This is a genomic window from Pseudomonas sp. B40(2017) (genome assembly GCF_002112855.1).
GTDB classification, from domain to species: domain Bacteria; phylum Pseudomonadota; class Gammaproteobacteria; order Pseudomonadales; family Pseudomonadaceae; genus Aquipseudomonas; species Aquipseudomonas pharyngis.
This window is the reverse complement of sequence record NZ_NEIT01000006.1, coordinates 171,160-401,845: the sequence shown is the minus strand read 5'-3', so window position 1 is coordinate 401,845 and position 230,686 is coordinate 171,160. Positions and strand designations below refer to the sequence as shown.

The window sequence follows — 230,686 nt, the reverse complement described above, 5'->3', positions numbered from 1 at the left end:
GAATGCTGGCGGCGTAGTGGATGTACGGCTCATCGGCGATGTCGCCTTCGCGCTTCGGACCCAGCCACTCGATCAGCTTCGGCGAGAAGTAGTAACCCTTGCCCTTCTCTTTATAGCGACGCAGGCCGATCACGTTGGCGTAGTCGGTGTTGATCACCAGCTCGCCGTTTTCGAATGAAGCCAGGCGCGAGAAATCGTATTTGCTGGCGTCGCCGTACGGCGCCATGCCCATGACCTTGAACTCGCCGTCGAGCATGTCGAAACCGAGGAACTCGGTGATCGCGCCGTACAGGCCGCCGAGGGAGTCCGGATCGAAGAATTCCTTGATCTTGTGGATCTTGCCGTTCTCGCCATAACCGAAGAAGGTCGTGGCGTACTCGCCCTTGCCGTCGATGCCGAGGATCGCGGTTTTCTCTTTGAAACCCGAGCAGTGATAGGCGCTGGAAGCGTGGGCCAGGTGGTGTTCAACCGGCTCGATCTTGATTTTCTTCGGATCGAAGCCCAGTTGCTCCAGGCACCAGACGATCTTGTTGCGATAGCGCTTGTAGCGACGGTTGCCCATCAGGATCGCGTCGAGTGCACGGTCCGGGGCGTACCAGTAACGCTTGGCGTACTGCCAGCGGGCCTTGCCGAAAATGCTGATCGGAGCGAACGGAATCGCGACCACGTCAACGTCGGACGGCTTGATGCCTGCCTGCTCCAGGCAGAACTTCGCCGATTCGTAGGGCATGCGGTTCTTTGCATGTTTATCGCGCACGAAGCGCTCTTCCTCGGCCGCCGCGACCAGCTTGCCGTCGATGTACAAGGCTGCTGAAGGATCATGGCTAAGGGCGCCGGACAGGCCAAGAATCGTCAATGCCACAGGGGTCTAGCCTCTTTAGTCTGCATTCAGGCGCGATGCGCCTTGAAAAATGATGTGCCCTCGCACCGGGCGAGAGACAGCTAAAGGGCGGGATTATAGCTTAAAAGCGCCGACAAACCTCTAGCGGAACTGGCCGGCCGGTGCGTTGACACTCGAGTGGCATCGACATAGACTCCAGCACAAATGGACTGGGAGATCCCGGTCGGCGCTAATGCCTCGGTGAGATCATCGGGGCTTTTCGCTTTCTGGGGATGGGAAAATCTTCAAACCCCAATTCTCGAAACCCTCTCCAACTTTGCTCCGCCCCCCGCTGCAATAGAACTTGCGCTTGAGCACGTCAAAAGCACGGTTTCCCTGACCCGCCCTCAACACGCTCATGCCAATGGGCCTCGCAACAAGATCGGCTAGCTGCAGGCCGGTGGAATTCACCTGTTTGGTTGCAAAAACGATGTCAAACGGCAGTTGAATACCCCATCGATTCGCCCCACCACACATCCTGCGAAATTCCAACTCAAGCTCGTTATCCTCTCGCTTTCCTCGGCGCTCGAAAATCACATGCGTCTGTGCCCCTTGTTGATTCTTCTCCTGCAAAAACTCATAGAGCGTTTCCAGACAAAAGCCGAGAGCGATGTGATATGGATTGTGTCCCGTGCCTTGTTTTTCACGAAGGGAAGCCTTGTCTACGACGCAACTGATCAGAACGAAGTTGCTGGCTTCAATGATGCAAGTCAGCTCCTCAAGAAAAGCATTCTTGTGCTTTCTGGACATGAAGAGGCCAGAAAACGCTCCTTTTTCTTTACGAATTTCGAGCTCATGCAGACCGATCAGATCGTGTCCCATATGGGCAAACTTGAATTTCTGTAGAGCAGGAATGACTTTCTCGCAGTAATGCCTCTTATGAAAGACACAAAACGCGAGCACGAAGACTGGATAGTTGGGATCCAGTGTCTGCATCCCATGATCACCACTCTCATCGACATAAACGATGACATCGCTGTATTCACTGGTTGGGGGCAAGGTAATTACCCCCGGCTTGATCGCCAATAAACACTGATATTCCCGTCCACCGCCTGGCGATAGATCGTGTACGGCAGAAAAGCCGTGTCGAAGACGCCGGACAGGGTCAGGTCGAGCAGGACGACCGGCACCAGAATGCCAGTAGGGTCGGGCGGCGCGTGCAGCAGGCAGAAATCATGGGCGAGCCCGCTGTAGATGCGCGGAATCGACTGACAGTAGGTCTTCTGTTTGCGCAGGCCGCGCGTGGCATCTTCATCGTCCTGCAACACCGTGACGGCGGTGCCGCAGCCGGACAGTGCCAGGGAAAATGCGCCGATCGTGATAGCGTTTTTGATGGTCAAGATTTGCCCTCCGGGAACGTCGGGGCAAACTAACATCGGGGTTTTGCGAGGGGCAGTTCATGGGTTCCGGGAAGGCCGTAGGACAAGTCACAAGGATTTGTCGCCACATGCCTCACCCGGATCCAACTGCAGAAACGTCTTACGCGCTGGCGAAAATAATCACGCAGTGCCCGCTACATCCCTGGGTAAACGCTGATCAATCACCTGATACAGCGCACTGCTTTCAGGCCAGTTGCGCATGAACCGCGCACGGTCCCGGGCATAAGCCGGGGCGAAGCTGCCCACCGAGCCGTGCTGACACATCGAGTCCAGATCGATCAGCGCCCAGCGGTCTTCCTGCCAGAACAGGTTGTGCCCTTTGAAGTCGCCATGGCTGATGCGTTCGGCGATCAGCCGTGCAAACAGCCGGTCCAGTGCCTGCAACTCGTTTTCCGGCGCCGCGCCGCTTTCGACATAAGGCGCAAAGCGCTCGATGATGTCCGGCCCGGCCAGGTACTCGGTGATCAGATAAGCCTTGCTGCGCAACCAGAAAAACCGGGTTTCCAGCACCGCCAGCGGTTTTGGCGTGGCGATGCCGAGGAACGCCAGACGATTGCCTTCGCGCCAGGAGTGCCAGGCACGGCTCGGACGCCAGAAGCGCTTGAGCCAATGGGCAAAATTCTTGATGTTGTAGCGTTTGATCACCAGCGCACGCCCCGCGACCTCGACCTTGCCGACACTGGCCGCGCCGCCGGTCTTGTACAGGTGACCCTGATCGAGCAAGGCATCGGCCTGCTCCAGCACCGGCAGCATCGCGGACTCTTCCTCGCGGCGAATCGACCGCAGAGCAAATGCACCACGCTTGACGCTGAACAGCGTGCATTCACGACCGACCTTGATCAGGTAATCCTTCAAGCGCCAGGCGCGCACCTTGTCGATCTGTTTTTGCAGGGCTTCCAGCGGCAATGCGTGCTCGCTGTTGCTCAGCAGGTAATACACCAGCAATTCTTCGGTGAACGGCTCGAGCGATTTGGGCAACTGGGCGAAAAACACCCCGAGGTTTTCCAGCACTTTTTGCCGGGACAATGGCTGGCCGGCAGTTTCCACACGGATACCGGCGCCGTCGATCAGATAAAGTTGGCCGCCGTGGCGCAGCAGGTTGTCCAGGTGCAGGTCTTCCTGCCACAGGCCTTTGCCGTGCAATTGACCGATGGCGCCGAGCGCTTCGGCCAGCACCGCCGATTGTTCGTCGGCCAGCACCGGCAGGGATTCGACCTTGCTCCAGGCATCGCCCAGACTCTCGGCGCCTTCAAGGAACTCGAACAGCAACCAGCCGCCTTCGCCATCCTTCAGACCATCAGCCAGCAGCAACGGCGTGGTCATGCCCTGGGCGGCGAGCAGTTTCACCCCTTCCAGCTCACGCTGAAAATGTCGCGCTGCCTTGTTGCCGACCAGTAACTTGGCCAGCACCGGACGCCCGCGCCACACACCGGCACCGACATAACGCTGCCCCGGCAACACGCGCAACAGACTCAACAATTGCAAGTCCGCAGGACCGGCCGCATCGGCGAGGGCTACCGACAGTGGCAGTGGCGGGGTTCGCCCGACACCGGTCAGCTCGGACAGCTGCATCAGCGGGTCTCCTTGTGACTACGTCGTGCGGTCAGCCGGGCGAGCCAGCTGTCGAGCAGCGAGCTGTCGGCGGGCTGATCGAGGTAAGCCGCCAGCAACTCACGCAATTGCGCGTCGCTCCACTCCGGTGCGCGGCGTTGCAGCGGCTCCAGGTCCTTGATCCGGTCACGCATGCCGAACAATAACGGTCGGGTTTTTTCCAGGTCGATCAGTTGCGCCTGGTACTCGTCACCGTTGGCCCGCAGAAAAATGTGCTTGGGATAGAAACAGCCGTGCACCTGGCGTACGCCGTGCAGATGCCGAGCCAGCAGCCCGCAGGCCTTGAGGATCGCCGTTTGTTGCGTTGCACCGAGTTGCGACCAGCGCGCCAGCAGCGACTCAAGGTCGCTCCAGCCATCCAGCGCGCGCGTCAGCAGGATCGCGCGGATTTCGCCGTCGACTTTGCGCTCACCGAAAAAAGCCGCTTGCAGCGCAGGAATGCCGAGTTTGCGATATCGGCTGATATTGCGAAATTCGCGGGCGAAACTGGGCTCGCCGAACGGCGCATGCAAGGTGCGGGTCAGGTAATTGCTCTGGCGCTTGAGGTAGTAACCCTGGCCTTCCAGCTCCAGACGAAACACGCTGCTCCAGCCGCCACGGGCGGTGTTGGGTTCATCTACAGCCTCAAGCTGCTTGGCCCACAGGGCGTCAAAAGTACCTAGACCGTGGCGCTCAAGCAGTGCACGGTCTTCTTCGGCGAGAAAATCAGTCATTCACGTCCCTCGAAAAATCTCACCACGTGGCGAATCCGTTGCTTGTCGGCGGCATTCAGCCGGTCACGCTGGCGGTATTGCAGGTAGAAGCGCAGGCGCTGGGTGTTCGACAGGTGATACTTGGCCACCTTGTCGAGGCAGGCCAGATCCTTGGTGATCCGGTACTTGAGCCAGAAACCGCGCCAGAAATCGCCGTTTGGGCAGTCGATCAGATACAACTGCGCCTGATCGTCGATCAGCAGGTTGCGCCACTTCAGATCGTTATGGGTAAAGCGGTGGTCGTGCATCACACGCGTATAACCGGCCAGTTGCCGGCTGACGCCGTCGACCCAAGCACGATCCCTGAGCTTGGGATCGTTGCGTTCGGCCAGTGCCGACAGGTCTTCGGTGCGCGGCAGTTCACGGGTGATCATCGCCCCGCGATCGTAGGCCATGCCGTTGCGCTCCAGACCCCACGCCACCACTTCGGCGGTGGGAATGCCCCACTTGGCGAAGCGCTTGAGGTTCTGCCATTCCATCTTCACCCGGGGCTTGCCCAGATAACGCCGCAGGCCCTTGCCGGCACCGCTGTAGCGCTTGACGTAATAGTTGACGCCGTTGAGCTGCACGCGAATGACTTCGGACAAGGGATCGCGGGTCAGGCGCTCGCCCTGAAGGGCGAATACCGCTTCGAGGCTACCGAAATACTGCGCAAGTTCACTGTACTGAGGCTCCAGATTCCAACCCGCCATCAGAGCGCATCCCCGTAACGTTGCTTGCGCGCGTAGAGCTTGTTGGCCTTGCCTTCGAGCCAGCTCAGCAACGGCGCTTCTTCAGCCAGGATCTGGCGCAGCGGTTGCTGGAAGTAGCCTTTGAGGAAGCGCAATTTGTCGCGGCGGGTCAGGCCGATGTCCAGCGCTGAGAAGTACAGCGCCGCCAGATCCTTGTTACGCCAGCGCTGGGTGATCGCCGCACGGGTCTGGGCACGGTGCAGGTCGATCACCGAGAGTTTGAAATCTTCCGGGGTGACCGGTTTGTCGGTGTGCAGCAGAAAGTGGCAGATGTAGCAGTCGCGGTGGTTGACCCCGGCGCGGTGCATCATGCCGGTCATGCGCGCGACCTCGGCGATCAGCGCTCGCTTGAGTCTTGGCTGCGGCGGTTGCTTGACCCAGTCGATGCTGAAGTCTTCGAGGCTGATGGTCGGCGCCAGCTCTTCGGTGACGATGAACGAATGCTGATCCGCCGGGTTGCTCCCCTTCTCGCCGTACGCGACGGCGGTCATGGTCGGCACGCCGACTTCCTGCAAGCGCTGGATGGCTTTCCATTCCTGGCCCGCGCCGAGCACCGGCAGCTTGGCAGTCAGCAGGTTCTTGAAGATCTCGCCCCAACCGATACCGCGGTGAATCTTGACGAAAAAGCCATTGCCGTCGACTTCCGTGCGCAACGTCCGGCGGGCTTCCAGCTCGCGGTACACCTCGCCCTGCAAGCCCTCGACCTCGGCGAACGGGTCGCGTCCGGCCCACAGGCTCTTGAACGGTTCAGCCAGCATCAACTTCATTTAAGCGTGCTCCGCCAGAATCACATCGGCCGCGTGCTGCGGCATGCTGTAGAGGTCGGCCGTCTCGGCGAAGGCCAGACCGTTGCGGCTCCAGGCCGCCCGCGCAGCGTCGTCGTTCAACATGTCGGTCAGGTATTGCGTCAGTTGCGCCTGATCGAACGGTTCGTCCAGCACTCGCCCGGCGTCGGCCTCGGCGATGTAATGGGCATAACCGCAGACCGCGCTGACCAGTACCGGCAACCCGGCGACCAGCGCTTCAAGCAGCACCGTACCGGTGTTTTCGTTGTACGCCGGGTGGATCAACAGGTCGGCGCCGAGCAGGAAACGCGGGATATCGCTGCGCCCCTTGAGGAACGTCACGTTGTCGCCCAGGCCCAGCGTCGCACTCTGCATCTGGAACAATTTGGGGTCATCCTGGCCGATTACAAACAGCCGGGTGCGTTTCTTCAGCTCGGCGGGCAGTGCGGCCAGCGCTTTCAGGCTGCGATCGACGCCCTTGGTCTTGAATCCGGAGCCGATCTGCACCAGCAGCAGTTCGTCGTCCTTCAGATTGAATTCGGCGCGGAAACCGGCGCGAATCCGGTCGGCATCCGCCGGACGGCGACGATCCTGGGCGATGCCCGGCGGCAGCAGGTGGAAGCGCTCCAGCGGTGTGTCGTAATACTTGATGAACAGCGGCTGCTGCACTTCGGAAATCATCAGCACTTCGGTCTTCGCATCCTTGGCGAACACCGCGCGCTCGTATTCGGCGAAGTGGCGGTAGCGGCCCCAGCGGCGATACAGCGAATGGCGCAGGTTCTGCGCCTTGTCTTCGAAGCAGCCGTCGGCGGCGTAGTAGACGTCCAGCCCCGGCATCTTGTTGAAGCCGATCAGGCGATCCACCGGACGCTTGGCCAGGTCCGCCTCCATCCACGCGCTGAGCTTTTCGTTGCGCCGATGATTGAAGAACGCCTTGACCGGCGCCACCAGCACTTCGAAACCGGGCGGCACGTCGCCTTCCCAGATCAGGGTGTAGACGCGGATCTGGTGCCCGCGCTTCTGGCATTCGAGGGCGATGCGCATGAAATCGCGCTGCAAACCGCCGAACGGGAAATATTTGTACAGGACAAAAGCCAATTGCATCAGCGCAGCTCCTCAGCCATCAACAACGTGCTCAGTCGGCTGGCAACACGCTCGGGATTCAGACGCGTGAAGCACAGGGGCCACTCGCGTTTCAGGTCAAACTGACGGGCATCCTGCGCGGTCGGTTGATACGTACATTTCTTTTGCAGGCACGGCGCGCACGGGAAATCGCTGCCGAGGTGAATCTGCAGCTTGCCGTAGGCGCCGGTCAGGCCCGGATTGGTCGGGCCGAACAGGGAAATCGTCGGCACATCCAAAGCGGCGGCGAGGTGACCGAGACCGGTGTCCACCGCGACGCAGGCCTGGGCGCCGGCCAATACCTTGCCGACCCCGGCCAGGTTCAGCTTCGGCAACACTTCGGCGTGTTTGAAACCGGCGGCGATGCGCTCGGCCCGGGCCTTCTCCAGCGGATTGCCCCACGGCAGCTTGATCCCGACGCCGAGGTAGCCGACCCGTTCGGTGAGCTCGCGCCAGTAGGCTTCCGGCCAGTGCTTGGTGTCCCAGGTGGTGCCGTGGAGGAACACCACGTAGGCATTCTTGCGTGGCAATTCGACCAGACGCTCGACGTTGAGGCCGTAATCGCCCAGGCCTTTGGGCAAGTCGTAACCCAAAGCAATGGCGAACAACTGGCGCACACGTTCGACGGCGTGCTGCCCACGGGCCACCGCCAGTTTGCGGTCATAAAAACGCGCGGCGATCGGTTCGCGGGCCGAGCCCTTGTCGAGACCGGCCACCGGGGCTTTGACATAGCGGGTCAGCCAGGCGCTTTTCAGCAGGCCCTGAGCGTCGATCACCAGGTCATATTTGTTCGCCCGAACGGATTGCTTGAAGCGCTTCCACTCGCCGCTGGAGATGGTTTTCCAGATGTTTTTGCGCCAGCGGCGGATCGCCACCGGAATCACTTTGCCTACAGCCGGGTGCCAGGTCGGAATCTCGGCGAAGCCTTCTTCCACCACCCAGTCGAACTTGATCCCGGGAATCGCCCGGGCGGCGTCGGTCAGCGCCGGCAACGCGTGAATCACGTCGCCCAGCGATGAAGTCTTGATCAGCAATACCCGCAAGTTAATGAACCTCGACCACAGAGCCCTGCAAACGCTGCAAGGCATCGTTGACCGCGTCCGGCATCAGCTGCCGCAGGCAGTTGTAATGGCCGAAACGGCAGGTGCGATCAAAGCAAGGGCTGCAATCGAGGCCCAGGCGGACGATTTCCACATGCTCGGCCAACGGCGGAGTGAAACCCGGCGAGGTCGACCCGTAGACCGCCACCAACGGGCGATTCAACGCGGCAGCCACGTGCATCAGACCGGAATCGTTGGAGACCACCGAGTCGGCGCAGGACATCAGGTCGATGGCCTCGGCCAGCGAGGTGCCGCCGCTGAGGTTCACGGACTCTTCGCGCAGGCCCGGAATCAGCCGCGCGCGAATGTCTTCACCGACCGCGTGATCGTTCTTCGAACCGAACAGCCAGACCTGCCAGCCTTCGCGAATCCGCGCCTCGGCGACCTTGGCGTAATGCTCGGACGGCCAGCGCTTGGCTTCACCGAATTCGGCGCCGGGGCACAGCACCAATACCGGACGATCGAGGGTCAGGCCGAACTTCGCCAATGCAGCCTCGCGGGTGACCGGGTCGATTTGCAGACTCGGGCGCGGATAAGGTTTCGGCAGCTCGGCGTTCGGCTCATAGGCCAGCGCCATGAAACGCTCGATCATCAGTGGATAACGTTCTTTATCCAGCGTGCGCACGTCATTGAGCAGGCCGTAGCGGAATTCGCCGCGCCAGCCGGTGCGTTTCGGGATGCCGGCGAAGAACGGCACCAGCGCCGACTTCAACGAGTTCGGCAGCAGGATCGCCTGGTCGTACTGGCCGGCCAGGGATTTGCCGATCCGCCGACGGGTCGCCAGCTCCAGCGCGCCGTGGCCGAGCGGGAAGCTCAAGGCCTTGCGCACTTCGGGCATGCGTTCGAGGATCGGCCGGCTCCACTCCGGGGCCAGCACGTCGATTTCGCACTGCGGGTGGCGCTGCTTGAGACACTGAAACAGTGTCTGCGCCATCACCATGTCACCGACCCAACTGGGCCCAACGATCAGAATATTCATGTGGTTTCCATAAACGAACCGGGGAGGCTTCACGACTCCCCGTCTCGAGAATCAGCTTAGCCCCAGCTCACGCCAGATCCGCATCACCTGCCGCCGTTCGTCCGCGAACTGATCGCCCGGTATCACCCCGGCGTCCTTCTGCAAGGCCTGCCGGTGGGCGGCGGAACGATAGGCCTTGTAGGCCTCGCGCAACAGGCTGGCGTCTTCGGCCGGCATCAGCCCTTCGTGCTCCAGCTCTTCCAGAATGCGGATATTGTCCGTCCAGCGCAGCAACGGCGGGTGGGTCTGCGACCACGCCAGGGCCGCGTATTGCACCATAAATTCAATATCGACGATACCTCCGGCGTCCTGCTTGAGGTCGAACGGCGCCGTGGCCTCGAAGGCATTCGCCCCGGTGCCGGCGGCGGTGCTCTTGCTGCCGAGGTTGTCGCGCATCTTGGCGCGCATCTCGCTCACTTCCTGTTGCAGTTTCGCCAGATCCCGAGCCTTGCCCAGCACCTGCGCCCGCACGCTCTCGAAGGCCTGGCCGACATCCTGGCTGCCCACCAGCACCCGCGCCCGCACCAGGGCCTGATGTTCCCAGGTCCAGGCTTCATTTTCCTGATAGCGCGCAAACGCGCCGAGCGAACTGACCAGCAACCCGGACGCCCCGGACGGACGCAGGCGCATGTCCACTTCGTACAGCTGGCCGGAGTTGGTCTGCGCCGTCAGCAAGTGAATGATCCGCTGGCCGAGCCGGGTGAAAAACTGCGTGCCATCGATCGGTTTCGGGCCATCGGTTTCGGCCTGCTGATCGCCATCGTGGATGAACACCAGATCCAGATCCGAACCATGCCCCAACTCGATCCCGCCGACTTTTCCATAACCGACAATGATGAAGCCGGGATCGCACAGCGTGCCGTCAGTGCGCAGCGGCGTGCCGTACTTGGCCACGGTCTGGCGCCAGGCCAGGGCCAGCACTTGCTCCAGAATCGCCTCGGCCAGCCAGGTCAGGTAATCGCTGACTTTCATCAACGGCAGGCTGCCGGCGATTTCCGAGGCGGCGACGCGCAAGCGGTGCGCCAGTTTGAAATGACGCAGCGCTTCCATCTGTTGTTCGAGGTCGTCTTCCGGGATCCGGGTCAGGCGCTCGCGCAACTCGGCGGCCAGCTCCGGCGCCAGCGGCGGCTTGAACAGCCGGCCTTCGTTAAGCAGTTCATCGAGCAGCAGCGGGAAACGGGTGATCTGCTCGGCGATCCACGGGCTGGCGGCGCACAGCGTCAGCAAACGCCGCAGCGCGCCGGGGTTTTCGGTCAGCAGCACCAGATAAGCCGAACGCCGGGCCACCGCTTCGACCAACGGCAGCACCCGCTCAAGCACCAGATCGGGATTTTCATGCTCCACCGCCTGGGCGAGCAGGCGCGGAATAAAGGCATCGAGACGTTCGCGCCCCAGACGCTGCATCGCTCGCAACTGCGGGCTGGCGCGCAGGCTCGCCAATGCCTTCAAGGCCTTGGTCGCGTCAGCGAAACCGCCCTCTTCCAGCTGACGACAGGCCGCCTCTTCGTCCTGAGCCTCTTCCCACAGCGGCAGCCATTCACCGCCGACCACCACTTCACTCTCGACGCCTTCGTCCTCATCGGGATCGGCGATCACTTGCGCGAAGTGCCAGGCGACCCGGCCGCGCCAGAACATCAGCTTCTCGTGGAACGCTTCCCAGTCGGCGAAACCGAGCATGAACGCAATGCGCGCCTGATCCTGAGCGCTGTCCGGGAGCATCTGGGTCTGACGATCGGCAATCGCCTGGATCGCGTGTTCGGTGTAACGCAGGAATTCGTAACCTTCGCGCAGCTCGCTGATGACCGCCGGCGGCAGATAGCCCTGCCCTTCGAGCGTGCTCAACACCTTTAATAGAGGGCGCTGTTGCAGACTCAGGTCGCGACCACCGTGAATCAATTGAAAAGCCTGGGCGATGAACTCGACTTCACGGATACCACCGGAGCCCAGCTTGATGTTGTCGGCCATGCCCTTGCGCCGCACTTCCTGCTGAATCAGCTGCTTCATGGTGCGCAGCGCTTCGATCGCCGAGAAGTCCAGATAGCGCCGGTAAACGAACGGCCGCAGCATTTCCTGCAACTGCTCGCCCGCCACCTGATCGCCGGCCACCACCCGCGACTTGATCATCGCGTAGCGTTCCCAGTCGCGGCCCTGATCCTGGTAATACTGCTCCAGCGCATTGAAGCTCAGCACCAGCGCGCCGGACGAGCCGTACGGGCGCAGGCGCATGTCGACGCGAAATACGAAACCGTCGACGGTGATCGGGTCGAGGGCCTTGATCAGGCGCTGGCCGAGGCGGATGAAAAATTCCTGGTTGTCCAGCGGGCGTTTCACGCCGACGGTTTCGCCGCCCTCGGGGTAGGCGAAAATCAGGTCGATGTCCGAAGACAGGTTCAGCTCGACCGCGCCGAGCTTGCCCATGCCGAGGATGACCATTTGCTGTGGTTCGCCGCTACGCCGGCCGGTCGGCGTGCCGAACTGCTCGCAATGGCGGCGGTACAACCATTGATAGGCCTGGTCGATGCTGGCGTCGGCCATGTCCGAGAGATCGCGGCAGGTCTGCACCAGATCGGCCTGGCGGTTGAGGTCGCGCCAGATGATCCGCACCTGATGCCGGGTGCGCTGACGGCGCAGGACGCGGCCCAATTCGTCTTCGGTCTGCGCGGTGCCGACCGCAGCCGCCATCTGCCCGCACAACTCGCCGGGAACGAATGCCCGGTCGAGTTCGCCGGACTGCACCAGCGACAACAACATCAAAGGGTCACGAACGCTCTGTTCAATGACGAAATCGCTGGCGGCGCTGACGCGGGCGAACTGCGCCCAGCGTTCCGGCGTCCAGGAAGAGAAGCCGTGATCGTCTTCCAGTTGCGCGACGGCCGCACGGAACGACTGCTCCGATCGGCTGACCAACGGCAGGAGAATGGCGGGCAGTTCGGCAAGCGCGGGCAGGGTCATGGTCTATCCTTGATCGGCGTGTAAATGGCCGCTTGTAGTGATGAATGAAAAACCGCTACGCGAAGGACTGTCGAACAAAGGTGAGAAATAGCTGAAATTTCTTTTTCTTTGGCAGCCAGCATCAAACTTTCACCTTTTTCGGATGGCTAAAGACCAACCTTAACGATTATTCTCACAACGCAGCTGGAGGCCACAAGCCTTTCATCTGTAGTTTTACTACTCGTCTATACATTCGAGAGGCTGAAATGCCGGATGATTTGTAGTAAAACTACACGCCGCCGGAACAACCTGTCGGCAATCCAAGAATTTTAAATCGTCTGCCCACAAGGCCAGTCGCAAACTCAGGCAACCGATTCTGGAAGCCTTTCCGCCCTGGAGCAAGCCATGCAAGACCTCGATCCCGTCGAAACCCAGGAATGGCTGGACGCCCTGGAATCGGTTCTCGACAAAGAAGGCGAAGACCGTGCTCACTATCTGATGACCCGTATGGGTGAACTGGCAACCCGCAGCGGTTCGCAGCTCCCTTACGCCATCACCACGCCTTACCGCAACACGATCCCCGTTACCCACGAAGCACGCATGCCTGGCGACCTGTTCATGGAACGCCGCATTCGCTCGCTGGTACGCTGGAACGCGATGGCCATGGTAATGCGTACGAACCTGAAAGATTCTGACCTGGGTGGTCACATCTCCAGCTTCGCTTCCAGTGCGACCCTGTACGACATCGGCTTCAACTACTTCTTCCAGGCCCCGACCGACGAACACGGCGGCGACCTGATCTACTTCCAGGGCCACACCTCGCCAGGCGTCTACGCCCGCGCATTCATGGAAGGCCGCATTACCGAAGACCAGATGAACAACTTCCGCCAGGAAGTCGACGGTCAGGGCCTGTCGTCCTATCCGCACCCTTGGCTGATGCCTGACTTCTGGCAGTTCCCGACCGTATCCATGGGTCTGGGTCCGATCCAGGCGATCTACCAGGCACGCTTCATGAAGTACCTGGAACACCGCGGTTTCATCCAGCCGGGCAAACAGAAAGTCTGGTGCTTCCTGGGCGACGGCGAGTGCGACGAGCCGGAATCCCTGGGCGCGATCTCCCTGGCCGGCCGCGAGAAGCTGGACAACCTGATCTTCGTCATCAACTGCAACCTGCAGCGCCTCGACGGCCCGGTTCGCGGCAACGGCAAGATCATCCAGGAACTCGAAGGCGTGTTCCGCGGTGCTCAGTGGAACGTGACCAAAGTCATCTGGGGCCGTTTCTGGGACCCGCTGCTGGCCAAAGACGTCGACGGCATCCTGCAACGTCGCATGGACGAAGTCATCGACGGCGAGTACCAGAACTACAAAGCCAAAGACGGCGCGTTCGTTCGCGAACACTTCTTCAACACGCCTGAACTCAAGGCGATGGTTGCAGACCTGTCCGACGACGAGATCTGGAAACTCAACCGTGGCGGCCACGACCCGTACAAGGTCTACGCGGCGTACCACGAAGCGGTCAACCACAGAGAACAACCGACCGTCATCCTGGCCAAGACCATCAAGGGTTACGGCACCGGTGCGGGCGAAGCGAAGAACACCGCGCACAACACCAAGAAAGTCGACGTCGACAGCCTGAAGCTGTTCCGCGACCGCTTCGACATCCCGGTGAAAGACGAAGAGCTGGAAAACCTGCCGTTCTTCAAGCCGGAGCCAAACAGCGCCGAAGCCCGTTACCTGGCCGAGCGTCGCGCCGCACTGGGCGGCTTCGTGCCTCAGCGTCGCGCCCAGAGCTTCAGCGTGCCGACTCCGGATCTGGACACCCTCAAGGCGATCCTCGACGGTTCCGGCGACCGTGAAATTTCCACCACCATGGCCTTCGTGCGAATCCTCGCGCAACTGGTCAAGGACAAGGAAATCGGTCCGCGCATCGTTCCGATCATCCCGGACGAAGCCCGTACCTTCGGTATGGAAGGCATGTTCCGTCAGCTGGGCATCTACTCGTCCGTCGGCCAGCTCTACGAGCCAGTCGATAAAGACCAGGTGATGTTCTACAAGGAAGACCAGAAAGGTCAGATCCTTGAAGAAGGCATCAACGAAGCAGGCGCCATGAGCTCCTTCATCGCCGCCGGTACTTCGTACTCCAGCCACAACCAGCCAATGCTGCCGTTCTACATCTTCTACTCGATGTTCGGCTTCCAGCGTATCGGCGATCTGGCATGGGCCGCTGGCGACAGCCGTACCCGTGGCTTCCTGATCGGCGGCACCGCCGGCCGTACCACCCTGAACGGTGAAGGCCTGCAGCACGAAGACGGTCACAGCCACCTGCTGGCTGCCACCATCCCGAACTGCCGCACCTACGATCCGACCTACGGCTACGAGCTGGCGGTGATCATTCAGGACGGCATGAAGAAGATGACCGAAGAGCAACAGGACATCTTCTATTACATCACCGTGATGAACGAGTCCTACCAGCAGCCAGCCATGCCGGCCGGTGCCGAAGAAGGCATCAAGAAAGGCATGTACCTGCTGGAAGAAGACACCCGCGATGCGGCGCACCACGTACAGCTGATGGGCTCCGGCACCATCCTGCGTGAAGTCCGTGAAGCGGCGAAGATCCTGCGTGAAGAGTTCAACATCGGCGCCGATGTGTGGAGCGTCACCAGCTTCAACGAACTGCGTCGCGACGGCCTGGCCGTAGAGCGCAGCAACCGTCTGAAACCTGGCCAGAAGCCTAAACAGAGCTACGTCGAAGAATGCCTGAGCGGCCGTAAGGGTCCGGTCATCGCATCGACCGACTACATGAAGCTGTTCGCCGAACAGATCCGTCAGTGGGTACCGTCCAAGGAATTCAAAGTCCTGGGCACCGACGGTTTCGGCCGCAGCGACAGCCGCAAGAAACTGCGTCATTTCTTCGAAGTCGACCGTCATTTCGTGGTGTTGGCAGCCCTGGAAGCACTGGCTGACCGTGGTGATATCGAACCTAAAGTCGTGGCCGAGGCCATTACCAAGTTCGGCATCGACCCGGAAAAACGCAACCCACTGGACTGCTGAGGAGAAACTCTGTGAGCGAACTCATTCGCGTACCTGACATCGGCAGCGGTGAAGGTGAAGTAATCGAACTGTTTGTGAAGGTCGGCGACCGTATCGAAGCCGACCAGAGCATCCTGACTCTGGAATCGGACAAGGCCAGCATGGAAGTGCCGGCCCCGAAAGCCGGCGTCATCAAGAGCCTGAAAGTGAAGCTGGGCGATCGCCTGAAAGAAGGCGACGAACTGCTGGAGCTGGAAGTCGAGGGCGCCGCGCAAGCGGCCCCTGCTGCGGCTGCTGCGCCTGCCGCCAAGGCCGAAGCTGCACCGGCTGCCGCTCCTGCACCGGCTGCACCAGCCGCTGCGCCTGCTGCCGCTTCGGTTCAGCAAGTGCACGTGCCGGACATCGGTTCGTCGGGCAAGGCCCAGATCATCGAGATCCAGGTCAAGGTCGGCGACACCGTCGAGGCTGATCAGTCGCTGATCACCCTGGAATCCGACAAGGCGAGCATGGAAATCCCGTCGCCTGCCGCTGGCGTGGTCAAGGCCATCAGCGTCAAGTTGAACGACGAAGTCGGCACCGGCGACCTGATCCTGGACCTGGAAGTGGCGGGTGCTGTGGCCCCTGCTGCGGCCGCTCCGGCTCAGGCTGCTGCTCCGGCCGCTGCTGCTCCAGCACCTGCCGCCGCGCCAGCCGCACCGGTTGCCGACAGCGTTCAGGACATCCACGTTCCGGACATCGGCTCGGCCGGCAAAGCCAAGATCATCGAAGTGCTGGTCAAGGCTGGCGACAGCGTTGAAGCCGATCAGTCGCTGATCACTCTGGAATCCGACAAGGCGAGCATGGAAATCCCGTCGCCTGCCGCTGGCGTGGTGGAAAGCGTTTCCATCAAGCTGGACGACGAAGTCGGCACCGGCGACCTGATCCTCAAGCTGAAAGTCAAAGGCGCCGCTCCGGCTGCTGCCCCGGCTCCAGCTGCCGCTGCTGCTCCGAGCGCTCCGGCGCCAGCCGCTGCTGCTCCGGCTGCCGCTGCACCTGCTGCTGCCGCTCCGGCCGCTGCTCCAGCCAAGCCTGGTGCGAAAGTTCACGCCGGCCCTGCCGTGCGTCAACTGGCTCGCGAGTTCGGCGTCGAGCTGAGCGCTGTCGGCGCCAGCGGTCCGCACGGTCGCATCCTGAAAGAAGACGTGCAGGTTTACGTCAAAGCCATGATGCAGAAGGCCAAGGAAGCACCGGCCGCTGCTGCTGGCGCAACCGGTGGCGCGGGCATCCCGCCGATTCCGGTCGTCGACTTCAGCCGTTTCGGCGAAATCGAAGAAGTGCCGATGACCCGCCTGATGCAGGTAGGTGCTGCCAACCTGCACCGCAGCTGGCTGAACGTGCCGCACGTAACGCAATTCGACTCGGCGGATATCACCGAGCTGGAAGCGTTCCGCACCGCACAGAAAGCTGTCGCAGAGAAGGCCGGCGTCAAGCTGACCATTCTGCCGCTGCTGCTCAAGTCCTGCGCACACCTGCTCAAGGAACTGCCGGACTTCAACAGCTCGCTGGCACCAAGCGGCAAGGCGATCATCCGCAAGAAATACGTGAACATCGGCTTCGCCGTCGACACCCCGGATGGCCTGCTGGTACCGGTCATCAAGAACGTCGACCAGAAGAGCCTGCTGCAACTGGCCGCCGAGGCCGCTTCCCTGGCTGAAAAAGCCCGGACCAAGAAGCTTTCGTCGGACGAGATGCAAGGCGCCTGCTTCACCATTTCCAGCCTCGGCCACATTGGCGGCACCGGCTTCACGCCGATCGTCAACGCGCCGGAAGTGGCGATTCTCGGTGTTTCCAAGGCAACCATCCAGCCAGTCTGGGACGGCAAAGCCTTCCAGCCGAAACTGATGCTGCCACTGTCGCTGTCCTACGATCACCGTGTGATCAACGGCGCCGCTGCTGCACGCTTCACCAAGCGTCTGAGCGACCTGCTGGCGGACATCCGCACCATCCTGCTGTAAAGCGCTCGGCCCTCCGGCAACGGAGGGCCGACCGTGTTCCACGTTTTCGAGCGCCACACGCTCGTACCTCAACCCCGTCAGTTTGGCGGGGCTTTTTTTTGCCTGAAACAACTGCCACCTGAACTTTTCCCACAACTTGCGCTGAGATAGGCCACGACTCTAGTCCACTTCCTGTCAATATTTCTCAGCGACAGGCAACTAACCTTGGCGCATCAAAGTTGCACCAACAAGCCAGGCAACTTTATTACTCACCAACACTTATTCGAATGGATTCGAACATGCTTAAACCTACTGTCGGCCCGATCATTGGCCACACCACAACTAACCAGGCGCGAATTTTCATTCGTGGCGGACTGCAACATAATGCGTCCGTATTTGCCGGTATTCGTTACCGGCTACTGGATTCGAAACAATGGCAACCCGCCCAGTTTGTCAAACTTGATTCAACCCGCGACATGACGGAAGTATTCGTAATCGATCATCTGAAGGCAGACACCGAATACGAATACCAGACCGGCTGGTTCAGCCCGATGAGTCCCGTCCACACCATCCACAGCGTGGCGGAGTTGCCGCTGCAATGGCCACGGGAGATTTACCGCCTGCGCACCCGCAGCAGCCAGCCTTTGCAGCCGCGCGCTTACATCCTCGGCTCCTGCCGTTACCTGCGCATGACCGCCGGCGTCCCGGTGCTCCCGCATCTGGGCGACCGGATCTTCGCGTCCATCAGCCAGTTGATCGAGGGTGCACAACCGGCAATCAGCGCAATCATGATGTGTGGCGATCAGATCTACGCCGACGACTTGAACCTGTTCGCCCCGGATCGCGACTATGACGAGTTCATTGCAAAGTATCGCGCGGCGTTTTCCCTGCCTAATATTCGACGATTGATGTCCGGCACTTCGACCTACATGATCCTGGACGATCACGAAATAGAAGATAACTGGCCAATGAACGCCCATGAGTCCGATAAAGCGCTCTATCGCAACGCAATGGCGACTTACGATATTTATCAAGCGAGTCATAGCCCGATCTGTTCAACAACAACTAGCGGAACAATTGATCGCACGACACTGAAGCACTATTGGTATCAATTCAGCGATGGCGATATCGAATGGTTTGTGACGGACAGTCGAACTTGCCGCAACTTGTCGAATGACAACCGGCGCATCCTCGATGAAGAACAGGAACAGGCGCTGTGCAAGTGGTTGATCAATAGCCCGGCGCGGGTCAAGTTTGTAGTCACCAGCGTCATGTTCTATCCCGACCGCAAAATGAACGGCGATGATGCCTGGATGGGCTTCCCCGAACAGCGTCTGCGCCTGCTGGAAATCATCCGCCAGCATCGGATCAGGAACGTCGTGTTCATTTCCGGCGATGTGCATGGCTCGCTGACCAGTCGCCTGACCCACAGCGAAGACCCGGACTTTGAAGTGCATACGGTCGTTTCCTCACCGCTGAGCAACAGCAAACTGCTGCCCTACGCCACCGCCGCGACCTTCACGCTCGACCAGCCGCTGGCGCAGACCGAGGCAGGCGAATACCGGCACGAACTGACCAGCGAGGTCGTCAGCCAGGACAACTTCGCGCACATGGTGGTTGAAGCCGGGCGAATCCAGGTCAACTATCACGATCGGGATGGCAGGCACCTGCAATCCATCGATATTCCGTTGCGATAAATCCAGCGGTACGACCGTTCCGGATACCGGAAGGCTCTGGAACGGCCATTTTCACGCTTGGTAGCATTAGTTTCCGGCGGGTGCTGGAGAAATGTTCACTGCAGCCGACATATTCTTATAGCACTTGGCCTTCATGTCTCTTGTCAGTCAGTGCCGCAATGATGCAACCTTGCCGCAGGCAACAGTAAAGAGGGCGCGAGCCCGGCGCGTTCAGCAAATTTCCAAGCGAGTTCCCTTCATGAAGAGCCAACCCGATGCCGCCAGCCGTATGGTGGCCGAGGTAGTGACGCAGTTGCCTGTGCCCTCGCGGCTCGGCATGCTGCGTTTCGAGCGCTTGAATGAAGCCAGTTGGGCCATGTTGTTTCTCGATCCCAACTGTGAACGCCAGTTCGGCCAGCCCGCCGTCGAACTCTGCGCTCTGGTTGGCTCACCCTATGCCAGCCTGATGGAGCCCGAAGCGCGTTATCAACTGCACGACGCGATCCAGCAACAACTCGGCCACAGCCCGCATTATCTGGTGCGCTACACCCTGCACACCGCCGCCGGTGCGCTGAGCATTCTCGAACTCGGTGAAGCCTACAGACAGCACAACCGCCACTTGCTGCGCGGTTACCTGCTGGCGGTCGACAACGTGTTTGACGAGGCACCTTCGCTGCCGTCCGTCGACCTTGAAACCCAGAATTCACGCCTGCAAATCGCCCTGGAGCTCAACCAGCGCGCTCAGCAGGAACAACTGCAGCATCTGGAGCGGGTGCGCGCCCAACAGGATCTGATCCTGTTGCTGGCCCGCCAGCGCTACAGCAGCCAGAACTCCCTGCAGGAAGCTGCCGAGCTGATCACCCGCTGCGCCTGCGATATCTACGAAATCGACTGTGCCAGCCTGTGGAACCTCGAAGGCCAGAAGCTGGTGCCGATTTCGGCCTACCACCGCGCCACCCAGGAATACATCCTGCCGGAGGTGATCGACGTCAGCGGCTTCCCCGATTACATGGAAGCCCTGCACGGCAGCCGCGCCATCGACGCGCACAACGCGATGCGCGACCCGCGTACCCGGGAAATGGCCGAAGCCCTGCGCCCGCGCGACGTCAACGCGATGCTTGACGCCAGCATCCGCGTCGACGGCCAGGTGGTCGGCGTGTTGTGCCTGGAGCAGACCGGCGTTACCCGCGCCTGGCAGTCCGACGAAATCGCCTTTGCCGGTGAACTCGCCGACCAGTTCGCCCAGGTCATCAACAATCACAACCGCCGCACTGCCACCAGCGCGCTGCACCTGTTCCAGCGCGCGGTCGAGCAGAGTGCCAACGCCTTCTTGCTGGTCAACTGCGACGGCGTGGTCGAGTACGTCAACCCGAGCTTCACCGCGATCACCCAGTACACCACCGAGGAAGTCCACGGCCAGCGCCTGTCGGAGTTGCCAGCCCTGGAAAACTTAAGCGAGCTGCTGTTCGACGCGCCGTCGGCGCTGGCCAAGAGCAACAGCTGGCAGGGCGAGTTCAAGAGCCGCCGCAAGAACCTCGAACCCTACTGGGGCCAACTGTCGATCTCCAAGGTCTACGGCGACAACCGTGAGCTGACGCATTACATCGGCATCTACGAAGACATTACCCAGACCAAGCTGGCGCAGCAGCGCATCGAGCGCCTGGCGTATACCGACAACCTGACCAACCTCGGTAACCGACCTGCATTTATCCGCAATCTGGATGAGCGCTTCGCCCGGGATAGCGATACCCCGATCAGCCTGCTGCTGGTGGACATCGACAACTTCAAGCGGATCAACGACAGCCTCGGCCACCAGACCGGCGACAAACTGTTGATCAGCCTGGCTCGACGCCTGCGCAACAGCCTGAGCCCGAGCGGCAGCCTGGCGCGGTTCGCCAGTAACGAATTCGCGGTATTGCTCGACGACACTGACCTTGCCACCGGGCAGCAGATCGCCAACCAATTGCTGGCGACGCTGGATAAACCGATGTTCGTCGACAACCAGTTGATCAGCGTCACCGGCTCCGTGGGCCTGGCCTGCGCGCCGCTGCACGGCCGCGACCCGCAGACCCTGATGCGCAACGCCGGCCTCGCTCTGCACAAGGCCAAGGCCAACGGCAAACATCAGGTGCAGGTGTTCACCGAAGCGCTGAACGCCGAGGCCAGTTACAAACTGTTCGTTGAGAACAACCTGCGCCGCGCTCTGACCCAGAATGAATTGGACGTGTTCTACCAGCCCAAGCTGTGCCTGCGCAGCGGTCGTCTGCTGGGCATGGAAGCGCTGCTGCGCTGGAATCACCCGGAGCGCGGCATGATCCGGCCGGACCAGTTCATCAGCGTCGCCGAAGAAACCGGTCTGATCATTCCGATCGGCAAGTGGATCGCCCGCCAGGCCTGCCGCATGAGCAAAGCGCTGACCGCTGCGGGCATGGGCAACCTGCAAGTGGCGATCAACCTGTCGCCCAAGCAGTTCTCCGACCCGGATCTGGTGGCCTCGATCGCCAACATCCTCAAGGAAGAAGCGCTGCCGGCCAATCTGCTGGAGCTGGAACTGACCGAAGGCCTGCTGCTGGAAGCCACTGAAGATACCCACTTGCAGCTCGACCAGCTCAAGCGTCTGGGCCTGACCCTGGCCATGGACGACTTCGGCACCGGTTACTCGTCGCTCAGTTACCTGAAGAAATTCCCGATCGACATCATCAAGATCGATCGCAGCTTCATCCATGAAATCCCGGACAATCAGGACGACATGGAAATCACCTCCGCCGTGATCGCCATGGCCCACAACCTGAAACTCAAGGTCGTGGCCGAAGGCATCGAGACCGCCGAGCAGCTGGCGTTTCTGCGTCGGCACCGCTGCGACGTCGGCCAGGGCTACCTGTTCGACCGGCCGATTCCGGGCGGCGAGCTGATCCAGGCGCTCAAGCGCTACCCGCGCGGTCCGCTCTCTCTGTAACCCACAGGACACTATCCGCACATTTTGCCTGGTGATTAACCGGGCATCATTGGGCACACTGTGGGTCAGCTTATAGACATCCCATCCTGACTGAGAGGAACGATCATGGTTCTGCGCTCGGAAATTCTGGTGAACAAAAACGTGCTACCGACTAAAGAACAAGCTCTGCCTGGCCGCGAAACCCCGATGGCCCTGCCTGAAAAACACTTTGTTTTCACCGAGACGCCGTTGCTGGGCCCGTTCTTTCAGGACGTCGACTTCGCAATCTTCGGGCTGGGCTGCTTCTGGGGTGCCGAGCGCCGCTTCTGGCAGCGCGAAGGCGTGGTCAGCACCGTGGTCGGTTACGCCGGCGGCTACACGCCGAACCCGACCTACGAAGAGGTCTGCTCGGGCCTGACCGGCCATGCTGAAGTGGTGCTGGTTGTGTATGACAAGGCCAAGGTCAGCTACGAAGAGCTGCTGGCGATGTTCTGGGAATTGCACAACCCGACACAGGGCATGCGCCAGGGCAATGACATCGGCACCCAGTACCGTTCGGTGATCTACGCGACCCATCCGGAGCAACTGGAGGCGGCGTTGAAGAGCAAGGCTGTTTATCAGGCGGAATTGTCGAAGGCGGGTCTGGGTGAGATCAGCACCGAGATTGAACAGGCGCCGACGGTTTACTTCGCCGAGGCCTATCACCAGCAGTATCTGGCGAAAAACCCGGAAGGCTATTGCGGGATTGGCGGCACTGGCGTGTGCATGCCGCCGAGTCTGGCGGGGAACTAAGTCCGCCCTGATCGCTCCCGCGCTATGTGCGGGAGCGATTGACGGTTGATCAGCTCTCGGCGATCAACCAATCCATCTGCCATCCGCCCTGGGTCTGCCCAAGTTTCTTGGACAGCCACGGCAGCAGCTCACGCAATTCTTCCTCCAGCCCCCACGGCGGATTGGCAATCGCCAGGCCAGAGCCGTTAAGGCTGTTCGGCGTATCCAGTGGATGCACCAGCAACTCGACCCGCAGCAACTTCGGCGCACCGGTGCCGGCCAGATCCTGATAGAAACGACGCAATGCGCGCTGATCCTTCACCGGATACCAGATCGCCGCGACGGTCTGGCGCATCCGCGAGATCGCCTCTTTCAGCGACGCCGCACAACGCTGCATCTCGTCGAGCTTCTCGAACGGCGGATCGATCAGCATCACCGCACGCTTCTCGGCCACCGGCAGCAGCGCCCGCGCCACATGCCAGCCCTCGCCCAGATGCACGGCCACACGGCGGTCGCCCTTCATGTTGTCCTTGAGCAGTACGCCGTCTTCCGGGTGCTTCTCGTTGAGCAACACACGATCCTGAGAACGAGTCAGACGCCGCGCCAGCTCCGGCGAACCCGGGTAATAACGCAACTGGCCGTCCGGGTTCATCTCGTGCAGCACTTTCATGTAGTCGGCGGTCAGCGCCGGCAGATCCGGCTGATCCCACAACCGCGCGATGCCTTCCAGATACTCGCCGGTACGGTTGGCCTGATCGCCCTGCAGGTCATACAGACCGATGCCGGCGTGGCTGTCGAGATAGGCAAACGGCTGCTCCTTGCGCGACATCAGGGCAATGAGGCGGGTCAAGGTCAGGTGTTTGAACACATCGGCGTGATTGCCGGCATGGAAGGCGTGACGATAATTCATGGCTGCTCCTGCGAGGGCCGTGAAGTTTACCTTTTACCGGGCGGCAAGTCAGGGGTTGGGGGCTGAGTGGGTGGTCTTGCTGTCGGGTACATCCTTGAGAAACCCCTCACCCTAACCCTCTCCCAAAGGGAGAGGGTACTGACGGAGGTGATCTTTCGGTTTGCATCGACCTGAAAAATCACCGCGACCTAAGGCTTGGCCAAGCCAAGTTCACCACCGAAGTTGCAGGTCGGCGTACGTCACCTATTCACCTTGGTCGGTCCCCTCTCCCTCGGGGAGAGGGCTAGGGTGAGGGGATGGGATCTAAGGCCGGTCACGCAACCTGCGGCCAATCACATCCAAGACATCACAGCCGTCACGCAGCGGAATCACGCAGAGTTGGGCGAAGTCGCTGAGGACGACCGAGTCGCACTCGACCGAGCCGCGCATGCACATGTTTTCCAGGACCTGAATCACGGCGCGGATGCGGTAGTTGGCGGCGTCCATCAGGACATCGAGCGGGGCGTGGGTGTCGATGAACAGCGTGGGCATGTCGTTGCAGTTACTGGTCAGCGCCATGAGGCGGTTGTCGGGATGGGGGATGAAGGGTTCGTAGGGTGGATCGGGTTTCAATGTTGGCACTGGAATGACTCCTAACGTATTGGGTGGTGCCGCCAACTCTCACTTCCACGCATTAGGTGGCGGCTGTACGCAGGTGTGGAAGACCGGGACGTTAGGCACCCGGCGCACTCGAAAGCGCCCCGCGCACAGCCACCAAAAACTCAAACGACAAAAACGTCTGACTGGTGCAGCTTGACGCGCCTAACGATAAAAGGGCTTCCACGCCCTGTCACCGAATTTGCGGTGACAGCCAAAAGACTATCCCCGCATCTCCGCGCCCACCAGTTCACGCAAACCGCCGCAACTCGCAGGAAACGTCCGAAGCCTTTGCCCGGAAATTTCACTCTGACTCGTACCGCAAGTAGTCCAGCAATGCCGAAGCCGACGATTCGTCCGACGCTGAAACCGCAAAAAACCTGACAACCTTGCAGCGCAAGACATCGGCGGGAAACGCCTCGAACAACGCCGGCTGCTCCTCGCTCAACCACTGCAAGGCGTTGTTGATCCGGGCATCATCGCCGAACTGCGCCAGCAGCTTTTCCGGCACCTGCCACCAAGGAAACTCCCGACCCGAGACCTGCGCCCTGCCCCCGATTTCGACGGCCTGACCGTTGATAAAGCCTCGCGTGAGAACCGGCAGCAATTGCCCGGCATCCACCTCGGACGACTCAAGGATCGGCAACAAAAACCGCCCATCCCAGAACCGGAAGAACACCGCTTTCCCGTCCGGCATCAGCACCTGAGTCAAACTGCGAAAGTGCTCGGCCACCACCTCAAGCCCCGCCGAAGAAACCGCCAGCCAACCCCAGTCGCTAGACTCCGTGGTCGCCACCCAATCCAGAAACTCACTGCCCGCGTCGACGATTCCCACGTAGGGCATCACCGCATCCCACTCGGCATAGATCGTTTCCGCCCAGACTGGTTTCGGCATCTGCGCTTTCAGCGGCCAGGATTTCAGCGGTTCTACCGCACTCGAGCTGCTGAAAACCGCGAACAACTGCTCCGAGGGTTTCAGCGGCTGATCCTTCAACCATTGATCAGGCTGCACAGACACCGTCCTTGCAGCGCTCGCATTCTTCACAGAAGGGCGCATCACCTTTCAGGCTCATGATTTGCGCAGCAGTCAGAATCGCAGCCGGGGCTGCCGCCAGTTTTTCCGGCAACCCCGGCACCGTCGGCGCCGCACTCATCGTCGCCATCGGCGCACCACCCACCACAATCGGCACGCTGCTGAAGATCCCGCCCGGGCCGATGTTGATCCACTGCCCGCCCGCCTGAATCGTCGCGCTCGCCCCGCCGTCGATCACCACTTGCTGGCCGGCGCTGACGTGGAATTGAGCACTGGCGTTGATCGCCTGATTGCTCACACGGATGTGCCGGTCGCCGGTCACCGTGAGATGGTCGTCCTGCCTCACCTCGGTCTGGCGCTGGCCGTGGGTGATGCGCTGCTCATCGGCTTTCAGCTCGTGTTTGGCGAGACCGGTGACGACAACGCTGCGCTGGTTATCCACTTGCACCTGCTGATCGTTCAATACGTGCTGGGTCCAGTTTCGCTGGGCCCGCAGGTAGATTTCCTCGGCGCCTTTGCGATCCTCGATGCGTAATTCGTTATAGCCCCCGCCGCCGGGACTACTCTGGCTGCGGAAAATACTGCGGGTCTTGTCGGCCGGCAGATCCAGCGGCACCGGCGTCGCTGCGTTCGGCAGGCAACCCATGACCAGCGGTTTGTCGGCGTCGGAATCGATGAACCCCACCAGCACTTCCATGCCGACCCGCGGTATCAGCACGCTGCCATAACGGTCATGGGCCCAGCCGCTGGCGACCCGCAGCCAGCAGCTGGAATGCTCGTTGAGTTCGCCGTCGCGATCCCAGGCCAGTTGCACCTTGACCCGGCCGTACTCGTCGCAATGGATTTCACTGTCTTGCGGGCCGGTGACCACGGCGGGTTGATAGCCGAGCATCCGTGGTTTTTCCGGGCCCATCGGCGGGCGGAAGAACACGTCCCACGGCGTGGCGAGAAAGGTATTACGGTAACCCTGGAATTCGTCACCCTCGCTGGTGACCGATTCCTCCAGCACTTGCGGCTGTCGGCCACGGTGCTCGATCGCAGTCAGCAGCCAGAGGTCATTCAGATCCTGGCGCGGATGCTCGGTCAGTTGCAGGAAATGTCCACTGACGAGAGCGGATTGATCGCTGCGGCCCTCGGCCTGACGATAGTCGGCGACATGCCGCTCAAGGGTGCGCTGGGCCAGTTGCTTGCCGGTTTCGCGCTCGGTGAACTGGCCGGGAAAGTGGTAATCCTCCAGCACCGGGCGCTGCTCGCTTTCGGCGCGACTTTGCAGCGCCAGCCGGGGTTTGGTGAAGTCGTAATCACGCCGGGTGACCACACTGGTGCGGGTTTCCACTCGAACGGTGAAGCGCTTGATCGCCGGCGCCGCCGCAGCCATGCCACTGCCCGGCAGGTACAGCGTCGGCTCGGCCAGACGGGGGAATACCGTTTGATCGTCGCCGAACACGAGTAGATGCCCATCGGGACTGTGCTGAAAATGGAAATGAATGCCAACTTCGGCACACAGCCGCTGGATGAACGCCAGATCGCTCTCGGCGTACTGCACGCAATATTCACGCGCCGGGTAATCACTGCCGAGGCGAAACTCAAAGGCATCGCGCAGGATCGCGTGATCCTTGAGGATCTGCGTCACGATCTGCGGCACGCTCTGATGCTGGAAAATTCGCTGATTGATCCGGTGACCCAGATAGGCCAGACGCGGAACAAGACTGACGTGATAGCGGGTCAGACGCTTGCCGGAATCCCCCTGCCCAACCCGATAGATCTGACCGTGGATACCGGAACCGTCTTCATCAAAACTCAGAAAAGCCTGACAGTGCAGCAGGTTTTCCAGATCCAGATCCGGCCGTTCACTGACCAGCTCCAGGTCAAAGCGGAAGGGTTGGCTGATGGCTTCCTTGCCCGTGAACTCAAGGACTTTGAGGTCAAACTGGGCGCCTTCGACGCTCAACGTGAAACGCGGTTGATTGGCAGGCGCGAACATCCGATGTCTCTCTGCAGATTGAGGGCGGGCGATTCTGCATGAGGGGCAAGGGGTGCAGGTTGGGTGACTGAAAAATCAGATTTCCCCTACTTGAAACTTCGATCTCCCCTTCAAGAACTGGCGCATTCGACTACAGACATTTCTTTCAGAAATATCACCAAACGCTGTGGGAGCGAGCCTGCTCGCGATAGCGATTGAACATTCAAAATTGATGGTGACTGACTCGACGCTATCGCGAGCAGGCTCGCTCCCACAGGTGGCTCGGGTGAATCCGATAAATCGCAGGCAATAAAAAACGGCCCGCTTCCTGTAGGACGCGGGCCGTTTTCTTTTGAGCCTCAGCTCATTCCCATCACTTGTTCAGATGGAAGTCCTTCTCGGCCGCTTCAAAGCGCTGAACCATACCGGCGCTCGGCTGGCCCATCAGGCTGACCAGGTAGATCGCCAGGCTGGCGAAGATGAAGCCCGGGATGATTTCGTACAGGCCCAGCAGTTCGAAATGCTTCCATACGATCACGGTGATCGCGCCGACCAGGATGCCGGCCAGTGCGCCGTCACGGGTCATCTTCTTCCAGATCACCGAGATCAGCACCACAGGACCGAACGCTGCACCGAAACCGGCCCAGGCGTAGGACACCAGGCCCAGCACGCGGTTGTCCGGGTTGGCGGCCATCGCGATGGCGATCAGTGCAACCAGCAGCACCATGGCGCGACCGACCCAGACCAGCTCGACTTGCGAAGCGGATTTACGCAGGAAAGCCTTGTAGAAGTCTTCGGTCAGGGCGCTCGAGCACACCAGCAACTGGCAGCTCAGGGTGCTCATCACGGCAGCCAGAATGGCCGACAGCAGCACACCGGCGATCCACGGGTTGAACAGCAGCTTCGCCAGTTCGATGAACACACGCTCGTGGTTCTCGGTCACTGGACCCGCGACTTCCGGGTGCGCCGAGAAGTAGGCGATACCGAAGAAGCCCACGGCCACGGTGCCGCCCAGGCACAGGATCATCCAGGTCATGGAGATGCGACGGGCGTTGGCAATCGATTTCACCGAATCAGCGGCCATGAAGCGCGCCAGGATGTGCGGCTGGCCGAAGTAGCCCAGACCCCAGCCCATCAGCGAGATGATGCCGATGAAAGTGGTGCCTTTGAGCATGTCGAAGTTGCTCGGGTCCTGTGCTTCGATGGCCAGGAACGTGGTGTCGACGCCGCCGGTAGCCAGCAGCACGATGATCGGCGTCAGCAGCAGGGCGAAGATCATCAGGGTGGCTTGTACGGTGTCAGTCCAGCTCACCGCGAGGAAACCGCCGACGAAGGTGTAGGCAATCGTCGCCGCAGCACCGGCCCACAGCGCGGTCTCGTAGGACATACCGAAGGTGCTTTCGAACAGGCGGGCACCGGCCACGATGCCGGAAGCGCAATAAATGGTGAAGAACACCAGAATCACCACCGCCGAAATGATGCGCAGCAGACCGCTTTTGTCTTCGAAACGGCTGGAGAAGTAGTCCGGCAGGGTCAGCGCATCGCCGTTGTGCTCGGTTTGAACACGCAGACGGCCGGCGACGAACAGCCAGTTCAGGTAGGCACCGACGATCAGGCCGATGGCGATCCAGCTTTCGGACAGGCCGGACATGTAGATGGCGCCCGGCAGGCCCATCAGCAACCAGCCGCTCATGTCGGAAGCGCCGGCGGACAATGCCGTCACCACGCTGCCCAGGCTGCGGCCACCCAGAATGTAGTCAGAAAGGTTGTTGGTGGAGCGATAGGCCATGAAGCCGATCAGCACCATTGCTGCGATGTAGATCACGAACGTGATCAGGGTTGGATTGCTTGCGCTCATTACGTACGTGCCCTGGCTTTGTTTTTATGTAGCGGCGGCGGTTGCACCGTTTGCAGACTGACGTCTGACAGACGATTCGCACGGCCGCGCATTTATGACCAATGTTTCCCCAGGAAAGCCATTGGCCGGTGCGTCGGGTTTCACCGGTTGCACCTTGGGCGCGAATCCTATGCAACAAAGCAAAACAGGTGCAACCAGTTTCTTGAGAATTAGTTGCACCCAGTCGGATTTATCCTACGGAAGTGGCTTTTTGCTCCCTTTTAACGCAGTGACAACGCTTTTCTAGAAGCAAAAGCACCAAGCAAGAGCAGTACTTTCGTACCAGAAATTATTTCCTGACGAGCTGCAGAATATTCCGACAAAAAAGGGTTGCACCCGGTTGCACCTGTTTCGGCTCGCGGCTAATCTTGCCGCCAGCTGTTGTCGCGCAACTGCGGCACCTATGAGGATAAAAATATGGCTACCACCACCCTTGGGGTCAAACTTGACGACCCGACCCGCGAGCGCCTGAAGGCCGCCGCGACCTCGATTGATCGCACACCGCACTGGCTGATCAAGCAGGCAATTTTCAATTACCTGGAAAAACTCGAGGGTGGTGCAACCCTGACCGAGCTGAACGGTTTGTCCGCCAAGGACACCGACGACGCAGGTGAAGTCCACACCGATCACGCGCACCAATGCTTCCTCGAATTTGCTGAAAGCATCCTGCCGCAATCGGTGCTGCGCGCCTCGATCACCGCCGCTTACCGTCGCCCCGAGCCGGAAGTGGTGCCGATGCTGATCGAGCAGGCGCGCCTGCCGGCGCCGATGGCCGAAGCTACCAACAAACTCGCCGCAACCATCGCGGAAAAACTGCGTAACCAGAAGAGTGCCGGCGGTCGTGCAGGCATTGTTCAGGGCCTGTTGCAGGAATTTTCCCTGTCGTCTCAGGAAGGCGTGGCGCTGATGTGCCTGGCCGAAGCGCTGCTGCGGATCCCGGACAAAGGCACTCGCGATGCGCTGATCCGCGACAAGATCAGCACCGGCAACTGGCAGCCGCACTTGGGCAACAGCCCGTCGCTGTTCGTCAACGCGGCGACCTGGGGTCTGCTGCTGACCGGCAAACTGGTTTCCACTCACAACGAAGCCGGCCTGACTTCGTCCCTGAGCCGCATCATCGGCAAGAGCGGCGAGCCGATGATCCGCAAGGGCGTCGACATGGCCATGCGCCTGATGGGCGAGCAGTTCGTCACCGGCGAAACCATCGCCGAAGCCCTGGCCAATGCGAGCAAGTTCGAAGCCAAGGGCTTCCGTTATTCCTACGACATGCTCGGTGAAGCGGCGCTGACCGAACATGACGCCCAGAAGTACCTGGCCTCGTACGAACAAGCCATTCACTCGATCGGCAAAGCGTCCCACGGCCGTGGGATTTATGAAGGCCCGGGCATCTCGATCAAACTGTCGGCCCTGCACCCGCGTTATAGCCGTGCCCAGTACGAGCGCGTGATGGACGAGCTGTACCCGCGCCTGCTGTCGCTGACCCTGCTGGCCAAGCAATACGACATCGGCCTGAACATCGACGCCGAAGAAGCCGACCGCCTGGAGCTGTCGCTGGATCTGCTCGAGCGCCTGTGCTTCGAGCCGCAACTGACCGGCTGGAACGGCATCGGTTTCGTGATCCAGGCTTACCAGAAGCGCTGCCCGTACGTGATCGACTACGTGATCGACCTCGCTCGCCGCAGCCGTCATCGCCTGATGATCCGTCTGGTGAAAGGCGCTTACTGGGACAGCGAAATCAAGCGCGCCCAGGTCGAAGGCCTGGAAGGCTATCCGGTCTACACCCGCAAGGTGTACACCGACGTTTCCTACATCGCCTGCGCGCGCAAACTGCTGTCGGTGCCGGAAGTTATTTATCCGCAATTTGCCACGCATAACGCCCACACGCTGTCGGCGATTTATCACATTGCCGGTCAGAACTATTACCCGGGCCAGTACGAATTCCAGTGCCTGCACGGCATGGGCGAACCGTTGTACGAGCAGGTTGTAGGCAAGGTTTCCGAAGGCAAGCTGAACCGTCCGTGCCGTGTGTACGCTCCGGTCGGCACCCACGAAACCCTGCTGGCGTACCTCGTACGTCGTCTGCTGGAAAACGGCGCCAACACTTCGTTCGTCAACCGCATTGCCGACCAGTCGATTTCGATCCAGGAACTGGTGGCTGATCCAGTTGCACAGATCGAGCAGATGGCGACCGTGGAAGGTGGTTTCGGCCTGCCGCACCCGCGCATTCCGTTGCCGCGTGACCTGTATGGTTCCGAGCGCGCCAACTCCGCCGGCATCGACATGGCCAACGAACATCGTCTGGCGTCGCTGTCCTGCGCCCTGCTGGCGACTGCGCACAACAACTGGAAAGCCGCGCCGATGCTCGGTTGCGCCTCCAGCAACGAAGCGCCGGCACCGGTGCTGAACCCGTCCGATCTGCGTGACGTGGTCGGCCATGTGCAGGAAGCCACGGTCGAAGACGTCGACAACGCCATTCAATGCGCCCTGAACGCCGCACCGATCTGGCAGGCCACCCCGCCGGCCGAACGTGCCGCGATTCTGGAACGTGCCGCTGACTTGATGGAAGGCGAGATCCAGCCGCTGATGGGCCTGCTGGCCCGCGAGGCCGGCAAGACCTTCGCCAACGCCATCGCCGAAGTCCGCGAAGCGGTCGACTTCCTGCGTTATTACGCGGTGCAGGCACGCAACGATTTCAGCAACGACGCCCACCGCCCACTGGGCCCGGTGGTCTGCATCAGCCCGTGGAACTTCCCGCTGGCGATCTTCAGCGGTCAGGTTGCCGCCGCACTGGCCGCCGGTAACCCGGTGCTGGCCAAACCGGCCGAACAGACTCCGCTGGTCGCCGCACAAGCTGTGCGTCTGCTGCTCGAAGCCGGGATTCCGGAAGGCGTGCTGCAACTGCTGCCGGGTCGCGGTGAAACCGTCGGCGCCGGTCTGGTTGGCGATGAGCGCGTCAAAGGCGTGATGTTCACCGGCTCCACCGAAGTCGCCCGTCTGCTGCAACGCAACATCGCCGGTCGCCTCGACAACCAGGGCCGTCCGATTCCGCTGATCGCCGAAACTGGCGGCCAGAACGCGATGATCGTCGACTCTTCGGCACTGACCGAACAGGTGGTGATCGACGTGGTGTCGTCGGCCTTCGACAGCGCCGGCCAGCGTTGCTCGGCCCTGCGCGTCCTGTGCTTGCAGGAAGATTCCGCAGATCGCGTCATCGAAATGCTTAAAGGTGCGATGGCTGAAAGCCGTCTCGGCAACCCGGAGCGCCTGTCCGTGGACATCGGCCCAGTGATCGACGCCGAAGCCAAGGCCGGTATCGAGAAGCACATCCAGGGCATGCGCGACAAAGGTCGCAACGTGTACCAGGTGGCCATCGCCGATACCGAGGAAGTCAAACGCGGCACCTTCGTCATGCCGACCCTGATCGAGCTGGAAAGCTTCGACGAGCTGCAACGCGAGATCTTCGGCCCGGTGCTGCACGTGGTGCGCTACAAGCGTAAAGAGATCGACCAGTTGATCGCCCAGATCAACGCCTCCGGTTACGGCCTGACCCTCGGCGTGCACACCCGCATCGACGAGACCATCGCCAAGGTGATCGACAACGTCAACGCCGGTAACGTCTACGTCAACCGCAACATCGTCGGTGCGGTGGTCGGCGTCCAGCCGTTCGGTGGCGAAGGCCTGTCGGGTACGGGTCCGAAAGCCGGTGGCCCGCTGTACCTGTACCGTCTGTTGTCGACGCGTCCTACCGATGCCATCGAACAATCCTTCGCTCGCGGTGATGCTGCCGTGGCGCCGGACGTTCGTTTGCGCGATGCCATGAGCAAACCGCTGACCGCCCTGAAAGCATGGGCCGACAGCAACAAGTTCGCCGATCTGAGCACTCTGTGCGTGCAGTACGCAGCCCAGTCGCAAAGCGGCATCACCCGCGTACTGGCCGGCCCGACCGGCGAGAAGAACAGCTACGCCATCCTGCCACGCGAACACGTGCTGTGCCTGGCGGACATCGAAGGTGATCTGCTGACCCAGCTCGCTGCAGTACTGGCGGTAGGCGGTTCGGCAGTCTGGCCGGAATCCGACACCAGCAAGGCATTGTTCGCACGCCTGCCGAAGGAGATTCAGGCGCGGATCAAACTGGTTTCCGACTGGAACAAGGACGACGTGGTGTTCGATGCGGTTCTGCATCACGGCCATTCCGACCAGTTGCGTGCGGTCTGCCAGCAGATCGCCAAGCGTCCCGGCGCCATCGTCGGGGTTCAGGGCCTGTCCCAGGGCGAGACCAACATTGCGCTGGAGCGTCTGGTGATCGAGCGCGCGTTGAGCGTCAACACCGCGGCGGCGGGCGGTAACGCCAGCCTGATGACCATCGGTTAATCAGCAACTCTGTCAGCAACATAAAAATGGGCGCCCTCACCGGCGCCCATTTTTTTGGCCTCTCCATCACCGTTATCAATCTTCCTGTTCAGCCTTTATTCGCACGCCTAGACTCGGTTCATTCCAAAAAAAGGTAGGCCGCCATGTCCGAGACGCTGCTCAGTTCCCGCAATCTGGCTTTCGAGCTGTACGAAGTCCTCGATGCCGAGGGCCTGACCCGGCGCGAGCGGTTTGCCGAGCACAATCGCGAAACCTTCGATGCCGCCATCGGTACAGCGCGCAACATCGCTGAAAAGTACTTCGCGCCGCACAACCGCAAGGGCGACGAGAACGAACCGCGCTATGAGAACGGTCAGGCGATTCTGATTCCCGAGGTGAAACCGGCGGTGGATGCGTTCCTCGAAGCCGGATTCCTCAACGCGGCGCGCAGTTTCGACGCCGGCGGCATGCAACTTCCTACATTGTTGTCCCAGGCCTGCTTCGCCCACTTCCAATCGGCCAACGCGGCGTCGACTTCCTATCCGTTCCTGACCATGGGCGCGGCCAACCTGATCGAAAGCTTCGGCACCGAAGAGCAGAAGCAACGCTTCCTGCAACCGATGATCGACGGCCGCTTCTTCGGCACCATGGCCCTGACCGAGCCCCACGCCGGCTCGTCGCTGTCGGATATTCGTACCCGCGCCGAGCCTTCGTCCGACGGCACTTATCGCCTCAAGGGCAACAAGATCTTCATCTCCGGCGGTGATCACCCGCTCTCGGAAAACATCGTGCACATGGTGCTGGCCAAGCTGCCGGACGCACCGGCCGGGGTGAAGGGCATTTCGCTGTTTATCGTGCCCAAGTTTCTGGTCAACGATGACGGCAGCCTAGGCAAACGCAATGACGTGCTGCTGGCCGGGCTGTTCCACAAGATGGGCTGGCGCGGCACCACGTCAACGGCGCTGAACTTCGGCGATAACGGCGAGTGCGTCGGTTATCTGGTGGGCAAGCCGCATCACGGCTTGAGCTACATGTTCCAGATGATGAACGAGGCGCGGATCGGGGTCGGCATGGGCGCGGTGATGCTCGGTTACGCCGGTTACCTGTATTCACTGGAATACGCCCGCGAACGCCCGCAAGGCCGAGTGCCGGACAGCAAGGATCCGACGACGGCGCCGGTAGCGATCATTCAGCACGCGGATGTCAGACGCATGCTGCTGACGCAGAAATCCTACGTAGAAGGTGCTTTCGATCTCGGTCTGTACGCGGCGCGGCTGTTCGATGACACCACTACGCTGGAAACCGAGGCCGAGCGCAAACAGGCCCATGAACTGCTGGATTTGCTGACACCGATCGTCAAATCCTGGCCCTCCGAGTTCTGCCTCAAGGCCAACGAACTGGCGATCCAGATTCTCGGCGGCCACGGTTACACCCGCGAGTACCCGGTGGAGCAGTACTACCGCGACAACCGCCTGAACCCGATCCACGAAGGCACCCACGGCATTCAGTCGCTGGACTTGCTGGGACGCAAACTGGCGCAGAACGGTGGCGCCGGGCTCAAGCAGCTGATTCGCCTGATTGCCGACACCGCCGAGCGCGCGGTGGCGTACGAATCGTTGACCGCACTGCGTGAGCCACTGGAGAAACTGGTGGCGCGCCTACAGACGGTGACCATCGGTCTGCTGACCGACCTGGCTCAGGGCAAGGTCAACAGCAGTCTGGCGAATTCGGCGCTGTACCTGAAGGTGTTCGGGCACGCGGTGATTGGCTGGCGCTGGCTGGAGCAGGCGATTCGCGCCGAGGAAGGGTTGGCCAAGGGGAACGCGGCGGACGCCGACTTCTATCAGGGCAAGTTGCAGGCGGCGCGGTATTTCCTGACGTGGGAAGTGCCGGGGTGCCAGCATGAGCTGGCGTTGCTGGAGGCGCGGGATGATACGTGTCTGGGGATGCAGGATGCGTGGTTCTAAAGCCGGCCCTCACCCCAGCCCTCCCGAAACGTCGGACCGCCCGGAGGGAGAGGGGGCCGACCGAAGTGTCTTGCGCCGTACATCGACCTGAAAAACCGAGTTGATTATGGATTCGGCAAAGCACTTTCAGGTCGACGCATCTCCAGAGCATCCCCCAATCGGTCCCCTCTCCCTTTGGGAGAGGGCTAGGGTGAGGGGCTCTTTGGATCTTGGCACTTAACTCAACTCAACTTGAACCCACCCATCTGCCGCGCCAGATCATCCGCCAGCTTCTGCAACATCTGACAATCCTCACGACAGGCGCGGACCTCCCCCGCCGTCGCCCGGGCCAGATCGGAAATGCCCTGCACGTTGCGGTTGATCTCCTCGGTCACCGCCGACTGTTCCTCGGTCGCCGTCGCCACCTGATGGTTCATGTCGCTGATGCGCTCGACCTGCCCGGTGATCGCAGTCAAAGACGCCCCGGTACGCTGGCTCGATTCGACTCCAGTACCCGTCGCAGCCTGCCCGGTGCGCATCGACGACACCGCATTCTCCGCACCCTGTTTGAGGCTGCCGATCATCTGCTGAATTTCGTCGGTAGACGCCTGAGTCCGGCGCGCCAAAGTTCGCACTTCATCGGCCACCACCGCAAAACCACGCCCCATGTCCCCGGCCCGCGCCGCTTCAATCGCCGCGTTCAGCGCCAACAGATTGGTCTGCTCCGACACCCCGCGAATCACCGCCAGCACCTGGTCAATCGACGCCACCTGATGCGCCAACTCACCCACCGCGCCGGCCGCGACGCCAATTTCATCGGACATGCTTTCTATATGGCGAATCGAACCGCCGACCACTTCCCGCGCCTGCATCGCTTCATCGCGGGCGGTTTGCGAGGCGAGCGCGGCGTTGCCGGCGTTCTGCGCGATCTCCTGCACGGTCAGGCCCATTTCGTGGACGGCAGTGGCGACCATGTCGGTCATTTCCTGCTGGCGACCGGAGCGTTCGGCGGTGTTATCCACAACCCTGGCCACCTGGCCGACCGCGACACGCAGACGCTCGCTGGTGGTCAGCACTTCGCCGATCATCCCGCGCTGGCTGTCGAGGAAACGGTTGAAGCCCCGCGCAAGGTCGCCCAGTTCATCGGCGCGGCTGGAATCTAACCGATGGGTCAAATCTCCACCACCGCTACCGATTGCTACCAGCGCCGCTGTTACCTGACGAATCGGTCGCACCAACCCCTGGGCCAGCCAGATCACCAGCGCCAGGCAAACCAGCGCCACCGCCAGACCGATGCCGCTGCTCATCCACATCGCCCGGCGGGCTTCGGCGTAGATCTGCGACTGTGGCACTTCGGCCACCAGGGTCCAGCCGAGGTCGCGCAAAGGCAGGCTGAAGGCGAGGAAATCTTCGCCGTCGCGCTGGAAGTTGCTGTTGCTCGCCGCTTTATGGCCCATGACCGCTTGTGCTGCAGATTCGCCGATCTGCTCGCTCAAGGTGCGCTTGCCGCTGAACTGTGCTTCGGGATGGACCTGGATCAAGCCGTCGGAACGCACGAGATAGACCTTGCCGCGCTCCCCGAAGCTGAAGTTGTGGATCAGCTCCGACAGCTCTTTCATGCTCAACCCGAGTCCCGCGACGCCGACCACTTTGCCGGCCTGCTCCACCTTCAAATCGATGAACAGCGCCAACTCTCCGGTGGCCCCGTCGTTGTCGATGTTCAGGGTTCGCGGCTGATTGCTGTCGAGGAAGGAGTAGAACCACGCATCGGCCGGTTTGTCGCGACTCAGGGTGCGATCCAGGCCTTTCTCGGTGATGTAGTGATTGGATTCGGTGCCGATGATCAGCGCGGTAAACGCCTTGTGTTCGGCGCGGATACCTTCCAGATACTGCGCGAAGCCTGCCGTTTTACCGGAGTCTTCACCATTGGCCAACCAGTCGCGGACCATGGTGTTGCTGGCGATGTCTTTGGCGGCGGTGAGGGGTTGAACGAGGATTCGTTCGATGTCGTTGCGCGTCGCTTCGATGCTCGATGGCAGCGCCTGTTCGACCAGATAGCTCTGGGCGAGGCGGTTGACCACCAGGGTATAAATGCCAACCACGATCAGAATGCTGACCAGCAGGGCGGTGCCCATACCGAGGATCAGCTGCCATTGAATACTGCGACGCCAGAACTGCATGGAGCACCCCCAAAGAATAAGAGGCTGAAACACTGCAACAGCCGTGCCGATTGTATACAGCGCAATCGACAATCTTATTCTTTGGTTGTGCGCAACCCATCAACCCTGATTGATGGTCTTGGCGATGGTCTCGACCGTGGCGCTGACTTGCTCTTGGTAACGCTCGAGTTCTTCCTGATGCTGCTTCTTCATTTCAATCTGCTGCGAGCACAGATTCATCGCCGCCAGCACCAGCAGGCGGTCACCGATCAGGGTCGGGTATTTCTTCTTGGTGTCGGCCAGTGCGGCCTTGAGCATCAACGCAGCGTCCAGCAGGGTCTGTTCTTCCCCGGCCGGTGCCTTGATCGAATAGTCCTCCCCCATGATGGAGATGACTTTTACCCCTGCTGTGCCATGGTTCATGCGCTGACAGGACCTGCGTTGACGCGATCAACCAGGGCCTGGATGCGCGCGGCGGTGGCGCCGTGCTTTTCTTCCTGTTCCATCAGGCTCAGTTGCAGGCTTTCGTTTTCATCCTTGGCCTGGGCCAGTTCCGTGGACAGGGTCTGGTTGGTTTGCGACAGGGTCTGGTTTTGTTGCACCAGGTCGCTGACGAGCTGTTCCAATTGGCTGAGGGATGCTTCCAACATTTTGATCTTCCAGGGCTTTTTCAAAGGGCGCGTACGATAAAGAAAAGTCGTCATTGACGCCAGGGTTAAACCGGCGCAAGGCCTTGATTTTCCTGGCGGCCGACCGTTCTTGCGAGTGTTAGAGACTGTCATCTGCCGATCTGGTTCCTGCACTTCGTCGCCCGACGCCCCATGCGACAAATACGCACACCGCCTCAAGACTTTAGTCGTATGACCGATAAGTCACCCAACAGCAGTCTCAGCCCGCACGGATGCGGCCCTTCCCTGGTATCCGCCTCCATGTCCCTTCGCAATATGAACATCGCCCCCCGGGCGTTCACCGGTTTCGCCCTGATCGGCGGCCTGATGCTGATTCTCGGCGTGTTCGCCCTGAATCAGATGAGCAAGATCCGCGCAGCAGGCGAAGACATTGCCACCGCCAGCGTGCCTTCGATCAAGGCCCTCGACGAATTCACCCAGTTGACCCTGCGCCTGCGCGTGCTGTCGTATCGGTTGCTGATCAACCGAGAGCCAGACGTCCAGCAAAAAACCATCGAACTGTTCGATTTGCGCAACCGGCAGATCGCCGACGCGCAACGCGCCTACGAGCCGCTGATCGATGGCCCACAAGAACGCGCGGCTTACGATCAGTACGTGCAGTTGCTGGCGCAATACCGTCAACTCGAAGACCGCATGAAAACCCTGTCGCGCAACAATCAGGTCGACGAATTGCGACAGATGCTCAACACCGATTTGCTCGCCAACTCCGAAGCGGTGAATACCGCCCTCGCGCGTTTGCTGGAGATCAACACCCAACAGATCGCCGAGACCAATCAGGGCGCCACTGATCAGTATTCGATGTCGTTCAATCTGGTGGTGACCCTGTTGGTGATTGCCACCGGCCTGACCTTGCTGTTCGCCTGGCTGTTGACCAGCAGCATCACCAAGCCGATCGCCAAGGCGCTGGATGCCGCGGAAACCATCGCCGAGGGCAACCTGACCCAGCCGATCCACGTTGACGGCACCGACGAAGCCGGACGCCTGCTGGCGGCCATGGCCAAGATGCAATCGAAGCTGCGCGACACCCTGCAACGGATTTCCGGCTCGGCCACCCAACTGGCCTCCGCCGCCGAAGAGCTGAACAGCGTCACCGACGAAAGCGCCCGTGGCCTGACCCAGCAGAACAACGAAATCGAACAGGCCGCCACCGCGGTCAACGAGATGACCAGCGCTGTTGAAGAAGTCGCGCGCAACGCGGTCAGCACGTCGGAAGCCTCGAAGAACGCCACCACCTCTGCCGGCGACGGTCGTGATCTGGTGCAGGAAACCGTCAGCGCCATCGAGCGCATGAGCGCCGACGTGCAGAGCACCGCGACCCTGATCGGCGATCTGGCGAACGAATCCCGTGACATCGGCAAGGTGCTGGACGTGATCCGAGGCCTGGCCGACCAGACCAACCTGCTGGCACTCAACGCTGCGATTGAAGCGGCCCGTGCCGGTGAAGCCGGCCGTGGTTTTGCCGTGGTGGCCGATGAAGTCCGTGCCCTGGCGCACCGCACCCAGCAGTCGACCAGCGAAATCGAGCGCATGATCGGCAGCATCCAGAGCGGCACCGAACACGCCGTGGACTCGATGCGCAACAGCACCGAGCGCGCCGAGTCTACCCTGAACATCGCCCGTGGTGCCGGCCTGTCGCTGGACACCATCAACAACGCCATCGTCGAAATCAACGAGCGCAATCTGGTGATCGCCAGCGCCGCCGAAGAGCAGGCGCAGGTGGCGCGGGAAGTGGATCGCAACCTGGTGAACATCCGCGATCTGTCGGTGCAGTCGGCGACCGGCGCGAATCAGACCAGTGCGGCGAGTAATGAGCTGTCGCGATTGGCGCTGGATCTGAACAATATGGTTGGGCGGTTCAGCCTGTAATTTTGAGATCAAGATCAAAAGCTACCCCCTCATCGGAACGCCGCCCGCCCAGCCCTCTCCCCCTAAAGGGGGCGAGGGGGAAAGGGAGCAGATCGGGGGCTTTTCAGATCGTGAGTTCGACTCGCAATTGCAAGTCGGTGCAACTCGCATAAACGCCGCGATCAGTCCCCTCTCCCTCCGGGAGAGGGTTAGGGTGAGGGCAGCGGTCTGAAGCCAGGCACAACCGCTAATGACTCCGCCGCAAAAAGCTTTTTGACAGCATCACATTTCAACAGGTTAGAATCGCTGGCACGCAGACTGCATGGTCAGTTTGTGCCCGTCTTTCCGCTTCTGGAGTACTGCCTTTGAATGCGACGACCATCAACAGCCTGTTCTTGATCGGCGCGTTGCTGGTAGGCGCAAGTATTCTTGTCAGCTCCCTGTCTTCCCGTCTCGGCATCCCGATTCTGGTGATCATCCTCGCGGTCGGCATGGCTGCCGGGGTCGATGGCGGCGGCATCATTTTCGATAACTACCCGACGGCCTATCTGGTCGGCAACCTCGCGCTGGCAGTGATCCTGCTCGACGGCGGCTTGCGCACCCGGGTGTCCAGTTTCCGCGTGGCGTTGTGGCCGGCCTTGTCGCTGGCCACGGTCGGCGTTCTTATCACCACCGGCCTCACCGGCATGGCCGCTGCCTGGCTGTTTGATCTCAATCTGATTCAAGGCCTGCTGATCGGCGCCATCGTCGGTTCCACGGACGCCGCCGCGGTGTTCTCGCTGCTCGGCGGCAAGGGCCTGAACGAGCGGGTGACCGCCAGCCTGGAAATCGAATCCGGCAGCAACGACCCGATGGCGGTGTTCCTCACCGTGACCCTGATCGACATGCTCGCCAGCGGCCAGACCGGCCTGCACTGGAGCCTGTTGACCCACCTGATCCGCGAGTTCGGCATTGGCGGTGTGATCGGTCTGGGCGGTGGCTGGCTGATGCTGCAACTGGTCAACCGGATCAATCTCGCCGCCGGTCTGTATCCGATTCTGGTGATCGCCGGCGGTCTGGTGGTGTTCGCCCTGACCAACGCCCTGCACGGCAGCGGCTTCCTCGCCGTGTACCTGTGCGGTCTGGTGATCGGCAACCGCCCGGTGCGCAGCCGTCACGGCATCCTGCACATGCTCGACGGCATGGCGTGGCTGGCGCAGATCGGCATGTTCCTGGTGCTGGGGCTGCTGGTCACGCCGCATGATCTGCTGCCGATCGCCCTGCCGGCGCTGGGTCTGGCGCTGTGGATGATTCTGTTCGCTCGGCCGCTGTCGGTGCTGGTCGGGCTGTTGCCCTTCAAGGCCTTCCACGGTCGCGAGAAAGCCTTCATTTCCTGGGTCGGCCTGCGTGGCGCGGTACCGATCATTCTGGCGGTGTTCCCGCTGATGGCCGGGCTGCCGAATGCGCAGCTGTATTTCAACCTCGCCTTCTTTATCGTGCTGGTGTCGCTGCTGGTGCAGGGCACGAGCCTGCCGTGGGTGGCCAAGCTGCTCAAGGTGACCGTACCGCCGGAGCCGGCGCCGATCTCCCGCGCCGCCCTCGAAGTGCACGTCACCAGCGAGTGGGAGCTGTTCGTTTACAAGCTCGGCGCGGAAAAATGGTGCATCGGTTCGCCCCTGCGCGAACTGAAAATGCCCGAAGGCACCCGTATCGCCGCCCTGTTTCGCGGTCAGCAACTGCTCCATCCGTCGGGTAGTACGGTGCTGGAAGTCGATGATTTGCTGTGTGTTATCGGCCATGAACACAACCTTCCGGCCCTCGGAAAACTGTTCAGCCAGGCGCCGCAACGGGGCCTCGATCTGCGCTTCTTCGGCGACTTCGTGCTCGAAGGAGACGCCCAGCTCAAAGCGGTTGCCGCCCTGTACGGCCTGCCCGCCGAAGGCATCGATCCGGACATGACCCTGGGCCACTTCATTGCCCAGAAAGTCGGTGGTGCACCGATTGTTGGCGACCAGGTGGAATGGAACAACACCCACTGGACGGTTGCGGTCATGGACGGGAACAAGATCGCCAAAGTGGGCGTCAGATTCCCCGAAGGAAGTCGCCCGGGCCCCGGACTCTTCCTCTAAACTGCGTCCACTCTCACTTGCTTGACCGGTCTCTATGCCTACCCTGCGCTCCTTTTTCCTCGCGGCCCTGCTGGGCCTGAGTCTTTCCGTCGGCCCGCTGCAAGCCGCCGAACCACCGTCCAGCGACGCCGTGCAGGCCAGCCTGGACAAGCTCACCGACAGCAAACTGCCCGAGGCCGACAAGAAGGCCCTGCAGACGGTCCTGCAAAACACGCTGAACCAGCTCAACAACCGGCGTGATTACGAGCAGAAGCTGATCGACCTCAAGCAGCAGTTGGCCACTGCGCCGAAGCAGACCATCGAGAATTCTCGCGAACTGACCCGCCTCAAGGCCAGCGCCGTGGTACCGGTAGCACAGCGCTTCCCCAAGGAAAACATCCAGCAGCTGGAGCAGATGCTCACCGAGCGCTCGACCCAGCAAAGCGATCTGCAAAAGGCCCTGGCCGACGCCAACAGCCTGATCATCACCGCCCAGACCCGTCCCGAGCGTGCCCAGGCCGAGATTTCCAGCAGCCAGACGCGCATCCAGCAGATCAACAACATCCTCAAGACCGGCAAGGACGCCGGCAAAACCGTCAGCGCCGAGCAGCGCGACCTGCTCAACGCCGAGCTGGCCGCCCTGAACGCGCTGATCCCGCTGCGCCGTCAGGAACTGGCCGGCAACAACCAGTTGCAGGATCTGGGCAACAGTCAGCATGACCTGCTCTCGGAAAAGTCCGACCGTCTGGATCGCGAGATCCAGGAACTGCAAACCCTGATCAACCAGAAACGTCTGACCCTGTCGCAGGAAACCGTGACGCAGCAGTCGATCGAGGCCCAAAAGTCCGGCAGCAGCGCCCTGCTCGCCACGGAAAGCGCGGCCAACCTCAAGCTCTCCGACTACCTGCTCAAAAGCACCGACCGTCTCAACGAACTCACCCAGCAGAACCTGCAGACCAAGCAGCAACTGGACAGCGTGACCCAGAGCGACTCGGCCCTCGACGAGCAGATCAACGTGCTCAAGGGCAGCCTGCTGCTGTCGAAGATTCTCTATAAGCAGAAGCAAGCGCTGCCGCGCCTCAAGGTCGACCGCGATCTGGCGGACCAGATCGCCGACATTCGCCTGTACCAGTTCGAAATCAACCAACAGCGCGAACAACTGAGCAATCCGGCGACGTACGTCGACAACCTGCTGTCCACCCAGCCGCCGGAGCAAGTCACGCCACAACTGCGCAAGAGCCTGCTGGAGCTGGCCAACACCCGCGTTGATCTGTTGGAACGGTTGAGTCGCGAACTGAGCGCGATGCTCAACGAGTCGATCACCCTGCAACTGAACCAGAAACAACTGCTGAGCACCGCGCAAAGCCTGCGCGCAACTCTCGACGAGCAAATGTTCTGGATTCCCAGCAACAAGCCGCTGGACACCGAATGGATGCGCGGCGTGCCGGAGCGCCTGAAGCGTCAGGTCGACACCTTGCCGCTGGCCTCGAGCCTCAGCGAACTGACCGACGGCCTGACCCAGCGACCGCTGTTGTTCCTGCCGCTGGCGCTGCTGATCGGCGCGCTGCTGTGGCGCCGCAAGCAGTTGTATTCGCGCTTGAACAAGGTTCACCAGGACATCGGCCACTTCAAGCGTGACAGTCAGTGGCACACGCCGCAGGCGATCCTGATCAATATTCTGCTGGCGATGCCGGTGGCGCTGGGCCTGGCCCTGTGCGGGCTGGCGTTGCAGATCGACGCCCGTGGGCAGAACGCGAACATGGGCGCGGCGCTGCTGCAAATGGCCCAGGCGTGGCTGGTGTTCTACACCGCTTACCGGATCCTCGCGCCGGGTGGCGTGGCCGAATTGCACTTCCGCTGGGAAAAGCCGCAGGTCGAATTCCTGCAAGGCTGGGTCCGTCGCCTCGGACTGGTGGTCATGGCGTTGGTGGCGGTGGTGGCGGTTGCCGAACTGCAACCGGCGGCACTGGCCGACGATGTGCTGGGCATGCCGGTGGTGCTGACCTGCTATGCGCTGATGGCGTGGCTGCTCAGCCGCCTGCTGATCAGCAGCCCGACCCACGAAAACGCCTCGCTGTTCCGCAAGGCCGTGGGCGTGATGTTTACCCTTCTGCCCATCGCGCTGTTCGTCGCCGTGTGCTTCGGCTACTACTACACCGCGCTGAAGCTCAGCGACCGCTTGATCAACACTCTGTACCTGCTGATGTTCTGGCTGGTGATCGAAGCGACCTTCGTCCGTGGCCTCGCGGTCGCGGCACGCCGTCTGGCCTACCAGCGCGCCCTGGCCAAACGTCAGGCCGCGAAAGAAGCCGGCGACGGCGAAGCGGTGATCGAAGAGCCGACCCTGGACATCGAAAAGGTCAACGAACAGTCCCTGCGCCTGATCCGTCTGGCACTGCTCGGCGGCTTCATCGCCGCGCTGTACTGGGTGTGGGCCGACCTGATTACGGTGTTCTCGTACCTCGACAACATCACCCTCTACGAATACACCAGCGGCACCGGCGCCAATATGAGCATGGTGCCGATCAGCATCGGCGACATGCTCGGCGCGCTGATCATCATCGGCATCACCTTTGCCCTCGCCCGCAACTTGCCGGGCCTGCTTGAAGTGTTCGTACTGTCGAAACTCAATCTGGCCCAGGGCAGTGCGTACGCGACCACGACGCTGCTGTCGTACGTGATCGCCGGGGTCGGTTTCGTCTCGACCCTGTCGACCCTCGGCGTGAGCTGGGACAAGTTGCAATGGCTGGTGGCGGCGCTGTCGGTGGGCCTCGGTTTCGGTATGCAGGAGATCTTCGCGAACTTCATCTCCGGCATCATGATCCTGTTCGAACGCCCGGTGCGGATCGGCGACACCATCACCATCGGCAACCTGTCGGGCACGGTGAGCAAGATCCGCATCCGCGCCACGACCATCACCGACTTCGACCGCAAGGACATCATTGTCCCGAACAAGACGTTCATCACCGGGCAACTGATCAACTGGTCGCTGACCGACACCATCACCCGGGTGACCTTGAAACTGGGCGTGGATTACGGTTCGGATCTGGATCTGGTCAAGGAACTGCTGCTCAAGGCCGCCCGGGAAAACCCGCGCGTGCTCAAGGAACCCGAGCCGCATGTGTACTTCCTCAATTTCGGCGAAAGCACCCTGGACCACGAACTGCGCATGCATGTGCGTGATCTCGGCGACCGCAACCCGGTACTCGACGAGGTCAACCGCTTCATCAACCGTGAGTTCAAGAAGCAGCACATCAACATCTCGTTCCGCCAGATGGAGGTTTACCTGAAGAACCTTCACGGCCAGGAATACAAGATGGTGCCGATCGAGCCGGAAACCAAAACCATCGTGCCGGTCAGCGACGACCAGAAACCGTTGCAGGAACCGCCGCCTGCCAAACTCGACTAACCCGGCTAATCCCAGCAGAATGCTCGGACATTCTGCTGGAGCCGGTCCTTGAAAGCCCTCGACGAACTGACCTTCGACAACCGCTTCGCCCGCCTGGGCGATGCGTTCTCGGCCCACGTGCTGCCCGAACCGATCGACAATCCGCGACTGGTCGTGGCCAGCCCTGCGGCCCTGGCGCTGCTGGATCTGGATCCGGCGACGGCCGACACCCAGGAATTTGCCGAACTGTTCGGCGGCCACAAGTTGTGGGCCGATGCCGAGCCGCGGGCGATGGTCTATTCCGGACATCAGTTCGGCGGTTACACCCCGCAACTGGGCGACGGTCGCGGGTTGTTGCTGGGCGAGGTCTACAACGCCGCCGGCGAGCACTGGGACCTGCATCTGAAGGGCGCCGGGCAGACGCCGTTCTCGCGCATGGGCGACGGTCGCGCGGTGCTGCGTTCGTCGATCCGCGAGTTTCTCGCTTCCGAAGCGCTGCATGCGCTGAACATCCCGTCTTCACGCGCCGCCTGCGTGATCGGCTCCGACACCCCGGTCTGGCGTGAGAAACAGGAACGCGCCGCGATGGTGCTGCGCCTGGCGCCGAGCCACATCCGTTTCGGCCACTTCGAATACTTCTATTACACCAAGCGTCCCGAACAGCAGAAGCAACTCGGCGAGCACGTATTGGCGATGCACTACCCCGAGTGCCTGGAGCAGCCGGAACCGTATCTGGCGATGTTCCGCGAGATCGTCGAGCGCAACGCCGAACTGATCGCCAAGTGGCAGGCCTACGGTTTCTGCCACGGCGTGATGAACACCGACAACATGTCGATCCTCGGCATCACCTTCGACTTCGGCCCGTTCGCCTTCCTCGACGATTTCGACGCGAACTTCATCTGCAACCACTCCGATGATCAGGGCCGCTATTCCTTCAGCAATCAGGTGCCGGTCGGCCAGTGGAACCTCAGCGCCCTGGCCCAGGCCCTGACGCCGTTCATCAGCGTTGAAGCCCTGCGCGAAACCCTCGGCCTGTACCTGCCGCTGTTCCAGGCCCATTACCTCGACCTTATGCGCCGCCGCTTCGGCTTCACCACCGCCGAGGACGACGACCAGCAACTGTTGGAACAACTGCTGCAACTGATGCAGAACAGCGCCGTCGACTACACGCTGTTCTTCCGTCGTCTGGGCGAACAGTCAGCCGAACAGGCCGTCGCTCGCCTGCGCGATGACTTCGTCGATATCAAAGGTTTCGATGCCTGGGGCGAGCGCTATGTCGCCCGTGTCGCACGCGATGGCGCGACCGATCAGGAACAGCGCCGTGCGCGCATGCATGCGGTGAATCCGCTGTACATCCTGCGCAACTATCTGGCGCAGAAGGCGATTGATGCTGCCGAGCAGGGTGATTATTCCGAAGTGCGCCGATTGCACGCGGTGTTGAGCAATCCATTCGAGGAACAGCCTGGAATGGAGAGCTACGCGCAACGGCCGCCGGAGTGGGGCAAGCATTTGGAGATCAGTTGCTCGTCTTGAGGCCGTTTCCAGCTTCCAAATGCTCAAGACGATCGATGTAACTGGCGATAAGCGTCGAGATGGCGGCCTATCATTTCGACCAAACCCATGAGCGGGTGTGACTCGTCCGCTCCAGCCATGCCTCTCAGTTCCTTAACTGATTCGACCAAAAAATTGTATTCCTCCTCTGACTCTGGCCGTTTAAGAACAGGTGCGACGTGAATCCAGTGCTCAATAGCCAACTCAACTATTCCGCTCATTTTTGCCCCTTGCGTTGGTTCCCAGCGAATTACCAGGACGCCCGGATTCACTCTATGTCGTGAGCAGAAGGAGAAAAATCAGCCGAAACGACACTTTATGTAGGAGACATCTTCGATTACTGAAGGTAACTGCTGTCAGATTTCGCCTTGATAAATACCTCGCACGACTCCAGATTTGTTGTACGAACTGCCTAATTCACCGAGCCGATCATGACCGACCCACTCCTCATCCCCTGCCCCTCCTGCAACGGCCTCAACCGCATCCCCGCCGAGCGCCTCAACGACCACCCGAAGTGCGGGCGCTGCAAGTCCGAGGTGCTGTTGAACAAGCCGTTTGAGCTCAAGCAAGGCGATTACGCCAGTCAGATCAAGGGTGATCTGCCGTTGCTGGTGGACGTATGGGCGGACTGGTGTGGGCCGTGCAAGTCATTTGCGCCGGTGTTCGAGCAGGCGGCTGCGCAGTTGGCGGGCAAGTGCCGGCTGGCCAAGCTGGACAGCGAGGCCAATCAGCAGTTGTCGGCGCAATTGGGGATTCGTTCGATTCCGAGCCTGATTCTGTTCCGCAACGGCCGGGAAGTCGCCCGTCAGAGCGGGGCCTTCCCGTTGCCGCAGTTGATGGCCTGGCTGCGCAGCCAGGGCATCTGACAAGGTTTCAGGCGTCTTCGAGCAGGTTGTGCAGTTCGACGAACTGTTGCGTCAGCTTGTGCCGTGGGTCGAGGTGGATCAGCGGCGTGTTGGCCTGATGCGATTCGCGCATGCGCACTGAACTGGCGAGGTAGACCGGCAGTACCGGCAGGCCCTCGGCGATCAGTTCGTCGAGGATTTGCTGCGGCAGGCTGGCCCGGGCCTGGAACTGGTTGACCACAATGCCTTCGACTTCCAGGCCTTCGTTGTGGTCTTCCTTCAACTCGTCGATCTCGGCGATCAGACCGTAGAGGGCCTGACGCGAGAAGCTGTCGCAGTCAAAGGGAATCAGTACCCGATCGGCGGCAATCAGTGCCGAGACCGCATAGAAATTCAGCGCCGGCGGCGTATCCAGATAGATCCGGTCGTAATCTTCCGACAACTCGTCGAGCAGCTTTCGCAGCTTGTTGATCTTGTGTTTGGCCTCGAGCTTGGGCTGCAAGTCGGCCAGTTCGGCGGTGGCGGTGATGATGTGCAGGTTGTCGAAGGGCGTTTCGTAGATATCCGCCTGATTCTTTTTCGAGAACGGTCCGGAAGACAGGGTCTGCTTGAAGAAATCGGCAATGCCCATCGGAATGTCATCACCCGTGAGCCCGGTCAGATACTGAGTGGAATTGGCCTGGGCATCGAGGTCGACCAACAGCGTGCGATAACCCTCGCTGGCGCTTACCGCCGCCAGATTGCAGGCAATACTGGATTTGCCCACGCCACCTTTCTGATTGAACACCACGCGCCGCATGACAAAACCTCCGTGTATCAAAGAATGACCGAGTGTAGTGGTGCCCGGTGCCGGTTCGCTACCTCGATGGACGCGGACTACAAAGTCAGGCGCCAATCTCCCAATGAATACGGCGCAAAGACACTCCTTGATTGCGGATTCGCCTGACAGACAGACACCCGACAATCTGGATAATGGCCAAGTGACAGCTCTTGCCGCGTACCATTCGGTTCATTTCGTCGTTCAAAACGTAACCAGCATTTGCTACACACTCGTCGCACCGGGATAATGCGCGCCACCCGGCGCCACGCGCCATGCCATTTCAGGCTAAATCAGCTCAGCGGCGACGTTGGCGAAACCGCGTCAACTCAGCCCGCAGGGGCGGGATAAATGTCCGTGATCAACTTCAACATCGCCCAATGGCGCGCCTGGGCTCCCGGGCTCGACAGTGTGGAAGCCTGGCAAGCCTGGAGCCGACAGCCGGTCGTGCTCGAAGGCAGCGATGCCGCACCCGATGTGTCGTTTCTGCCGGCCATGCAGCGCCGTCGTCTCAGCCGTCTGGCGCGGATGGCGTTCAGTGTCGGCTGGCCGCTGGCCGACGGTCGGGAAAATCTGCCGCTGGTGTTCGTCTCCCGGCACGGCGAAACCCCGCGCACCTTTGAAATTCTCAGTGATCTGGCCAACGAACAGCCGCTGTCGCCGACCCAGTTCAGCCTGTCGGTGCACAACGCAATCATCGGCCTGTGGTCGATCATGCGCGGCGAAACCAGCGAAATGACCGCCCTCGCCGCGGCCGGCGACGGCCTCGAACACGGCATGCTCGAAGCGGCGACGTTGTTGAACGAAGGGGCCCCCGCCGTGCTGCTGGTGATCACCGAGGAACAACCGCCCGAAGCCTATTCGACGTGGATCGACGACGTACCGTTTCCCTACGCGGTCGGGCTGTTGCTCACCCCCGGTACCGACTGGCGGCTGACCCTGAACAGCGCCCCGCAAGCACGGTCAAAACCGCAGTGGCCCCACGCACTGAATCTGCTGCGAACCCTGCTCGGTCAGCAACCCCATTGCCAACATGCCTGGAAGAATCGTCTATGGACCTGGCAACGCAACCCGTGATCGGAAAAAACCGCGACGCCTATTACTGGCGTCTGCTGGCCACTGCCACCAGCTTCGCCCTGTTCGGGCTCGGTGGTCTGTGCCTGCGCCTGCTGGTATTTCCATTGCTCGGTTGCCTGCCGGGCGACGCCATTGCGCATCGCGAGCGGGCACGCCAGACCGTCAGTCGGCTGTTCTGGTTTTTCGTCCGGTTCATGGCCCGTACCGGCGTGCTGACCTACGACATCCAGGGCGCCGAACGGCTCGGCCGTCCGGGGCAGATGATCATCGCCAACCACCCGTCGCTGATCGACGTGGTATTCCTGATCGGTCTGGTGCGCGGGGCCAATTGCGTGGTGAAGAAAAGCCTGTGGGAAAACCCCTTCACCCGCGGCCCGCTGCGCAGCACCGAATACATCAGCAACGACGGCAGCATGGACATGCTCGACGCCGCCGCCGGCGCATTGCAGAGCGGGCAGACCCTGATCATTTTTCCCGAAGGCACCCGCACCCAGCCAGGTCAGGCGCCGGCCTTTCATCGGGGCGCGGCGGCCATCGCGCTGCGCGGTGCGAAAATCCTCACCCCGGTGGTGATCAAGGTCAATCCGACCACCCTGACCAAAGCCGAGCCCTGGTATCGCATTCCCAGTCGCCGCGTGCACTTCAGTTTTCACGTCGGGGCCGATATAGACCCACAGACTTTCGCCGCGCAGGGCCCCCCGCCCCAGGCTTCGCGCAAGCTCAACGACTATTTGCACCAATTCTTTATCAAGGAGCTCGCCGAAGATGAGCGATCTAAACCGTGACATAAAAGAGCTGATCATCGACGCCCTGGGCCTCGAAGACATCAGCCCAGAGGACATCGGCGACGACCAGACGCTGTTCGGCGAAGGCTTGGGCCTGGACTCCGTCGACGCCCTGGAGCTCGGCCTGGCGATCCAGAAAAAGTACGGCATCAAGATCGACGCCGACGCCAAGGACACCCGCAACCATTTCACCAACGTGGCGAGCCTTGCGGCGTTCGTCACGGCAAAACAGGCAGCTTGAGACCGGACCATGCAAACTCGTGACGACATTTTCAACACCCTGCGCGATGCCCTGGTCGAGCTGTTCGAACTGGACCCGGCCCGCGTGAGCCTGGAATCCAACCTGTATCAGGATCTGGAAATCGACAGCATTGACGCCGTCGACCTGATCGATCACATCAAGCGCCAGACCGGCAAGAAAATCGCCGCCGAGGAATTCAAGTCGGTGCGCACCGTCAGCGACGTGGTCGAGGCGGTCTACCGTCTGGTTCAACCGGCCGCATGAGCCGACTGATCGGCCTCGGCCTGCTGCTGGCAGGCCTGCTGTATCCCTTTGCGGTGTATTTCGGCATGGAGCATTTCGCACCATGGCAGTTCGGCCTGCTGCTGGGCGGCCTGTGGCTGGCCCGCGCGCTGACCGGCGAACGCAAGCCCGGCAGCCTGTGGATGGCCTGCGTGGCGATCGTGTTCTGCCTGCTGCTGGCGGTGTTCGACAGCCCTTTGCTGTTGCGCTGGTACCCGGTACTGATCAGCGGCTTCATGCTGGTGCTGTTCAGCCTGAGCCTGAAATACGGCCCGCCGATGGTCGAGCGTCTGGCGCGGCTGCGTGAACCGCAACTGCCGCCCAAGGCGATTCGTTACACCCGCCAGGTCACCGTGGCCTGGAGCGTGTTTTTCTTTTGCAACGGTTTGTGCGCCGCCCTGCTGACACTGTGGGCGCCGCTGAACTGGTGGATGTTGTACACCGGCCTGATCTCCTACGGATTGATCGGCCTGATGTTTGCCATTGAATGGCTGATACGACAACGGGTAAGAGGTCGCCCATGAACTGGATAAAACTTGAGCAGCTATTGCTCAAGGCCCTGCCGGCGCGTGCCGTAACAAGCGCACCGGCACTCGATCACGCACAACTGCGCGAACAGGCCCTGGGCCTGGCCGCCGGTCTGCAAGCCAAGGGCGTACAGCGTCTGGCCGTGCATCTTGAAGATGCCGCCGATCTGGCTATCGCCCTGCTCGGTGCCTGGCGCGCCGGGGTCAGCGTATTGCTGCCTTCGGATCTGCAAGCGCAAACCCGCCAGCGCTGGTCGAACGACGTCGATCTGTGGCTGACCGACCATGCCGGTGACGCTCGCCTGAGCGATCTGCAGCAACCGGCATTGCCCGCTGCCGAATTGGACCTCGACCAATGCCGCCTGAGCCTGTGCACTTCCGGCTCCAGCGGCGAGCCAAAGCGCATCGACAAATCCCTGCAGCAACTGGCCAACGAAGTCGAAGCCCTTGAGCAACTCTGGGGCGCCGATCTCGGTGAGGCCTGCATTCTTGGCAGCGTCGCCACCCAGCACATTTACGGTTTGCTGTTCCGCGTGCTGTGGCCGCTGTGCGCCGGGCGTCCGTTCCTGCGCAAGCAACTGGCCTTCCCGGAAGACCTGCAACGCGCCAGCCGCGAGCACCCGGCCTTCGCCTGGGTCGCCAGCCCGGCGCTGCTCAAACGTATGGGCGACAACCTCGACTGGCCGGCCCTGAGCGCCGTGCGCCGGGTGTTTTCTTCCGGTGGCGCACTGCCGGCAGACGCCGCGCAAAGTTTGCATCAGCGCCTGGGACAATGGCCGACAGAAATCCTCGGCAGCTCGGAAACCGGCGGCATCGCCTGGCGTCAGGGCGAATCGTTGTGGCAGCCGTTTGCCGGTGTCGAGTTGAGCCAGGACAGCGACGGCGCCCTGCTGATCGCTTCGCCTTATCTGCCCGCCGGGCATGTCGAACACACCGCCGATGCGGCACGCATTCAGGCCGATGGCCGCTTTGAATTGCTCGGACGACTCGACCGGATCGTCAAACTCGAAGAAAAACGTATTTCTCTGCCGATGCTAGAACAGGCGCTGGTGGCTCACGACTGGGTCGCCGAAGCGCGTCTGGGCGTGGTGCAGGAAAACCGCGCATCCCTCGGCGCTCTGCTGGTGCTCAGCGAATCGGGCCTGTTTGCCCTGCGCGAACACGGTCGGCGCAGCCTGACCGAAACCCTGCGCCGTCATCTCGGCGACCACTGCGAAGCCCTGGCCATGCCCCGCCGCTGGCGCCTGCTGCGACAGTTGCCGCTGAACTCGCAGGGCAAGTTGCCTCAGGCCGACGTCGAAGCCTTGCTGCTGGCACCACGGCCGAAAGCGCCGGAGATTCTGGAGCAGGCCGAAACCGAGGGCGAATGGAACCTGCAATTGAGCGTTCCGCCGGATCTGGCCTATTTCAGCGGCCACTTTCCCAAGGCCCCGGTGCTGCCCGGCGTGGTACAGGTCGAATGGGCACTGAACCTGGGTCGGCAACTGCTGAACCTGCCCGGCGCGTTCGCCGGCATGGAAGTGCTGAAGTTCCAGCAACTGGTGCGCCCCGGCGATGAAGTCCAGTTGCACCTGCGCTTCGATCCGGAGCGCGGCAAGTTGTATTTCGCCTACCGCAACGAAACCGCCACCTGTTCCAGCGGGCGGATTCTGTTGGGGGCTGGCGATGCATAACCCTTGCGCCGTGATCCCGGTCTACAACCACGAAACCGCCATCGGCACGGTGGTCGACGCCCTGCTCGCCGAGGATCTGCCGTGCATCCTGGTGGACGATGCCAGCAGCAAATCCTGCGCGGCGGTGCTGGACGCACTGGCCGAGCGCGAGCGGGTTCATCTGGTGCGCCTAACCGCCAACCAGGGCAAGGGCGGCGCGGTGATGACCGGTCTGCGTGAAGCGGCGCGGCTGGGTTTCAGCCATGCCTTGCAGGTCGACGCCGACGGTCAGCATGACTTGCAGGATGTCGCGCGGTTCATCGAAGAATCCCGAGCTCACCCCAAGTCGCTGATCTGCGGTTATCCGCTGTACGACGCCAGCGTGCCGAAAGGTCGTTTGTATGCGCGTTATCTGACCCACGTGATGGTGTGGATCAACACCTTGTCGCTGCAGATTCGCGATTCGATGTGCGGCTTCCGGGTGTATCCGCTGGAACCGACGCTGGGCGTGATCGATTCGGCGCGGATCGGCAAGCGCATGGATTTCGACTCGGACATTCTGGTGCGCCTGGCCTGGCGCAATCAGCCGATGCGCTGGTTGCAGACCAGCGTGCATTACCCGCTGGACGGCGTGTCGCACTTTCGCCTGTTCCACGACAACGTGCTGATCTCGAGCATGCACACGCGCCTGTTCTTTGGCATGTTGCTGCGCATGCCCGTGATCCTCTGGCGACGGTGGCGCGCATGACCGTCGAGACCGACAAGAAGCACTGGGCCGACCGCGAAGAGCGCGGCAGTTTCCTGCTGATGAAATTCACCGCGTTCGCCGCCAAGGTTCTCGGCCGACGCCTGCTGAGCCCGTTGCTGTACGGCATCGTCCTGTACTTTTTCCTGTTCGGTCGCACCGCCCGGCGCAGTGCCTGGCAGTATCAGCAGCGCCTCGCCGACTGGAGCGGTCGCCACGAATTGCGCCCGACCCGGTGGCGGGTGTTCCGCCAGTTCATGGCATTCGCCGATTCGCTGCTCGACAAGCTCGACGTGTGGAACGGCAAGCTGAAGATCGAGCAGATCGAAATCATCGACCCGGCGCTGTTGCGCAATCAGTTGCGCGGCTGTCGCGGGCAACTGCTGGTCGGCGCACATCTGGGCAACCTCGAGGTGTGCCGGGCGCTGGCGGAGCTGGGCGAAAAGGTCACCATGAACGTGCTGGTGCACACCAAGCACGCCGAGCAATTCAATCGCCTGCTGGGCGAGGCCGGCGCGACCAACCTGCGGCTGATCCAGGTCAGCGAACTGGACCCGGTGATCATGCTGCAACTGCACGAACGCCTGGAGCGCGGCGAGTGGCTGGCGATTGCCGGCGACCGCGTGCCGCTGCATGGCGGGCGCAGCGTGACCGTGGACTTTCTCGGCCACCCGGCGCCGTTCCCGCAAGGGCCGTGGCTGCTGGCTGGCCTGCTGAAATGCCCGGTCAACCTGCTGATGTGCTTGAAACAGCCCGACGGCCACTATCGACTGACCCTCGAACCCTTCGCCGACGCCGTGGTGTGGTCACGCCGCGAGCGCGAACAGGTCATTCATCAGTGGGCGACCCGCTATGCGCAACGCCTGAGTCACTATTGCCTCGAAGCACCGTGCCAATGGTTCAACTTTTACCCATTCTGGAAAACCGATGACAACGCCAACTCCTGAGCCGGTCACCTTCGGCGAACGCCCTTTGCGCATCGAAGACGTGTTGGCCCTGGCCAACCGTCAGGCGCCCGTGCAGTTGCAGAGCGACGCGCCTTATCGCGAACGCATCGCCAAGGGCGCGCGGTTTCTCGATTCGCTGCTGGACAAGGAAGGCGTGATCTACGGCGTGACCACCGGTTACGGCGATTCCTGCGTGGTCGCGGTGCCGCTGCATCACGTCGAGGCGCTGCCGCGTCATCTCTACACGTTCCACGGTTGCGGACTGGGCAAACTGCTCGACGCCCAGGCCACCCGCGCGGTGCTGGCGGCGCGTTTGCAGTCGCTGTGCCACGGCGTGTCCGGGGTGCGCATCGAGTTGCTGGAACGCCTGCACGCGTTTCTTGAACACGACATTCTGCCGCTGATCCCCGAAGAGGGTTCGGTGGGCGCCAGCGGCGATCTGACGCCGTTGTCCTACGTCGCCGCGACGCTGTCCGGCGAGCGTGAAGTGATGTTCCGTGGCGAGCGTCGCCAGGCTGCCGACGTGCACCGCGAACTGGGCTGGATGCCTTTGGTGCTGCGCCCGAAAGAAGCGCTGGCACTGATGAACGGCACCGCCGTAATGACCGGCCTCACCTGCCTGGCCTATGCCCGCGCCGATTACCTGCTGCAACTGGCCACTCGCATCACCGCGCTGAACGTGGTGGCGCTGCAAGGTAATCCGGAGCACTTCGACGAGCGCCTGTTCGCCGCCAAGCCGCATCCGGGGCAAATGCAGGTCGCCGCGTGGCTGCGCAAGGATCTGGCGATCGACGCGCCGACCGCGCCGCTGCACCGTTTGCAGGATCGCTACTCGCTGCGCTGCGCACCGCACGTGCTCGGCGTGCTGGCCGACAGCCTGAACTGGCTGCGCTCGTTCATCGAAACCGAACTTAACAGCGCCAACGACAACCCGATCATCGACGCCGAAGCCGAGCGCGTGCTGCACGGCGGACACTTCTACGGCGGGCATATCGCGTTCGCCATGGACAGCCTGAAAAACCTCGTGGCCAACGTCGCCGACCTGCTCGACCGACAACTCGCGCTGCTGGTGGACGAACGTTACAACCACGGCTTACCGAGCAACCTGTCCGGCGCCAGCGTCGACCGCGCAATGCTCAACCACGGCTTCAAGGCCGTGCAGATCGGCGCCAGCGCCTGGACTGCCGAAGCGTTGAAAAACACCATGCCGGCCAGCGTGTTCTCGCGTTCCACCGAGTGCCACAACCAGGACAAGGTGAGCATGGGCACCATCGCCGCCCGCGACGCCATTCGTGTGCTGGAGCTGACCGAACAGGTCGCCGCCGCCACGTTGCTCGCGGCCAATCAAGGCGTGTGGCTGCGTAGCCGCGATGAAGATGCACGACCACTGCCGCCATCGCTGGCCGCCATGCATGAACAACTGGCCCAGGACTTCCCGCCGGTGATCGAAGACCGCGCCCTGGAAAGCGAATTGCGCCTGTGCCTGCAACGCATCGCCGAGCAACACTGGAGGCTGCATGCGTAGTGCCGGAGTGCTTCACGCCGATACAGAAATCCTCGTGCCGTTCTTTGACGTCGACACCATGCACGTCGTCTGGCACGGCCATTACGTGAAATACCTGGAAGTGGCGCGCTGCGCACTGCTCGACAAGATCGGCCACAACTACAACCAGATGGTCGACTCGGGCTATGCCTGGCCGGTGATCGACCTGCAACTGCGCTATGTGCGCGGCGCGGTGTTCGGTCAACGGTTGAACGTGCGCGCCAGTCTGGTGGAGTGGGAAAACCGCCTGAAGATTAACTACCTCATCACCGACGCCCAGACCGGCGAGCGCCTGACCCGCGCCAGCTCGGTGCAGGTCGCCGTCGAAGTGAGCAGCCGCGAGATGCAACTGGCTTCGCCAAAAGTCTTCACCGATGCCGTGGAAAGGATGCTGCGATGAATGTGTGGTTGAAATCCCTTGGGGCCCTGGCGCTGCTGACGCTGTCGTCGCTGGCCAACGCCTTCGATCTGCAACAGTTGAGCGAGCAACTGGCGAAGCCGGACGTGATCCACGGTCGGTTCATCCAGGAAAAACACCTGCGCGCCCTGCCCCAGCCGCTGATCAGCAACGGCAGTTTTGTCCTCGCCAAAAACCACGGCCTGCTGTGGCTGCTGAAAACCCCGCTGCAACAGGATTACCGGATCAGCGCCAAGGGCATCGCCCGGCGTGATGCAACCGGCTGGCAACTGCTGCCGAACAAGAGCGCCGGGGCCGAGCAGAACCGCTTGTTCCTGGCGGTGCTGCAAGGCGACAGCAGCGGTCTGCAACGGGATTTCGAACTGGCCCTGAGCGGCGATGCGCAGCAATGGCAACTGACCCTGACCCCGCGCTCGGTGCTGCTCAAGCAGGTCTTCAACCAGATCAACATCAGCGGCGGCACGTTGGTGAACACCATCGAACTGCTGGAAACCCAGGGCGACAGCACCGTGCTGCGCATGCAGGACAGCACCGCCGGCCAACCTCTGAGCGACGCGGAGCAACATGACTTTGCCGAGTGAACGCAGGCTGCCCTGGCTGTTCCTGATCCTGCTGCTGGCCGTTGTCGCACTGGGCGGATGGCAGTGGCGCAACGGTGCGCCGCTGTCGGCCAACCTGATGGAACTGGTGCCCGGCACCCACCCGGACGCCCTCGAACTGCGCGCCGAACAACGCATGCAGGAACCGCTCAACCGCGACATGCTGGTGCTGGTCGGCCACGCCGATCGCCAGCAAGCCGTCGCCATGGCCCAGACCCTGGGCGAGCAATGGCAGGCCAGCGGGCTATTCGAAAAGGTCCAGTGGAACCTGCAAGCCGATCTGCCGGCCCTGCGCACGCAACTGCTGCAAGGGCGGCTGGCGATGCTCTCGGCGGATGACCGGCAACTGCTGATCGAACATCCCGACGCCTTTATCCAGCAACGGGTACAGGCGCTGTTCGACCCGTTCACCGGGTTCAGTCTGGTGCCGAGCCAGGACGACTGGCTGGGCCTGACCGGACGCATCCAGAACAGCCAGCCGCAACATGGCGCGGTGCAACTGGACATCGGCAGCGGCGCGTTGATCGCCGACGCCGACGGCAAAAGCTGGGTGCTGCTGCGCGCACGCACCACCGGCAGCGCCTTCGACATGAATCAACCGCTGCAAGTCGCCGCCCTGTTGCAACACAGCCGTGAGGAAGCGGCGAGTGCCGACGTGCAACTGCTGGCCGCCAGCGGTCTGCTGTACGCCGCCAACGGTCAGCAGCAGGCGACCCGGGAAATGACCTGGGTCGGCGGCGGCGCCACCATCGGCATCCTGTTGCTGTTGCTGCTCGCCTTCCGCCGCTGGCGGGTGCTGCTGGCATTCATTCCGGTGCTGGTGGGCATGCTGTTCGGTGCAGTGGCTTGTGTGGCGCTGTTCGGGCACATGCACGTGATGACGCTTGTGCTTGGTTCCAGCCTGATCGGCGTGGCAGTGGATTACCCGCTGCACTATCTGTCCAAGAGCTGGAGCCTCAAGCCCTGGCACAGCTGGCCGGCGTTGCGCCTGACCCTGTCCGGGCTGACGTTGAGCCTGATCACCAGCGCCATCGGTTACCTGGCACTGGCCTGGACGCCCTTCCCGGCCCTGACCCAAATCGCCGTGTTCTCCGCCGCCGGTTTGCTCGGCGCCTACCTGTCGGCGGTGTGCCTGTTGCCGGCGCTGCTGAAAAACGTCGAACTGCGCCCGGCGCAATGGCCGCTGCAACTGGCCGAGCGTCTGGTGCGACTGCGGGAAAACCTGCTCGACCACGTCAGGACGCCGGTATTGCTGGCCCTGCTGATCGCCTTCTGCGTCGGCGGCCTGCTGCAACTGGAGAGCAAGAATGACATTCGCCAGTGGGTCGGCGCGCCGCAACGCCTGACCGATGAAGCGCAGACCATCGCGCGGATTACCGGCTATCAGCCGACCAGCCAATTCTTCCTGGTGCGCGCCGCCGATCAGCAGCAATTGCTGGAGCGGCAAGCGGCCCTGAGCGAGCGGCTGGATCAACTGGTCAACCTCGACAAGTTGCAGGGTTATCTGGCACTTAATCAATTGGTCAGCCCGCCGGCTCAGCAGCAACAGGTGCGGGAAGCGCTGAGCAAGTTGCCGCAGTTCTGGCAGCCGTTGCTGGAAGTCGGCGTGCCGCTGGCGGCGCTGCAAACCGAACTGCAACAGTTGCAGGCCCTGCCCGCCGAGGACATCGATGCAGCACTGGCCGGCCCGCTCGGCGAGCCCTACCGCACGCTGTGGCTCGGCCCGACCGAGGATGGCGTGGCGGCGATGGTCAGCCTGCAAGGCCTGAACAATCCGTCGCTGCTGCGGGTGCAGGCGCTGGATCTGCCGGGGGTGATGCTGGTGGATCGGCTCGGCGAACTGAACAAGGTGTTCGCCCAGACCCAGATCAGCGCCGCGGAACTGAAACTCGCGTCCTGCGTGTTGATCGTGCTGGTGCTGATGCTGCCGTTCGGTCTCGGTGGCGCCCTGCGAATCGTTGCTCTACCGCTGCTCGCTGCGTTGTGCAGCCTGGCCAGCCTGGGCTGGCTCGGTCAGCCGCTGACCCTGTTCAGCCTGTTCGGCCTGTTGCTGGTGACGGCGATCAGCGTCGACTACGCGATCCTCATGCGCGAACAGGTCGGCGGCGCGGCCGTCAGCCTGCTCGGCACCTTGCTCGCAGCCGCCACCACCTGGCTGTCGTTCGGCCTGCTGGCGGTGTCGAGCACCCCGGCGGTGAGTAACTTCGGCCTGTCGGTGAGCCTCGGCCTGGCGTTCAGCTTCATGCTCGCGCCGTGGGCCGGGCGTCAGACCCATGCGGTTGCCGTCACGGAGCCTGCAGCATGATGGTGGTGATTTTCTGGCTGATGGCCCTGGCGCTGTTCTTCGTCGCCACCCGGGTCGGCCGGCATTTCGGGCTGATCCCGATCGTCAGTCAATTGCTGCTGGCCAGCTTCGGCCTGCCGCTGCTGATGTACTTCTGGATCGAACCGGGCTGGCAACTCAACGGCGCCGCACTGATCGCGCCGGGCTGGTTGAAAAATCTCTACAGCCTGAGCTTCGCCCTGTTGCTGGGGCACATCCTCAGCGACGTGATCGACCTGCGCCTGGACCGTCAGAGCGTGAAGATCGCCCTGCCGAGTTTCGCCGTACCGTTCGCCTGCGGCCTGGCGACGGCGTACTGGCTGCTGCCGACACAACCGTGGATCAACTCGCTGGCCATCGGTCTGGTGTTCGCCATCACCGCAATCCCGGTGTTGTACCTGTACCTGCGCCACATCGACTACCCGCCCGCCGCCACCCGGCGTCTGGTGCAGACCGCGATCCTGATCGACCTGACCTGCTGGACGCTGTTCGGCCTCGCCCAGGGCAGCCTGCACCTGAGCAGTCTGTTGCTGCCGCTGGGGCTGGCCTGCGTACCCGTGCTGCTTCGGGTGTTCGGCATCCGCCGGCCATTGACCTACAGCCTCGGCTTTTTTGCGCTGCTGGTGCTGGCCGAACACTACAAACTCAACGCGCTGATTTTTGGCATCGGCTATCTGCTGTGCATGGCCGCGCTCAAGGTGCCACTGGTGTTGCCGATCCCGGCGCACTGGATGAACCGCTTGCAGACGTGGGTCGCGATTCCGCTGATCCTGACTTTCGGCATCGTCCAGATCGACGTGCACAGCGCCCTTGCCAGCCTCGGTGCCGTGCAATGGGCGGCGCTGCTGCTGTTGCCGGTCGCCAGCAAAATCCTGGGTAACTGGCTCGGCCTCGGCTGGGCCGGCGCGTCGTTCGAAGGCGCCAGCCGCTGGCGCGAGAGCGTGCTGCTGAACATTCGCGGCTTGAGCGAAATCGTCTTTCTCAACCTGCTGTTGCAACAACAACTCATCAGCCCGGCGCTGTACTTTGCGCTGATGCTGATGGGTCTGATCGCGACGCTGTTGCCGGCCTTCATCGGCCTGCACCGGGCGTCACTGAACCCTATTGCCGTACCCAGGAGCTCACGTGCCAATCGTTGAAATGGAATCCCGTCAGGTCGTGATCATCGGCGCCGGCCCCTCCGGCGCCATCGCCGCCGCATTGCTCAAACGCAAGGGGCACGACGTGCTGGTGATCGAGCGTCAGCATTTCCCGAGGTTCTCCATCGGTGAAAGCCTGCTCTGCCATTGCCTGGATTTCGTCGAAGAGGCCGGCATGCTCGAGGCGGTGAATGCCGCCGGTTTCCAACGCAAGAACGGTGCGGCGTTCGCCTGGGGCGAGCGCTACAGCGCCTTCGATTTTGGCGACACCTTCACCGCCGGCAAGCCCACGACTCTGCAGGTGCAACGCGCCGACTTCGACAAGTTGCTGGCCGATCAGGCGGCATTGCAGGGCGCGGAAATCCGCTATGGCGACGCGATTGTCAGCGTCGATTTCGAACGTCCGCGACCGCAGTTGAATGTGCGCCGCGAAGACGCCAGCGAGTACCGCGTCGAAGCCGATTTTGTCCTCGATGCCAGCGGCTACGGCCGCGTGCTGTCACGCCTGCTCGACCTGGAAGCGCCGTCGAATTTCCCGGTTCGCCAGGCCGTGTTCACTCACGTCGAGGACCACATCGATCACCCCGGCTTCGACCGTGAAAAAATCCTCATCACCACCCATCCGCAGCACCGCGACATCTGGTTCTGGTCGATCCCGTTCAGCAACGGTCGCTGCTCGGTAGGCGTGGTGGCTGCCGCTGAACATTTCGCAGGGCGCGATACCGACCTCGACGCCTGCCTGCGCGGATTCATCGCCGAAACCCCGAGCCTGGCCAAAGTGCTGAACAACGCCGTGTGGGATACCCCAGCGCGCACGCTCGGCGGCTATGCGGCCAACGTCAAAACCCTGCACGGCCCGGGCTTTGCGCTGCTGGGCAACGCGGCGGAATTTCTCGACCCGGTGTTCTCCTCGGGCGTGACCATTGCCATGCGTTCGGCGAGCATGGCCGCCGCTGTGCTGCATCGACAGTTGCAGGGCGAAACGGTGGACTGGCAACGGGAATTCGCCGAGCCGCTGAAACGCGGGGTCGACACGTTCCGCTGCTACGTCGAAGGCTGGTACGCCGGCACCTTTCAGGACGTGATTTTCCACGAGCAAGGCTCCCCGGAAATCCGCCGCATGATCTGCTCGATCCTCGCCGGTTACGCCTGGGACGAACGCAACCCGTTCGTCAGTGAAGCGCGCCGTCGGCTGAAGATGATCTCCGAACTCTGTGCAAGGGACGACACTTGAATTACTTGAGCGACAACTACGTCGAGGAAACCCGCTTCGGCTTCTGGTTCCTGCGCAGCCACACCTGGCAGCACCATGTGCTGCGCGTGGCAATCAACGATCTGCGCGGGCTGTTCAGCGAATCATTGCCCGCCAACCCGGTGCTGCTGGATGCCGGCTGCGGTCAGGGCAAGTCGTTCGGCCATCTGCGCCAGACCTTCGCGCCACAGCGCCTGATCGGCGTCGATGCCGACCCGCACAGCCTTGAACTGAGCGCCGCCGAGGCCGCGCGTCTGGGCTTCGACGTCGAGCTGATCGGCAGCGACTGCGCGACCCTCAATGTGCCGGACGCCAGCGTCGACCTGCTGTTCTGTCACCAGACCTTCCATCATCTGGTGGAGCAGGAAAAAGCCCTCGCCGAGTTCTATCGGGTGCTCAAGCCGGGCGGTTACCTGCTGTTCGCCGAGTCCACCGAGGCTTACATTGATACGTGGGTGATTCGCTGGCTGTTCCGGCATCCGATGCATGTGCAAAAGAGCGCGGCGCAGTACCTGGAGATGATTCGCCAGCAGGGTTTCGAGTTTGCCGAACAGAACGTTTCGTACCCGTATCTGTGGTGGAGCCGGTCGAAGGATTTCGGTCTGCTCGAGCGTTTTGGTCTGCGCCAGCCCAAGCCCTTTGGCCAGCGGGAAGAAACCCTGGTCAACGTGGTGGCCCGCAAACCCTTGAACGAGGCTGTCTGATGTTGCGTGTTCTGCTGCTCGCCTGTGTCCTTCTGCTCGGTGCCTGCGCCAGTCAGGCGCCGCTGCCGGCCGGCAACCCGAGCCTGCCGCTGCCGATGCAACTGCATATCGAACGTCACCTGGCCGGGCAACAGCAAGACTGGTTGCTGGTAATTCAGCGCGAAGGGCCCGGCATCCGCTGGTCGATGATGGATCCGCTAGGCATTCCCCAGGCCCGTCAGCAGTTGATCGACGGGCACTGGCAGGCCGACGGCCTGCTGCCGCCCAACCCGGAAGCACGGGAGCTGTTCGCCGCGCTGCTGTTCGCCCTGACCCCGGCGGGCGAGCTGTCGCGCAACTACCCCGAGGCGCAGCAACAGGGCGGCCAACGTTCCCTGCCGGCGCGCTGGGACATCCGTTACACCCAACCCTTGAGCTTCGAATTGAACCTGCCACAAGGCCCGCACTATCGCGTAACGCCACTCGGTGAACCGACGTCATGACCGCCTACCTCAATGCCCTCGGCGTGATCTGCGCCCTGGGGCGCGACAAGCCAGCCGTGGCACGCAACCTGTTTGCCGGCGACTGCTCGGGCATGCGCCGCGAGTCCGGCTGGGTGCCGGAGCGCGAGCTGCCGGTGGCCGCCGTGCACGGCGATCTGGCGCCGATTCCCGATGCATTGGCCGACCAGCGCAGCCGCAACAACCAACTGCTGCTGGAAGCCGCGTTGCAGATTCGCGATGACATCGAGCAGGCGATCCAGACTTACGGCCGCGAGCGCATCGGCGTGGTGCTCGGCACCAGCACTTCGGGCATCGACGAGGCCAGCCGTGGCCTCGCGCACTACATCCGCGACCAACAGTTCCCGGCCGATTACGACTACCGGCAACAGGAACTCGGCGCCCCGGCGAATTTCCTCGCCGACTGGCTGCAACTGAGCGGCCCGACCTATGTGATTTCCACTGCCTGCACCTCCAGCGCACGCGCGCTGATGAGCGCCCGACGCCTGCTCGATCTGGGCCTGTGCGACGCGGTGCTGTGCGGCGGTGTCGACAGTCTGTGCAAACTGACCCTCAACGGTTTCAGTGCGCTGGAAGCGGTGTCGGACCAGCGCTGCAATCCGTTTTCCGCCAACCGCAACGGCATCAACATCGGCGAAGCGGCGGTGCTGTTCGTGATGAGCAAACAGCGCGGCGCTGGGCCGGGCATCGCTCTGCTCGGCGCCGGCGCCAGCTCCGACGCGCACCACATTTCCGCACCGGAACCGACCGGCCGTGGCGCGCTGCAATCGATGCAGAAAGCCCTCGACCAAGCCCATCTGCAAGCCGGCGACATCAGTTACCTGAACCTGCACGGCACCGCGACCCAGCACAACGACGCGATGGAAAGTCTGGCCGTCGCCACCCTGTTTCCCGAAGGCGTGCCGTGTTCCTCGACCAAACCGATGACCGGCCACACCCTCGGCGCCGCCGGCGCACTGGAAGCGGCGTTCTGCTGGTTGAGCCTGACTGCCGACAACCCCGACCACGCCTTGCCGCCGCACGTCTGGGATGGCCAGGCCGATCCCGACTTGCCAGCGCTGAAGTGGGTGACCGCAAGCGAACGCCTGGCGTCCATTGCACCCCGCTACCTGATGAGCAACTCGTTTGCCTTCGGTGGCAATAACGTCAGCCTGATTATCGGAGACGCCCCATGAGCCACTGGCCGCTCGCCGAACTGCTGCCCCACGCTGGCGACATGATCCTGATCGACCGGATCCTGAGCTTTGACGACGAACAGATCCACACCACCCTCACCGTCCGCACCGGCGGCCTGTTCAGCCTGCCCGACGGCAGCCTGCCGGCCTGGGTCGGCGTCGAGCTGATGGCGCAAAGCGTCGCCGCGTTCGCCGGCTGCCATGCGCGGCAGAAAGGCAACCCGGTGGAGCTGGGCTTTCTGCTCGGCACACGCAAGTTCGAATGCAATGTCGCAGCCTTTCCGGTCGGCAGCGAACTGACCATCCATGGCTTGCGCTCGCTGGAAGACGACAACGGCATGGGCGTATTCGAATGCCATATCAACGCGCCCGGCATCGAGGCCAGCGCCCGGCTGAACGTGTTCCGCCCGCCCCATGCGGCGGACTATCTAGAGCAATCCAAGGAGTCGAACGATGACTGAATCCATCCTGGTCACCGGCTCCAGCCGTGGCATCGGCCGCGCCATCGCCCTGCGTCTGGCTCAGGCCGGGCATGACATCGTCGTGCATTGCCGCAGTGGTCTGAGCGACGCGCAGGCGGTGCAGGCTGAAATCCAGGCCCTGGGCCGCCAAGCGCGCATCCTGCAATTCGACGTGGCTGATCGCGAAACCTGCAAAGCCATCCTCGAAGCCGACGTTGAAGCCCACGGCGCCTACTACGGCGTGGTGCTCAATGCCGGCCTGACCCGCGACGGCGCCTTTCCGGCCCTGAGCGACGATGACTGGGACGTGGTGCTGCGTACCAACCTCGACGGTTTCTACAACGTCCTGCACCCGGTGATGATGCCGATGATCCGCCGCCGCGCCGCTGGTCGCATCGTGTGCATTACCTCGGTGTCGGGGCTGATCGGCAACCGTGGTCAGGTCAATTACAGCGCCTCGAAGGCCGGCGTGATCGGCGCCGCGAAAGCCTTGGCGATCGAACTGGCCAAGCGCAAGATCACGGTCAACTGCGTTGCGCCGGGCCTGATCGATACGGCGATGCTCGATGAAAACGTGCCGGTGGAAGAACTGTTGAAAATGATCCCCGCACAGCGCATGGGCACGCCTGAAGAGGTGGCCGGTGCGGTGAATTTCCTGATGTCGGCGGAAGCGTCGTACATCACCCGCCAGGTGCTGGCGGTCAACGGAGGCTTGTGCTGATGAAGCGCGTCGTCGTCACCGGCATGGCCGGCATTACCTCGCTGGGCAGCGACTGGGACACCATCGCCGGCAATTTCGCCGCCAACCGCAGCGGCATTCGCCGGATGGACGAGTGGGATCGCTTCAGCGAACTCAATACCCGCCTGGCCGGGCCCATCGATGATTTCCAGGTGCCGGCGCACTGGACCCGCAAACAGCTGCGCAGCATGGGCCGTGTTTCACGGCTGGCCGTCGGCGCGGCGGAAAAAGCGCTGGCTGATGCCGGCCTGCTCGGCGACGAGTCGATCAAGGACGGGCGCATGGGCGTGGCCTGTGGTTCGTCCACCGGCAGCACCGACGAGATCAAGGCGTTCGGCAACATGCTGCTCAACTCGGTGGCCGAAGGCCTCAACGCCAACTCCTACGTGCGGATGATGCCGCACACCACGGCGGCGAACATCAGCATCTTCTTCGGCCTCACCGGCCGCTTGATCCCGACCTCCAGCGCCTGCACCAGCGGCAGCCAGGGCATCGGTTATGCCTACGAGGCGATCAAGTTCGGTCGTCTGCCACTGATGCTCGCCGGCGGCGCCGAAGAGCTGTGCCCGACCGAAGCCATGGTGTTCGACGCGCTGTACGCCACCAGCCTGAAAAACGATGCACCGCACACCTCGCCCCGCCCCTACGACAAGGGCCGCGACGGTCTGGTGATCGGTGAAGGCGGCGGCATGCTGGTGCTTGAAGAGCTGGAACACGCCCTGGCACGCGGTGCGCACATTCACGCCGAGATCGTCGGTTTCGGCAGCAACGCCGACGGCCAGCACACCACCCGCCCCGAACAGATCACCATGCGCCGGGCAATGGAACTGGCGCTGGAAGATGCAGGCCTTGCGCCGGACGCCATCGGCTACGTCAACGGCCACGGCACCGCCACCGAACAGGGCGATGTCGCTGAAACCCTGGCCACCAGTGCCCTGTTCGGCGAGCGCATGCCGATCAGTTCGCAAAAGAGCTTCCTGGGCCACACCCTCGGCGCCTGCGGGGCGCTGGAATCGTGGTTCAGCATCGAGATGCTCAACCGCGACCTGTACGTGCACACGCTCAACCTCGACGAGGTCGATCCGCACTGCGGCAAGCTCGACTACCTGCGCGGCGAGTTCCGGCAGATGAGCCACGAATACGTGATGAACAACAACTTCGCTTTCGGCGGGGTCAACACCTCGCTGATCTTCCGCCGCTGGCCCCAACCGAATTAATCCAGGTCAAGGAGACCTCTATGCACTTCAAAAAACTCGCTGCCACCCTGCTCATCTGCGCCTTGCCGGCCGTCAGCCAGGCCCGTGACACGGCGGTCTATCTGCCGTTCGACAAGGCCGTCGCCGAAGCGACCCGCACCGGCAAGATCGACGGCAGCGTGAAGTTCTATCTGGCGGGCAACGCCCCAGCCGGCAAAGTTACCGTCGTCAGCCCCGGCGCCGTGACCAACAAGAAGACCAACGCCTTCAACAAGACCGACCAGGAAGCCTGCGAGTGGGTCGTGCAATCGGCGATCATCAGCCTGCACCAGGCCGCAAAAAACGCCGGCGCCAACGCCGTGACCAACATCGTCAGCTTCTACAAGAGCAACGAGCGCAAGGATGCGAAAACCTACGAATGCCACGCGGGCGCCATCATGGCCGGCGTAGCGTTGAAGGGCGATCTGGCGACGGTTCAGTAACGGCCGGAACGACGAAGGGCGCCTTTCGGCGCCCTTTTCAATTCAGATCATGTGCTGGCATGCAACTTCAGCCCCAGCGCTTTCATGACTTTGAGGATCGTTCCAAACTCGGGATTTACCTCGCCTGACAGTGCGCGATAAAGACTTTCCCTTGATAGCCCCGCATCCCGCGCGACCTGGGTCATGCCACGCGCCCGAGCGATAGTGCCAAGTGCCTTGGCAATAAAAGCCGGGTCATCCCCCGCCTCTTCCATGCAGGCATCCAGATAGTTGGCCATGTCCTCTTCTGTCTTGAGGTACTCGGCTGAGTCCCAACGAGTGAATTGTTCGGTCATGGGTTTTGCTCCTGCCAGGATTCCGCGATGAGCCTGGCTTGCTTGATGTCTCGAGATTGACTGCTCTTGTCTCCACCACAAAGGAGGATGACCAGCTGACGACCTTGCTGCATGAAATAGACCCGATATCCCGGGCCATAGTCAATTCGGGCTTCGCTGATCCCTTCGCCAATGGCTTTGACATCACCGAAGTTTCCTTCAGCCATACGATCAATTCGCACCTGAATACGCATCCTGGCGCGACTATCAGCCAGCTTCACAAGCCAGCTCGAGAATGTGGAGCTTCGAAGTATCTCAGTCATGGTCGCAAGTGTAGCCGTTGAGCTACACGCACTCTACATGGACTTCTCTCTGTCCGATATACGGCGTCTACACTCGTCATACCCATGATTTGCTGCGCGTTACGTCAAGGAGACGACCATGCAAGCGAAAGCCCTGATCGCTACCGCCCTTTTCAGCCTGCTCCCCAGCGCCAGCCACGCCACCAATCTGATGTACATGCCCTTCGAAACCGTCGTGTCGGATGCGATGCGCGCCGGGCGGCTGGATGGCAGTGTGACGTTTTATCTGGTCGGCAACGGGCCTCAGGGCACTCAGCGGTTGTTGCGGCGCGGGGTGGTCAGCGATCTGAAGACCAACGGCTTCAACAAGAGCGATCACGACTCCTGCGAGTGGGTGTTGCAGTCGAATCTGATTGCGCTGCAGGCCGAGGCCAAGCGTGTCGGGGCGAATGCGGTGACCAACATCGTCAGCTACTACGACCAGCATGTGCGCAAGGATCTGAACACTTACGAATGTCGGGCCGGCATCTTTGTCACACGAGTGGCGTTGAAGGGTGATCTGGTGCGGCTGCCCTGATCAACCGGCTTCGACCTTGCGCGTGAGCAGTTCGACAAATGCCTTGGCCATCGGTGATTTCTGATCCTTGCGCTGCACCAGCCACACCGCCGTCACGGCCTCGGGATCGAGCAGCGGTCGATAGACCACGCCGTCGATGCGCATCCGCTGATACGACGCTGGCATCACTGACACGCCCAAACCGGCTGCCACCAGACCGATGATGGTCATGGCTTCGCCGGCCTCCTGGGCAAAGTGCGGACTGAATCCCGCGTCGCGGGCCAGGCTGATCAACTGTGAATACAAACCACTGCCGTAACTGCGCGGGAAGAACACGAACGGCTCAAGTGCCAGCGCCGAGAGGAACAGTCCCTCTTCAGAGCCCTGCGCCAGCGGATGTTTGGAACTAAGCACCGCCACCAAAGGCTCACGCATCAGTTCGACCACGCTGAGCGAATCCGGCAAACCCAGCGGTCGCATGATGCCGACTTCGATCGATTCGTCCACCAACGCGTCGGCCACCATGGTGCTGCTCATCTCGCGCAGGTTCAGGTGCACAGCCGGGAAGCGCTGACGGAAGGAAAAAATCGCCTGGGGAATGGTCGAGTTGAAAGGCGCCGACGAAGTGAAGCCGATCTTCAACTCCCCTAGTTCACCGAGTTGCGCCCGGCGGGCCACGTCCGCCGCTTTATCGACCTGAGCCAGCACCAGCCGCGCTTCCTCCAGAAACAGTCGCCCGGCCTCGCTGAGCTCGACCCGACGATTGGTACGCTCGAACAGTCGCGCGCCGACTTCCTGTTCCAGCGCCTGAATCTGCTGGCTCAGCGGTGGCTGGGAGATGCCCAGCACCTGTGCGGCGCGGCCGAAGTGCAGTTCTTCGGCGACGGCGATGAAGTAGCGCAGATGACGCAATTCCATGAACACCCCATTAGGTCGTAAAAGCTATCAAACAGGTCGAACAATATATTGGATAGAAACATTAGCCAGCTATATGATTTTTTCATTGCCTGCCTGCCCGCGCCCTCCGAGGTCTGATGTGAAAACCGCCGTCGCTCCACTGGCCCATGAAGTTCCGCCCGCTGCGGCGGACGATGTGCTGACCGAACTGCAAGAGATCTACATCGAGAAAGACACGCCCGCGTTCATGCGCACGGTACTCGCGCTGTTCAGCGGCGGCTTCGCCACCTTCGCCCTGCTGTACTGCGTGCAGCCGATGATGCCGCTGCTGTCCCACGAATATTCGATCAACGCCGCGCAGAGCAGCCTGATCCTGTCAGTGGCCACCGGCATGCTGGCGTTCGGTCTGCTGATCACCGGCCCGATTTCCGATCGGGTCGGGCGCAAACCGGTGATGGTCGCCGCACTGTTCGCCGCGGCGCTGTGCACCATCGCCAGTTCGATGATGCCGAGCTGGCACGGCGTGCTGATCATGCGTGCGTTGATCGGGCTGTCATTGAGCGGCCTGGCGGCGGTGGCAATGACTTACCTCAGCGAGGAAATCCATCCCCAGCACATCGGTCTGGCGATGGGTTTGTATATCGGTGGCAACGCGATTGGCGGGATGAGCGGGCGGTTGATCACCGGGGTGCTGATCGACTTCGTCAGCTGGCACACGGCGATGATGGTGATCGGCGGCCTGGCGTTGATCGCCGCAGCAGTGTTCTGGAAGATCCTGCCGGAGTCGCGCAACTTCCGCTCCCGCTCGCTGCACCCGCGCAGTCTGCTCGACGGCTTCACCATGCACTTTCGCGATGCCGGCCTGCCGCTGCTGTTCCTCGAAGCGTTCGTGCTGATGGGCGCATTCGTCACCCTGTTCAACTACATCGGTTACCGCCTGCTGGCGGAGCCGTACCACATGGATCAGGTTTTCGTGGGGCTGCTGTCGGTGGTGTACCTGTCGGGTATCTACAGCTCGGCAAAAATCGGTTCGCTGGCCGACAAACTGGGCCGCCGCAAAGTGCTCTGGGCCACCATCGCCCTGATGTTCGCCGGCCTCGCCCTGACGATGTTCACACCGCTGCCGCTGGTGATCGTCGGCATGCTGATCTTCACCTTCGGCTTCTTCGGCGCGCACTCGGTGGCCAGCAGCTGGATCGGCCGTCGGGCGCTCAAGGCCAAGGGCCAGGCGTCGTCGCTGTACCTGTTCAGCTATTACGCTGGCTCGAGCATTGCCGGGACGGCCGGCGGAGTGTTCTGGCACCTGGCGGGATGGAACGGGATCGGCCTGTTCATCGGCGCGCTCTTGCTGGTGGCACTGTTGGTGGCGTTGAAGCTGGCGAAGTTGCCGCCGCTGGGTGGCGTCAAAGCCTGATTCACGCCCATAAAAAACGCCCGGCATTAGCCGGGCGTTTTTGTTTTCTACCCTTAGAGCTGAGCGCCGATTACTCGTGATACTGCGCCGACAACTCGTGCACCGCACGCAGGAACGCGCCAGCGTGCTCCGGATCGACTTCCGGCGTGATGCCGTGGCCGAGGTTGAACACGTGGCCGCTGCCCTTGCCGTAGCTGGCGAGGATGCGCCCGACTTCGGTGCGGATCGCTTCAGGTTTGGCGTAGAGCACGGTCGGGTCCATGTTGCCTTGCAGCGCGACCTTGTCACCGACGCGGGCGCGGGCGTTGCCGATGTCGCAGGTCCAGTCCAGGCCCAGTGCGTCAGCGCCGGCCTCGGCGATGCTTTCCAGCCACAGGCCGCCGTTCTTGGTGAAGAGGATCACCGGCACTTTGCGACCGTCGTGCTCGCGGATCAGGCCGCTGACGATTTTCTTCATGTAGGCCAGGGAGAATTCCTGATACGCCGCCGCCGACAGGTTGCCGCCCCAGGTATCGAAGATCTGCACCGCTTGCGCACCGGCCTGGATCTGGCCGTTCAGGTACGAAGTCACCGATTGCGCCAGCTTGTCCAGCAGCAGGTGCATGGCTTGCGGGTTGTCGTAGAGCATCGCCTTGGTCTTGCGGAAGTCTTTCGACGAGCCGCCTTCGACCATGTACGTGGCGAGAGTCCACGGGCTGCCGGAGAAACCGATCAGCGGCACGCGGCCGTTCAGTTCGCGGCGGATGGTGCTGACCGCGTCCATCACGTAGCCGAGGTCCTTGTGCGGATCCGGAATTGGCAAAGCTTCGATGTCGGCCAGGGTGCTGACGACTTTCTTGAAGCGCGGACCTTCACCGGTCTCGAAGTACAGGCCCTGGCCCATGGCATCGGGAATGGTGAGGATGTCGGAGAACAGGATCGCCGCGTCCAGTTGCGGATAGCGGTCCAGCGGTTGCAGCGTGACTTCGCAGGCGAATTCCGGATTCATGCACAGGCTCATGAAATCACCGGCCTGGGCGCGACTGGCGCGGTATTCCGGCAGGTAGCGGCCGGCCTGGCGCATCATCCACACAGGGGTGACGTCTACGGGTTGCTTGAGCAGGGCGCGGAGGAAACGGTCGTTCTTCAGGGCAGTCATGTCGGCATCCGGAAAAAAAGTGCGGGCATTTTCTCAGAGCGCGACGCAAAAGGCACGGATGCAGGTCAGCCTTTTGTCTATCGGGTCAATTTGTCGCAATAAATACGGGGCATCAGCAACAGCGAGAAACAACTGTGGGAGCGAGCCTGCTCGCGATAGCGGATTGTCAGCCAATACGTCTGGTGACTGATTCACCGCCATCGCGAGCAGGCTCGCTCCCACAGGGTTATTGCTTTTGGCTCAGGATCCGGGTTTAGACGCCCAGGTAATCCAGGATCCCTTCAGCCGCATTGCGGCCTTCGAAGATCGCCGTCACCACCAGGTCGGAACCGCGCACCATGTCGCCACCGGCGAAGATTTTCGGGTTGCTGGTCTGGTGCTTGTACTGACCTTGCTCGGGCGCAACGACGCGGCCCTGGCTGTCGGTCTGGATCTCGAACTGCTCGAACCACGGCGCCGGGCTTGGACGGAAACCGAACGCGATGACCACGGCGTCGGCCGGGATGATCTCTTCGGAGCCCGGGATCGGCTCGGGGCTGCGACGGCCACGGGCGTCCGGCTCGCCGAGACGGGTCTCGACCACTTTCACGCCTTCGACCTTGTCCTCGCCAACGATGGCGATCGGCTGACGGTTGTAGAGGAATTTCACGCCTTCTTCCTTGGCGTTCTTCACCTCTTTGCGCGAGCCGGGCATGTTTGCTTCGTCACGACGATAGGCGCAGGTCACCGATTTGGCGCCCTGGCGGATCGACGTGCGGTTGCAGTCCATCGCCGTGTCGCCGCCGCCCAGCACCACGACCTTCTTGCCTTTCATGTCGACGAAATCTTCCGGCGACTTTTCAAAGCCCAGGTTGCGGTTGACGTTGGCGATCAGGAAATCCAGTGCGTCATAAACGCCCGGCAGGTCCTCACCGGCAAAACCGCCCTTCATGTAGGTGTAGGTGCCCATGCCCATGAACACGGCATCGTATTCGGCGAGCAGTTGCTCCATGGTCACGTCCTTGCCGACCTCGGTGTTGAGGCGGAATTCGATGCCCATGCCGGTGAAGACTTCGCGGCGATTGCTCAGCACGGTCTTCTCGAGCTTGAACTCGGGGATGCCGAAGGTCAGCAGACCGCCGATTTCCGGGTTCTTGTCGAACACCACCGGCGTCACGCCGCCACGCACCAGCACGTCGGCACAACCGAGGCCCGCCGGGCCTGCGCCGATGATCGCGACACGCTTGCCGGTCGGCTTGACCTTGGACATGTCCGGGCGCCAGCCCATGGCGAACGCGGTGTCGGTGATGTACTTCTCGACCGAACCGATGGTCACCGCGCCGAAACCGTCGTTAAGGGTGCACGCACCCTCGCACAGACGATCCTGCGGGCACACCCGGCCGCAGACTTCCGGCAGGGTGTTGGTCTGGTGCGACAGCTCGGCGGCCTGGAGGATGTTGCCCTCGGCCACCAGCTTCAGCCAGTTCGGAATGAAGTTGTGCACCGGGCACTTCCATTCGCAATACGGGTTGCCGCAACCCAGGCAGCGGTGGGCCTGGTCGGCCGACTGCTGGGGTTTGAACGGTTCGTAGATTTCCACGAACTCTTTCTTGCGTTGACGCAACAGTTTCTTCTTCGGATCCTTGCGCCCGACATCGATGAACTGGAAGTCGTTATTCAGACGTTCAGCCATTGTTAAAACCTCATCAAACTCTTCAGGCGCATATCACTGCGGGTTGGCACGGGTGCTGGAAAGCAACGACTTCAGGTTGGCAGCCTTCGGCTTGACCAGCCAGAAACGGCGCAAGTAGTCATCGAGGTTCTCGGCGAGTTCACGACCCCACTCGCTGTCGGTTTCCGCGACGTACTCGTTCAGCACGTTCTGCAGGTGGCTGCGATAGGCTTCCATCGCCTCGCCGCTGATCCGCTGGATTTCCACCAGTTCGTGGTTGACCCGGTCAACGAAGGTGTTGTCCTGGTCGAGCACGTAGGCGAAACCGCCGGTCATGCCAGAGCCGAAGTTGTAACCGGTCTTTCCCAGAACGCAGACAAAACCACCGGTCATGTACTCACAGCAGTGATCGCCAGTGCCTTCCACAACCGTGTGGGCACCGGAGTTGCGCACGGCGAAACGCTCGCCTGCGGTGCCGGCGGCGAACAGCTTGCCGCCCGTGGCGCCGTACAGGCAGGTGTTGCCGATGATGGCGCTTTCCTGAGTCTTATAAACGCTGCCCTTCGGCGGCACGATGGTCAGCTTGCCACCGGTCATGCCTTTGCCGACGTAGTCGTTGGCGTCGCCTTCCAGATACATGTTCAGACCGCCGGCGTTCCACACGCCGAAGCTCTGACCCGCCGTGCCCTTGAAGCGGAAGGTGATTGGCGCTTTGGCCATGCCCTGGTTGCCGTGCTTGCGCGCGATTTCGCCGGAGATCCGTGCGCCGATCGAACGGTCGCAGTTGCAGATGTCCAGATCGAATTCGGCGCCGCTGAGGTCGTTGATCGCCGACGTCGCCATCTCGACCATTTTCTCGGCCAGCAGGCCCTGGTCGAATGGCGGGTTGCGCTCGACGCCGCAGAACTGAGGCTTGTCCGCCGGGATATGATCGCTGCCCAGCAGCGGGGTCAGATCCAGGTGATGCTGCTTGGCGGTCTGGCCTTCGAGGACTTCCAGCAGATCGGTGCGGCCGATCAGCTCTTCGAGGGAACGCACGCCCAGCTTGGCCAGCCACTCACGGGTTTCTTCGGCGACGTAGGTGAAGAAATTCACCACCATGTCGACGGTGCCGATGTAGTGATCCTTGCGCAGCTTCTCGTTCTGGGTCGCGACGCCGGTAGCGCAGTTGTTCAGGTGGCAGATACGCAGGTATTTGCAGCCCAGCGCGATCATCGGCGCGGTGCCGAAGCCGAAGCTTTCGGCGCCGAGGATCGCAGCCTTGATCACATCGAGGCCGGTTTTCAGGCCGCCGTCGGTCTGTACCCGAACCTTGCCGCGCAGGTCGTTGCCGCGCAGGGTCTGGTGGGTTTCGGCCAGGCCGAGTTCCCACGGAGCGCCGGCGTATTTGATCGAGGTCAGCGGCGAAGCACCGGTGCCACCGTCGTAGCCGGAGATGGTGATCAAGTCCGCGTAGGCCTTGGCCACACCGGCGGCGATGGTGCCGACGCCCGCTTCAGCCACCAGTTTCACCGAGACCAGCGCCTTCGGGTTGACCTGTTTCAGGTCGAAGATCAGTTGCGACAAGTCTTCGATCGAATAGATGTCGTGATGCGGTGGTGGCGAAATCAGGGTCACGCCCGGCACTGCGTAACGCAGCTTGGCGATCAGCCCGTTCACTTTGCCGCCCGGCAGTTGCCCGCCCTCGCCCGGCTTGGCGCCCTGGGCGACCTTGATCTGCAGCACTTCGGCGTTGACCAGGTATTCCGGGGTCACCCCGAAACGGCCGGTCGCAACCTGCTTGATTTTCGAGCTCTTGATGGTGCCGTAGCGCGCCGGATCTTCGCCGCCTTCGCCGGAGTTGGAACGCGCACCGAGGCGGTTCATGGCTTCGGCCAGGGCTTCGTGAGCTTCCGGCGACAAGGCGCCCAGCGAGATACCGGCGGAGTCGAAGCGCTTGAGCACCGATTCCAGCGGCTCGACTTCACTGATGTCCAGCGGCGTGTCGAGGGTCTTGACCTTGAACAGGTCGCGGATCATCGACACCGGACGGTTGTCCACCAGCGAGGTGTATTCCTTGAATTTGGCGTAGTCGCCCTGCTGCACGGCGGCTTGCAGGGTATTGACCACGTCCGGGTTGTACGCGTGATATTCGCCACCGTGGACGAACTTCAGCAGACCGCCCTGCTGGATCGGCTTGCGCGGACTCCAGGCTTCGGTGGCCAGTGCTTTCTGTTCGGCTTCGATGTCGACGAAACGCGCACCCTTGATTCGGCTCGGCACGCCACGGAAGCTCAGCTCGCAGACTTCTTCGGACAGGCCGATGGCTTCGAACAGCTGCGCACCGCGGTACGACGCGATGGTCGAAATGCCCATCTTCGACAGGATCTTCAACAGACCTTTGGTGATGCCTTTACGGTAGTTCTTGAACACCTCGTAGAGGTCGCCCAGCACTTCACCGGTACGGATCAGGTCGCCCAGCACTTCGTAGGCCAGGAACGGATAGACCGCCGAGGCGCCGAAGCCGATCAGCACCGCGAAGTGGTGCGGATCGCGGGCGGTGGCGGTTTCCACCAGGATGTTGGAGTCGCAGCGCAGGCCTTTTTCGGTCAGGCGGTGGTGCACCGCGCCGGTGGCCAGCGAGGCGTGGATCGGCAGCTTGCCCGGAGCGATATGGCGGTCGCTCAGAACGATCTGGGTACGACCGCCACGCACGGCTTCTTCAGCCTGATCGGCGACGTTGCGGATCGCCGCTTCGAGGCCGACGCTTTCGTCGTAGTTGAGGTCGATGATCTGCCGCTCGAAACCCGGGCGGTCGAGGTTCATCAGCGAACGCCACTTGGCCGGGGAAATAACCGGCGAGCTGAGGATCACGCGCGATGCGTGCTCCGGCGATTCCTGGAAGATGTTGCGCTCGGCACCGAGGCAGATTTCCAGCGACATCACGATCGCTTCACGCAGCGGGTCGATCGGCGGGTTGGTCACCTGGGCGAACTGCTGGCGGAAATAGTCGTACGGCGTGCGCACGCGCTGGGACAGCACGGCCATCGGCGTGTCGTCGCCCATCGAGCCGACGGCTTCATAGCCTTGCTCGCCAAGCGGACGCAGTACCTGATCGCGCTCTTCGAACGTGACCTGATACATCTTCATGTATTGCTTGAGCTGATCGACGTCGTAGAAAGCCGAGCCGTGATCGTTGTCTTCCATGGTCGCCTGGATGCGCAGGGCATTCTTGCGCAGCCATTGCTTGTACGGATGACGGGATTTGAGACGGTTGTCGATCGCGTCGGTGTCGAGGATCTGCCCGGTTTCGGTGTCCACGGCGAAGATCTGGCCCGGGCCGACACGGCCCTTGGCGAGCACGTCTTCAGGCTGGTAGTTCCAGACGCCGATTTCCGACGCGAGGGTGATGAAACCGTTCTTGGTGGTGACCCAGCGCGCCGGGCGCAGACCGTTACGGTCGAGCAGGCACACCGCGTAGCGACCGTCGGTCATGACCACGCCGGCCGGGCCGTCCCACGGCTCCATGTGCATCGAGTTGTACTCGTAGAACGCACGCAGATCCGGGTCCATGGTTTCGACGTTCTGCCACGCTGGCGGAATGATCATCCGCACGCCACGGAACAGGTCGATGCCGCCGGTGACCATCAGTTCGAGCATGTTGTCCATGCTCGAGGAGTCGGAACCGACACGGTTGACCAGCGGGCCGAGTTCTTCCAGATCCATCAGATCGTTGGTGAACTTGGTCCGACGGGCCTGCGCCCAGTTGCGGTTGCCGGTGATGGTGTTGATCTCGCCGTTGTGGGCGAGGAAGCGGAATGGCTGAGCCAGCGGCCATTTCGGCAGGGTGTTGGTGGAGAAGCGCTGGTGGAACACGCAGATCGCGGTTTGCAGGCGCTGGTCACCCAGGTCCGGATAGAACGCGGCCAGGTCGGCCGGCATCATCAGGCCTTTATAGATGATGGTCTTGTGGGAAAAGCTGCAGATGTAGTGGTCGGTGTCGGCGGCATTGGCCACGGACGAGCGACGACGGGCGCTGAACAGCTTGACCGCCATGTCCTGATCGCTCAGGCCTTCGCCGCCGATGTACACCTGCTCGATCTGCGGCAGGCGCTCAAGGGCCAGGCGGCCGAGGACGCTGGTGTCGATCGGCACTTTGCGCCAGCCGATCAGTTGCAGGCCTTCGGCCAGGATCTCGCGGTTCATGTTCTCGCGAGCGGCTTCGGCCTTGGCCGGATCCTGATTGAAGAAGACCATGCCCACGGCATATTGCTTGGGCAGCTCGACGCTGAAGGTTTCCTGGGCAATGGCACGCAGGAAGGCGTCGGGTTTTTGAATCAGCAGACCGCAACCGTCACCGGTCTTGCCGTCGGCATTAATCCCACCGCGGTGGGTCATGCAGGTCAGGGCCTCGATGGCCGTTTGCAAAAGGGTATGACTGGGTTCGCCCTGCATATGGGCTATCAGGCCGAAACCGCAGTTATCCTTGAATTCATCTGGTTGGTACAGACCTGCTTTCATAGACACTTTCTCACCAGGCTGCCTCTTAACGAGGCAAATTTCTTTTCAATTCAACCACTTGCTTGCCGCGCCGAACGTACGCCGGCTTTGCGGGGGCAAAAGGGTGGTCATTGTACACAGCGACACAGAGGCTCACAAATTTGACGACGAAATGTCGCAAGTTCATGTCGCATTTGTGAAAGGTTTAAAGCGATCTGCTGTGCTAGTCAAAACTTTTTTAATTTTGACCGCAACGACTCAAAGACTACTGTGACGCAGACACCACAAGGCACGCGGCCCGTAAGGGCGGCGCGCACTTGTAGAAATTTTGAGGTGCTTGGAGAGGCGGCCTGGGTAAGGCCGCCGAATCTTCAGCGAGTTGTTGCCAGTTCCTGTTGGACGCTGGCGACAGTGCGAGGCCAAGGTTTACCAGCCTGAACCTTCGCTGGCAAGGCCTTGATGGCAGAAACGGCTGCATCACGATTGGCGAAGTTGCCGTAGGTGATCACGTAGAGAGGCTTGCCGTTGAGGACTTTCTTGAAATAACGGTACTCGCCGCCCTGCTCCTTGACGAAGTTTTGCGCGGTCGCTTCGGAGCTGGTGCCGAGGATCTGCACCACGTAGTTGCTGGTCGGCTGACCGGCGTACCAGCTGCCACCGGCAGCCTTGGCGACGGTGACCGGCTTCTCGGCAGGTTTCGCGGCGACAACAGGCTTGGCAGGGACCGGAGCCGGTTTGGCCACTGGAGCGGCCGGAGCAGGCTTGGCGGTAGCGACCTGGGTCGGTGCCGGGGTCGGTTTGGCTGCCGGGACCGGAACCGGAACCGGGGTCGGCGCAGGGCCGGCCTGAACGCCCGCGGGTGGCGCGGTGGTGGTCACGGTCGGCGGCGTGTTGCTGGAGCCTTCGACCGGCACACCGTCGTCGCCTTCAGTGATACCACCCGCGGCTTCAGCCAGCGGACCGCGCATTACCGGTTGCGAGTTGCCGACCAGCGGCAGCGGCATCGGTTGGGTATTGCCGTTGAATTCGACGGACGGCGCGCCACCCGCCTGCGGCGTGCCCTGGCCCAAAGGCAGTTGTGCCTGCTCGTTGGCCGGCGCACCGGTGGTCGGTGCCTTGTTGCGACCCGGCATCAGCCAGGCGGCAGCGACCGCGACCACAACGACGGCGGAAATCGCCAATACGTGTTTCTTCGGCATGTTGAACCCCATACTTGGACGCTTGACCGCTGAGCGGCTGGCAATCATGACTTCGATCAGAGCATCGCGAGCGACCTGGTTGATGTTGCCCGGCCAACCCTCGGAGCTTTCGTGAATATCAGAGATCTGATCCGCGGTGAAAAGTTCGACACCCCGGCCGGCACCTTCGAGCCGCTGGTCAAGATACTCGCGGGTTTCTTCTTCGGTGTACGGCTGCAGTTCGATGACGTGAAAGCGCTCTTCCTCAAGGTGCAAAGCCTCGAGCTGCGCGATCAGCGACGACTCGCCGAACAGGAACACATGCGGGCGACCTTCCGGCGCGCCGGCGCCCAGCGCCATTAGGGCTTCAAGGGCGGACTCGTCGAGCTGCTCGGCATCGTCCACCAGCAGATAGACTTCCTGACCGGTCAGGGCCAGTTGTACGACCTGATCGAGGATCGCCCCGACTTCGGCCTGGGCCACGTCCAGCGCCTGGGCGATCTGGCGCAGCACACCGGCGGCATCGCCGGCGCCACGGGCGGAAACGACGACGCTCTGCACCGATTGCTTGTTGGTGCTGGCCACCAGCGCCTGACGCAGCAGGGTCTTGCCGCTGCCCTGCGGGCCGGTGACCACCAGCAGCAACTGGCTGTAACGCGCCAGATGATGCAACTGACCCAGCACCGGCTTGCGCTGGGCCGGGAAGAATTTGAAGCCCGGCACCCGCGGCGCGAAAGGGTCGTGACTTAACTGGAAATGGCCGAGGAACGCCTCGTCGGCATGCAAACTAGTCATCGGAATCTTATTAACCTTTAAGCTGAGCCAGAGCGCGGTAATCCGCTCCCAGCGTGGCCTGTAGAACCTCTTTCGGATAATCGTCGGTCACCACCGCTTCGCCCATCCGGCGCAGCAGCACCAGGCGCAAGCGACCGTCGATCACTTTTTTGTCAATTGCCATGTGTTCAAGAAAATCGGCTTCGGTCATCTCTTCCGGCGGGATCACCGGCAGACCGGCACGCTGGAACAGCCGGATGCCGCGATCACGCTCCTGCTCGCTGATCCAGCCCAGACGCGCGGACATTTCCAGCGCCATCACGGTGCCAGCAGCGACCGCTTCGCCATGCAACCAGACACCATAGCCCATGTGGGTTTCGATAGCGTGGCCAAAGGTGTGGCCGAGGTTGAGTGTGGCCCGTACACCGGTTTCCTTCTCATCGGCGCCGACCACTGCAGCCTTGGCGGCGCAAGAGCGCTCGATGGCATAGGTCAGGGCCGTTTGATCCAGTGCACGCAGGGCGTCGACGTTGTCTTCGAGCCAGGTCAGGAACGGCTCGTCGCAGATCAGGCCGTACTTGATGACTTCCGCCAGCCCTGCCGACAGCTCACGCGCCGGCAAGGTTTTCAGGGACGCGGTATCGATCAGCACCACGTTCGGCTGATAGAACGCGCCAACCATGTTCTTGCCCAGCGGATGGTTGATCCCGGTCTTGCCGCCCACCGACGAATCGACCTGGGACAGCAGCGTGGTAGGAATCTGGATGAAATCGACGCCGCGCTGGTAGCAGGCGGCCGCGAAACCGGCCATGTCGCCGATCACGCCGCCACCGAGGGCGATCACTGTGGTGCGGCGGTCATGACGGGCGGTCAGCAGTCCGTCGAAAATCAACTGCAGGGTTTCCCAGTTCTTGAAGGCTTCGCCGTCGGGCAGCACCACGGAAACCACTGAAAACTGCGCCAGGCTGCGGGTCAGACGCTCGAGATAGAGCGGCGCAACGGTCTCGTTGGAGATGATTGCCACCTGCCGCCCATGGATATGCGGGGCCAGCAGCTCTGGCTGGTCCAGCAGTCCCTCGCCAATGTGAATCGGGTAGCTGCGCTCGCCTAGGTCGACCTTGAGTGTCTGCATGTGTCCCCACAGTGAAGATGGAAGCAGGCGTCCTGCCCTGAATTATTGGTTGTCTGCGGCCTATAGCGGGTATGACGCCGCTCGCACGCCATCCGCCACAACCTCGGCGGGCGTGACAGGACGCCGAGGATAGCGCATTTCGAGCGATGCTTTAACGGGGCGGAAGCTGCGCCAGGCGGTCGAGAATATCGAGCACGACCATGCGCGGTGGCCGCTCGTCGGTTTCCACCACCAGGTCGGCGATTTCCCGATAAAGCGGATCACGGATCGCCAGCAGATCGCGCAAGGTTTTCTCCGGATTGGCAGTGCGCAACAACGGCCGGTTGCGGTCGCGAGAGGTGCGGCCGACTTGCTGTTCGACGGAGGCGTGCAGATACACCACCCGCCCGCCTTCGTGCAGGGCCTTGCGGTTGGCATCGCGCATCACCGCGCCGCCGCCGGTCGCCAGCACCACGCCGTCGAACGCGCACAGCTCTGCGATCATCGCCTGCTCACGGTCACGAAAGCCGGGCTCGCCTTCCTTGTCGAAGATCCACGGAATATTGGCGCCCGTACGCAGTTCAATTTCCTTGTCGGAATCCTTGAACGGCAGGCGCAGCTCTTTGGCCAGTAATCGGCCGATGGTGCTTTTTCCAGCCCCCATCGGTCCTACAAGAATCAAATTTCGCACAGAATCAACGACTCACAGCAATCGCCTGGTTATTCATGATACGCGGAGTGAGAAATACCAGCAGCTCGGATTTTTTCTCCGAAACCACATCACGCCGGAAAAGGCGGCCAAGATACGGCACATCGCCAAGAAATGGCACCTTATCTACGACCTTGCTTTGAGTATTTGAGAAAACGCCCCCAATCACGATGGTTTCGCCGTCGTTCACCAGCACCTTGGCATTGACCTCGTTTTTCTTGATCGGCGGTACATCCTGCACTTTGTTCAGGTAGTCCGGTTCGTCCTTGGTGACCTTGACCTCCATGATGATGCGGTTGTCCGGGGTGATCTGCGGCGTCACTTCCAGCGACAGCGACGCCTCTTTGAAGGACACCGACGTAGCGCCGCTGGAGCTGGCTTCCTGATACGGAATCTCGGTGCCCTTGAGGATCTTCGCGGTCTCCTTGTCGGAGGTGACCACCTTGGGCTGCGAGACGATTTCGCCGTTGCCGGTCTTCTCCATGGCGGTCAGCTCAAGGTCGAGCAAGACGTTGTCGGTGATAAAGGCGATGCCGATCCCGGAGGTGTTGTTGACCGTGCCCATATCGACGAACGGAGAGTTGGTGCTGGTGCTTCCCGGCGTGCCAATGGTGGTCGACGAACCGTTGCTGACCCCGGAAGTGTTCCAGTTGCCCTTGTTCTGAATCGAACCGCCCCAGCGCACACCCAGACTCTTGTCGTAGTCGACGTTGGCCTCGACGATCCGCGCTTCGATCATCACCTGACGCACCGGAATATCCAGCTGCGCCACGATCCGCCGCAGCTCGTCGAGGCGATCCTGGGTCTGGTAGGCAATGATGTTGTTGGTGCGCTCATCGACGGTGATAGAACCCCGCTCGTCGACCTTCGCCTCGGCGCTGGTGACAGACTGGAACAGCTTGGCGATGTCGGCGGCCTTGGCGTAGTTCACTTGCAGGAGCTCGCGGCGCAACGGCGCCAGTTCGGCGATCTGTTTCTGCGATTCCAGTTCCTGCCGCTCGCGCGCAGCAATTTCATCCGCCGGCGCCACCAGCAACACATTGCCGACCTTGCGCTTGTCCAGGCCTTTGGTCTTGAGCACCAGATCCAGCGCCTGATCCCACGGCACGTTCTGCAGGCGCAAGGTGATCCCGCCCTGCACCGTATCGCTGGCCACCAGATTGAGGTTGGTGAAGTCGGCGATCAGTTGCAGCACCGAACGCACATCGATGTCCTGGAAATTCAGCGAGAGCTTTTCGCCGTTATAGCTGTTGCGATCGGCGTTGCGTTTTTGCAGGTCATCGACGGTCAACGGCCGGATGCTGACGGTCAGCTTGTTGTCGGTCTGGTAAGTGGAATAGTCGAAAGTACCGCTGGGTTCGACGGTGATCGTCGCCCGATCACCGCTGACCCCGGCATTGACGAACTGCACCGGGGTGGCGAAGTCCTTGACGTCGAGGCGCACCCGCAGCGGTTCTGGCAATTGGGTACGGGCGAAATTGAGGATGATCTTGCCGTCGTGCTCCTGGATGTCCGGGGCGATAGCCGGGTCGGACAAGTCGATGACCACGTTGCCCTCGCCCGCCGTACCACGCTGGAAATCCACGCCGCGAATGGCTCTGGCGGTCGGCGCAAACGTGCGGACCGGCGCTGCCGCAGGTGCTGCGCGCGGTGCACGAGCGGCCGCACGTGGGGCAGCGGCTTTACTGCCTTGCCCGACCACCACGAACACCGTATTGCCTTCGACCCGGGTGTCGTACGGTGCCAGTTGCGTCAGGCTGATGATCAGCCGCGTCCGGTTATTGGCCTCGACCACCGTGGCCGTGCGCGCATTGCCACTGCCCAGGTCACGGGTCTTGCTTGCCAGCTGACTGGCGACACCCGGCAGATCGAGTGCGATCCGCGCCGGCGAATCGGTGGTGTAGCCCTTGGGCTGCGGAGGCGGGCCGTCGAACGACAGCTTCAGCTCGACCCGGTCGCCCGGCAGTGCCGCGACGTCCAGCGCCTTCAGATTGGCTGCCTGTACCATCGGCGAAAGCAGCGCTATCCATAGCGAAAAACCGAGGGTGGAGAAAATCCTGTTCATTGTTCGACTTCCACTTATGAATGCTCTTTCAAAGGAATGGTGCGCGGCCGTTCAAGCCAGGCGCCCTGGCCATCGGGAACGATTTCGACCACTTCGACCTGTGAAGCGCTGATGGCGACGATGCGCCCGTCGTTGCGCCCCAGATAGTCGCCGACCTTGAGCCGATGGACGCCGCCCGCGCCTCGCAGCAGGGCAAAGGAACCGGAGGCGTTGGCAATCGTGCCGACCATTTCAAACTGCTCGATGTTGAAACCTTCGAGGTATTGCTTGACCCGGTTGGGATCGGGTTTCACGTCGCGCGAGCCATGTTTCTGCCCGGCCAGATCGACCCGCAGCTGGCGCGAAAACGGACTGCGCAGGTTGGCGGCGCTGTAGGTGAATGTCGGGAAGGAGCGGAAGGTCGGGGTCGGCTCGATCTTGCCCGGCGGACGCAGGCGCACTTCATTCATGTAGGCGTCGAGGTCACTGAAGTCATCGCCGCCACAGCCACCAAGCACCAATAACAATGTCGACAAGGCGATAAAACGGATCGGGCTCATTTCTGCAGCCCCTTGTCGTTGTAGCGGTAGGTCTTGGCGAGAATGCTCATGCGCAGCTTCGGCCCGCCTTCGGGATTGGCTGGCGCCAGCTCGAAATCGTGCAGGGTGACGATGCGGGGCAGCCCGGCCACGCCACTGACGAAGGTCGCGAGGTCGTGATAGGCCCCGGTCACGGTGATCTGGATGGGCAGCTCAATGTAGAACTGCTGGGTAACCTCCGGCAGCAGTTTGATCTCTTCGAACTCAAGGCCGCTGCCCAGTCCGGTGCGGGTGATGTCTTCCAGCAACCCCGGCACTTCGGTGTCACTGGGCAGTTGTCGCAACAGCACGCCGAACGAGTTTTCCATCTCTTTCATCTGCTGGGTGTACAGCTCCAGATTGGCCGCCATGCGCGCCTTGCTCGCGAATTGCTCCTTGAGGGTGACCTCCTCCTCACGCTTGAGCTCGAGCTGGCTCTCCAGGTCACTGATGAAAAAGTTATAGCCAAGCGCCAGGACCAGCACCATCAACAACCCGCCGGCCAGGGTTTTGACCACTGGCGGCCAGGAACCGATGTTACTGGTGTCCAGGTCGTTGAAATCGACATTGCGCAGGCTGTCCAGCCACTCGGACGGCTTCATTGGTCGTCCTCCTCGATCCGGGGTCGAGTCTGGCGAACGGTCAGCTGAAAGACGTTGGCCTGATCCACTTGTCCGGCGGTGGTGGCTTTCACTTCATTGAGGTTGGGCGCATCGAACCAGTCGGAGGCGTCGAGATTGCGCATCAGGTCGGACACCCGATTGTTGGACTCCGCCGCGCCGCTGATCGACAGGGTCTTGCCGACCATTTTCACGTCGGTGAAATACACCCCGTCGGGCAAGGTGCGCGCCAGCTGATCGAAGATCCGCCCGCTGATCTGCCGGTTGCCCTGCAAGTCCTGGATGATGCGCATGCGCTCCACCAGTTGCTGACGATGGGCCTTGAGCTCGCTGATCTGCTTGATCCTCTCGTCGACCACGGAGATCTGTTTGCCGATGTAGTCATTGCGCGCAACCTGCCGCGCGATGGCGCCGCTGATGATCTGATCAGCGATGAGCACCGCCCCCACCGAACCAACCACCACACCGATCAAGACCAGCAGGAAGCGTTTGCGCCGCTCCTCGCGGCGCTCCTCGCGCCAGGGTAAAAGGTTGATCCGCGCCATCAGTCGAAACTCCTGAGCGCGAGCCCGCAGGCAATCATCAGGGCCGGCGCATCGCTCGCCAAAGCCCCGGCGTTGACCTTGCTGCTCAAGGCCATGTCGGAAAACGGATTGGCAACCTGGGTCGGGGTGTTCAGGCGCTCTTCGATCAGCCGGTCGAGGCCGGGCACCGACGCCGTGCCGCCGGCCAGCAGAATGTGGTCGACAGCGTTGTACTGGCCGGAGGCAAAAAAGAACTGCAAGGAGCGCGACACCTGCTGCACCAGCGCCTCACGAAATGGCTGCAGCACCTCGCTGACGTAATCGTCCGGCAGGCCGCCCTGCTTCTTGGCAAGTCCCGCCTGTTCAAGGGTCAGGCCATAACGGCGCTGGATTTCCTCGGTCAGCTGTCGACCGCCGAACAGCTGTTCGCGGGTATAGATGATCCGGCCGTTGTGCAGGACGCTGAGGGTGGTCATGGTGGCGCCGATGTCGACCACCGCCACCGTCAACCGATCCTGGGACGCGGCCAGTTGCGTGGCCAGCAGGCCGAACGAGCGCTCCAGCGCATACGCCTCTACATCTACCACCCGCGCGGTCAGCCCGGCGAGAGCGAGCGCCGCTTCGCGGACTTCGACATTTTCCTTGCGACAGGCGGCCAGCAGTACGTTGACCCGCTCGGGGTTGCGCGGCGAAACGCCCTGGACTTCAAAGTCGATGGCGACCTCGTCCAGCGGGTAGGGAATGTATTGATCGGCCTCGATCTTGAGCTGGTTTTCCAGTTCATCGTCGGACAGCCCGGCGTCCATCTCGATGACCTTGGTGATCACCGCCGAGCCAGCCACGGCCACCGCCACGGTTTTCAACCCGGTACGCGCCTTGACCAGCACCCGGGACAGGGCCTGGCCGACGCCCTCGAGTTCGGCGATGTTCTTTTCGACCACGGCACTCGCCGGCAACGGCTCTACCGCATACGCCTCGACCCGGTAGCGCTCGCCCTGACGGCTCAGTTCCAGCAGCTTCACCGACGTGGAGCTGATGTCGATCCCCAGTAACGTATTGGCCTTTTTATTGAAGAGTCCTAGCACTACCAATTCCCTATGACTTTCCGTGAGTTACGGACTCTGTAATGCGCATTGCGTTCCCTCGCCCCGTCTTGACAGAAGCGCAAATGACGCCCCCTGCGGAAAAGTGCTTATAATGCCCAGCGATTTTTTCCGCCTTTTACTGCCGGCGCGGGTCGTTCTGTGTGTTACCCGGAACCCTGTCGCCCAATTCATTCTTTGCCGTGGATGTCCAAAAGCCTTGATTCGTCTGCTGAAATTTTTCGGTTGGTCCATCGTCGCCGTTTTCTGCGGACTGCTTTTAGGTCTCAGCGGCGCGTTTCTTTACCTTAGTCCGGGTTTGCCATCTGTGGAGGCGCTGAGAAGCATTCAGTTGCAGATTCCACTGCGGGTGTACAGCAGCGACAACAAGTTGATCGCAGAATTTGGCGAAATGCGCCGCACACCGATCCGTTTCGCCGACATTCCCCCCAATTTCATCAATGCGTTACTAAGTGCTGAAGACGACAACTTCGCCAACCACTATGGCGTCGATCCGAGCAGCCTGATGCGTGCCGCGACCCAATTGGTCAAGAGCGGTCACATCCAGTCCGGCGGCAGCACCATCACCATGCAGGTGGCGAAGAACTTCTTCCTGACCAGCGAACGCAGCTTCTCGCGCAAGACCACGGAAATCCTTCTGGCCCTGCAGATCGAACGCCAGCTGACCAAGGACGAGATCCTTGAGCTGTACGTGAACAAGATCTATCTGGGCAACCGCGCCTACGGCATCGAGGCGGCGGCGCAGGTGTATTACGGCAAGTCGATCCGCGAAGTCAGCCTGGCGCAGATGGCGATGATCGCCGGCCTGCCGAAAGCCCCGTCGCGCTTCAACCCGCTGGCCAACCCGGCGCGCAGCAAGGAGCGTCGCGACTGGATCCTCGGCCGCATGTACAAGCTCGGCAAGATCACCGAAGCCGACTACACCGCCGCGATCAACGAGCCGCTGAACGCCAGCTATCACGTGCCGACCCCGGAAGTGAACGCGCCGTACATCGCCGAGATGGCTCGCGCGGAAATGGTCGGCCGCTACGGCAGCGACGCCTATACCGAAGGTTTCCGCGTCACCACCACGGTGCCGAGCAACCTCCAGGAAATGGCCAACACCGCGCTGCACGAAGGTCTGATGACCTACGATCAGCGTCACGGCTACCGTGGCCCCGAGTCGCGCCTGCCGGGCAAGACCCGCGAAGCCTGGGCCACTGAACTGACCAAGCAGCGCACCATCAGCAGCCTCGAGCCGGCCATCGTCACCCAGGTCGACAAGAACGGCCTGCAAGTGCTGACCCGCACCGGCGAAGAGCACGTGGCGTGGGACACCATGAAATGGGCGCGACCGTTCCTCAATACCAACAGCATGGGTGCCGCGCCGCGCCAGCCGTCGGATGTGGCACAGATCGGCGATCTGATTCGCGTGCAGCGCCAGCCGAACAATTCGCTGAAGTTCAGCCAGATTCCACAGGCGCAGGGCGCACTGGTGTCGCTGGATCCACAGAACGGCGCGATCCGCTCGCTGGTCGGCGGCTTCGCCTTCGAGCAGAGCAACTACAACCGTGCGATGCAGGCCAAGCGTCAGCCGGGCTCGAGCTTCAAGCCGTTCGTCTACAGCGCCGCACTGGATAACGGCTACACCGCCGCCAGCCTGGTCAACGACGCGCCGATCGTGTTCGTCGACGAGTACCTGGACAAGGTCTGGCGTCCGAAGAACGACACCAACACCTTCCTCGGCCCGATCCGTCTGCGTGAGGCGCTGTACAAGTCGCGCAACCTGGTGTCGATCCGCCTGTTGCAGGCGATGGGCGTGGGCAAGACCATCGATTACATCACCCGCTTCGGCTTCAACAAGCAGGACCTGCCGCCAAACCTGTCCCTGGCGCTGGGCACCGCGACCCTGACGCCGATGGAGATCGCCACCGGCTGGAGCACCTTCGCCAACGGCGGCTACAAGATCACTCCGTACATCATCGACAAGATCGAAAGCCGCAACGGCGACACGCTGTTCGTCGCCAACCCGCCGACCGTACCGCAGGGCGGCGCGGCCACCGACGGTATCGCGGCACCGGCAACGCAATCGATCACCGTCGACGCAGCGCCGGTTCCAGGGGAAGCGCCAGGCAACGCCGCTGTACCGCAAGCCCCCGCAGTTGCCGAGCGCATCGTCGATGGCCGTACCACCTACATCCTCAACAGCATGCTGCAGGACGTGATCAAGCTCGGCACCGGCCGTCGTGCACTGGCCCTGGGCCGCAGCGACATCGCCGGCAAGACCGGTACCACCAACGAATCCAAGGATGCGTGGTTCTCCGGCTATAACGCCGATTACGTGACCACCGTGTGGACCGGTTTCGACCAGCCGGAAAGCCTCGGTCGCCGGGAGTTCGGCGGCACCGTGGCACTGCCGATCTGGATGAACTACATGGCCGCCGCGCTCAAGGACAAGCCACCGCATGTCCAGCCGGAGCCGGAAGGCATTCTCAGCCTGCGGGTGGATCCGGTCAGCGGTCGCGCGGCATCACCGAGCACGCCGGGCGCCTATTTCGAGCTCTTCAAGGCCGAAGACACGCCACCGTCGGTCAACGAGATCGGCAATGGCACCGTGCCGGGCAGTCCGCTGCCGGCGGATGAACAGGCGCCGATCGATTTGTTCTGATCCGCAACTGCCAAAAAGCCCCGCCTTCGTGAGAAGTGCGGGGCTTTTTGTTTTCTGTCGTACTGAGAATGGCATTTCACATCAAGAGCGGCCCTCACCCTAGCCCTCTCCCAGGGGGAGAGGGAACCGACCGAGGTGTCTGGCGCTGTACGTCGACCTGAATAACCGAGTCGATTATGGATTCACAGCAAGGCCTCCACGTCGGCGTACCTCTCAAGCATCCCACGGTCAGTCCCCTCTCCCCCTGGGAGAGGGTTAGGGTGAGGGCCGCCCTTGAAGCCGGAACGCATTTTCACGACCAAAAAAAACCCCGCTTAAAAAGCGGGGCTCTTCATGAAGCGCAACAACGACTTAGCCGTTGAACACGTCATCCACGCTTTTCAGCGGGTAGTTCTTCGGATACGGCAGGGTCGCCACACCGGTCTCGATCGCAGCCTTGGCCACGGCGTCGGAGATCACGGTGATCAGGCGCTTGTCCATTGGCTTCGGAATGATGTACTCACGACCGAATTCCAGGGAGATACCGCCGTAGGCGTCGCAGACTTCCTGAGGCACCGGCAGCTTGGCCAGTTCGCGCAGGGCGTTGGCGGCAGCGATCTTCATTTCTTCGTTGATGCGCTTGGCGCGAACGTCCAGGGCACCACGGAAGATGAACGGGAAGCCCAGTACGTTGTTGACCTGGTTCGGGTAGTCCGAACGGCCGGTGGCCATGATCACGTCGTTACGGGTGGCGTGAGCCAGTTCCGGGGAGATTTCCGGATCAGGGTTGGAGCAGGCGAAAACGATCGGGTTGGCCGCCATGCGCTTGAGTTGCTCGGCGCTCAGCAGGTTCGGGCCCGACAGGCCGACGAATACGTCAGCGCCTTCGATGGCGTCGTCCAGGGTGCGCTTCTCGGTAGGGTGAGCGAACACAGCCTTGTACTGGTTCAGGTCGTCACGGCCAGCGTGGATCACGCCAGTACGGTCAACCATGAAGATGTTCTCGACCTTGGCGCCCATGCTCACCAGCAATTTCATGCAGGAGATGGCGGCTGCGCCGGCGCCCAGGCAGACGATCTTGGCGTCGGCCAGGGTTTTGCCAGCGATTTCCAGGGCGTTGATCATGCCCGCAGCGGTCACGATCGCGGTGCCGTGCTGGTCATCGTGGAATACCGGAATGTCGCACTGCTCGATCAGAGCGCGTTCGATCTCAAAGCACTCGGGCGCCTTGATGTCTTCCAGGTTGATGCCACCGAAGGTGATGGAAATGCGTTTTACGGTGTCGATGAAGGCTTGCGGGCTTTCGGAGTCGACTTCGATGTCGAAGACGTCGATACCGGCGAAGCGCTTGAACAGCACGCCTTTACCTTCCATCACTGGCTTGGAGGCCAGTGGGCCGAGGTTACCCAGGCCCAGAATCGCGGTGCCATCGGAAATGACTGCAACCAGGTTGCCCTTGCCGGTGTACTTGTAGGCCAGTTCAGGATCGCGGGCGATCTCGCGCACTGGTTCAGCTACGCCGGGGCTGTAGGCCAGCGACAGGTCGCGGGCGGTAGCAGTGGCCTTGGTGAGCTCGACACTCAGCTTTCCTGGACGAGGATTGGCATGATATTCGAGAGCGGCAGTTTTCAGATCAGACATTTTGGCATTCCGCTTTTTACTGTTGGACAGACTGGTCAGCGAGGATACGCGCCTCGCAAAGTCCCCACAAGACTGCCCGGTCACCCCTGTCAAGCGCCCTGCCCTAAGACTTTGGGCCAAGAGCCACGGCGCACAAGGGCTAGACTGTTCACAATCGACAGAAAAAATGTCTACAATTTTTTCTTCAGCGGGACGACTGGAGCATCGAAGGATCGGTCAGCGGCAACAGCCAGCGCGCCTGACCTGATTTCAATCCACCACGCCGAGAACGGTCGACCACCCAGCCACGGGCCTCGATCTGTCTGCCATTCAGCGCCTGCAGAGAAGCGGCGTCGAAGCGATCCAGCAGATTGGGTGCAACGCGCAGTACAAGCTTGTCCTGCAACTCGATCCAGATTCCACCGCGATTGCGCTGAACCTTGCTCACACGACCGCTGACCACCGCGAAACCCGAGCGCTCGATCTGCTCCGCTTTCAGTACAGGTGAGCGTCTCCACAGACCAAGCCCGGCCTGTCGCGCGCGGCGTTCGGCGGCCTGCTGGCAATCGACAAGATCGACATTCGGCGCCACCGCGACCTGGAAACCGAGGCCATCGGCGAGCATCTGCGCTTCGAGGTTCTCACCCCTGGCGCTGAAAACATGGGCCAGGGTGCGGCCGTAACGGTCCTTGGACTCGGCGCCGAGTTGCAGGCCGACCCGCCCGTCGCTCTCGGCGACCAGGGCTTCGAGACGCTTGCGCGCGGCCACTGCAAACGGCTCGTCGCTGCGGCCCTGCTTGCCGAGCTCGGGCGTATTGAGGCCGATCATCCGCACATTGCGCCCGTCATTCAGGCGCAGGGTGTCGCCGTCGACCACCCGCTGCACCGTGGCGCTGTCCAGCCCGGCCGGCGCCGGGCAGAAGGCCTGAGCGGAGGAGAACCAAATCGCGGACACAAAAAAGGCGCCCGCAAGGGACGCCTTTTTCATCAGACCGGAAAAGCCGCTGAGGTTTTCCAGAATGAAGGGCCTTAGGCCTTTTTCGCGCCGAAAGCACCGAAACGGTCGGCGAACTTCTGAACGCGACCACCGGTGTCCAGAGTCTTCTGCTTACCGGTGTAGAACGGGTGGCACTCGTTGCAAACGTCGATCGACAAGGCTTTGCCGAAGGTCGAACGGGTTTCGAACTTGTTGCCGCAGCTGCAAGTTACTGCAACTTCTGGGTAATTCGGGTGGATATCGGCTTTCATGGTGTTTTCCTCAGCTGGCGTGCCGCCATCCAACACGATTGTTGAATACCGCACGTAATTAGGCCGCGGATTCTACCAGACAATCCCGATCACGCAAGCTGTCACTGAGACCGACCGTCTGCTAGGCTCCCGCCCTTCTCCACCGCCCCGCCTATGAGAATCCCCCGCGTGCCCGACGCCATTCTGCGCCTCGCCCTGCCTTCGCCCCTGCGCCGCCTGTTCGACTATCGGGCCCCGGCCGGCGTGCTGCGTTCGCAGTTGCAACCGGGCATGCGCCTGCGAGTGCCGTTCGGCCGACGGGAGATGATCGGGATTCTGGTGGAGGTCACCGACACCAGCGAAGTGCCGGTGGAAAAGCTCAAACCGGCGCTGGCCCTGCTCGACGCCACCGCTCCGCTACCGCCGGCGCTGTTCAAGCTATGCCTGTGGACGGCTCAGTATTATCAGCACAGCCTCGGCGACACTCTGAGCTGGGCGTTGCCAGTGCTGCTGCGTCAGGGCGAATTGGCCGAGGCTCGTCAGGAGCGCTTCTGGTCCGCCGCTCCCGGCGCCAGCCTCGATGACCCGCGCATCGCCCGCGCCCCGCGCCAGCGTGAAGCCCTGGCGACGCTGGCCCAGCACCCTCACGGCGTCGCCCATCAGTTGCTGAGCAAACTGATGCTGAGCAAGGACAGCCTCGATCTGCTGCTGGCCAAGGATCTGGTGCAGGTCGAAGTGCGCCGTCACGCCCCCGGCGCGCGCCATGAGCACTGGCTGGCCCAGCCCGAGCTGCCGCTCAACAGCGAACAGCGCGCCGCGTATGAGGCAATTCGCGCCGGGTTCGACAGTTATCATGCGTTCTTGCTGGCCGGGGTCACCGGCAGCGGCAAGACCGAAGTCTATTTGCAGCTGATCCGCGAAACCCTCGAGGCCGGCAAACAGGCGCTGGTGCTGATCCCGGAGATCAACCTCGGCCCGCAGACCCTGGCCCGCTTCGAACAACGCTTCAATGCGCGCATCGCCCTGTTGCACTCGGCGGTCAACGATCGTGATCGTCTGGATGCCTGGCTCGCCGCCCGTGACGGCGAGGCCGACATTATTATCGGCACCCGCTCGGCGCTGTTCACCCCGATGAAAAATCCGGGGCTGATCATCATCGATGAAGAACACGACGGATCCTATAAACAGCAGGAAGGCCTGCGCTACCACGCGCGGGATCTGGCGCTGGTGCGGGCGCGGCAGGAAAACATCCCGATCGTGCTCGGTTCCGCGACGCCATCCCTGGAAAGCCTGCACAACGCCTACACCGGTCGCTACGGACTCCTGCGACTGAACGAGCGGGCCGGTGGCGCCAAGCAGCCACGTTTCCTGCGCCTGGATGTGAAAAGTCGTCCCCTGGACAGCGGAATTTCCGGGCCGATGCAGCAAGCCATCGGCCAGACCCTCGCCGCCGGCCAGCAGGTATTGGTGTTCCTCAACCGCCGGGGGTTTGCCCCGACGCTGCTGTGCCACGACTGCGGCTGGATGTCCGAGTGCCAGCGCTGCGATGCGCGGATGACCGTGCACCAGCGTTACGGCGAACTGCGCTGCCACCACTGCGGTTACGTCGAGCGCGTGCCGCGCCAGTGCCCGAAGTGCAACAAGGTCGATCTCCGGCCTGTGGGCGCCGGCACCGAGCGGGCCGAGGAACGGCTGGCAATTCTGTTCCCGGACTATCCGGTGTTGCGCGTCGACCGTGACAGCACGTCACGCAAGGATGCGATGAATCAGTTGTTCGCCACGATCCAGAAAGGCCAGCCGTGCATTCTGGTCGGCACCCAGATGTTGGCCAAGGGGCACCACTTCCCTCGGGTGACGCTGGTGTCGATCCTCGATGCCGACGGTGGGCTGTTCTCCGGCGACTTCCGCGCCAGCGAGCGCATGGCGCAACTGATCGTGCAGGTCGCCGGCCGCGCCGGGCGGGCGGAAGAACCGGGCAAGGTGATCATCCAGACGCATCTGGCCGACCATCCTTTATTGGTGCAACTGACCGAGCAGGGTTACTTCGCCTTCGCCGAGCAGGCCCTGAGCGAACGCCGCGCAGCCGGCCTGCCGCCGTTCGCCCATCTCGCCCTGCTGCGCGCCGAAGCGCACAAGCCGGGGCAGGCCGAAGGTTTTCTCGATGAGGCATGCAGCGAGGCCGAGCGTTTGCTGGCCGAACAGAATCTGACCGGCATTGAACTGCTGGGACCGGTGCCGGCACCGATGGAACGTCGGGCCGGGCGCTTCCGCGCGCAGTTGCTGTTGCAGGCCACGGCCCGGGCGCCGCTGCACCGATTGCTGGCGAGCTGGCTGCTGGTACTGGAACAGATGCCAAGCGGCAGGGCGGTGCGCTGGTCGCTGGATGTCGATCCTGTCGATTTGTATTGATCTGAAGATCGCCTTCGCGAGCAGGCTCGCTCCCACAAGGACTGCGCTTTACCTGTGGGAGCGAGCCTGCTCGCGAAAGCAGTCTATTTGTCACCACACATCCACATCCTGCCTGCTAAGGTTGGCAAGCCCGTCTTCGCAACGGATAATGCCCAGTTTTTCCACCCGCGCATCGATGCGCCGCCGCGCTTGCGGTCGAAAGAGAAGACCATGAAAGACACCATTCGCCAGCTGATCCAACAAGCCCTCACCCAACTCGTCAACGAAGGTGTGTTGCCTGAAGGCCTGACGCCGGCGATCCAGGTGGAAAACGCCCGGGACAAGACCCACGGCGACTTTGCCAGCAACATCGCCATGATGCTGGCCAAGCCTGCGGGCATGAAGCCGCGCGATCTGGCGGAAAAAATCATCGCCGCCCTGCCGGCTGACGAAAACGTCACCAAGGCCGAAATCGCCGGTCCTGGCTTCATCAATTTCTTCCAGAACACCCAGGCGCTGGCCTCGCGCCTCGACGCGGCTCTGGCCGACGATCACATTGGCGTGCGCAAGGCCGGCCCGGCGCAACGCACCGTGGTCGATCTGTCGGCGCCGAACCTGGCCAAAGAGATGCACGTCGGCCACTTGCGCTCGACCATCATCGGCGACGGCGTGGCCCGCGTGCTCGAATTCCTCGGCGACACCGTCATCCGTCAGAACCACGTCGGCGACTGGGGCACCCAGTTCGGCATGCTGATGGCGTACCTGCAGGAAAACCCGATCACCAGCGACGAGCTGTCGGACCTGGAAAACTTCTACCGCGCCGCCAAGCAGCGCTTCGACGAATCGCCGGAATTCGCCGACCGCGCCCGTGGTCTGGTGGTCAAGTTGCAGGCTGGCGATGCCGAGTGCCTGGCACTGTGGACCAAGTTCAAAGACATCTCGCTGTCGCACTGCCAGAAGATCTACGAACTGCTCAACGTCAAACTGACCATGGCCGACGTGATGGGCGAAAGCGCCTACAACGACGACCTGATCAACGTGGTCAACGACCTGAAAGCCGCCGGCATGCTGGTCGAAAGCAACGGCGCCCAGTGCGTGTTCCTCGACGAATTCAAGAACGCCGAAGGCGAGCCGCTGCCGGTGATCATCGTCAAGGCTGACGGCGGCTACCTGTACGCCACCACCGACCTGGCGGCCGTGCGCTACCGCAGCGGCAAACTGAAGGCCGACCGTGCGCTGTACTTCGTCGACCAGCGTCAGGCCCTGCACTTTCAGCAAGTGTTTGCCGTGGCACGCAAGGCCGGTTTCGTGACCCATCCGATGGAAATGGAGCACATGGGCTTCGGCACCATGAACGGCGCCGACGGCCGTCCGTTCAAGACCCGTGACGGCGGCACCGTGAAACTGATCGACCTGCTGACCGAAGCGCAGGAACGTGCCTACGCATTGGTAAAAGAGAAAAACCCGACACTGGCCGACGACGAACTGCGCAGCATCGCCAAGGTTGTGGGCATCGGCGCGGTGAAATACGCCGACCTTTCGAAGCACCGCACCAGCGACTACAGCTTCAACTTCGACCAGATGCTCAACCTCGAAGGCAACACCGCCCCGTACCTGCTGTACGCCTACACTCGCGTGGCCGGGGTGTTCCGCAAGCTTGACAAGGATTACAGCGAAGTCGATGGCCAGATCGTCCTCGAAGCGCCGCAGGAACACGATCTGGCAGCCAAACTGGCGCAGTTCGGTGAAGTGCTGAACAACGTTGCGGAAAAGGGCACGCCACACACCCTGTGCACCTACCTGTACGAGGTCGCCGGCCTGTTCTCCAGCTTCTACGAGAACTGCCCGATCCTCACCGCCGACACTCCGGCACAAATGCAAAGCCGTCTGCGCCTTGCCGCGTTGACCGGCCGTACCCTCAAGCAAGGCCTGGAACTGCTCGGCCTGGAAACCCTGGAGCGCATGTAAGTTGGCTGCCAAGAAAAAACCTGCACCCAAGCGTGGCGCCAGCCGTTACCAGGCTCCAGCGAAGCAGCCGATTCCGGGCTGGCTGTGGATGGCCATCGGCCTGACGGTCGGCGCGTTCATCGTGTTCCTGATGAAACTGGAGCCGGGCAAGGGCAGCGACACGGTCAAGCGCGAGAAGGTCGAGCAACAGCAGCAACAGAAAGCCTCCAAGATCGCCGAGGCCAACAAGACCCCGCCGAGCCCGACGCAACCGGTGAAGCCGAAGTACGACTTCTACACCCTGCTGCCGGAATCGGAAGTGATCGTGCCGCCTGATGCCGTGCCGGAGAAAACCCTGCCGACGCCACAGGTGCCGGCAATCCCGACCACGCCGGTGACCCCGGCCGAAGCGGCGAAGATCGACACCGCACGGGCGCAGGCTGCGCTGGCCGGAATCACCCCGCCGCCAGCGCCGCCGGTGACCAAGGCTGCACCGGTGACCAAGTTCTTCCTGCAGGCCGGCTCGTTCCGCAAAGAGACGGATGCCGACAAGGTCCGCGCGCAGATCATTCTGCTCGGCCAGGCAGTCGCGGTTGAGTCCGGGACGGTCAAGGATGAAACCTGGTATCGCGTACTGGTCGGCCCGTTCAGCAACCGCGAACAGCTGACCACCGCCCAGAAACAACTGGCGGGCGCCGGCTTCAGCAACCTGCTGTTACAACAACGCCAGAGCCGCTGACAGCTCCCCACTGATCGTTCCCACGCTCTGCGTGGGAACGATCATGCACAAATCACCGCTCGTCCCCTCTCCCGCCCCGCAGTTGAAATCCTCTCCACCACCCCCATATGAATGGGCATAAGGCATTTTCGCCCTGCAGTGTGGAGACTCTTCCCTTGACCACCATCGTTTCAGTCCGCCGCCACGGCAAAGTCGTCATGGGCGGCGACGGCCAGGTTTCTCTCGGCAACACCGTGATGAAAGGCAACGCGAAGAAAGTTCGTCGCCTGTACCACGGCGAAGTCATCGCCGGTTTCGCCGGTGCCACCGCCGACGCCTTCACCCTGTTCGAACGCTTCGAAGGCCAGCTTGAAAAACACCAGGGCCACCTGATCCGCGCCGCCGTCGAACTCGCCAAAGAATGGCGCACCGACCGCTCCCTGAGCCGCCTCGAAGCGATGCTCGCGGTCGCCAACAAGGACGCCTCGCTGATCATCACCGGCAACGGTGACGTGGTCGAACCCGAAGACGGCCTGATCGCCATGGGTTCCGGTGGCGCCTATGCGCAAGCCGCCGCCAGCGCCCTGCTGAAGAAGACCGACCTGTCGGCCCGCGAAATCGTCGAGACCGCTCTCGGCATCGCCGGCGACATCTGTGTATTCACCAACCACACCCAGACCATTGAGGAGCAGGATCTCGCTGAATGAGCCTGACGCGGCCCCTGTGCCACGGCTTGTTTCTGCTTGAGGACCGTCAATTATTATGTCCATGACTCCCCGCGAAATCGTCCACGAACTCAACCGCCACATCATCGGCCAGGACGATGCCAAGCGCGCTGTCGCGATTGCCCTGCGCAACCGCTGGCGCCGCATGCAGCTGCCTGAAGAGCTGCGCGTTGAAGTGACCCCGAAGAACATTCTGATGATCGGCCCGACCGGCGTCGGTAAAACCGAGATCGCCCGTCGCCTGGCCAAACTGGCCAACGCACCGTTCATCAAGGTCGAAGCGACCAAGTTCACCGAAGTCGGCTACGTCGGCCGTGACGTCGAATCGATCATCCGTGATCTGGCCGACGCCGCGATCAAGATGCTGCGCGAGCAGGAAATGACCCGCGTTCGCCACCGCGCCGAAGACGCCGCCGAGGACCGAATCCTCGACGCCCTGCTGCCACCGGCACGCATGGGCTTCAGCAATGAAGAAGCGCCGACCCAGGATTCCAACACCCGCCAGCTGTTCCGCAAACGCCTGCGCGAAGGTCAGCTGGACGACAAGGAAATCGAGATCGAAGTCGCCGAAATGGCCGGCATCGAAATCGCCACGCCTCCGGGCATGGAAGAAATGACCAACCAGTTGCAGAACCTGTTCGCCAACATGGGCAAGGGCAAGAAGAAGGCCCGCAAGCTCAAGGTCAAGGAAGCGCTGAAACTGGTACGCGACGAAGAAGCCGGTCGCCTGGTCAACGAAGAGGAGTTGAAGGCCAAGGCCCTGGAAGCCGTCGAGCAGCACGGCATCGTGTTCATCGACGAGATCGACAAGGTCGCCAAGCGCGGCAATGTCGGCGGCGCTGATGTGTCCCGCGAAGGCGTGCAACGTGACCTGCTGCCGCTGATCGAAGGCTGCACCGTCAACACCAAGCTGGGCATGGTCAAGACCGACCACATCCTGTTCATCGCCTCCGGTGCGTTCCACCTGAGCAAGCCGAGCGATCTGGTGCCGGAGCTGCAAGGCCGTCTGCCGATCCGCGTCGAACTCAAGGCCCTGAGCCCGCAGGACTTCGAACGCATCCTCAGCGAACCGCACGCCTCGCTCACCGAGCAGTACTGCGCACTGCTGAAAACCGAAGGCCTGAACATCCAGTTCCAGCCGGAAGGCATCAAGCGTCTGGCGGAGATTGCCTGGCAGGTCAACGAGAAGACCGAGAACATCGGTGCCCGTCGCCTGCACACGCTGCTCGAGCGTCTGCTGGAAGAGGTGTCGTTCAGTGCCGGCGATCTGGCCAGCGCCCATGACGACAAGGCGATCGAGATCGACGCCGAATACGTCAACAGCCACCTGGGCGAATTGGCGCAGAACGAAGACCTGTCCCGTTATATCCTGTAAGCCATACTTACAGTGGTCGTGAAACTGTGGGAGCCATCGGCTCCCACAATTTTTTCCACCTGACGGAACGCCGGCGATGACCCAACTCCCCACCGACATCAAACTGCACAAAGCCTCGAAAACCCTGTCGCTCAAATACGCGTCCGGCGAGGAGTACACCCTGCCCGCCGAATTCCTGCGCGTGCATTCCCCCTCCGCCGAGGTCCAGGGTCACGGCAAACCGATCCTGCAATTCGGCAAGCTGCACGTCGGCCTGACCAAGGTAGAACCGGCCGGTCAGTACGCACTGAAACTGACCTTCGACGACGGTCACGACAGCGGACTGTTCACCTGGGATTACCTGTACGAGCTGGGGCGACGTCATGACGCACTCTGGGCGGATTATCTGGCCGAGCTCAAAGCCGCCGGCAAAACCCGCGACCCGGACCAGTCCGTCGTCAAGCTGATGCTCTAGTCCGCGGCTCGGACTGTTTAGAGGGCATTTTCTAGATTCATCTGTTTGAATGCTCCGCTAAAGCGGCCCGGGATCGGCTGCTTGCGAAAAAAATCATTCTCGGGTAACCAATGGAACTGGCAAGTTCCCTGCAATGCTCTACGACTGTAAAGCAGCTATGCAGAATCAACGGTCACCCGAGCAGTAGTACCTGGCATTGGCTGTGGAACTGCACAGCAGAAAACCGGGTACTCGTCTCAGGACAATGGAGCGTCGTAGATGAGTAACAAGAATAACGATGATTTGAAGTACCAGGCCTCGGAGAACACCCTGGGGCTGAATCCTGTCGTTGGGCTACGCGGAAAGGATCTGCTGGCCTCTGCTCGAATGGTGCTGACCCAGGCCATCAAACAACCGATCCATAGTGTCAAACACGTCACCCAGTTCGGCCTCGAACTGAAGAACGTGCTGTTCGGCAAATCCGACCTGCAACCGGCGGGCGATGACCGTCGCTTCGTCGATCCGGCGTGGAGTCAGAACCCGCTGTACAAACGTTATCTGCAAACCTATCTGGCGTGGCGCAAGGAACTCCATGCCTGGATCGACGACAGCAGCCTCTCGCCCAAGGACATCGCGCGCGGCCACTTCGTGATCAACCTGATGACCGAGGCCATGGCGCCGACCAACACCGCGGCCAACCCGGCGGCGGTCAAACGCTTCTTCGAGACCGGCGGCAAAAGCCTGCTCGACGGCCTCTCGCACCTGGCCAAGGATCTGGTGCACAACGGCGGCATGCCGAGCCAGGTCAACATGGGCGCGTTCGAGGTCGGCAAGAGCCTGGGCGTGACCGAAGGCGCGGTGGTGTTTCGCAACGACGTGCTGGAGCTGATCCAGTACAAGCCGATCACCGAGCAAGTGCACGAGCGCCCGCTGCTGGTGGTGCCGCCGCAGATCAACAAGTTCTATGTATTCGACCTGAGCCCGGACAAGAGCCTGGCGCGTTTCTGCCTGCGCAACAATGTGCAGACCTTCATCGTCAGCTGGCGCAACCCGACCAAGGAACAGCGCGAGTGGGGCCTTTCCACCTACATCGAGGCCCTGAAGGAAGCGGTCGACGTAGTCACCGCGATCACCGGCAGCAAGGACGTCAACATGCTCGGCGCCTGCTCCGGCGGCATCACCTGCACCGCCCTGCTCGGCCACTACGCGGCAATCGGCGAGAACAAGGTCAACGCCCTGACCCTGCTGGTCAGCGTGCTCGATACAACGCTGGACAGCGACGTCGCCCTGTTCGTCGACGAGCAGACACTGGAGACCGCCAAGCGCCATTCGTACCAGGCCGGCGTGCTCGAAGGCAAAGACATGGCCAAGGTCTTCGCCTGGATGCGCCCGAATGACCTGATCTGGAACTACTGGGTCAACAACTACCTGCTCGGCAACGAACCGCCGGTGTTCGACATCCTGTTCTGGAACAACGATACGACTCGACTGCCGGCCGCGTTCCACGGCGACCTGATCGAGATGTTCAAAAACAACCCACTGATCCGCCCCAATGCACTGGAAGTGTGCGGCACGCCGATCGACCTCAAGCAGGTGACCGCCGACATCTTCTCGCTGGCCGGCACCAACGACCACATCACCCCGTGGAAGTCCTGCTACAAGTCGGCGCAGCTGTTTGGTGGCAAGGTCGAATTCGTGCTGTCCAGCAGCGGGCATATCCAGAGCATCCTGAACCCGCCGGGCAACCCGAAATCGCGCTACATGACCAGCGATGAAATGACCGCCAATGCCGATGACTGGCAGGAAAACTCGACCAAGCACGCCGACTCCTGGTGGCTGTACTGGCAGGCGTGGCAGGCCGCGCGGTCGGGCGAGCTGAAAAAGGCGCCGACCAAGCTGGGCAACAAAGCGTATCCGGCAGGCGAAGCTTCACCGGGCACTTACGTACACGAGCGGTAACCGACACACCTCGCCCCACAATGTGGGAGCGGGCTTGCTCGCGATGGCGTCGACAGCCGGAACAATGTGCTGACTGATACACCGCTATCGCGAGCAGGCTCGCTCCCACAGGGGATTGAGGCTGACATTGAGATCGACCCACAGGGCCTTGAAGCATGCCGCACCCGTTCATCTTTCGAACCGTCGAGCTCGATGGCCAGACCATCCGCACGGCGGTCCGCCCCGGCAAGCCTCACTTGACGCCCTTGCTGATATTCAACGGCATCGGCGCCAACCTGGAGCTGGTGTTTCCTTTCGTCGCGGCGCTGGATCCGGACCTGGAAGTGATCGCCTTCGACGTGCCCGGTGTCGGTGGTTCCTCGACGCCGAGCCGTCCGTATCGCTTTCCCGGGCTGGCGAAGCTCACCGCGCGGATGCTCGATTACCTCGACTACGGACAGGTCAACGTGATCGGCGTGTCCTGGGGTGGCGCGCTGGCGCAGCAGTTCGCCTACGACTATCCCGAGCGCTGCAAGAAGCTGGTGCTGGCGGCGACCGCCGCCGGTGCGGTGATGGTGCCGGGCAAGCCGAAGGTGCTGTGGATGATGGCCAGCCCACGGCGCTACATCCAGCCGTCCCATGTGATCCGCATCGCCCCGATGATCTACGGCGGCTCGTTCCGCCGCGACCCGACACTCGCCGCCAGCCATGCGGCCAAGGTGCGTTCGGCGGGCAAACTCGGCTACTACTGGCAACTGTTCGCGGGCCTGGGCTGGACCAGCATTCACTGGCTGCACAAGATCCATCAGCCGACGCTAGTGCTGGCTGGAGATGACGATCCGCTGATCCCGCTGATCAACATGCGCATGCTCGCCTGGCGAATCCCCAACGCGCAGCTGCACATCATCGACGACGGGCATCTGTTCCTGATTACCCGGGCCGAGGCGGTGGCGCCGATCATCATGAAATTCCTCCAGGAGGAACGTCAGCGTGCGGTGATGCATCCGCACCCGACACCGCTGGGCGGATAACCGTCCCGGCACGGATTTCTGGACAGCGTCTTGCAACGTGTCCACACAGGTGCGCGGCAGGAGGCCGCGCAGGCAACAACCCGCAACAGCGTCTATGGTGTTCTGGTTCGGTGTGTTTGTTTTTGGCCTGAAGACGAAGGAGTGTTGAGTCATGCGTGACAAACCAGCGACGGGCGTCGTGCCCAGCCCCGCCGTGTTCATCAATGCACAGAGTGCCATGACCGGTCTACGCGGCCGGGACCTGATCTCGACCTTGCGCAGCGTCGCGGCCCACGGCTTGCGTAATCCGGTCCACAGTGCAAAACACGCCTTGAAGCTGGGGGGCGCGCTCGGACGCGTGCTGCTCGGCGAAACCCTGCACCCGACCAATCCGCAGGACAGCCGCTTCGCCGATCCGGCGTGGAGCCTCAATCCGTTCTATCGGCGCAGCCTGCAGGCTTATCTGGCCTGGCAGAAACAGGTCAAGAGCTGGATCGACGAGAGCAGTATGAGCGACGACGACCGCGCCCGCGCGCACTTCGCCTTCACCCTGCTCAACGACGCCGTGGCGCCTTCCAACACACTGCTCAATCCGCTGGCTGTGAAGGAGCTGTTCAACTCCGGCGGCCACAGTCTGGTGCGCGGTCTCAGCCATCTGATCGACGACCTGCTGCACAACGACGGCCTGCCACGCCAGGTCACCAAACAGGCTTTCGAAGTCGGCAAGACCGTCGCCACCACCACAGGGTCAGTGGTGTTTCGCAACGAAATGCTCGAGCTGATCCAGTACCGGCCGATGAGCGAAAAACAGTATTCGAAACCGCTGCTGGTGGTGCCGCCGCAAATCAACAAGTACTACATTTTCGACCTCAGCCCGAGCAACAGCTTCGTCCAGTTTGCGCTGAAGAACGGCTTGCAGACCTTCATGATCAGCTGGCGCAACCCGGATGTACGGCATCGCGAATGGGGCCTGTCGACCTACGTCGAAGCCGTGGAAGAAGCGATGAACATCTGCCGGGCGATCACCGGCGCCCGTGAGGTCAACCTGATGGGCGCCTGCGCCGGCGGGCTGACCATTGCCGCGCTGCAAGGGCATCTGCAGGCCAAGCGGCAGTTGCGACGAGTCTCCAGCGCCACCTATCTGGTGAGCCTGCTCGACAGTGAAATGAACACCCCGGCCACCCTGTTCGCCGATGAGCAAACGCTCGAAGCGGCCAAGCGGCGGTCCTATCAGAAAGGCGTGCTGGACGGTCGCGACATGGCCAAGGTGTTCGCCTGGATGCGCCCCAACGATTTGATCTGGAGTTATTTCGTCAATAACTACCTGCTGGGCAAGGAGCCGCCGGCGTTCGACATCCTCTACTGGAACAACGACAGCACCCGCCTGCCCGCCGCGTTTCACGGCGACATTCTGGACTTCTTCAAGCACAACCCGTTGACCCATCCGGGGGGCCTGGAAGTGTGCGGCACGCCGATCGACCTGCAGAAGGTCACGGTCGACAGCTTCAGCGTGGCCGGCATGAACGACCACATCACGCCGTGGGACGCGGTGTATCGCTCGACGCTGTTGCTGGGTGGTGAGCGGCGCTTCGTGCTGTCCAACAGCGGCCACGTGCAGAGCATCCTCAACCCGCCGGGCAACCCGAAAGCCCATTACGTCGAGAACGGAAAGCTCAGCGGCGATCCGCGCGCCTGGTACTACGACGCCAAGAAAGTCGACGGCAGTTGGTGGCCGCAATGGCTGGAGTGGGTGCAGCAGCGCTCCGGCACCCTGCACGAAACCCAGATGACCCTCGGCAACGCCAATTATCCACCGATGGAAGCAGCACCCGGCACCTATGTGCGTGTGCGCTGACTGACTCAAGCCCTTTTAAGACGACTGGATGAAAACAAGCGAACGGATCCTCGAATGTGCCCTGCAGTTGTTCAATGAAAAGGGCGAGCCGAACGTCTCCACCATGGAGGTTGCCAATGAAATGGGGATCAGTCCCGGCAACCTCTACTACCACTTCCACGGCAAGGAACCGCTGATTCTTGGACTGTTCGAGCGCTTCCAGAACGACCTCGCCCCGCTGCTCGACCCGCCCGCCGATGTCGAACTGGCGCCGGAGGATTACTGGCTGTTCCTGCACCTGATCGTCGAACGGCTGGCGCAGTACCGTTTTCTGTTCCAGGACCTGTCGAACCTGGCCGGCCGCCTGCCGAAACTGGCCAAGGGCATTCGCCAGTTCCTCAACGTGCTCAAGCGCACGCTGGCGTCATTGCTGGCGCGGCTGAAGGCGTCGGGGCAGTTGGTCAGCGACACCCAGGCGCTGGGGCAACTGGTGGAGCAGATCACCATGACGCTGCTGTTCTCGCTGGACTATCAGCGGATTCTTGATCGCGAAGGCGAAGTGCGGCTGGTGGTGTACCAGATCATGATGCTGGTGGCGCCGCATCTGTTGCCGCCGGTGAAGGTGGCGACGGAGAGGATGGCTTTGCAGTATCTCGAAGATCACGAGTAATCCGACGGCTTTTACCCAAACAAAAACGCCCGACCTTCACAGGCCGGGCGTTTTCTTGAGCCCTGAAAAATCAGGACTGACTGGTTGGCGTCGACGGCGTCGATGCAGCAGTCGGAGCAGGCGCCGGGGTTGGAGCCGAGGCCGAGTTCGACGTGCTTGCCAGTGCTTGCGGTGTGGTCACCGGTTTTGGAGCAGCAGCTTTCGGCGCGGCCGGTTTTTTCACTGCCGGTTTTTTCGCCGCAGCCGGTTTGGCGGCAGGCTTGGCAGCGGGTTTGGCAGCCGCGGTTTTCGCTGCTGGCTTGGCCGCCGGTTTGGCAGCTGGTTTTGCTGCCGTTTTTGCAGCTGGCTTGGCGGCGGCCTTGGCGGCAACCGGTTTGGCCGCGGCTTTCGCTGCTGGCTTGGCGGCAGCGGTTTTGGCTGCTGGTTTTGCGGCCGGTTTGGCGGCGGCTTTAGCCAGTGGCTTGGCAGCGGTTTTGGCCGCAGGCTTGGCTGCTGCGGTTTTGGCCGCGACAGGCTGAGCTTTCAGGCCGGTGAGTTTTTCGATCTGCCTGGTCAGGGTATCGACCTTCTTGTGCAGATCCTTCACCTCGTTGCGGCTCGGTACGCCCAAGCGCGAAATCGCACTGTTCAGGCGCTTGTCGAAAGCCCCTTCCAGTTCATCCCACTTGCCCAGTGCGCGATCTTTCACACCGCTGATGCGCGATTTGGCCGAAGAAGCGGAGTCCTTGGCAGCATCGACTTTTTTGCCGACTGCAGCCTTGGTGAGCTTCTCGGCTTTCTCGCCGTCTTTGACCAATGTATCGAAGAGCTTGCTGCCGTCAGTGTCGATCTTCGAGTACACGCCTAAACCAGCCAGCCAGATCTTGCGGGAATAGTCTTCGACTTTTCCGATCCACGAGCTGCCTTCTTTATCGGTGTTCTTTTTACCAGCCATCCCGTTCTCCTTAAGATTTACGCGCGACGCGTTCGAGCAATGCCGTCAGCTCATCGAGCTTAGCAGAGAGTGTCTCAACGTCATGTTTAGACGGAATGCCGATACGATTCAAGGCACTGGCGACACGTGTGTCGAACGCCTTCTCGACCTTGTCGAGCTGAACTTCGACCCGGCCTTTGAAAGAGCTGACTTCGCTCTTGGCTTCATCGATCTCGGCGTTGGCCGCTTCGAGTTTTTCGGTGACGGCTTTTTTGCCTTTCTTTTCAACAGTTTGACCAGCCTTGATCAACTCCTGAAAGTACTCGCTGCCCTCCTGACCGACCTTGGTGTAGGCACCCAGGCCTGCCAGCCAGATCTTGCGGGCATAGGATTTGACGTCGCTCAGAGCGGAAGTCGAAGCGTCGATTTTTTTCTTCAAAATGACTTTGGCCATGGTGCACCTCACGCGCAGAAGGTTTGAGGAACTGCCCTGACGAGTGTCGGGCTCAGGCACAAAGTAGGGAGAAAAATTAGAAACGGCACCCTAACAACTGACACAAACAGGCGAACTCACCACAAAACAAATGTGGGAGCCAGCCTGCTGGCGATAGCGATTTATCCATCAACATCGATGTTGACTGATGCACCGCCATCGCCAGCAGGCTGGCTCCCACAAGAGATGTTGCCCGACCCGAATCAGACCAGCGCTTTATCCAGCGCCTTTTCGATCTCGGCTTTGATCATGCCGCTCATGGCCGACATCATCAGGCCCAGTTCCACGTCGACCCGGATCGAATCCTCGGCCACGTGCACCGCGCCCTTCACGCCCGAACGCTTGAGGTTCAGGACATCGCCCGACCACTGCGGCTCCAGGCCATATTGATCGGAGAGTTTCTGCGCCAGTTTGTCGGCTTTCTCGCGGGCCGCTTCCTTGCCCAGGCTGTGGGCACGCTCAACACTGATATGGGCCATTGAATGACTCCTGCTTTTTGAATGGGGCTATGAATGCCTGCAACGAATCTTGACCGCCACTGCGGCAAATCGTCCCGAAGGTTGCCCATCTTACCTTTAGCCATTCCAAGACAAAGCATGGCTTGGGGATTAGAATGTCGCGCATTCTCTTTTGGTGACAGCGATATGACTGATCAGCGCAAAGGCAGCGATGCCGAACCCACCACTCACTTCGGCTTCAAAAACGTTCCGGAAAGCCAGAAAGCGGAAAAAGTCGCTGAGGTGTTCCACTCCGTGGCCGCCAAGTACGACCTGATGAACGACCTTCTGTCGGGCGGCATGCACCGTCTGTGGAAGCGTTTCGCGATCGAACTGTCGGGCGTGCGCGCCGGCAACCGCGTGCTGGACATCGCCGGCGGTACGGGTGACCTGACCAAGAAATTCTCGCACCTGGTCGGCCCGACCGGTCAGGTGGTGCTGGCCGACATCAACGAATCCATGCTCAAGGTCGGTCGTGACCGCCTGCTGGACGTCGGTGTTTCGGGCAACGTCGAATTCGTCCAGGCCGACGCTGAAAAGCTGCCGTTCCCGGACAACCATTTCGACTGCGTGACCATCGCCTTCGGCCTGCGCAACGTGACGCACAAGGAAGACGCCCTGCGCTCGATGCTGCGCGTCCTCAAGCCGGGCGGCCGCCTGCTGGTGCTGGAATTCTCCAAGCCGACCAATGCGCTGATGTCCAAGGCCTACGACGCCTACTCGTTCGCCTTCATGCCGTTGATGGGCAAGCTGATCACCAACGACTCGGAAAGCTATCGCTACCTGGCCGAATCGATCCGCATGCACCCGAATCAGGAAACCCTGAAGTCGATGATGGTCGACGCCGGTTTCGACCGCGTGACCTATCACAACATGACCGCAGGCATCGTCGCCCTGCACCGCGGCATCAAACCCTGATGCTGCTGACCGGGCTGCTCGCCAGCGTCGAACTCGGCCTGAACCGTGTGCTGCGTCTCGACAGCACGGCGCTGCCGCGACTGGCGCACCTGACCGGCAAAGTGATTGCCGTGGATTGCCGCAGCCCGGCGCTGCAACTGTTCATTCTGCCGAGCGACGAAGGCCTGATGCTCGCATCCCACTGGGAAACCGGCGTCGACTGCACCCTGCGCGCCCCGGCCTCGAGTCTGGTGAAACTGGCCCTGAGCAAGGACAAGACGGCGGTGCTGCACGCGCCGGAAGTCGAACTCGACGGCGACAGCGGCGTGCTGCTGGAGCTGGCGGGCGTGCTGCAGGACCTGGAGCTGGACTGGGAGTACGAACTCTCGCGCTGGCTGGGACCTGTCGCCACGCAACTGGTCGGCGGCCACCTGCGCAGCCGCGCCCGCTGGTATCAACAAGGATTTGCCAGCCTCAACCAGAACCTCGCTGAATACCTGGCCGAAGAATCGCGCACCCTCGTCGGGCAGCGCGAAGCCGAAGCCCGTTTCAGCGAACTGGACCGGATCAAACTCGATCTGGAACGTCTCGAGGCGCGCTTCGAGCGCCTTTCCCGATCCCTCGACTCAAGCGATAACGCATGAAGCTGCTCGCCGTCCGCCGTCTGTTGCGCATCCAGCGCGTCGTGATCCGCTACCGCCTCGATGACCTGTTGTTCGACCTGCCTTTGCCGTGGTTTCTGCTGGCGCTGCGCTACGTTCTGCCGTGGCGCTGGTTCCCGCGCAAGCCGCTGGACCTGAGCCGTGGCGCACGCCTGCGCCTGGCCTTGCAGGACCTGGGGCCGATCTTCATCAAGTTCGGGCAGATCCTCTCGACCCGCCGCGACCTGCTGCCGGAAGACATCGCCGATGAACTGATGCGGCTGCAGGACCGTGTGCCGCCGTTCGATTCGCAACTGTCGGTCAAACTGATCGAAGAGCAACTGGGCAAGAAGATCAGCGAAGTGTTCAGCCGCTTCGACGTCGAACCGCTGGCCTCGGCCTCGGTGGCGCAGGTGCACGCCGCGCAACTGAAGACTGGCGAAGAAGTGGTGGTCAAGGTGATCCGCCCGGGTCTGAAACCGATCATCGCCCAGGATCTGGCGTGGCTGTTCATCCTCGCCCGCGCCGCCGAGAAGGTCTCCGCCGATGCCCGTCTGCTGCACCCGGTGGACGTGGTCAGCGACTACGAAAAAACCATCTACGACGAACTCGACCTGTTGCGCGAGGCGGCCAACGCCAGCCAGTTGAAACGCAACTTCGAAGGCTCGCCGCTGCTCTACGTGCCGCAAGTCTATTGGGACTGGTGCCGGCCGAAAGTGCTGGTGATGGAGCGCATCTACGGGATTCAGGTGACCGATCTGGCGACCCTCGCCGACCAGCGCACCGACATGAAAATGCTCGCCGAGCGCGGCGTGGAGATCTTCTTCACCCAGGTGTTCCGCGACAGTTTCTTCCACGCCGACATGCACCCGGGCAACATCTTCGTCAGCACCGTCAATCCGTGGAGCCCGCAGTACATCGCGATCGACTGCGGCATCGTCGGCAGCCTGACCCCGGAAGACCAGGACTATCTGGCGCGCAACCTGTTCGCCTTCTTCAAGCGCGACTACCGCCGCGTGGCGCAATTGCACATCGATTCGGGTTGGGTGCCGGCGGAAACCAAGCTCAATGAATTCGAAGCGGCGATCCGTACCGTGTGCGAACCGATCTTCGAAAAACCATTAAAAGATATTTCATTTGGCCAGGTGCTGATGCGCCTGTTCCAGACCGCGCGCCGCTTCAACATGGAAGTGCAGCCGCAACTCGTATTGCTGCAAAAGACCCTGCTGAACATCGAAGGCCTGGGCCGTCAGCTGTACCCGGACCTCGATCTGTGGAACACCGCGCAGCCGTTCCTCGAACGCTGGATGCGCGAGCGCGTCAGCCCGAAAGCCTTGCTCGGCAACGTCCAGAGCCAGTTCGAACAACTGCCGCACCTGGCCAACATGGCCCGCGATCTGCTCGAACGCATGTCCCAGCCCCACGCCAACGACCCGCCGCCACCGTGGAAAAAACGCAAGGACGACTGGTTCCTGCGCCTGCTCGGCAGCGCCCATCTGGCGGGCGGTACGATCCTCGCCGCCGGGGGCCCGATGCACGAACTGGGGCATTGGCCCGCCGGGATCATGGTGGCCGTCGGCTTGTATCTGGTCGTTCGCCGATAGCCAGTTCCGTGATCGGCTGGCACACTGTTTCAACGCCTGAACCCGACTATTGAAGTGTGGGTTCGCTGTCGGAGTCGAAGATGAAAAACTGGCTGGACGAGATCAAGTGGGACGCCGATGGCCTGGTGCCGGCGATTGCTCAGGATCACAAGACCGGACGCGTATTGATGATGGCCTGGATGAACCGCGAAGCCCTGGAGCTGACCGCGGCGGAAAACCGTGCCATCTATTGGTCACGTTCCCGTGGCAAGCTGTGGCGCAAGGGCGAAGAGTCCGGCCACGTACAGACGCTGCATGAGATGCGTCTGGACTGCGACGCCGACGTCATCATCCTGATGGTCGAACAGATCGGCGACATCGCTTGCCATACCGGCCGTCAAAGCTGCTTCTACCGCGTCTTCGAAAACGGCGACTGGAAAACGGTCGACCCGGTCCTGAAAGACCCGCACGCCATCTATTCCGCAGGACACAAACATGAGTGACACCCTGACCCGCCTCGCTCAGGTGCTGGAAGAGCGCAAGGGCGCTGCTGCCGACAGTTCGTATGTGGCTAGTCTGTATCACAAGGGCTTGAACAAGATTCTGGAAAAGGTCGGCGAAGAATCGGTCGAAACGATCATCGCCGCCAAGGACGCCGCCGTCAGCGGCGACTGCAGCGACGTGATCTACGAGACCGCCGACCTGTGGTTCCACAGCATGGTCATGCTTGCCCAGCTGGGGCAGCATCCGCAGGCGGTGCTGGATGAACTGGATCGCCGTTTCGGCCTTTCCGGACACGTCGAGAAAGCCTCGCGCCCGTCCGCCTGAACAACTTCAAAAGAGGAACAGCAACATGGGCATTTTTGACTGGAAACACTGGATCGTCATCCTGGTGGTCGTGGTACTGGTGTTCGGTACCAAGAAACTGAAGAACCTCGGCACCGATGTTGGCGAGTCGATCAAGGGCTTCCGTAAAGCCATGAACGACGACGAAAAACCGGCCGATCCGACCGTCACGCCTGCGCAACCGGTGCCACCGGTACAGCCGCAAGCCACCGCTCAGGCCAACCCGCCGCACACCATCGACGTGCAGGCGCAGAAAGTCGAAGAGCCGATCCGCAAAGACGTGTGAGCACTGACTAATGTTTGGTATCAGCTTCTCTGAACTGCTGCTCGTCGGCCTCGTCGCCCTGCTGGTGCTGGGCCCCGAGCGTCTGCCGGGCGCTGCACGCACCGCCGGCCTGTGGGTCGGACGGCTGAAGCGCAGCTTCAACGCGATCAAACAGGAAGTTGAGCGTGAAATCGGTGCCGACGAAATCCGTCGGCAACTGCACAACGAGCACATCCTGTCGCTGGAACAGGAGGCGCGGAAGATTTTCACGCCGGTTCAGCAGGAGCCGACGCCGGTCGAGCACGTGGGTGAGCAGACGATTCATGCGCCTGCCGCCGCGACGCCACCAGCACCTGTCGTAGCGCCAACCCAGCCAGTGCCCGCTGTTGCAGAAAACTCGGTTGAACACGTAGCCCCAACCGCCGCGCCGACTCCACCAGCGCCTCACGACACCACTCTGCCGCCGCGAGCCCCATGAGCGATCTCCCCGAAAACGACCAGCACATGCCGCTGGTTTCGCACCTCACCGAGTTGCGCACCCGCCTGCTGCGTTGCGTGGCGGCGATCTTCATCATCTTCGCCGGGCTGTTTGCCTTCACCCAGCAGATCTACACCTTTGTTTCGACGCCGCTGCGTGAATACCTGCCGGCCGGCGCGACAATGATCGCCACCGACGTGTCGTCGCCGTTCCTGACGCCGCTGAAGCTGACGATGATGGTCTCGCTGTTCCTGGCGATTCCGGTGATCTTGCATCAGATCTGGGGCTTCATCGCACCGGGCCTTTACAAGCACGAGAAGCGTGTCGCGGTGCCGTTGCTGATCTCCAGCATCCTGCTGTTCTACACCGGCATGGCATTCGCCTACTTCTTCGTGTTCCCGCTGATCTTCAAGTTCTTCGCCTCGGCCACCCCGGCCGGTGTGGAAATGATGACCGACATCACCAGTTACCTCGATTTCGTCATGACGCTGTTCTTCGCTTTCGGCGTGGCGTTCGAAATCCCGGTGGCCGTGGTGCTGCTGGTGTGGATCGGCGTGGTCGACGTCAAATACCTGAAGAAGATCCGTCCGTACGTGATCATCGGCTGCTTCGTGGTCGGCATGATCCTGACCCCGCCGGACATCTTCTCCCAGACCCTGCTGGCCGTGCCGATGTGGATGCTGTTCGAAGTCGGCATCCTGTTCGGCAGTCTGGTCAGCAAACGCGAGCGCCCGGAAGAAACCGCCGACGATCACAACGACCAGCCGCCAGCGACTCAGCCATGAACCTGCTGCTGCTCGAAGAGGCCGACTTCATTGCGGCCGACCGCGTCGTGCTGCGTGATCGGCGCCTGACCCACATGCAGGAAGTCCACCGCTCGGAAGTCGGCGACAGCCTGCGGGTCGGGCGCATTGGCGGGCTGATGGGCTCGGCCGAGCTTTTGCGCCTTGACGCGGGCGAAGCCGAGCTGCGGGTCACCCTCGATCAACCGCCGCCGGCCAAACTGGCGCTGACCCTGGTGCTCGCCCTGCCCCGCCCGAAGATGCTGCGCCGGGTGTTCCAGACCGTGGCGACCATGGGCGTGTCGAAGGTGATTCTGGTCAACAGCTACCGGGTCGAGAAAAGCTTCTGGCAAACGCCGTTCCTGGAGCCGGAAGCGATTCGCGAACAACTGATCCTCGGCCTCGAACAGGCTCGGGATACGGTGCTGCCGGAGATCATCATCGAGAAGCGCTTCAAGCCGTTCGTCGAAGATCGCCTGCCGGCCATCACCGACGGCACCCTCGGCCTGGTCGGTCATCCGGGCAACTTCCCGCCCTGCCCCCGCGCCCTGAACGAACCTGTAACCCTGGCCATCGGCCCCGAGGGTGGCTGGATTCCCTATGAAATCGATCTGCTGGCCAAGGCCGGGCTGCAACCGGTGCAACTGGGCGAGCGAATCCTGCGGGTCGAAACCGCCGTCACCGCGCTGCTCGCCCGGCTGTTCTGAAGTCTTCTCCGGACAAAAGGCGTTACAGATTGCCATCATGCGGCCGATACCCTCCCCATAAGTCCAATTAGTGGTCCGAGGGGAGTCGTCGCATGTACCGTTGGTTAGCCGAGAGTCTTGGAAACGTCAGCGTTAAACGTAAGCTTGGAATCGGTTTCGGCCTGGTGCTGCTGCTGACCCTGTTGATCACCTTCACCGGCTGGACCGGCATGAGCGGGATCATCAGCCGGGGCGACAAGCTCGGCTTCATCTCCAGCCTCAACGAGCTGACCAAGGACCTGCGTCTGGCGCGTCTGGACTATGAAGCCCGCCGTGGCGAACAGGGCCCCGGTGCGGTCAACGACCTGCTCGGCAAACTCGACGCCGGCCTGCAAAGCGCCCGCGGCATGATCGAGCAACCGTCCGACGTGGCCATGATCGATCAGCAACTGGCGGCGGTTGCCGAGTACAAACGCGCCTTTGGCGACATGACCCAGGCCACCGTGCAGCGTGAAGACGCTCGCAGCAAACTCGGCGCCAGCGCCGATAACGCGGTGGCCAAGGTCAGCGAAGTCGAGAAATCCCTGCTGCAAGGCGACAGCGTCGCGCAATTCAACAGCGTGATCGAGCTGAGCAAACTGCTGCAGCAGGCGCGCTATCAGGTGCGCGGCTACACCTACAGCGGCAAGGCCGAAGCCGAACAACCGGCGCTGGATGCCATCGCCGCCGCCCTGAACAATCTGGAAAGCCTGCCGAGCAAACTGCCCGAGCAACACATCGCCAACCTGCAACAGGCCACCGAATCGCTGAAGGCTTATCGCGCCGCCGTCAGCCAGTTCCGCGACTCCCAGGTGAACAACGCCAAGGCGCTGGCTCGCATGTCGGCCCAGGGCGACATCCTGCTCGACGTCAGCAAGAAACTCACCGAATCCCAGACCATCGTCCGCGACACCGATGCCGCGCACGCCAAAAACATGCTGATGATCGCCACCCTGCTGGCCCTGGCCTTCGGTCTGCTCGCGGCCTGGGCGATCACCCGGCAGATCATCATTCCGCTGGAGCAGACCCTGAAAGTCGCCGAACGCGTGGCCGCCGGTGACCTGACCCACAATCTGGTGTCCCTGCGCCGCGATGAACTTGGTCAACTGCAACGCTCGATGCAGAGCATGACCCAGGGCCTGCGCGAATTGATCGGCGGCATCAGCGACGGCGTGACCCAGATCGCCAGCGCCGCCGAAGAGTTGTCCGCGGTGACCGAGCAGACCAGCGCCGGGGTCAACAATCAGAAAATCGAGACCGACCAGGTCGCGACCGCCATGAACGAAATGGCCGCCACCGTGCAGGAAGTCGCGCGCAACGCCGAGGAAGCTTCGGAAGCAGCGGTCGCCGCCGACCAGCAGGCCCGTGAAGGCGACAAGGTGGTTGGCGAGGCCATCGCCCAGATCGAACGTCTGGCCGCCGAAGTCGGCCATTCCACCGAGGCCATGGGCGAGCTCAAGCGCGAAAGCGACAAGATCGGCAGCGTGCTCGACGTGATCAAGTCCGTGGCCCAGCAAACCAACCTGCTGGCCCTCAACGCCGCCATCGAAGCCGCCCGTGCTGGTGAAGCCGGTCGAGGCTTTGCGGTGGTCGCCGACGAAGTCCGCAGCCTCGCCCAGCGCACCCAGAAGTCCACCGAAGAGATCGAAGAGCTGATCGTCGGTCTGCAGAACGGCACCCAGCAAGTGGCGACGATCATGGACAACAGCCGCACCCTGACCGACAGCAGTGTCGAGCTGACCCGGCGTGCCGGTGGCTCGCTGGAGAGCATCACTCGCACCGTTTCGGCGATTCAGGCGATGAACCAGCAGATCGCCGCAGCGGCCGAGCAACAGAGCGCCGTGGCTGAAGAGATCAACCGCAGCGTGCTGAACGTGCGAGATGTCTCGGATCAGACCTCGGCGGCCAGTGAAGAGACGGCGGCCTCCAGCGTCGAGCTGGCGCGCCTGGGCACTCACCTGCAAACGCTGGTGGGCCGGTTCAAGGTGTAAACCGCGCACACAAAAAAATCGCAGCCATTGGCTGCGATTTTTTTTGTCCTGTGTTTAGAGGACTTGCCGCAGGAACGCCTGGGCTCGTGGATCCTTCGGTGCATCGAAGAACTCCGCCGGCGAGGCGTCTTCCAGCAGTTTGCCGTGATCGAAGAACAGCACCCGATCCGCCACTTCCCGGGCGAAGCCCATTTCGTGGGTCACGCAGACCATGGTCATGCCTTCCACGGCCAGGTTCTTCATCACGTCCAGCACTTCACCGACCATTTCCGGGTCGAGAGCCGAGGTCGGTTCGTCGAACAGCATGACCTTGGGATCCATCGCCAGCGCCCGGGCAATCGCCACGCGCTGCTGCTGACCGCCGGACAGGCGCGATGGGTACTCGCGGGCCTTCTGGGCGATGCCGACCTTCTCCAGCAATGCCAGAGCCTTGGCTTCGCTTTCCTTCTGGCCGCGCTTGCGCACGACTTTCTGCGCCAGGCACAGGTTCTCCAGCACGGTCATGTGCGGGAACAGATTGAAATGCTGGAACACCATGCCGACTTCGCGGCGGTAGGCGTTGACGTCGGTTTTCGGGTCAGCCAGTTGCAGGCCGTCGATGCTTACCGAGCCGGAATCGAATTCTTCCAGACCATTAAGGCAACGCAGGAAGGTCGACTTGCCGGAACCGGACGGGCCGATCACCACCAGCACTTCGCCCTTGGCCACGGACGTGCTGACGTTATCCACCGCGCGCACCACTTGCCCACGGGTGTCGAAGACTTTTACCAGATCGCGGACTTCAATCACTTTGCGCGAGCCTCCGCTCAAGCCGGCTGGCGATTTTCGACAGCGGCAGGTTGATCAACAGGTACAAGCCGGCGACGCAGAACAGGATCTCGAACGGCGAGAACGACGTGGTGATGACTTCACGGCCGCTTTTCAGCAACTCGGTGATGGCGATCACCGACACCAGCGAAGTGTCTTTGACCAGACTGATGAACTGCCCGGCCAGCGGCGGCAGCACGCGTTTGAACGCCTGCGGCAACACCACATGACGCATCGACTGGCCGGCACTCAGACCCAGCGAACGCGCCGCTTCGTTCTGGCCGCGGGCAATCGACTGCACACCGGAACGGATGATTTCCGCCACGTAGGCGCCGGTGAACAGCGACAGCGCGGCGATCCCGGCGAACTCCCGGGACAGGTTCATCACCGTGCCGATGAAGAAATAGAAAATGAAGATCTGCACCAGCAGCGGCGTACCGCGCACCAGTTCGACATAGATCGTCGACAGGTCGCGCAGGGTCGGGTTGCTCGACAGCCGGCACAGCCCGGTGGCCAGACCGATCAGCAGACCCAGCACCCCGGACACCACCGACAGCCAAAGCGTGGTCCACAGGCCCCACAGCAGCGGACCCGCCGCCCAATGCCGCGTCACGCCCACGACGTCGCCTTCGGCCACATCGTCGCCCTGAGCGAATTGCAGGCTGTTTTCGTCGACGGTCAGGTGCTGCTCGTCACCGGCATCGTTGCGCAGGGTGACCTGCGCGCTGCCGCCCTTGCGCACCAGTTCGCTGACGGTGGAAATGTCGGTCGCGCGCTGGGTTTCCTCGGCCTGATAGGCGAAGTACTGCGGCACACGGTTCCAGCGCCATTCGTAGGACATCAGCGACGTGGCGTAATACAACGCGCCGGCCAGGCCGACCAGCACCAGCACGGTCAGGACGTGCCAGGGCCATTGGGCTTTTTTCTGTTTCATTGGATTTGCAGGTTCCGAATTCTGTGTCGCCAGGAAGGCCGCTATCGCGAGCAGGCTCGCTCCCACAGGGAAATGCATTCCATTGTGGGAGCCAGCCTGCTGGCGATGGGCTCGACGCGGTCAGTCTGACCAGCGCTTATTCCATGTCCTTGAGCCACTCGGTGCTCTTGAACCACTTGTCATGGATGCGATCGTAGGTGCCGTCTTCGTGGATCTGGTGCAGGAAGTTGTTGATGAAGTTGATGCTGTCGTAGTCACCCTTCTTCAGACCGAAGGCCAGTGGCTCGTAGGTAAACGGCTTGTCGAGAAACACCAGCTTGCCGGCGCCGACCTTGTTCACCGCGACCACGTTGTACGGCGCGTCGTAGATGAAAGCGTCAGCCTTGCCGTTGACCACGTCGAGCACGGCTTCCTGCTCGTTGTCGTAGCCGTGGTACTTGGCCTTGGAGATCAGTTTTTTGGCGACCATTTCACCGGTGGTGCCGAGCTTGGAGGTGATGCGGTAGTCAGCGGTGTTCAGGTCTTTGTAGGACTTGACGGTGCCTTCCAGCTCCTTGCGGATCAGCAGGGTCTGGCCGACCACGATGAACGGTTCGCTGAAGTTCAGGCGCAGGTTGCGTTCCTGGGTCAGGGTCATGCCGCTGCCGATCATGTCGAACTTGTCGGTCATCAGCGCCGGGATGATCCCGTCGTAGCCGGTGGAGACCAGTTCCAGCTTGACGCCCATCGCCTTGGTCATGGCTTTGAGGATGTCGACTTCGAAACCGATGATTTCGCCGCGCTTGTTGGTCATTTCGAACGGCATGTAGGTCGGATCCATGCCGACCTTCAACGAGCCACGCTTGACCGCGTCGTCGATTGCGCCGGCCTGCGCCGCATTGACTGCAACCAGTGCCGTGACGCCGACCAGCAGCATCGACAGATACTTCTTCATCTTCAAGTCCCCAAAACCATTGCGTTTGCGGCGCGAAAACCGACAGAAATGGACAAGATTGTCCGGGTGCGCCAATTCGGGGACGGATGCTAACGCACTCGATTTTTTGCACAAGGTTTAATGGACGATTTGTTTAACATTCAAGATTTACCCCCTCACCCCAACCCTCTCCCCCAAGGGGGGCGAGGGGGAAAGGGAGCCGATCTCTGTAAATTTCAAATCTGAGTTCGACCGAGATCTGTCAGGTCGATGTATTTCGAGAGAACAACTCAGTCAGTCCCCTCTCCCTCCGGGAGAGGGCTAGGGTGAGGGGCTTTTCGGCAGGCAAAAAAAACCCCGCTTTCGCGGGGTTTCTTCATCAGGCCGGTTGCGCCTGCAAGCTCACCGGCTTGAGCGGCAGCAGCGGCGCGTGGGGATCGGCTTTCACCGAAGCCCGCCATGCGTCCAGCCACTCGGCGTGGCCTTCGGCCCACACCTGCTCGTGCAGACGGGCCAGGGCTACCGGATCGCTCAGCAGTTGCAGGCGATCATGGTTTTTCAGCCCGGCCGGGCCGACCTTGATCGCGTGACGCACACGTTCCTGGCGCAGCCATTCGATCGGCTCGGCCTGACCGTGACGCGAGGTCGCCAGCGAGCACGCCAGGGCGTTCTGCTGTGGATCGACCACGGCGCGGACGAAGCCGTCGTTCAGCGCGTGCCAGCGGTTTTCGTGGGTGTACTGATCGGTGGCCAGCAGCTCCTGTGGCGGATTGTATTCCTCGGGGATGAGGAACAGGCTTTCGTCACGGGATTTGAGGCCCAGACCGACGCGGCTGGAAATCACCGACACCGGAATCGACAGCATCAGCGAACCGACGATCGGCACCAGCCACCACAGGAAGCTCGGGTTCAGCCAGATCACCAGCAGCGCCCAGAAGAAGCCCAGCAGGGTCTGCGGACCGTGACGCTTGACCGCTTCGCTCCATGGCGTCGAGTCGTCGTCACGCTGCGGCGAGTTCCAGGTCGCGGCCCAGCCGAGGAACGCGGCGAGGACGAAACGGGTGTGGAAAATCATCCGCACCGGCGCCAGCAGCATGGAGAACAGCATCTCCAGCAGCATCGACACGGTCACCTTGAACTTGCCGCCGAACTCTTTCGCACCCTTGGCCCAGATCAGGATGATGCTCAACAGCTTCGGCAGGAACAGCAGCACGATGGTCGTCGAGAACAGCGCGATCGCCTTGTCCGGGTGCCATTGCGGCCACAGCGGATAGAGCTGACGCGGTTCGAGGAAGTACTGCGGCTCCATCAGCGTGTTCACCGCCAGCAGCGCGGTCGACAGCACCAGGAAGAAGAACCACAGCGGCGCCGACAGGTAAGACATCACGCCGGTCAGGAACACCGCGCGGTGCACCGGGTGCATGCCTTTGACCAGGAACAGACGGAAGTTCATAAGGTTACCGTGGCACCAGCGACGGTCACGCTTGAGCTCGTCGAGCAGGTTCGGCGGCAGTTCTTCGTAGCTGCCCGGCAGATCGTAGGCAATCCACACGCCCCAGCCGGCACGGCGCATCAACGCCGCTTCAACGAAGTCGTGAGAGAGAATCGCACCGGAGAACGCACCCTTGCCCGGCAACGGCGCCAGGGCGCAGTGGTCGATGAACGGCTTCATGCGGATGATCGCGTTGTGACCCCAGTAGTGGGATTCACCCAGCTGCCAGAAGTGCAGGCCGGCGGTGAACAGCGGACCGTACACGCGAGTGGCGAACTGCTGCATGCGTGCATACAGCGTGTCCATGCCCGAAGCGCGCGGCGCGGTCTGGATGATACCGGCGTCCGGCGTGGCCTCCATCAGGCGCACCAGACTGGTCAGGCACTCGCCGCTCATGACCGAGTCGGCGTCGAGTACGACCATGTACTTGTAGTCACCGCCCCAGCGACGGCAGAAGTCGTCGAGGTTGCCGCTCTTGCGTTTGACGCGACGGCGACGGCGGCGATAGAAGATCTTGCCGAAACCCTTGGCTTCGCGGCAGACGTCCAGCCAGGCCTGCTGCTCGGCAACGCAGATGTCGGTGTCGTTACTGTCGCTGAGGACGAAGAAGTCGAAACGGTCCAGGTCACCGGTAGCGGCGACCGACTCGAACGTCGCGCGCAGACCGGCGAACACCCGAGGCACGTCTTCGTTGCAGATCGGCATCACCAGTGCGGTGCGCGCGTCTTTCGGAATCGGCTCGTTGCCGGCACTTTTACCGGAGATCCGGTATTTATCGTGACCGGTGAGCAATTCGAGGAAGCCCATCAGCGCGGTCCAGAAACCGGCCGATACCCAGCAGAACAGAATCCCGAACATGATCAGGATGCTGGTCTGCAGCGCATACGGCAGCACTTGCGTGGCGGTTTGCAGCAGCGGTTGATGCAGGACTTCTTCCAGATCGACGAACGACCAGCCCTGGTACGGCATGATGCCTTTCATGTACCAGCCGGCGACGATGGTCTGACCCAGCATCAGCACCAGCAGAATGTAGCGACGGATCGAACCGACCGTGCGCCAGCGCGCCGCCGGCAGCACGTTGGCGTCCTTCGGCGGTTGCGGCGGGTTGGTGCGGCCGGTCAGGCGACGCCAGCCACGCACCAGAATGTTGGTGCGCCACGGCTCCGGCACGACCTTGGTCCGACGGATCGGCGGCGTGGCCTTCATGCTGACCCGGCCGCTGGCGTCGAGCACCAGCATTTCCGCGTCTTGCAGCTCTTCGGCGGTGCTCAGGATCAGGCGCTTGCCCACCGAAGCCTGGGCGGCTTCGGTCGGTGCGTCAAAGGTCTTGGACGACAGGCGTTCATGCAATTCGCTGAAGGACTGGCAGCCCGCGAGTTCCGCGCGCTGCTCGTCGGTCATCGGCAGATGCGCCAGGTACTCGGACAGAGTCTCTGGCTGTACTTGAGAGTTACTCATCGGCAGGCAACTGATAGCTCCAGGTCTCGGTCAGGACTTCTTCAGTCGGTGCCGATTCCGGTGTGGCTGGGGCCGCGTCCGCAGCGGCTGGCTGCTTGGCGTCTTTGTTGGCCTTGTCCTTGGCATCTGCAACCGGCTTGGCGTCGGCCTGTTTGGCCTCGGCGGCCTTGGCTTCCTTGTCGGCTTTCTCTTGTTGCTTGGCGGCAACCTTGTCGGCCTTGGCTACCGACGAATTGGACGTCGGTACCGAAGACTTCGCCAGATCAGCGGTCACCACTGGCTGCACCAGGGCTGCGCGCATCTCGGTGGACTTGCTCGGGTCCTTGATCTTCATCCGCAGGGTCAGGCGCCAGCCTTTGGTTTCCGGGTTGTAGCGCACGCTGTTTTCGACCAGTTCGGCGTTGTCGCCGACGCTGACCTGGCTGCGAACGTCCGCATCCGGGGCCAAAGCGGCCAGGGACGGGCCTTCGAAGTCGACCAGGTAGGCAACGCTGCCATCCGGCTGACGGATCAGGTTCGATTGCTTGACGTCACCTGTCGAACGCAGGGTCTGGTTGACCCAGGCGCTGTCCGGCGCGTGCAGCGCGGCCTCGTCGATGGTCCAGTGCATACGGTAGGCGAAGTCCAGCGGCTGGCCAGGCTCCGGCAGTTTTTCCGGGTTCCAGAACGCAACGATGTTGTCGTTGGTTTCGTCCGCAGTCGGGATCTCGACCAGATCAACGGTGCCCTTGCCCCAGTCGCCCTTCGGCTCGATCCAGGCACTTGGGCGCTTGTCGTAGCGGTCGTCGAGGTCTTCGTAGTGGCTGAAGTCACGGCCACGTTGCAGCAGACCGAAACCACGCGGGTTCTCGACGCTGAACTGGCTGACAGCCAAATGTTTCGGGTTGTTCAGCGGACGCCAGATCCACTCGCCGTTGCCGGCATGGATCGACAGACCGCTGGAGTCGTGCAGTTCACGACGGTAGTTGAGCACTTTCGACGGCTGGTTGGCGCCGAACAGGAACATGCTGGTCAGCGGCGCGATGCCGAGCTTGCCGACCTTGTCACGCAGGTACATCTGGCCCTTCACGTCGACAATGGTGTCGCTGCCCGGACGCAGGATCAGACGGTAGGCGCCGGTCGCACGTGGCGAATCCAGCAGGGCGAAGATCACCAGGTGCTTGTCGCCCGGCTTCGGCTGCTGAATCCAGAACTCGCGAAAACGCGGGAATTCTTCGCCGGACGGCAAAGCGGTATCGATCGCCAGGCCACGGGCCGACAGACCGTAGGTGTGACCCTTGCCGACGACGCGGAAGTAGCTCGCGCCCAGCATGGTCATGATTTCGTCTTGCTTGTCCGCCTTGTTGATCGGGTACAGCACACGGAAACCGGCGTAGCCCAGTTGTTCGGTGGCCTTCGGATCGAACTGCAGGTCGCCGAAATCGAAACGGCTAGGATCGTATTTGATCTCTTCGACGGTGTTCGCGGTGATTTCGTTGATTTTCACCGGCGTATCGAAGTGCATGCCCTGGTGATAGAAGGACAGCTTGAACGGGGTCTTCTGGTCGGCCCATTCGGCTTTTTCGGTGCGGAAACGAATCTTCTGATAGTCCGCGAATTTCATTTCACGGAATTCGTTCGGCAGGTTGCTGCGCGGGGCTTCGAACTTCTGCCCGGCCAGCTCTTTGGCCTTGACCGACACATCGTCAAGATTGAATGCCCAAAGCTGGCCGGCGCTGAGCAGGCAGAGTACTGCCGAGCCCGCTACCAGAGCGCTGCGCAAGCGTTTGGCAGACAATTTTGCTGCATTACAGGGACTAACAATCACGAGCAACCCTCGCCGAAAACAGATCAATAAACCAACGGCCAGATGAAGTGCCTGTGAGGGATTCGGTACAAAAAAACCGACCTTGCAGGACACCCTTGCCAAGTTGGCGAGCATTGTTCCGACTCCGCTGGGTCAAAATGATTCCCCAATCGGATCCGGACAAGTCTCTACCTAAGTCAAAATGGACCAACGAACGCTGATCCCCGTAGCGCGCGATTATCTAGTAGCCCGCGTGACAACGCATCAGGGGTAACAAAGTATTTATCGCGAAAATTCCCTGTTTTCAGTCGAAAAGCCCTTAAAAAGTTGTTTCAAGCACTTTCATGTCTGTAACAGGAAGGTTACCGGGCCATCGTTGACCAGGTGCACCTGCATATCCGCGCCGAATCTACCTGATGCCACTGTGCCATGCATCTGTTTCGCTTTGCTTAATAGATAGTCGAATAATTCTTCGCCCAGCGCCGGAGGGGCGGCGGTCGAGAAACTCGGGCGCAACCCGCTTTTGGTGTCGGCAGCGAGGGTGAACTGAGAGACCAGCAGCAACCCGCCGCCCACATCCGCCAGGGACAGATTCATCTTGCCCTCGGCGTCACTGAACACTCGATAGTTAAGCAGCTTATGCAGAAGTTTGTCGGCGCTGGCCGGCGTGTCGTCGGGTTCGACCGCCACCAGCACCAATAAACCCTGATCGACACTGCCAACCACCTCGCCCGCCACTTCGACCCGCGCGCCTTTCACGCGCTGCAACAGCCCCTTCATGCTTCTTCGGGCGGCAGGTCGAGCAGGCGCCGGGCCATTTTGCTGGCGGCGCGCACCAGTGCATCGGTGATGCCCGGTTCCGAGGCAGCGTGGCCGGCATCGCGGATCACCTGCAGCTCGCTGTTCGGCCAGGCCTGATGCAGCTCCCAGGCGTTGTCGAGCGGGCAGATCACGTCGTAGCGGCCGTGGATGATCACGCCCGGCAGATGGGCGATCTTGCCCATGTCGCGGATCAGCTGGTTTGGCTCAAGGAAGGCATTGTTGGTGAAGTAGTGGCATTCGATCCGCGCGATCGACAAGGCGCGCTGCGGCTCGGAGAAACGGTCGACCACCAGCGGGTTCGGACGCAGGGTCGCGGTGCGCCCTTCCCAGGTCGACCAGGCCTTGGCTGCGTGCATCTGGGCGATCTGGTCGTTGCCGGTCAGGCGTTTGTGGAAAGCGCTGAGCAGGTCGTCGCGCTCGTCCAGCGGAATCGGCGCGAGGTAGTCCTGCCAGTAATCGGGGAACAGGCGGCTGGCACCGGCCTGGTAGAACCATTCGATTTCCTGCGGACGGCAGAGAAAGATCCCGCGCAGGATCAGCCCATGCACGCGCTCCGGGTGGGTCTGCGCGTAGGCCAGCGCCAGGGTCGAACCCCAGGAACCGCCGAACAGCACCCATTTGTCGATGCCCAGATGTTTACGGATGCGCTCGAGGTCTTCGACCAGATCCCAGGTGGTGTTGTTTTCCAGGCTGGCGTGAGGCGTGGAACGACCACAGCCGCGCTGATCGAAGGTGACAATGCGATACAGGTTCGGATCAAAATAGCGGCGACTCTGGGCGTCGCACCCGGCGCCGGGACCTCCGTGGATGAACACCACCGGCAAACCTTCCGGTGAACCGCTTTCGTCGACGTACAGCGTATGGGTGTCATCGACGGCCAGATCGTGCCGTGCGTGAGGTTTGATCTGCGGAAACAAAGTCTGCATTGCGCGCTCCGTAAGGGGTCGAGGTCATCCCTGGGGGGACTTCTATTATTCTGCCGTCCGGCATCATAAACCCGATTTACGTCAATGAGCATGCCCGTGCGCTGTCACATTTTGTCAGCCATGAACCCCAGCAGGTTCTCAAAGAGACGATCGACCTCGGCGACCTGATGCCGCGCCCGCAGGCAGCCGTGAACCAGCCCTTCGCCGTAGTACAGCGCCGCGTCGACGCCCGCCGCGTTCAGCCGTTCGGCGTAGCACACGCCGTCGTCACGCAGCGGGTCGAACTGCGCCACGGCGATCCAGGCCGGGGGCAGACCGCTGAAATCCCGGGCCAGCAACGGCATTGCATAGGCGTTCGGCTTCGCGGTGCCGCGCAGGTACAAGGCGTGATAGCAATCGACATCGCTGCTGGCGAGCAACGGCGCATCGGCGCATTCGCTGCGCGACGGTAACTGCTCGTCGCCCCCCAGCCCCGGATAGATCAAGACCTGCGCACCCGGCAGCGGCTCGCCGGCATCGCGCAGTGCCAGGCACAGCACCGCCGCGAGATTGCCGCCGGCGCTGTCGCCCGCCACCAGCATCCGTCCGGGGTCGAACCAGAAGGGCCCACTGCGCAACGCGCGCCAGACGCTCAGGCAATCCTCGAAACCGGCCGGGAACGGATGCTCCGGCGCCAGCCGGTAATCCACCGCCACCACCATTGCCCCAAGCGCCATGGCCAGCTCGCAGCAGATGAAGTCATGGGAATCCAGCCCGCCGACCACCCAACCGCCGCCGTGCAGGTACAACACGCACGGCCAGCCACTGGCCGATGGCCGGACGGGCGGACGATACGAACGCACCGCCACCCCGCTCAACTGGAAATCCACCACCTCCAGACCCGCCGGCCGTTCGGGCGTGAAGGCGCGGCACATGTCGTCATAGGATTTGCGCAATCCGCCGAGGCTGCTGTCATCGCTGGCGAAGCTTTCGGTTCTGGCAACGAACGCCGCCATCGCCGGTGAAAGTGGATAGGTACTCATCAGTTTTTCAGGCTGGCCTGAACCGTGGCCTCGCCGTCCTTGCCATCGAAACTGCTGACACCCGCCAGCCAGCGTTGCAGGTCTTCGGGATGCTCACGCAGCCAGGTCTTCGCCACTTCCTGAGGGGTCTTGCGCTCCATGATCGGCACCATCAACTGGCTTTCCTGGGCGGCGGTGAAGGTCAGGTTTTCCAGCAGTCGATGGACGTTAGGGCAGCGCTCGGCGTAGTCCGGCGCGGTGACCGTGGAAACGGTGGCGGCGCCTTCGTTCGGGCCGTAGACGTCTTCGCTGCCGGTCAGGTAGGTGATTTTCATGTTGATGTTCATCGGGTGCGGGGTCCAGCCGACGAATACCACGAACTCTTTGCGGTTCACCGCCCGCTGCACGGCGGCGAGCATGCCGGCCTCACCGGATTCGACGATCTTGAAATCCTTCAGGCCGAAATGGTTGGTTTCGATCATGGTCTTGATCGTGGTGTTGGCGCCGCTGCCGGGCTCGATGCCGTAGATCTTGCCACCGAGCTGATCCTTGAATTTAGCGATGTCGCCGAAGGTTTTCAGCCCCGCCGCCGCTACGTAATCCGGCACTGCCAACGTCGCCTGGGCGTCGGCCAGGCTTGGCTTGTCCATGACCTTGACCTGATTGGCGGCGAGGAACGGCGCAATATTCTTGTCCATCGCCGGTTTCCAGTAGCCGAGGAAGATATCCAGACGCTTGTCGCGGATGCCGGCGAAGATGATTTGCTGCACGGCGCTGGTCTGTTTGCTTTCGTAGCCGAGGCCGTTGAGCAGCACGTCGGCCATGCCGCTGGTGGCGATCACGTCGGTCCAGTTGACCACGCCCATGCGTACGGTTTTGCAGGATGCATCGTCAGAAGCCATGGCGCCGGCGCTGAGCAGCGCACTGCCGGTCAGGATTAACGCACAACGAGTGAACAGTCTTTTCATGTGGGATCGTCTCGTGCGGCAGCGGGTTATTGTTCGGATCGGTGTCTTCTTGCACCGTGGCCGAAACATTACGCAGCAGACGAGCGGGAAAAGCGAACTGAGGCGACCGGGATTTGCACGGTGGCGACCCAAGCCGTGCACAAACCTGTGGTCACCACAAAAACTGTGGGAGCAAGCTCGCTCCCACAGGGTTCCTGGTGTGTATTCAGGATTTGTAGCGAGTCGCGCCCCAGGCAAGCAGCCCCTGCAGCAACTCCTTGAGCACCACCCGCGTCGGCTCCGCCAGATCGGCGCGGTAGCGGAACGGTTCGAACTCTTCCATGTAGGTGCACTGGCCCAGTTCCAGTTGCACGGCGTGGATGTTCTCGGCCGGGTTACCGTAGTGACGGGTAATGTGGCCGCCCTTGAAGCGTCCGTTCAGCACATGGCTGTAATCGCCGTGGCGGGCGCAGATCGCTTCCAGTTGCGTGGCCAACTGCGGATCGCAACTGGCGCCGTTGAAAGTGCCGAGATTGAAGTCCGGCAGCTTGCCATCGAACAGGTGCGGGATGATCGAGCGGATCGAATGCGCATCGAACAGCAGTGCGTAACCGAACTCGGCTTTTAGCCGCGCCAGCTCTTCCCGCAAGGTGCGGTGGTACGGCGTCCAGATCTGCTCCAGGTACGTCGCACGCTCTTCTTTCGACGGTTCCTGGCCTGCCTTGAACAACGGAATGCCATCGAACAGCGTCGCCGGGTACAGCCCGGTGGTGGCGCCGGCGTACAGCGGTTTGTCGTCGGACGGCCGGTTCAGGTCGATGACAAATCGCGAGTACTCGGCCGCCAGGGTGCTGGCGCCCAGTTCGGCGGCGAAGTCGTAGAGCTGCGGAATGTGCCAGTCGGTGTCCGGCAGGCTTTTCGCGTCCGGGATCAACCCGGCCTCGACCGCCGGGGTCAGGCGCACACCGGCGTGGGGCATGCTGATCAGCAGCGGCACGCGACCTTGTTTGAAGTTCAGAACCTTATCCACAACCGCTCTCCTACAGACTTGATTCAACGCCGTGACGCACGACGCGTTTGTCCAGTTCACCACCGAGCCAGTACGCCAGATCCGCCGGGCGGTCGATCTGCCACGCGACAAAATCGGCGACCTTGCCGGCTTCCAGCGAACCATGGGTGTCGGCCATGCCCAAGGCTTGTGCCGCATGAATCGTGGCGCCGGCCAGGGCTTCTTCCGGGGTCATGCGGAAACAGGTGCAGGCCATGTTCAGCATCAGGCGCAAAGACAACGCTGGCGAGGTGCCGGGGTTGAGGTCGCTGGCGATGGCGATTTTCACTTTGTGTTTGCGCAGGGCTTCCATCGGCGGCAACTGGGTTTCGCGCAGGAAGTAGAACGCGCCCGGCAACAACACCGCGACGGTGTCGGACTCGGCCATGGCGATGGCGTCGGCTTCGTCCATGAACTCCAGGTGATCGGCGGACAATGCGTGGTAGCGCGCAGCGAGGCTGGAGCCGTGCAGCGACGACAATTGCTCGGCGTGCAGCTTCACCGGCAGACCGAGTTTTTGCGCGGCGATGAACACCCGCTCGACCTGCTCAGGGGAGAACGCCAGGTATTCGCAGAACGCATCCACCGCATCGACCAGGCCTTCGGCAGCCAGCGCGGGCAGCATCTCGGCGCAGATGTGATCGATGTAATCGTCGGCGCGGTCCTTGTATTCCGGCGGCAATGCGTGGGCGGCCAGGCAGGTGCTGCGCACGCTGATCGGCAGCTCGGCGGCGAGGCGACGGATGACCCGCAGAATCTTGCGCTCGCTGGCCAGATCGAGGCCGTAGCCGGATTTCATTTCGACCGTGGTCACGCCGTCGCGCATCAGGCTTTTCAGGCGTTTGGCGGCGCTGGCGAACAGCTCGTCTTCCGAGGCTTCGCGCGTGGCCCGCACAGTGCTGGCGATGCCGCCGCCGGCCGCTGCGATTTCGGCATAGCTGACGCCTTGCAGGCGCTTCTCGAACTCGCCGCTGCGGTTGCCGCCGAACACGGTGTGTGTGTGGCAGTCGATCAGGCCGGGAGTGACCCACGCGCCTTGCAGGTCATTGACCGCCGGGTATTCGCCTGACGGCAATTGGCTGCGCGGGCCGATCCACTCGATGAGTGCACCGGACGTCACGATGGCCGCATCCTCGATGATCGAGTAGACGCCTTGCGCCATGGTTGCGACGTGGCAGTGTTGCCAGAGGGTTTTCACTGTGAGCCTCCGTTGGATTCTGTTTGGTGGGCAGCCTTCAAAAGCCCCCTCATCGGAACGCCGCCCGCCTAACCCTCTCCCGGAGGGAGAGGGGACTGACCGCGTTGTTCTTTCGAGGTACATCGACCTGAAAGTTCTGAGTCGATCTCAGGCTCTGAAAACCATGAAGATCGGCTCCCTTTCCCCTCTCCCCCTGGGGGAGAGGGCTGGGGTGAGGGGGAACGGTTTCCCGGACGACAAAAAATCCCCCTGAAAAAACGCTTACAAACTAGGCAGCAACTTCGCCGGAACCAGCTCGGTCAGAACCCGCGAAGCCAGCAGTTCGGTCGCCGCATTGATGTCCGGTGCGAAGAAGCGGTCCTTCTCGTAGAACGGCACTTCGCGACGCAGAATCCCGCGGGCCTGCTCCAGTTTGGTCGAGGTCTTCAGGCCGTTGCGCAGGTCCAGGCCCTGCACCGCCGCCAGCCATTCCACCGCGAGAATCCCGCGCGTGTTCTCGGCCATTTCCCACAGACGCTTGCCGGCGGCCGGGGCCATCGACACGTGGTCTTCCTGGTTGGCGGAGGTTGGCAGGCTGTCCACCGAATGCGGATGGGACAGCGCCTTGTTCTCGCTGGCCAGGGCCGCAGCGGTCACTTGGGCGATCATGAAGCCGGAGTTCACGCCTCCGTTGGCGACGAGGAACGGCGGCAGCTGCGACATGTGCTTGTCCATCATCAACGAGATGCGGCGCTCGCTCAGGGAACCGATTTCGGCAATGGCCAGTGCCATGTTGTCAGCGGCCATGGCCACTGGTTCAGCGTGGAAGTTGCCGCCGGAAATCACGTCGCCTTCGGCCGCGAACACCAGCGGGTTGTCGGATACGGCGTTGGCTTCGATGGCCAGCACCTCGGCGGCCTGGCGGAACTGGGTCAGGCACGCGCCCATGACTTGTGGCTGGCAACGCAGCGAGTACGGATCCTGCACCTTTTCGCAGTTCTGGTGCGAGTCGGAGACTTCGCTGCGCTCGCCCAGCAGATCGCGGTAAGCGGCAGCGGCGTCGATCTGGCCTTTCTGGCCACGGGCAGCGTGGATGCGTGCGTCGAACGGCGAACGCGAACCGAGCACCGCCTCCACCGTCAGACCGCCCAGCGCCAGCGCGCCGGCGAACAGGTCTTCACCTTCGAACAGGCCGCGCAGCGCGAATGCGGTGGAAACCTGAGTACCGTTGAGCAGCGCCAGACCTTCTTTCGCCGCCAGGGTCAGCGGGGTCAGACCGGCGACTTTCAGCGCTTCGGTCGCTTCCATCCACTCGCCCTTGTAGCGCGCCTTGCCCTCGCCCAGCAGCACCAGCGACATGTGCGCCAGCGGCGCGAGGTCACCGGACGCACCGACCGAGCCTTTCAACGGAATGTGCGGATAGACCTCGGCGTTGATCAACGCGATCAGCGCATCGATCACTACGCGACGAATCCCGGAGAAACCACGGCTGAGGCTGTTGACCTTGAGCACCATGATCAGGCGCACCAGCTCATCGCTGATCGGCTGGCCGACACCGGCGGCGTGGGACAGCACCAGCGAGCGCTGGAGGTTTTCCAGGTCTTCGCTGGCGATGCGGGTCGAGGCCAGCAGGCCGAAACCGGTGTTGATGCCGTAGGCGGTGCGGTTCTCGGCGAGGATCTGCTCGACGCAGGCCACGCTGGCTTCGATCTGCGCGCTGGCGCTGTTGTCGAGGGTCAGCTTGACCGGGTTCTGATAAACGTCACGCAGTTGGGCCAGGCTCAGTTGGCCGGGGATCAGGTTCAGCGCAGTCATCTTGTGCTCCTTTTGAGAGTTTATTGTTAACTCGCCAGACGCTCCGGAGATGTCCGTTGTCCGTCGCGTCTGCCCTTTTGGGGAGCCGCGCCTTGGCACGCTGGCGTGGGTAGTTTTCAGTGCAAATTCGGTAATGCGTTGTGCAGCAGATCCGGGTCTTTCAGAACGCTTGCGGCAGCGGCGATATCCGGCGCCAGCCAGCGGTCCTGATCGTAGGCCGGGATCTTTTCGCGCAGCAGTCGCCAAGCGGTATCGGTGCCCGCGCCAAAGCGCTGTTCCTTGAGAAATTCAAACGCCTGGGCCGCCAGCAGGTACTCGATGGCGAGGATCTGCGTGCAGTTTTCCAGCGCGCGATGCAGCTTCAGCGCGGCGTTGGTGCCCATGCTCAGATGGTCTTCCTGCAAGCCCGAGGTGACGTAGTTGTCGAGCACCGCCGGCTGCGCCAACTGGCGGTTTTCCGCGCACAGCGACGCGGCGACGTATTGCACGATCATCATCCCGGAGTTCACCCCCGGATTGGCCACCAGAAACGCCGGCAGGCCGCTGACGTGCGGGTTGATCAGGCGATCCAGACGCCGCTCGGCAATCGAGCCGATTTCGGCCATTGCAATGGCCAGCAGATCCGCCGCCAGCGCCACTGATTGCCCGTGCGGGTTGGCCTGGGACATCACCCGGAAGTCGTCCGGTGTGCCCAGCAGCAACGGGTTGTCGGTGCAGCCGTTGAGTTCGGTTTCGATCTGTTTGATCGCGTGTTCCAGTTGATCGCGGGCGGCACCGTGCACCTGCGGGATCGAGCGGATGCTCAAGGCATCCTGAGTGCGAATGCCTTTGCTCGCGGCGATCACTTCGCTGCCATCGAGCAAGGCGCGCAGATTGACGCCGACCTGCTGCATGCCCGGATGCGGTTTGAGCGCAATGATCTCGGCATCGAACGCGGCGATCTGGCCGCGCTGGGCTTCGAAGCTCATGGCGCCGATCACGTCGGCCCATTGCAGCAGACGCGTGGCGTCGGCAATCGCCAGGCAACCGAGGCCGGTCATGCACGGCGTGCCGTTGACCAGACACAGACCGTCCTTCGCCCCGAGCTGCACCGGTAGCAGGCCCTCTTCGGCCAGCGCCTGCTGTGCAGACACGATCTGCCCGCGATAGCTGACATTGCCCACGCCCAGCAGCGCGATGCCGATGTGCGCCATGTGGGTCAGATAACCCACCGAACCCTGGGACGGCACTTGCGGGGTGATGCCGCGATTGAGCAGCGCCAGCAGCGCTTCGACTACCCGGCGATGAATGCCGGATTTGCCGTGGCTGTAGTTGCGGATCGCAGCGCACAGGATGGCGCGCGTCTGCTCATCGGCCAGCACCGGACCGACGCCGCACGCATGGCTGAGCAAGGTGTTGCGCGACAGCTGACTGAGCTGTTCGTCTTTCAGCGAGACGTTGCACAGCGCACCGAGCCCGGTGTTCACGCCATAGGCGCGCTCACCGCTGGCGACGATGCGCTGGACGATGCCTTGCGCGTTTTCAATGCGCGCCCAGGTCTGCGCCGACAGCTCGAGCTGCGCGCCATGACGAGCGACTGCGACCACATCCTGCCAACGCATCGGGGCGTCGGCGATAACGATTTTTTCAGCCTGGGACATCTAAAACCTCATCCGAACATTGATGCAGCTTTGCCGACGCTATCGTCGGATCGCCGCCCGGAGCAAGCTCGCTCCCACAGGAGACCGCATTCCAACTGTGGGAGCGAGCCTGCTCGCGATGGGGCCGGCCCAGCCAACACAAATCTGTTTAAACCACCGCCGCCCGCCGCTGCACGAAGCGGTCGACATATTCGTCCGCCGGCGAATGCAGGATCTCTTTCGGCGTACCGACCTGGATCAGGCGGCCGTCCTTGAGGATCGCGATGCGGTTGCCGATGCGCACGGCCTCGTCGAGGTCGTGGGTGATGAAGACGATGGTCTTGTGCAGGGTCTTTTGCAGCTCCAGCAACTGGTCCTGCATCTCGGCGCGGATCAACGGATCGAGCGCACTGAACGCTTCGTCCATCAGGATGATGTCGGTGTCCGCCGCCAATGCCCGGGCCAGGCCCACACGTTGGCGCATGCCGCCGGAGAGCTGGTGCGGGTATTTGTTTTCGTAGCCCTTGAGGCCCACGGTGTTGATCCAGTGCAGCGCGCGCTCGGCGCACAGTTGCTTGCTCTCGCCGCGCACTTTCAGGCCGTAGGCGACGTTGTCGAGCACGGTCTTGTGCGGCAGCAGGCCGAAGCTCTGGAACACCATGCTGATCTTGTGCCGGCGAAATTCGCGCAAGGCGTCCATGTCGTATTGCAGGATGTCCACGCCATCCACCAGGATCGCGCCGCTGGTCGGGTCGATCAGGCGGTTGAAGTGGCGCACCAGGGTCGATTTGCCGGAGCCGGACAGGCCCATGATCACGAAGATCTCGCCGGTGCCGATGCTCAGGGACAAGTCGTTGACCCCGACCACGCAACCGGTTTCGTTCAGCACCTGATCCTTGGTCTTGCCCTGGCCGACCATCGCCAGAGCGTCCTTGGCGCGGTTGCCGAAAATCTTGAAGACGTTTTTGACTTCGATCTTGCTCACGGTTGCGTTGCTCATTTGCTCACCTCATGCCGTGGCCGACCATACGCCTGGGTAATGCGGTCGATGACCACTGCGAGAATCACGATCGCCAGACCGGCTTCCAGGCCGCGTCCGACGTTGAGGGTCTGAATGCCCACCAGCACATCTTCACCCAGGCCACGGGCGCCGATCATCGAGGCGATTACCACCATCGACAGGGCCATCATGGTGGTCTGGTTGATCCCGGCCATGATGCTCGGCAGGGCCAGCGGCAGTTGCACGCCGAACAGTTGCTGCCAGCGGTTGGCGCCGAAGGCGTTGATGGCTTCCATCACTTCGCCGTCGACCTGGCGGATGCCCAGATCGGTCAGGCGGATCAGCGGCGGCGCGGCGTAGATCACGGTGGCGAAAATCGCCGGCACCTTGCCCAGGCCGAACAGCATCAGCACCGGAATCAGGTACACGAAGCTCGGCATGGTCTGCATGATGTCGAGCAGCGGCATCAGCACCGAACGCAGGCGATTGCTGCGCGCCGAGAGAATCCCCAGCGGTACGCCGATCAGCACCGAAATGACCGTCGCCACCATCATCAGCGCGAGGGTCTGCATCAACTTGTCCCACAGACCGACGGCGCCGACCAGGAACAACAGACCGACGATCACGGCGGTGGTCACGACTTTGCGCGTTGCATGCCAGGCCACGACGCCGACGATGGCCAGCATCAACCACCACGGTGCGGCGCGCAGCAGGCCTTCAAGATTGACGATGGCCCACAGCAGGGTGTCGGAGATGTGGCGGAACACATCGCCATAGTTGGTGACCAGCGCATCGACCCAACCGTTGACCCAGTCGGCGATGGAAAAGGTAAAGCTTTCGGGAAACATAAGCGGCTCTCAATCAGGAAACTCAATCAAGCGATTGCGGCGAACACCCCGGCCAGCCTCTCGGTTGGCCGGGAGGAATTCGACCTACAGCGCCGCGTCGATTTTCTTGGCAGCGTCTTCACTGACCCACGCATGCCAGACCTCAGGATGTTCCTTGAGGAAGATTTTCGCCAGTTTTGGCGACTCGATACGTTCCTTCGCCATGCGGCCCAGGTTCTGGTTCAGCAGGTCGATCGGCAGGTTGACCTTTTCCAGCACGGCCACCAGCTCCGGCGCTTGTTCGTGGAAGGTCTTGGACAGACCGACCTTGATGGTCACGGTCTTGTCGACGCCCGGTTTCTCATCCAGTTTGACTGCGTCGATCTGGCCCATCAGCGGGGTTGGCGTCCAGTAGTAGAACAGGATCGGCTCGCCACGTTTGTAACTCGACAGCACGGCCGCATCCAACGCCGGACCAGTGCCCGGGCGGAAGTTGGTGTAGCTGTTTTCCAGGCCGTAGCTTTTCAGCATTTCGCTGTTGTCCAGCTCGCAGGTCCAGCCGGCCGGGCAGTTGTAGAAGCGGCCCTTGGAAGGCTCTTCGGCGTCTTTGAAGACGGCGGCGTATTTGCCCAGATCGGCGATGTTTTTCAGGTCCGGTGCCTTCGCTTCGATCTTGCGCTTGGCATCGCCTTCGATCACGTAGCGCGGCACGTACCAGCCTTCCACCGCACCGACCACCGGCGCGCCGACACCGACGACCTTGCCGGCCTTCTCGGCCTTGTTCCAGACCTCGCTGCGGCCAACCCATTCTTCGGCGAAGATCTGGATGTCGTTGCTGCTCAGGGCGTTTTCCATGGTGATGGAGTTGCCCGGCAGGCTGTCGGTCTTGCAGTCGTAACCTTTTTCCAGCACCACTTGCAGAAGGTCGGTCAGCAGCATGCCGCTTTCCCAGTTCAGGCCGGCGAATTTCACCGGTTTGCCGGACTCGCACCAGCCGGCGGCCTGGGTCGCGCCGGCGCTGGCCAGCAGGCCCATGGAAAGCAATGTGGTCAGCAGGGTCTTGTTCGATTTCATTGTTGTGACGCTCCTAATCATGAATTGGCTTACGGCAGTCAAGAGGCATCCAGCCCTGTCCACGTCCAAATCAGGCCTGCGCCGCAGCGCGACCGGCCCCGCTTGTTTTAGGTTGTACAACGCTGTCCTGCTCGACGGGCAGAATCAGTCGATCGGGTACGGTGCCGTGCCATTTTTTCGCGCAGACGTAGTACAGCGCTGCGGGCAGCACGAGACCGATGATCCAGGAAATATCCACATCCCCCAGGGCTGCTACCAATGGACCGGTATAGAACTTGGTGGAAATGAACGGCAGTTGCACCAGCACCCCGAACACGTAAACGCTGATACCGAGGATGTTCCAGCGGCCGTAGCGACCGTTCGGATCCGCCAGCGCCGGTACGTCATAGCGCTCGCGGGTGATGCAGTAGTAGTCCACCAGGTTGATCGCGCTCCACGGCGTGAAGAACGCCAGCAGGAACAGGATGAAGGACTTGAACGCACCGAGGAACGAGTGCTGGCCGAGCAGCGCGATCAGGGTCGCCGCGCCGACGATCCCCAGCACGAACACCAGACGCTGCATGCGGGTAACCGTCAGGTGGCCACGGAAGCCGCTGATGATGGTCGCGATGCACATGAAGCTGCCGTAGGAGTTCAGGGTGGAGATGGTGACCTTGCCGAACGCGATGCTGAAATACAGCAGCGCGGCGGTGGCACCGGTCCCACCCAGACCAACGATGTAGGCGACTTCATGACCGGCGAATTGCCCGTTGGCCGAAGCGGCCGCGAACACACCGAGGATCATCGCCACCTGCGCACCAATCACCGAACCGGCACCGGCGGCGAAAAAGGTTTTCACCGAAGACACCTTGCTCGGCAGGTAACGCGAGTAGTCCGCCACGTACGGGCCGAAAGCGATCTGCCAGGAGGCCGCGAGCGACACCGCCAGCAGGAAACTGCTCCAGCTGAAGTGGCGGATTTCCAGAAGTGCGCCGACGTCCACCTGACTCATCAGACGGCTGAACAGGTACACGAAAGCAATCACGCCAATGACACTGGCGATGCGGCCGATCCAGTGGATCACCCGATAGCCGAGCACCGTGACCACGACGATGACGCTGGCGAAAAGCAGGATGCCGACGGTGTCGCTGACCCCGAACAACTGGCCCAGCGCCTGACCGGACAGCACGGTCCCGGTGGCGGTGAAGCCCAGATACATCAGGCACACCAGCACGATCGGAATCGCCGCGCCGTAGACGCCGAACTGCACCCGGCTGGAAATCATCTGCGGCAGGCCAAGCTTCGGCCCTTGCGCCGCGTGCAGCGCCATCACCCCGCCGCCCAGCAGTTGACCGATCAGCAAACCGATCAACGACCAGAACACATCGCCGCCCAGCACCACGGCCAGGGCCCCGGTGACAATCGCAGTGATTTGCAGGTTGGCACCCATCCACAGGGTGAACTGACTGAACAGACGACCGTGTCTTTCCGCTTCCGGGATGTAGTCGATCGAACGCCTTTCGATCAACGGTTTACTGCCTGCACGATCGGTGTTGCCCGCCATGATTCAACCTCTGTGGATTGTTCTGGATTTTGCTGTTTTGGTACCTGTGGGAGTGAGCCTGCTCGCGATGAGGGCGGTTCATGCAACATTTTCGTTGACTGACAAACCGCTATCGCGAGCAGGCTCGCTCCTACAGGGCAAGCATTACTTGCCGGTAATCATCGGCAGGTTCAGCCCTTGTTCCTTGGCGCAGTCGATGGCGATCTGGTAACCGGCATCGGCGTGACGCATGACCCCGGTGCCCGGGTCGTTGTGCAGCACGCGAGCGATACGCTCGGCCGCTTCGTCAGTACCGTCGCAGACAATCACCATGCCCGAGTGCTGGGAGAAGCCCATGCCGACGCCGCCGCCGTGGTGCAGGGACACCCAGGTCGCACCGCTCGCGGTGTTCAGCAGCGCGTTGAGCAGCGGCCAGTCGGAGACGGCATCGGAGCCATCCTGCATCGACTCGGTTTCACGGTTCGGACTGGAGACCGAGCCGGAGTCGAGGTGGTCGCGACCGATCACGATCGGCGCCGACAGCTCGCCGCTGCGCACCATTTCGTTGAACGCCAGACCGAGCTTGGCGCGCAGGCCAAGGCCGACCCAGCAGATACGCGCCGGCAGACCCTGGAAGCTGATGCGCTCGCGGGCCATGTCCAGCCAGTTGTGCAGGTGCGCGTCGTCCGGGATCAGCTCTTTGACCTTGGCGTCGGTCTTGTAGATGTCCTGCGGATCACCCGACAGCGCCGCCCAGCGGAACGGGCCGATGCCACGGCAGAACAGCGGACGGATGTAGGCCGGTACGAAGCCTGGGAAATCGAATGCGTTTTCGACGCCTTCTTCCTGAGCCATCTGACGGATGTTGTTGCCGTAGTCGAAGGTCGGCACGCCCATCTTCTGGAAGTCGAGCATGGCTTTGACGTGGACGGCCATCGATTGCTTGGCGGCCTTGACCACAGCGGCCGGCTCGGTCTTGGCGCGGGCGCGGTATTCGTCCCAGGTCCAGCCGGCCGGCAGGTAACCGTTGAGCGGGTCGTGGGCGCTGGTCTGGTCGGTGACCATGTCCGGGCGCACGCCGCGCTTGACCAGTTCCGGGAGGATTTCAGCGGCGTTGCCGCACAGGGCGATGGAAACCGCCTTGCCTTCGGAGGTGTATTTGGCGATGCGGGCCAGCGCGTCGTCGAGGTCTTTGGCCTGCTCGTCGACGTAGCGGGTTTTCAGGCGGAAATCGATGCTGATCTGCTGGCATTCGATGTTCAGCGAGCAGGCACCGGCGAGGGTCGCGGCCAGTGGCTGGGCGCCGCCCATGCCGCCGAGGCCGGCGGTCAGTACCCACTTGCCGGTGAGGTTGTCGTTGTAGTGCTGGCGACCGGCTTCAACGAAGGTTTCGTAGGTGCCCTGGACGATGCCCTGGCTGCCGATGTAGATCCAGCTGCCGGCGGTCATCTGGCCGTACATGGCCAGGCCTTTGGCGTCGAGTTCGTTGAAGTGTTCCCAGGTCGCCCAGTGCGGCACCAGGTTGGAGTTGGCGATCAGTACGCGCGGGGCGTTGCTGTGGGTCTTGAACACGCCGACCGGCTTGCCCGATTGCACCAGCAGGGTTTCGTCTTCGTTGAGGTTGGTCAGGCTCTCGACGATCTTGTCGTAGCACTCCCAGTTACGCGCAGCGCGACCGATGCCACCGTAGACCACCAGCTCTTTCGGGTTCTCGGCGACTTCCGGGTCGAGGTTGTTCATCAGCATGCGCAGCGGCGCTTCGGTCAGCCAGCTCTTGGCGGTCAGCTTGTTGCCGCGGGCGGCACGGATCTCAACATCACGAAACTTAGTAGGCTTATTGTCAGTCACGAAAAAGACTCCTCAGCGATCAATTCAAACCAACCCTGGCAGTGGGCAAGCAGCCTGTGCGCCTCAGTGCGCGACAAGCGAATCAGTGGACGCTGCGGAGAGTCTCGATCGACTCATACGCATACGTCTTTACTTGTACATACAAGCATATGCAATCGAGCGGCCAACTTGTTGGAGGGCTGTTCAATAAAAATTCCGAACAGGGCTGCAGAGCGCCTGAATCAAGGGCTCTGGCGTCCATGAAATTTTTCGCGGGGTGGATAGAGGGTGGCGAGAGGTTGTTACGGAAACGTGGTTCTGCGCCACGCTGGGGCGTTCGGTAACAAGTTGGTGCGCATTTCGGGAACGTCGGGACGAAAAAAAACCGCTGCTTTCAAAGCAGCGGTTTTTGATCGTTTCCCACGAAGAACGTGTGAAGGATCAGCGCGGGGACAGTTCGATCACGCAGCAACCGGCATTCACGGCGATCTCGGTCAGCCCGGTGTTACCGTCCAGTTGCAGGCAGTCATGGCGGCCGAGTTGCGAGGCGCTGTCACCGACCGTGACCTCCAGCAGTTCGCTGACGCTGAAGACCAGCACGGTGCTCGCCGAACTGAAAAACCGCTGCTCGCCGTCCAGCCATTGCAGGCGTGCGCTGTAACGCTGGGGCGAGTAGATCAGGTTGAAGTCGCGGATCGCGCCGCCGAGCAAGGTGCAGGACACCTGGCTTTCGCCGCTGAAGGCAAACGGGTCGAGGGGTAACAACGGCCGGGTATCGTCGCCGTCGACACACAGGGTCATGCCGTCGCCCTGCAATACCGTGATGACCCGCTGGTAACCGGCGAAGGTCGAAAAGCCGCCGGATTCGGCGATGTCGGCAATCGACAGACGCCAGCCAAAACCGTCGAGGCCGGCGCCGGCGTCACGGGTGATTTCCTCGGTGCTGCCGCCGCCGTTTTTCCACGGCATGCGCGGGTAGCCTTCGGCGCGTAATACCTTCAACTCTTTCATTTATGAAACCGACCTTCCAGACGATGACGAGAACCGGGGTGAATCAGGCGCGCCGCCGTCACCGGCTGACGACCCGACCACGTGCGGCGGCGGATCAGCAGGCAAGGCTCGCCTTTTTCGATCTGCAGCAATTTGCATTCGGACGCTTCGGCAAGGATCGCTTCGACCACGTGCTCACCTTCGGTCAGCGGCGCGACCTGGTTCAGATAGGCGTAAGGCGTCTGCAGGGTGAAGTCCTGCTTGAGGTATTCCGGGGCGACCAACGCATTGACGAAGCGGTCTTCGATTTGCACAGGAATATCGTTTTCGTAGTGCACGATCAGCGAGTGAAAGACCTTCTGCCCTTCGCGCATGTCCAGCGCCAGCGCGCGCTCGGAACCGGCGGCCTCCTCTTCCAGGGTGATCACCTGGCAGGTGTGGCGATGGCCACGGGAGGCGATTTCGTCGGCGATGTTGTGCACTTCGAACAGCGCGGACTGGCTCTTCGGTTCAGCAACGAAAGTGCCGACGCCTTGCATGCGCACCAGCAGACCGTCGGCGGTCATTTCCCGCAGTGCGCGGTTGATGGTCATGCGGCTGAAGCCCAACTGGCTGACCAGCTCGCTTTCCGACGGCACGCGGTAATGCGGCGGCCAGTTACCGCTGTCGATCTGCTGGGTGATCATCTGTTTGACACGGGCGTACAAGGGCGCCGGACTGTCGCCCATGTTCGCGGCCAACGGGGAGACTGGAGGCGGAGTCGGCACGGTGGATCCCTGTTCATTGGTGAAAGTGGCTAGCTTGCCGGAGTTTACCGGGCAGGCAAACGTCTGTATATGTATATACAAATAACACACGATGGGGTGCTGAACCATGTCCGCCTTCTTTGCCGAACGCGCGCTGCTGCCTAACGGATGGGCCAACAATGTACGTCTCGAGGTCAGCGCCGATGGCGTGTTGACCCGAATCCAGGCCGATTCCACTGCAGACGGCGCCGAACGGCTGAGCGGTCCGCTGTTGCCGGGGATGCCGAATCTGCACTCCCACGCGTTCCAGCGAGCGATGGCGGGACTGGCGGAAGTGGCCGGCAATCCCAACGACAGCTTCTGGACCTGGCGCGATCTGATGTATCGGCTCGTCGGAAAAATCAGCCCCGACCAGCTCGGTGTGATCGCCCGTCAGCTGTACATCGAAATGCTCAAGGCCGGTTACACCTCGGTCGCCGAATTCCATTACGTCCACCACGATCACAACGGCCAGCCTTACGCCGACCCGGCCGAGCTGGCGTTGCGCATCAGCCAGGCGGCCAGCTCGGCCGGCATCGGTCTGACGTTACTTCCCGTGCTCTACAGCCACAGCGGTTTCGGCGGCCAGACCCCGAACGAAGGCCAGCGCCGCTTCATCAACAGCACCGAAAGTTACCTGAAGCTGCAATCGCGTCTGCAACCGTTGCTGGCACAGCAAAAGGCGCAGTCGCTGGGCCTGTGCTTCCACTCGTTGCGCGCAGTCACGCCGCAGCAGATCAGCGAAGTGCTGGCGGCCAGCGACCAGCAATGCCCGGTGCACATCCACATCGCCGAGCAGCAGAAGGAAGTCGATGACTGCCTGAGCTGGAGCGGACGTCGCCCGCTGCAATGGCTGTACGAAAACACCGAAGTCGATCAGCGTTGGTGCCTGGTGCACGCGACTCACGCCAATCCGGAAGAAGTGACACTGATGGCCAAGAGTCGCGCCATCGCCGGCCTGTGCCTGACCACCGAGGCCAACCTCGGCGACGGGATTTTCCCGGCGGTGGATTTCCTCGCTCAAGGCGGGCGCATGGGCATCGGCTCCGACAGCCATGTGTCGTTGAGCGTGGTAGAGGAATTGCGTTGGCTGGAATACGGCCAGCGTCTGCGCGATCAACGGCGCAATCGCTTGTATGGCGCGGATCAGCCGATGGTCGGCCGTACGCTGTATGACGCGGCGCTGGACGGTGGCGCTCAGGCGCTGGGCCAGCCGATCGGTGCGCTGGAAGTCGGCAAGCGTGCCGACTGGATTGTGCTCGATGGCAGCGATCCGTACCTGGCCACGGCCAGCGGTGACGGGATTCTCAATCGCTGGCTGTTTGCCGGTGGCGATCGTCAGGTGCGCGACGTGCTGGTCAACGGTCAGTGGGTCGTGCGCGAGGGGCGACATGCCGGGGAAGAGGACAACAATCGCGCCTTCACCCAGGTTCTGCGAGAGCTTTTGGGCTGACATAAAAAAACCTGTGGAGGGCGACCTCCACAGGTTTTTTGTTGCGCGTCAGTTGGACGTCTTGGCCATCTGCTGATCCGACGCCCGCCAGATCAGGCGCGTGGTGTCGTAACCCTGCTGGCGCGCCTTGCTCAGCAGTTCCTCACGCACCACACCGTTGACGGTCGGCGTGCGGGACAACAGCCACAGATAGCGACGACTCGGGTCGCCCACGAGCGCGGTCTTGTAGTCATCGCTGACGTACAGCACCCAGTATTGACCCTTCGCCACACCCGGAATCAGGCGCGAGAACCAGGTATCGAACTCGACCCACAGCTTGTCGGTCTTGCCCGGCACCTGTGGATAAGCCGTACCTTTGACCTCTTCCCACTTCCAGTCTGCCGTCAGACAGCGGTTGTACACCGCGATATTGCCGTCGGGCTTGAGCGAGTAACGGGCTTCGGATTGCGCGCAATTGCGCTGGAAATACATCGGCAGCCGGGCCAACTCGTACCAGGTGCCCTGGTAACGCTTGAGATTGACACTGTTGACCGTCTTCGGCGCCAGCGGATCTTCACCGGACGTGGCGCAGCCGGCCAATACCAGGCCGGCCAAAAGGACAAGCAATAACCGCTTCATTGTTTTTCTCCCGTGGGCGCGTAGCCCCGGTTTACTTCAGGCCTTGGCCGGAAAACATCAGCACTTTGTCACCGGCGTACTGCACGCTGATAAAGCTGTTCTTGTCGCCCCAGGTGCAACTGGACATGCCCAGCGCGCCCGAGCAATCGGTGGGCTTGCCAAGCAGCGTCTCGACTTCGGACTTGGCCATGCCGGCCGAGAGCTTCGAATAGTTTTCCTGATTGACCTTGCTGCATGCGGCCAACAGCACGCAAAACGACAGCAGGGCGATAGATCGCAGCGACATGGTGTAACTCCTGGAGCGGAAGGGGGATGGCATGGCGCCAACCAGAAGCTTAGAAGAGAAAACCCCTGTCTGGTTCCCTGGCAGACCGGCTATTTGTTCGCCCGCTCGTCCGGCATTCGTCGGTAAATCAGACACTTTGTGGGGCTATTGAGCATTTCGTCGACTTTCACAAAAGCCGCCTAATCTTTGGCGCGCCGCGGTCGAAATAAGAGCAGCGCAAAGCCCGATAGTGTGGCAAATTGCCGCCCTTTCTTGACCAGCCCCTTCGCGGTAGCTCACTTAATGACCAGAAACATGAAATTCAGCCACAAGATCTTGTTGGCTGCCGCCCTGGTGGTGGCCGTTGCATTCGCCTGTTTCATTTTTTTCAACGACTATCGCCAGCGCGAAGCCCTGCAAAGCAGCACCGAAGCGTCGATGCAGGAACTGGGCAGCCTGACCACCAGCAACATCCAGACCTGGCTGGAAAGCCGCATCCAGTTGCTGCAATCGATGGCGCAACAGGTTGTCGCCGACGGCAACGCCCCGGCCAGCCTGAAACGCATCATCGACCTGCCCGCCTATACCGGCAACTTCCAGCTCAGCTACTTCGGCGGCGCCGACGGCGTGATGTTCTCGGTCCCGGCCGGCAACCGCGCGCCGGATTACGACCCGCGCGCCCGTGGCTGGTACAAGGCAGCCAACGCTGCGCAACAGACCATCGTCACCGAACCGTACATCGCCGCGTCATCGGGCAAGCTGGTGATCACGGTCGCCACCCCGGTGCAGCGCCAGGGCCAGATGATTGGTGTGGCCGGTGCCGACATTGATCTGTCCAGCGTCAGCGCGATCATCAACTCGCTGAACTTCGGCGGCCACGGCCATGCGTTCATCGTCAGCGCCGACGGCAAGATCCTGATCCACCCGGACAGCAAGCTGGTGCTCAAGACCCTGGCCGAGGCCTACCCCAACGGCGCGCCGAAAGTCAGCCCGGGTCTGAAAGAAGTCGAGTTCGACGGCAAGACCCAGCTGATCTCCTTCACCCGCGTCAACGGTGTGCCGTCGGCCGACTGGTACGTGGCGCTGGTGCTGGACAAGGACACCGCGTTCTCGATGCTCAGCGAATTCCGCACCTCGGCGCTGATCGCCATGGTCATCGCCGTGGTGATCATCATCGCCCTGCTCGGCATGCTGATCCGCGTCCTGATGCAGCCGCTGCTGACCATGGGCCGCGCCATGCATGACATCGCCGAAGGCGAAGGTGACCTGACCAAGCGCCTGACCATCCACGGCCACGATGAATTCGGTGCGCTGGGGCTGTCGTTCAACCGTTTCGTCGAGCGCATCCACACTTCGATCCGCGAAGTGTCGTCGGCCACCGGGCAGGTCAACGAAGTCGCCCTGCGCGTGGTCGCGGCGTCGAACTCGTCGATGTTCAACTCCGACCAGCAGGCCTCGCGCACCAACAGCGTGGCCGCCGCGATTAACCAGCTCGGCGCCGCCGCCCAGGAAATCGCCCAGAACGCCGCCCTCGCCTCCCAGCACTCAAGCGACGCGCGAAGCCTGGCCGAAGACGGCCAGCAGGTTGTGGATAAAACCATCCACGCGATGCAGCAACTGTCGGCGAAGATCAGCGACTCCTGCGGCAACATCGAAACCCTGAACAGCAACACCGTGAACATCGGGCAGATTCTGGAAGTGATCACCAGCATCTCCCAGCAGACCAACCTGCTGGCGCTCAACGCCGCGATCGAAGCGGCCCGTGCCGGTGAGGCCGGTCGTGGTTTCGCCGTGGTCGCCGACGAAGTCCGCAACCTGGCGCACCGCACCCAGGATTCGGCGCAGCAAGTGCAGAAGATGATCGAAGAGCTGCAAGTCGGCGCACGTCAGGCGGTCGGCATCATGACCGAGAGCCAGCGTGAGAGCGAAAGCAGCGTCGGCATCGCCAACCTGGCCGGCGAACGCCTGGGCAGCGTGACCCAGCGCATCGGCGAGATCGACGGCATGAACCAGTCGGTGGCGACCGCGACGGAAGAGCAGACGGCGGTGGTCGAGTCGATCAACGTTGATATCAACGAGATCAACACGCTGAACCAGGAAGGTGTGGAGAACTTGCAGGCGACTTTGCGGGCTTGTGCGGATCTGGAGCAGCAGGCTGCGCGATTGAAGCAGTTGGTTGGCAGCTTCCGAATCTAAGTCGTTCGAAGCCGTCTTCGCGCTTGAACCCGCGAAGACGGAACAACGCTAGACACGCTTGTCACCTCGGACTGACTCAGGACTGAATTAAGACTAAACTCAGTCCTAGTCCACTCAGCGAGGCGCAGCCCGTGAAGCTTTCATCCCAGATCAAACCCATCAGCTACCTGAAAAGCCATACCGCCGAAATCGTCAAAACGATTAGCGAAAGCCGTGAGCCGCTGGTGATTACCCAGAACGGCGAAGCGAAGCTTGTAGTCATGGACGTCAAAAGTTTTGAAGAGCAGGAAGAAACAATGGCTCTGCTCAAACTGCTTGCCATGGGAAATCGAGAAATTGAGGAAGGCAAGTACAGGGACGTTGAAGACGTTTTCGCAGAGTTGGACAGGATCGACCCCCAATGAGTTTGAAGGTCGTTATTCTTCAGTCCGCCGAAACAGATCTCAAAGATCTTCGCACCTACCTCATCAAACAGTTCTCACCTCAAACCTGGCATAGCACTTATGCCAGCTTGAAGATCGCTATTCGCAGTCTCGCATCCTTACCCTATTCAGGTTCCATTCCCGAAGAAATAGAAAGGCTGAACCTTGGTCAATATCGACAAGTCATCTCTGGCTTGAATCGCATCATTTATGAAGTCCGAGAGCAAACCATCTATATCCATATCATCGCCGATACGAGAAAAAACCTGCCTGCACTCTTGATGAAGCGTTTGCTTCAAGGCAATCCGTGAGTCTGATGCAGCTTCAGAAACTCGACCCCGGCTGCGAAAGAAACTCCAGCTCCTCAACCGTAGACTCCCGCCCCAACACCGCATTGCGATGCGGAAACCGTCCAAACCGCGCAATCACCTTCTGATGCCGCTCGGCATAATCCAGATTGTCGGCAAACACCCCACGCTCCGCTTCCGGCTGTTCAGCCACCAGTTCGATGAATCGCGAGACCGCTTCATTCTGCACCGCGAGGTTTTCGCAGTGTTCGAAGACGAGGTAGATGAAGAGTCGCTGGATCGGCTTCAACTGCCGATCGAAGTCTGCAGCAATCCCCTGAGCCACCAGTTTCTGTGCCCGTAGATCGCCGGAAAAAGCCTTGGGCGTATCGCGAAAGATCATTCGCGGGAGTTGGTCGAGCAGCAGCACCAGCGCCAGCCAACCTTCGGGATGTTGCGTCCACTCGGTCAATTCGCCAGCGAGGGCCTGATCGACAAAAACCCCGAAACGCTCACGCGCTTCGAGGTCCTGGCTGTCTTTCTTGCCGAACCACAACTTGCCCTTTTCAGCCGTTACATCCTTTGCCGATTCGGACTGACCGAACCACCAATCGAGCAACGGCTGCCAGGGCGCGGTCATGGTTTATTCCTTGTGGTACGCCGTGGCGCGGGCGACTTCTTCTTTCGAGCCGAGGAACACCGCTACGCGCTGGTGCAGGCCTTCAGGCTTGATATCGAGAATGCGCTGGTGACCGTCGGTGGAAGCGCCGCCTGCCTGTTCCACCAGGAACGACATCGGGTTGGCTTCGTACATCAGGCGCAGTTTGCCCGGTTTGGACGGCTCGCGGCTGTCGCGCGGGTACATGAACAGACCGCCACGGGTCAGGATGCGGTGTACGTCGGCAACCATCGCCGCGACCCAACGCATGTTGTAGTTCTTTTTCAGCGGGCCTTCTTCACCGGCCAGCAGCTCCGAAACGTAGCGCTGTACCGGAGCTTCCCAGTGACGCTGGTTGGACATGTTGATGGCGAATTCCTGGGTGGATTCAGGAATGGTGATGTCTTCGTGAGTCAGGACGAAGCTGCCCATTTCGCGGTCCAGGGTGAAGCCTTTGACGCCGTGGCCCAGGGTCAGCACCAGCATGGTTTGCGGGCCGTAGATCGCATAACCGGCGGCAACCTGCTGAGTGCCTGGCTGCAGGAAGGCCTTTTCATCCAGCGCTTCGTTCTGGCTCAGGTATTCGTTCGGGCAACGCAGCACGGAGAAGATGGTGCCGACCGGGGCGTTGATGTCGATGTTCGACGAACCGTCCAGCGGGTCGAATACCAGCAGGTAGGCGCCTTTCGGGTATTTGCCCGGGATCTGGTAGGCATTGTCCATTTCTTCGGACGCCATGCCGGCCAGGTGACCGCCCCACTCGTTGGCTTCGAGCAGGATTTCGTTCGACAGCACGTCGAGCTTCTTCTGCACTTCGCCTTGCACGTTTTCCGTGCCCATGCTGCCCAGAACACCGCCCAGGGCGCCTTTGGACACGGCGTGGCTGATCTCTTTACAGGCGCGCGCCACCACTTCGATCAGGAAACGCAGATCGGCAGGAGTGTTGTTGCTGCGGGTCTGCTCAATCAAATAGCGACTCAGGGTAACGCGGGACATGGACGGCTCCGGTGGAATGGGGGGCTAAAAACCCGCGCAGTTTACAGGGAGTCTGAAACCGTAGCGAGCAATGACGCCGGTAACGTGCGTCGGGGGCAATTCCTGCTATCAGACGTGATCGAACCGAGAGAGTTCAGGCACCGGATTCAGCGTAGATGCAAACCCGACGGGTGTGGAGGTCACACCCGTTATATTCACGACTTGGCCGACGGCTTGCGCAGCAGACTGAAGGCCATCGCTGCCAGAAACAGCACACTGAGCAGCAACACCGCCCACAGGCCGAATTTCTTCCAGTTGATATCGGTGGTCGCAGCCGTGGTGGCCGTCGAGGTCTGAGTCGCCAGCGCTTCACCCTGCACCGTGGCCTTGCCCAGCGTGGCCAGTTTCTCCGGTTTGAAATCCGGGATCAGCGTGGTCAGCGGCAGGTTCGCCGTTTTCACGGTCGGATTGCCCAGTGCCAGGCTGTAAGGCCCGTCGCCGCGCGCGAGGAAGATCACCTGCGTGGCGCGCACCGCGTATTTCACGCTCGGCGCCTGTTCGCCGAGACCGCCGCCGCGTTCGTCGACCATGAGTTTCAACTGCTGCACGGTCTGCCCGTAGAGCTGCAATTCGTTCTGCACCACGTCCTGGCCATTCTGGGTCAGGCGATAGAGCAAGCCGCTGCTCAACGGTTGCCACGGCATACTGCTTTCGCGACGCCCCGACAGTGTCACTGGCGCCAGGCTGTTGGCCTGCTTCAGTTCGACCTGCACCCGCTCGATGTTCAGCCCCATCGGCAACTGCCAGGTGTATTCCCCGGCCTTGCCGCTGCTGCCGGCCAGTGCCGGCGACCAGACCAATGGCAGCGGCAGGTTGCGCGGGTCACTGCTTTTCAGTTGCGCCGACGTCAGGACCGGCGCCGAGGCCGGCGAATCCCACAGCAGACGCAGATAGCGCGCCGATTGCCCGGGCAGCGCCACTTCATGTTGCTCGACCCGCTCGTCGGCAAAGGTCAGGCGCGCCACCTGACCTTCGCCCCAGGCTTGCCAGTGCTGCAGGTCGTCGCTGGCCTCGATGCTGAAACGCTGGAAGCCGTCGCGCTCGCTGGTCCAGTCGAGGATCAGTTGCTGCAACGGCGCCTTGATCGCGCTGGCGTCGAGCAGCCAACCGCGCAGCACTTCTTCCCCGGCTTCGAGCTGGCTGGACGGCTGCACTTCCACCAGCGTACCGGTGGTGGTGGATTGCACGCGCACACTCGGCGCGCGCTCGGTGGCATCCGCCGAGTTGTACAGCGGGAACCACTTCACCTCATGCAATTGGCCGTCGTCGCGGGTCTGCGCTGATTCCCGGGCCAGCGCATAGGCCTGCGGTTCTCCGGCGGCGTTGAACACTCGCAGATCGCTGAGATCGGTCTGGCGCGCCTGCAACTGCACGCTCAGCGGCAGTTCGAGGCGATACCACGGGCCGGAACCGCTGACCGACAACGGCACCTGCGCGGCGAAGTCCGCCGGTTTTTCCTGGGCGCCGGCCGCCATGGCCACGCCCAGCAACAGCCACCCGAGATTAAGCTTGCGACTCAAGACGACACTCCTTCGGTTTCCGGGGCCGGTTGGTCCGCCGCCGGTGCAGCTTCAACGCGTTTGGGCGGCAGCGGCGCAAAGTAGCCCACCACCAGCAGCAACACGCCGACGCCGATGAACGAGACGATCCGGGCCAGTCCGCCACGGTTGCTCAATTCGACAAAAATCAGTTTGGCCACCACCAGCGCAATCAGCGCCGCGCCGATCAGCCACACTTCGCGGCGATGGCGCAGGTGCCCGCCGATCATCAGCCCGAGCGCCATCAGCGTCCAGACGATGGACAAGCCGGCCTGCACCAGCATCGATTCGAGCAGCAGATCCAGCTCGAACGGAATGCCCGCCCAATGGTGCGCGGCACGGGTCACCAGCGCGGTGCAGAACGCGAACAGGGAAACGCCAGCAATCAGTTGCGTCGCGTAAGCCGCGTAATCCTGGCGGATCGACAGCTCGGCAACGGCGCTGCGCGACCAGACGTAGACACCGAACAGCGCAAACAGCAGACCCAACTCCAGCGGGTTGAGCAGCGGCACATAAGGCAACGGTTCGGCATTGCCATCGCTGACGCCATTGGCCAGCCAGAACCAGACCAGCATCAACACCGCCAGCGGCGCCGCCGCGTACAGGCGATATTCACGAGGGAACGCTGCCACCGGCCATGGCCACTGACGCGGTGCGGCCATCAGCAACAGATACACACTCGGCAGAATCGCCCAGCCCAGCCAGCGCCAGGCGTTGTATTGCTCGGACAACAGCAGCAGGCCGTAGCGCAACTCCAGCGCCAGCACGCCGATCAGCAGCCAGCAACCGAGCACATGGGCCGTGCTCAGGGCCCGCGCCGACAGCATGGGTGCCAGACGTCGCAGGCTGATGAAATGCACAACGAACACCGCCGCCCACGCCAGCCAGCCGAAATCCGCCGCCGGGTGATAACGCGAATGCCACGCGGCCAGCAACACCAGCCCGGCCGCCGGAATCAGCAAGGTGCAGAGCAACGCGAGCGACGGCCATTTCAGGCGCAAGGCCAGCAGTGCCCACAACGCGGCGCTCAGCGCAGCGACCAGCAGCAACAGTGGCCCCTGCAGATTCAGCGGCGCAAACCGCAGCACTTCGCTGACCCACGCCAGCGCCCACCAACCGGCGCCCCACACCAGCAACACGTCGGACAGTCGCTGCAGGCTCATCACATCGAACGCCGAAGCGTGATTGCCCAATTGCAGGCGCCACGCCCCGATCATCGCCGCCAGACCCAGCACCAGCGGCGTCCAGAATCCGCCATGGGCCAGCGGTCGCAGCCCCTCGCTGGACAGCGGCCCCAACAACTCGGGGCCGGCGAGCAGAAACGCCGCGCCGCCGATCAGTTGCAACAGCAGACCGAAGACAAAACTCACGCGCTGCTTGAGATACAGACTGAGCCAGATGATCAGCAAGCCACTGGCCGCCCATACCGCGCTCGCGGTCTGCCACGGCAGCACAAACAACACCGCCAGATTGATCAGCACCAGACCCGCCAGCAGCACCACCGACAACCCGCGCAGCAGGCGAACATCGCTGCGCACCATCTCGTCGCGCGCCGCCAGCAGCATGCCGGCGATCAACGCCAGACCGATCAACGAAGCGCTGAGCAGACCGCTCCAGCCAGCGCTGAACACCGCCGCCGAATCCTCGCCCGCCCCTTGCAGGCGCAACAGGAACAACGCCCCGCCGAGCAGTTGCACGGCAAACGCGGTGAACAGGAACGTGCGCGATTGCAGGCGCAAGCCGACGAACAAGGTCGCCAGCCCGGCCAATGCCCAACTGATCGCCGTGCCCTGAATAAAGAAGAACAGCGGCGCCAGCAAATACAGGATGGTCAGCCCCAGGCACGCCAGCACCGGCAAGCCCTGACGCTCCCACAGCGAGGTTTGCTCCGGCGACGCCTTGCGCAATTGATAGAAGCTGAACAACAAGGCCGCGCCGAGCATCAATGCGCCCAGCGGCGCAGCGTCGAGCAGGCTGCTTTCGCCAACCCGCAACTGACTGAGAAACGCCAGCGCCGAACCCAGTTGCAGCAGCAATGCGAAAGCCCGGGCCAACGGCCGTTGCTGACGCAAACCGAGCCAGAAAATCCCCGCGCCCTCCACCGCCCAGGCCGCGGACGTCCAGCGCGCATCCAGCCCCAGCGGAATCGCCAGGCTGGCGAAAATCACCCCGAGCGCCAGGCAAGTCTCGCCCAGCAACATCGCCCGACCGCCCATCAGCACTTTGGCCAGGGCCATGTAGATCATGCCCAGCGCCAGCGCACTGAACGCGGCAGCGAATTCCAGATGCTGGACCAGCGCGAATTGCAGGCCGAAACCCACCAGCGGCGGACCGAACAGCATCGTCCCGTCGACGTAATCGCCCTTGCGCGCCGACCAGTGCAGCAGCGCCTCGCGATCGTCGTCCGCCGGGGCGTTCGGCATGTCCAGCAACTTGCGTCGGGCGAACAGCAGGCCGATGGCCAGGTACATCAGGAAGAACAGCATCAGGAACGGCTCGGTGCTCCACAGCAGTTCCGGCGTGTACGAACGCAAGCCCCAGGCGAAACCGATGCCGAAGGTCCCAACGAAGCCGATCAGGTTAAGCAGGCGCCAGGCCTTGAACCAGGCGATGGCTAGAATGCCGGCGTTGAGCAGCGCGAAATAACTGAACAGCGCGACGTGGTTGCCGGCCCCGGTGGAGGTCAGGATCGGCGCGGCGAAACCGCCCAGTGCGGCGACGCAGGCCAGGGCCAGGGAATCCGGGGTGATGGCCAGAATGGCCGAAAACACCGTCACCGCCACCAGCAAGCCCAGCGCGGCAGACGGATCGAGCAGCGGATGCAGACGCATCGCCGCAAACACCGTCAGGTACAGCACCGCGATCCCCGTGCCTTGGAGCATCAAGGCGTAGCTGTTGTTGCGATGGCGCAACCACCAGCCCAGCGCCAGCAAGCCCAACGCTGCTGCTGCAACTCCGGCGTAACGCAATTCGATCGGCACCACCATGCCTTCGGTGGCGTAGCGCAGCAGGAACGCCAGACCGAAGAACAACAGCACCACGCCGACCCGCAGCACGGTGTTGCCACCGAACAGCCAGTTGCGCGCAGCGCTGATGCCGCGCTCGATGAGATTCGGGCCACGGGGCTCGGCGGGTTGTCGGGGTTCAGGTTCAGGCGTAACGGCGTCCAGACGCCAGACATCGACCGGCAGCGGCTGGCTGGATTCACCGGCGGCGACGGCAACAGGTTCGAGTTCGGGTGGCAGTTCCCAGACCAGCTCGGGTTCTGCGGCAGAGGGTTGTTCAACTACCGTGACAGGCTCTACGAATGTTTCGTTGTCCGGCGCGACACTCGGCGGCGCTGACGAATGCACCGGAGCGCCCTCCAGCAGAAACAGTCGCTGTTCGACGCCCTGCAACGCGATCTTCGCGTGATCCAGCTGACGCTGTTGCTCGGCAGCCTGTGAACCGAGCCGCGCGATACGCATCGCCTGGCCGATGGCGAGCCCGAGCAAGGCGCCCAACAGCGCATCGCTGAACGACTCGTCGAGCAGCCAGCCGAGCAGCAGCCCGATCAACATGAACATCCATTGCATGGTCGATATCCCTGAGCAGCCCCGTGGCGGGGCGGAACCAAGGCTCAGTATATCGGCCCGGCCCAACAATCGTGGGGCCGGGCGCACATTTGTCGCTAAAAGTTACTCCAGTGCCTTCCAGATATCCGTGGCGTACTCGCGGATCGTCCGGTCGGAGGAGAACCAGCCCATGCGCGAAGTATTCAGCACCGCCGAACGCCACCAGTTATTGGCGTCGTGCCAGAGCGCATCGACGCGCATCTGCGCCTCCCAGTAGGAGTCGAAATCGGCGCAGACGAAGAACCGGTCGTAATCCACCAGCGAATCGATCAGCCCGGTGTAGCGCGACGTGTCGTCCGGCGAGAACACCCCGCTGCGGATCGCCTGCAACACATCATTGAGGCGATGGGACGCGGCAATGTCCGGCACCGCGCTGAACTCGTGGTTCTGCTTGCGCGCTTCGACCTGCTGGGCACTGAGGCCAAAGATGAACATGTGCTCGGCGCCGATGCTCTCGCACATTTCCACGTTGGCGCCGTCGAGGGTGCCGATGGTCAGCGCGCCGTTCAGGCCGAACTTCATGTTGCTGGTGCCCGAGGCTTCGAAACCGGCGGTGGAGATCTGCTCCGACAGGTCCGCCGCCGGAATGATGCTCTCCGCCAGGCTGACGTTGTAGTTGGGCAGGAACACCACTTTGAGCAGGCCACGCACGGTCGGGTCGTTATTCACCACCCGGGCGATGTCGTTGGTCAGCTTGATGATCAGCTTGGCCTGGTGATAACTCGCCGCGGCTTTGCCGGCGAAGATTTTCACCCGCGGCACCCAGTCGATTTCCGGCTCGGCGCGGATCGCCTGATACAGCGCGACGGTGTGCATCAAATTGAGCAACTGACGTTTGTATTCATGGATCCGTTTGACCTGCACGTCGAACATCGCCGCCGGGTTGACCGCGATCCCCAGCCGTTCATGGATCAGGTAAGCCAGGGCTTTTTTGCTGTGCAGCCGCTGCTCGGCGAAGGCTTTGCGGAAGGCGGGTTTTTCGGCGAACGGCTCAAGATCGAGCAGACGCTCTTCAGGGTTGTCCAGCACGTCGGCGCCAAGGGCATCGACCAACATCGACGTCAGCTCCGGGTTGGCCTGATACAGCCAGCGGCGGAAGGTGATGCCGTTGGTCTTGTTGTTGATCCGCTCCGGATACAGCTTGTGCAGCTCGGCAAATACGGTTTTGCGCATCAGTTGCGTGTGCAGCCCGGACACGCCGTTGACGCTGTGCGAGCCGAGGAACGCGAGGTTACCCATGCGCACCCGACGGCCGTTGTCTTCCTCGATCAGCGACACCGCGCGCAGCACGTCGAAATCGTGGATGCCCTTGGCCCGCAACGAATCGATGTGCTGGGCGTTGATCAGGTAAATGATCTGCATGTGCCGCGGCAGCATGCGCTCCATCAAACCCACCGGCCAGGTCTCCAGGGCTTCGGGCAACAGCGTGTGGTTGGTGTACGACAGCGTGTCGACGGTGACTTGCCACGCCGCGTCCCAGGCCACGTCGTAGACGTCGACCAGTTGACGCATCAATTCGGCAACGGCAATCGAAGGGTGGGTGTCGTTGAGCTGGATCGCCGCGTGATCGCCGAGGGTCAACACCGAGGTGTGCATGTTGCGATGACGGCGCAGCAAGTCCTGAAGCGACGCAGCGACGAAGAAGTATTCCTGACGCAGGCGCAGTTCCTGCCCGGCTTCAGTGCTGTCCGCCGGGTAGAGGACGCGGGAGATACTTTCGGCCCGGGCTACTTCGGCGACGGCGCCCAGGTGGTCACCGGCGTTGAAGCGCTCCAGGTGCAGGTCTTCCATCGCCCGCGCCCGCCACAGGCGCAAGGTGTTGACGCTCGCCCCGCGCCAGCCGACCACCGGGGTGTCGTAGGCAATGGCCCGGACGGTTTCCGCCGGGTGCCAGACTTGCCGGGATTTGCCGCTGGCGTCGGTGACGGTCTCGACGCTGCCGCCAAAGCCGATCGGATAGACCACCTCTGGCCGCTCGAACTCCCAGGGGTTGCCGAAATCCAGCCAGTGCTCGGTCTGCTCCTGTTGCCAGCCATCGACGATGGCCTGCCGGAATAACCCGTGCTCATAACGAATGCCGTAGCCGTGGCCGGCAATACCGAGGGTCGACATGCTTTCCATGAAGCACGCCGCCAATCGTCCGAGGCCACCGTTGCCCAGCGCCGCGTCCGGCTCCAGGATGCGGATGCGCTCGAGATCGACGCCCAGCTCGGTCAGCGCTTCACGGGCAACATCCAGCAGACCGAGGTTGCTCAGGCTGTCGTACAGCAAACGGCCGATGAGAAATTCCAGCGAGAGGTAATACACCCGCTTCTGGCCTTTGCGGTAAATCTGCCGGGTGTGGTCCATCCAGTGCTCGACCATGTGATCGCGCGCCGCCAGGGCAATAGCTTCGAACCAGTCATGGTCGAAGGCGTGATCCGGGTCTTTGCCCACCGCGTAGGTGAGTTTGGTCAGGACGGCGTCGCGGAATGCGGCCACCTCTGCTTCGCGAACTAGTGGTTCTTGAGTCATCGATAGGACCTCGAGCGAGCGGGGAGTTGTCAGAGCCTAGACGGTCTGACCGACGGTAAGGGCTCTGGTTCGGCAGTTTTTACCGAGAGTGTGAGATCGACCGGCAATACTCTGGCGAATGCCTCAATGAATGCAGGGGCCGTGCCGAATTGTCGGACGATGTGCGCGCATGAAGAAAAAATCTGGCGAAAGGTTGTTCAAAAATCCACCAGTCCCGGTATGATCGCGCGCCCTGATGCACACGCCTGGTAAACACCGATGATGAAGCCCAACCTGATCGCCGCAGCCGAGATCGACCGTCTCGATACCTGGGCCAAATATTCGGCCCCGATGTGCGGCTCGTGCGTTTCCAGCTGCTGCACGCTGCCGGTCGAGGTCAAGATCAAGGACCTGGTGCGCATCGGTGTGGTCGACGAGTTCGAATTGGGCGACCCGCCGAAGAACATCGCCAAGCGTCTGCAAAAGGAAGGTCTGGTCGAGCGCTTCAATCAGAAGTCGGGGATCTTCACCCTGCAGCGCATGAGCAACAACGATTGCTACTACCTGGATCGTAAGAGCCGCCTGTGCACCATTTATGACAAGCGCCCGGACACCTGCCGCAACCACCCGAAGATCGGCCCGCGCCCGGGTTATTGCGCGTACAAGCCGAAGGAAGTGGAGCGGGTGCAGAACTCCCGTTCGATCGAGCGCTTCTAAAAGCCGACCCTCACCCCAGCCCTCTCCCGGGGGGAGAGGGAGCCGACCGAGGTGTCTTGCGAAATCCATCGACCTGAAACAACCAGTCGATTATGGATTCGGCACAGCCCGATCAGGTCGGCGTATCTCTTGAGCATCCCCCGATCAGTCCCCTCTCCCTCCGGGAGAGGGCTAGGGTGAGGGGCTCTTGATCTTCAAGGCCTATTCCACATTTTCCCCAGACAAACAAAAACGCCCCCGATCTCTCGACCGGGGGCGTTTTTTTCAGCCTTGGCTAAATCTTACGCCTTGGCTTTCTTGGCAGCGCGGGTACGCTCGCTTTCGTCCAGGATCTTCTTGCGAAGACGGATGGACTTAGGAGTCACTTCGCACAGCTCGTCTTCCTGGATGTATTCCAGAGCCTGTTCCAGGGTGAAGCGAACAGGTGGGACCAGAGCGATGGTTTCGTCTTTACCCGAAGCACGCATGTTGTCGAGCTTCTTGCCTTTGGTCGGGTTCACACCCAGGTCGTTGTCGCGGGAGTTCTGACCAACGATCTGACCGTTGTAGATCTCCTGGCCGTGTTCTACGAACAGCTTGCCACGAGCCTGCAGGGTTTCCAGGGAGTAGGTCAGTGCCTTGCCGGTTTCAACCGAAACCAGAACGCCGTTCTGACGGCCGGACATGTGGCCCGACTTCACTGGAGCATAACGGTCGAAGATCGAGGTCAGGATGCCAGCACCGTTGGTCAGGGTCAGGAACTGGTTACGGAAACCGATCAGACCGCGAGCAGGGATGTTGTATTCCAGACGAACACGGCCCTTGCCATCCGGCACCATGTTGCTCAGGTCGCCTTTACGCAGACCCATCTCTTCCATGACCTTGCCCTGGGATTCTTCAGGGATGTCGATGGTCACGTTTTCGAACGGTTCCTGCTTCACGCCGTCAACTTCACGGATGATCACTTCAGGACGGCCCAGGGCCAGCTCGAAGCCTTCGCGACGCATGGTTTCGATCAGTACCGAGAGGTGCAGCTCACCACGGCCGGATACCTTGAACTTGTCAGCCGAGTCGCCTTCTTCAACGCGCAGTGCAACGTTGTACAGCAGCTCTTTGTCCAGACGATCCTTGATGTTACGGGAGGTCACGAACTTGCCTTCTTTACCGCAGAATGGCGAGTCGTTTACCTGGAAGGTCATGGAAACGGTTGGCTCGTCAACGGTCAGAGGCTTCATCGCCTCGACGTTGTTGATGTCGCACAGGGTGTCGGAGATGAACAGCTCGTCGAAACCGCTGATGCAGACGATGTCGCCAGCTGCAGCTTCTTCAACGTCAACGCGGTGCAGACCGTGGTGACCCATCAGCTTCAGGATACGACCGTTGCGGCGCTTGCCGTCGGCGCTGATAGCGACAACCGGGGTGTTCGGCTTGACGCGACCACGAGCGATACGGCCAACACCGATAACACCCAGGAAGCTGTTGTAGTCCAGAGCGGAGATCTGCATCTGGAACGGACCGTCACGGTCAACAGCCGGAGGCGGAACGTGGTCGACTACCGCCTGGTACAGCGCGGTCATGTCTTCGCCCATGGCGGTGTGGTCCAGACCGGCGATGCCGTTCAGGGCCGAAGCGTAAACAACCTGGAAGTCCAGTTGTTCTTCGGTGGCGCCCAGGTTGTCGAACAGATCGAAGATCTGGTCCAGAACCCAGTCAGGACGCGCGCCCGGACGGTCAACCTTGTTGATGACCACGATTGGACGCAGGCCGGCTTCGAAAGCCTTCTTGGTCACGAAACGGGTTTGCGGCATAGGGCCGTCCTGGGCGTCGACCAGCAGCAGCACGGAGTCAACCATGGACATTACACGTTCAACTTCGCCGCCGAAGTCGGCGTGGCCCGGGGTGTCCACGATGTTGATGTGGTAGCCGTTCCAGTTGATGGCGGTGTTTTTCGCCAGAATGGTAATGCCGCGCTCTTTTTCCTGGTCGTTGGAGTCCATCACGCGCTCGTCGTTGAGCTCGTTGCGCTCCAGGGTGCCGGATTGACGCAGGAGTTTGTCTACCAGGGTGGTCTTACCATGGTCAACGTGGGCAATGATGGCGATGTTGCGTAGATTTTCGATCACTTGTGTATCTCGATCAGAGGATTCGGTTTGCTGACAAGTCTTGGCAGCGATTGACAGTAGTGTCCGGCATGGCCGTTACAGCTTGACGGCGGTGTCGGGGGGCCGGTGACGCAGGCCACAGGCAAACAGCCCCGGGCACTTAGCTCGGTCGATAAACGCGCACATTGGCATGCCCCTCACTGAGCAAATGGTGGGCATGCAGGCGACTCATCACGCCTTTGTCGCAATACAGCAGGTACTGGCGAGTAGGGTCCAGTTCCTTGAAACGAGCGTTCACTGCGTAGAACGGCATCGTCTGTACCTCTATGCCGGCGAGCTCCAGCGGGTCATCCTCGGCGGCATCCGGGTGGCGGATGTCGATGACGATCTGACCGGCCAGCGCTTCGCTGACTTCTTCGATCTGCAAATCCTGGCCCAATTCGTCGATCACCCGATCGATCGGCACCAGTCTGGCGTTTGCGAGCGCACGCTCAAGCACCGCCATGTCGAATTCCTGCTCTTCGTGCTCGACCCGGCCACGCTTGGCGGCGGTCTTCGGGTTGACCGAGATGACGCCGCAGTATTCCGGCATGTGCCGGGCGAAATCACCGGTACCGATCTGGTCGGCCGTGTCGATGATGTCCTGCTTGTGGGCGACGATCAGCGGCCGCAGGACCAGTTTGTCGGTGACGCAATCGATGACCGACAGGTTCGGCAGCGTCTGGCTCGACACCTGGGAAATCGCTTCACCGGTGACCAGCGCATCGATGTGCAGGCGTTCGGCAATGCTCGACGCTGCGCGCAACATCATACGCTTCAATACGACGCCCATATGACTGTCGTCGACCTTGCCGAGAATTTCGCCCAGGACTTCTTCGAATGGAACACTGACAAATAGCACGCGTTGCGAGCTGCCGTACTTCTTCCAGATGAAATGCGCGACTTCCATTACGCCCAATTCGTGAGCACGACCGCCCAGATTGAAGAAGCAGAAGTGCGTCATCAGGCCGCGACGAAGGATCTGGTACGCGGCCACCGTCGAGTCAAAACCGCCGGACATCAATACCAGCGTCTGCTCCAGCGCACCGAGCGGGTAGCCGCCGATGCCATTGTGCTGGCTGTGAATCACGAACAACCGTTTGTCGCGAACTTCGATGCGGACTTCGATCTCCGGCTGTTTCAGGTCGATTCCGGCAGCGCCGCACTCACGGCGCAGCTTGCTGCCGACGTATTTTTCGACGTCCATCGAGCTGAACGCATGCTTGCCCGCACGCTTGCAGCGCACCGAAAAGATCTTCCCGGCCAATGCATCGCCGTAGTGCTGCTTGCACTTTTCGGTGATGTCGTCGAAGTCGCCCAGCGGGTACTCGTCGATCTGCAGAAAGTGCGCGATGCCCGGCATGCAGGTCAGGCGCTCGCCCATCTCTTTCAGGGCCTTGGGGTCGGTGACGCGGGTTTCCAGCTCGAGGTTGTCCCACACACCGTTCACCACCACGGCCGGGTCCAGGTCGCGGAGCACGGTGCGGATGTTCTTGGCCAGCTGGCGGATGAATTTCGTCCGGACAGGTCGGCTTTTGATGGTGATCTCGGGGAAGACTTTTACGATTAGTTTCATGAAAACAGCGCGCGCAGGGCCAGCCGAAAAAGGGGGGCGCGGATTATAGCGGAAATTGCTCAAGGTTTAACCAGTTAATGTGCAGAAGGTTTTGCACGCACCAAAACGGATCATTTTTCGATTTGAGCGCTACATTAAAGGGCGAGATTTTCGTCTTTAAGGCACTTTCGACCTTTAGAAGCGTGAATTTGGGGCAAAAAACCCATGCTGGGGCACTGGCATGCAATTTGCTCCCTTGTGAGGCAGGTTGCCTTGGCAGAGTATTCGCGCCGGCATCACCACTATTAAGGGCATCCACTACCCGCCCTAATTCACCCGGAGGACACTATGTCGAAGTCGGTTCAACTCATCAAAGATCATGACGTCAAGTGGATTGATCTGCGCTTCACGGACACCAAAGGCACTCAGCACCACGTGACCATGCCGGCTCGCGATGCGCTGGAAGACGACTTCTTCGAAGTTGGCAAGATGTTCGACGGTTCCTCCATCGCTGGCTGGAAAGGCATCGAAGCCTCCGACATGATCCTGCTGCCGGACGACGAAACCGCCGTTCTGGACCCGTTCACCGAAGAGCCGACCCTGATCCTGGTCTGCGACATCATCGAACCTTCGACCATGCAAGGTTACGATCGCGACCCGCGCGCCATCGCCCGCCGCGCCGAGGAATACCTGAAGACCACCGGTATCGGTGACACCGTATTCGCCGGTCCAGAGCCAGAGTTCTTCATCTTCGACGAAGTGAAGTTCAAGTCCGACATCTCCGGTTCCATGTTCAAGATCTACTCCGAGCAAGGCTCGTGGATGTCCGATCAGGACGTGGAAGGCGGCAACAAAGGCCACCGTCCAGGCGTGAAAGGCGGCTACTTCCCGGTTCCGCCGTTCGACCACGACCACGAAATCCGTACCTCCATGTGCAACGCACTGGAAGAAATGGGCCTGACCGTTGAAGTTCACCACCACGAAGTGGCAACTGCCGGCCAGAACGAAATCGGCGTCAAGTTCAACACCCTGGTGAAGAAAGCCGACGAAACCCAGACCCTGAAGTACGTTGTGCACAACGTTGCCGACGCCTACGGCCGCACCGCGACCTTCATGCCGAAGCCGCTGTACGGCGACAACGGTTCGGGCATGCACGTTCACATGTCCATCTCCAAAGATGGCAAGAACACCTTCGCGGGTGAAGGTTATGCCGGCCTGTCCGACACCGCCCTGTACTTCATCGGCGGCATCATCAAGCACGGTAAGGCCCTGAACGGCTTCACCAACCCGGCCACCAACTCCTACAAGCGTCTGGTGCCAGGCTTCGAAGCTCCAGTAATGCTGGCCTACTCGGCTCGCAACCGTTCCGCCTCGATCCGTATTCCTTACGTCAACAGCCCTAAAGGCCGTCGTATCGAAGCCCGCTTCCCGGATCCGGCTGCCAACCCGTACCTGGCTTTCGCAGCGCTGCTGATGGCAGGTCTGGACGGTATCCAGAACAAGATCCACCCAGGCGATGCTGCCGACAAGAACCTGTACGACCTGCCGCCTGAAGAGGCGAAAGAGATCCCGCAAGTTTGCGGCAGCCTGAAAGAAGCCTTGGAAGAGCTGGACAAGGGCCGTGCGTTCCTGACCAAGGGCGGCGTGTTCTCCGACGACTTCATCGACGCTTACATCGCGCTGAAATCCGAAGAAGAAATCAAGGTCCGCACCTTCGTACACCCACTGGAATATGAGCTGTACTACAGCTGCTGATCCGGTAGCGCCGCGCTACGCGGCGTGACAAAAGAGAGGCCTCCTTCGGGAGGCCTTTTTTATTGGCCGGAATTTGTTGGCGATGCACCACCCTGTGGGAGCGGGCTTGCTCGCGAAGGCGTCGTATCAGTCAGCATCATCTCCAATGATCCGCCGCTTTCGCGAGCAAGCCCGCTCCCACAGGGACTTGTGGTGCTTGAATACATTTCTGGATGTGCAGCAAGTTGGGCCAACCGCCGCGACTGGCCTATGCTGCAACCCATCGTTTTCGTTTCCGGTCGATTTCATGGGTCGCACCCTTCTCTGTATTTTGCTGCTGATCGCCCTGCCCGCTGCCGCGCAGATCTACAAGTACACCGATGCCAGCGGCAACACGGTGTACAGCGATCACGCGCCGGACGGCGTGCAGGCGCAGCCGGTGGAGTTGCCGCCGCTCAACAGCGTTCAGCCCCAGGCACCGAGCCCGCCCTCTTCAGACACCTCCAGCCCTGCGCCAGCACGCAATGCCTATGAAGTGCTGGAGCTGACCGGCCTGCCCACCGAAGAGGCCCTGCGCGCCAACAACGGCACCTTCACGGTCAGCGTGCTGATCAAGCCGCGCCTGCAACCGCCGCATCAATTGCGCCTGCTGCTGGACGACGCGCCTTATGGCCAACCGAGCAATGTGCCGATCCTGCAACTGGTGAACGTTGACCGGGGCGAGCATCGGCTCGCGGTGCAGGTAATCAATGGCGAGGCGATCATTCAGCAGAGTCCTGCGGTGGTGTTCACCGTGCAGCGGGTGCACAAGCCATGACACGGGGATTGATTGCCTTGTGCCTGTCGCTGATCGCGTCTGGCGCATCGGCCGAGGTGTTCACTTACATCGATGCACAGGGCAATCGGGTCTACACCGATCAACCACGGGGCAACGCCAAGCGTGTGCCGCTGGCCACCAGCAATCGCATGGCCTCGAACCCGACCGCCGCTGCACCGGTCACGCCGTCGAAAAAATCAGCAGAGCCGCCGCTGTTCCACTACGACATGCTGCGGGTGCTGATCCCCGAGCCGGACGCGACCATTCGCAGCAGCGCCGGCGAACTGATCGTCAGCGTCACCAGCGAGCCGGGCCTGCAAAAAGGTCATCGGTATCGCCTGCTGCTGGATGGCCAGGCCGTCGGCGAACCCGGCCTGAGCCCGGTGTTCCCGCTGAGCAACATCGATCGTGGCAGCCACAACCTGTCGGTGGAGATCCTCGATGCTCAGGGTCGAACGGTGGAGAAAACCGCCAACCAGCCGTTCCACATGCAGCGCATTTCCCTGGCACAGAAGCGTCAGGTAAAACCCTGCGTCAGCGCCGACTACGGCGTGCGCCCGGAATGCCCGCTGAAAGACAAACCCGCCGAACCGAAAAATCCTTTCCTGCGTTTCTTCTGACGTCGTTCAGCTTTTCGCACTATATTGGTGCAATACGCTGCACCGTACTCACATTCCAACCCATTTTGGTTCGAAAGTACCCGCCAGAGCGGTTTGACTGCCACGCAAACGAGCGTCAAACGCCCGTTTCAGGGGTTGAACGCTTCTTTTCGGAGCCTTGGTTTGGTTTTTGCATTTTCCTCGCATCAGCGCTGTATCCCTGCGCGCGCCATGCTCCAAAAGAGGTCCTCATGACCATCAGTGACGCACTGCATCGCTTGCTACTCGACAACCTGACCACCGCCACCATCCTGCTCGACAGCGAATTGCGCCTCGAGTACATGAACCCGGCGGCGGAGATGCTGCTGGCCATCAGCGGTCAGCGCAGCCATGGGCAGTTCATCAGCGAGCTGTTCACCGAGTCCACCGAGGCGCTCAACTCGTTGCGTCAGGCGGTGGAGCAGGCGCACCCGTTCACCAAGCGCGAAGCGATGCTCACCGCCCTCACCGGCCAGACCCTGACCGTGGATTACGCGGTAACGCCGATCCTCAGCAACGGCGCGACCCTGCTCCTGCTGGAAGTCCATCCCCGTGACCGTCTGCTACGGATCACCAAGGAAGAGGCCCAGTTGTCGAAGCAGGAAACCAGCAAGATGCTGGTGCGCGGCCTGGCCCACGAAATCAAGAATCCGCTGGGCGGCATCCGTGGCGCCGCGCAACTGCTGGCCCGGGAACTGCCGGAAGACAGCCTACGCGACTACACCAACGTGATCATCGAAGAGGCCGACCGCCTGCGCAATCTGGTCGACCGCATGCTCGGTTCGAACAAACTGCCGTCGCTGGCCCTGTGCAACGTCCACGAAGTGCTGGAGCGGGTCTGCCAACTGGTCGAGGCCGAAAGCCAGGGCTGCATCACGCTGGTGCGCGATTACGACCCGAGCATCCCCGATGTTCTGATCGACCGCGAACAAATGATTCAGGCGGTGCTGAACATCGTGCGCAACGCGATGCAGGCCATCAGCAGCCAGAACGAGCTGCGCCTGGGCCGCATCAGCCTGCGCACCCGCGCCATGCGCCAGTTCACCATCGGCCACGTCCGTCATCGCCTGGTGACCAAGATCGAGATCATCGACAACGGTCCGGGCATTCCGGCGGAACTGCAGGAAACCATCTTCTTTCCCATGGTCAGCGGCCGTCCGGACGGTACCGGGCTCGGCCTGGCCATCACCCAGAACATCATCAGCCAGCACCAGGGCCTGATCGAGTGTGACAGCCATCCAGGCCACACCACGTTCTCGATCTTTCTGCCACTGGAACAAGGAGCCACATCGACATGAGCCGTAGTGAAACCGTGTGGATCGTCGATGACGACCGTTCTATCCGTTGGGTTCTGGAAAAAGCCCTGCAACAGGAAGGCATGACCACCCAGAGCTTCGACAGCGCCGATGGCGTGATGAGCCGCCTCGCGCGCCAGCAGCCGGACGTGATCATCTCCGACATCCGCATGCCCGGCGCCAGTGGCCTGGACCTGCTGGCACGGATCCGCGAGCAGCACCCGCGGCTGCCGGTGATCATCATGACCGCTCATTCCGATCTGGACAGCGCTGTCGCCTCCTATCAGGGTGGCGCGTTCGAATACCTGCCCAAGCCGTTCGACGTTGACGAGGCGGTTTCGCTGGTCAAACGCGCCAATCAGCACGCCCAGGAACAACAGGGCCTGGAAGTCGCCCCGACCCTGACTCGCACCCCGGAAATCATCGGCGAAGCGCCGGCGATGCAGGAAGTGTTTCGCGCCATCGGGCGCTTGAGCCACTCCAACATCACCGTGCTGATCAACGGCGAATCCGGCACCGGTAAAGAACTGGTGGCCCACGCCCTGCACCGCCACAGCCCGCGCGCGGCCTCGCCGTTCATCGCGCTGAACATGGCGGCGATCCCGAAGGACCTGATGGAATCCGAACTGTTCGGCCACGAAAAAGGCGCGTTCACCGGTGCGGCCAACCTGCGTCGCGGCCGCTTCGAACAGGCCGACGGCGGCACGCTGTTCCTCGATGAAATCGGCGACATGCCGGCGGACACCCAGACTCGCCTGCTGCGGGTGCTAGCCGATGGCGAGTTTTATCGCGTCGGCGGGCATGTACCGGTCAAGGTCGATGTGCGGATCATCGCCGCGACCCACCAGAATCTGGAAACCCTGGTTCACGCCGGGAAATTCCGTGAGGACTTGTTCCACCGCCTCAACGTGATCCGCATCCACATCCCGCGCCTATCGGACCGTCGCGAAGACATCCCGACCCTGGCCAAGCACTTCCTCAGCCGCGCCGCGCAAGAACTGGCGGTGGAGCCGAAGCTGCTGAAAAGCGAGACCGAGGAATACCTGAAGAACCTGCCGTGGCCTGGCAACGTGCGCCAGCTGGAAAACACCTGCCGCTGGATCACCGTGATGGCGTCCGGGCGCGAGGTGCATATCAGCGACCTGCCGCCGGAACTGCTGAGCCTGCCGCAGGACTCGGCGCCGGTGACCAACTGGGAACAGGCGCTGCGCCAATGGGCCGATCAGGCCCTGGCACGCGGGCAGTCGAGCCTGCTCGACAGCGCGGTGCCGGCGTTCGAGCGAATCATGATCGAAACGGCTCTGAAGCACACCGCCGGGCGTCGTCGCGACGCTGCCGTGCTGCTGGGCTGGGGCCGGAACACCCTGACCCGCAAGATCAAGGAACTCGGCATGAAGGTCGATGGCGGGGATGACGATGAGGGCGATGAAGGCTGAGACTCAGCGCCAGCCTGCACCGCCGCAAGGCACCGTGACCCTTAATCGGGCACGGTCACCGGCCCAGGCTTGCACTGTAAACAGCTGAAAATCCCAACCTGTAAAAAGACGAAGGCCCCGTATTACGGGGCCTTCGTCGTTGTGTCGGGCTTTTTTGTTTCAAAACGAGAAAAACTGGCACGCCCCCTGCAATAACTCTATCAGGTGATTCGATTCACTCACCCTTTCGGGGGCCTTGGTACAGGCAGGCCGGGGATTCCCCTCTTTACACCGGACTCAGCGAGTCCACCCTTTTGGGGCCCTTGATACAGGCAGGTCAGGGGTTCCTTCTTTACACCGGCTCAGAACGCGATGCGATGAGCCCGCCCGTTTCGGGAACCTTGGTACAGGCAGGCCGGGGATTCCCTCTTTTATTGCTCCCGGAGATGGATCTCCAGCCGCCAGCGGTCATCGACCGCCTGGCCGGCCCAGTCGCCCTGCAGCGGCCGCGCCGCCACCAGCGTCAGCAACAATCCCCCGTCACTCAACCGCGTCCGCCAGTTCACGTCCTTGCCGTTGAACTTGAGCTGGCCTTTCTGCGCCTGGCCTTCGGCCTCGAACAACAGCGCAACGCTGCCATCGACGATCTCGCCATGCAGCTTCGGCTCGTTGTTGAACCAGACCGCCAGCCCGCCATCGATCACCTCGACCTGCTGCAAAACGGTCGAGTCAGGCGTGGTCAAACGGCCGATCATCATCCCGACCATCACACCGACGATCGCCAGTGAGGCCATCACCCGCGGGAATAGTTTCGAACGCGGATCCGCTTGCGGCGTAGAATGCGCGTCATCTTTACCTTCGGAGCCGTGCATGTTTCACGTCATCCTTTTTCAACCGGAAATTCCGCCGAACACCGGCAACGTTATCAGGCTGTGCGCCAACAGCGGCTGCCACCTGCATTTGATCGAACCGCTGGGTTTCGAGATGGACGACAAGCGCCTGCGCCGCGCCGGTCTCGACTACCACGAGTATGCCACCTTGCAGCGCCATGCCGACCTCGCCAGTTGCCTGGAAAGCCTCGGTCATCCACGGCTGTTCGCCTTCACCACCAAGGGTTCGCGGCCGTTTCACGATGCCGCGTTCGTCCCCGGCGATGCATTCATTTTCGGCCCGGAAAGCCGTGGCCTGCCGCCGGAAGTGCTCGACGCCTTGCCCGGCGAACAGCGCCTGCGCCTGCCGATGCGCGAAGGCTGCCGCAGCCTGAACCTGTCCAACACCGTGGCAGTCGCCGTGTACGAAGCGTGGCGGCAGAACGACTTCAAATAACACCGCATAACAAATGTGGGAGCGGGCTTGCTCGCGAAGGGGCCGCATCAGATGACATTTATGCCACCTGACACACCGCTTTCGCGAGCAAGCCCGCTCCCACATTGGACTTGCGTCAACGCTCAGATCATTTACTGAACGGTCGGAGTCTCGCCGGATTCCTGCATGCGCTGCAGCTCTTGCGCGTACAGGGCGTCGAAGTTCACCGGGGCCAGCATCAGGGCCGGGAACGAACCACGGGTCACCAGGCTGTCCAGGGTTTCGCGAGCGTACGGGAACAGGATGTTCGGGCAGAACGCACCCAGGGTGTGGCTCATGGAAGCCGCGTCCAGGTTTTTGATCAGGAAGATACCGGCCTGTTGCACTTCAGCGATGAAGGCCACTTCTTCACCGTTTTTCACGGTGACGGACAGGGTCAGCACGACTTCGTAGAAATCACCTTCCAGGGCTTTCTGGCGGGTGTTCAGATCCAGAGCGACCGCCGGGTCCCACTGCTGGCGGAAGATCGCCGGGCTTTTCGGGGCTTCGAAGGACAGGTCGCGTACGTAGATGCGCTGCAAGGAGAATTGCGGTGCGGTTTCTTCTTCGCTGGCTGCAGTGTTCTGTTGGTCAGTCATCTCAGATCCTTTCTGATCTTGGGTCTTTTAGGGTTCTTTACGTGTGCAGCAGTTCAGGCCTTGAGCAGCGCGTCGAGCTTGCCGGCACGCTCCAGGGCATACAAATCATCACATCCGCCGACGTGGGTGTCGCCGATCCAGATCTGCGGCACGGACGTGCGTCCGGCCTTCTGGGCCATGGCGGCGCGCACCTGCGGCTTGCCATCGACCTTGATCTCTTCGAAGGCCACGCCTTTGTTCGCGAGCAGGTACTTGGCGCGCGAGCAGTAAGGGCAGTAATCGCTGGAGTAGACGATGACGTCGCTCATGTCACTTCACCAACGGCAGGTTGTCGCCTTTCCAGCTGGAAATCCCGCCGGACAGCTTGGCGGCGGTGAAGCCGGCCTTCATCAGCTCGCGGGCATGGGTGCCGGCGGTCTGGCCCAGGGCGTCGACCAGAATGATGGTCTTGGCCTTGTGTTTTTCCAGCTCGCCGATGCGGGCGGCCAGTTTGTCCTGGGGAATGTTCACCGCGCCAACGATGTGACCGGCGGCGTAGTCCTTGCTCGGACGGATGTCCACCACCACGCCGGCTTCCTTGTTGACCAGTGCGGTCAGCTCGCCCGTGCTCAGGCTTTTACCGCCGCCCTGCACCGTATGCGCCAGCAGCAAAGCCAGCAGTACGACGAAGATACCGACAAGAATGTAGTGGTTAGTGGCAAATTCAATCAGGTGAGCAACCATCGAAGGAGGTTCCAGGGCGTTAAAATGTCGGCCAGTATACACAGCCACTATGGTCGGCCAAACCCCGTCCGGCGGTGACGCCGCCGGAACTTCGCTTTAAACTCCAACTCCCTTTTCCATCGCCCTCTTCTTATTAGCCACGAGTGGATTCCATGACTACCACGCCTAAACCTTTGGTCCTGATGATTCTCGACGGCTTCGGTCACAGCGACAGCCCCGAATCCAACGCCGTCTATGCGGCCAAAAAGCCTGTGCTGGATCGCCTGTGGGCCACCGTGCCGAATGGCTTGATCTCGGGCAGCGGCATGGACGTCGGTCTGCCGGACGGCCAGATGGGCAACTCTGAAGTCGGCCACATGAACCTCGGCGCCGGCCGCGTGGTGTATCAGGACTTCACCCGTGTGACCAAAGCGATCCGCGACGGCGAGTTCTTCGAGAACCCGACCATCTGCGCCGCCGTGGACAAGGCCGTGGCCGCCGGCAAGGCCGTGCACTTCATGGGCCTGCTGTCGGATGGCGGCGTTCACAGCCACCAGGATCACCTGATCGCCATGGCCGAACTGGCCTTCAAGCGCGGCGCCGAAAAGATCTACCTGCACGCCTTCCTCGACGGCCGTGACACGCCGCCGAAAAGCGCCGCCTCGTCGATCGAACTGCTCGACGCGACCTTCCAGGCCCTCGGCAAGGGACGCATCGCCAGCCTGATCGGCCGCTATTACGCCATGGACCGCGACAACCGCTGGGATCGCGTGGCCCAGGCCTACAATCTGATCGTTGACGGCAAGGGCGAATTCAACGCCGCCACCGCCCAGGAAGGTCTGGAAGCCGCTTACGCCCGTGGCGAGAGCGACGAATTCGTCAAAGCCACCAGCATCGGTGAGCCGGTGAAAGTCGAAGACGGCGATGCCGTGGTGTTCATGAACTTCCGCGCCGACCGCGCCCGCGAGCTGAGCCGCGTGTTTGTCGAAGACGGTTTCAAGGAATTCGAGCGCGCACGCCAGCCAAAAGTGCAGTACGTGGGCCTGACCCAGTACGCCGCCAGCATCCCGGCACCCGCAGCCTTTGCCCCCGGCAGCCTGGAAAACGTGCTCGGTGACTATCTGGCGAAAAACGGCAAGACCCAGCTGCGCATCGCCGAAACCGAGAAGTACGCCCACGTCACCTTCTTCTTCTCCGGCGGTCGCGAAGAACCGTTCCCGGGCGAAGAGCGCATCCTGATCCCGTCGCCGAAAGTCGCCACGTATGACTTGCAGCCGGAAATGAGCGCACCGGAAGTCACTGATCGCATCGTCGAGGCCATCGAGAACCAGCGCTACGACGTGATCGTGGTCAACTACGCCAACGGCGACATGGTCGGCCATAGCGGCGTGTTCGAAGCCGCAGTGAAAGCCGTGGAATGCCTGGACACCTGCGTCGGCCGCATCGTCGAAGCCCTGGAAAAAGTCGGCGGCGAAGCGCTGATCACCGCCGACCACGGCAACGTCGAGCAGATGGCCGACGAATCCACCGGCCAGGCGCACACCGCGCACACCACCGAACCGGTGCCGTTCATCTATGTCGGCAAGCGTGACCTGAAAGTCCGCGAAGGCGGCGTGCTGGCGGACGTGGCGCCGACCATGCTGAAACTGTTGGGCCTGGAAAAACCGGCGGAAATGACTGGCACTTCGATTCTGGTCTGATATCAAAAACGCCCTGTAATCAGCCTGAAACGGCTTTTTATGACGAACGCCTCAAAGCAGTTGGCTTTGAGGCGTTTTTTTTGCCGCGTCGGGCGGGCATACTAGGCCGTCCCTTACCCTGGTGCCGCCCGCCTCTATGCTTCGCGTCCTGATCGCCCTCGCTCTGACATGCCTGCTCCAACCGGCCTTCGCGGATGAGCGCGCGCAAACCCAACAGCAACTGGACGCCACGCGCCAGGACATTGCCGAGCTGAAAAAACTGCTGGGCAAGCTCCAGGAGGAAAAATCCGGGGTACAAAAGGAGCTCAAGGGCACCGAAACCGAGATGGGCAAGCTCGAGAAGCAGGTCGAAGCCCTGCAGAAAGAGCTCAAGAAGAGCGAGTCCGAGCTTCAGCGGCTCGATGCGGAGAAAAAAAAACTCCAGAGCGCGCGCACTGAACAGCAGCGACTGATCGCCATCCAGGCCCGCGCCGCCTACCAGAACGGTCGCCAGGAATACCTCAAACTGCTGCTCAACCAGCAGAATCCCGAGAAATTCGCCCGCACCCTCACCTATTACGACTACCTGAGCCAGGCTCGCCTGGAACAGCTTAAAAGCTTCAACGAAACCCTGCGCCAACTGGCCAACGTCGAAAAAGACATCGGCGTGCAGCAGGCGCAGTTGCTGGCGCAGCAAAGCGATCTCGACACTCGGCGCGAAGCGCTCGACAAGGTCCGCAAGGAGCGCCAGCAGGCCCTTGCCAAGCTCAATGACGACGTTAAGGCCCGAGACCAGAAACTGGCCGCCCGCGAGCAGGATCAGGCAGACCTGTCTAAAGTCCTTAAAACCATTGAAGAAACCCTGGCCCGCCAGGCTCGTGAGGCAGAAGAAGCGCGACAGAAAGCGCTCATCGCCCAGCAGGAAGCCGAAAAAAAGCGCTTGCGTGAGGCCGAGGCGGAAAACTCCGACGCCCCACGCAAACCGGTCAGATCGACACCCGGCGCCCTGGTATCCAGCGGCGGCGAGACCTTCGGCGGCCCTTTTGCATCAAGTCGGGGAAAACTTCCATGGCCGGTTGATGGTCGACTGCTGGCACGCTTCGGCGAAACCCGTGGCGACGATGCCCGCACCAAGTGGGACGGCGTGATGATCAGCGCCTCCGCCGGCAGCCAGGTGCATGCCGTACACGGCGGGCGCGTGGTGTTTGCCGACTGGCTGCGCGGCGCCGGGCTGCTGGTGATCCTCGATCACGGCAACGGTTTTCTGAGTCTTTACGGTCACAACCAGACGCTACTGAAGTCGGCAGGTGACGTGGTAAAAGCCGGTGAGTCCATCTCCACTGTGGGTAACAGTGGCGGCCAGGACACACCAGCGCTGTATTTCGCAATTCGTCAGCAGGGTCACCCGAGTGATCCGGCGCAATGGTGCCGTGCGCAAGGATAAGCACGCCATCTAATTCAGGAGTTCGTTCGACATGCTGCATTTGTCCCGCCTTACCTCGCTGGCCCTGACGATCGCCCTGGTGATCGGCGCGCCTCTGGCGTTTGCCGCTCAACCGGCTCCGGCCGTCGCTCCGGCAGGTACTGCCGCGACTTCCAAGGCGCCGTTGCCGCTGGAAGAGCTGCGCACCTTTGCCGAGGTCATGGACCGGATCAAGGCCGCCTACGTCGAACCGGTGGACGACAAGACCCTGCTGGAAAACGCGATCAAGGGCATGCTCAGCAACCTCGATCCGCACTCCGCCTACCTCGGCCCTGAAGACTTCGCCGAGTTGCAGGAAAGCACCAGCGGTGAGTTCGGTGGTCTGGGCATCGAGGTCGGCGCCGAAGACGGCTTCATCAAGGTCGTGTCGCCAATCGACGACACTCCGGCGTCGAAGGCCGGCATCCAGGCCGGCGACTTCATCGTCAAGATCAACGGGGCGCCGACCCGCGGCCAGACCATGACCGAAGCCGTGGACAAGATGCGCGGCAAGATCGGCCAGAAGATCACCCTGACCCTGGTGCGCGACGGCGGCACGCCGTTCGACGTGACCCTGGCCCGCGCGGTGATTCAGGTGAAGAGCGTCAAGGCACAGCTGCTCGAATCCGGCTATGGCCTGATCCGCATCACCCAGTTCCAGGTCAAGACCGGCGAGGAGGTTTCCAAGGCCCTGGCCAAGCTGCGCAAGGACAACGGCAAGAAGCTCAACGGCATCATCCTCGACCTGCGCAACAACCCGGGTGGTGTGCTGCAAGCGGCGGTGGAAGTGGTCGATCACTTCATCACCAAAGGCCTGATCGTCTACACCAAGGGCCGAATCGCCAATTCCGAACTGCGCTTCTCCGCCACCGGCAAGGACGAAAGCGAAGCGGTGCCGATGGTCGTGCTGATCAACGGTGGCAGTGCCTCGGCTTCGGAAATCGTCGCCGGCGCCCTGCAGGATCAGAAACGCGCCGTGGTCATGGGTACCACCAGTTTCGGCAAGGGCTCGGTGCAGACCGTGCTGCCGCTGAACAACGACCGCGCGCTGAAGATCACCACGGCGCTGTACTTCACGCCGAACGGCCGCTCGATCCAGGCCCAGGGCATCGTCCCGGACATCGAAGTGCGCCGCGCCAAGATCACCAACGAGGCGGACAGCGACTACTTCAAGGAAGCCGACCTGCAAGGTCACCTGGGCAACGGCAACGGCGGCGCGGACAAACCGACCGGCTCTGGCGGCAAGGCCAAGGCGATGCCGCAGGATGACGATTACCAGTTGGCCCAGGCCCTGAGCCTGCTCAAAGGCCTGAGCATCACGTCCGGCCGTTGAGGATGTCTTTGCGTTTCCTCTTTGTCCTGCTGTGCTGTCTGGCGGGTGCTGCTTACGCAGAACCTGCCAGACCCACACCTCAAAAAGCCTACCTGACGCTGATCATCGACGACCTGGGGCAGAACCTGCCCCGGGATCGCCGGGTGCTGGCCCTGCCCGGCCCGGTCACCACAGCGATCATGCCCGACACCCCGCACGCCACCGAATTCGCCCGCGAAGCCCATCGCGCCGGCAAGGTCGTGATCCTGCACATGCCGATGGACCCGGCCACCGGCCCGTTCGCCTGGCATCCCGAACTGCCCATCGAAGAACTCGAAAAACGGCTGAATGCCGCGTTCAAAATGGTCCCCTACACCGCCGGTATCAACAACCACATGGGCAGTCGCATGACCGCACAGCCGGTGGCCATGGCGTGGTTGATGGGCGAGTTGCAGCGCCGCCACAAGTTCTTCGTAGACAGCCGCACCAGCGCGCAGACTGTGGCAGCGCAGCAGGCACAGAAGATCGATCTGGCGAGTGTTTCGCGGGATGTGTTTCTCGATGACGAGCGCACAGAAGCGGCGATCCTGACTCAACTGCAGACAGCGATCAGTCTGGCGCACAAGCAGGGTTCGGCTGTGATGATCGGGCACCCTTATCCACAGACGCTGGCAGTGCTGGAGCGGGAACTGCCGAAGCTGAAAGCCCAAGGCATCGAGTGGATCGACATCAAGCAGATGATCAGTGTGCGCAGCAATCGCGCCACGGCCGCGCATGGCAAAGACGGGATTTATCGGTAACAAACCGACACACGCCCATAAATAGTTACCGCCTGACGCCTGCCCTCTTTCCGGATAGTCAGACCTGCCACAGGTCGCAACTCTTTCGAGTTGCCATTCAATTATCAGGATTGACTATGACTACCAACGACAATGCTTCATTGCGAGACAGGCCAATGGAGCCGATCAGGCTCGACAACCTGCTGATCAACTTCACCAGCGAATTCAACCGTATCTGGAACAGCAACGGCACACGGGCCAGGCCCGCCACCTTCTGGCGCCCTGCGCCGGCCCCCGATCTTCTGCCGGGATACTTTCCGCTGGGAGACATCCTCATCCCCAACACCACCTCCATCAACGGCGAAATTGTCGCCGCAGTGGTCTGCGAGGCAACGTTACAAGACGACGGTAACACCAGGGGCAAAGCACTCAGCCGCCCCACCGACTTCGAACTTGTCTGGAAAGAATCCGGATCGGGAGCCGCAACGCGCACTTCGATCTGGCGCCCGATCGCGCCGCAAGGCTATGTCGCGCTGGGTATGACCTGCTCCAGCGATCACGGCAAACCCTCACTCAACGCCATCCGTTGCGTCAGGGCCGATCTGGTCGTTGCTGCCGACCTCGGCGATCTGCTCTGGGATGACAAAGGCAGTGGTGCAAAGCTGAACTTCAGCGCCTGGAGCATTGATCCCCCGACCGCCGCGGCGGGCGAAATCTGCTTTGCGCCCGGCACCTTCATCGGCGCCCCGAGCCACAACAAACCGGCAACCGGCCCTTTCGCGTATGCATTACGGATACCGATTCCGGTTCAAGTCAGCGTACCTGCAGAAGCTCCGGTACTGACTGCACACATGAATCCCGAAAGTGCAGTGGCGAGGGTCACGCAGACTGCCCGCCTGCCGTGGTTTGCAGTCAGGGATTACGCTCAACCCAATGATGGATTTCACCATTCGCGTTACTACGATCTGAAAAGAACCGACCAATATGTGCTGGTCGGGTACGGCCGAAATGCCACGGAGCAGGCTCAGTCGATCAAATGGAAAGCGCCAAGGGCGCAAAATGCCGCGGCCATGCGGCTATTCAATCGCCATACCGCCGTGGAATTCACCAAAGCCTGGCCGGCTGCGATGCCCAGTGATATCCGGGCAACAAAGTTCTCGGCGTGGCTGCCGCGGGATTTCACTCACACCGAAACGTCCTCCAGCGAGTGGAGCGAATCAGGCTCTCGGGTCGTCATCGCCATGGCGGCGAAACTCAAATCGGTCGCGGTGTATCAGATGGAAAGTCACTACGAGCTGGTCCGGGAGGATGGCACTGAAGTCACCGTCCCGCTTGGTTACACCGATGACACCCGCCTGGTCATGAGTGAATACCCGCCAGAAGCCGTCGAGACAGCAACCCCAATGCCTGTCATGGCGGCAAACCCATCGACAGAAACCATCACGAGCGGCGCCGGCGTTGTTGCGCAGTCGTCGCCGGGCTCGTCGACTGCTACAGATAGCGCCCCATGATTTCGTCGACCACGCCTTCCTTGCGCATTTGATCGAGCGCGGCTTGAAGCTTGGTAACGGCTTCGTCCGGTACGTCCTTGTTCAGTGCCAGATACAACTCGGCGCTGTTGAAGCGCAGTACGGTTTTCAGCCCGGTTACGCCATCCTGCCGCGCCAGATAGCGTCCGGCCGGGTCGCCAGTGGCCCACAGGTCGATCTGGCCGCTGACCAGTTTTCTGGCGTTGTCCTGATCGCGCAGCACCACTGCCGGCTTCAGACCCTGCTTGGTCAACGTCTCGGCAATCGCATCGCCCTTGTAGGCGCCAATCTTGTATTTGCGCGCGTCGTTGAGGGTTTCGAGGGTGATCTTGCTGTCGGCCTTGGCCAGCATGACCCAGTCGTCCGGGCCGATCGGGCCGACCCATTTGAAGAGTTTTTCGCGGTCCGGCAGACGCGCCATGACGAACGCACCGTAACCGGGATTCTCCAGTGCCAGCTTGTAGACCCGCTCCCAGGGGAAACGCAGGGTCAGGCTGTAAGTGATGCCGGCACGCTTGAACATCTCGCGCACGATGTCCGTGGCGATGCCGTTGATGTTTTCGTCCTGGGCGAAATTCTTGCCGTTCTTCGCCATGTTGTACGGCGGGAAGTTTTCGGTGAGGAGCACCAGATCGGTGTCGGGGCTTTCTTCGGCGTGGCCGTTGTTGATCAACAACACAGAGGCACTGGCGAGGGCGAGAAGCAGGCGTTTGATCATGTCGGGCTACCGAAATCCATGGCGTGCCCAAGAGTGCCTTGGGTACGCCATACTGTCCACTGGCCTGTATGGATGTTTAACGCATTACGATGCCGCGATGGGCCATGTAAGCCTTGGCTTCCTGAACGGTGTATTCGCCGAAGTGGAAAATACTCGCCGCCAGCACCGCGCTGGCGTGACCTTCAAGGATGCCGTCAGCCAGATGCTGCAGGTTGCCGACGCCACCGGAAGCGATCACCGGAATGCCCAGCGCATCGCTGATGGCGCGGGTCACACCGAGGTCGAAGCCGTTTTTCATGCCGTCCTGATCCATGCTGGTCAGGAGGATTTCACCGGCACCCAGGCCTTCCATTTTTTTCGCCCACTCGACCGCGTCGAGGCCGGTCGGCTTGCGGCCGCCGTGGGTGAAGATCTCCCAGCGCGGGGTTTCGCCCGGGCCCGAAACCTTCTTCGCGTCGATGGCGACGACGATGCATTGCGAGCCGAAATGCTGCGCCGCTTCGCCGACGAATTCCGGGTTGAACACGGCAGCGGTGTTGATCGACACCTTGTCCGCACCGGCGTTGAGCAGGTTGCGGATATCCTGCACGGTCCGCACACCGCCGCCGACGGTCAGCGGAATGAACACCTGGCTGGCCATGCGCTCGACGGTGTGCAGCGTGGTGTCACGGCCATCGACGCTGGCGGTGATGTCGAGAAAGGTAATCTCATCGGCACCCTGCTCGTCGTAGCGACGGGCGATTTCCACCGGATCGCCGGCGTCACGGATGTTTTCGAACTTCACACCTTTGACGACCCGGCCGTTGTCCACGTCCAGGCAAGGGATGATGCGTTTGGCCAGTGCCATGGTCAGTCCTCAGCCTTGGTACGAGTCGCAGAAAGCTTGCGCTTCAGCGACGTCGAGAGTGCCTTCGTAAATCGCCCGGCCGGTGATGGCACCGATGATGCCCGGTGCCTTGGCGTCGAGCAGCGACTTGATGTCACCCAGGTTGTGAATGCCGCCGGATGCGATCACCGGGATCTTCGTGGCAGCAGCCAGCGCAGCGGTGAACGGCACGTTGCAGCCCTGCATCATGCCGTCTTTGGCGATGTCGGTATAAACGATCGAGGACACGCCGTCGGCTTCGAACTGTTTGGCCAGGTCAATGACCTGCACACTGCTGATTTCAGCCCAGCCATCGGTGGCGACAAAACCGTCTTTGGCGTCGAGGCCGACGATGATCTTGCCCGGGAACGCGCGGCAGGCTTCAGCGACGAACGCCGGATCCTTCACCGCTTTGGTACCGATGATCACGTAGCTGACGCCCGCCTTGACGTAGTGCTCGATGGTTTCCAGCGAACGGATGCCGCCGCCGATCTGGATCGGCAGGGTCGGGTAGCGCTTGGCGATCGCGGTCACCACGTCGCCGTTGACCGGCTGGCCTTCGAAAGCGCCGTTCAGATCGACCAGATGCAGACGACGGCAACCGCCCTCCACCCACTTGGCAGCCATGCTCACCGGGTCATCGGAGAACACCGTGGAATCTTCCATGCGGCCCTGGCGCAGACGTACGCAGGCACCGTCTTTGAGATCGATAGCGGGAATAATCAGCATCTGGCAAACCTTCAAATTTGAATGTTCAGCTTGGCTCGGAAATCAGTTTTTCTCGAGCGCCCACAGGTCGCTTTCGATGCTTTCAAACCGCTCCTTGAGGTGGGTCTGCACATCGAAAATCGCCCTGTTGTAATAGTGCGGAGCAATTTCGCGGGTAAACAGCTCAAGAATTTCCGCCGCCTCGAACGAACCCAGGTCCAGTTCGAAACGATCCTCCATGAACCGCTGAATCTTGCGGTTGGCCTCGTTCTCCTGCTCGGGAGTGAGGGTCAGAATCGGCGGCTTGGATTTCTTGACGGCCATTTACCAGCGACCGTCCCACGCTGCGAAGTTCTGCAGCAATTGCAGGCCATGGGTATGGCTCTTCTCCGGGTGGAACTGCACGGCGAAACGCGAACCTTCGGCCAGTGCCGCAGCGAAATCAACGCCGTAATGACCGCTGCCGACCACCTGCCGCGGGTTGCCGGCGGCGATGTAGTAGCTGTGCACGAAGTAGAAACGCGCCAGGTCCGGAATGTTGTGCCACAGCGGGTGATCCACCGCCTGCTTCACTTCGTTCCAGCCCATGTGCGGGACTTTCAGGTGCTCGCCGTCTTCATGCAGGTCTTTGCCGAAGAACTTCACCGCGCCCGGGAACAGGCCGATGCAGTCGACGCCGTCGTTTTCTTCGCTGGAGTCGAGCAAGGCTTGCATGCCGACGCAGATGCCGAGGAACGGACGGTCCTGGCTGACCTCACGTACCAGCGAATCGAAACCGAGGCGACGGATCTCCGCCATGCAATCGCGAATCGCACCGACACCGGGGAATACCACACGGTCAGCTTCGCGGATCACTGCCGCATCGCTGGTGATCAGCACCTTGCCGGCACCGACATGCTCGAGAGCCTTGGCCACCGAGTGCAGGTTGCCCATGCCGTAATCGATAACTGCAACCGTCTGCATTACAGGACGCCTTTGGTCGAAGGCATCTGGCCGGCCATGCGCTCGTCCAGCTCGACGGCCATGCGCAACGCGCGGCCGAAAGCCTTGAACACGGTTTCGATCTGGTGGTGAGTGTTGGTGCCGCGCAGGTTGTCGATGTGCAGGCTGACCAGCGCGTGGTTGACGAAGCCCTGGAAGAATTCCTGGAACAGGTCGACGTCGAAGCCGCCAACGGTGGCGCGGGTGTACGGCACGTGCATCTGCAGACCCGGACGGCCGGAGAAGTCGATCACCACGCGCGACAGCGCTTCATCGAGCGGCACGTAGGCGTGGCCGTAGCGACGGATGCCTTTCTTGTCGCCAATGGCTTGCGCGAAGGCCTGGCCGAGGGTGATACCGACGTCTTCCACCGTGTGGTGGTCGTCGATATGCAGATCGCCCTTGCATTGGATATCCAGGTCGATCAGCCCGTGACGGGCGATCTGATCCAGCATGTGCTCAAGAAAAGGAACACCGATATCGAATCGGGCCTTTCCGGTGCCATCAAGGTTGATCGAGGCTTTGATCTGGGTTTCCAGAGTGTCGCGCTCGACAGACGCCTTACGTTCGGCCATCACCAGCTCCGCAAAATCATTGGGCGAAAAAGGCAGCCATTATAGGGGCGCGGGGCCGAAACAGAAACACGATAGGTGGAATGACTGACGGATAGAACCCCGTGCTGTCGGGGATAGACATGTCCATACAAGCCATTTCGGACAGCCCAAAACAACTGTAGGAGCGAGCCTGCTCGCGATGAGGTCGTACATTCAACATCACTGTCGACTGTCAGACCGCTATCGCGAGCAGGCTCGCTCCCACAGGATTTGGCGCTGACCTGAAGATTTTCAGGCCAGCGCTTGGCTACTTAGTGGAACAGAACCGCCGTCTTCTGCAGGGTCACCCACACACCCCACGCCAACGGAATCCCCACCACCAGCCACGCAGCGATCGCCAACGGCTTGCTGCCCGGCGCGGCTTTCCACTCCAGCACGGTGCTGCCGTCAGCACCCTTGTCGTGGCCCAGCGCCTGTTCGGCCGCCAGTTCAGCGTCGGTCATGAAGTACTTGTCGGCCACCGGGCGCACCAGCAGGTTGCACAGGAAACCCAGCACCAGCAGGCCGGCGAGGATGTACAGGGTGATGTCGTAAGCGGCGGCGCGTTCAACGCCGATGCTCAGCTGATACTCACGCAGGTAGTTCACCAGCACCGGACCCAGCACGCCAGCGGCAGCCCAGGCCGTCAGCAGACGACCGTGGATCGCGCCGACCATTTGCGTACCGAACAGGTCGGCCAGATACGCCGGAACGGTGGCGAAACCACCGCCGTACATCGACAGGATGATGCAGAACGCCGCCACGAACAGCGCAACGTTGCCCAGGTGACCGAGGTTCGGGATCAGCGCGTACAGCGCAAAACCCAGTGCGAAGAACACGAAGTAAGTGTTCTTGCGGCCCAGGTAGTCCGAGAACGAGGCCCAGAAGAAACGGCCGCCGATGTTGAACAGGCTCAGCAGACCGGTGAAACCGGCCGCAATTGCAGCGATGGAAGCCAGTTGACCGGCGTCCAACTGACCGAACGGCAGATCGTTACCCAGCAGCTTGCCGCCGAACACTTCCTGCAACAGTGGCGAAGCCATGCCGAGGATGCCGATACCGGCGGACACGTTCAGGCACAGCACCAGCCACACCAGCCGGAATTGCGGAGTTTTCCACGCCACGTTCACGTGAACGTGACGGTGGGTGATCATCGCGTTCGACGCTTTCTTCGCCGGCGCGGTCCAGCCTTCAGGCTTCCAGCCGGTTGGCGGTACGCGGTACGCCAGCGCGCCACCGATCATGAACACGAAGTAGATCGCGGCCATGGCCACGAAGCTCTGCCACACGCCGACACCGGTTGGCGAAGCGAAATGACTCATCAGAGCGGTCGCCAGTGGCGCACCGACCATCGCGCCACCGCCGAAGCCCATGATCGCCATGCCGGTCGCCATGCCGCGCTTGTCCGGGAACCACTTGATCAGGGTCGACACTGGCGAGATGTAGCCCAGGCCCAGACCGATACCGCCGATCACGCCGGAGCCGATCCACATCAGCCAGATCTGGTGGGTATAGATACCCAGCGCAGAAATCAGCAGACCGCCGCACCAGCAAAGTGCCGATACAACACCGGCCTTGCGAGGACCTGCATGTTCGAGCCAGCCGCCCCAGATCGCTGCCGAGCAGCCGAGGAAGATGAAGAACAGGGTGTAGATCCAGCCGAGCATGGAGATCGGCCAGTCGCATTGCGACGAGAAGACTTGTGCGATGAAGCTCATGTCCGGTGCGCAAGCCACCGGAGCGGTGACGCCCAGCGCCTTGGACAGCGGCAACCAGAACACCGAGAAGCCATAGGCCATGCCGATGCACAGGTGAATGGCCAGAGCGGCCGGCGGGACCAGCCAACGGTTGAAACCGGGCTTGGCGATGATGCGTTCCTTGGACAGGAACCCGGGCTGATCGGCTTTGAAGCCGTCCGCCGTAATGGTCGTGCTCATTGTGTATCCCCCAATTATTAGTATGGTTCGCCAGCCACTGCCCACCCCGGCCTTTATGCACGCAGGCATGACCGTTTTTTGCGGGTGAAGCTCCTTGAAAGCGCGACGTTAAGTCGCAGATGGGCGGACGAACGGGCGAAGGTTACCATTTGCACGTGACAGAAAAACCAAACTGATATCACCTTTTTCATGTCATCTGATCTCAGGACGCCCGGGAACCCCGATGCCGATCGTTGTCGAAGCGCTGTATATCGCGGTTCAGCAGCCTTGACGGGGCACCGCGACAGCGAGGGTTGATGCAGCGCTATACTCCCCGGCTAAATTACGAATTCGACTACTTACAAGGACTCGCCCATGAAAGCGTTCGGCAAAATCCTGGGTCTGGTACTTCTCGGGCTGTTGCTGATCATTGTGGCGGCAGGCTTCGCCCTGACCCACCTGTTTGATCCCAACGACTACAAGGACGAGATCCGCCAGATTGCCCGCGACAAGGCCCACATCGAGCTGACGCTCAATGGCGACATTGGCTGGAGCCTGTTCCCGTGGCTGGGCCTGGAACTGCACGAGGCCAGCGTCGCGACCCTGGCCAAGCCTGCCGAACCGTTCGCCGACCTGCAGATGCTCGGCCTGTCCGTGCGCGTGCTGCCGCTGCTGCGCCGCGAGGTGCAAATGAGCGACGTGCGCGTCGAAGGCCTGGACCTGCGCCTGAACCGTGACAAGAATGGTCACGGCAACTGGGAAGACATCGGCAAGGTGCCGGCTCCCGCCGGAAGCACACCGCCAGCGACCGCCGGGGAAGCCTCTCCAGCAACACCGGCCCCGGTGGAAAAACCGGCCCAGCCGATTCGCCTCGACATCGACAGCCTGACCGTCAACAACGCCCGCGTGGAGTACAACGACGAGCTGACCGGCAAGCAATTCAGCGCCGAAAGCATCCAGTTGAGCACCGGCGCGGTTCACGATTCGACCAACATTCCGGTCAAGGCCACCGCGTTTCTCGGCACCAACCAGCCAGTGCTGCGGGTGCGCACCGAGCTCAACGGCGAGCTGCGCTTCGAGCGCGCCCTGCAACGCTACAAGTTCGAAGACCTGAAGCTGTCCGGCGAAGTCGCCGGCGATCCGCTACAGGGCAAGACCGTGACCTTCGCCGCGCAAGGGCAATTGCTGCTGGACAAGGCCGCCAACGTCGCCGAATGGACCGGCATCAAGCTTTCGGTCAATCAGCTGCGTGCCTTGGGCGAGTTGAAGGCCAATGACCTGGACAAGACGCCACAGATCAGCGGCGGAATTTCCATTGCCCAGTTCGATCTGGCGAAATTCGTCGACAGCATCGGCCAGACCCTGCCAGCCATGGCCGAAGGCAGCCTGAGCAAGGTTGAACTGGTCAGCCGTGTCGCCGCGACGCCGACCAGCCTGGCGCTGGACAACATCAACCTGAAACTCGACGACAGCAGCTTCAGCGGCCGTATCGCCGTCGAGGATTTCGCCAAACAATCGCTGCGGGCGGACCTCAAGGCCGACACCTTCAACGTTGACCGCTACCTGCCGCCGAAATCGGAAAAAGCCAACAACGCTACCCAGGTCCGTCAGGCTGAAGTCGCCAGCACCGAAGCCGATGCGATGGCCGGGGCCGGCAGCACCCCGCTGCCGGAAAAACCGAGCAAAAGCGCCTGGAGCACCGAGCGCCTGTTCCCGGTTGAGCGCCTGAGCAAGCTCGACGTCAACGCTGACCTGACCTTCGGCCAGCTGACCCTCGACAAGTTACCGATCCAGAACGCCGCACTGAAAGCCACCGGCCAGGGCGGCCTGCTGACCCTGGAGAACCTGCGCGGCGAGCTGTACAACGGCGACTTCGAAGCCAAGGGCACGCTGGATGTGCGCCAGACCGCGCCGGTGCTGAACCTGCAAACCCGGATCAACCGGGTGCCGGTAGAGAAAATCCTCGAAAGCCAGGGCAAGAACCCGCCGGTCAAAGGTCTGGTCAATCTCACCAGCACGGTCACCGGCAGCGGCAACAGCCAGCAGGCGCTGATCGAAACCCTCAACGGCAACGCCAGTTTCGTGATCAACAACGGCGTGCTGCTCAACGCCAACCTTGAGCAGCAACTGTGCAAAGGCATCGCCACCCTCAACCGTAAATCCCTGAGCGGCGAACCGCGCGGCAAGGACACACCGTTCCAGGAGCTCAAGGGCAACCTCACGTTCCGCAACGGGGTGGCCAGCAACCCGGACCTGAAAGTGCGCATCCCCGGCATGAGCGTCAACGGTGACGGCGATATCGACCTCAAGGTGCTGGGCATGGACTATCGCGTCGGCATCGTCGTCGAAGGCGATACCAGTGCCATGCCGGACCCGGCCTGTCAGGTCGGCGACAAATTCGTCGGCATCGAATGGCCGCTGCGTTGCCGTGGCCCGCTGGAGCTGGGCGCCAAGGCCTGCCGCGTGGACAACGAACGCATGGGCCAGGTCGCGACCAAACTGGCCGGCGACAAGATCAGCGAAAAAATCGACGAAAAACTGGGCGACAAAGTCAGCCCGGAACTGAAAAACGCATTGAAGGGGCTGTTCAAGCGATGAGAGCGGAGCAGTTTTCCACGGCGGTGCTGGAATGGTTCGACCGCCACGGCCGCCATGATTTGCCCTGGCAACAGAACATCAACCCGTACCGGGTGTGGGTGTCCGAGATCATGTTGCAGCAGACCCAGGTCAGCACCGTGCTCAATTACTTCGACCGCTTCATGGCCGCCGTGCCGACGGTCGAAGCCCTCGCCGAGGCGCCGGAAGACGAAGTGCTGCACCTGTGGACCGGGCTCGGTTACTACACCCGCGCGCGCAATCTGCAGAAGACCGCGAAGATCGTCGTCAGCCAGTACGGCGGCGAGTTTCCCCGGGATGTCGAGAAACTCACCGAGCTGCCGGGCATCGGCCTGTCCACCGCCGGTGCGATCGCCAGCATCAGCATGGGCCTGCGCGCGCCGATCCTCGACGGCAACGTCAAACGGGTGCTGGCGCGCTTTACCGCGCAGGAGGGCTACCCCGGCGAGCCGAAGGTCGCCAAGCAATTGTGGGCCAACGCCGAGCGCTTCACGCCGCAGGATCGGGTCAACGCCTACACCCAGGCGATGATGGACCTGGGCGCCACGCTCTGCACCCGCAGCAAACCGAGCTGCCTGCTGTGTCCGCTGAAAAACGGCTGCGAAGCGCACATGCTCGGCCTGGAGACGCGCTACCCGATTCCCAAGCCGCGCAAGGCCATTCCGCAGAAACGCACGCTGATGCCGCTGTTGGCCAACGAGGACGGCGCGATTCTGCTTTATCGGCGCCCGTCCAGCGGATTGTGGGGTGGTTTGTGGAGTCTGCCGGAACTCGACGACCTCGACGATCTGCAACACCTCGCCGCGCAGCACTCACTGGAACTGGGCGAGCAGCAGGCACTGCCGAGCCTTGTCCACACCTTCAGCCACTTCCAGCTGTTCATAGAACCCTGGCTGGTTCAGGTGCAAGAGGCCGGCGGTCACGTGGCCGAGGCCGACTGGCTCTGGTATAACCTCGCCACCCCGCCGCGCCTGGGCCTCGCCGCCCCGGTCAAGACCTTGCTCGAACGCGCGGCCACCGTCTTGAATGCAGGAGAGTCGACATGACCCGCACCGTAATGTGCCGCAAGTACAAAGAACAACTCGAAGGTCTGGAGCGCCCACCGTACCCGGGCGCCAAGGGCCAGGATATTTTCGAACACGTCTCGGCCAAGGCCTGGGCCGACTGGCAGAAACACCAGACCCTGCTGATCAACGAAAAACGCCTGAACATGATGAACGCCGAAGACCGCAAATTTCTTCAGGGCGAAATGGACAAGTACTTCTCCGGCGAGGAATACGCTCAGGCCGAAGGCTACGTTCCGCCTGCAGAGTAAACCCCGAGAAATCGGGGGTCGGATCGTAAGCGACGGAATTAATTTAAGAAATTTTAAAAAAGTGTTTGACGTAAATCCGAAAAACCCTTTTAATGCGCCCCGTTGCCCAGATAGCTCAGTCGGTAGAGCAGGGGATTGAAAATCCCCGTGTCGGCGGTTCGATTCCGTCTCTGGGCACCAAATACCGAAAACCCTGAATCGCAAGATTCAGGGTTTTTTTATGCCTGCGATTTGATGAACTGCAGTTCTATAGCGCTGTGCACACTGCCAATCCCCTGCTGATTCCCTCTCAACACATCACGATATCTCTCGCGCCCTGAAGGGATGCAGCCTGAATCCCACAGGCATGGGTGATCGATAAGTCTCAAAATCCTTCAAATAGACCGGAACGCTCCGTAAGCCTCAGCGGAAATGGCCGACATACATTCATCCCAGGATTGAGCAGAATCGCGCCCTGAGTTGCTAGCCAAAAACAGATACACGACAGGGACGTATTCGATGATCGACGCCATCAAGCCCAACACCGCGATCGCTGAGCCTTGCATCGGACGAGAAACAAGAATTTTCAACTTTGAAAGGCAGCAATCGAACCTGCTTCAGAAATTTACGATGGAATTGGCCAATATTGGCGGACCACAGGCGCCAGGAGCCTGCCTCATCGCCTCTTCGGCAGCTACTAAGTTGAGATCTTCATTTTCCGAGCATCAATGCGCACTTCTTGATGCGTACTCTGACTGTCTGCATTCCGTACTGATCTTCGAAGGCCTACAAAAGATTGCTGACTTAGGCCCGCCTGATGAACTGCCCGATCTCGCGTCCATGGAAAGTCGCCAAGACGTGCTCTGCCTTGCTGCACGCAACCAGATACTGTTGAAACTGGTTGACAACACTGCGTTCGCCTATGACATGGATAACGATGGAAAACTGGTTCGACTGGTAGCCAACTTCAAGGGTGGCGGGCTTACAACAATTGAGGGTGAGCCCGAATACAAAGAACTGAGCTCACACTCCGGCCTTGCACTTGGGCCGCACACCGAGGCGCCATACTGGTGCGCCATTAATGCAAAAAATGGCCATTCGCCTTCGCCGTCCTCACTCATACTTTCCGCCCTATGGAACCCTTCCCGTGAACCCACACGCATCATTCCACTTCCTCCCGTCTTAGAAAGGATCGGCATAACCAATTGCCTTGCGCTGACCACAAACAACTTTCAGTTCACCCGTAGCGACTCGTTTGTCAGGGGCAAAGGAGAGGACGGGAGTAACGTCTCGATCCTTGAGTTTGACGACCGAGCAGGTTTCGCAGCGCGATTCAATTCTTATCGTTTCTCGACAAGTAGTAACGTCTCGCCAACCGTAAAAAAGGCGTACTCCGCTCTATGCCAAGCGGTGAGTGAGTCGACTACGACAGATTATGCGCTCACTCAAGAGTCGGCCATGGTCATCAACAACGCCCGAGCGTTGCACTGTCGAGACATCATCAAAGACAACAGACGAGTGCTGGTGCGCATTTTCGGACTTTCCAAATTTGCCTCTCCAATTGTCATTTCAGAGGATCCATTACTGCTACAGGGATGATCTCCATACAAACAGACCGCTGAGCATCTCGCGATCCAACAATAAATAAATCATGAAAAGGGGAAGCAATGTCCTGGGACATAATCGGCACGTTGGCGCTTGTTGCTTTTTGCGCTGGATTCTTTGATGCGATTGCCGGCGGCGGCGGTTTGATTACGTTGCCTGCCCTGTTTCTGGCCGGTGTCGACCCGATCAGCGCAATTGCCACAAACAAGTTCCAGGCCGCCTCAGCCACTATTTCGGCAACCGTCACCTTTGCTCGCAAAGGAATGATTGAGTGGCGCGAAGGACGCTTTCTGGTTATCTGCGCGTTTCTGGGTGGAGCCAGCGGTGCTCTGCTGATCAGCTCCATCGACAAGCATTATCTGGAAGTGTGCGTGCCCATCATGCTTATTCTGGTGGCGATTTACTTTGCACTCTCGCCGAAATTGGCCAATGAGGATCGACGCAAGAGAATCGGCATTCTGCTGTTCTCCTTCACTGTTGCGCCGATCCTGGGCTTCTACGACGGCATCTTTGGTCCCGGCGTAGGCTCGTTCTTTATCGTCGGTTTCGTTCTGCTCTGCGGACTTGGAATGATGCGGGCAATGAGCTTCACCAAACTGGCCAACGCCTCCTGCAATCTAGGTTCGTTGTCAGTCTTCATCACCAAAGGCGTGATCATCTGGCCGATCGCGATTGCCATGGCTCTGGCGGCCTTCCTTGGCGCACAACTGGGTGCAAAAGCCGCCGTCCGGGTCGGCCCGCGCTTGATCAAGCCCATGTTGATCGTGGTCTGCTGCGCACTGGCGATCAAACTTCTGAGCGATGAGACCAATCCACTGCGAGTCGCAGTCATTCACACCTTGGCAGCCTTGTGAGTACCCGCGCCTTGTTCCACGACTACATCCATCGCTATCCAGCGTCAATCCAGTGGAACACCAGATTGCGCGCAACACTGCCGCCAATTTCCGCCGCATCCCGACGCGTTTCACCCTTGCGGGTGGCGACGACCGTGTACTTGCCTGGCGGTAGCTGAACGTACACCAATGGCCCGGTTTGATTGAGCGTCAGCACGGTTTGACCGGGGGCTTTCTGGATCGCCACGTCGACATCGGCGGTGTATTCGTTTTGCGTACCGACAGCGAAGGTCATGTGCAGGTTGTAGCCCGCGGATTGCTGAATGGCTTTCGACTCATCTTCACCAATCCCGCCGGCCAGATAACGAACACCGTTTTGCTCTTGCTGCTGAACCTGCACAGCGGAATTGTTGATCGGCTCCAGACTCGCAGCCTGCGCCATGAGCGGAAACAGCAATATCGCCGCAGCGGCGACGGGCAGCACGAATGAAAGAACGCGTTTCATGAGGACGACTCCCGGGTTCTCGCGGAACCCAATCGTTACCTCTGTTTAGATTTTGTCTTGCGGGGTGGGTTTTAGAACGATTGGGAGTTGCGGTTGATACGAAAAGGACTACACGCCGTACTCCTCGTTCGCAGACTTCGTCAGCCTGATCTCGCAAAACCCGCCCACTGTTCCTTCAGTGGCATCAGATGCGGCCGGCATCCCCATCCCAAGGCAATTGGCATGCTCTTGCTTCTGTTCCCCCTGAGCCGGAAGACTTGATGAGCCAACTAAAACCTGCTGACACGCAAGATCCAAAAATTGATTCGCTGCTGGGCAACCTGGGCGAATTGATACGAGAGGCGCGGCAGAAAGTGCTGCGAACGGTCGACACGATTCAGGTCCAGACCTGCTGGCAGATCGGGCGACACATTGTCGAGTTCGAGCAACAGGGTGCCCGGCGCGCGGGGTATGGAAAACAGCTTCTGGCTACGTTGGCAAAGGAACTGACTGCGGACTTTGGGAAAGGCTTCGACGTTACCAATCTTCGAAAAATGCGGCAGTTTTATCAGCTCTTTCCAATTCGAGACGCACTGCGTCTCGAATTGAGCTGGACCCATTACCGCAGGATATTGCAGGTCGAAAGCGAACCGGCCCGGCAGTGGTACATGAACGAAGCCGCTGCACAAAACTGGTCAAGCCGCGCCCTTGATCGCCAGATCAACACGCTCTACTACGAACGCCTGTTGCTGAGCCGAGACAAAACCGACGTCTATGCAGAGGCCGCGACCAACATTGCCGCGATGAAAAGCAATCCCCGGGAATTCATCCGCGACCCCGTCCTTCTGGAGTTTCTCGGCCTGCCATCACCGGGCAAACTTCAGGAATCCGAACTGGAACAGGCCTTGATCGACCAGCTCCAGGGATTTCTCCTTGAGCTGGGCAAAGGCTTCGCTTTTGTCGGTCGCCAGCAACGCATCAGCGCTGGCGACGATGACTTTTACATCGACCTCGTGTTCTATAACTACCTGCTCAAATGCTTCGTCATCCTCGATTTGAAGCGCGGCAAACTCAGCGCCCGCGACGTGGGCCAGATGGATATGTACATCCGCATGTACGACGACCTCAAACGCAGCGAGGGCGACGGGCCAACGGTGGGGATCATCCTCTGCGCACAGCAAAATGAATCGGTTGCGCGCTACACGATCCTCAAGGGCAATGAACAACTGTTCGCCAGCAGCTACAAACTGGTGCTGCCGAGCGAAGAGGAGTTACGCGCGGAGTTGAACCGTGAACACACGCGGCTGGAAGAGCGCTTGAGCGAACAGACGGCTGATTGACTGTCGACGGATTGTTCACCGAGCTGGCTGGGACTATCGTTGGCAGCTACTCCGCGAAGGTCGAGAGCCATGGGTTTTCAAGAGACGCACGCACTGGAAGATCCCCAAAACAGAACCGCGCTCGCCAGCGATGTTCAGGACGCACCCTTCCGCGAGCCCGCCGCCGACGGCTATCTGCTCGGCGGTTTCACCTGGCGTCACGCCTCACCGGATCCACAACGCCCGATTGTGATCATCAACGCCGCCACATCCGTGCGTTGCCGCCACTACTCGCGCTTCGCGGCGTATCTGTTCGCCAATGGGGTCGACGTGATCATTTACGACTACCGCGGCATTGGTGAGTCGCGGCCAAAGTCGATGAGGCATTTGCAGGCTTCGTGGACGGATTGGGGCGCGCTGGATTTCGAGGCGATGCTAAAACGCGCACAGCGGGAGTTTCCCGGTCAGCCGATCGATGTGGTCGGGCACAGCTTCGGCGGCTGCGCAGCAGGCCTGGGGGCGTCCGGACAGGTAATCCGACGACTGGTGACGGTTGGCGCGCAGTTCGCTTACTGGCGCGATTACGCGCCCGAGCATCGCTGGCGGATGTTCGGCAAATGGCATCTGCTGATGCCGCTGGTCACGCTGTTCTGTGGATATTTTCCGGGCAAGCGACTTGGCTGGCTGGAAGACACGCCCGCCGGCGTGGTGCGCGACTGGAGCACACCTGCCGCACGTTATGAGCGGCGTCCGAGCGGTAGAACGATCCGCAACCTGCCCTTCGCCAACGTCCAGGCCAAAGCCCTGGCAATCAGCATCAGCGACGATCCCTACGGCACGATTCCCGCCATCGAACGCCTGCTGGCTTACTTCCACAATGCACAAAAGACCCACCTGCGAATCGAGCCGCAGGACATCGGCGAACAGCAAGTCGGACATTTCGCCTTTTTTCGCAGCGCATACCAAGCCACACTATGGCCCATCGCTCTGACCTGGCTGCAGACCGGCGAACTGGCCTCCGACACACCGGGGTGCGAAATCCCACGCAGCCAAGCCCTTTAACGCACCACGGAACACACACCATGGCTTCCGCCAACAAACAGCAAAAACGCGCCGCCCGGGCCAAGACCAAGGCCAAGCAGAACCGCACTAAACGTGCCGAGGCGCCGGTCGAGCTGGACCCGAACGACGACCGCATCGATTTCGAATCGGTGGACCTGACCGAACTGTTCAAGAAAATGATCGACGCCGAGAAGATCAGCCAGCAGGCCCTGTGCACCGCGTTCCTCGAAGACCCGCTGCTGGAGCTGGTGTACGAGCAGGAAGGCGAAGAAGGCGCGATGGATTTCATCCTCGCCGCGCTGATCGAGTACCGCCAGTGGGCCACCGAGACTGACGAGGCTGGCGCTCTGGCGTGGATCGAATCGCCGGATTTCCAGAAAGACTATGTGGCCGCGTCCGATGCAATCGCCGCACAAACCCAACAGAAAAACTGAGTTCCCATGGCATCCCTGAACAAGCAACAGAAACGCGCCAAACGCGCCAAGGCCAAAGCCAAGCAGATCCGCATGGTCGGTCGCAAACCCCTGGCGCAGGACGATGACCTCGGCCACCTCGCCGAGCCGATCCCGGAATACACCCTGGCGATGTTCAGCAAGATGCGCGACGCCGAAGCCGTCAGCCGCAACGAAATGCTCCTGACGCTGCTGCGTGAACTGGCGTTCATCATCGTCGACCATCCTGAACTGCTGGACATGGAAAACGCCGAGAACGAAGGCATGGCCGCCACTCACCTGGCCGCCGACATGCTGATCGACTACCGCATGTGGGCCGATGGCATGGATCGCGAGACCGCCCAGGCGTGGCTGAGCGAACCGCAGTTCATCAGCGATTTCGGGATTGCGCTGGACACCTACGGTCAGTCGGTGGAAGCGCAGGAAGAGAAGAGCGAATAAACCGCTCGCAGTAACAAAAACGGCCGCTTGTCATCACTGACAGCGGCCGTTTTGCGTTACACGTTGCGGATCAGTTCAGCACCGCGGCGCCACGCTTTTCCAGATTGCGGCGGCGAGCCACCAGCAGACCGGCCGCGACCACCAGCAGGCTGAGCAGGCCGGTCGCGAGGATTTCCACGCGATGGGCATCCTGGAACAGCATGATGGTCAGGGCCGCCACGATGAACACGATCACCGCGTAGGTCAGGCCCGGGAACAGCCACATGCTGAAGACGATTTTCTCGCCGCGAGCCATGCGTTGTTTACGCATGCGCAGTTGCGAAATCGCGATCACCAGGTACACCAGCAGCGCGATCGCGCCGGAGCTGGCCAGCAGGAACTCGAACACCGCCGCCGGGGCTACGTAGTTGGCGAAGGTGCACAGGAACGCCGCGCCAGTGGACAGCATTACCGCCCAGTAAGGGGTACCGCTTTTGTTGGTGCGGGTCGCCATGGCCGGGGCATCGCCGCGCTTGCCGAGGGAGAACAGCATGCGCGAAGAGGTGTACAGCGCCGAGTTCAGGCAGCTGGTTACAGCGACCAGAACCACGATGTCGACGATCATCTTGGCGTTCGGGATGCCCATGCGCTCAAGTACAGTCTGGTAGGAACCGACGCTGGCCAGAACCGGATCGTTCCATGGCACCAGGGCCACGACGATGAAGATCGAAACGAGGTAGAACAGGCCGATTCGCCAGATCACCGAGTTGGTGGCCTTGGAGATCTGCTTGCCCGGGTTCTTCGATTCCGCGGCCGCAATGGTCACGATCTCGGTACCCATGAAGGAGAACATGGTGGTCAGGATCGCGCCCAGCACTGCGCCCATGCCGTTCGGCAGGAAGCCCTGGGTGTCGAAGATGTGCGACACGCCGCTGACTTGGCTGTTCGGCAGGAAGCCGAAAATGGCCGCGACGCCAAGAATGATGAAACCGATGATCGCCACGACTTTGAGCAGGGCGAACCAGAATTCAAACTCACCGTAGTTTTTCACGCTGAACAGGTTGGTCACCGTCAGCAGCATGGTGATGATCAGCGCGAACGCCCAGATATCCACACCCGGGAACCACGCATGCAGGATGGTTGCGGCGGCGTTGGCTTCCAGCGGAATCACCAAAACCCAGAACCACCAGTACAGCCAGCCGATGGTGAAACCGGCCCAGTGACCGATAGCGCGGTCGGCGTAAGTCGAGAACGAGCCAGTGTCAGGCGAGGCAACCGCCATTTCGCCGAGCATGCGCATCACCAACACAACCAGCGCGCCAGCAGCGGCGTAAGCCAGCAGAACAGCGGGACCGGCAGCGGCGATGGCGTGGCCGGAGCCGACGAACAGACCTGCACCGATCACCCCGGCGATCGACAGCATGGTCACATGACGCGGTTTGAGCCCCTGTTCGAGGCCATTGGAGCTTTGGGTACTGCTCATTGGAACTACCTTTGCGAGGAAAGCGATTGCGTCCGGCCCGTCTGGCGTTCCTTCTCGTAAAAAGAATCCAACGGGGCGTTCCGGATTCTGCACGCAATAAATGCGCCAAAATGTTTCAAACTCTTCTGCTCTGCGGTTTTCCGCGCGACCGGACAGTCATCGCAAGTCCTTGAGAATAATGGCCTTTCGCCAAAGCGTTACCCTGCGACTCACTTTTCAAACGAACGAGCGCACCAGAAACACACTGAAAAAGTGCGGGATGCACAATAAAAGGGCGAATGAGGAACGATCGGCCGGATAGCGCTTCCAACACCCCGCCAAAGGTGGCAACATCGCGCCTTTTTTTACGCGACACCCACGGGAATCAACGTTCAAACACCCGTTCGGTTGTTGATGGGGCGACAGTCTGCTGCGCCGATGCGACAACCTGCCACACGCCATCCGTTTACCGCTCGTAGCGCTGTTGGCTGCCATTGAAACGCTATGCTAGCTTGGCCGCCTCGCCAGGAAGGCCAACCAACAGCAGGAGCGCAACATATATGAGGAACGCACATGGCTGAGGCCACGCCCGCGCTTGAAATCCGCAACTTGCACAAACGCTACGGACAGCTTGAGGTGCTCAAAGGCATCTCGCTGACCGCCCGCGACGGCGATGTGATCTCGATCCTGGGTTCCTCCGGTTCCGGCAAGTCCACGTTCCTGCGTTGCATCAACCTGTTGGAAAACCCGCATCAGGGCCAGATCCTGGTGGCCGGGGAAGAACTCAAGCTCAAGGCCGCCAAGAATGGCGAACTGGTTGCCGCAGACGGCAAGCAGATCAACCGCCTGCGCTCCGAGATTGGTTTTGTGTTTCAAAACTTTAATCTGTGGCCGCACATGAGCGTGCTCGACAACATCATCGAAGCCCCGCGCCGCGTGCTCGGCCAGAGCAAGGCCGAAGCCATCGAAGTCGCCGAAGCGCTGCTGGCCAAGGTCGGCATCGCCGACAAGCGCCACGCCTATCCGGCGCAACTGTCCGGCGGCCAGCAACAGCGCGCGGCGATTGCCCGCACGCTGGCGATGCAGCCCAAGGTGATCCTGTTCGACGAGCCCACCTCCGCCCTTGACCCGGAAATGGTCCAGGAAGTACTTAATGTCATCCGCGCATTGGCCGAAGAAGGCCGCACCATGTTGCTCGTGACCCACGAAATGGGCTTTGCCCGTCAGGTCTCCAGCGAAGTGGTGTTCCTCCACCAGGGCCTGGTAGAAGAGCAAGGATCGCCACAGCAGGTGTTCGAAAACCCGCTTTCGGCGCGCTGCAAACAATTCATGTCCAGCAACCGCTAACGGAGCTACCCGCATGCAGAACTACAAAAAGGTCTTCCTGGCCGCCGCCGTCACTCTCGCGTTCAGCGCCGGTGCCATGGCCGAGACCCTGAAGATGGGCATCGAAGCGGCTTACCCGCCGTTCAACAACAAAGACGCCAGCGGTAACGTCGTCGGCTTCGACAAAGACATCGGCGACGCCCTGTGCGCCAAGATGAAAGTTGAATGCTCCGTCGTCACTTCGGACTGGGACGGCATCATCCCGGCCCTGAACGCCAAGAAGTTCGACTTCCTGATCTCCTCGATGTCGATCACCGACGAGCGCAAGCAAGCGGTGGACTTCACCGACCCGTACTACTCCAACAAGCTGCAGTTCATCGCGCCGAAGGATAAAGAGTTCAAGACCGACAAGGACTCCCTTAAAGGCAAAGTGATCGGCGCCCAGCGCGCGACCCTCGCCGGCACCTTCATGGAAGACAACATGCCGGGCGTCGAAGTGAAACTCTACGACACCCAGGAAAACGCCTACCTCGACCTGACCTCCGGTCGTCTGGACGGCATCCTCGCCGACAAATACGTCAACTACGAGTGGCTGAAAAGCGACGCCGGCAAAGCCTATGAATTCAAGGGCGATCCGGTGGAAGAAAGCGACAAGATCGGTATCGCTGTACGTAAAGGCGACCCGATCCGCGAGAAGCTGAACGCTGCGCTGAAGGAAATCGTTGCCGACGGCACCTACAAGAAGATCAACGACAAGTACTTCCCGTTCAGCATCTACTGATCCTGACCTGCCGGATCGGCGCCGTCACATGACGGTGCCGATCCCCGGCCTTGCCTGCCGCGATTTGAAAAGAAATCCATGATTATCGACCTCTACGGATTCGGCCCGGCGCTCTTCGCCGGCGCGCTGATGACCGTCAAACTGGCACTCTCGGCCCTGTGCCTGGGGCTGGTGCTCGGTCTGCTCGGCGCCTTGGCCAAGACTTCCCCGTACAAGCCGCTGCAATGGCTTGGCGGAACCTATTCGACCCTGGTGCGCGGCGTCCCGGAATTGCTCTGGGTGCTGTTGATCTACTTCGGTACGGTCAACGCCATGCGCGCGCTCGGTGAGTTTTTCGGCAATCCCGGACTGGAACTCAGCGCCTTCGCCGCCGGCGTCATTGCGCTGGGCCTGTGCTTCGGCGCCTACGCCACGGAAGTGTTTCGCGGCGCGATCCTCGCCATTCCCAAAGGCCACCGCGAGGCTGGCGTGGCCCTGGGCCTGTCGAAATGGCGGATCCTCACCAAACTGATCATGCCGCAGATGTGGCGCATCGCCCTGCCCGGCCTGGGCAACCTGTTCATGATCCTGATGAAAGACACCGCGCTGGTGTCGGTCATCGGCCTGGAAGAAATCATGCGTCACGCTCAGATCGGCGTGACCGTGTCCAAGCAGCCATTCACCTTCTATATGGTGGCGGCGCTCATGTACCTGTGCCTGACCGTGCTGGCGATGATCGGCATGCACCTGCTGGAAAAACGCGCCGCACGCGGCTTCGCGAGGAGCGCTCAATGAATTGGGAAGTCATCATCAAGTGGCTGCCGAAACTGGCCCAGGGCGCAACGCTGACCCTGGAACTGGTGGCCATCGCCGTGATCGCCGGTTTGCTGCTGGCGATTCCGCTGGGCATCGCCCGTTCTTCGAAGCTGTGGTACGTGCGCGCTGTGCCCTACGCCTACATCTTCTTTTTCCGTGGCACGCCGTTGCTGGTTCAACTGTTCCTGGTCTACTACGGCCTGGCGCAGTTCGACGCGGTGCGAAACAGCTCGATGTGGCCGTACCTGCGCGATCCGTTCTGGTGCGCCACCGCGACCATGACCCTGCACACCGCGGCGTACATCGCCGAAATCCTGCGCGGCGCGATCCAGGCGATTCCGCCGGGCGAGATCGAAGCGGCGCGGGCGCTGGGCATGTCCCGGCCGAAAGCGCTGTTCTACATCATCCTGCCGCGTGCCGCGCGCATCGGCCTGCCGGCCTACAGCAACGAAGTGATCCTGATGCTCAAGGCAAGCGCCCTGGCCAGCACCGTGACCCTGCTGGAACTGACCGGCATGGCGCGCACCATCATTGCCCGCACTTACTTGCCGGTAGAGATCTTCTTCGCTGCCGGCGTGTTCTATCTGGTGATGGCTTACGTGCTGGTTCGCGGCTTCAAACTGCTGGAACGCTGGCTGCGCGTCGATGCGTGCCAGGGGCGCTGATTCTTCCGACGTGTTGACGGGCGAGGCCCTGCTCGCCCGTTTCACGGCACTGGATACATTTCTCACAGCGCATCAGGCGCTATGGAAGCCCCGCCCGTTCACTCATCTGCAACTGCCATGGGAAGCGTCCTACCCTGAATTGTCCTCGTGGCTACGCGGACGTTCGCTGGAAGATGCGGAAAACGCCCATAACCACCCTGCCGAACTCTTGGATGCGCCGGAGCCGTTTGCTTCATTGGCGGCGTTGTCGCTTGAACTGAGTGCGGTGGGTGAGTTGCCTGCGCATTCGCTGCAAGCCGCCGGGCACCGTCTGAATGTCGATGTGCCGGGGCGCAAATGGCAGCAGATCGAAGCCTTCGCCAGCCGCTTGTCGTTTGCCGCGCAACCGAAGCACTGGCTGGATTGGTGTTCCGGCAAAGGCCATTTGGGCCGGCGTCTGCTCGGCGCCGGCCAGCAACTCACCTGTCTGGAATTCGATCCGGCGCTGGTCGCCAGCGGCCAGGCACTGAGTCAGCGTCATCACCTGCATGCGCTGCATGTCGAGCAGGATGTGCTCGCGGCGAACACCGCTTTATTGCTGCACGCCGAGCACACGCCTGTCGCCCTGCATGCTTGTGGCGATCTGCATGTACGCCTGATGCAATTGGCCTCCGCCGCTGGCTGTCGACAACTGGCAATTGCACCGTGCTGTTACAACCGGATCAGTCGCACTGAATATCAGGCGTTGTCCTCCGCAGGTTCATGCTCCGCCCTACAGCTCTCGCTGGAAGATCTGTCCCTGCCGATGAGCGAAACCGTCACCGCCGGTGCCCGCGTCCGACGTCAGCGTGACACCTCCATGGCCCGCCGACTGGCCTTTGATCTGTTGCAACGGCAGGTGCGCGGCGTCGACGAATACCTGCCAACACCGTCCCTGCCCAGCGCCTGGCTGGACAAACCGTTCGCTGATTACTGCCGCGATCTGGCAGCGCTGAAAGAGTTATCCACAATCGGCTCGCCAGATTGGGTGGCACTGGAAGCGGCAGGCTGGCAGCGATTGGCCGAAGTTCGCAACCTGGAACTGCTGCGTGGACTGTTCCGACGGCCGCTGGAGCTTTGGCTGAATCTGGATCGGGCACTTTTCCTCATCGAACAGGGATACGTCGTACGTCTCGGCACCTTCTGCGAAGCGCCGCTCACACCGCGCAATTTCCTGTTGCTGGCCGAACGCGTTTAATCTTCCACAGCCTGTGGATAACTCTGTTGATGGAATTATCGTGGATCCAATATCCACGGCTGTTTCAGGCCACTAACAGCGCTGGTCATTTTTTGTTCATATGAATAAAAAACCGGCAAAACAGGGATTTGCGATTCAAATGAGAACCCGTCCACAAAATCCCCTCTAAGCCCGTCCTCTTCAAAGCCTGTTGTGCATAAGCCCTCGACCAAAAGGACATAACCGCCGAATCGCGGACGCCGGCAATGGACAATTGCACCGGCCATCTGCCCTTGCTATACAGACCTGTGCCGTGCAGATAGCGCACGCCCGAACAAGAAAAGTCTGACCGACAGGAAGCGACCGTGACGTTCATTTCTTACGCACAGAATTTCGAGGACGTACGCCTGTGGCGCGCCCTGCAGTATTTTGAAAACGGTTTTTATATCGACGTCGGCGCCAACGACCCGATCCACGACTCGGTCACCAAGGCCTTTTATGATCGCGGCTGGCAGGGCATCAATGTCGAGCCGATGCAGAACTACTACGACGCACTCCGCCAGCATCGCCCCCGCGACACCACGCTGCAATGCGTGGCCAGCGACCAGCCGGGCGAACTGACTTTCTACGGCATTGCCGACACCGGCCTGTCCACCGCTGACCCGGTCGTTGCGCAAGAACGCAAAAACCTCGGCATGGACGTGCAAAGCTTCACTGTCAACGCACGCACACTGACCTCGATCTGCGAAGAACACGCCGCCGAGCGGCCAATCCACTTCCTGAAAATCGACGTCGAGGGTCACGAAGAGACCGTCCTGCGCGGCATGGACTTCAGCCGCTTCCGCCCCTGGATCATCCTCATCGAAACCCCATGGGAGCGCGACCACACCTGGGAACACCTGGTGACCGACGCCGGCTATACCAACGTCCTGTTCGACGGCCTCAACAGCTTCTTCCTCGCCAACGAACACATCAACCTCAAACCCGCGTTCGACCTGCCACCGTGCAACCTCGACAACTTCCAGCTGTGCAAAGGCCACAACCTCGCCCACCCGGTAAACCCTGCACTGGAAACCGCCCTGCAACGCGCCGAACAAGCCGAAGCCCAACTGCGCGCCATGCAAAACAGCCGCGCTTGGCGCGCTGTACAAAAACTGCGCAACGTCCTGCGCCGGGCGTGATTCGCAGACGGCGCAAAAATAGTCTGAATTCAGGGGTTTACAGAAGCACCCGAGTCGCTATAATCGTCGCCCACACGCCGGTATAGCTCAGATGGTAGAGCAACTGACTTGTAATCAGTAGGTCCCGGGTTCGATTCCTGGTGCCGGCACCATACAAAACAAAGCCCCTGCAGAAATGCAGGGGCTTTGTTGTTTCTGGGGATAGCTTGTGAGTCGGGAGCCAGTCGAGAACCACGAGTCCTTGTGCGGAAATCTGACTATATTTCAAAAGTTGGAAAATATGAGATATACAGATTATATTGCATGATATAAAATATCCTGGGTAGTTAAAGGGAATATGGCTAAACCATCATGCCACACTGACATTATCAAAACTTAATTATGACTAAGCAGAAGAGTGCATATAAGTTATGATTATAAAAGAAAAAGAAATAAAGGCCGCATTGATAGACTGGCTGGAAGCCAAGGGTATGGTGCAGGATGCCGTCATTATAAATGAAATGGTAGTAGCGAACTGGACCCGCCGCGCAGATATTGCCATTGCAAATGGGCGCTTGTATGGCTTTGAAATAAAAAGTGAAGCAGACTCATTAAAGAGATTACCTGGACAAATAGAGTCCTTTTCCAATCACTTTGACAAAGTCACAATAGTTGCAGCATCAAAATTCATAAATCAAGTAAAAGAAGAATACCCTTCAGAAATTGGGATACTTGAGGCGTATCGTATTCAGGGCACAGTAAAGATTAAGCAAGTACGCGCGGGTAAACTTATAGAGATAAAAGACCACGCTAGCTTAGGAAACCTGATCACCAAACTAGAACTCTCAAGAATACTAAAATCTTACAGCACGCCTCACACTGTCACAGATGCAAAGAATATTCTCATCGAAAAAACCAAAACAATGCCCACCAAAGTATTTAAACAATATGTTTTGTCATGCATCAAAGCAAGGCACATAAATACTCACTGCGCATTTTACGAAGCTCGAAAAAAGCGCGGAAGCCTTCTGAGCTTGGGCTTACTTAGCAAGCAAGAAAACATGCGAAGGGTGGCGGAGAAAAAGGAACAACAACTAAAAAAAACCTTCTCCACAAAAAACTCATTTTACGAAAGACAGTTAGACATCAATCTTTTAGAGCGAGAGTGCGGAGCACTTCCAGACTTCATGCCCCGCACAATAAAAATCAAACGAAAACTTAAATAATTTCTTCGTAATCCTCTTCATCCCCAACCACACCATTACAGCGAATGTCGATCTGCTTTGAAATATGCATATTAACTCTCGCCGCAATCCAGGATGCGGGGGTTTTCATATTTTCAATCTCGCCAGCTGCAGCTCTTCTAATCATCTCAGCCCCCCAAGTTTCGTCGCGATTAATTTCTTCATAAGACATGATCAGCGATTGAGCCGCATTTATATAGCCAGTAGAGTTATTGTCAGGACGCCGTTCAAAAACCCAAGCATCCGTTAGAGGGTAATCAATACGAGGCGTATATCGCCCACCACCTGCTAGATAGACACGAGAGTGAATTGAACCATGATCGCCATATATTGCGGCATCGCTTCCGATTGCCGCGTGTAGTTTAGACTCATACATTGCTATCAAACCTCTTCTCCCGGCACTATTAGCATCAAGAAAAGAAACTACGGATGACGGGAAGCTGGTGGAAATCACGCTTATTTCGGCATCATCCACTTCATCTCTAATTTCATTGATTGTAGAAATGCACCCTGCCAACGACGCTGGAAGAGTATCCCTTACATATCCCGCATCAATAATCACAAGCGCATTATCAATCGAATCAAGAGAAGAAAGAGCAGAAATTATTTTTGCCGTATCCTGACCAAACGCTCTTACTTTGAATACAACCTTATTCAGCCCAAACGACTCAAAAAAACGAGCTTGCCTTACAATCTGAGAGAGCTTTGCATCTTCCGTTATCTGCACTACTGGAATAACAGGAGCTTCGATAGCAGAAATAAAATCCTGCCATTTTAAAAAGTTTCGTGAAGGATCTTTAAGCTCCTGCAAATCACTAGTAACGAAAGAGGACTCTGTCGTTAAGTCTAATATAATTGGCCGACCACCTGCCGCAGAAACAATCTTCTCTAGTGGGACGACTACATTTGACTGTCGCGGCCAAGCTCCCAGCGTAAAAGTAGGGATGATATCGCTTTTCTTATCATCGCTTAAATTCTCATAGCCGGTTACTTCCGCAGGCCTACTGCGCAGTGCTGGATAATAGTTATACGAACCGAAAACAATACTCATCTTAAGCTCCTTCTCGCTGCAAAATAACTTCAGCCTCAAACGAAGCTGTTGTTTCAGCCATCTTCTTATCTCTTTTTGCTGCTGCAGTATGACGTACCGTTTTCGAAATCACGTACGCATCAATCTCCATCATCTTGTTATTAGCATTCTGTAAGTCATTGGACTTAACTAACAACTCATAATTTTTATCATGGACCGCTGACAGCTCACTCAATAGCTTCAGAATTGGAATAATCAATAGTATCCCTATCAATACAGCTGCAACCCATCCAGACACGCCTAACCAGATAGCTTTTTCACCTGAAGAAAGGGAGTAAACCGATAGTACAACCCCCATCAGACTAAGGATCACCCCAATAAAACCTATATAGTTTCCTATATTAGCGCTACCTAAACTCCCGCCTCTCTCAACTCCAGCCATCGACTACCTCCTTGTTGCTCAGTCAGCCATTAAAATAAAGCCTGCAAAAAACAATTCAACCTTTTATATCCACCTCCAAAAATATGCAAGAAGTTTCTGCCCGTGTGTGGACCAAGTGCAATGCCAACGTTCCTACGTGAGCACTCTAAATTACTTACAACTATGATCAACTATTCTCACAAGAAACCTCCAGCCGACAGACATATAAATTGTTACACTCACAGATTCACGCTCAAGAAAACAACTTTCCACGACACTATCTAGCCACGATTGCGCATTATTAATTTTTCAGGCTACTGTTTCACCCGTCGCTGCCAATTCAGCGACCGGGCCTGATAACCCGAGTAACATGTAGGCGCTTCAGCGCCCCAATCACGTTTGCCGGCGTTTTTTTATGCCTGCGCATTCGTGCAATGGCGGCTGTGCGTGGGAGACCTTCGGGTCTGCCGGTTTCCTACATTTCCGGTTTATCAGCCTGCGTACAGCTGCCACCCATTCGCCTGATAACGAATGCGGCAGCTTCAATGCAATGTAGGAGTCTGAACATGCCAGCTATCGTAAGATCCACAATTTCGCCCCTCGCTACACCGGTCATCCCTGCCAACCTCCCAGACAACAGTAGGTGAAGCCATGACCAATCCTCAAGATCTGAAAACCCTCGGCCTCACCCATTTCTCCTTCCACTCCAACCACGTCCTCTTTCGCACCAACCCCGGCGTCCCGGTGGTCACCGCCCTCTCCCACGCCTCCCATCTGCTGCACATTTCCAAACTGCTCATATCAGATACCTCTGCCGCCAACGATCCGGAACTCCACGCCTGCGCCTCGCAATACTTGCAGGAGTTGAGCAAGGCGCTGGTTGATGATGCGGTCAAAGTGCTGAGCCCCGATCCGTAAACCGTCGCCCACAAAAAAGCCCTCGCATCGCTGCGAGGGCTTTGTGTTATCGCTTCAATCAGTGCCCGGCGCTCTGCCCGCCGTCCACGTGCAGAATCTCGCCAGTCACAAAGCTCGCGTTATCGAGATACACCACCGCCTGCGCGATATCGTCGATTTCGCCCATGTGCCCAACCGGATGCAGCGCGCCCAGTGCCGCGTGGGTTTCTTCGCCATGCATCGGCGTCTTGATGATGCCCGGCGATACCGCGTTCACCCGGATTCCGCGCTTGGCGTATTCGATGGCCAGGGATTTGGTGGCGGCGTTGAGGCCGCCCTTGGTCAGGGAAGCGAGGACCGAGGGCACACCGTCTACCGCGTGGTCGGTCAGGCTGGTGGTGATGTTGACCACGTGGCCCTTGCCCTGTTTTTCCATCTCGGCGATGGCCAGTTGGGTGATGTAGAAGAAGCCGTTGAGGTTGACCGACAGCACCGCTGCGTAGTCTTCCGGGGTGTAGGCGGTGAACGGTTTGGCGACGAAGATGCCGGCGTTGTTGACCAGGGTGTCGATGCGGCCGAAGCGTGCCACGCCTTCGCTGATCACCCGTTGAGCGGTGGCCGGGTCGCCGATGTCGCCGGCGATGGTCAGGATCTGCGGGTCGTTCGACGGTTTGATCGAGCGCGAGGTGGCGACGATGTTGTAGCCCAGTTCGCGGAAGGCCTTGACCATGCCTTCGCCCAGACCTTGGGAAGCTCCGGTGATAACGACAGTTTTTTTCGAATTGCTCATGATGAAATCCTCAATCAATAAGTAGGTGTTGAATCAGGCCGCAGCCAGTTGTTTCAGCATTTGTTCGTAGTACTCGACCGATTGCGAACCGGACACCAGGTGCTTGCCGTTCAGGATCAGCGCGGGCACCGAGTTGATCCCGTGCTGCCGGTAGAACGCCTGCAGTTGCCGCACTTCGCTGGCGAATTCGTCGTTGGCCAGCACCTTGCGGGCCCTCGCCGCATCCAGTCCTGCTTCGGTCGCCAGACGTATAAGCGTCGGGTGATCGTTGGGGTTGTCGCCGTCGCGGAAGTAAGCGCGCAGCAGGATCTTTTTCAGCGCGATCTGCCGCCCTTCCTGCGCCGCCCACATCAGCAAGCGATGGGCATCGAAGGTGTTGTGAAAGTGCGTGCGTTTCTCCAGGTCGAACTCGAAACCGATGGCCTTGCCGCGTTCGATCTGCATCTTCTTGCCGGCGGCGACGTCTTCGACGGTGCGGCCGTATTTGCGCATCAGGTGCTGCACTGCCGGTTCACCTTCGGCGGGCATGTCCGGGTTGAGTTCGAAGGGCTTGTAGGTCAGCTCCACCGAAATCTCGCCGGCCAGATTGCCGATCGCCTGCTCCAGCGCTGTCGCCCCGAGTGCGCACCAGGGGCACACCACGTCGGAGACGAAATCGATGGTCACGGTCGGAGTCATGACTGGCCCCGTTCCGCCAGCTGTCGGCGGTATTCGGTGGTGGTGATGCCGGCGTAGCCCCAGTTATCGGTGTCGACTTCTTCGATCACGATGTGGGTCAGGTCCGGGCGTTTGTTGAGGACACGTTCCAGGGTTTCAGTGATTTCGGCGATCACCTGAGCTTTCTGCTCACGGGTAACGCCGTCGCGGGTGATGCGTACGCTGACAAATGGCATGACGACTACTCCAGTGACCTGCCCTCGGGATGATGGTCAGGTGTTGGAGCTCAATGTAGGCGTGTGCCGGGAGGGGAAAAAGTAGGGGTGGGGTACTTCATTTGTGAGGTGGTGTAATGAATTGACAAGCCGAGGTTCAGTGACAGAGAATCCCTCCAAGAGCGCGAAACCGGCTGCCATCAGGTGGCGATAGTCGGCGTTAGGAACCCCGTTGATGACCTGAAAATTAGCGTTCGGGTGAGACCTCTTCTCCCCTGCTTGAGGGAGCACAATTTCGAGTGATTTCGACAAAAAAGCCGACAGTTATGTCGGCTTTTTTATGAGCGTTATTTGAACTTCCTTTGAGATACGCCTGCTCAATTGCTGGCATAACGCGCTTACCCTGTCAGTCGTTTCCCTTGAAAAATCTCCGCAGACGCACCCAAACCGTGCACTTTTTTTGACCCCAATCACCCCCACGTCACCAAAAAACCCGATCCTGTGTCAGCCTCCAGCCATCGGCGGGGACATCGATTCGCTACTAATTGCGCGACAACTATGCTCAGGTACAGGAATATAGCCGGCAAATGGCGCCGTTCAGGCCGTCACGTACACAACAATACCCAGCCCACTTCAGAGGGCATTACCCATGGATAGCAGAACCTTACGCAACCTCATGCGCATCGTGCAGACCGGCTCGTTGTCGGCCGCAGCCGAGCATTCGTGCCTGACCGTGCAGGCCCTGGCCGCACAGTTGAACAAGGTCGAAGAGCAGTTCGGTTTCCGCTTGTTTAGACGATCCAACAAGGGGCTGACGCTGACGCCGCAAGGCACCGAGCTGACGCCTTATATGGACAGAGTGCTGATTGCCACGCGGCAGATGGAAGAGAAAGTCGAAGCATTGAAGGTGCCGGGACAACGCACATTGAAAGTGGCGTTGAACACCACGCTGGACCCGGATTTCAACCGGCGACTGATCGGGCGCCTGATCGAGGTGTTTCCTGATTACCAGATGGAATTCAGCTACGCCGAGTCGATGGAAAACCTCAGCAAGCTGAAGAACGAGGACTTTGACCTTGCGGTGCTGATAGGCCCGCAGCGTCCGGGTTTGCCGAGCATTGTCCTGCCTGAAGTACAGGTGCAGGTGGTCGGCGCGCACTGTGGTCAGGAGAACGATCCGCTGACCTTGCTTGGCAACAAGTTTCAGGTGCGTCCCGCAGAAGATTGTCCGTATTCCCACAGCTTTTTGCGTTTTCTCGACGCCGGGCTGGGTAATCACGAGAACAGTCAGCGCACGATTTATTCCTGCAGCGAAACGCTGACCCTGTCGCTCATCACCCAAATGGATGCGGTCGGCATGGTCTCCCGCGAGGCCGCGCAGAAGAACGGCCTGACGATCTTCCCCGGGTTCGAGGATTTCCTCGAAGTGCGCCTGGCGGTAAACAACCCGGATCTGTCCGGCCAGGCGCTGAACGACGTGGTCGATCTGCCGCTACATGAACGAGCCGAGCGCAATGTACGCAGCCGTCCCAACCGCCACACTGAGAAAGAGGTTTTTGCTGAAATACGCACATAACAGCGTCGGAATCGCTGCATAGAATTCCGGGCGATCGAGCTGTATGTGCTGATCCTTGATCAACAAGGGTGTCAGGCTGATCGCAGCGACGATCGCCACCGGCAGATACTCCAGCGCGCGGGCGACGAAGGGCGGCCAGTGCTCGGTGTTGACCTGCAGCGGCAAGGCCCGTGGCAGGAAGGTCACGGCCATCATCAGCGCGACCACCAGGATCAGGAACGTTTGGTCAGGCATACACCCACTCCGCAGCCCACAAACGTGGCGATGAAAACGTTGAATGGCGAGCTGCCCACCAGGCTCAGTGCGCCCATGCAGGCGACTGCAGCCATAGCGGCGATGAATTTATTGCGGGTGTTGCAGAGCGAGACCAGCACGTAGAGCATCATCGCGGTCAGCGCGTAATCGAGCTGGTATTTGATCAAGTGCGACGCGTACTGCGCGCAGAGGGCGCCGAGCAATCCGCCGATCACCCAGGAGGTGTGGCAGAACAGGTTGAAGCCGATCAGGTAGCGAACATTCACCGGTGCCCCGGTGCCCAGTTTGACGCTGTGGAAGGCGAACGACTCATCGGTCAGCCCGCCGGCATAGCACCAGCGCTCCATGCGGCTCAGGCCCAGTGCCCGCAGGGCTTTCGCCATGTAGACCGACATCAACATGTGCCGCGCGTTGATCAGAAATGTGGTCAGCACGATGGTGGTCAGTGACGCACCGCTGCTGATCAGCGCCAGCGCCGCAAACTGCGAAGCCCCGGCATACACGAACAGACACATGGCCACCGGCAGCCACAGTGGCAGCCCGGCATTGACCGCCATCAGCCCGAACACGAACGACACGGTAAAGTAACCAGCGACCACCGGGCTGGCTTCGGCAAAGGTGCGCGATGGCTGACGGTCGACCATCAGCGGCGCACTGCCGGATGTTTCATTCATAGATCCCTCTCAAATGTCCGCTCGCCGTGAGGTTCGCAAAAACCCTGGGCCGTCCAGAAACGCTTGCCCGCGAGGTTAGCATCATCGACGAACAGGAACATCCGCAGCACTCCGACCCGTTTCATGTCGGCCGACGCCGCTTCCACCAGCCGCTGGCCCACGCCCTGGCTGCGATAGCGCAGGCTGACCGCCAGATGGTTGATCGTGCCACGACTGCCGAGCATGCCGCCCAGCACCGCGCCGACGATCTCGCCTTCGACATCGAAGGCGAGATAGGCCGTGGTGGTTTTCTGGATCAACACGCCGCGCAGGCATTTGGCGTCCTGCCATTCACAGAACGACACTTCGTCGAACTGGCGGAAGAAGCGCTCCATGCGCTGCGCGTCCTTGGCCGTCGCGCGCCGCAGCACCACTGGCGTCGAGCATTCGACGCCGTTGATTGGGGTGATCTGATTAGCGAACAATGTCGAAAGCGGTCCCGGGCCGCGAGAAGGAAATCGCCAGGATCTGCCGGTACGCCATGGCGTGGGAGTGAGTGTTGCGTGCCGGTGTCACGTAGTGGCGCATGTCACGGTCGAGGAAGTAGGTGGTGTCGAGGATTTCCTGGTAAGTGGTCGACGCCAGTTGCTGCTCGTGGATGTCGTACAGGCGGCTTTCGGCGCCCTCGACATTGTTGCGCCCCCAGAAGTGCACACCGCTGAACGGATAACCGTCGCAGTGAATCCCTTCCGGAGTGATTTCCAGTTGTTTGCCGGGCTTGATCTCGATGCGGATCTGATGGATCTGGCACTGCCAGATTTCATCGTGCAGCTCTTCCGGCAACACGCTTTTGTACACTTCGAAATCGGTGTCGATCAGGCTGCGCATCACCGGCGAGCTGATGACTTCGTCCGAGAAGTCCTGGAAGTGCCGCACCACGCCGCCCACATAACTGTTGTTGGCCTTGGACTGCACGTACGCGCGATGTTCCAGTTGCTTCAGTTCGCGAGTCTTGGGGTTGTACTCAAAGTCGCTGTAACGACGGTAACGCATGCCGGCTTCGGCCTGACCGTAGTAACTGTCAGGCTCCATGTTTTCCCAACTTTTGGTCAGTCTGACGAAGTCGGCGAAATGACCGTAGAGATTGAAGTCAGCACCCTGCACATTGGCGTACTTGTCGCGCCGTAGCGATTCGCCCACTTCTCTGGTTAAAACGATCATTACCAAATTCTCCGCTGCATTGAGCGGCCTAATCTATTAGGTGGAGAATTTGCGTCCATGAGAAAGAATTTCAGGCATTTAAAGCCCTGTTTGAAACGCGATTTGAAACGGCTTGAAAGTGCATTTCAAATGACAAAAACACGGGTTTTTATGCTGTTTTTTCAAAAAGCGTCAAAAAAAAACCCCGAACCAGTCGGGGTTTTTCTGTCGCGTTTTGCGGGTCAACCGATCATCAGAAGATGTTGATCGGGTAATCCACGAATACACGCAGTTCGTTGCCGCTGACGTTGTATTCGCTGGATTTCTGCGACACACGCAGGATCGAGCTACGCAGCTTGATGCTCAGGTCTTTGGCCGGGCCACTTTGCACGACGTACTTGAACTGGTTGAAGATCTCACGCTCGGTGCCGCCTTCGCTGGTGGACGTGGTGATGTTGTCGCCACGCACGTACGCGAAGTTGTAGCTCAGACCCGGTACGCCGAATGCGCTGAAGTCCAGGCCGTAGCCCAACTGCCAGCTGCGCTCGTCTTCAGCGTTGAAGTCGGACCAGTAGGAGTTGGCCAGGTAGATGGTGTTGCCACCGTCACCCACGCGACCCTGACCTTTCTGATAACCGCCGTAGGCGTAACCCAGGTTGCTGTCGCCGGTGGAGCGCTGGTGCGCCACGGTGAACGAGTGCGGGCCGGTGGCGAAGGTCGCTGCCAGGCTCCAGATCTTGTTGTCGTCGCCGGTTACACCGTTTTCGCGGACGTAGGAGTTGTCCAGCTTGGTGCGGTAACCGTTGAAGTCCAGGGTCAGGGACTGATCCTTGTCGATCGGGAACACGTAGTTGGCGTTCACGTATTGCTTCTTCAGCACGTCTTCGACGTCGGAAGCGTACAGCGCTGCCTTGAACTGTTCGGTGAACTGGTAGCTACCGCCCAACACGTTGATCGATTTCAGACCACCGCTGTCACGGCCTTCAGCGCTCTTGCGCGATTCGGCGGTGAAACGGCCCGCGTTCAGCTCCAGGCCTTTGATCTCTTTGGAAGTGATCAAAGTACCGGTGTAGCTTTCCGGCAGCAGACGCACGTTGTCATAGCTCAGCACCGGCAGGGCCGGCATCTGGTCACCGTAAGTCAGTACGGTGTTGGAGATACGGAATTTTACCGCTGCGCCACCCTTCGACAGGTCGTCAGCCGCGTTGCCGCTGTCACCCTGTTTGAAGAAGTCGATACCACCGGCACCGCTGCGGCCCTTGCCGCCGTCCAGGCGCAGTGCATACAGACCGAAGGCATCCACACCCACACCCACGGTGCCTTGAGTGAAACCGGACGAGAACGTACCGATGGCCGCTTGGCCCCATTCGGCTTTGTCCTGGTTGCCGTCTTTGTAGTCACGATTGATGTAGGCATTGCGCAGCAGCACTTTGAGGCTGCTGTCTTCAACAAAACCCTTGGACTCGGCCTGGTCGTTAGCCATGGCCGAAGTGGCACTCAACATCCCCAGTGCGATCAAACTGATTCGCTTGTTCAACATTTTGTTTTCCTTATTACGGGTTGAAACGCGCTGTGTCGAACGGCTGAAACGGCGCTTATTGCACTCTTTTATTCACCCCGAAACAAAAAGACCCGCTCAAGACAATGTCATGGCGGGCCTGCTCCTGATTTTGAGTCATGGCGGTTAGCCACAGGCGTTGGGCCGAATCGTAGCCGCGCCCTCAACAATGTGTCAATTTCAAGAATCGTCTTTAAATAGGCGAAAAACGTCTAAAAAAAGTAAATTTTGCGGTGGCTTCGTGCAGGGAAACGCCTGTAATCAGGGATTTTAATGCCGGGTCACGCACACCCGTCGAGGCCACAGACCGGCAAGGCATGCGCCGCTGTCGCAGGCGTAAACGACTCACTCAACCATTGAGCGAAGGCCCGCGGTTTACCGAGCCACGGGCCGATATCCACCACTGTGAACTGACCATCCTGCTCCAGTGCGAGAGTCGGAAAACCCTGCCCGCCGAGTTTCGCCAACAGAGCGCGGCTGTTCTTCATATGTTGCTCGGTGTCGACGGACTGCTTGGCGTTCAAGAAAGTAGCGGCGTCGTAACCCTGCTGCACCGCGTATTCCAACAGCACACTTTCGTCGGCAATTCGGCGCCCCTCGACATAGTGCGCCGTCTGCAAACGCCCCAGCAGCTCCAGGCCACGGCCGTCGATTTTCTCCGCTGCCAGCACAGCGGCAATCGGCGGTGCCGAATCAAACACCGCGGTGTGATCGCGCAACAGGCCTTCGAAATAGGCTTCGCCAAACGGCTGACCGGTGTATTCGGCAATCCGTCGGTCATGGGGCATTACGTAATTGCGCAGTTGCGGCGAAACGCTCTGGCGGTTGGCACCAGTCATCATGCCGCCGGCGTGGGCTATCACTGGCAGCACTTGCTGTGCGGCTTGTACCAGCGGTTTGGCGCCATAGCACCAGCCGCACAACGGGTCGTAAATGTAGTGAAGGGTCATCGAAATGCTCCGGCTGGAAGGTGGGGAATGATGTCGGCACATTAGTCCCTCGGTCGTTGCGGAAAAACGCCGGAATGGCTTTCAGTGTGTTTCGGCAATCGGTCAAATCGAGACCGGCAGCCGCCACTTCCAGGTCAGGCAGACAACCTGGTGGGCATTGGCACCTAAAGCTTCTGATATCGCGCCCATAAAAAAAGCGCTGCCATCCCGGCAGCGCTTTTTACAATCCCTGTTTGTTCTTCTTATCCTTCCATTACATCCCACAATGCGTCCAGTTCGGCCTCGCTGAACAGGCCAGCGGGGTAACGCTCGATCATCATCCGGCGCGGATCAGGTTCCCTGATCTGACGCGTTCCATTGGACTTCAACCAGTGCGCGACAATCTGGAGCGACTCGGTATTTACAGGCATGGGATGCAACGTCCGCTCGCTGATTACGTTCACTTCGGCGTTCATTTCAGCGCTCTCTCCCCGTTCGTGAGCGGCTAAGTTATCCAAGGTATATGACAGAACTGTTGAAGTTCTCCCCCCTCCCTAGTGCACCATGAGCGATACAAGAGCTATGCCAATGTCTGACAATTGTCGACCAGCGGACATAAAGAAACCCGCAGTCCTGACGGGCTGCGGGTTTCTCTTCAAGCGTGGGCAACAAATGACTGCCCAGTCGATTTTCCAATCAACTCAAGCTGTTACATCCGCACTCACTCTTTGTGCGGCGCGGGCTGCTGTTGGGTAAGGCAGTGAATGTTGCCGCCTCCCAGTAACAGTTCGCGCCCCGGCACCATCACCACTTCGTGTTGCGGGAACAGGTTCTGCAGGATCTCTCGCGCCGGGGCGTCCATCGGGTCGTCGAAGCTTGGCGCGATGATGCCACCGTTGACGATCAGGAAGTTCACGTAGGAACCGGCCAGGCGCACGCTCGGGTTGCGCTCCTGAGTGCCGTCCACCGGGTCCACGCCAGCGCATTCTTCTTCGGTGGCAAACAGCGGCCCCGGAATCGGCATCTTGTGCACCGTGAACGGGCGGCCCTTGGCGTCAGTGCTGCTTTCCAGCACTTTCATCGCGGCCTGGCAGCGCGGGTAGTTCGGATCCTGCGGATCGTCGGTCCAGGCCAGCAGCACTTCGCCCGGACGCACGTAGCAGCAGAAGTTATCCACATGGCCGTCGGTTTCGTCGTTGAACAGGCCATCCGGCAGCCAGATGATCTTGTCCACCGACAGGTTTTCGCTGAGCACCGCTTCGATCTCTTCGCGGCCCAGGTGCGGGTTGCGATTGCGGTTGAGCAGGCATTCTTCGGTGGTGATCAGGGTGCCTTCGCCATCTACATGAATCGAGCCGCCTTCGAGCACGAAGCCTTCGGTGCGATAACGCGGGCTGCGCTCGATTTCGAGGATCTTGCCGCCGACCTGGGAATCACGGTTCCACGGCGAATACAGGCCACCGTCAAAACCGCCCCAGGCGTTGAAGTCCCAGTTCACGCCGCGCACTTCGCCGCTGTTGTTGATCACGAAAGTCGGGCCGCTGTCGCGAACCCAGGCGTCATCGCTGGACATCTCGACCACGCGGATATTCGGCACGTCGAGGCGAGCGCGAGCGTTTTCGTACTGGCCGGCGGACACCGCCACGGTTACCGGTTCGAAACGCGCGATGGCCTTGGCCACGGCGACGTGAGCGGCCTGCGCTGGTTTGCCGCCCAGACGCCAGTTGTCCGGACGTTCCGGCCAGATCATCCAGGTCTGGGTTTGCGGTGCCCATTCGGCCGGCATGTAGAAGCCATCGGCGCGTGGTGTACTTTTCAATGTGGTCATGTCGATCAGACTCCAGGGAACCGTCGAGGGTTTTCAACACGCCGTACAGGGTTGGACGACGGACTATGGCGACTTTATAAACGATAAATATCGGCTTTAGAAGCCAATAATAAAAAACAATCTGAATTAATCCCTTCAAATACCGATACAAATCGGTATTTGAAGGGCGCCGATCGCCTCAAAGCCCTTCTTCAAGCACCTTCGCCAGCATGTCGACAAAGAAATCCACGCTCTGACGCGAGGTGACCATCGGCGGTTTGATCTTCAGAACGTTCAGGTAATCGCCGGTCGGCTGCATGAAGATCCCCAGCTCGCGCAGGCGATCACACAACAGCGTGGTTTCCTCGGTTGCCGGCTCCAGGGTTTCCCGATTGCGGATCAGCTCGACCCCCAGATAGAACCCCGAACCGTGCACTGCGCCGACCAACGGATATTGATCGATCAGCGCTTCCAGCCGCGCCTTGAAGTGGGCGCCGACCACCTGGGCGTTTTCCCAGAGCTTTTCTTCTTCCATGACATCGAGCACCGCCATGCCGATCTGGCAGCTCACCGGACTGCCGCCGGCGGACGAGAAGAAATAGCCCTCGGCCTCCAGCGCCTCGGCGATTTCCCGGCGGGTGATTACGGCGCCCAGCGGCTGGCCGTTGCCCATGCCTTTGGCCATGGTGATGATGTCCGGCACCACGCCTTGCTCTTCGAACCCCCAGAAGAAATGGCCCATACGGCCGTAACCGACCTGCACCTCATCGGCGATGCACACGCCGCCACGGGCGCGCACCAATTCATAGACCCTTTTCAGGTAGCGCGGCGGCAGCGAAATCCCGCCCGCATTGCCGTAGACCGGCTCGCAGATGAACCCGGCCAGTTGGCGCTTCTGCTCATCGAGCTTCGCCAGATGATGTTCGACGCTGCGCACGTAATCCGGTGCCGAATCCGCGCCGCGAAACTCGCCGCGATAGGTGTTCGGAGCGGTCACCGCATGCACCCAGTCCGGGCGACTGCTCAGGGCTTGCGGGTTATCGGCAATCGAGGTCGAGACCGCGTCCGCGCCGACCGTCCAGCCGTGATAAGCCTCCAGCACGCTGATCATGTCGCGGCCACCGCTGGCGGCCCACGCCAGGCGGATCGCCAGATCGTTGGCCTCGCTGCCGCTGTTGACCAGGAACACCCGATCCATGCCCTCCGGCGCCAGTTTCAGCAAGCGCTCGGAGAACTCGGCGACGGCCGCGTAGTTGAACCGCGAGTTGGTGTTGAGCAGTGACCACTGCCGGCTCGCCACCGCCGCCATGCGCGGGTGACCGTGGCCGAGCACCGCGACGTTGTTGAGCATGTCGAGGTAGGAACGGCCCTGCATGTCGATCAGGTGATTGCGCCAGCCACGTTCGATACGCGGCGGGTCGACGTAATAGTGTTTCTGGGTGCGGGCGAAACTGGCGTCGCGACGCGCCAGCAGGGTTGCTGCGTCCAGCTCGGGTTCGGCGTCGCAGGCCAGACCCAGCAGCGCGGCCGGTGATGGGGAAAGTGCTTGCCAAGCAGCCGCACGGCTCGGCGTGCAGAACAGCGGCGCCTCAAGCTGTGCGCCGCGAATCAATTGCACGATCAACGGACCGTCCACCGAACCCAGCACCTGACCTTTCACCAGCGCAGCGCCGCTGTGCAACGAAGGTTTCACGCCCCACAGACGCAGGCTCAGTTGCGGGCCGTCGAGTCGCAGTGCGCCGTCGGCCGACAGGTGCAGTACGCCAGCGAACGGCGCCTCCACCGTCGAACCTTGGGGTACATGCAATTCGACGTGCAGCGGGAAAGTCTCTGGCTCATCGGCGCTGTCGGGCCGGGTGCGCGACAACCGATATTGCCCGTATCGACTGGCCGCCAGACCATGGATGACAGCGGCCTCGTTCAACAGACGCTGATCGATGCCAGGCTGCTCCCAATTGCCCGCCTCGAAGTGCGCGCTCAACACACCCAGATCGATCAACGCGAACTCGCGCCCGACCAGATCGGGCAACAGCGGCGCAAAACCTTCACTGTCGATGGCCGGCAATGTCTGACCGACCGCCGTAAGAATCGCCGCCTCCATCAATGCCAGCGGCACCGAGGTGGCGACCCGGAAGATCTCCCATTCGTGGGTCAGGTTGTCGCGGCTGTAGGTGTTGCCCGGATCGATGCTGACCTGTTGTTCGCCACTGAGCACCAGCACCGCCGCCCGCGCCACGATCAGCGGCCACAGCGCCAGCAGTTCTTCGTGCTGCAGCGGATTGACCGCGTGATAGGCCTGCACGGCCGGCAGAATCACCAACGGATCGCCGGCGGCGTGATGCAGCAATGCGGCGCAGGTGACCGACAGATCGGTGATGCGCCAGGTGCGCACCAGATCGCCGAAATCGATGACGCCCTGCAACTGCCAGTGCCGCCGGGCGTCACGCTGCCAGACCACGTTGTCGTCGGTGATGTCCATGTGGATCGCCTGCACCGGCAGCTTCTCCACCAGCGGTTGCAAACGAAGTCTGGCCTGTTCGGCAGCCTCGGCGATCAGCGCGCGCTGGCGTTCGTCTTCGATGACCGGCAGCAGGTGCTCGATCAGTGCGCTGGCGTGGCGCGCGTCCCATTGCAGCGTGCGCTCGAGTCCCGGATGGTCGAACCCGGCCAGGGCCAGATCCATTTCGCCGCAGAGCCGGCCGAACCCGGCAACAACTTCGTGGCCGAGATGATCGAGAGCCGTCAGTGGCTGGCCCTCGATGTAATCGAGCAGCCGCACATGCACCGATTCGCCCTCGACGTCCAGGGTCAGCAGGTCAGCACCGTTACTGGCCGCAATCACCCGAGGCACCTTCACCGCGCCGTGCTCGGCCAGGTACTTAAGGCCCGCATGCTGGGCTTGCAGCTCGACCAGCGAATAATCGCCCCGGCAGATCTTCAGCACGAACCGCCCACGCTCGCTGTCGACCCGGTAATTAAGATCCTGCTGGCTGCCCAGGGCCTGCAACGTGCCGTTCAAGCCGTAATGCTGCGCCAGCAGATGCCGTGCCTGCTCCAGCGAAACCTGAGGGCTGGGCAAACTGGCGCGATGAATCAACGTGGCGAACGACATGGAACGACCCCTGAAATTTTATTAGGCGCCTATATCGCCATTGCTTCAGGCGATAAGCAACCCCCGACCATCCGTCCCCCGATCTGTTGCGAGACGGGCGGATTTGCAAGCGCCACTCGCACCCACCGGCACTTTGCGCAAGAATGTCGGCCATTCACACCTGCCACTGGAATATCCCCATGAATGTAATCCCCACTGACCTGCCTGGTGTCCTGATCATCGAACCCAAGGTGTTTGGTGATGAGCGCGGGTTCTTTTACGAAAGTTTCAATGCCAAGGCCTTTCAGGACGCCACCGGCCTCGACACGCAGTTTGTCCAGGACAACCATTCGCGCTCGCAGAAAGGCGTGCTGCGCGGGCTGCATTACCAGTTGGAAAATACTCAGGGCAAACTGGTCCGCGTTATCGCTGGCGAAGTCCTCGATGTCGCCGTGGATATCCGTCGCAGCTCGCCGCATTTCGGCAAGTGGGTCGCCGTGCGCCTGTCGGCCGACAACCATCGCCAATTGTGGGTACCGGAAGGTTTCGCCCACGGCTTCGTGGTGCTGAGCGAATTCGCCGAATTCCTCTACAAGACCACCAACTACTACAACCCGTCCTCCGAGCGCAGCATTCGCTGGGACGATCCGGATCTGGGCATCGACTGGCAACTCGACGAAGCGCCAAAATTGTCGGCCAAGGATCAGGCGGCCGCCTTCCTCAAGGACGCCGACGTCTTTTCCTGAAGTCCTGTGTGAATCTTCAGCGCCGCTGCATACCCGGCCACGGGTGCGCAGACTGCGCCGGCAAGCCTAGGCATAATGCGCCTGTACCCACAGGCGCTCGATGCTCATGACTCCGACCCTTCCCCGTCGCCCCCGCTGGCGCAGTCTTGCCCTGCTGGCTCTGTGCCTGGCACCGCTGCTGTGGCCGCTGGAACATCTGGCCGAGCGCTATTACCGCAGCGAACTGGCCGGCCAGAACCGCCAGACCCTCGACCTCTACGTCGCCAACCTGCTGGGCACGCTGCATCGCTATGAAGTGCTGCCGCAAATCCTCGGCGACCTGCCGGCCCTGCGCGCGGTGCTCGGGGCGCCGGACGACGGCGTGACCCAGGGCAACGCCAACCGCCTGCTGAAGAACATCGCCGCGCAGACCGGCGCCGAAGTCATGTACCTGATGGACACCAACGGCCAGACGCTCGCAGCGTCGAACTGGGACAAGCACGACAGTTTCGTCGGGCGTAATTTCTCATTCCGGCCGTACTTCAGCGAAGCCATGGCCGGACGCCTCGGGCGCTTCTTCGGGTTGGGCACTACCTCTGCCAAGCGCGGCTACTTCTTCGCCGCCGCCGTGCGCAACGGCGAAAAAATCATCGGCGTGCTGGTGATCAAGGTTGACCTCGACCACACCGAAAGCCTGTGGGGCAAAACCCCGGAACAACTGCTGGTGACCGACCACAACGGCGTGGTCATCCTCACCTCGCGCCCGGAATGGCGTTTTCGCGCGACCCGCACCCTGAGTGATACCGAGCGCGCGGCGATCACCGCAATCCAGCCCTACCCGACCCGCGAGCCACGCCCCTTGAACCTGAGCCCGACCGCGTGGTTGCCGCAAACCCAGGAGATCGCGGAAACCGGCTGGAGCGTCAGCATCCTCGCCCCGCGTACGTTGATCGACCGACCGGTACGCACGGTGGTGGCGATCGGCGGCGCCACCTTGCTGGTGGTGATGCTGTTGCTGGGCCTGATGATGCAGCGTCGTCGTCATTACCTGGAACGGATCGCCTTCGAAGCCAAGGCCCGGCGGGAACTCGAAGGACGGGTCGCCGAACGTACCAGCGATCTCGAAGGCCTCAACCGCCGCCTGAAACAGGAAGTGCTGGAACGCGAACAGGCCCAGCAGGAACTGGTGCGCGCCCAGGACGATCTGGTACAGGCAGGCAAGCTGTCGGCGCTGGGGACGATGTCGGCGAGCATCAGCCACGAACTCAACCAGCCGCTGGCGGCGATCCGCAGCTACGCCGAAAACGCCGAAGTGCTGCTCGACCATGAACGCACCGAAGACGCACGAGGCAACCTCAAACTGATCAGCGAGCTGACCGGGCGCATGGCATCGATCATCGCCCACCTGCGCGCCTTCGCCCGCCGTGACCGCCACGCCCCGGAAAGCGTGGCCCTGCAACCGGCGCTGGACGACGCACTTGCCTTGCTGGCCAAACGTCGCCGGAGCATGGATGTCGAACTGATCCGCGACCTGCCGGCCGCCACCCTTTGGGTCGAGGCCGGGGAAACCCGTCTGCGCCAGGTGCTGGGCAACCTGCTGGCCAACGCCCTCGACGCCCTGACCGAAAAAGGCCCGCCGCGCAAATTGTGGCTGAGTGCCGAATCCACCGACGAAGGCGTCAATCTGTACATTCGCGACAATGGCCCGGGTTTCTGCATGGAAGCCCTGGGCCGTGCCAGCGAACCGTTTTACACGACCAAGACCCGCACCCAGGGTCTGGGTCTGGGGTTGGCCATTTGCGAAACCCTGATGCGCGCCTTCGGCGGTGAACTGTCGTTCGCCAACCACAAGCAAGGTGGCGCCCTGATCACCCTGCGGCTGCGCGCCGGCGCGCCCGGGGTCAGCCTGCAACCGTCCGAGGATCGAAGCGCATGACCATCGACAACCGCATTCAGGTGGTGCTGATCGACGACGATCCGCACCTGCGTCAGGCCCTTGGCCAGACTCTGGATCTGGCCGGCCTGAAAATTCTTCCGCTGTCCGAGGCCAAGGGTCTGGCCGCGCAACTGGAGCGCGACTGGCCGGGCGTGGTGGTCAGCGACATCCGCATGCCCGGCATGGATGGCCTGGAACTGTTGAGCGAGTTGCACGCTCAGGATCCCGAGTTGCCGGTGCTGCTGATCACTGGCCACGGCGATGTGCCGCTGGCCGTGCAGGCCATGCGCGCCGGTGCCTATGATTTTCTGGAAAAGCCCTTCGCCAGCGACGCCCTGCTCGACAGCGTGCGCCGCGCCCTGGCCCTGCGGCGTCTGGTGCTGGACAACCGAAGCCTGCGCATGGCCCTGAGTGATCGCAACGAGTTGAGCGCGCGGCTGGTCGGTCAGTCTGCACCGATGTCGCGCCTGCGCGAGCAGATCGGCGCGCTGGCGGCGACCAAGGCCGATGTCTTGATCCTCGGCGAAACCGGTGCCGGCAAGGAAGTCGTCGCCCGCGCCCTGCATGACCTGTCGAGCCGGCGTAACGGCCCGTTCGTGGCGATCAACGCCGGGGCGCTGGCCGAGTCGGTGGTCGAGAGCGAATTGTTCGGCCACGAACCCGGCGCCTTCACCGGCGCGCAAAAGCGCCGGATCGGCAAATTCGAATTCGCCAATGGCGGCACGCTGTTCCTCGACGAAATCGAGAGCATGAGCATGGACGTCCAGGTCAAACTGCTGCGCATGTTGCAGGAGCGAGTGGTCGAGCGTCTGGGCGGCAATCAGTTGATCCCGCTGGACATCCGCGTCATCGCCGCCACCAAGGAAGACCTGCGCCAGGCCGCCGATCAGGGACGCTTCCGTGCCGACCTGTATTACCGCCTCAACGTGGCACCGCTGCGCATTCCGCCGTTGCGCGAACGAGGCGAAGACGCGTTGATGCTGTTCCAGCATTACGCCGACGAAGCCAGTGCCCGCCACGGACTGCCACCTCACGAACTGCAACCGGCGCAACGGGCGTTGCTGCTGCGCCATTCATGGCCAGGCAACGTGCGGGAATTGCAGAACGCGGCGGAGCGCTTTGCCCTCGGCCTGGAGCTGGCCCTGGACAACACGCAGCCCGATGGCAGCCCCGGCACCACCGTCGAGATCACGGCGGGCGGGCTCAGCGAACAAGTGGAAAATTTCGAGAAATCCCTGATCGCCGCCGAACTGGCCCGCTCTCACAGTTCCGTACGCAGTCTCGCCGAAGCCCTGGGCATTCCGCGCAAGACCCTGCACGACAAACTGCGCAAGCACGGGCTGAATTTCGCTGGCAGCGGCGTTCATTCCGACGAATCCGAATGAAGCACGCTCAATTCACTTTTCTGCCGCAAGAGGTCCGGGCATGAAGCACGACAGTCGTTATCTGGAATCCGTTCTTCACCACGACATCCCGCTGACCCAGGACATGGGCCTCAAGGTGCTCGACTGGCAGGAACAGCAACTGCGCCTGCACTTGCCGCTGGACGCCAACGTCAATCACAAGAGCACCATGTTCGGCGGCAGCCTGTATTGCGGCGCGGTGCTGGCCGGTTGGGGCTGGCTGCATCTGCGATTGAAGGAAGAAGGCATCACCGACGGCCACATCGTGATCCAGGAGGGGCAGATCAGTTATCCACTGCCGGTGACCGGTGATGCCATTGCGATTTGCCCGTCACCGAGCGCAGCGCAGTGGAAGAAATTTCTGACGATGTATCAGCGTTACGGACGGGCGCGACTGACGCTGCACACGCGGGTGGTCAATGCCGGGAGCAATGAAGATGCAGTGACGTTCAGCGGGCAGTACGTCCTGCACCGCTGAAGACTGACCACGCTTACGAGCGGGCAAGTTCGAGCAGCTTCGCCCGCCATGCGGCTTTCGCCGGCAACGCCAGGAAGAAACTGTTCAACAAAGACTCCCGAGCTGGATAACAGAACGCTGCGCCACTCAGGTCGAGCACTTCACCGCCCGCCCCTTCCAGAACGCCCTGCGCCGCCGCCGTGTCCCATTGCGAAGTCGGCGCCAGTCGCGGGTAACAATCCGCCGCACCTTCGGCCAGCAGACAGAATTTCAGCGAACTGCCGATGTTGGCCAGCTGCAACTCGCCAAGGCTGGCGCTCAAACCGGCCAGCAAGCGTTCCTGCTCCGGACTCGAATGACGGCGGCTGGCAACCACGGTGAACGCTTCGCCAGGCCCCGGTACGTCACGAACCTGAATCGCCACCGGTGTGCCGCCCGTGTCGCCGCGCCAGGCACCGAGTCCCGCACCGCCGACGTAGAACCGCCCAGTGGTCGGCATCGACACCACACCGAACACCACCCGGCCGTTTTCGATCAACGCAATGTTGACGGTGAATTCTTCGCTGCCGCTGATGAACTCCTTGGTGCCATCCAGCGGGTCCACCAGCCACCAGCGCTGCCAGCCTGCGCGCACGCTTTGCGGGATGTTGGCGTCCTCTTCGGACAGCACCGGAATGCTCGGGTCCAGCGCCGTCAGGCCCGCCACGATCACGTGGTGAGCGGCCATGTCCGCCGCCGTCACCGGCGAATCATCGGACTTGGCAGTGACCGCCACATCGGCACGCCAGAACGGCAGGATCGCCTCACCGGCCCGCAGTGCCAGTTCAACCACCGGCGTCATCAACGGATGGGGAAAATTCATCGATATCTCACTCATGACTGAAAAATCCGCGCTGGGTCAGCAGATCGCGGGTCAGGTACAGCGCCGCCAGGGCGCGGCCCTCACTGAAATTCGGATTCTGCGCCAGTGCCGACAGCTGTCGCAGATTGACTTTGTCTACACGCATCGGCTCGGGTTCGTCGCCTTCGAGACGCTCTTCGTACAGGTCGGTGGCCAGCACCACCTGGATTTTCTGGCTCATGTAACCGGGGGACAACGACAACTCGGTCAGATGCTCCAGCTGTCGCGCGCCATAACCGGCTTCTTCCTTGAGCTCGCGTTCGGCGGCAGCCAGCACATCTTCGCCGGGCTCGATCAGGCCTTTGGGCAGCGACAGTTCATATTCGTCGGTACCGCCGCAGTATTCTTCGACCAGCACCGCGTGCTCGGCATCGAGCATTGCCACGATCATCACCGCGCCATAGCCGGCGCCCTTGCCGACCAGTCGCTCGTAGGTGCGTTCCACGCCATTGGAGAAACGCAGCTTCAGCTCTTCGACGCAGAACAGCCGGCTGGTGGCGACGATCTCGCGGGCGAGTACGGTGGGTTTCTGGCGCATGCAAAGCTCCTTGGCGTGAACGCGCTACTATAACGCGGCTTTTCCGATTGTTTGCGTCGGATATCCTTCTACCGCTCGAGACGTTGCCATGCCTTCATTACCCTGGTCCGACATCGACACCGTTCTGCTCGACATGGACGGCACGTTGCTGGACCTGCACTTCGACAACCACTTCTGGCTCGAACACCTGCCGCAGCGCTACGCCGAACTGCATGGCGTGAGCCGGGCCATGGCGGAAATGGAATTGCAGCCGCTGTTCGAGCGCCATGCCGGTCAGTTGCAGTGGTACTGCCTGGACTTCTGGAGCGCGGAGCTGAAGCTGTCGGTGCGTGAACTGAAACGGGAAACCGCCCACCTGATCGCCCTGCGCCCGGACGCCGACACTTTTCTGGAAGCGATCAAGCGAGCCGGCAAACGCGTGGTGATGATCACCAACGCCCACCGCGATTCACTGTCGCTGAAACTGGAACGCATCGAACTGGCGCCGTACTTCGAACGGCTGATCAGCTCCCACGATTACGGTTTCCCCAAGGAAAACCCGCAATTCTGGGACGCCTTGCAGGCCGATATCGGTTTTGACCCGGCGCGTAGTCTGTTCATCGACGACACCTTGCCGATCCTGCGCAGTGCACGGAATTTCGGCGTGGCGCATCTGTTGGCCGTGAAAGAGCCGGACAGCCGCAAAGGGCCGAAGGACACCGGGGAGTTCGCGGCGGTCGAGGATTATCGGGATTTGATTGCGGGCCTGTAGACCGCATCGTCCCCATCGCGAGCAGGCTCGCTCCCACAACTGAAATGCATTCCAATGTGGGAGCGAGCCTGCTCGCGATAGCGGTATCTGCGGTTACTCGGGAATACGCAGCGTCTGCCCCGGATAAATCTTGTCCGGATGTGACAACAGCGGCTTGTTGGCCTCGAAGATCTTGTTGTACTGGTTGGCGTTGCCATACACCGCCAGGGAAATCGCGCTGAGGGTGTCGCCCTTCTTCACGACCACAAAACGCGCCGCCGCCACAACCGGCCCGGTCACGGTGATCTGGTCATCGACGCTGCCGACACCGGCAATGTTGCCCACTGCCAGAAGAATCTTCTCTTTCTCTTCCTGACTCGCCACTTCACCGGTAACGGTCACCTTGTCCCCGTCCACGGTAGCCTGGACATTCGGGTTACCCAGCCCGACCTTGCTGATGTGTTCCTTCAATTGCTCGCTGGCATTGGCGTTGCCGGGGGTCAGCAGGTCGAGCAGTTTCTCACCCGCTTCTTTCACAAAGCTCAAAAGACTCATGGCGCACACTCCTTGATTTGGGTTCCAGACGCCCAAGCCTAGACCACCCCGGACAAACCCGGTTCCAAGCCGACCAATGACCCTGCCGTCACTCAAGCGGTAGAATCGCCCACCCCTGCCAGCGCCCCGGAGCGAAGATGGACATCAAGCAGCTGAAATTCCTCATCGCCCTCGACGAAACCCGCCACTTCGGCCAGGCCGCAGCCCGCTGCCACATCACCCAGCCGACCCTGTCGATGCGCCTGCGCAGCCTCGAAGAAGAACTCGACCTGCCACTGGTCAACCGTGGCCAGCGCTTTGAAGGGTTCACCGCACCGGGCGAACGGGTGCTGGCCTGGGCGCGCACGGTACTGGCGGCCTACGACGGTTTGCAGGCGGAAGCGGCGGCCTGTCGCGGCAATCTGATCGGCACCCTGCGGCTGGGCGTGGTGCCGTTGTCGAGTTTCGATGCACTGCCGTTGATGCAACGCCTGCACGCACAACATCCAAACCTGCGCTTCGAACTGTCCTCGCTGAGCTCCGAACAGGTTCTGGAGCAACTGGCGAACAACCGCATCGACATTGGCGTGTCTTATCTGGACCGCCTCGACGGCGAGCGGTTTGAATCCCTGGCCTTCAGCGAAACGCAGATGGGCCTGCTCTACGACCAGCGGTTCTTCAGCTTTGGCGAAGCGCCGCTGAGTTGGGAGTCGCTGATCGAGCTGCCGCTTGGCATGCTCACCAGCGGCATGCACTTTCGCCAGTCCATCGACCATAACTTCCACAGTCGTGGCCTGACGCCGCAGCCGTTACTGCAAACCGACGCCGTTCACCAATTGTTGCAAGCGGTGCACGGCGGCTTGTGCTGTGCGGTGATGCCACTGGATGGCGGCCTGGAAAACCTGACCGATCATCTGCGCCTGCAACCGATCGAAAACGCCCAGACCCTCGCCCGACTGGGCCTGATCATGCGTCGCGGCGCTCCACGCTCGGCGTTGGCCGAGGCCTGTTTCGCGCTCTATCAAAAATCACCCACGGACACTTGATCGACGGCATCTATCGAAGGATCGACACTAGCGATTAGACGCGACATCTTGCCGCGCCTAGTCTTAACGTTGATCAATCCGTCGGTGATGCCATGAACGCCAAGCGCCCGGCCTGCGCGGCGCCTGCTCTCGAAACGCCCGCGCCAGCCGCCAGTCAGACCTACAGCTACAGCAATCTCCCCCTCGCGGAATCGGCCAGCACCGCGCTGGCCGAAGAAGTTGCGTTGGCGATTGCCTACAACGGCATCAGTCAGGCCGTGATGCTGGTGACGCCGACCGACCTTGAAGACTTCATCGTCGGTTTCAGCCTCGGCAGCGGCATCATCGAAGACGCCTCGGACATCTACGACCTGCAATTGACCGGCTCGGGCTCGGCGCAATATGCGCAAGTGACCATTGCCAACCGCGCCTTCTGGAACCTCAAGCAGCAGCGGCGGCAACTGGCCGGCACCAGCGGTTGCGGACTGTGCGGCGTGGAAGCGGTGGAGCAGGCGCTGCCTGACCTCAAGGTCTTGCCCGGCGCACCTTTGCCGCCCGCCGAATGGCTCGAGGGTTTGCGCCAGCGTATCGGCGCATTCCAACCGCTGGGTCAGCATTGCGGCGCAGTGCACGCGGCGGTGTTCATGAACGCCAGCGGTGAATTGCTGTTGGGCCGCGAAGACATCGGCCGGCACAACGCCCTCGACAAGCTGATCGGCGGTCTGATCCGGCAAAAGATATCCACAGCCGGCGGCCTGGCAATTGTCACCAGCCGTTGCAGCCTCGAATTGATCCAGAAAGTCCTGCGGGCCGGGATTCAGACCCTGGTCAGCCTGTCCGCGCCTACCGGTCTCGCCGTGCAATGGGCGCGACGCCACAACCTCAATCTCATCCACCTGCCGCAGAAGAACGCGCCGCGGGTGTATAGCCCAGAAATGGAGAAACACCCGTGAGCCAACATCATCAAGCCGACCAGAAACCCGTTCCGCGCTACAAGCCTTACAAGGGCCCGGCCGGTGGCTGGGGCGCCCTGATCAGCGTGGCCCAGGCCTGGTTGACCAGCGACAACGCGCTGAAAAACCTGCGCATGATGCTCAAGACCAACCAGAACGGCGGCTTCGACTGCCCGGGCTGCGCCTGGGGCGACTCGCCGGAAAGCGGCATGGTCAAATTCTGCGAGAACGGCGCCAAAGCGGTGAACTGGGAAGCGACCAAGCGTCGGGTCGACGGCAAGTTCTTCGCCAAACACAGCGTCACCTCGTTGCTGGAGCAGAGCGACTACTGGCTTGAATATCAAGGTCGTCTGACCGAACCGCTGGTGTATGACGCCGAAACCGACCGCTACAAACCCATCAGCTGGGACGATGCCTACGCGCTGATCGGCAAACACCTGCAAGCGCTGTCGAGCCCGGATCAGGCCGAGTTCTACACCTCGGGCCGCGCCAGCAACGAAGCGGCGTACCTGTATCAACTGTTCGTGCGCGCCTTCGGCACCAACAACTTCCCCGACTGCTCGAACATGTGCCACGAGGCCAGCGGCGTGGCCCTGGCGCAGAGTGTCGGCGTCGGCAAAGGCACCGTGACCTTCGACGACTTCGAACATGCCGATGCGATTTTTGTCTGGGGCCAGAACCCCGGCACCAACCACCCGCGCATGCTCGAACCGCTGCGTGAAGCGGTGAAACGCGGTGCCCAGGTAGTGTGCGTCAACCCGCTGAAAGAACGCGGCCTGGAACGCTTCCAGCATCCGCAGCATCCGCTGGAAATGCTCACCAACGGCGACAAGCCGACCAACACCGCGTATTTCCGCCCGGCGCTGGGCGGCGACATGGCGGTGCTGCGCGGCATGGCCAAGTTCCTGCTGCAATGGGAGCGCGATGCGCAGAAGGCTGGCGCACCGGCCGTGTTCGATCACGACTTCCTCAATGAGCACAGCGTCAATGTGCTCGAGTACATTGGTGTCGTCGACGATACCCCTTGGGAGCAGATCGTCACTCAGTCCGGCCTGACCCTGGTGGAAATCGAGCAAGCGGCGCGCATGTACGCCAAAGGCAAGAACGTGATCATGTGCTGGGCGATGGGCATCACCCAGCATCGCCACTCGGTGCCGACCATCCAGGAGATCGCCAACCTGATGCTGCTGCGCGGCAACATCGGCAAACCCGGCGCCGGTCTGTGCCCGGTGCGCGGCCACAGTAACGTGCAGGGCGACCGCACCATGGGCATCAACGAACGTCCGCCGGTGGCGTTCCTTGATTCCCTCGAGCGCCGCTTCCAGTTCAAGGTGCCACGTCACAACGGGCACAACGTGGTCGAAGCGATTCACGCGATGGCCGAAGGTCGCGCCAAGGTGTTTATCGGTCTGGGCGGCAACTTCGCCCAGGCCACGCCGGACAGCCCGCGCACCTTCCAGGCCCTGAGCAACTGTGACCTGACGGTGCAGATCAGCACCAAGCTTAATCGCAGCCACCTGGCCCACGGCAAGGACGCGCTGATCCTGCCGTGCCTGGGTCGTACCGACATCGATATCCAGACCGAAGGCCCGCAAGCCGTCACCGTGGAAGACTCGTTCAGCATGGTGCACGCCTCCAACGGCCAGTTGCAGCCGCTGTCGAACCAGATGCGCTCGGAGCCGTCGATCATCGCCGGCATTGCCGCCGCCACCCTGGGCAGCAAACCGGTGGACTGGAACTGGCTGGTGGCCGACTACCGGCGCATCCGTGAACTGATCGCCGACACCATTCCGGGCTTCAAGGACTTCAACGAGAAGGTCAAGAACCCGGGCGGCTTCTACCTCGGCAACAGCGCCGGCGCGCGCAAGTGGAACACCACGTCGGGTCGGGCCAACTTCAAGCCGAACATGCTGCCTAAGGACCTGATCCACGAGCGCACTCGCGCCACCGGCAAACTGCCGGACCTGATCCTGCAATCGATGCGCTCTCACGATCAGTACAACACCACGATTTATGGTCTCGACGATCGTTATCGCGGGGTGAAGGGACAGCGTGATGTGTTGTTCGCCAACGAAGCCGACATCATCCGTCTGGGCTTCAAGCCGGGGCAGAAGGCTGACATCGTGTCGCTGTGGGACGATGGTCGTGAGCGTCGGGTGAAGGGCTTCACGCTCTTGGCGTTCGATATTCCTGCAGGGCAGGCAGCGGCTTATTACCCTGAGGTGAATCCATTGGTGCCGTTGGAGAGCACCGGCGATGGCAGCCATACGCCGACGTCGAAGTTCATTGCCATTCGCCTGGAAGCGGCGAGCGAAACGGGGCTGATCATGGCCAGATCGGCCTGATACGGCGCCTGAACGGGCGCCTTCGCGAGCACTTTTCGAACGCCCACAAAAAAGGCCGCTTTGTGATCAAAGCGGCCTGTCCGAAGTAGTTAAAGACCGGCGAAAATCAGTTAAGTTCCGCCCAAAAATCAGCAACTTGCAGAATTGTATACAGGTCGTGCTATTCGTCGGATTTCGATTGTCACGCCCATTCCAGAGCCTCAGGATCGCGCCGTCATCCCTTTGAGGCTCCTCTATGAAGTTCTCCTCGATTCTCTTGTTGTCCCTTGGCCTGGTCAGTGGCTTCGCTTCTGCCGGAGGCACCACCGAAGCAGGTGTGGGCGGCGCATTGGGCGGGGTTCTTGGCTCGGTCGTCGGTCAATCGTTAGGCGGCAGTACAGGTTCAACCATCGGCGCAGCCCTGGGCGGCGCGGGTGGTAGTGCGGTGGGCGCCGACAAGCGCAGCCGTGGTGAAGCAGCCATTGGCGGTGCGCTGGGCGCAGCCGGCGGCAACGTGGTCGGCCGCAGCATGGGCGGCACCACCGGCAGCCTGATCGGCGCAGCAGCCGGCGGTGGCGCGGGTGGCGCGCTGGGCAACTACATGGGCAACAAGAGCGATGACGATGATCGTCATTACGATCGTCGCCATGATGATCGTCGCTACTACCGTGACCGTCACCCAGGTCGTGGCCATGCCTATGGCCATCGCAAGCATCACCGCTACTATCGCGACTGAGGCCTGGCCTCTTTAGCCGATACATCCAGATCGCAGCTCCCCCGGGCTGCGATTTTTTTTGCCTGTCACATCGCCAGGCGTTCCAGCGCTTCGCGCAATCGGGTTGGAATCGACACCAGCTGATTGGACGCCCGGTCGACAAACACATGCACGAAGCGCCCGGCGGCACAGGCCTCGTCTTCTTCGGCCTTGAACACCGCCAGTTCGTATTGCACCGAACTATTACCCAGCTTGCCAACCCGCAAGCCGATCTCGATTCGATCCGGAAAAGCGATCGAGGCGAAGTAGTCGCAGGACGAACTCACCACAAACCCCACCACCTCGCCGTCATGGATATCCAGCCCCCCGACCTGAATCAGATAGGTGTTCACCGCCGTGTCGAAGAAGCTGTAATAGGTGACGTTGTTGACGTGACCGTAGGCGTCGTTGTCATGCCAGCGCGTGGTGATCGGCTGGAAGTGCGGGTAATCGCTGCGTTGCGGCATCGGGTTGGACATCAGTGTCGATTCCTGGAGTGATCTGCTCAGTCTAAAGATAAAAACCCTTGCCGCGCGCCGCCAGCTCGCCAATCAATGGCGCCGGCCGCCAGTGATCACCCTGCCGGGTCTCCAGTGCCAGCAATCGCTTGTGAATGTCGGCCAGCCCCTGGTCATCCGCCCAGGCCATCGGCCCGCCTCTCTCTGCCGGGAAGCCGTAGCCATTCAGATAGACCTGATCGATGTCATGCGCCGACTCGGCAATCCCTTCCTGCAGGATCTTCGCGCCCTCGTTGACCAACGCCAGCAGGCACCGCTCAAGGATCTCCTCCGAGCCAATATCCCGGCGATGAAACCCCAACCCTTCGCTGACGCTCAACACCAGCGCATCGACCTCGGGATTATGCTCGGCCTGTCGACTGCCCGGCTCGTAGTGGTAATAACCGTTGCCGGACTTCTGACCGAACCGGCCCAACTCGCACAGACGGTTATCCACTTGAACCTCCGGTGCATCCTGCCCCTTGCCCGCCAGCTCGCGGGCACGCCACTCGAGATCGATGCCGACCACGTCGTACATGCGAAACGGCCCCATGGCAAAACCGAAACTCTGCAACGCCGCATCGACCTGATGCGGGTACGCCCCTTCAAGCAACATCTTGCGCGCTTCGAGCACATACGGATGCAGCATGCGGTTGCCGATAAAACCGTGGCAGTTGCCCGACACCACACTGACCTTGCCCATGCGCTTGCCCAGCTCCAGAGCGGCTTCAAGCACAGCCGGAGAAGTTTGTGCGCCACGGACTATTTCCAGCAACTTCATGATGTGCGCCGGGCTGAAGAAATGCAGGCCCAGCACTTGAGTCGGGCGCCGTGTCGCGGCGGCAATGGCGTCGATATCCAGCGCCGAAGTATTGCTCGCCAGCAGCGCCTCGGGTTTCAACACGCCATCGAGTTCACGGAAGATCTTCTGCTTGAGCTCGAGGTTCTCGTACACCGCTTCGATCACCAGGTCGACGTTGCGGATTGCCACATAGTCCGCCGCCGCGCTGACACGGGCAATCCGCGCATCGGCTTCGGCCTGATCAATCCGCCCCTGTCGCACGTTGTGCGCGTAGGTCTCGGCCACGGTGGACAGCGCCTGCTCAAGCATCTGTGGATTGTTATCGACCCACTGCACTGACACGCCGGCGTTGGCCAGGCACATGACAATGCCGCGGCCCATGGTGCCGGCGCCGATCACGGCGGCCTGCTGAATAGCGAAGGATGTCTGGCTCATGTTGTTCTCTTGTTGGCGATCCGAAGACAGCCATCACCATAGTCAGCCACCGGGCATTTTTGAAGTTCATTGCCGTGATGATCGACATTCAGCAGATGGATTCGGAATCTCAAAGATGCGTCTGAGCCCAGGCCCGGACCTCGGCGTAGGGATATTCCTCCAGCGCTGCAAACCCGGAAATGGCCCGCGCCTTGAGTTTGGTAAACAGCGGCACACTGATTCCGCAGAGGAACCGGGTCAGCCGCTCGGCCGACGGAGCACTGCCGGTCAGTTGTTGATGCCTGTGGATAAATTCCCCACACAACGCCGCAAAATTTTTATCCACAAGCGCCGGCAATTCCGGAGGCGCCGGGAGCCGGGCGATGTGCCCGTGACACGCCGAGCAATGTCCGCACTGCTGAGGCGCATTGTGATCGCCAAAATATTCCGCCAGCCGATATCCGAGACATCGCTCGGTGGCGAACAGCTCGAGCATGGCGTGAATCCGCGCCACTTCGGTTTGTTCATGGCGGGTGAAATAGTCGTGCAGGTCAGCGCTCAGGGCCTGGCTGTCGAAATCGCCGCGCAGGACGTTGTAGACCTCGGTCATCTGCTTGCTCTCAAGCTCGACCCAGCCCTTCTCCTGAAAGTAATCCAGCGCCTTCACCACGCGGTTGCGCTCGGCGGAATACTGCTCGTACATCGCCTGGAAATTCACCGTAGCCCAGGTACGCGCGCGGCTTGAGGTCTGGATGATCGCGGCGACGAAATCCCTGCGTTCACCTTCAAAACGCTCAAGCAACGCCTCGGGCTCCAGCAGGTATTTGAAACGGTACTCGGCGTAGTACGCGTAGCGCGGGGCAATCAGTCCTCGCAGCTCCAACTGCACCAACAACGTCTTCAAAGGCAACGCGCGAATGTTGCTCTGATCCGCCAGCGGCCCGAGCAGAAACTCCCATTGGCCTTCCGGCGCGGCGGCCTGCAGCTCGTCCAGCACATGACGAATGCCCTCCTGTTCCGGCGTGTCGCCATACACGAAGTTTTCCAGCACGTTGAGGCTGTCGCGGTTGGCCAACACCAGGCAGTCGGACGGCTGCCCGTCACGCCCTGCACGGCCGATTTCCTGGCTGTAGTTTTCGATGGATTTGGGCAGGTCGAAATGCACCACGTTGCGGATGTCGCTTTTGTCGATGCCCATACCGAAGGCGATGGTGGCGACGATGCAATCGGACTGCCCGCCCATGAAGCGCTTCTGGATCGCGTCCCGTTGCTCATGGGGCAACCCGGCGTGATAAGCCTCGGCCTGAATGCCATTGCGCTCCAGATGCTCGGCAATCTGCTCGGCGGTTTTCTGCAGGGTGACGTAGACGATGCTCGGCTGACCCACGCGCTCGCTCATCCACTCCACCAGACGCCGGCGCTTGTCCTGCCCACGCACCGGCTCGACCAGCAGATTGAGGTTGGGCCGGTAGAAACCGGTGGTCACCACATCGTCTGCCGCGATGGCGAATTTCGCTTGCATGTCGGCGATGACTTTTGGCGTTGCAGTGGCGGTCAGCAGCAGGGTTTGCGGGATGTTGAACTGGCGCTGGTAGTCCGGCAGCTTGAGGTAGTCGGGGCGGAAGTTGTGGCCCCACTCGGAGATGCAGTGCGCCTCATCCACCACCAGCAGCGAGATCGGCACCTGCTGCAAAAAGTTGCGAAAGCGCTCGTTCTTCAAACGCTCCACGGAAATCATCAGGATCTTCAGTTCGCCCGAACGGGCGCGGGCCATCACATCGTTGGCGTCTTCGCGGCTCTGCGCCGAATCGATGCTGCCTGCGGATATCCCGTGCCGGCGCAAGAACTCAAGCTGATCCTGCATCAGCGCCAGCAACGGTGAGACCACCAGCGTCAGGTGTGGCAGCAAGAGTGCCGGGACCTGGTAACAAAGGGACTTGCCGGAGCCGGTGGGAAATATCGCGGCCACCGAGCGCCCGGCGAGAACAGCGCTGATCGCGGCCTCCTGCCCGGGTCGAAACTGTGGATAACCGAAAACCTGTTCCAGGGTGTTGTGCATTCGCTGTCACTCCGTTGACCGCTGTGATGCCAACAGCCTAGCGGGCGATCGCAGCGCGTCGAGAATAGGTTGGGGGTCAAATCGATACGGGATGATACAGCGTCGACGGCACGGTCAAGGGATCAAACAAATGAAACACTTTGTTCATCGCCGGGTGAAGCGATCCGAGGGTAATGTCCGTCACGCCTTGAGCCAGGACGGCCAATGCGCATGGATTTTTACCAAGGAGTGAACATGTCGAACAACTTGAAACTGCCCCTCGCCCTGATCTTTGCCTCCCTGCTGCTGGGAGGCTGCACCCCCTCTCCCGGCGACTTTCCGCCGATCCTGGCCAGCGCCGTGACCGTCACCGCAGCGCCCTCGACTTAACCCCCGCAAGCGCTGTGTCAGGGCCGCAATACGGC

At 61.2% G+C, this 230,686-nt stretch carries 203 protein-coding genes, 2 tRNA genes and 3 pseudogenes (2 of these 208 running past the window's edge); 105 read left to right on the top strand and 103 right to left on the bottom strand.

The genetic code is table 11. The features are described from left to right. The 11 genes from CAF76_RS18885 to glnE form a co-directional block, all read right to left on the bottom strand. Window positions 1-862 carry the 5' end (the start) of a carbamoyltransferase gene (locus CAF76_RS18885; RefSeq protein WP_007952261.1) on the bottom strand. Its footprint begins 896 nt before the window's first position, so the window shows 862 of its 1,758 coding nt (coding positions 1-862); it begins with the start codon at window positions 860-862; its stop codon lies off the left edge, out of view. Window positions 863-1,087: 225 nt separating this feature from the next. After that, window positions 1,088-1,906: a DUF3800 domain-containing protein gene (locus CAF76_RS18880; RefSeq protein ID WP_064593020.1), complete on the bottom strand. Its 819-nt coding sequence runs from the start codon at window positions 1,904-1,906 to the stop codon at window positions 1,088-1,090. After that, window positions 1,885-2,220, bottom strand: a complete 336-nt coding sequence (locus tag CAF76_RS18875) for a YceK/YidQ family lipoprotein (RefSeq protein WP_064593018.1) — start codon at window positions 2,218-2,220, stop codon at window positions 1,885-1,887. The genes CAF76_RS18880 and CAF76_RS18875 overlap by 22 nt, the downstream gene beginning before the upstream one ends. 159 nt (window positions 2,221-2,379) lie before the next feature. Continuing rightward, window positions 2,380-3,831, bottom strand: a complete 1,452-nt coding sequence (locus CAF76_RS18870) for a lipopolysaccharide kinase InaA family protein (protein ID WP_085611098.1) — start codon at window positions 3,829-3,831, stop codon at window positions 2,380-2,382. Continuing rightward, the gene (locus CAF76_RS18865) at window positions 3,831-4,583 is read right to left on the bottom strand and encodes a lipopolysaccharide kinase InaA family protein (protein WP_064593014.1); all 753 of its coding nucleotides are present in this window, start codon (window positions 4,581-4,583) and stop codon (window positions 3,831-3,833) included. The genes CAF76_RS18870 and CAF76_RS18865 overlap by 1 nt, the downstream gene beginning before the upstream one ends. Beyond that, window positions 4,580-5,314 carry a lipopolysaccharide kinase InaA family protein gene (locus CAF76_RS18860; protein ID WP_085648051.1) on the bottom strand — a complete coding sequence of 245 codons (735 nt, stop codon included), beginning with the start codon at window positions 5,312-5,314 and terminating at the stop codon, window positions 4,580-4,582. The genes CAF76_RS18865 and CAF76_RS18860 overlap by 4 nt, the downstream gene beginning before the upstream one ends. Beyond that, entirely contained in the window at window positions 5,314-6,120 is an 807-nt protein-coding gene (rfaP, locus tag CAF76_RS18855; RefSeq protein WP_064593004.1) for a lipopolysaccharide core heptose(I) kinase RfaP, read from the bottom strand. The genes CAF76_RS18860 and rfaP overlap by 1 nt, the downstream gene beginning before the upstream one ends. Then, the gene (locus CAF76_RS18850; RefSeq protein ID WP_064593003.1) at window positions 6,121-7,242 is read right to left on the bottom strand and encodes a glycosyltransferase family 4 protein; all 1,122 of its coding nucleotides are present in this window, start codon (window positions 7,240-7,242) and stop codon (window positions 6,121-6,123) included. Then, entirely contained in the window at window positions 7,242-8,303 is a 1,062-nt protein-coding gene (waaC, locus tag CAF76_RS18845) for a lipopolysaccharide heptosyltransferase I (RefSeq protein WP_064593001.1), read from the bottom strand. Before waaC ends, CAF76_RS18850 begins: the two co-directional genes overlap by 1 nt. 1 nt (window position 8,304) lies before the next feature. Further along, window positions 8,305-9,339: a lipopolysaccharide heptosyltransferase II gene (waaF, locus tag CAF76_RS18840; protein WP_039766536.1), complete on the bottom strand. Its 1,035-nt coding sequence runs from the start codon at window positions 9,337-9,339 to the stop codon at window positions 8,305-8,307. A gap of 51 nt (window positions 9,340-9,390) precedes the next feature. Further along, a complete protein-coding gene (glnE, locus tag CAF76_RS18835; protein ID WP_085648050.1) occupies window positions 9,391-12,330 on the bottom strand; it encodes a bifunctional [glutamate--ammonia ligase]-adenylyl-L-tyrosine phosphorylase/[glutamate--ammonia-ligase] adenylyltransferase in 2,940 nt (979 codons plus the stop codon). Window positions 12,331-12,714: 384 nt separating this feature from the next. On the opposite strand from glnE, the gene aceE reads away from it, so the two are divergent. The 5 genes from aceE to msrA all read left to right on the top strand — a co-directional run bounded on the left by aceE (window position 12,715) and on the right by msrA (window position 22,715). Continuing rightward, window positions 12,715-15,360 carry a pyruvate dehydrogenase (acetyl-transferring), homodimeric type gene (gene aceE / locus CAF76_RS18830; RefSeq protein WP_085648049.1) on the top strand — a complete coding sequence of 882 codons (2,646 nt, stop codon included), beginning with the start codon at window positions 12,715-12,717 and terminating at the stop codon, window positions 15,358-15,360. 11 nt (window positions 15,361-15,371) lie between these two features. Beyond that, window positions 15,372-17,333 (top strand): dihydrolipoyllysine-residue acetyltransferase, encoded by a 1,962-nt coding sequence (gene aceF / locus CAF76_RS18825; protein WP_085648048.1) that lies wholly within the window; start codon window positions 15,372-15,374, stop codon window positions 17,331-17,333. A gap of 278 nt (window positions 17,334-17,611) precedes the next feature. Continuing rightward, window positions 17,612-19,009, top strand: a complete 1,398-nt coding sequence (locus CAF76_RS18820; protein ID WP_085648047.1) for an alkaline phosphatase D family protein — start codon at window positions 17,612-17,614, stop codon at window positions 19,007-19,009. A 238-nt stretch (window positions 19,010-19,247) separates the two neighbouring features. After that, window positions 19,248-21,944: a bifunctional diguanylate cyclase/phosphodiesterase gene (locus tag CAF76_RS18815; RefSeq protein ID WP_039766525.1), complete on the top strand. Its 2,697-nt coding sequence runs from the start codon at window positions 19,248-19,250 to the stop codon at window positions 21,942-21,944. Window positions 21,945-22,049: 105 nt separating this feature from the next. Beyond that, on the top strand, window positions 22,050-22,715 hold the full coding sequence (msrA, locus tag CAF76_RS18810; RefSeq protein ID WP_039766523.1) for a peptide-methionine (S)-S-oxide reductase MsrA: 666 nt from the start codon (window positions 22,050-22,052) through the stop codon (window positions 22,713-22,715). A 49-nt stretch (window positions 22,716-22,764) separates the two neighbouring features. On the opposite strand, the gene CAF76_RS18805 is transcribed toward msrA, so the two are convergent. From CAF76_RS18805 to putP, 5 genes are all read right to left on the bottom strand, one after another. Then, window positions 22,765-23,604 (bottom strand): 23S rRNA (adenine(2030)-N(6))-methyltransferase RlmJ, encoded by an 840-nt coding sequence (locus tag CAF76_RS18805; protein ID WP_064382876.1) that lies wholly within the window; start codon window positions 23,602-23,604, stop codon window positions 22,765-22,767. A 303-nt stretch (window positions 23,605-23,907) separates the two neighbouring features. Further along, window positions 23,908-24,225 (bottom strand): hypothetical protein, encoded by a 318-nt coding sequence (locus CAF76_RS18800; protein ID WP_085648046.1) that lies wholly within the window; start codon window positions 24,223-24,225, stop codon window positions 23,908-23,910. Between the two features lie 319 nt (window positions 24,226-24,544). Then, window positions 24,545-25,297: a DUF4123 domain-containing protein gene (locus CAF76_RS18795; RefSeq protein WP_143491821.1), complete on the bottom strand. Its 753-nt coding sequence runs from the start codon at window positions 25,295-25,297 to the stop codon at window positions 24,545-24,547. Beyond that, window positions 25,242-27,257 (bottom strand): type VI secretion system tip protein VgrG, encoded by a 2,016-nt coding sequence (locus CAF76_RS18790; protein ID WP_085648044.1) that lies wholly within the window; start codon window positions 27,255-27,257, stop codon window positions 25,242-25,244. Before CAF76_RS18790 ends, CAF76_RS18795 begins: the two co-directional genes overlap by 56 nt. A gap of 352 nt (window positions 27,258-27,609) precedes the next feature. Continuing rightward, entirely contained in the window at window positions 27,610-29,094 is a 1,485-nt protein-coding gene (gene putP / locus CAF76_RS18785; protein ID WP_064592974.1) for a sodium/proline symporter PutP, read from the bottom strand. Between the two features lie 456 nt (window positions 29,095-29,550). On the opposite strand from putP, the gene putA reads away from it, so the two are divergent. Both putA and CAF76_RS18775 read left to right on the top strand, forming a co-directional pair. After that, window positions 29,551-33,504, top strand: coding sequence for a trifunctional transcriptional regulator/proline dehydrogenase/L-glutamate gamma-semialdehyde dehydrogenase (putA, locus tag CAF76_RS18780; protein WP_064592972.1), 3,954 nt, complete (start codon window positions 29,551-29,553; stop codon window positions 33,502-33,504). Between the two features lie 143 nt (window positions 33,505-33,647). After that, window positions 33,648-35,450 (top strand): acyl-CoA dehydrogenase, encoded by a 1,803-nt coding sequence (locus CAF76_RS18775; RefSeq protein WP_085648043.1) that lies wholly within the window; start codon window positions 33,648-33,650, stop codon window positions 35,448-35,450. 221 nt (window positions 35,451-35,671) lie between these two features. Here the strand turns inward: CAF76_RS18775 and CAF76_RS18770 are convergent, their stop codons facing one another. The 3 genes from CAF76_RS18770 to CAF76_RS18760 form a co-directional block, all read right to left on the bottom strand. Then, window positions 35,672-37,609, bottom strand: a complete 1,938-nt coding sequence (locus CAF76_RS18770) for a methyl-accepting chemotaxis protein (protein ID WP_085648042.1) — start codon at window positions 37,607-37,609, stop codon at window positions 35,672-35,674. A 99-nt stretch (window positions 37,610-37,708) separates the two neighbouring features. Further along, entirely contained in the window at window positions 37,709-38,011 is a 303-nt protein-coding gene (locus CAF76_RS18765) for a cell division protein ZapA (protein WP_064592966.1), read from the bottom strand. Further along, window positions 38,008-38,238, bottom strand: coding sequence for a hypothetical protein (locus CAF76_RS18760; protein WP_064592964.1), 231 nt, complete (start codon window positions 38,236-38,238; stop codon window positions 38,008-38,010). Before CAF76_RS18760 ends, CAF76_RS18765 begins: the two co-directional genes overlap by 4 nt. A 171-nt stretch (window positions 38,239-38,409) precedes the next feature. On the opposite strand from CAF76_RS18760, the pseudogene CAF76_RS29105 reads away from it, so the two are divergent. From CAF76_RS29105 to trxC, 6 genes and pseudogenes are all read left to right on the top strand, one after another. Next, window positions 38,410-39,288: pseudogene (locus CAF76_RS29105) on the top strand (MCP four helix bundle domain-containing protein); the annotation flags it as partial. Next, window positions 39,271-40,143: a methyl-accepting chemotaxis protein gene (locus tag CAF76_RS29100; protein WP_371857897.1), complete on the top strand. Its 873-nt coding sequence runs from the start codon at window positions 39,271-39,273 to the stop codon at window positions 40,141-40,143. The pseudogene CAF76_RS29105 and the gene CAF76_RS29100, both read left to right, overlap by 18 nt. Before the next feature lie 344 nt (window positions 40,144-40,487). Then, window positions 40,488-42,230, top strand: coding sequence for a potassium/proton antiporter (locus CAF76_RS18745; protein ID WP_085648039.1), 1,743 nt, complete (start codon window positions 40,488-40,490; stop codon window positions 42,228-42,230). A gap of 34 nt (window positions 42,231-42,264) precedes the next feature. Next, window positions 42,265-45,618, top strand: a complete 3,354-nt coding sequence (mscK, locus tag CAF76_RS18740) for a mechanosensitive channel MscK (protein WP_085648038.1) — start codon at window positions 42,265-42,267, stop codon at window positions 45,616-45,618. 48 nt (window positions 45,619-45,666) lie between these two features. Beyond that, window positions 45,667-47,130 (top strand): protein adenylyltransferase SelO, encoded by a 1,464-nt coding sequence (selO, locus tag CAF76_RS18735; protein ID WP_085648037.1) that lies wholly within the window; start codon window positions 45,667-45,669, stop codon window positions 47,128-47,130. Between the two features lie 449 nt (window positions 47,131-47,579). Beyond that, a complete protein-coding gene (gene trxC, locus CAF76_RS18725; protein ID WP_064592954.1) occupies window positions 47,580-48,014 on the top strand; it encodes a thioredoxin TrxC in 435 nt (144 codons plus the stop codon). 7 nt (window positions 48,015-48,021) lie between these two features. On the opposite strand, the gene CAF76_RS18720 is transcribed toward trxC, so the two are convergent. Next, window positions 48,022-48,792 (bottom strand): ParA family protein, encoded by a 771-nt coding sequence (locus CAF76_RS18720; protein WP_007952339.1) that lies wholly within the window; start codon window positions 48,790-48,792, stop codon window positions 48,022-48,024. A gap of 369 nt (window positions 48,793-49,161) precedes the next feature. Here CAF76_RS18720 and CAF76_RS18715 point away from each other — a divergent pair, with 369 nt between their 5' ends. From CAF76_RS18715 to CAF76_RS18615, 21 genes are read left to right on the top strand one after another with little or no spacing between them, the layout of a single operon-like run. Beyond that, window positions 49,162-49,887 carry a beta-ketoacyl synthase chain length factor gene (locus CAF76_RS18715; protein ID WP_064592952.1) on the top strand — a complete coding sequence of 242 codons (726 nt, stop codon included), beginning with the start codon at window positions 49,162-49,164 and terminating at the stop codon, window positions 49,885-49,887. Then, the gene (locus CAF76_RS18710; protein WP_064592950.1) at window positions 49,863-50,672 is read left to right on the top strand and encodes a 1-acyl-sn-glycerol-3-phosphate acyltransferase; all 810 of its coding nucleotides are present in this window, start codon (window positions 49,863-49,865) and stop codon (window positions 50,670-50,672) included. The genes CAF76_RS18715 and CAF76_RS18710 overlap by 25 nt, the downstream gene beginning before the upstream one ends. Beyond that, window positions 50,653-50,913, top strand: coding sequence for a phosphopantetheine-binding protein (locus tag CAF76_RS18705; protein WP_064592948.1), 261 nt, complete (start codon window positions 50,653-50,655; stop codon window positions 50,911-50,913). Before CAF76_RS18710 ends, CAF76_RS18705 begins: the two co-directional genes overlap by 20 nt. A gap of 9 nt (window positions 50,914-50,922) precedes the next feature. Continuing rightward, entirely contained in the window at window positions 50,923-51,177 is a 255-nt protein-coding gene (locus CAF76_RS18700; RefSeq protein ID WP_007947135.1) for an acyl carrier protein, read from the top strand. Beyond that, window positions 51,174-51,719, top strand: coding sequence for a hypothetical protein (locus CAF76_RS18695; RefSeq protein WP_007952346.1), 546 nt, complete (start codon window positions 51,174-51,176; stop codon window positions 51,717-51,719). The genes CAF76_RS18700 and CAF76_RS18695 overlap by 4 nt, the downstream gene beginning before the upstream one ends. Beyond that, window positions 51,716-53,395: an acyl-CoA synthetase family protein gene (locus CAF76_RS18690; RefSeq protein ID WP_085648035.1), complete on the top strand. Its 1,680-nt coding sequence runs from the start codon at window positions 51,716-51,718 to the stop codon at window positions 53,393-53,395. The genes CAF76_RS18695 and CAF76_RS18690 overlap by 4 nt, the downstream gene beginning before the upstream one ends. Further along, entirely contained in the window at window positions 53,388-54,122 is a 735-nt protein-coding gene (locus tag CAF76_RS18685) for a glycosyltransferase family 2 protein (protein ID WP_085648034.1), read from the top strand. The genes CAF76_RS18690 and CAF76_RS18685 overlap by 8 nt, the downstream gene beginning before the upstream one ends. After that, a complete protein-coding gene (locus tag CAF76_RS18680) occupies window positions 54,119-55,066 on the top strand; it encodes a glycosyl transferase (RefSeq protein ID WP_085648033.1) in 948 nt (315 codons plus the stop codon). The genes CAF76_RS18685 and CAF76_RS18680 overlap by 4 nt, the downstream gene beginning before the upstream one ends. Then, window positions 55,047-56,591 carry a histidine ammonia-lyase gene (hutH, locus tag CAF76_RS18675; RefSeq protein WP_085648032.1) on the top strand — a complete coding sequence of 515 codons (1,545 nt, stop codon included), beginning with the start codon at window positions 55,047-55,049 and terminating at the stop codon, window positions 56,589-56,591. Before CAF76_RS18680 ends, hutH (CAF76_RS18675) begins: the two co-directional genes overlap by 20 nt. Further along, window positions 56,584-57,009 carry a thioesterase family protein gene (locus CAF76_RS18670; protein WP_085648031.1) on the top strand — a complete coding sequence of 142 codons (426 nt, stop codon included), beginning with the start codon at window positions 56,584-56,586 and terminating at the stop codon, window positions 57,007-57,009. The genes hutH (CAF76_RS18675) and CAF76_RS18670 overlap by 8 nt, the downstream gene beginning before the upstream one ends. Next, entirely contained in the window at window positions 57,006-57,608 is a 603-nt protein-coding gene (locus tag CAF76_RS18665) for an outer membrane lipoprotein carrier protein LolA (protein WP_085648030.1), read from the top strand. Before CAF76_RS18670 ends, CAF76_RS18665 begins: the two co-directional genes overlap by 4 nt. After that, entirely contained in the window at window positions 57,592-59,931 is a 2,340-nt protein-coding gene (locus CAF76_RS18660) for an MMPL family transporter (RefSeq protein WP_085648029.1), read from the top strand. The genes CAF76_RS18665 and CAF76_RS18660 overlap by 17 nt, the downstream gene beginning before the upstream one ends. Beyond that, complete coding sequence (locus CAF76_RS18655) at window positions 59,928-61,088, top strand: sodium:proton antiporter (protein WP_085648028.1); 1,161 nt, start codon at window positions 59,928-59,930, stop codon at window positions 61,086-61,088. The genes CAF76_RS18660 and CAF76_RS18655 overlap by 4 nt, the downstream gene beginning before the upstream one ends. Beyond that, entirely contained in the window at window positions 61,075-62,322 is a 1,248-nt protein-coding gene (locus CAF76_RS18650) for an NAD(P)/FAD-dependent oxidoreductase (protein ID WP_085648027.1), read from the top strand. Before CAF76_RS18655 ends, CAF76_RS18650 begins: the two co-directional genes overlap by 14 nt. After that, on the top strand, window positions 62,319-63,044 hold the full coding sequence (locus tag CAF76_RS18645) for a class I SAM-dependent methyltransferase (protein ID WP_007952357.1): 726 nt from the start codon (window positions 62,319-62,321) through the stop codon (window positions 63,042-63,044). Before CAF76_RS18650 ends, CAF76_RS18645 begins: the two co-directional genes overlap by 4 nt. Next, window positions 63,044-63,526, top strand: a complete 483-nt coding sequence (locus CAF76_RS18640) for a hypothetical protein (RefSeq protein ID WP_085648026.1) — start codon at window positions 63,044-63,046, stop codon at window positions 63,524-63,526. The genes CAF76_RS18645 and CAF76_RS18640 overlap by 1 nt, the downstream gene beginning before the upstream one ends. Beyond that, entirely contained in the window at window positions 63,523-64,719 is a 1,197-nt protein-coding gene (locus tag CAF76_RS18635; protein WP_085648025.1) for a beta-ketoacyl-[acyl-carrier-protein] synthase family protein, read from the top strand. The genes CAF76_RS18640 and CAF76_RS18635 overlap by 4 nt, the downstream gene beginning before the upstream one ends. Next, window positions 64,716-65,180: a hotdog family protein gene (locus CAF76_RS18630; RefSeq protein ID WP_085648024.1), complete on the top strand. Its 465-nt coding sequence runs from the start codon at window positions 64,716-64,718 to the stop codon at window positions 65,178-65,180. Before CAF76_RS18635 ends, CAF76_RS18630 begins: the two co-directional genes overlap by 4 nt. Continuing rightward, entirely contained in the window at window positions 65,173-65,901 is a 729-nt protein-coding gene (gene fabG, locus CAF76_RS18625) for a 3-oxoacyl-ACP reductase FabG (protein WP_085648023.1), read from the top strand. Before CAF76_RS18630 ends, fabG begins: the two co-directional genes overlap by 8 nt. Continuing rightward, on the top strand, window positions 65,901-67,136 hold the full coding sequence (locus tag CAF76_RS18620) for a beta-ketoacyl-ACP synthase (protein ID WP_085648022.1): 1,236 nt from the start codon (window positions 65,901-65,903) through the stop codon (window positions 67,134-67,136). Before fabG ends, CAF76_RS18620 begins: the two co-directional genes overlap by 1 nt. A gap of 20 nt (window positions 67,137-67,156) precedes the next feature. Then, entirely contained in the window at window positions 67,157-67,597 is a 441-nt protein-coding gene (locus tag CAF76_RS18615; protein WP_085648021.1) for an excinuclease, read from the top strand. Between the two features lie 47 nt (window positions 67,598-67,644). Here the strand turns inward: CAF76_RS18615 and CAF76_RS18610 are convergent, their stop codons facing one another. Continuing rightward, window positions 67,645-67,932 carry an addiction module antidote protein gene (locus CAF76_RS18610; protein ID WP_011332089.1) on the bottom strand — a complete coding sequence of 96 codons (288 nt, stop codon included), beginning with the start codon at window positions 67,930-67,932 and terminating at the stop codon, window positions 67,645-67,647. Beyond that, complete coding sequence (locus CAF76_RS18605; protein WP_039766452.1) at window positions 67,929-68,234, bottom strand: type II toxin-antitoxin system RelE/ParE family toxin; 306 nt, start codon at window positions 68,232-68,234, stop codon at window positions 67,929-67,931. The genes CAF76_RS18610 and CAF76_RS18605 overlap by 4 nt, the downstream gene beginning before the upstream one ends. A 118-nt stretch (window positions 68,235-68,352) precedes the next feature. Here CAF76_RS18605 and CAF76_RS18600 point away from each other — a divergent pair, with 118 nt between their 5' ends. Next, window positions 68,353-68,790 carry an excinuclease gene (locus CAF76_RS18600; RefSeq protein ID WP_085648020.1) on the top strand — a complete coding sequence of 146 codons (438 nt, stop codon included), beginning with the start codon at window positions 68,353-68,355 and terminating at the stop codon, window positions 68,788-68,790. On the opposite strand, the gene CAF76_RS18595 is transcribed toward CAF76_RS18600, so the two are convergent. Further along, window positions 68,791-69,687: a LysR family transcriptional regulator gene (locus tag CAF76_RS18595; RefSeq protein ID WP_039766450.1), complete on the bottom strand. Its 897-nt coding sequence runs from the start codon at window positions 69,685-69,687 to the stop codon at window positions 68,791-68,793. 118 nt (window positions 69,688-69,805) lie between these two features. Here CAF76_RS18595 and CAF76_RS18590 point away from each other — a divergent pair, with 118 nt between their 5' ends. Further along, entirely contained in the window at window positions 69,806-71,080 is a 1,275-nt protein-coding gene (locus tag CAF76_RS18590) for an MFS transporter (protein WP_085648019.1), read from the top strand. Window positions 71,081-71,150: 70 nt separating this feature from the next. On the opposite strand, the gene hemE is transcribed toward CAF76_RS18590, so the two are convergent. The 11 genes from hemE to CAF76_RS18530 form a co-directional block, all read right to left on the bottom strand. Then, window positions 71,151-72,218, bottom strand: a complete 1,068-nt coding sequence (hemE, locus tag CAF76_RS18585; protein ID WP_007968321.1) for a uroporphyrinogen decarboxylase — start codon at window positions 72,216-72,218, stop codon at window positions 71,151-71,153. Between the two features lie 253 nt (window positions 72,219-72,471). Next, complete coding sequence (locus tag CAF76_RS18580; protein ID WP_007909438.1) at window positions 72,472-73,890, bottom strand: FAD-dependent oxidoreductase; 1,419 nt, start codon at window positions 73,888-73,890, stop codon at window positions 72,472-72,474. Between the two features lie 33 nt (window positions 73,891-73,923). Next, window positions 73,924-78,369, bottom strand: coding sequence for a glutamate synthase large subunit (gene gltB, locus CAF76_RS18575; RefSeq protein WP_085648018.1), 4,446 nt, complete (start codon window positions 78,367-78,369; stop codon window positions 73,924-73,926). Window positions 78,370-78,719: 350 nt separating this feature from the next. Continuing rightward, the gene (locus tag CAF76_RS18565) at window positions 78,720-80,321 is read right to left on the bottom strand and encodes an AAA family ATPase (RefSeq protein ID WP_085648017.1); all 1,602 of its coding nucleotides are present in this window, start codon (window positions 80,319-80,321) and stop codon (window positions 78,720-78,722) included. 10 nt (window positions 80,322-80,331) lie between these two features. After that, window positions 80,332-81,432, bottom strand: a complete 1,101-nt coding sequence (aroB, locus tag CAF76_RS18560) for a 3-dehydroquinate synthase (protein WP_011332082.1) — start codon at window positions 81,430-81,432, stop codon at window positions 80,332-80,334. Between the two features lie 151 nt (window positions 81,433-81,583). Then, window positions 81,584-82,102 carry a shikimate kinase AroK gene (aroK, locus tag CAF76_RS18555; protein WP_011332081.1) on the bottom strand — a complete coding sequence of 173 codons (519 nt, stop codon included), beginning with the start codon at window positions 82,100-82,102 and terminating at the stop codon, window positions 81,584-81,586. A gap of 4 nt (window positions 82,103-82,106) precedes the next feature. Then, window positions 82,107-84,185 carry a type IV pilus secretin PilQ gene (pilQ, locus tag CAF76_RS18550; protein WP_085648016.1) on the bottom strand — a complete coding sequence of 693 codons (2,079 nt, stop codon included), beginning with the start codon at window positions 84,183-84,185 and terminating at the stop codon, window positions 82,107-82,109. Between the two features lie 14 nt (window positions 84,186-84,199). Further along, window positions 84,200-84,724: a pilus assembly protein PilP gene (locus CAF76_RS18545; protein ID WP_085648015.1), complete on the bottom strand. Its 525-nt coding sequence runs from the start codon at window positions 84,722-84,724 to the stop codon at window positions 84,200-84,202. Then, window positions 84,721-85,344 (bottom strand): type 4a pilus biogenesis protein PilO, encoded by a 624-nt coding sequence (pilO, locus tag CAF76_RS18540; protein WP_085648014.1) that lies wholly within the window; start codon window positions 85,342-85,344, stop codon window positions 84,721-84,723. Before pilO ends, CAF76_RS18545 begins: the two co-directional genes overlap by 4 nt. Further along, the gene (locus tag CAF76_RS18535; RefSeq protein WP_085648013.1) at window positions 85,341-85,907 is read right to left on the bottom strand and encodes a PilN domain-containing protein; all 567 of its coding nucleotides are present in this window, start codon (window positions 85,905-85,907) and stop codon (window positions 85,341-85,343) included. Before CAF76_RS18535 ends, pilO begins: the two co-directional genes overlap by 4 nt. After that, window positions 85,907-86,971 (bottom strand): pilus assembly protein PilM, encoded by a 1,065-nt coding sequence (locus CAF76_RS18530; RefSeq protein WP_007952389.1) that lies wholly within the window; start codon window positions 86,969-86,971, stop codon window positions 85,907-85,909. The genes CAF76_RS18535 and CAF76_RS18530 overlap by 1 nt, the downstream gene beginning before the upstream one ends. 220 nt (window positions 86,972-87,191) lie before the next feature. Here CAF76_RS18530 and CAF76_RS18525 point away from each other — a divergent pair, with 220 nt between their 5' ends. After that, on the top strand, window positions 87,192-89,636 hold the full coding sequence (locus tag CAF76_RS18525; RefSeq protein ID WP_371857896.1) for a penicillin-binding protein 1A: 2,445 nt from the start codon (window positions 87,192-87,194) through the stop codon (window positions 89,634-89,636). A gap of 351 nt (window positions 89,637-89,987) precedes the next feature. On the opposite strand, the gene CAF76_RS18520 is transcribed toward CAF76_RS18525, so the two are convergent. From CAF76_RS18520 to rpmE, 3 genes are all read right to left on the bottom strand, one after another. Next, window positions 89,988-91,256: a malic enzyme-like NAD(P)-binding protein gene (locus CAF76_RS18520; RefSeq protein WP_007952395.1), complete on the bottom strand. Its 1,269-nt coding sequence runs from the start codon at window positions 91,254-91,256 to the stop codon at window positions 89,988-89,990. Window positions 91,257-91,440: 184 nt separating this feature from the next. Next, the gene (locus CAF76_RS18515; protein ID WP_085648012.1) at window positions 91,441-92,223 is read right to left on the bottom strand and encodes a thermonuclease family protein; all 783 of its coding nucleotides are present in this window, start codon (window positions 92,221-92,223) and stop codon (window positions 91,441-91,443) included. 41 nt (window positions 92,224-92,264) lie between these two features. After that, window positions 92,265-92,483: a 50S ribosomal protein L31 gene (gene rpmE / locus CAF76_RS18510; protein ID WP_064592895.1), complete on the bottom strand. Its 219-nt coding sequence runs from the start codon at window positions 92,481-92,483 to the stop codon at window positions 92,265-92,267. 168 nt (window positions 92,484-92,651) lie between these two features. Here rpmE and CAF76_RS18505 point away from each other — a divergent pair, with 168 nt between their 5' ends. From CAF76_RS18505 to CAF76_RS18460, 10 genes are all read left to right on the top strand, one after another. After that, window positions 92,652-94,871 (top strand): primosomal protein N', encoded by a 2,220-nt coding sequence (locus CAF76_RS18505; protein ID WP_007952400.1) that lies wholly within the window; start codon window positions 92,652-92,654, stop codon window positions 94,869-94,871. A gap of 210 nt (window positions 94,872-95,081) precedes the next feature. Beyond that, on the top strand, window positions 95,082-96,818 hold the full coding sequence (argS, locus tag CAF76_RS18500) for an arginine--tRNA ligase (RefSeq protein ID WP_085648011.1): 1,737 nt from the start codon (window positions 95,082-95,084) through the stop codon (window positions 96,816-96,818). 1 nt (window position 96,819) lies between these two features. After that, window positions 96,820-97,536 (top strand): SPOR domain-containing protein, encoded by a 717-nt coding sequence (locus CAF76_RS18495; RefSeq protein ID WP_039772438.1) that lies wholly within the window; start codon window positions 96,820-96,822, stop codon window positions 97,534-97,536. 155 nt (window positions 97,537-97,691) lie between these two features. Beyond that, a complete protein-coding gene (hslV, locus tag CAF76_RS18490) occupies window positions 97,692-98,222 on the top strand; it encodes an ATP-dependent protease subunit HslV (RefSeq protein WP_039772440.1) in 531 nt (176 codons plus the stop codon). A gap of 55 nt (window positions 98,223-98,277) precedes the next feature. Continuing rightward, window positions 98,278-99,615, top strand: a complete 1,338-nt coding sequence (hslU, locus tag CAF76_RS18485) for an ATP-dependent protease ATPase subunit HslU (RefSeq protein WP_039772441.1) — start codon at window positions 98,278-98,280, stop codon at window positions 99,613-99,615. Window positions 99,616-99,691: 76 nt separating this feature from the next. Then, window positions 99,692-100,069 carry a gamma-butyrobetaine hydroxylase-like domain-containing protein gene (locus CAF76_RS18480; protein ID WP_011332068.1) on the top strand — a complete coding sequence of 126 codons (378 nt, stop codon included), beginning with the start codon at window positions 99,692-99,694 and terminating at the stop codon, window positions 100,067-100,069. 258 nt (window positions 100,070-100,327) lie between these two features. Next, window positions 100,328-102,007 (top strand): class II poly(R)-hydroxyalkanoic acid synthase, encoded by a 1,680-nt coding sequence (phaC, locus tag CAF76_RS18475; RefSeq protein WP_039772445.1) that lies wholly within the window; start codon window positions 100,328-100,330, stop codon window positions 102,005-102,007. Window positions 102,008-102,162: 155 nt separating this feature from the next. Beyond that, on the top strand, window positions 102,163-103,017 hold the full coding sequence (gene phaZ, locus CAF76_RS18470) for a poly(3-hydroxyalkanoate) depolymerase (protein WP_007952412.1): 855 nt from the start codon (window positions 102,163-102,165) through the stop codon (window positions 103,015-103,017). Window positions 103,018-103,168: 151 nt separating this feature from the next. Continuing rightward, the gene (gene phaC, locus CAF76_RS18465) at window positions 103,169-104,851 is read left to right on the top strand and encodes a class II poly(R)-hydroxyalkanoic acid synthase (protein ID WP_085648010.1); all 1,683 of its coding nucleotides are present in this window, start codon (window positions 103,169-103,171) and stop codon (window positions 104,849-104,851) included. Window positions 104,852-104,879: 28 nt separating this feature from the next. Then, window positions 104,880-105,500: a TetR/AcrR family transcriptional regulator gene (locus CAF76_RS18460; protein WP_007952414.1), complete on the top strand. Its 621-nt coding sequence runs from the start codon at window positions 104,880-104,882 to the stop codon at window positions 105,498-105,500. A 70-nt stretch (window positions 105,501-105,570) separates the two neighbouring features. Here the strand turns inward: CAF76_RS18460 and CAF76_RS18455 are convergent, their stop codons facing one another. The 3 genes from CAF76_RS18455 to CAF76_RS18445 form a co-directional block, all read right to left on the bottom strand. Then, entirely contained in the window at window positions 105,571-106,434 is an 864-nt protein-coding gene (locus CAF76_RS18455) for a phasin family protein (protein WP_085648009.1), read from the bottom strand. A 10-nt stretch (window positions 106,435-106,444) separates the two neighbouring features. Further along, on the bottom strand, window positions 106,445-106,867 hold the full coding sequence (locus CAF76_RS18450; protein WP_039772451.1) for a phasin family protein: 423 nt from the start codon (window positions 106,865-106,867) through the stop codon (window positions 106,445-106,447). A 242-nt stretch (window positions 106,868-107,109) separates the two neighbouring features. Beyond that, entirely contained in the window at window positions 107,110-107,385 is a 276-nt protein-coding gene (locus CAF76_RS18445) for a polyhydroxyalkanoic acid system family protein (RefSeq protein ID WP_007952417.1), read from the bottom strand. Between the two features lie 165 nt (window positions 107,386-107,550). On the opposite strand from CAF76_RS18445, the gene ubiE reads away from it, so the two are divergent. From ubiE to CAF76_RS29090, 11 genes and pseudogenes are all read left to right on the top strand, one after another. Continuing rightward, window positions 107,551-108,321, top strand: a complete 771-nt coding sequence (gene ubiE / locus CAF76_RS18440) for a bifunctional demethylmenaquinone methyltransferase/2-methoxy-6-polyprenyl-1,4-benzoquinol methylase UbiE (RefSeq protein ID WP_007952418.1) — start codon at window positions 107,551-107,553, stop codon at window positions 108,319-108,321. Continuing rightward, window positions 108,321-108,944 carry an SCP2 domain-containing protein gene (locus CAF76_RS18435; protein ID WP_085648008.1) on the top strand — a complete coding sequence of 208 codons (624 nt, stop codon included), beginning with the start codon at window positions 108,321-108,323 and terminating at the stop codon, window positions 108,942-108,944. The genes ubiE and CAF76_RS18435 overlap by 1 nt, the downstream gene beginning before the upstream one ends. Beyond that, window positions 108,941-110,545, top strand: a complete 1,605-nt coding sequence (ubiB, locus tag CAF76_RS18430) for a ubiquinone biosynthesis regulatory protein kinase UbiB (protein ID WP_039772455.1) — start codon at window positions 108,941-108,943, stop codon at window positions 110,543-110,545. Before CAF76_RS18435 ends, ubiB begins: the two co-directional genes overlap by 4 nt. Before the next feature lie 80 nt (window positions 110,546-110,625). Further along, a complete protein-coding gene (gene hisI, locus CAF76_RS18425) occupies window positions 110,626-111,027 on the top strand; it encodes a phosphoribosyl-AMP cyclohydrolase (protein WP_007909357.1) in 402 nt (133 codons plus the stop codon). Next, window positions 111,020-111,352, top strand: coding sequence for a phosphoribosyl-ATP diphosphatase (locus tag CAF76_RS18420; protein WP_007952422.1), 333 nt, complete (start codon window positions 111,020-111,022; stop codon window positions 111,350-111,352). The genes hisI and CAF76_RS18420 overlap by 8 nt, the downstream gene beginning before the upstream one ends. Window positions 111,353-111,377: 25 nt before the next feature. Next, window positions 111,378-111,656, top strand: coding sequence for a twin-arginine translocase TatA/TatE family subunit (locus tag CAF76_RS18415; RefSeq protein WP_007952423.1), 279 nt, complete (start codon window positions 111,378-111,380; stop codon window positions 111,654-111,656). A gap of 10 nt (window positions 111,657-111,666) precedes the next feature. Beyond that, window positions 111,667-112,113: a Sec-independent protein translocase protein TatB gene (gene tatB / locus CAF76_RS18410; RefSeq protein WP_085648007.1), complete on the top strand. Its 447-nt coding sequence runs from the start codon at window positions 111,667-111,669 to the stop codon at window positions 112,111-112,113. Continuing rightward, window positions 112,110-112,898 carry a twin-arginine translocase subunit TatC gene (gene tatC / locus CAF76_RS18405; protein WP_007952425.1) on the top strand — a complete coding sequence of 263 codons (789 nt, stop codon included), beginning with the start codon at window positions 112,110-112,112 and terminating at the stop codon, window positions 112,896-112,898. The genes tatB and tatC overlap by 4 nt, the downstream gene beginning before the upstream one ends. Next, a complete protein-coding gene (locus CAF76_RS18400; RefSeq protein ID WP_085648006.1) occupies window positions 112,895-113,602 on the top strand; it encodes a 16S rRNA (uracil(1498)-N(3))-methyltransferase in 708 nt (235 codons plus the stop codon). The genes tatC and CAF76_RS18400 overlap by 4 nt, the downstream gene beginning before the upstream one ends. A gap of 92 nt (window positions 113,603-113,694) precedes the next feature. Then, a pseudogene (locus tag CAF76_RS29095) lies at window positions 113,695-114,756 on the top strand (methyl-accepting chemotaxis protein); the annotation flags it as partial. Continuing rightward, window positions 114,739-115,611 (top strand): methyl-accepting chemotaxis protein, encoded by an 873-nt coding sequence (locus CAF76_RS29090; protein WP_371850981.1) that lies wholly within the window; start codon window positions 114,739-114,741, stop codon window positions 115,609-115,611. The pseudogene CAF76_RS29095 and the gene CAF76_RS29090, both read left to right, overlap by 18 nt. Before the next feature lie 54 nt (window positions 115,612-115,665). On the opposite strand, the gene CAF76_RS18390 is transcribed toward CAF76_RS29090, so the two are convergent. The 20 genes from CAF76_RS18390 to hutC form a co-directional block, all read right to left on the bottom strand. After that, window positions 115,666-116,400 carry an amino acid ABC transporter ATP-binding protein gene (locus CAF76_RS18390; RefSeq protein WP_064592877.1) on the bottom strand — a complete coding sequence of 245 codons (735 nt, stop codon included), beginning with the start codon at window positions 116,398-116,400 and terminating at the stop codon, window positions 115,666-115,668. Then, window positions 116,393-117,352: an amino acid ABC transporter permease gene (locus tag CAF76_RS18385; protein WP_007952431.1), complete on the bottom strand. Its 960-nt coding sequence runs from the start codon at window positions 117,350-117,352 to the stop codon at window positions 116,393-116,395. Before CAF76_RS18385 ends, CAF76_RS18390 begins: the two co-directional genes overlap by 8 nt. A gap of 136 nt (window positions 117,353-117,488) precedes the next feature. Further along, the gene (locus tag CAF76_RS18380; RefSeq protein ID WP_085648005.1) at window positions 117,489-118,286 is read right to left on the bottom strand and encodes a transporter substrate-binding domain-containing protein; all 798 of its coding nucleotides are present in this window, start codon (window positions 118,284-118,286) and stop codon (window positions 117,489-117,491) included. Window positions 118,287-118,644: 358 nt separating this feature from the next. Further along, entirely contained in the window at window positions 118,645-121,215 is a 2,571-nt protein-coding gene (gene mdoH, locus CAF76_RS18375) for a glucans biosynthesis glucosyltransferase MdoH (protein WP_085648004.1), read from the bottom strand. Beyond that, window positions 121,208-123,022: a glucan biosynthesis protein G gene (locus CAF76_RS18370; protein ID WP_085648155.1), complete on the bottom strand. Its 1,815-nt coding sequence runs from the start codon at window positions 123,020-123,022 to the stop codon at window positions 121,208-121,210. The genes mdoH and CAF76_RS18370 overlap by 8 nt, the downstream gene beginning before the upstream one ends. 321 nt (window positions 123,023-123,343) lie before the next feature. After that, window positions 123,344-123,781 carry a D-aminoacyl-tRNA deacylase gene (gene dtd, locus CAF76_RS18365; protein ID WP_064592873.1) on the bottom strand — a complete coding sequence of 146 codons (438 nt, stop codon included), beginning with the start codon at window positions 123,779-123,781 and terminating at the stop codon, window positions 123,344-123,346. Beyond that, window positions 123,778-124,749 carry a prolyl aminopeptidase gene (gene pip, locus CAF76_RS18360; protein WP_007952436.1) on the bottom strand — a complete coding sequence of 324 codons (972 nt, stop codon included), beginning with the start codon at window positions 124,747-124,749 and terminating at the stop codon, window positions 123,778-123,780. The genes dtd and pip overlap by 4 nt, the downstream gene beginning before the upstream one ends. Window positions 124,750-124,853: 104 nt before the next feature. After that, window positions 124,854-125,771, bottom strand: coding sequence for an alpha/beta hydrolase (locus CAF76_RS18355; protein ID WP_085648003.1), 918 nt, complete (start codon window positions 125,769-125,771; stop codon window positions 124,854-124,856). Beyond that, window positions 125,771-126,718 (bottom strand): choline ABC transporter substrate-binding protein, encoded by a 948-nt coding sequence (locus tag CAF76_RS18350; protein WP_085648002.1) that lies wholly within the window; start codon window positions 126,716-126,718, stop codon window positions 125,771-125,773. The genes CAF76_RS18355 and CAF76_RS18350 overlap by 1 nt, the downstream gene beginning before the upstream one ends. A gap of 205 nt (window positions 126,719-126,923) precedes the next feature. Further along, on the bottom strand, window positions 126,924-127,727 hold the full coding sequence (hutG, locus tag CAF76_RS18345; RefSeq protein WP_085648001.1) for an N-formylglutamate deformylase: 804 nt from the start codon (window positions 127,725-127,727) through the stop codon (window positions 126,924-126,926). Between the two features lie 10 nt (window positions 127,728-127,737). Then, a complete protein-coding gene (hutI, locus tag CAF76_RS18340) occupies window positions 127,738-128,943 on the bottom strand; it encodes an imidazolonepropionase (RefSeq protein WP_085648000.1) in 1,206 nt (401 codons plus the stop codon). A gap of 261 nt (window positions 128,944-129,204) precedes the next feature. Then, window positions 129,205-130,737 carry a histidine ammonia-lyase gene (gene hutH, locus CAF76_RS18335; protein WP_085647999.1) on the bottom strand — a complete coding sequence of 511 codons (1,533 nt, stop codon included), beginning with the start codon at window positions 130,735-130,737 and terminating at the stop codon, window positions 129,205-129,207. A 116-nt stretch (window positions 130,738-130,853) separates the two neighbouring features. Further along, complete coding sequence (gene hutH / locus CAF76_RS18330) at window positions 130,854-132,377, bottom strand: histidine ammonia-lyase (RefSeq protein WP_085647998.1); 1,524 nt, start codon at window positions 132,375-132,377, stop codon at window positions 130,854-130,856. 148 nt (window positions 132,378-132,525) lie between these two features. Then, window positions 132,526-133,356 (bottom strand): glycine betaine/L-proline ABC transporter ATP-binding protein, encoded by an 831-nt coding sequence (locus CAF76_RS18325; protein WP_011332047.1) that lies wholly within the window; start codon window positions 133,354-133,356, stop codon window positions 132,526-132,528. Then, complete coding sequence (locus tag CAF76_RS18320; protein ID WP_007952475.1) at window positions 133,353-134,204, bottom strand: proline/glycine betaine ABC transporter permease; 852 nt, start codon at window positions 134,202-134,204, stop codon at window positions 133,353-133,355. Before CAF76_RS18320 ends, CAF76_RS18325 begins: the two co-directional genes overlap by 4 nt. Window positions 134,205-134,288: 84 nt before the next feature. Next, window positions 134,289-135,257: an ABC transporter substrate-binding protein gene (locus tag CAF76_RS18315; RefSeq protein WP_064592859.1), complete on the bottom strand. Its 969-nt coding sequence runs from the start codon at window positions 135,255-135,257 to the stop codon at window positions 134,289-134,291. Window positions 135,258-135,327: 70 nt separating this feature from the next. Next, window positions 135,328-136,800 carry a cytosine permease gene (locus tag CAF76_RS18310; protein WP_064592857.1) on the bottom strand — a complete coding sequence of 491 codons (1,473 nt, stop codon included), beginning with the start codon at window positions 136,798-136,800 and terminating at the stop codon, window positions 135,328-135,330. A 144-nt stretch (window positions 136,801-136,944) separates the two neighbouring features. Next, complete coding sequence (hutU, locus tag CAF76_RS18305) at window positions 136,945-138,627, bottom strand: urocanate hydratase (protein WP_085647997.1); 1,683 nt, start codon at window positions 138,625-138,627, stop codon at window positions 136,945-136,947. Between the two features lie 420 nt (window positions 138,628-139,047). Continuing rightward, window positions 139,048-139,617, bottom strand: coding sequence for a HutD family protein (locus CAF76_RS18300; RefSeq protein ID WP_007952479.1), 570 nt, complete (start codon window positions 139,615-139,617; stop codon window positions 139,048-139,050). Then, complete coding sequence (gene hutC, locus CAF76_RS18295) at window positions 139,614-140,324, bottom strand: histidine utilization repressor (RefSeq protein WP_170844914.1); 711 nt, start codon at window positions 140,322-140,324, stop codon at window positions 139,614-139,616. Before hutC ends, CAF76_RS18300 begins: the two co-directional genes overlap by 4 nt. A gap of 145 nt (window positions 140,325-140,469) precedes the next feature. Here hutC and CAF76_RS18290 point away from each other — a divergent pair, with 145 nt between their 5' ends. Continuing rightward, the gene (locus CAF76_RS18290) at window positions 140,470-141,834 is read left to right on the top strand and encodes a formimidoylglutamate deiminase (RefSeq protein ID WP_085647996.1); all 1,365 of its coding nucleotides are present in this window, start codon (window positions 140,470-140,472) and stop codon (window positions 141,832-141,834) included. A gap of 48 nt (window positions 141,835-141,882) precedes the next feature. On the opposite strand, the gene CAF76_RS18285 is transcribed toward CAF76_RS18290, so the two are convergent. Continuing rightward, the gene (locus CAF76_RS18285; RefSeq protein ID WP_064592853.1) at window positions 141,883-142,452 is read right to left on the bottom strand and encodes a lipocalin family protein; all 570 of its coding nucleotides are present in this window, start codon (window positions 142,450-142,452) and stop codon (window positions 141,883-141,885) included. Window positions 142,453-142,483: 31 nt separating this feature from the next. After that, window positions 142,484-142,738 carry a hypothetical protein gene (locus CAF76_RS18280; protein WP_016772095.1) on the bottom strand — a complete coding sequence of 85 codons (255 nt, stop codon included), beginning with the start codon at window positions 142,736-142,738 and terminating at the stop codon, window positions 142,484-142,486. Window positions 142,739-143,020: 282 nt separating this feature from the next. On the opposite strand from CAF76_RS18280, the pseudogene CAF76_RS29085 reads away from it, so the two are divergent. From CAF76_RS29085 to CAF76_RS18265, 4 genes and pseudogenes are all read left to right on the top strand, one after another. Then, a pseudogene (locus tag CAF76_RS29085) lies at window positions 143,021-144,055 on the top strand (cache domain-containing protein); the annotation flags it as partial. Window positions 144,056-144,148: 93 nt separating this feature from the next. Beyond that, a complete protein-coding gene (locus tag CAF76_RS29080) occupies window positions 144,149-144,913 on the top strand; it encodes a methyl-accepting chemotaxis protein (protein ID WP_371857895.1) in 765 nt (254 codons plus the stop codon). A 131-nt stretch (window positions 144,914-145,044) separates the two neighbouring features. Next, window positions 145,045-145,317: a type II toxin-antitoxin system Phd/YefM family antitoxin gene (locus tag CAF76_RS18270; protein WP_039764708.1), complete on the top strand. Its 273-nt coding sequence runs from the start codon at window positions 145,045-145,047 to the stop codon at window positions 145,315-145,317. Next, entirely contained in the window at window positions 145,314-145,646 is a 333-nt protein-coding gene (locus tag CAF76_RS18265; RefSeq protein ID WP_039764706.1) for a type II toxin-antitoxin system RelE/ParE family toxin, read from the top strand. Before CAF76_RS18270 ends, CAF76_RS18265 begins: the two co-directional genes overlap by 4 nt. Before the next feature lie 13 nt (window positions 145,647-145,659). On the opposite strand, the gene CAF76_RS18260 is transcribed toward CAF76_RS18265, so the two are convergent. From CAF76_RS18260 to CAF76_RS18240, 5 genes are all read right to left on the bottom strand, one after another. Beyond that, window positions 145,660-146,262: a DUF924 family protein gene (locus CAF76_RS18260; RefSeq protein WP_085647994.1), complete on the bottom strand. Its 603-nt coding sequence runs from the start codon at window positions 146,260-146,262 to the stop codon at window positions 145,660-145,662. 3 nt (window positions 146,263-146,265) lie between these two features. Continuing rightward, entirely contained in the window at window positions 146,266-147,276 is a 1,011-nt protein-coding gene (locus CAF76_RS18255) for a class 1 fructose-bisphosphatase (RefSeq protein ID WP_007952492.1), read from the bottom strand. A gap of 194 nt (window positions 147,277-147,470) precedes the next feature. Next, window positions 147,471-148,835: a DUF3999 domain-containing protein gene (locus tag CAF76_RS18250; protein WP_085647993.1), complete on the bottom strand. Its 1,365-nt coding sequence runs from the start codon at window positions 148,833-148,835 to the stop codon at window positions 147,471-147,473. Next, entirely contained in the window at window positions 148,832-152,428 is a 3,597-nt protein-coding gene (locus CAF76_RS18245; protein WP_085647992.1) for a DUF2339 domain-containing protein, read from the bottom strand. The genes CAF76_RS18250 and CAF76_RS18245 overlap by 4 nt, the downstream gene beginning before the upstream one ends. Window positions 152,429-152,530: 102 nt before the next feature. After that, window positions 152,531-154,981 carry a glycogen/starch/alpha-glucan phosphorylase gene (locus CAF76_RS18240; RefSeq protein ID WP_039764697.1) on the bottom strand — a complete coding sequence of 817 codons (2,451 nt, stop codon included), beginning with the start codon at window positions 154,979-154,981 and terminating at the stop codon, window positions 152,531-152,533. A gap of 258 nt (window positions 154,982-155,239) precedes the next feature. Here CAF76_RS18240 and CAF76_RS18235 point away from each other — a divergent pair, with 258 nt between their 5' ends. Next, entirely contained in the window at window positions 155,240-155,677 is a 438-nt protein-coding gene (locus tag CAF76_RS18235; RefSeq protein ID WP_007952500.1) for a YkgJ family cysteine cluster protein, read from the top strand. A gap of 281 nt (window positions 155,678-155,958) precedes the next feature. On the opposite strand, the gene typA is transcribed toward CAF76_RS18235, so the two are convergent. Further along, window positions 155,959-157,779, bottom strand: coding sequence for a translational GTPase TypA (gene typA, locus CAF76_RS18230; RefSeq protein ID WP_007952502.1), 1,821 nt, complete (start codon window positions 157,777-157,779; stop codon window positions 155,959-155,961). A 139-nt stretch (window positions 157,780-157,918) separates the two neighbouring features. After that, window positions 157,919-159,373 carry a tRNA uracil 4-sulfurtransferase ThiI gene (gene thiI / locus CAF76_RS18225; RefSeq protein WP_011332034.1) on the bottom strand — a complete coding sequence of 485 codons (1,455 nt, stop codon included), beginning with the start codon at window positions 159,371-159,373 and terminating at the stop codon, window positions 157,919-157,921. Between the two features lie 327 nt (window positions 159,374-159,700). On the opposite strand from thiI, the gene glnA reads away from it, so the two are divergent. From glnA to ntrC, 5 genes are all read left to right on the top strand, one after another. Next, complete coding sequence (gene glnA / locus CAF76_RS18215) at window positions 159,701-161,107, top strand: glutamate--ammonia ligase (protein WP_011332032.1); 1,407 nt, start codon at window positions 159,701-159,703, stop codon at window positions 161,105-161,107. A 286-nt stretch (window positions 161,108-161,393) separates the two neighbouring features. Beyond that, window positions 161,394-161,903 carry a DUF4124 domain-containing protein gene (locus tag CAF76_RS18210; RefSeq protein WP_085647990.1) on the top strand — a complete coding sequence of 170 codons (510 nt, stop codon included), beginning with the start codon at window positions 161,394-161,396 and terminating at the stop codon, window positions 161,901-161,903. Next, window positions 161,900-162,523 carry a DUF4124 domain-containing protein gene (locus CAF76_RS18205; protein ID WP_085647989.1) on the top strand — a complete coding sequence of 208 codons (624 nt, stop codon included), beginning with the start codon at window positions 161,900-161,902 and terminating at the stop codon, window positions 162,521-162,523. Before CAF76_RS18210 ends, CAF76_RS18205 begins: the two co-directional genes overlap by 4 nt. 230 nt (window positions 162,524-162,753) lie before the next feature. Then, window positions 162,754-163,839, top strand: coding sequence for a nitrogen regulation protein NR(II) (gene glnL / locus CAF76_RS18200; RefSeq protein WP_007952516.1), 1,086 nt, complete (start codon window positions 162,754-162,756; stop codon window positions 163,837-163,839). Continuing rightward, window positions 163,836-165,272: a nitrogen regulation protein NR(I) gene (gene ntrC, locus CAF76_RS18195; protein WP_007952518.1), complete on the top strand. Its 1,437-nt coding sequence runs from the start codon at window positions 163,836-163,838 to the stop codon at window positions 165,270-165,272. Before glnL ends, ntrC begins: the two co-directional genes overlap by 4 nt. A gap of 410 nt (window positions 165,273-165,682) precedes the next feature. Here ntrC and CAF76_RS18190 read toward each other — a convergent pair whose 3' ends face one another. Beyond that, window positions 165,683-166,123 (bottom strand): hypothetical protein, encoded by a 441-nt coding sequence (locus CAF76_RS18190; protein ID WP_085647988.1) that lies wholly within the window; start codon window positions 166,121-166,123, stop codon window positions 165,683-165,685. Here CAF76_RS18190 and CAF76_RS18185 point away from each other — a divergent pair. Further along, entirely contained in the window at window positions 166,122-166,577 is a 456-nt protein-coding gene (locus CAF76_RS18185; RefSeq protein ID WP_007952520.1) for a tRNA (cytidine(34)-2'-O)-methyltransferase, read from the top strand. The two genes, CAF76_RS18190 and CAF76_RS18185, sit on opposite strands and share 2 nt — an antisense overlap. A 131-nt stretch (window positions 166,578-166,708) precedes the next feature. Here the strand turns inward: CAF76_RS18185 and secB are convergent, their stop codons facing one another. The 3 genes from secB to CAF76_RS18170 are packed head-to-tail and all read right to left on the bottom strand — an operon-like array spanning window position 166,709 to window position 167,917. Further along, entirely contained in the window at window positions 166,709-167,194 is a 486-nt protein-coding gene (gene secB, locus CAF76_RS18180; RefSeq protein ID WP_007909233.1) for a protein-export chaperone SecB, read from the bottom strand. A gap of 53 nt (window positions 167,195-167,247) precedes the next feature. Further along, window positions 167,248-167,502, bottom strand: a complete 255-nt coding sequence (grxC, locus tag CAF76_RS18175; protein WP_007952522.1) for a glutaredoxin 3 — start codon at window positions 167,500-167,502, stop codon at window positions 167,248-167,250. A 1-nt stretch (window position 167,503) separates the two neighbouring features. Next, window positions 167,504-167,917: a rhodanese-like domain-containing protein gene (locus CAF76_RS18170; RefSeq protein WP_007952524.1), complete on the bottom strand. Its 414-nt coding sequence runs from the start codon at window positions 167,915-167,917 to the stop codon at window positions 167,504-167,506. Between the two features lie 152 nt (window positions 167,918-168,069). On the opposite strand from CAF76_RS18170, the gene gpmI reads away from it, so the two are divergent. The 5 genes from gpmI (at window position 168,070) to CAF76_RS18145 (ending at window position 174,639) form a co-directional block, all read left to right on the top strand. Beyond that, entirely contained in the window at window positions 168,070-169,596 is a 1,527-nt protein-coding gene (gene gpmI / locus CAF76_RS18165) for a 2,3-bisphosphoglycerate-independent phosphoglycerate mutase (RefSeq protein WP_064592833.1), read from the top strand. Window positions 169,597-169,732: 136 nt separating this feature from the next. After that, window positions 169,733-171,019 carry a murein hydrolase activator EnvC gene (locus CAF76_RS18160; protein ID WP_039764683.1) on the top strand — a complete coding sequence of 429 codons (1,287 nt, stop codon included), beginning with the start codon at window positions 169,733-169,735 and terminating at the stop codon, window positions 171,017-171,019. A gap of 31 nt (window positions 171,020-171,050) precedes the next feature. After that, on the top strand, window positions 171,051-172,370 hold the full coding sequence (locus tag CAF76_RS18155) for a S41 family peptidase (protein ID WP_011332024.1): 1,320 nt from the start codon (window positions 171,051-171,053) through the stop codon (window positions 172,368-172,370). Window positions 172,371-172,372: 2 nt separating this feature from the next. Continuing rightward, window positions 172,373-173,149 carry a divergent polysaccharide deacetylase family protein gene (locus CAF76_RS18150; protein WP_085647987.1) on the top strand — a complete coding sequence of 259 codons (777 nt, stop codon included), beginning with the start codon at window positions 172,373-172,375 and terminating at the stop codon, window positions 173,147-173,149. A 116-nt stretch (window positions 173,150-173,265) separates the two neighbouring features. Then, entirely contained in the window at window positions 173,266-174,639 is a 1,374-nt protein-coding gene (locus CAF76_RS18145; protein WP_085647986.1) for a Vps62-related protein, read from the top strand. Here CAF76_RS18145 and CAF76_RS18140 read toward each other — a convergent pair. From CAF76_RS18140 to CAF76_RS18110, 7 genes are all read right to left on the bottom strand, one after another. Then, on the bottom strand, window positions 174,620-175,375 hold the full coding sequence (locus CAF76_RS18140; RefSeq protein ID WP_085647985.1) for an ABC transporter substrate-binding protein: 756 nt from the start codon (window positions 175,373-175,375) through the stop codon (window positions 174,620-174,622). The two genes, CAF76_RS18145 and CAF76_RS18140, sit on opposite strands and share 20 nt — an antisense overlap. 76 nt (window positions 175,376-175,451) lie before the next feature. Beyond that, window positions 175,452-176,222, bottom strand: a complete 771-nt coding sequence (gene hisF, locus CAF76_RS18135) for an imidazole glycerol phosphate synthase subunit HisF (protein ID WP_007897430.1) — start codon at window positions 176,220-176,222, stop codon at window positions 175,452-175,454. 9 nt (window positions 176,223-176,231) lie between these two features. After that, a complete protein-coding gene (gene hisA, locus CAF76_RS18130; RefSeq protein ID WP_085647984.1) occupies window positions 176,232-176,969 on the bottom strand; it encodes a 1-(5-phosphoribosyl)-5-[(5-phosphoribosylamino)methylideneamino]imidazole-4-carboxamide isomerase in 738 nt (245 codons plus the stop codon). 42 nt (window positions 176,970-177,011) lie between these two features. Further along, window positions 177,012-177,272 (bottom strand): DUF2164 domain-containing protein, encoded by a 261-nt coding sequence (locus CAF76_RS18125; protein WP_025110933.1) that lies wholly within the window; start codon window positions 177,270-177,272, stop codon window positions 177,012-177,014. Beyond that, a complete protein-coding gene (gene hisH, locus CAF76_RS18120) occupies window positions 177,273-177,911 on the bottom strand; it encodes an imidazole glycerol phosphate synthase subunit HisH (protein ID WP_007952546.1) in 639 nt (212 codons plus the stop codon). Continuing rightward, window positions 177,911-178,504 carry an imidazoleglycerol-phosphate dehydratase HisB gene (hisB, locus tag CAF76_RS18115; protein ID WP_039764670.1) on the bottom strand — a complete coding sequence of 198 codons (594 nt, stop codon included), beginning with the start codon at window positions 178,502-178,504 and terminating at the stop codon, window positions 177,911-177,913. Before hisB ends, hisH begins: the two co-directional genes overlap by 1 nt. Window positions 178,505-178,794: 290 nt before the next feature. Continuing rightward, on the bottom strand, window positions 178,795-180,459 hold the full coding sequence (locus CAF76_RS18110; RefSeq protein WP_039764668.1) for an OFA family MFS transporter: 1,665 nt from the start codon (window positions 180,457-180,459) through the stop codon (window positions 178,795-178,797). Between the two features lie 354 nt (window positions 180,460-180,813). Between CAF76_RS18110 and CAF76_RS18105 the strand changes: the two genes are divergently transcribed. The 6 genes from CAF76_RS18105 to CAF76_RS18080 all read left to right on the top strand — a co-directional run bounded on the left by CAF76_RS18105 (window position 180,814) and on the right by CAF76_RS18080 (window position 186,807). Continuing rightward, window positions 180,814-183,036 carry an AsmA family protein gene (locus CAF76_RS18105; protein WP_085647983.1) on the top strand — a complete coding sequence of 741 codons (2,223 nt, stop codon included), beginning with the start codon at window positions 180,814-180,816 and terminating at the stop codon, window positions 183,034-183,036. After that, the gene (mutY, locus tag CAF76_RS18100) at window positions 183,033-184,100 is read left to right on the top strand and encodes an A/G-specific adenine glycosylase (protein WP_085647982.1); all 1,068 of its coding nucleotides are present in this window, start codon (window positions 183,033-183,035) and stop codon (window positions 184,098-184,100) included. The genes CAF76_RS18105 and mutY overlap by 4 nt, the downstream gene beginning before the upstream one ends. Then, a complete protein-coding gene (locus CAF76_RS18095) occupies window positions 184,097-184,369 on the top strand; it encodes an oxidative damage protection protein (RefSeq protein WP_007952551.1) in 273 nt (90 codons plus the stop codon). Before mutY ends, CAF76_RS18095 begins: the two co-directional genes overlap by 4 nt. Before the next feature lie 104 nt (window positions 184,370-184,473). After that, window positions 184,474-184,549: transfer RNA gene (locus CAF76_RS18090), tRNA-Phe, on the top strand. A 318-nt stretch (window positions 184,550-184,867) separates the two neighbouring features. Next, window positions 184,868-185,947, top strand: coding sequence for a hypothetical protein (locus CAF76_RS18085; protein ID WP_085647981.1), 1,080 nt, complete (start codon window positions 184,868-184,870; stop codon window positions 185,945-185,947). A gap of 68 nt (window positions 185,948-186,015) precedes the next feature. Then, window positions 186,016-186,807: a TSUP family transporter gene (locus tag CAF76_RS18080; RefSeq protein ID WP_085647980.1), complete on the top strand. Its 792-nt coding sequence runs from the start codon at window positions 186,016-186,018 to the stop codon at window positions 186,805-186,807. 34 nt (window positions 186,808-186,841) lie between these two features. Here CAF76_RS18080 and CAF76_RS18075 read toward each other — a convergent pair whose 3' ends face one another. Then, window positions 186,842-187,291 (bottom strand): hypothetical protein, encoded by a 450-nt coding sequence (locus tag CAF76_RS18075; RefSeq protein WP_085647979.1) that lies wholly within the window; start codon window positions 187,289-187,291, stop codon window positions 186,842-186,844. Between the two features lie 260 nt (window positions 187,292-187,551). Between CAF76_RS18075 and CAF76_RS18070 the strand changes: the two genes are divergently transcribed. The 4 genes from CAF76_RS18070 to CAF76_RS18055 all read left to right on the top strand — a co-directional run bounded on the left by CAF76_RS18070 (window position 187,552) and on the right by CAF76_RS18055 (window position 190,544). Further along, complete coding sequence (locus tag CAF76_RS18070; RefSeq protein WP_085647978.1) at window positions 187,552-188,610, top strand: YhcG family protein; 1,059 nt, start codon at window positions 187,552-187,554, stop codon at window positions 188,608-188,610. A gap of 69 nt (window positions 188,611-188,679) precedes the next feature. Next, the gene (locus tag CAF76_RS18065; protein WP_085647977.1) at window positions 188,680-189,651 is read left to right on the top strand and encodes an alpha/beta fold hydrolase; all 972 of its coding nucleotides are present in this window, start codon (window positions 188,680-188,682) and stop codon (window positions 189,649-189,651) included. A 20-nt stretch (window positions 189,652-189,671) separates the two neighbouring features. Next, a complete protein-coding gene (locus CAF76_RS18060) occupies window positions 189,672-190,085 on the top strand; it encodes a hypothetical protein (protein WP_064592813.1) in 414 nt (137 codons plus the stop codon). 6 nt (window positions 190,086-190,091) lie between these two features. After that, window positions 190,092-190,544, top strand: coding sequence for a hypothetical protein (locus CAF76_RS18055; RefSeq protein ID WP_039764661.1), 453 nt, complete (start codon window positions 190,092-190,094; stop codon window positions 190,542-190,544). Window positions 190,545-190,614: 70 nt separating this feature from the next. Here the strand turns inward: CAF76_RS18055 and gabP are convergent, their stop codons facing one another. Further along, entirely contained in the window at window positions 190,615-192,006 is a 1,392-nt protein-coding gene (gene gabP / locus CAF76_RS18050) for a GABA permease (RefSeq protein ID WP_007952562.1), read from the bottom strand. Window positions 192,007-192,558: 552 nt separating this feature from the next. Here gabP and CAF76_RS18045 point away from each other — a divergent pair. The 8 genes from CAF76_RS18045 (at window position 192,559) to CAF76_RS18010 (ending at window position 199,133) form a co-directional block, all read left to right on the top strand. Further along, a complete protein-coding gene (locus CAF76_RS18045) occupies window positions 192,559-193,332 on the top strand; it encodes an ABC transporter ATP-binding protein (protein ID WP_007897462.1) in 774 nt (257 codons plus the stop codon). Window positions 193,333-193,345: 13 nt separating this feature from the next. Beyond that, window positions 193,346-194,092, top strand: a complete 747-nt coding sequence (locus tag CAF76_RS18040) for an ABC transporter substrate-binding protein (RefSeq protein WP_064592811.1) — start codon at window positions 193,346-193,348, stop codon at window positions 194,090-194,092. A gap of 78 nt (window positions 194,093-194,170) precedes the next feature. Next, complete coding sequence (locus CAF76_RS18035; RefSeq protein ID WP_085647976.1) at window positions 194,171-194,866, top strand: ABC transporter permease; 696 nt, start codon at window positions 194,171-194,173, stop codon at window positions 194,864-194,866. After that, window positions 194,863-195,552, top strand: coding sequence for an ABC transporter permease (locus CAF76_RS18030; RefSeq protein WP_039764656.1), 690 nt, complete (start codon window positions 194,863-194,865; stop codon window positions 195,550-195,552). Before CAF76_RS18035 ends, CAF76_RS18030 begins: the two co-directional genes overlap by 4 nt. Then, window positions 195,533-196,768: a methyltransferase gene (locus tag CAF76_RS18025; protein WP_085647975.1), complete on the top strand. Its 1,236-nt coding sequence runs from the start codon at window positions 195,533-195,535 to the stop codon at window positions 196,766-196,768. Before CAF76_RS18030 ends, CAF76_RS18025 begins: the two co-directional genes overlap by 20 nt. Window positions 196,769-197,112: 344 nt before the next feature. Next, window positions 197,113-197,928: an FkbM family methyltransferase gene (locus tag CAF76_RS18020; protein WP_085647974.1), complete on the top strand. Its 816-nt coding sequence runs from the start codon at window positions 197,113-197,115 to the stop codon at window positions 197,926-197,928. 76 nt (window positions 197,929-198,004) lie between these two features. Further along, window positions 198,005-198,080: transfer RNA gene (locus tag CAF76_RS18015), tRNA-Thr, on the top strand. Window positions 198,081-198,338: 258 nt separating this feature from the next. Continuing rightward, entirely contained in the window at window positions 198,339-199,133 is a 795-nt protein-coding gene (locus tag CAF76_RS18010) for a sce7726 family protein (protein WP_085647973.1), read from the top strand. Here the strand turns inward: CAF76_RS18010 and CAF76_RS18005 are convergent. Continuing rightward, the gene (locus CAF76_RS18005; protein ID WP_085647972.1) at window positions 199,126-200,202 is read right to left on the bottom strand and encodes a beta family protein; all 1,077 of its coding nucleotides are present in this window, start codon (window positions 200,200-200,202) and stop codon (window positions 199,126-199,128) included. The two genes, CAF76_RS18010 and CAF76_RS18005, sit on opposite strands and share 8 nt — an antisense overlap. 1 nt (window position 200,203) lies before the next feature. Next, window positions 200,204-200,623: a hypothetical protein gene (locus tag CAF76_RS18000; protein WP_085647971.1), complete on the bottom strand. Its 420-nt coding sequence runs from the start codon at window positions 200,621-200,623 to the stop codon at window positions 200,204-200,206. A gap of 630 nt (window positions 200,624-201,253) precedes the next feature. On the opposite strand from CAF76_RS18000, the gene CAF76_RS17995 reads away from it, so the two are divergent. After that, window positions 201,254-201,520 (top strand): DUF3077 domain-containing protein, encoded by a 267-nt coding sequence (locus CAF76_RS17995; protein ID WP_085647970.1) that lies wholly within the window; start codon window positions 201,254-201,256, stop codon window positions 201,518-201,520. Window positions 201,521-201,578: 58 nt separating this feature from the next. Here the strand turns inward: CAF76_RS17995 and CAF76_RS17990 are convergent, their stop codons facing one another. The 3 genes from CAF76_RS17990 to CAF76_RS17980 are packed head-to-tail and all read right to left on the bottom strand — an operon-like array spanning window position 201,579 to window position 203,182. Then, window positions 201,579-202,289 (bottom strand): SDR family NAD(P)-dependent oxidoreductase, encoded by a 711-nt coding sequence (locus tag CAF76_RS17990; RefSeq protein WP_085647969.1) that lies wholly within the window; start codon window positions 202,287-202,289, stop codon window positions 201,579-201,581. Window positions 202,290-202,322: 33 nt separating this feature from the next. Beyond that, window positions 202,323-202,967 carry a DsbA family oxidoreductase gene (locus tag CAF76_RS17985; protein WP_085647968.1) on the bottom strand — a complete coding sequence of 215 codons (645 nt, stop codon included), beginning with the start codon at window positions 202,965-202,967 and terminating at the stop codon, window positions 202,323-202,325. Beyond that, on the bottom strand, window positions 202,964-203,182 hold the full coding sequence (locus CAF76_RS17980; RefSeq protein WP_007952610.1) for a 4-oxalocrotonate tautomerase family protein: 219 nt from the start codon (window positions 203,180-203,182) through the stop codon (window positions 202,964-202,966). Before CAF76_RS17980 ends, CAF76_RS17985 begins: the two co-directional genes overlap by 4 nt. Window positions 203,183-203,810: 628 nt before the next feature. On the opposite strand from CAF76_RS17980, the gene CAF76_RS17975 reads away from it, so the two are divergent. Beyond that, entirely contained in the window at window positions 203,811-204,737 is a 927-nt protein-coding gene (locus tag CAF76_RS17975; protein ID WP_085647967.1) for a LysR family transcriptional regulator, read from the top strand. Here the strand turns inward: CAF76_RS17975 and CAF76_RS17970 are convergent. The 9 genes from CAF76_RS17970 to CAF76_RS17930 form a co-directional block, all read right to left on the bottom strand. Beyond that, window positions 204,654-204,971, bottom strand: coding sequence for an AzlD domain-containing protein (locus CAF76_RS17970; protein ID WP_007952614.1), 318 nt, complete (start codon window positions 204,969-204,971; stop codon window positions 204,654-204,656). The two genes, CAF76_RS17975 and CAF76_RS17970, sit on opposite strands and share 84 nt — an antisense overlap. After that, window positions 204,950-205,666, bottom strand: coding sequence for an AzlC family ABC transporter permease (locus CAF76_RS17965; protein ID WP_085647966.1), 717 nt, complete (start codon window positions 205,664-205,666; stop codon window positions 204,950-204,952). Before CAF76_RS17965 ends, CAF76_RS17970 begins: the two co-directional genes overlap by 22 nt. Continuing rightward, window positions 205,663-206,040 (bottom strand): GNAT family N-acetyltransferase, encoded by a 378-nt coding sequence (locus tag CAF76_RS17960; protein WP_007952618.1) that lies wholly within the window; start codon window positions 206,038-206,040, stop codon window positions 205,663-205,665. The genes CAF76_RS17965 and CAF76_RS17960 overlap by 4 nt, the downstream gene beginning before the upstream one ends. 79 nt (window positions 206,041-206,119) lie before the next feature. Next, window positions 206,120-206,866, bottom strand: a complete 747-nt coding sequence (locus tag CAF76_RS17955; protein WP_011331995.1) for a 2OG-Fe dioxygenase family protein — start codon at window positions 206,864-206,866, stop codon at window positions 206,120-206,122. A gap of 232 nt (window positions 206,867-207,098) precedes the next feature. Continuing rightward, window positions 207,099-208,385 (bottom strand): OprD family porin, encoded by a 1,287-nt coding sequence (locus CAF76_RS17950; protein ID WP_064592776.1) that lies wholly within the window; start codon window positions 208,383-208,385, stop codon window positions 207,099-207,101. A 299-nt stretch (window positions 208,386-208,684) separates the two neighbouring features. Next, the gene (locus CAF76_RS17945) at window positions 208,685-209,353 is read right to left on the bottom strand and encodes a DsbA family protein (protein WP_085647965.1); all 669 of its coding nucleotides are present in this window, start codon (window positions 209,351-209,353) and stop codon (window positions 208,685-208,687) included. A gap of 242 nt (window positions 209,354-209,595) precedes the next feature. Beyond that, the gene (locus CAF76_RS17940; RefSeq protein WP_085647964.1) at window positions 209,596-209,808 is read right to left on the bottom strand and encodes a hypothetical protein; all 213 of its coding nucleotides are present in this window, start codon (window positions 209,806-209,808) and stop codon (window positions 209,596-209,598) included. Window positions 209,809-210,053: 245 nt separating this feature from the next. Beyond that, a complete protein-coding gene (gene aguA, locus CAF76_RS17935) occupies window positions 210,054-211,160 on the bottom strand; it encodes an agmatine deiminase (RefSeq protein ID WP_085647963.1) in 1,107 nt (368 codons plus the stop codon). 178 nt (window positions 211,161-211,338) lie between these two features. Continuing rightward, window positions 211,339-214,251: an aminotransferase gene (locus CAF76_RS17930; protein ID WP_085647962.1), complete on the bottom strand. Its 2,913-nt coding sequence runs from the start codon at window positions 214,249-214,251 to the stop codon at window positions 211,339-211,341. A 179-nt stretch (window positions 214,252-214,430) separates the two neighbouring features. Here CAF76_RS17930 and rfbC point away from each other — a divergent pair, with 179 nt between their 5' ends. The 4 genes from rfbC (at window position 214,431) to CAF76_RS17910 (ending at window position 218,772) form a co-directional block, all read left to right on the top strand. After that, entirely contained in the window at window positions 214,431-214,976 is a 546-nt protein-coding gene (gene rfbC, locus CAF76_RS17925) for a dTDP-4-dehydrorhamnose 3,5-epimerase (RefSeq protein WP_085647961.1), read from the top strand. Window positions 214,977-215,082: 106 nt separating this feature from the next. After that, complete coding sequence (locus CAF76_RS17920) at window positions 215,083-216,891, top strand: ATP-binding protein (protein ID WP_064600652.1); 1,809 nt, start codon at window positions 215,083-215,085, stop codon at window positions 216,889-216,891. Then, complete coding sequence (locus CAF76_RS17915) at window positions 216,888-218,276, top strand: sigma-54 dependent transcriptional regulator (protein WP_085647960.1); 1,389 nt, start codon at window positions 216,888-216,890, stop codon at window positions 218,274-218,276. Before CAF76_RS17920 ends, CAF76_RS17915 begins: the two co-directional genes overlap by 4 nt. Window positions 218,277-218,316: 40 nt before the next feature. Beyond that, a complete protein-coding gene (locus CAF76_RS17910; RefSeq protein ID WP_085647959.1) occupies window positions 218,317-218,772 on the top strand; it encodes a YiiD C-terminal domain-containing protein in 456 nt (151 codons plus the stop codon). A 13-nt stretch (window positions 218,773-218,785) separates the two neighbouring features. Here the strand turns inward: CAF76_RS17910 and cysQ are convergent, their stop codons facing one another. Continuing rightward, a complete protein-coding gene (cysQ, locus tag CAF76_RS17905) occupies window positions 218,786-219,619 on the bottom strand; it encodes a 3'(2'),5'-bisphosphate nucleotidase CysQ (RefSeq protein ID WP_085648154.1) in 834 nt (277 codons plus the stop codon). Window position 219,620: 1 nt separating this feature from the next. After that, the gene (nudE, locus tag CAF76_RS17900; RefSeq protein ID WP_064592763.1) at window positions 219,621-220,190 is read right to left on the bottom strand and encodes an ADP compounds hydrolase NudE; all 570 of its coding nucleotides are present in this window, start codon (window positions 220,188-220,190) and stop codon (window positions 219,621-219,623) included. An 88-nt stretch (window positions 220,191-220,278) separates the two neighbouring features. Between nudE and yrfG the strand changes: the two genes are divergently transcribed. Further along, a complete protein-coding gene (yrfG, locus tag CAF76_RS17895) occupies window positions 220,279-220,941 on the top strand; it encodes a GMP/IMP nucleotidase (protein WP_085647958.1) in 663 nt (220 codons plus the stop codon). Window positions 220,942-221,034: 93 nt separating this feature from the next. Here yrfG and lysM read toward each other — a convergent pair whose 3' ends face one another. Beyond that, on the bottom strand, window positions 221,035-221,475 hold the full coding sequence (gene lysM, locus CAF76_RS17890) for a peptidoglycan-binding protein LysM (RefSeq protein ID WP_039764611.1): 441 nt from the start codon (window positions 221,473-221,475) through the stop codon (window positions 221,035-221,037). Window positions 221,476-221,612: 137 nt separating this feature from the next. Between lysM and CAF76_RS17885 the strand changes: the two genes are divergently transcribed. From CAF76_RS17885 to CAF76_RS17870, 4 genes are all read left to right on the top strand, one after another. After that, window positions 221,613-222,500, top strand: a complete 888-nt coding sequence (locus CAF76_RS17885; protein WP_085647957.1) for a LysR family transcriptional regulator — start codon at window positions 221,613-221,615, stop codon at window positions 222,498-222,500. Window positions 222,501-222,592: 92 nt separating this feature from the next. After that, window positions 222,593-223,432, top strand: coding sequence for a formate dehydrogenase accessory sulfurtransferase FdhD (gene fdhD, locus CAF76_RS17880; RefSeq protein ID WP_085647956.1), 840 nt, complete (start codon window positions 222,593-222,595; stop codon window positions 223,430-223,432). Further along, window positions 223,429-225,777 carry an FdhF/YdeP family oxidoreductase gene (locus CAF76_RS17875; protein ID WP_064592755.1) on the top strand — a complete coding sequence of 783 codons (2,349 nt, stop codon included), beginning with the start codon at window positions 223,429-223,431 and terminating at the stop codon, window positions 225,775-225,777. The genes fdhD and CAF76_RS17875 overlap by 4 nt, the downstream gene beginning before the upstream one ends. A gap of 235 nt (window positions 225,778-226,012) precedes the next feature. Then, the gene (locus CAF76_RS17870) at window positions 226,013-226,492 is read left to right on the top strand and encodes a YMGG-like glycine zipper-containing protein (RefSeq protein ID WP_011331978.1); all 480 of its coding nucleotides are present in this window, start codon (window positions 226,013-226,015) and stop codon (window positions 226,490-226,492) included. Between the two features lie 65 nt (window positions 226,493-226,557). Here the strand turns inward: CAF76_RS17870 and CAF76_RS17865 are convergent, their stop codons facing one another. The 3 genes from CAF76_RS17865 to CAF76_RS17855 all read right to left on the bottom strand — a co-directional run bounded on the left by CAF76_RS17865 (window position 226,558) and on the right by CAF76_RS17855 (window position 230,282). After that, complete coding sequence (locus CAF76_RS17865) at window positions 226,558-226,989, bottom strand: thioesterase family protein (protein ID WP_085647955.1); 432 nt, start codon at window positions 226,987-226,989, stop codon at window positions 226,558-226,560. Window positions 226,990-227,020: 31 nt separating this feature from the next. Next, complete coding sequence (locus tag CAF76_RS17860; RefSeq protein WP_085647954.1) at window positions 227,021-228,244, bottom strand: 3-hydroxyacyl-CoA dehydrogenase; 1,224 nt, start codon at window positions 228,242-228,244, stop codon at window positions 227,021-227,023. Window positions 228,245-228,353: 109 nt separating this feature from the next. After that, the gene (locus tag CAF76_RS17855) at window positions 228,354-230,282 is read right to left on the bottom strand and encodes an ATP-dependent DNA helicase RecQ (RefSeq protein ID WP_085647953.1); all 1,929 of its coding nucleotides are present in this window, start codon (window positions 230,280-230,282) and stop codon (window positions 228,354-228,356) included. Window positions 230,283-230,516: 234 nt separating this feature from the next. Between CAF76_RS17855 and CAF76_RS28865 the strand changes: the two genes are divergently transcribed. Next, window positions 230,517-230,651, top strand: a complete 135-nt coding sequence (locus CAF76_RS28865; RefSeq protein WP_256579632.1) for a hypothetical protein — start codon at window positions 230,517-230,519, stop codon at window positions 230,649-230,651. A gap of 17 nt (window positions 230,652-230,668) precedes the next feature. Here the strand turns inward: CAF76_RS28865 and CAF76_RS17850 are convergent, their stop codons facing one another. Then, a protein-coding gene (locus tag CAF76_RS17850) for a polysaccharide deacetylase (RefSeq protein ID WP_085647952.1) crosses the window boundary here: on the bottom strand, window positions 230,669-230,686 show its 3' portion. It continues 486 nt past the right edge of the window; 18 of the gene's 504 nt are visible here — the last part of the coding sequence; its start codon lies off the right edge, out of view — the gene reads right to left on this strand; it ends in the stop codon at window positions 230,669-230,671.

Excerpts from the sequence above, each read along its gene's own strand:
- CAF76_RS18870 (WP_085611098.1), bottom strand. The coding sequence starts at position 3,831 with ATGCAGCTGTCCGAGCTGACCGGTGTCGGGCGAACCCCGCCACTGCCA.
- CAF76_RS18865 (WP_064593014.1), bottom strand. The coding sequence starts at position 4,583 with ATGACTGATTTTCTCGCCGAAGAAGACCGTGCACTGCTTGAGCGCCAC.
- CAF76_RS18860 (WP_085648051.1), bottom strand. The coding sequence starts at position 5,314 with ATGGCGGGTTGGAATCTGGAGCCTCAGTACAGTGAACTTGCGCAGTAT.
- rfaP (WP_064593004.1), bottom strand. The coding sequence starts at position 6,120 with ATGAAGTTGATGCTGGCTGAACCGTTCAAGAGCCTGTGGGCCGGACGC.
- CAF76_RS18850 (WP_064593003.1), bottom strand. The coding sequence starts at position 7,242 with ATGCAATTGGCTTTTGTCCTGTACAAATATTTCCCGTTCGGCGGTTTG.
- waaF (WP_039766536.1), bottom strand. The coding sequence starts at position 9,339 with ATGAATATTCTGATCGTTGGGCCCAGTTGGGTCGGTGACATGGTGATG.
- glnE (WP_085648050.1), bottom strand. The coding sequence starts at position 12,330 with ATGACCCTGCCCGCGCTTGCCGAACTGCCCGCCATTCTCCTGCCGTTG.
- aceE (WP_085648049.1), top strand. The coding sequence starts at position 12,715 with ATGCAAGACCTCGATCCCGTCGAAACCCAGGAATGGCTGGACGCCCTG.
- CAF76_RS18820 (WP_085648047.1), top strand. The coding sequence starts at position 17,612 with ATGCTTAAACCTACTGTCGGCCCGATCATTGGCCACACCACAACTAAC.
- CAF76_RS18815 (WP_039766525.1), top strand. The coding sequence starts at position 19,248 with ATGAAGAGCCAACCCGATGCCGCCAGCCGTATGGTGGCCGAGGTAGTG.
- msrA (WP_039766523.1), top strand. The coding sequence starts at position 22,050 with ATGGTTCTGCGCTCGGAAATTCTGGTGAACAAAAACGTGCTACCGACT.
- CAF76_RS18805 (WP_064382876.1), bottom strand. The coding sequence starts at position 23,604 with ATGAATTATCGTCACGCCTTCCATGCCGGCAATCACGCCGATGTGTTC.
- CAF76_RS18795 (WP_143491821.1), bottom strand. The coding sequence starts at position 25,297 with ATGCGCCCTTCTGTGAAGAATGCGAGCGCTGCAAGGACGGTGTCTGTG.
- CAF76_RS18790 (WP_085648044.1), bottom strand. The coding sequence starts at position 27,257 with ATGTTCGCGCCTGCCAATCAACCGCGTTTCACGTTGAGCGTCGAAGGC.
- putP (WP_064592974.1), bottom strand. The coding sequence starts at position 29,094 with ATGAGCGCAAGCAATCCAACCCTGATCACGTTCGTGATCTACATCGCA.
- putA (WP_064592972.1), top strand. The coding sequence starts at position 29,551 with ATGGCTACCACCACCCTTGGGGTCAAACTTGACGACCCGACCCGCGAG.
- CAF76_RS18775 (WP_085648043.1), top strand. The coding sequence starts at position 33,648 with ATGTCCGAGACGCTGCTCAGTTCCCGCAATCTGGCTTTCGAGCTGTAC.
- CAF76_RS18770 (WP_085648042.1), bottom strand. The coding sequence starts at position 37,609 with ATGCAGTTCTGGCGTCGCAGTATTCAATGGCAGCTGATCCTCGGTATG.
- CAF76_RS18765 (WP_064592966.1), bottom strand. The coding sequence starts at position 38,011 with ATGAACCATGGCACAGCAGGGGTAAAAGTCATCTCCATCATGGGGGAG.
- CAF76_RS18760 (WP_064592964.1), bottom strand. The coding sequence starts at position 38,238 with ATGTTGGAAGCATCCCTCAGCCAATTGGAACAGCTCGTCAGCGACCTG.
- CAF76_RS29100 (WP_371857897.1), top strand. The coding sequence starts at position 39,271 with ATGGCCAAGATGCAATCGAAGCTGCGCGACACCCTGCAACGGATTTCC.
- mscK (WP_085648038.1), top strand. The coding sequence starts at position 42,265 with ATGCCTACCCTGCGCTCCTTTTTCCTCGCGGCCCTGCTGGGCCTGAGT.
- trxC (WP_064592954.1), top strand. The coding sequence starts at position 47,580 with ATGACCGACCCACTCCTCATCCCCTGCCCCTCCTGCAACGGCCTCAAC.
- CAF76_RS18720 (WP_007952339.1), bottom strand. The coding sequence starts at position 48,792 with ATGCGGCGCGTGGTGTTCAATCAGAAAGGTGGCGTGGGCAAATCCAGT.
- CAF76_RS18715 (WP_064592952.1), top strand. The coding sequence starts at position 49,162 with ATGTCCGTGATCAACTTCAACATCGCCCAATGGCGCGCCTGGGCTCCC.
- CAF76_RS18710 (WP_064592950.1), top strand. The coding sequence starts at position 49,863 with ATGGACCTGGCAACGCAACCCGTGATCGGAAAAAACCGCGACGCCTAT.
- CAF76_RS18705 (WP_064592948.1), top strand. The coding sequence starts at position 50,653 with ATGAGCGATCTAAACCGTGACATAAAAGAGCTGATCATCGACGCCCTG.
- CAF76_RS18700 (WP_007947135.1), top strand. The coding sequence starts at position 50,923 with ATGCAAACTCGTGACGACATTTTCAACACCCTGCGCGATGCCCTGGTC.
- CAF76_RS18695 (WP_007952346.1), top strand. The coding sequence starts at position 51,174 with ATGAGCCGACTGATCGGCCTCGGCCTGCTGCTGGCAGGCCTGCTGTAT.
- CAF76_RS18690 (WP_085648035.1), top strand. The coding sequence starts at position 51,716 with ATGAACTGGATAAAACTTGAGCAGCTATTGCTCAAGGCCCTGCCGGCG.
- CAF76_RS18685 (WP_085648034.1), top strand. The coding sequence starts at position 53,388 with ATGCATAACCCTTGCGCCGTGATCCCGGTCTACAACCACGAAACCGCC.
- CAF76_RS18680 (WP_085648033.1), top strand. The coding sequence starts at position 54,119 with ATGACCGTCGAGACCGACAAGAAGCACTGGGCCGACCGCGAAGAGCGC.
- hutH (WP_085648032.1), top strand. The coding sequence starts at position 55,047 with ATGACAACGCCAACTCCTGAGCCGGTCACCTTCGGCGAACGCCCTTTG.
- CAF76_RS18670 (WP_085648031.1), top strand. The coding sequence starts at position 56,584 with ATGCGTAGTGCCGGAGTGCTTCACGCCGATACAGAAATCCTCGTGCCG.
- CAF76_RS18665 (WP_085648030.1), top strand. The coding sequence starts at position 57,006 with ATGAATGTGTGGTTGAAATCCCTTGGGGCCCTGGCGCTGCTGACGCTG.
- CAF76_RS18660 (WP_085648029.1), top strand. The coding sequence starts at position 57,592 with ATGACTTTGCCGAGTGAACGCAGGCTGCCCTGGCTGTTCCTGATCCTG.
- CAF76_RS18655 (WP_085648028.1), top strand. The coding sequence starts at position 59,928 with ATGATGGTGGTGATTTTCTGGCTGATGGCCCTGGCGCTGTTCTTCGTC.
- CAF76_RS18640 (WP_085648026.1), top strand. The coding sequence starts at position 63,044 with ATGTTGCGTGTTCTGCTGCTCGCCTGTGTCCTTCTGCTCGGTGCCTGC.
- CAF76_RS18635 (WP_085648025.1), top strand. The coding sequence starts at position 63,523 with ATGACCGCCTACCTCAATGCCCTCGGCGTGATCTGCGCCCTGGGGCGC.
- CAF76_RS18630 (WP_085648024.1), top strand. The coding sequence starts at position 64,716 with ATGAGCCACTGGCCGCTCGCCGAACTGCTGCCCCACGCTGGCGACATG.
- fabG (WP_085648023.1), top strand. The coding sequence starts at position 65,173 with ATGACTGAATCCATCCTGGTCACCGGCTCCAGCCGTGGCATCGGCCGC.
- CAF76_RS18620 (WP_085648022.1), top strand. The coding sequence starts at position 65,901 with ATGAAGCGCGTCGTCGTCACCGGCATGGCCGGCATTACCTCGCTGGGC.
- CAF76_RS18615 (WP_085648021.1), top strand. The coding sequence starts at position 67,157 with ATGCACTTCAAAAAACTCGCTGCCACCCTGCTCATCTGCGCCTTGCCG.
- CAF76_RS18610 (WP_011332089.1), bottom strand. The coding sequence starts at position 67,932 with ATGACCGAACAATTCACTCGTTGGGACTCAGCCGAGTACCTCAAGACA.
- CAF76_RS18605 (WP_039766452.1), bottom strand. The coding sequence starts at position 68,234 with ATGACTGAGATACTTCGAAGCTCCACATTCTCGAGCTGGCTTGTGAAG.
- CAF76_RS18600 (WP_085648020.1), top strand. The coding sequence starts at position 68,353 with ATGCAAGCGAAAGCCCTGATCGCTACCGCCCTTTTCAGCCTGCTCCCC.
- CAF76_RS18595 (WP_039766450.1), bottom strand. The coding sequence starts at position 69,687 with ATGGAATTGCGTCATCTGCGCTACTTCATCGCCGTCGCCGAAGAACTG.
- hemE (WP_007968321.1), bottom strand. The coding sequence starts at position 72,218 with ATGACTGCCCTGAAGAACGACCGTTTCCTCCGCGCCCTGCTCAAGCAA.
- CAF76_RS18580 (WP_007909438.1), bottom strand. The coding sequence starts at position 73,890 with ATGGCTGAACGTCTGAATAACGACTTCCAGTTCATCGATGTCGGGCGC.
- gltB (WP_085648018.1), bottom strand. The coding sequence starts at position 78,369 with ATGAAAGCAGGTCTGTACCAACCAGATGAATTCAAGGATAACTGCGGT.
- CAF76_RS18565 (WP_085648017.1), bottom strand. The coding sequence starts at position 80,321 with ATGACTAGTTTGCATGCCGACGAGGCGTTCCTCGGCCATTTCCAGTTA.
- aroB (WP_011332082.1), bottom strand. The coding sequence starts at position 81,432 with ATGCAGACACTCAAGGTCGACCTAGGCGAGCGCAGCTACCCGATTCAC.
- pilQ (WP_085648016.1), bottom strand. The coding sequence starts at position 84,185 with ATGAACAGGATTTTCTCCACCCTCGGTTTTTCGCTATGGATAGCGCTG.
- CAF76_RS18545 (WP_085648015.1), bottom strand. The coding sequence starts at position 84,724 with ATGAGCCCGATCCGTTTTATCGCCTTGTCGACATTGTTATTGGTGCTT.
- pilO (WP_085648014.1), bottom strand. The coding sequence starts at position 85,344 with ATGAAGCCGTCCGAGTGGCTGGACAGCCTGCGCAATGTCGATTTCAAC.
- CAF76_RS18535 (WP_085648013.1), bottom strand. The coding sequence starts at position 85,907 with ATGGCGCGGATCAACCTTTTACCCTGGCGCGAGGAGCGCCGCGAGGAG.
- CAF76_RS18520 (WP_007952395.1), bottom strand. The coding sequence starts at position 91,256 with ATGTCTGATCTGAAAACTGCCGCTCTCGAATATCATGCCAATCCTCGT.
- CAF76_RS18515 (WP_085648012.1), bottom strand. The coding sequence starts at position 92,223 with ATGAAAAAGGCGTCCCTTGCGGGCGCCTTTTTTGTGTCCGCGATTTGG.
- rpmE (WP_064592895.1), bottom strand. The coding sequence starts at position 92,483 with ATGAAAGCCGATATCCACCCGAATTACCCAGAAGTTGCAGTAACTTGC.
- argS (WP_085648011.1), top strand. The coding sequence starts at position 95,082 with ATGAAAGACACCATTCGCCAGCTGATCCAACAAGCCCTCACCCAACTC.
- hslU (WP_039772441.1), top strand. The coding sequence starts at position 98,278 with ATGTCCATGACTCCCCGCGAAATCGTCCACGAACTCAACCGCCACATC.
- CAF76_RS18480 (WP_011332068.1), top strand. The coding sequence starts at position 99,692 with ATGACCCAACTCCCCACCGACATCAAACTGCACAAAGCCTCGAAAACC.
- phaC (WP_039772445.1), top strand. The coding sequence starts at position 100,328 with ATGAGTAACAAGAATAACGATGATTTGAAGTACCAGGCCTCGGAGAAC.
- phaZ (WP_007952412.1), top strand. The coding sequence starts at position 102,163 with ATGCCGCACCCGTTCATCTTTCGAACCGTCGAGCTCGATGGCCAGACC.
- phaC (WP_085648010.1), top strand. The coding sequence starts at position 103,169 with ATGCGTGACAAACCAGCGACGGGCGTCGTGCCCAGCCCCGCCGTGTTC.
- CAF76_RS18460 (WP_007952414.1), top strand. The coding sequence starts at position 104,880 with ATGAAAACAAGCGAACGGATCCTCGAATGTGCCCTGCAGTTGTTCAAT.
- CAF76_RS18455 (WP_085648009.1), bottom strand. The coding sequence starts at position 106,434 with ATGGCTGGTAAAAAGAACACCGATAAAGAAGGCAGCTCGTGGATCGGA.
- CAF76_RS18450 (WP_039772451.1), bottom strand. The coding sequence starts at position 106,867 with ATGGCCAAAGTCATTTTGAAGAAAAAAATCGACGCTTCGACTTCCGCT.
- CAF76_RS18445 (WP_007952417.1), bottom strand. The coding sequence starts at position 107,385 with ATGGCCCATATCAGTGTTGAGCGTGCCCACAGCCTGGGCAAGGAAGCG.
- ubiE (WP_007952418.1), top strand. The coding sequence starts at position 107,551 with ATGACTGATCAGCGCAAAGGCAGCGATGCCGAACCCACCACTCACTTC.
- CAF76_RS18435 (WP_085648008.1), top strand. The coding sequence starts at position 108,321 with ATGCTGCTGACCGGGCTGCTCGCCAGCGTCGAACTCGGCCTGAACCGT.
- ubiB (WP_039772455.1), top strand. The coding sequence starts at position 108,941 with ATGAAGCTGCTCGCCGTCCGCCGTCTGTTGCGCATCCAGCGCGTCGTG.
- hisI (WP_007909357.1), top strand. The coding sequence starts at position 110,626 with ATGAAAAACTGGCTGGACGAGATCAAGTGGGACGCCGATGGCCTGGTG.
- CAF76_RS18420 (WP_007952422.1), top strand. The coding sequence starts at position 111,020 with ATGAGTGACACCCTGACCCGCCTCGCTCAGGTGCTGGAAGAGCGCAAG.
- CAF76_RS18415 (WP_007952423.1), top strand. The coding sequence starts at position 111,378 with ATGGGCATTTTTGACTGGAAACACTGGATCGTCATCCTGGTGGTCGTG.
- tatB (WP_085648007.1), top strand. The coding sequence starts at position 111,667 with ATGTTTGGTATCAGCTTCTCTGAACTGCTGCTCGTCGGCCTCGTCGCC.
- tatC (WP_007952425.1), top strand. The coding sequence starts at position 112,110 with ATGAGCGATCTCCCCGAAAACGACCAGCACATGCCGCTGGTTTCGCAC.
- CAF76_RS18400 (WP_085648006.1), top strand. The coding sequence starts at position 112,895 with ATGAACCTGCTGCTGCTCGAAGAGGCCGACTTCATTGCGGCCGACCGC.
- CAF76_RS29090 (WP_371850981.1), top strand. The coding sequence starts at position 114,739 with ATGCAGAGCATGACCCAGGGCCTGCGCGAATTGATCGGCGGCATCAGC.
- CAF76_RS18385 (WP_007952431.1), bottom strand. The coding sequence starts at position 117,352 with ATGAAACAGAAAAAAGCCCAATGGCCCTGGCACGTCCTGACCGTGCTG.
- CAF76_RS18380 (WP_085648005.1), bottom strand. The coding sequence starts at position 118,286 with ATGAAGAAGTATCTGTCGATGCTGCTGGTCGGCGTCACGGCACTGGTT.
- mdoH (WP_085648004.1), bottom strand. The coding sequence starts at position 121,215 with ATGAGTAACTCTCAAGTACAGCCAGAGACTCTGTCCGAGTACCTGGCG.
- dtd (WP_064592873.1), bottom strand. The coding sequence starts at position 123,781 with ATGAAGGGGCTGTTGCAGCGCGTGAAAGGCGCGCGGGTCGAAGTGGCG.
- pip (WP_007952436.1), bottom strand. The coding sequence starts at position 124,749 with ATGCAGACTTTGTTTCCGCAGATCAAACCTCACGCACGGCACGATCTG.
- CAF76_RS18355 (WP_085648003.1), bottom strand. The coding sequence starts at position 125,771 with ATGAGTACCTATCCACTTTCACCGGCGATGGCGGCGTTCGTTGCCAGA.
- CAF76_RS18350 (WP_085648002.1), bottom strand. The coding sequence starts at position 126,718 with ATGAAAAGACTGTTCACTCGTTGTGCGTTAATCCTGACCGGCAGTGCG.
- hutH (WP_085647999.1), bottom strand. The coding sequence starts at position 130,737 with ATGACTGCGCTGAACCTGATCCCCGGCCAACTGAGCCTGGCCCAACTG.
- hutH (WP_085647998.1), bottom strand. The coding sequence starts at position 132,377 with ATGTCCCAGGCTGAAAAAATCGTTATCGCCGACGCCCCGATGCGTTGG.
- CAF76_RS18325 (WP_011332047.1), bottom strand. The coding sequence starts at position 133,356 with ATGAGCAACGCAACCGTGAGCAAGATCGAAGTCAAAAACGTCTTCAAG.
- CAF76_RS18320 (WP_007952475.1), bottom strand. The coding sequence starts at position 134,204 with ATGTTTCCCGAAAGCTTTACCTTTTCCATCGCCGACTGGGTCAACGGT.
- CAF76_RS18315 (WP_064592859.1), bottom strand. The coding sequence starts at position 135,257 with ATGAAATCGAACAAGACCCTGCTGACCACATTGCTTTCCATGGGCCTG.
- CAF76_RS18310 (WP_064592857.1), bottom strand. The coding sequence starts at position 136,800 with ATGGCGGGCAACACCGATCGTGCAGGCAGTAAACCGTTGATCGAAAGG.
- CAF76_RS18300 (WP_007952479.1), bottom strand. The coding sequence starts at position 139,617 with ATGAAAGAGTTGAAGGTATTACGCGCCGAAGGCTACCCGCGCATGCCG.
- hutC (WP_170844914.1), bottom strand. The coding sequence starts at position 140,324 with ATGGGCGACAGTCCGGCGCCCTTGTACGCCCGTGTCAAACAGATGATC.
- CAF76_RS18290 (WP_085647996.1), top strand. The coding sequence starts at position 140,470 with ATGTCCGCCTTCTTTGCCGAACGCGCGCTGCTGCCTAACGGATGGGCC.
- CAF76_RS18285 (WP_064592853.1), bottom strand. The coding sequence starts at position 142,452 with ATGAAGCGGTTATTGCTTGTCCTTTTGGCCGGCCTGGTATTGGCCGGC.
- CAF76_RS18280 (WP_016772095.1), bottom strand. The coding sequence starts at position 142,738 with ATGTCGCTGCGATCTATCGCCCTGCTGTCGTTTTGCGTGCTGTTGGCC.
- CAF76_RS29080 (WP_371857895.1), top strand. The coding sequence starts at position 144,149 with ATGTTCAACTCCGACCAGCAGGCCTCGCGCACCAACAGCGTGGCCGCC.
- CAF76_RS18265 (WP_039764706.1), top strand. The coding sequence starts at position 145,314 with ATGAGTTTGAAGGTCGTTATTCTTCAGTCCGCCGAAACAGATCTCAAA.
- CAF76_RS18260 (WP_085647994.1), bottom strand. The coding sequence starts at position 146,262 with ATGACCGCGCCCTGGCAGCCGTTGCTCGATTGGTGGTTCGGTCAGTCC.
- CAF76_RS18255 (WP_007952492.1), bottom strand. The coding sequence starts at position 147,276 with ATGTCCCGCGTTACCCTGAGTCGCTATTTGATTGAGCAGACCCGCAGC.
- CAF76_RS18245 (WP_085647992.1), bottom strand. The coding sequence starts at position 152,428 with ATGCAATGGATGTTCATGTTGATCGGGCTGCTGCTCGGCTGGCTGCTC.
- CAF76_RS18240 (WP_039764697.1), bottom strand. The coding sequence starts at position 154,981 with ATGACTCAAGAACCACTAGTTCGCGAAGCAGAGGTGGCCGCATTCCGC.
- CAF76_RS18235 (WP_007952500.1), top strand. The coding sequence starts at position 155,240 with ATGATGAAGCCCAACCTGATCGCCGCAGCCGAGATCGACCGTCTCGAT.
- thiI (WP_011332034.1), bottom strand. The coding sequence starts at position 159,373 with ATGAAACTAATCGTAAAAGTCTTCCCCGAGATCACCATCAAAAGCCGA.
- glnA (WP_011332032.1), top strand. The coding sequence starts at position 159,701 with ATGTCGAAGTCGGTTCAACTCATCAAAGATCATGACGTCAAGTGGATT.
- CAF76_RS18210 (WP_085647990.1), top strand. The coding sequence starts at position 161,394 with ATGGGTCGCACCCTTCTCTGTATTTTGCTGCTGATCGCCCTGCCCGCT.
- CAF76_RS18205 (WP_085647989.1), top strand. The coding sequence starts at position 161,900 with ATGACACGGGGATTGATTGCCTTGTGCCTGTCGCTGATCGCGTCTGGC.
- glnL (WP_007952516.1), top strand. The coding sequence starts at position 162,754 with ATGACCATCAGTGACGCACTGCATCGCTTGCTACTCGACAACCTGACC.
- ntrC (WP_007952518.1), top strand. The coding sequence starts at position 163,836 with ATGAGCCGTAGTGAAACCGTGTGGATCGTCGATGACGACCGTTCTATC.
- CAF76_RS18185 (WP_007952520.1), top strand. The coding sequence starts at position 166,122 with ATGTTTCACGTCATCCTTTTTCAACCGGAAATTCCGCCGAACACCGGC.
- CAF76_RS18190 (WP_085647988.1), bottom strand. The coding sequence starts at position 166,123 with ATGCACGGCTCCGAAGGTAAAGATGACGCGCATTCTACGCCGCAAGCG.
- secB (WP_007909233.1), bottom strand. The coding sequence starts at position 167,194 with ATGACTGACCAACAGAACACTGCAGCCAGCGAAGAAGAAACCGCACCG.
- grxC (WP_007952522.1), bottom strand. The coding sequence starts at position 167,502 with ATGAGCGACGTCATCGTCTACTCCAGCGATTACTGCCCTTACTGCTCG.
- CAF76_RS18170 (WP_007952524.1), bottom strand. The coding sequence starts at position 167,917 with ATGGTTGCTCACCTGATTGAATTTGCCACTAACCACTACATTCTTGTC.
- gpmI (WP_064592833.1), top strand. The coding sequence starts at position 168,070 with ATGACTACCACGCCTAAACCTTTGGTCCTGATGATTCTCGACGGCTTC.
- CAF76_RS18160 (WP_039764683.1), top strand. The coding sequence starts at position 169,733 with ATGCTTCGCGTCCTGATCGCCCTCGCTCTGACATGCCTGCTCCAACCG.
- CAF76_RS18155 (WP_011332024.1), top strand. The coding sequence starts at position 171,051 with ATGCTGCATTTGTCCCGCCTTACCTCGCTGGCCCTGACGATCGCCCTG.
- CAF76_RS18150 (WP_085647987.1), top strand. The coding sequence starts at position 172,373 with ATGTCTTTGCGTTTCCTCTTTGTCCTGCTGTGCTGTCTGGCGGGTGCT.
- CAF76_RS18145 (WP_085647986.1), top strand. The coding sequence starts at position 173,266 with ATGACTACCAACGACAATGCTTCATTGCGAGACAGGCCAATGGAGCCG.
- CAF76_RS18140 (WP_085647985.1), bottom strand. The coding sequence starts at position 175,375 with ATGATCAAACGCCTGCTTCTCGCCCTCGCCAGTGCCTCTGTGTTGTTG.
- hisF (WP_007897430.1), bottom strand. The coding sequence starts at position 176,222 with ATGGCACTGGCCAAACGCATCATCCCTTGCCTGGACGTGGACAACGGC.
- hisA (WP_085647984.1), bottom strand. The coding sequence starts at position 176,969 with ATGCTGATTATTCCCGCTATCGATCTCAAAGACGGTGCCTGCGTACGT.
- CAF76_RS18125 (WP_025110933.1), bottom strand. The coding sequence starts at position 177,272 with ATGGCCGTCAAGAAATCCAAGCCGCCGATTCTGACCCTCACTCCCGAG.
- hisH (WP_007952546.1), bottom strand. The coding sequence starts at position 177,911 with ATGCAGACGGTTGCAGTTATCGATTACGGCATGGGCAACCTGCACTCG.
- hisB (WP_039764670.1), bottom strand. The coding sequence starts at position 178,504 with ATGGCCGAACGTAAGGCGTCTGTCGAGCGCGACACTCTGGAAACCCAG.
- CAF76_RS18110 (WP_039764668.1), bottom strand. The coding sequence starts at position 180,459 with ATGAGCACGACCATTACGGCGGACGGCTTCAAAGCCGATCAGCCCGGG.
- CAF76_RS18105 (WP_085647983.1), top strand. The coding sequence starts at position 180,814 with ATGAAAGCGTTCGGCAAAATCCTGGGTCTGGTACTTCTCGGGCTGTTG.
- mutY (WP_085647982.1), top strand. The coding sequence starts at position 183,033 with ATGAGAGCGGAGCAGTTTTCCACGGCGGTGCTGGAATGGTTCGACCGC.
- CAF76_RS18095 (WP_007952551.1), top strand. The coding sequence starts at position 184,097 with ATGACCCGCACCGTAATGTGCCGCAAGTACAAAGAACAACTCGAAGGT.
- CAF76_RS18085 (WP_085647981.1), top strand. The coding sequence starts at position 184,868 with ATGATCGACGCCATCAAGCCCAACACCGCGATCGCTGAGCCTTGCATC.
- CAF76_RS18080 (WP_085647980.1), top strand. The coding sequence starts at position 186,016 with ATGTCCTGGGACATAATCGGCACGTTGGCGCTTGTTGCTTTTTGCGCT.
- CAF76_RS18075 (WP_085647979.1), bottom strand. The coding sequence starts at position 187,291 with ATGAAACGCGTTCTTTCATTCGTGCTGCCCGTCGCCGCTGCGGCGATA.
- CAF76_RS18070 (WP_085647978.1), top strand. The coding sequence starts at position 187,552 with ATGAGCCAACTAAAACCTGCTGACACGCAAGATCCAAAAATTGATTCG.
- CAF76_RS18065 (WP_085647977.1), top strand. The coding sequence starts at position 188,680 with ATGGGTTTTCAAGAGACGCACGCACTGGAAGATCCCCAAAACAGAACC.
- CAF76_RS18060 (WP_064592813.1), top strand. The coding sequence starts at position 189,672 with ATGGCTTCCGCCAACAAACAGCAAAAACGCGCCGCCCGGGCCAAGACC.
- CAF76_RS18055 (WP_039764661.1), top strand. The coding sequence starts at position 190,092 with ATGGCATCCCTGAACAAGCAACAGAAACGCGCCAAACGCGCCAAGGCC.
- gabP (WP_007952562.1), bottom strand. The coding sequence starts at position 192,006 with ATGAGCAGTACCCAAAGCTCCAATGGCCTCGAACAGGGGCTCAAACCG.
- CAF76_RS18045 (WP_007897462.1), top strand. The coding sequence starts at position 192,559 with ATGGCTGAGGCCACGCCCGCGCTTGAAATCCGCAACTTGCACAAACGC.
- CAF76_RS18040 (WP_064592811.1), top strand. The coding sequence starts at position 193,346 with ATGCAGAACTACAAAAAGGTCTTCCTGGCCGCCGCCGTCACTCTCGCG.
- CAF76_RS18035 (WP_085647976.1), top strand. The coding sequence starts at position 194,171 with ATGATTATCGACCTCTACGGATTCGGCCCGGCGCTCTTCGCCGGCGCG.
- CAF76_RS18030 (WP_039764656.1), top strand. The coding sequence starts at position 194,863 with ATGAATTGGGAAGTCATCATCAAGTGGCTGCCGAAACTGGCCCAGGGC.
- CAF76_RS18025 (WP_085647975.1), top strand. The coding sequence starts at position 195,533 with ATGCGTGCCAGGGGCGCTGATTCTTCCGACGTGTTGACGGGCGAGGCC.
- CAF76_RS18010 (WP_085647973.1), top strand. The coding sequence starts at position 198,339 with ATGATTATAAAAGAAAAAGAAATAAAGGCCGCATTGATAGACTGGCTG.
- CAF76_RS18005 (WP_085647972.1), bottom strand. The coding sequence starts at position 200,202 with ATGAGTATTGTTTTCGGTTCGTATAACTATTATCCAGCACTGCGCAGT.
- CAF76_RS18000 (WP_085647971.1), bottom strand. The coding sequence starts at position 200,623 with ATGGCTGGAGTTGAGAGAGGCGGGAGTTTAGGTAGCGCTAATATAGGA.
- CAF76_RS17995 (WP_085647970.1), top strand. The coding sequence starts at position 201,254 with ATGACCAATCCTCAAGATCTGAAAACCCTCGGCCTCACCCATTTCTCC.
- CAF76_RS17990 (WP_085647969.1), bottom strand. The coding sequence starts at position 202,289 with ATGAGCAATTCGAAAAAAACTGTCGTTATCACCGGAGCTTCCCAAGGT.
- CAF76_RS17985 (WP_085647968.1), bottom strand. The coding sequence starts at position 202,967 with ATGACTCCGACCGTGACCATCGATTTCGTCTCCGACGTGGTGTGCCCC.
- CAF76_RS17980 (WP_007952610.1), bottom strand. The coding sequence starts at position 203,182 with ATGCCATTTGTCAGCGTACGCATCACCCGCGACGGCGTTACCCGTGAG.
- CAF76_RS17975 (WP_085647967.1), top strand. The coding sequence starts at position 203,811 with ATGGATAGCAGAACCTTACGCAACCTCATGCGCATCGTGCAGACCGGC.
- CAF76_RS17970 (WP_007952614.1), bottom strand. The coding sequence starts at position 204,971 with ATGCCTGACCAAACGTTCCTGATCCTGGTGGTCGCGCTGATGATGGCC.
- CAF76_RS17965 (WP_085647966.1), bottom strand. The coding sequence starts at position 205,666 with ATGAATGAAACATCCGGCAGTGCGCCGCTGATGGTCGACCGTCAGCCA.
- CAF76_RS17960 (WP_007952618.1), bottom strand. The coding sequence starts at position 206,040 with ATGGAGCGCTTCTTCCGCCAGTTCGACGAAGTGTCGTTCTGTGAATGG.
- CAF76_RS17955 (WP_011331995.1), bottom strand. The coding sequence starts at position 206,866 with ATGATCGTTTTAACCAGAGAAGTGGGCGAATCGCTACGGCGCGACAAG.
- CAF76_RS17950 (WP_064592776.1), bottom strand. The coding sequence starts at position 208,385 with ATGTTGAACAAGCGAATCAGTTTGATCGCACTGGGGATGTTGAGTGCC.
- CAF76_RS17945 (WP_085647965.1), bottom strand. The coding sequence starts at position 209,353 with ATGACCCTTCACTACATTTACGACCCGTTGTGCGGCTGGTGCTATGGC.
- CAF76_RS17940 (WP_085647964.1), bottom strand. The coding sequence starts at position 209,808 with ATGAACGCCGAAGTGAACGTAATCAGCGAGCGGACGTTGCATCCCATG.
- aguA (WP_085647963.1), bottom strand. The coding sequence starts at position 211,160 with ATGACCACATTGAAAAGTACACCACGCGCCGATGGCTTCTACATGCCG.
- CAF76_RS17930 (WP_085647962.1), bottom strand. The coding sequence starts at position 214,251 with ATGTCGTTCGCCACGTTGATTCATCGCGCCAGTTTGCCCAGCCCTCAG.
- rfbC (WP_085647961.1), top strand. The coding sequence starts at position 214,431 with ATGAATGTAATCCCCACTGACCTGCCTGGTGTCCTGATCATCGAACCC.
- CAF76_RS17920 (WP_064600652.1), top strand. The coding sequence starts at position 215,083 with ATGACTCCGACCCTTCCCCGTCGCCCCCGCTGGCGCAGTCTTGCCCTG.
- CAF76_RS17915 (WP_085647960.1), top strand. The coding sequence starts at position 216,888 with ATGACCATCGACAACCGCATTCAGGTGGTGCTGATCGACGACGATCCG.
- CAF76_RS17910 (WP_085647959.1), top strand. The coding sequence starts at position 218,317 with ATGAAGCACGACAGTCGTTATCTGGAATCCGTTCTTCACCACGACATC.
- nudE (WP_064592763.1), bottom strand. The coding sequence starts at position 220,190 with ATGCGCCAGAAACCCACCGTACTCGCCCGCGAGATCGTCGCCACCAGC.
- yrfG (WP_085647958.1), top strand. The coding sequence starts at position 220,279 with ATGCCTTCATTACCCTGGTCCGACATCGACACCGTTCTGCTCGACATG.
- lysM (WP_039764611.1), bottom strand. The coding sequence starts at position 221,475 with ATGAGTCTTTTGAGCTTTGTGAAAGAAGCGGGTGAGAAACTGCTCGAC.
- CAF76_RS17885 (WP_085647957.1), top strand. The coding sequence starts at position 221,613 with ATGGACATCAAGCAGCTGAAATTCCTCATCGCCCTCGACGAAACCCGC.
- fdhD (WP_085647956.1), top strand. The coding sequence starts at position 222,593 with ATGAACGCCAAGCGCCCGGCCTGCGCGGCGCCTGCTCTCGAAACGCCC.
- CAF76_RS17870 (WP_011331978.1), top strand. The coding sequence starts at position 226,013 with ATGAAGTTCTCCTCGATTCTCTTGTTGTCCCTTGGCCTGGTCAGTGGC.
- CAF76_RS17865 (WP_085647955.1), bottom strand. The coding sequence starts at position 226,989 with ATGTCCAACCCGATGCCGCAACGCAGCGATTACCCGCACTTCCAGCCG.
- CAF76_RS17860 (WP_085647954.1), bottom strand. The coding sequence starts at position 228,244 with ATGAGCCAGACATCCTTCGCTATTCAGCAGGCCGCCGTGATCGGCGCC.
- CAF76_RS17855 (WP_085647953.1), bottom strand. The coding sequence starts at position 230,282 with ATGCACAACACCCTGGAACAGGTTTTCGGTTATCCACAGTTTCGACCC.
- CAF76_RS28865 (WP_256579632.1), top strand. The coding sequence starts at position 230,517 with ATGTCGAACAACTTGAAACTGCCCCTCGCCCTGATCTTTGCCTCCCTG.